The sequence below is a fragment of the Methylocystis parvus genome, assembly GCF_049675845.1.
In the GTDB taxonomy this organism is placed as follows: Bacteria; Pseudomonadota; Alphaproteobacteria; order Rhizobiales; family Beijerinckiaceae; genus Methylocystis; species Methylocystis parvus_A.
In genome coordinates this window covers 2370187-2590683 of the sequence record NZ_CP187161.1, presented here as the reverse complement: position 1 = coordinate 2590683, position 220497 = coordinate 2370187, and the positions used below count along the sequence as shown (strand labels likewise).

General features: G+C 64.7%; 202 protein-coding genes, 1 tRNA gene, 28 pseudogenes and 1 riboswitch (1 of these 232 only partly in view). Of the genes and pseudogenes, 114 read left to right on the top strand and 117 right to left on the bottom strand.

Going from position 1 to position 220497, the window contains the following annotated elements:
• On the bottom strand, positions 1-132 hold the start of the coding sequence (locus tag ACPFMJ_RS13450) for a Rieske 2Fe-2S domain-containing protein (RefSeq protein WP_424360494.1). Its footprint begins 201 nt before the window's first position; the window shows 132 of its 333 coding nt (coding positions 1-132); the start codon lies at positions 130-132; its stop codon lies beyond the left edge, outside the window.
• A 96-nt stretch (positions 133-228) separates the two neighbouring features.
• Here ACPFMJ_RS13450 and queE point away from each other — a divergent pair, with 96 nt between their 5' ends.
• From queE to ACPFMJ_RS13435, 3 genes are all read left to right on the top strand, one after another.
• The gene (gene queE, locus ACPFMJ_RS13445) at positions 229-861 is read left to right on the top strand and encodes a 7-carboxy-7-deazaguanine synthase (RefSeq protein WP_424360493.1); all 633 of its coding nucleotides are present in this window, start codon (positions 229-231) and stop codon (positions 859-861) included.
• 116 nt (positions 862-977) lie between these two features.
• On the top strand, positions 978-1352 hold the full coding sequence (locus ACPFMJ_RS13440; protein ID WP_424360492.1) for a 6-pyruvoyl trahydropterin synthase family protein: 375 nt from the start codon (positions 978-980) through the stop codon (positions 1350-1352).
• Between the two features lie 59 nt (positions 1353-1411).
• Complete coding sequence (locus ACPFMJ_RS13435) at positions 1412-2449, top strand: CoA-transferase (protein WP_424360491.1); 1038 nt, start codon at positions 1412-1414, stop codon at positions 2447-2449.
• Here ACPFMJ_RS13435 and ACPFMJ_RS13430 read toward each other — a convergent pair.
• On the bottom strand, positions 2425-2622 hold the full coding sequence (locus tag ACPFMJ_RS13430; protein ID WP_424360490.1) for a hypothetical protein: 198 nt from the start codon (positions 2620-2622) through the stop codon (positions 2425-2427). The genes ACPFMJ_RS13435 and ACPFMJ_RS13430 overlap by 25 nt on opposite strands.
• A 107-nt stretch (positions 2623-2729) precedes the next feature.
• Between ACPFMJ_RS13430 and ACPFMJ_RS13425 the strand changes: the two genes are divergently transcribed.
• The 3 genes and pseudogenes from ACPFMJ_RS13425 to ACPFMJ_RS13415 all read left to right on the top strand — a co-directional run.
• Positions 2730-3446 (top strand): hypothetical protein, encoded by a 717-nt coding sequence (locus ACPFMJ_RS13425; RefSeq protein ID WP_424360489.1) that lies wholly within the window; start codon positions 2730-2732, stop codon positions 3444-3446.
• A gap of 503 nt (positions 3447-3949) precedes the next feature.
• The gene (locus ACPFMJ_RS13420) at positions 3950-4960 is read left to right on the top strand and encodes an ArsR/SmtB family transcription factor (RefSeq protein ID WP_424360488.1); all 1011 of its coding nucleotides are present in this window, start codon (positions 3950-3952) and stop codon (positions 4958-4960) included.
• A pseudogene (locus ACPFMJ_RS13415) lies at positions 4960-5693 on the top strand (methylenetetrahydrofolate reductase); the annotation flags it as partial. The gene ACPFMJ_RS13420 and the pseudogene ACPFMJ_RS13415, both read left to right, overlap by 1 nt.
• A gap of 82 nt (positions 5694-5775) precedes the next feature.
• On the opposite strand, the gene ACPFMJ_RS13410 reads toward ACPFMJ_RS13415, so the two are convergent.
• Entirely contained in the window at positions 5776-6075 is a 300-nt protein-coding gene (locus ACPFMJ_RS13410; protein ID WP_424363938.1) for a hypothetical protein, read from the bottom strand.
• A gap of 17 nt (positions 6076-6092) precedes the next feature.
• Here ACPFMJ_RS13410 and ACPFMJ_RS13405 point away from each other — a divergent pair, with 17 nt between their 5' ends.
• From ACPFMJ_RS13405 to ACPFMJ_RS13335, 15 genes and pseudogenes are all read left to right on the top strand, one after another.
• Positions 6093-6359, top strand: a complete 267-nt coding sequence (locus ACPFMJ_RS13405) for a homocysteine S-methyltransferase family protein (RefSeq protein ID WP_424363865.1) — start codon at positions 6093-6095, stop codon at positions 6357-6359.
• A gap of 40 nt (positions 6360-6399) precedes the next feature.
• Positions 6400-6726, top strand: a complete 327-nt coding sequence (locus tag ACPFMJ_RS13400) for a homocysteine S-methyltransferase family protein (RefSeq protein WP_424360487.1) — start codon at positions 6400-6402, stop codon at positions 6724-6726.
• A gap of 335 nt (positions 6727-7061) precedes the next feature.
• Complete coding sequence (locus tag ACPFMJ_RS13395) at positions 7062-7235, top strand: dihydropteroate synthase (protein ID WP_424363864.1); 174 nt, start codon at positions 7062-7064, stop codon at positions 7233-7235.
• A pseudogene (locus ACPFMJ_RS13390) lies at positions 7235-7428 on the top strand (dihydropteroate synthase); the annotation flags it as partial. The gene ACPFMJ_RS13395 and the pseudogene ACPFMJ_RS13390, both read left to right, overlap by 1 nt.
• A 67-nt stretch (positions 7429-7495) precedes the next feature.
• Positions 7496-7676: pseudogene (locus ACPFMJ_RS13385) on the top strand (hypothetical protein); the annotation flags it as partial.
• Positions 7677-8117 carry a B12-binding domain-containing protein gene (locus ACPFMJ_RS13380; RefSeq protein WP_424360486.1) on the top strand — a complete coding sequence of 147 codons (441 nt, stop codon included), beginning with the start codon at positions 7677-7679 and terminating at the stop codon, positions 8115-8117.
• Positions 8117-8491 (top strand): cobalamin-dependent protein, encoded by a 375-nt coding sequence (locus ACPFMJ_RS13375; RefSeq protein WP_424360485.1) that lies wholly within the window; start codon positions 8117-8119, stop codon positions 8489-8491. The genes ACPFMJ_RS13380 and ACPFMJ_RS13375 overlap by 1 nt, the downstream gene beginning before the upstream one ends.
• 240 nt (positions 8492-8731) lie before the next feature.
• Positions 8732-9670 (top strand): vitamin B12 dependent-methionine synthase activation domain-containing protein, encoded by a 939-nt coding sequence (locus ACPFMJ_RS13370; protein WP_424360484.1) that lies wholly within the window; start codon positions 8732-8734, stop codon positions 9668-9670.
• 313 nt (positions 9671-9983) lie between these two features.
• Positions 9984-11261 (top strand): TadE/TadG family type IV pilus assembly protein, encoded by a 1278-nt coding sequence (locus tag ACPFMJ_RS13365; protein ID WP_424360483.1) that lies wholly within the window; start codon positions 9984-9986, stop codon positions 11259-11261.
• An 80-nt stretch (positions 11262-11341) separates the two neighbouring features.
• A complete protein-coding gene (locus ACPFMJ_RS13360; protein ID WP_424363937.1) occupies positions 11342-11494 on the top strand; it encodes a hypothetical protein in 153 nt (50 codons plus the stop codon).
• 19 nt (positions 11495-11513) lie between these two features.
• Positions 11514-12033: pseudogene (locus ACPFMJ_RS13355) on the top strand (carbon starvation CstA family protein).
• 113 nt (positions 12034-12146) lie between these two features.
• Positions 12147-12941: pseudogene (locus ACPFMJ_RS13350) on the top strand (carbon starvation CstA family protein); the annotation flags it as partial.
• Positions 12942-13002: 61 nt separating this feature from the next.
• A complete protein-coding gene (locus ACPFMJ_RS13345) occupies positions 13003-13398 on the top strand; it encodes a starvation-induced peptide utilization protein (protein ID WP_424360482.1) in 396 nt (131 codons plus the stop codon).
• Positions 13373-13603, top strand: a complete 231-nt coding sequence (locus ACPFMJ_RS13340; RefSeq protein WP_424360481.1) for a YbdD/YjiX family protein — start codon at positions 13373-13375, stop codon at positions 13601-13603. Before ACPFMJ_RS13345 ends, ACPFMJ_RS13340 begins: the two co-directional genes overlap by 26 nt.
• Positions 13604-13683: 80 nt before the next feature.
• The gene (locus tag ACPFMJ_RS13335) at positions 13684-14511 is read left to right on the top strand and encodes a uracil-DNA glycosylase (RefSeq protein WP_424360480.1); all 828 of its coding nucleotides are present in this window, start codon (positions 13684-13686) and stop codon (positions 14509-14511) included.
• A gap of 124 nt (positions 14512-14635) precedes the next feature.
• Here ACPFMJ_RS13335 and ispG read toward each other — a convergent pair whose 3' ends face one another.
• The 8 genes from ispG to pdxH form a co-directional block, all read right to left on the bottom strand.
• Positions 14636-15931, bottom strand: a complete 1296-nt coding sequence (gene ispG, locus ACPFMJ_RS13330; protein WP_424360479.1) for a flavodoxin-dependent (E)-4-hydroxy-3-methylbut-2-enyl-diphosphate synthase — start codon at positions 15929-15931, stop codon at positions 14636-14638.
• Positions 15932-16222: 291 nt separating this feature from the next.
• Positions 16223-17179, bottom strand: a complete 957-nt coding sequence (locus ACPFMJ_RS13325) for a DnaJ C-terminal domain-containing protein (protein WP_424363863.1) — start codon at positions 17177-17179, stop codon at positions 16223-16225.
• A gap of 114 nt (positions 17180-17293) precedes the next feature.
• Complete coding sequence (locus ACPFMJ_RS13320) at positions 17294-17584, bottom strand: hypothetical protein (protein ID WP_424360478.1); 291 nt, start codon at positions 17582-17584, stop codon at positions 17294-17296.
• 64 nt (positions 17585-17648) lie between these two features.
• Positions 17649-18959 carry an Nramp family divalent metal transporter gene (locus tag ACPFMJ_RS13315; protein WP_424360477.1) on the bottom strand — a complete coding sequence of 437 codons (1311 nt, stop codon included), beginning with the start codon at positions 18957-18959 and terminating at the stop codon, positions 17649-17651.
• A 44-nt stretch (positions 18960-19003) separates the two neighbouring features.
• Complete coding sequence (locus ACPFMJ_RS13310) at positions 19004-20101, bottom strand: histidine phosphatase family protein (protein ID WP_424360476.1); 1098 nt, start codon at positions 20099-20101, stop codon at positions 19004-19006.
• A 147-nt stretch (positions 20102-20248) separates the two neighbouring features.
• Positions 20249-20503 (bottom strand): hypothetical protein, encoded by a 255-nt coding sequence (locus ACPFMJ_RS13305; protein WP_424363862.1) that lies wholly within the window; start codon positions 20501-20503, stop codon positions 20249-20251.
• A 78-nt stretch (positions 20504-20581) separates the two neighbouring features.
• Positions 20582-21136 (bottom strand): TIGR02301 family protein, encoded by a 555-nt coding sequence (locus ACPFMJ_RS13300; protein WP_424360475.1) that lies wholly within the window; start codon positions 21134-21136, stop codon positions 20582-20584.
• Positions 21133-21747 carry a pyridoxamine 5'-phosphate oxidase gene (gene pdxH / locus ACPFMJ_RS13295; protein WP_424360474.1) on the bottom strand — a complete coding sequence of 205 codons (615 nt, stop codon included), beginning with the start codon at positions 21745-21747 and terminating at the stop codon, positions 21133-21135. Before pdxH ends, ACPFMJ_RS13300 begins: the two co-directional genes overlap by 4 nt.
• A 55-nt stretch (positions 21748-21802) precedes the next feature.
• On the opposite strand from pdxH, the gene ACPFMJ_RS13290 reads away from it, so the two are divergent.
• The gene (locus ACPFMJ_RS13290) at positions 21803-22294 is read left to right on the top strand and encodes an RT0821/Lpp0805 family surface protein (protein WP_424360473.1); all 492 of its coding nucleotides are present in this window, start codon (positions 21803-21805) and stop codon (positions 22292-22294) included.
• Positions 22295-22474: 180 nt separating this feature from the next.
• Entirely contained in the window at positions 22475-24049 is a 1575-nt protein-coding gene (locus ACPFMJ_RS13285) for a radical SAM protein (protein ID WP_424360472.1), read from the top strand.
• Positions 24050-24255: 206 nt separating this feature from the next.
• On the opposite strand, the gene ACPFMJ_RS13280 is transcribed toward ACPFMJ_RS13285, so the two are convergent.
• Together ACPFMJ_RS13280 and ACPFMJ_RS13275 are read right to left on the bottom strand one after the other, a co-directional pair.
• Entirely contained in the window at positions 24256-24615 is a 360-nt protein-coding gene (locus ACPFMJ_RS13280) for a DUF983 domain-containing protein (RefSeq protein ID WP_424360471.1), read from the bottom strand.
• 153 nt (positions 24616-24768) lie between these two features.
• Positions 24769-25497 carry a hypothetical protein gene (locus tag ACPFMJ_RS13275; protein WP_424360470.1) on the bottom strand — a complete coding sequence of 243 codons (729 nt, stop codon included), beginning with the start codon at positions 25495-25497 and terminating at the stop codon, positions 24769-24771.
• Between the two features lie 72 nt (positions 25498-25569).
• Here ACPFMJ_RS13275 and ACPFMJ_RS13270 point away from each other — a divergent pair, with 72 nt between their 5' ends.
• Entirely contained in the window at positions 25570-26031 is a 462-nt protein-coding gene (locus ACPFMJ_RS13270) for a hypothetical protein (RefSeq protein WP_424360469.1), read from the top strand.
• Complete coding sequence (locus ACPFMJ_RS13265; RefSeq protein WP_424360468.1) at positions 26028-26636, top strand: hypothetical protein; 609 nt, start codon at positions 26028-26030, stop codon at positions 26634-26636. The genes ACPFMJ_RS13270 and ACPFMJ_RS13265 overlap by 4 nt, the downstream gene beginning before the upstream one ends.
• Here the strand turns inward: ACPFMJ_RS13265 and ACPFMJ_RS13260 are convergent.
• Entirely contained in the window at positions 26633-27871 is a 1239-nt protein-coding gene (locus ACPFMJ_RS13260) for a dicarboxylate/amino acid:cation symporter (RefSeq protein ID WP_424360467.1), read from the bottom strand. The two genes, ACPFMJ_RS13265 and ACPFMJ_RS13260, sit on opposite strands and share 4 nt — an antisense overlap.
• 115 nt (positions 27872-27986) lie before the next feature.
• Between ACPFMJ_RS13260 and ACPFMJ_RS13255 the strand changes: the two genes are divergently transcribed.
• Positions 27987-28265 (top strand): hypothetical protein, encoded by a 279-nt coding sequence (locus ACPFMJ_RS13255; protein ID WP_424360466.1) that lies wholly within the window; start codon positions 27987-27989, stop codon positions 28263-28265.
• A 131-nt stretch (positions 28266-28396) separates the two neighbouring features.
• On the opposite strand, the gene ACPFMJ_RS13250 is transcribed toward ACPFMJ_RS13255, so the two are convergent.
• On the bottom strand, positions 28397-28519 hold the full coding sequence (locus ACPFMJ_RS13250; RefSeq protein ID WP_424360465.1) for a hypothetical protein: 123 nt from the start codon (positions 28517-28519) through the stop codon (positions 28397-28399).
• A 266-nt stretch (positions 28520-28785) separates the two neighbouring features.
• On the opposite strand from ACPFMJ_RS13250, the pseudogene ACPFMJ_RS13245 reads away from it, so the two are divergent.
• From ACPFMJ_RS13245 to trmD, 7 genes and pseudogenes are all read left to right on the top strand, one after another.
• Positions 28786-29825: pseudogene (locus ACPFMJ_RS13245) on the top strand (HpcH/HpaI aldolase/citrate lyase family protein).
• A 198-nt stretch (positions 29826-30023) separates the two neighbouring features.
• Entirely contained in the window at positions 30024-30659 is a 636-nt protein-coding gene (locus ACPFMJ_RS13240) for a DUF1877 family protein (RefSeq protein WP_424360464.1), read from the top strand.
• Between the two features lie 229 nt (positions 30660-30888).
• On the top strand, positions 30889-31773 hold the full coding sequence (locus ACPFMJ_RS13235; RefSeq protein ID WP_424360463.1) for an SDH family Clp fold serine proteinase: 885 nt from the start codon (positions 30889-30891) through the stop codon (positions 31771-31773).
• A 507-nt stretch (positions 31774-32280) separates the two neighbouring features.
• Positions 32281-33814: pseudogene (ffh, locus tag ACPFMJ_RS13230) on the top strand (signal recognition particle protein).
• A gap of 23 nt (positions 33815-33837) precedes the next feature.
• Positions 33838-34185 (top strand): 30S ribosomal protein S16, encoded by a 348-nt coding sequence (gene rpsP, locus ACPFMJ_RS13225; RefSeq protein ID WP_424360462.1) that lies wholly within the window; start codon positions 33838-33840, stop codon positions 34183-34185.
• A 75-nt stretch (positions 34186-34260) separates the two neighbouring features.
• Entirely contained in the window at positions 34261-34866 is a 606-nt protein-coding gene (gene rimM / locus ACPFMJ_RS13220; protein ID WP_424360461.1) for a ribosome maturation factor RimM, read from the top strand.
• Positions 34867-34900: 34 nt separating this feature from the next.
• A complete protein-coding gene (gene trmD / locus ACPFMJ_RS13215) occupies positions 34901-35590 on the top strand; it encodes a tRNA (guanosine(37)-N1)-methyltransferase TrmD (protein WP_424360460.1) in 690 nt (229 codons plus the stop codon).
• Between the two features lie 48 nt (positions 35591-35638).
• On the opposite strand, the gene ACPFMJ_RS13210 is transcribed toward trmD, so the two are convergent.
• From ACPFMJ_RS13210 to ACPFMJ_RS13200, 3 genes are all read right to left on the bottom strand, one after another.
• Complete coding sequence (locus ACPFMJ_RS13210) at positions 35639-36097, bottom strand: host attachment protein (RefSeq protein WP_424360459.1); 459 nt, start codon at positions 36095-36097, stop codon at positions 35639-35641.
• Between the two features lie 104 nt (positions 36098-36201).
• A complete protein-coding gene (locus ACPFMJ_RS13205) occupies positions 36202-36483 on the bottom strand; it encodes a hypothetical protein (protein WP_424360458.1) in 282 nt (93 codons plus the stop codon).
• A gap of 389 nt (positions 36484-36872) precedes the next feature.
• Complete coding sequence (locus tag ACPFMJ_RS13200) at positions 36873-38540, bottom strand: acyl-CoA dehydrogenase family protein (protein ID WP_424360457.1); 1668 nt, start codon at positions 38538-38540, stop codon at positions 36873-36875.
• A 342-nt stretch (positions 38541-38882) separates the two neighbouring features.
• Here ACPFMJ_RS13200 and ACPFMJ_RS13195 point away from each other — a divergent pair, with 342 nt between their 5' ends.
• Both ACPFMJ_RS13195 and ACPFMJ_RS13190 read left to right on the top strand, forming a co-directional pair.
• A complete protein-coding gene (locus ACPFMJ_RS13195) occupies positions 38883-39461 on the top strand; it encodes a SanA/YdcF family protein (RefSeq protein WP_424360456.1) in 579 nt (192 codons plus the stop codon).
• A complete protein-coding gene (locus ACPFMJ_RS13190; RefSeq protein WP_424360455.1) occupies positions 39433-39978 on the top strand; it encodes a hypothetical protein in 546 nt (181 codons plus the stop codon). The genes ACPFMJ_RS13195 and ACPFMJ_RS13190 overlap by 29 nt, the downstream gene beginning before the upstream one ends.
• A 9-nt stretch (positions 39979-39987) precedes the next feature.
• On the opposite strand, the gene ACPFMJ_RS13185 is transcribed toward ACPFMJ_RS13190, so the two are convergent.
• The 6 genes from ACPFMJ_RS13185 to ccrA form a co-directional block, all read right to left on the bottom strand.
• On the bottom strand, positions 39988-41334 hold the full coding sequence (locus ACPFMJ_RS13185) for a cytochrome P450 (protein WP_424360454.1): 1347 nt from the start codon (positions 41332-41334) through the stop codon (positions 39988-39990).
• Between the two features lie 16 nt (positions 41335-41350).
• Positions 41351-42709 carry a cytochrome P450 gene (locus ACPFMJ_RS13180; RefSeq protein ID WP_424360453.1) on the bottom strand — a complete coding sequence of 453 codons (1359 nt, stop codon included), beginning with the start codon at positions 42707-42709 and terminating at the stop codon, positions 41351-41353.
• A 75-nt stretch (positions 42710-42784) separates the two neighbouring features.
• On the bottom strand, positions 42785-44203 hold the full coding sequence (locus ACPFMJ_RS13175) for a DUF3526 domain-containing protein (protein WP_424360452.1): 1419 nt from the start codon (positions 44201-44203) through the stop codon (positions 42785-42787).
• Complete coding sequence (locus tag ACPFMJ_RS13170; RefSeq protein WP_424360451.1) at positions 44200-45675, bottom strand: ABC transporter permease subunit; 1476 nt, start codon at positions 45673-45675, stop codon at positions 44200-44202. The genes ACPFMJ_RS13175 and ACPFMJ_RS13170 overlap by 4 nt, the downstream gene beginning before the upstream one ends.
• Complete coding sequence (locus tag ACPFMJ_RS13165; RefSeq protein WP_424360450.1) at positions 45672-46391, bottom strand: ABC transporter ATP-binding protein; 720 nt, start codon at positions 46389-46391, stop codon at positions 45672-45674. The genes ACPFMJ_RS13170 and ACPFMJ_RS13165 overlap by 4 nt, the downstream gene beginning before the upstream one ends.
• Positions 46392-46760: 369 nt before the next feature.
• Positions 46761-48020, bottom strand: coding sequence for a crotonyl-CoA carboxylase/reductase (ccrA, locus tag ACPFMJ_RS13160; protein WP_424360449.1), 1260 nt, complete (start codon positions 48018-48020; stop codon positions 46761-46763).
• A 228-nt stretch (positions 48021-48248) separates the two neighbouring features.
• Here ccrA and ACPFMJ_RS13155 point away from each other — a divergent pair, with 228 nt between their 5' ends.
• The 6 genes and pseudogenes from ACPFMJ_RS13155 (at position 48249) to ACPFMJ_RS13130 (ending at position 53236) form a co-directional block, all read left to right on the top strand.
• A complete protein-coding gene (locus ACPFMJ_RS13155; RefSeq protein WP_424360448.1) occupies positions 48249-48692 on the top strand; it encodes a DUF2267 domain-containing protein in 444 nt (147 codons plus the stop codon).
• A 7-nt stretch (positions 48693-48699) separates the two neighbouring features.
• A pseudogene (locus ACPFMJ_RS13150) lies at positions 48700-49712 on the top strand (methylmalonyl-CoA mutase family protein).
• A pseudogene (locus tag ACPFMJ_RS13145) lies at positions 49639-50418 on the top strand (methylmalonyl-CoA mutase family protein); the annotation flags it as partial. The pseudogenes ACPFMJ_RS13150 and ACPFMJ_RS13145, both read left to right, overlap by 74 nt.
• Before the next feature lie 52 nt (positions 50419-50470).
• Positions 50471-51764: pseudogene (locus tag ACPFMJ_RS13140) on the top strand (MFS transporter); the annotation flags it as partial.
• Between the two features lie 132 nt (positions 51765-51896).
• Entirely contained in the window at positions 51897-52232 is a 336-nt protein-coding gene (locus ACPFMJ_RS13135; RefSeq protein WP_424363861.1) for an MFS transporter small subunit, read from the top strand.
• A 131-nt stretch (positions 52233-52363) separates the two neighbouring features.
• Complete coding sequence (locus tag ACPFMJ_RS13130; RefSeq protein ID WP_424360447.1) at positions 52364-53236, top strand: undecaprenyl-diphosphate phosphatase; 873 nt, start codon at positions 52364-52366, stop codon at positions 53234-53236.
• A 74-nt stretch (positions 53237-53310) separates the two neighbouring features.
• On the opposite strand, the gene ACPFMJ_RS13125 is transcribed toward ACPFMJ_RS13130, so the two are convergent.
• From ACPFMJ_RS13125 to ACPFMJ_RS13100, 6 genes and pseudogenes are all read right to left on the bottom strand, one after another.
• A complete protein-coding gene (locus ACPFMJ_RS13125; RefSeq protein WP_424360446.1) occupies positions 53311-53907 on the bottom strand; it encodes a DNA methyltransferase in 597 nt (198 codons plus the stop codon).
• Positions 53859-54340 (bottom strand): annotated as a pseudogene (locus tag ACPFMJ_RS13120) (DNA-methyltransferase). The gene ACPFMJ_RS13125 and the pseudogene ACPFMJ_RS13120 overlap by 49 nt, the downstream one beginning before the upstream one ends.
• Before the next feature lie 288 nt (positions 54341-54628).
• A complete protein-coding gene (locus ACPFMJ_RS13115) occupies positions 54629-55231 on the bottom strand; it encodes a ribonuclease HII (protein WP_424360445.1) in 603 nt (200 codons plus the stop codon).
• A 106-nt stretch (positions 55232-55337) separates the two neighbouring features.
• Positions 55338-56462, bottom strand: coding sequence for a PA0069 family radical SAM protein (locus ACPFMJ_RS13110; protein WP_424363860.1), 1125 nt, complete (start codon positions 56460-56462; stop codon positions 55338-55340).
• 190 nt (positions 56463-56652) lie between these two features.
• Positions 56653-57417 (bottom strand): SDR family oxidoreductase, encoded by a 765-nt coding sequence (locus ACPFMJ_RS13105; protein ID WP_424360444.1) that lies wholly within the window; start codon positions 57415-57417, stop codon positions 56653-56655.
• A 60-nt stretch (positions 57418-57477) separates the two neighbouring features.
• Positions 57478-58698, bottom strand: a complete 1221-nt coding sequence (locus tag ACPFMJ_RS13100; protein ID WP_424360443.1) for an NAD-dependent epimerase/dehydratase family protein — start codon at positions 58696-58698, stop codon at positions 57478-57480.
• A gap of 726 nt (positions 58699-59424) precedes the next feature.
• Here ACPFMJ_RS13100 and ACPFMJ_RS13095 point away from each other — a divergent pair.
• Entirely contained in the window at positions 59425-59820 is a 396-nt protein-coding gene (locus ACPFMJ_RS13095) for an SF0329 family protein (RefSeq protein ID WP_424360442.1), read from the top strand.
• Here ACPFMJ_RS13095 and ACPFMJ_RS13090 read toward each other — a convergent pair.
• Positions 59721-61153 (bottom strand): annotated as a pseudogene (locus ACPFMJ_RS13090) (homospermidine synthase). The gene ACPFMJ_RS13095 and the pseudogene ACPFMJ_RS13090 sit on opposite strands and share 100 nt — an antisense overlap.
• A 198-nt stretch (positions 61154-61351) precedes the next feature.
• Between ACPFMJ_RS13090 and ACPFMJ_RS13085 the strand changes: the two are divergent.
• Positions 61352-62335 (top strand): CHAD domain-containing protein, encoded by a 984-nt coding sequence (locus tag ACPFMJ_RS13085; RefSeq protein WP_424360441.1) that lies wholly within the window; start codon positions 61352-61354, stop codon positions 62333-62335.
• Positions 62336-62508: 173 nt separating this feature from the next.
• On the opposite strand, the gene ACPFMJ_RS13080 is transcribed toward ACPFMJ_RS13085, so the two are convergent.
• The 3 genes from ACPFMJ_RS13080 to ACPFMJ_RS13070 all read right to left on the bottom strand — a co-directional run bounded on the left by ACPFMJ_RS13080 (position 62509) and on the right by ACPFMJ_RS13070 (position 67065).
• Positions 62509-65949 carry an acyl-[ACP]--phospholipid O-acyltransferase gene (locus tag ACPFMJ_RS13080; RefSeq protein ID WP_424360440.1) on the bottom strand — a complete coding sequence of 1147 codons (3441 nt, stop codon included), beginning with the start codon at positions 65947-65949 and terminating at the stop codon, positions 62509-62511.
• Between the two features lie 103 nt (positions 65950-66052).
• A complete protein-coding gene (locus tag ACPFMJ_RS13075) occupies positions 66053-66328 on the bottom strand; it encodes a YiaA/YiaB family inner membrane protein (RefSeq protein WP_424360439.1) in 276 nt (91 codons plus the stop codon).
• A 41-nt stretch (positions 66329-66369) separates the two neighbouring features.
• Positions 66370-67065: a PspA/IM30 family protein gene (locus tag ACPFMJ_RS13070; RefSeq protein ID WP_424360438.1), complete on the bottom strand. Its 696-nt coding sequence runs from the start codon at positions 67063-67065 to the stop codon at positions 66370-66372.
• A gap of 239 nt (positions 67066-67304) precedes the next feature.
• Between ACPFMJ_RS13070 and ACPFMJ_RS13065 the strand changes: the two genes are divergently transcribed.
• From ACPFMJ_RS13065 to ACPFMJ_RS13055, 3 genes are all read left to right on the top strand, one after another.
• On the top strand, positions 67305-67928 hold the full coding sequence (locus ACPFMJ_RS13065; protein ID WP_424360437.1) for a TetR/AcrR family transcriptional regulator: 624 nt from the start codon (positions 67305-67307) through the stop codon (positions 67926-67928).
• Between the two features lie 48 nt (positions 67929-67976).
• Entirely contained in the window at positions 67977-68717 is a 741-nt protein-coding gene (locus tag ACPFMJ_RS13060; RefSeq protein WP_424360436.1) for a sulfite exporter TauE/SafE family protein, read from the top strand.
• 94 nt (positions 68718-68811) lie between these two features.
• Positions 68812-69141 carry a PilZ domain-containing protein gene (locus ACPFMJ_RS13055; RefSeq protein ID WP_424360435.1) on the top strand — a complete coding sequence of 110 codons (330 nt, stop codon included), beginning with the start codon at positions 68812-68814 and terminating at the stop codon, positions 69139-69141.
• Between the two features lie 57 nt (positions 69142-69198).
• Here the strand turns inward: ACPFMJ_RS13055 and ACPFMJ_RS13050 are convergent, their stop codons facing one another.
• The 9 genes from ACPFMJ_RS13050 to glgB all read right to left on the bottom strand — a co-directional run bounded on the left by ACPFMJ_RS13050 (position 69199) and on the right by glgB (position 82758).
• Positions 69199-69783 (bottom strand): DsbE family thiol:disulfide interchange protein, encoded by a 585-nt coding sequence (locus tag ACPFMJ_RS13050; protein WP_424360434.1) that lies wholly within the window; start codon positions 69781-69783, stop codon positions 69199-69201.
• The gene (gene ccmD, locus ACPFMJ_RS13045) at positions 69780-69938 is read right to left on the bottom strand and encodes a heme exporter protein CcmD (protein WP_424360433.1); all 159 of its coding nucleotides are present in this window, start codon (positions 69936-69938) and stop codon (positions 69780-69782) included. The genes ACPFMJ_RS13050 and ccmD overlap by 4 nt, the downstream gene beginning before the upstream one ends.
• Positions 69935-70705 (bottom strand): heme ABC transporter permease, encoded by a 771-nt coding sequence (locus ACPFMJ_RS13040; protein ID WP_424360432.1) that lies wholly within the window; start codon positions 70703-70705, stop codon positions 69935-69937. The genes ccmD and ACPFMJ_RS13040 overlap by 4 nt, the downstream gene beginning before the upstream one ends.
• Before the next feature lie 76 nt (positions 70706-70781).
• Entirely contained in the window at positions 70782-72140 is a 1359-nt protein-coding gene (locus ACPFMJ_RS13035) for a S41 family peptidase (protein WP_424360431.1), read from the bottom strand.
• Complete coding sequence (locus ACPFMJ_RS13030) at positions 72137-73495, bottom strand: peptidoglycan DD-metalloendopeptidase family protein (RefSeq protein WP_424360430.1); 1359 nt, start codon at positions 73493-73495, stop codon at positions 72137-72139. Before ACPFMJ_RS13030 ends, ACPFMJ_RS13035 begins: the two co-directional genes overlap by 4 nt.
• A 51-nt stretch (positions 73496-73546) precedes the next feature.
• Positions 73547-77677 carry a glycogen debranching protein GlgX gene (glgX, locus tag ACPFMJ_RS13025; RefSeq protein ID WP_424360429.1) on the bottom strand — a complete coding sequence of 1377 codons (4131 nt, stop codon included), beginning with the start codon at positions 77675-77677 and terminating at the stop codon, positions 73547-73549.
• Between the two features lie 126 nt (positions 77678-77803).
• The gene (gene glgA, locus ACPFMJ_RS13020) at positions 77804-79255 is read right to left on the bottom strand and encodes a glycogen synthase GlgA (protein WP_424360428.1); all 1452 of its coding nucleotides are present in this window, start codon (positions 79253-79255) and stop codon (positions 77804-77806) included.
• Positions 79252-80514 carry a glucose-1-phosphate adenylyltransferase gene (gene glgC / locus ACPFMJ_RS13015; RefSeq protein WP_424360427.1) on the bottom strand — a complete coding sequence of 421 codons (1263 nt, stop codon included), beginning with the start codon at positions 80512-80514 and terminating at the stop codon, positions 79252-79254. The genes glgA and glgC overlap by 4 nt, the downstream gene beginning before the upstream one ends.
• A gap of 36 nt (positions 80515-80550) precedes the next feature.
• The gene (gene glgB, locus ACPFMJ_RS13010; RefSeq protein ID WP_424360426.1) at positions 80551-82758 is read right to left on the bottom strand and encodes a 1,4-alpha-glucan branching protein GlgB; all 2208 of its coding nucleotides are present in this window, start codon (positions 82756-82758) and stop codon (positions 80551-80553) included.
• A gap of 186 nt (positions 82759-82944) precedes the next feature.
• Positions 82945-83007: riboswitch (Fluoride riboswitch) on the top strand.
• A 73-nt stretch (positions 83008-83080) separates the two neighbouring features.
• Between glgB and ACPFMJ_RS13005 the strand changes: the two genes are divergently transcribed.
• On the top strand, positions 83081-84664 hold the full coding sequence (locus ACPFMJ_RS13005; RefSeq protein ID WP_424360425.1) for an MFS transporter: 1584 nt from the start codon (positions 83081-83083) through the stop codon (positions 84662-84664).
• Between the two features lie 74 nt (positions 84665-84738).
• Here the strand turns inward: ACPFMJ_RS13005 and ACPFMJ_RS13000 are convergent, their stop codons facing one another.
• Positions 84739-85173 (bottom strand): GlcG/HbpS family heme-binding protein, encoded by a 435-nt coding sequence (locus tag ACPFMJ_RS13000; RefSeq protein ID WP_424360424.1) that lies wholly within the window; start codon positions 85171-85173, stop codon positions 84739-84741.
• Between the two features lie 233 nt (positions 85174-85406).
• Here ACPFMJ_RS13000 and ACPFMJ_RS12995 point away from each other — a divergent pair, with 233 nt between their 5' ends.
• The gene (locus tag ACPFMJ_RS12995; protein WP_424360423.1) at positions 85407-85853 is read left to right on the top strand and encodes a hypothetical protein; all 447 of its coding nucleotides are present in this window, start codon (positions 85407-85409) and stop codon (positions 85851-85853) included.
• Between the two features lie 46 nt (positions 85854-85899).
• Here ACPFMJ_RS12995 and ACPFMJ_RS12990 read toward each other — a convergent pair whose 3' ends face one another.
• Entirely contained in the window at positions 85900-86394 is a 495-nt protein-coding gene (locus tag ACPFMJ_RS12990) for a hypothetical protein (RefSeq protein ID WP_424360422.1), read from the bottom strand.
• Positions 86395-86504: 110 nt separating this feature from the next.
• Positions 86505-87146: a thiol:disulfide interchange protein TlpA gene (tlpA, locus tag ACPFMJ_RS12985; protein ID WP_424360421.1), complete on the bottom strand. Its 642-nt coding sequence runs from the start codon at positions 87144-87146 to the stop codon at positions 86505-86507.
• A gap of 23 nt (positions 87147-87169) precedes the next feature.
• On the opposite strand from tlpA, the pseudogene argH reads away from it, so the two are divergent.
• From argH to ACPFMJ_RS12965, 4 genes and pseudogenes are all read left to right on the top strand, one after another.
• Positions 87170-88568: pseudogene (gene argH, locus ACPFMJ_RS12980) on the top strand (argininosuccinate lyase); the annotation flags it as partial.
• Positions 88510-89121 (top strand): thiamine phosphate synthase, encoded by a 612-nt coding sequence (locus ACPFMJ_RS12975; protein WP_424363859.1) that lies wholly within the window; start codon positions 88510-88512, stop codon positions 89119-89121. The pseudogene argH and the gene ACPFMJ_RS12975, both read left to right, overlap by 59 nt.
• On the top strand, positions 89118-90035 hold the full coding sequence (locus ACPFMJ_RS12970; protein ID WP_424363858.1) for a tetratricopeptide repeat protein: 918 nt from the start codon (positions 89118-89120) through the stop codon (positions 90033-90035). The genes ACPFMJ_RS12975 and ACPFMJ_RS12970 overlap by 4 nt, the downstream gene beginning before the upstream one ends.
• A 5-nt stretch (positions 90036-90040) precedes the next feature.
• Positions 90041-90922, top strand: coding sequence for an alpha/beta hydrolase (locus tag ACPFMJ_RS12965; protein WP_424360420.1), 882 nt, complete (start codon positions 90041-90043; stop codon positions 90920-90922).
• A gap of 1 nt (position 90923) precedes the next feature.
• Here ACPFMJ_RS12965 and ACPFMJ_RS12960 read toward each other — a convergent pair whose 3' ends face one another.
• The 3 genes from ACPFMJ_RS12960 to ACPFMJ_RS12950 all read right to left on the bottom strand — a co-directional run bounded on the left by ACPFMJ_RS12960 (position 90924) and on the right by ACPFMJ_RS12950 (position 93541).
• On the bottom strand, positions 90924-91631 hold the full coding sequence (locus ACPFMJ_RS12960) for a DsbA family protein (protein ID WP_424360419.1): 708 nt from the start codon (positions 91629-91631) through the stop codon (positions 90924-90926).
• Positions 91632-91669: 38 nt separating this feature from the next.
• Positions 91670-92797 (bottom strand): M48 family metallopeptidase, encoded by a 1128-nt coding sequence (locus ACPFMJ_RS12955; RefSeq protein ID WP_424360418.1) that lies wholly within the window; start codon positions 92795-92797, stop codon positions 91670-91672.
• 183 nt (positions 92798-92980) lie between these two features.
• On the bottom strand, positions 92981-93541 hold the full coding sequence (locus ACPFMJ_RS12950) for a LemA family protein (protein ID WP_424360417.1): 561 nt from the start codon (positions 93539-93541) through the stop codon (positions 92981-92983).
• A 175-nt stretch (positions 93542-93716) separates the two neighbouring features.
• On the opposite strand from ACPFMJ_RS12950, the gene def reads away from it, so the two are divergent.
• From def to truA, 3 genes are all read left to right on the top strand, one after another.
• Positions 93717-94286, top strand: coding sequence for a peptide deformylase (def, locus tag ACPFMJ_RS12945; protein ID WP_424360416.1), 570 nt, complete (start codon positions 93717-93719; stop codon positions 94284-94286).
• A gap of 4 nt (positions 94287-94290) precedes the next feature.
• Positions 94291-95217, top strand: coding sequence for a methionyl-tRNA formyltransferase (gene fmt, locus ACPFMJ_RS12940; protein ID WP_424360415.1), 927 nt, complete (start codon positions 94291-94293; stop codon positions 95215-95217).
• A 231-nt stretch (positions 95218-95448) separates the two neighbouring features.
• Positions 95449-96186, top strand: a complete 738-nt coding sequence (truA, locus tag ACPFMJ_RS12935) for a tRNA pseudouridine(38-40) synthase TruA (RefSeq protein ID WP_424360414.1) — start codon at positions 95449-95451, stop codon at positions 96184-96186.
• Here truA and ACPFMJ_RS12930 read toward each other — a convergent pair.
• From ACPFMJ_RS12930 to ACPFMJ_RS12920, 3 genes are all read right to left on the bottom strand, one after another.
• Positions 96180-96395, bottom strand: a complete 216-nt coding sequence (locus tag ACPFMJ_RS12930; RefSeq protein ID WP_424360413.1) for a hypothetical protein — start codon at positions 96393-96395, stop codon at positions 96180-96182. The genes truA and ACPFMJ_RS12930 overlap by 7 nt on opposite strands.
• A 246-nt stretch (positions 96396-96641) precedes the next feature.
• On the bottom strand, positions 96642-97385 hold the full coding sequence (locus ACPFMJ_RS12925; protein WP_424360412.1) for a molybdopterin-dependent oxidoreductase: 744 nt from the start codon (positions 97383-97385) through the stop codon (positions 96642-96644).
• Positions 97382-97999, bottom strand: coding sequence for a cytochrome b/b6 domain-containing protein (locus tag ACPFMJ_RS12920; protein ID WP_424360411.1), 618 nt, complete (start codon positions 97997-97999; stop codon positions 97382-97384). The genes ACPFMJ_RS12925 and ACPFMJ_RS12920 overlap by 4 nt, the downstream gene beginning before the upstream one ends.
• A 117-nt stretch (positions 98000-98116) precedes the next feature.
• On the opposite strand from ACPFMJ_RS12920, the gene ACPFMJ_RS12915 reads away from it, so the two are divergent.
• Both ACPFMJ_RS12915 and ACPFMJ_RS12910 read left to right on the top strand, forming a co-directional pair.
• On the top strand, positions 98117-99127 hold the full coding sequence (locus ACPFMJ_RS12915; protein ID WP_424360410.1) for an NAD-dependent epimerase/dehydratase family protein: 1011 nt from the start codon (positions 98117-98119) through the stop codon (positions 99125-99127).
• Between the two features lie 131 nt (positions 99128-99258).
• The gene (locus ACPFMJ_RS12910; RefSeq protein ID WP_424360409.1) at positions 99259-99759 is read left to right on the top strand and encodes a hypothetical protein; all 501 of its coding nucleotides are present in this window, start codon (positions 99259-99261) and stop codon (positions 99757-99759) included.
• Between the two features lie 34 nt (positions 99760-99793).
• On the opposite strand, the gene lysA is transcribed toward ACPFMJ_RS12910, so the two are convergent.
• From lysA to ACPFMJ_RS12895, 3 genes are all read right to left on the bottom strand, one after another.
• Positions 99794-101059 (bottom strand): diaminopimelate decarboxylase, encoded by a 1266-nt coding sequence (lysA, locus tag ACPFMJ_RS12905; RefSeq protein ID WP_424360408.1) that lies wholly within the window; start codon positions 101057-101059, stop codon positions 99794-99796.
• A 6-nt stretch (positions 101060-101065) separates the two neighbouring features.
• Positions 101066-101347 (bottom strand): LPS translocon maturation chaperone LptM, encoded by a 282-nt coding sequence (gene lptM / locus ACPFMJ_RS12900; protein ID WP_424360407.1) that lies wholly within the window; start codon positions 101345-101347, stop codon positions 101066-101068.
• Positions 101348-101466: 119 nt separating this feature from the next.
• Positions 101467-102729 carry a GNAT family N-acetyltransferase gene (locus ACPFMJ_RS12895; RefSeq protein ID WP_424363857.1) on the bottom strand — a complete coding sequence of 421 codons (1263 nt, stop codon included), beginning with the start codon at positions 102727-102729 and terminating at the stop codon, positions 101467-101469.
• Positions 102730-102971: 242 nt separating this feature from the next.
• Between ACPFMJ_RS12895 and dxs the strand changes: the two are divergent.
• Together dxs and ACPFMJ_RS12885 are read left to right on the top strand one after the other, a co-directional pair.
• Positions 102972-104582 (top strand): annotated as a pseudogene (dxs, locus tag ACPFMJ_RS12890) (1-deoxy-D-xylulose-5-phosphate synthase); the annotation flags it as partial.
• 41 nt (positions 104583-104623) lie between these two features.
• Positions 104624-106663 carry a hypothetical protein gene (locus tag ACPFMJ_RS12885; protein ID WP_424360406.1) on the top strand — a complete coding sequence of 680 codons (2040 nt, stop codon included), beginning with the start codon at positions 104624-104626 and terminating at the stop codon, positions 106661-106663.
• On the opposite strand, the gene ACPFMJ_RS12880 is transcribed toward ACPFMJ_RS12885, so the two are convergent.
• The 4 genes from ACPFMJ_RS12880 to ACPFMJ_RS12865 are packed head-to-tail and all read right to left on the bottom strand — an operon-like array spanning position 106664 to position 110675.
• The gene (locus ACPFMJ_RS12880) at positions 106664-107968 is read right to left on the bottom strand and encodes a TIGR03808 family TAT-translocated repetitive protein (protein WP_424360405.1); all 1305 of its coding nucleotides are present in this window, start codon (positions 107966-107968) and stop codon (positions 106664-106666) included.
• Positions 107969-108028: 60 nt separating this feature from the next.
• Positions 108029-108805 (bottom strand): 3-hydroxybutyrate dehydrogenase, encoded by a 777-nt coding sequence (locus tag ACPFMJ_RS12875; protein ID WP_424360404.1) that lies wholly within the window; start codon positions 108803-108805, stop codon positions 108029-108031.
• 11 nt (positions 108806-108816) lie between these two features.
• The gene (locus ACPFMJ_RS12870) at positions 108817-109563 is read right to left on the bottom strand and encodes an acetoacetate decarboxylase (RefSeq protein WP_424360403.1); all 747 of its coding nucleotides are present in this window, start codon (positions 109561-109563) and stop codon (positions 108817-108819) included.
• Positions 109560-110675 (bottom strand): patatin-like phospholipase family protein, encoded by a 1116-nt coding sequence (locus ACPFMJ_RS12865; protein ID WP_424360402.1) that lies wholly within the window; start codon positions 110673-110675, stop codon positions 109560-109562. Before ACPFMJ_RS12865 ends, ACPFMJ_RS12870 begins: the two co-directional genes overlap by 4 nt.
• Before the next feature lie 193 nt (positions 110676-110868).
• Here ACPFMJ_RS12865 and ACPFMJ_RS12860 point away from each other — a divergent pair, with 193 nt between their 5' ends.
• The 6 genes and pseudogenes from ACPFMJ_RS12860 to ACPFMJ_RS12835 all read left to right on the top strand — a co-directional run bounded on the left by ACPFMJ_RS12860 (position 110869) and on the right by ACPFMJ_RS12835 (position 115550).
• Positions 110869-112251 (top strand): sensor histidine kinase, encoded by a 1383-nt coding sequence (locus ACPFMJ_RS12860; RefSeq protein WP_424360401.1) that lies wholly within the window; start codon positions 110869-110871, stop codon positions 112249-112251.
• Entirely contained in the window at positions 112235-112606 is a 372-nt protein-coding gene (locus ACPFMJ_RS12855) for a response regulator (protein WP_424360400.1), read from the top strand. Before ACPFMJ_RS12860 ends, ACPFMJ_RS12855 begins: the two co-directional genes overlap by 17 nt.
• Before the next feature lie 43 nt (positions 112607-112649).
• Positions 112650-112967 (top strand): annotated as a pseudogene (locus ACPFMJ_RS12850) (GIY-YIG nuclease family protein); the annotation flags it as partial.
• Between the two features lie 127 nt (positions 112968-113094).
• Positions 113095-113693, top strand: a pseudogene (locus tag ACPFMJ_RS12845) (ATP phosphoribosyltransferase regulatory subunit); the annotation flags it as partial.
• A gap of 86 nt (positions 113694-113779) precedes the next feature.
• Positions 113780-114490, top strand: a pseudogene (locus ACPFMJ_RS12840) (ATP phosphoribosyltransferase regulatory subunit); the annotation flags it as partial.
• A gap of 238 nt (positions 114491-114728) precedes the next feature.
• On the top strand, positions 114729-115550 hold the full coding sequence (locus ACPFMJ_RS12835) for a universal stress protein (protein WP_424360399.1): 822 nt from the start codon (positions 114729-114731) through the stop codon (positions 115548-115550).
• A 117-nt stretch (positions 115551-115667) separates the two neighbouring features.
• Here the strand turns inward: ACPFMJ_RS12835 and ACPFMJ_RS12830 are convergent, their stop codons facing one another.
• Both ACPFMJ_RS12830 and ACPFMJ_RS12825 read right to left on the bottom strand, forming a co-directional pair.
• Positions 115668-116171, bottom strand: coding sequence for an META domain-containing protein (locus ACPFMJ_RS12830; protein ID WP_424360398.1), 504 nt, complete (start codon positions 116169-116171; stop codon positions 115668-115670).
• Positions 116172-116268: 97 nt separating this feature from the next.
• A pseudogene (locus ACPFMJ_RS12825) lies at positions 116269-117263 on the bottom strand (2-hydroxyacid dehydrogenase).
• Between the two features lie 248 nt (positions 117264-117511).
• Between ACPFMJ_RS12825 and ACPFMJ_RS12820 the strand changes: the two are divergent.
• The gene (locus ACPFMJ_RS12820; protein WP_424360397.1) at positions 117512-118039 is read left to right on the top strand and encodes an SH3 domain-containing protein; all 528 of its coding nucleotides are present in this window, start codon (positions 117512-117514) and stop codon (positions 118037-118039) included.
• Positions 118040-118067: 28 nt separating this feature from the next.
• Here the strand turns inward: ACPFMJ_RS12820 and ACPFMJ_RS12815 are convergent, their stop codons facing one another.
• From ACPFMJ_RS12815 to irrA, 3 genes are all read right to left on the bottom strand, one after another.
• Positions 118068-118427 (bottom strand): response regulator, encoded by a 360-nt coding sequence (locus ACPFMJ_RS12815; protein ID WP_424360396.1) that lies wholly within the window; start codon positions 118425-118427, stop codon positions 118068-118070.
• Positions 118424-119407, bottom strand: a complete 984-nt coding sequence (locus ACPFMJ_RS12810) for a sensor histidine kinase (RefSeq protein ID WP_424360395.1) — start codon at positions 119405-119407, stop codon at positions 118424-118426. Before ACPFMJ_RS12810 ends, ACPFMJ_RS12815 begins: the two co-directional genes overlap by 4 nt.
• 130 nt (positions 119408-119537) lie before the next feature.
• The gene (gene irrA, locus ACPFMJ_RS12805; protein WP_424360394.1) at positions 119538-120002 is read right to left on the bottom strand and encodes an iron response transcriptional regulator IrrA; all 465 of its coding nucleotides are present in this window, start codon (positions 120000-120002) and stop codon (positions 119538-119540) included.
• A gap of 285 nt (positions 120003-120287) precedes the next feature.
• Between irrA and fabA the strand changes: the two genes are divergently transcribed.
• The 6 genes and pseudogenes from fabA to ACPFMJ_RS12775 all read left to right on the top strand — a co-directional run bounded on the left by fabA (position 120288) and on the right by ACPFMJ_RS12775 (position 124172).
• Complete coding sequence (gene fabA, locus ACPFMJ_RS12800) at positions 120288-120806, top strand: 3-hydroxyacyl-[acyl-carrier-protein] dehydratase FabA (protein ID WP_424360393.1); 519 nt, start codon at positions 120288-120290, stop codon at positions 120804-120806.
• Positions 120807-120986: 180 nt separating this feature from the next.
• A pseudogene (gene fabB, locus ACPFMJ_RS12795) lies at positions 120987-122208 on the top strand (beta-ketoacyl-ACP synthase I).
• The gene (locus ACPFMJ_RS12790) at positions 122201-122569 is read left to right on the top strand and encodes a hypothetical protein (protein ID WP_424360392.1); all 369 of its coding nucleotides are present in this window, start codon (positions 122201-122203) and stop codon (positions 122567-122569) included. The pseudogene fabB and the gene ACPFMJ_RS12790 overlap by 8 nt, the downstream one beginning before the upstream one ends.
• A gap of 46 nt (positions 122570-122615) precedes the next feature.
• Complete coding sequence (locus ACPFMJ_RS12785; RefSeq protein WP_424360391.1) at positions 122616-122987, top strand: hypothetical protein; 372 nt, start codon at positions 122616-122618, stop codon at positions 122985-122987.
• Between the two features lie 33 nt (positions 122988-123020).
• Positions 123021-123830: an enoyl-ACP reductase FabI gene (gene fabI, locus ACPFMJ_RS12780; protein ID WP_424360390.1), complete on the top strand. Its 810-nt coding sequence runs from the start codon at positions 123021-123023 to the stop codon at positions 123828-123830.
• An 18-nt stretch (positions 123831-123848) separates the two neighbouring features.
• Positions 123849-124172, top strand: a complete 324-nt coding sequence (locus tag ACPFMJ_RS12775) for a c-type cytochrome (protein WP_424360389.1) — start codon at positions 123849-123851, stop codon at positions 124170-124172.
• A 61-nt stretch (positions 124173-124233) separates the two neighbouring features.
• Here ACPFMJ_RS12775 and ACPFMJ_RS12770 read toward each other — a convergent pair whose 3' ends face one another.
• Positions 124234-124581, bottom strand: a complete 348-nt coding sequence (locus ACPFMJ_RS12770) for a four-helix bundle copper-binding protein (protein ID WP_424360388.1) — start codon at positions 124579-124581, stop codon at positions 124234-124236.
• Positions 124582-124894: 313 nt separating this feature from the next.
• Between ACPFMJ_RS12770 and ACPFMJ_RS12765 the strand changes: the two genes are divergently transcribed.
• The 11 genes and pseudogenes from ACPFMJ_RS12765 to phoB all read left to right on the top strand — a co-directional run bounded on the left by ACPFMJ_RS12765 (position 124895) and on the right by phoB (position 135138).
• Positions 124895-125746, top strand: coding sequence for a hypothetical protein (locus ACPFMJ_RS12765; RefSeq protein WP_424360387.1), 852 nt, complete (start codon positions 124895-124897; stop codon positions 125744-125746).
• On the top strand, positions 125670-127199 hold the full coding sequence (locus ACPFMJ_RS12760) for a Y-family DNA polymerase (RefSeq protein WP_424360386.1): 1530 nt from the start codon (positions 125670-125672) through the stop codon (positions 127197-127199). The genes ACPFMJ_RS12765 and ACPFMJ_RS12760 overlap by 77 nt, the downstream gene beginning before the upstream one ends.
• 203 nt (positions 127200-127402) lie before the next feature.
• Entirely contained in the window at positions 127403-128467 is a 1065-nt protein-coding gene (locus ACPFMJ_RS12755; protein ID WP_424360385.1) for a lysylphosphatidylglycerol synthase domain-containing protein, read from the top strand.
• 22 nt (positions 128468-128489) lie between these two features.
• Complete coding sequence (locus tag ACPFMJ_RS12750) at positions 128490-129557, top strand: ATP-binding protein (RefSeq protein ID WP_424360384.1); 1068 nt, start codon at positions 128490-128492, stop codon at positions 129555-129557.
• A gap of 99 nt (positions 129558-129656) precedes the next feature.
• Positions 129657-130004 carry a hypothetical protein gene (locus ACPFMJ_RS12745; protein WP_424360383.1) on the top strand — a complete coding sequence of 116 codons (348 nt, stop codon included), beginning with the start codon at positions 129657-129659 and terminating at the stop codon, positions 130002-130004.
• Positions 129949-130881: pseudogene (pstS, locus tag ACPFMJ_RS12740) on the top strand (phosphate ABC transporter substrate-binding protein PstS); the annotation flags it as partial. The gene ACPFMJ_RS12745 and the pseudogene pstS, both read left to right, overlap by 56 nt.
• 166 nt (positions 130882-131047) lie before the next feature.
• Positions 131048-132031: pseudogene (pstC, locus tag ACPFMJ_RS12735) on the top strand (phosphate ABC transporter permease subunit PstC).
• A 9-nt stretch (positions 132032-132040) separates the two neighbouring features.
• Positions 132041-132861: pseudogene (pstA, locus tag ACPFMJ_RS12730) on the top strand (phosphate ABC transporter permease PstA); the annotation flags it as partial.
• 48 nt (positions 132862-132909) lie between these two features.
• Positions 132910-133659, top strand: a pseudogene (gene pstB / locus ACPFMJ_RS12725) (phosphate ABC transporter ATP-binding protein PstB).
• A gap of 13 nt (positions 133660-133672) precedes the next feature.
• Entirely contained in the window at positions 133673-134392 is a 720-nt protein-coding gene (phoU, locus tag ACPFMJ_RS12720) for a phosphate signaling complex protein PhoU (protein ID WP_424360382.1), read from the top strand.
• Positions 134389-135138 carry a phosphate regulon transcriptional regulator PhoB gene (gene phoB / locus ACPFMJ_RS12715; RefSeq protein WP_424360381.1) on the top strand — a complete coding sequence of 250 codons (750 nt, stop codon included), beginning with the start codon at positions 134389-134391 and terminating at the stop codon, positions 135136-135138. Before phoU ends, phoB begins: the two co-directional genes overlap by 4 nt.
• 41 nt (positions 135139-135179) lie before the next feature.
• On the opposite strand, the gene ACPFMJ_RS12710 is transcribed toward phoB, so the two are convergent.
• Positions 135180-135722: a GcrA family cell cycle regulator gene (locus ACPFMJ_RS12710; protein WP_424360380.1), complete on the bottom strand. Its 543-nt coding sequence runs from the start codon at positions 135720-135722 to the stop codon at positions 135180-135182.
• A 448-nt stretch (positions 135723-136170) separates the two neighbouring features.
• Between ACPFMJ_RS12710 and ACPFMJ_RS12705 the strand changes: the two genes are divergently transcribed.
• The 3 genes from ACPFMJ_RS12705 to ACPFMJ_RS12695 are packed head-to-tail and all read left to right on the top strand — an operon-like array spanning position 136171 to position 139271.
• On the top strand, positions 136171-137367 hold the full coding sequence (locus tag ACPFMJ_RS12705) for an aspartate aminotransferase family protein (protein WP_424363856.1): 1197 nt from the start codon (positions 136171-136173) through the stop codon (positions 137365-137367).
• Positions 137368-138312 carry an ornithine carbamoyltransferase gene (argF, locus tag ACPFMJ_RS12700; protein ID WP_424360379.1) on the top strand — a complete coding sequence of 315 codons (945 nt, stop codon included), beginning with the start codon at positions 137368-137370 and terminating at the stop codon, positions 138310-138312.
• Entirely contained in the window at positions 138312-139271 is a 960-nt protein-coding gene (locus tag ACPFMJ_RS12695; RefSeq protein WP_424360378.1) for an Hsp33 family molecular chaperone, read from the top strand. Before argF ends, ACPFMJ_RS12695 begins: the two co-directional genes overlap by 1 nt.
• A 15-nt stretch (positions 139272-139286) precedes the next feature.
• On the opposite strand, the gene ACPFMJ_RS12690 is transcribed toward ACPFMJ_RS12695, so the two are convergent.
• From ACPFMJ_RS12690 to ACPFMJ_RS12680, 3 genes are all read right to left on the bottom strand, one after another.
• Positions 139287-139640 (bottom strand): hypothetical protein, encoded by a 354-nt coding sequence (locus ACPFMJ_RS12690; protein WP_424360377.1) that lies wholly within the window; start codon positions 139638-139640, stop codon positions 139287-139289.
• Positions 139641-139746: 106 nt separating this feature from the next.
• Complete coding sequence (locus ACPFMJ_RS12685; protein ID WP_424360376.1) at positions 139747-140934, bottom strand: hypothetical protein; 1188 nt, start codon at positions 140932-140934, stop codon at positions 139747-139749.
• Between the two features lie 202 nt (positions 140935-141136).
• Positions 141137-142534: an ATP-binding protein gene (locus tag ACPFMJ_RS12680; RefSeq protein ID WP_424360375.1), complete on the bottom strand. Its 1398-nt coding sequence runs from the start codon at positions 142532-142534 to the stop codon at positions 141137-141139.
• A 66-nt stretch (positions 142535-142600) separates the two neighbouring features.
• Between ACPFMJ_RS12680 and ACPFMJ_RS12675 the strand changes: the two genes are divergently transcribed.
• The 4 genes from ACPFMJ_RS12675 (at position 142601) to bfr (ending at position 146013) form a co-directional block, all read left to right on the top strand.
• On the top strand, positions 142601-143296 hold the full coding sequence (locus tag ACPFMJ_RS12675; RefSeq protein WP_424360374.1) for a fumarylacetoacetate hydrolase family protein: 696 nt from the start codon (positions 142601-142603) through the stop codon (positions 143294-143296).
• 130 nt (positions 143297-143426) lie between these two features.
• Positions 143427-144929, top strand: a complete 1503-nt coding sequence (locus tag ACPFMJ_RS12670) for a pyridoxal phosphate-dependent decarboxylase family protein (RefSeq protein ID WP_424360373.1) — start codon at positions 143427-143429, stop codon at positions 144927-144929.
• A gap of 343 nt (positions 144930-145272) precedes the next feature.
• A complete protein-coding gene (locus tag ACPFMJ_RS12665; RefSeq protein WP_424360372.1) occupies positions 145273-145509 on the top strand; it encodes a (2Fe-2S)-binding protein in 237 nt (78 codons plus the stop codon).
• A 24-nt stretch (positions 145510-145533) separates the two neighbouring features.
• On the top strand, positions 145534-146013 hold the full coding sequence (gene bfr, locus ACPFMJ_RS12660; protein WP_424360371.1) for a bacterioferritin: 480 nt from the start codon (positions 145534-145536) through the stop codon (positions 146011-146013).
• A gap of 134 nt (positions 146014-146147) precedes the next feature.
• On the opposite strand, the gene ACPFMJ_RS12655 is transcribed toward bfr, so the two are convergent.
• Together ACPFMJ_RS12655 and ACPFMJ_RS12650 are read right to left on the bottom strand one after the other, a co-directional pair.
• The gene (locus ACPFMJ_RS12655; RefSeq protein WP_424360370.1) at positions 146148-147437 is read right to left on the bottom strand and encodes an MFS transporter; all 1290 of its coding nucleotides are present in this window, start codon (positions 147435-147437) and stop codon (positions 146148-146150) included.
• Positions 147438-147441: 4 nt separating this feature from the next.
• The gene (locus tag ACPFMJ_RS12650) at positions 147442-148059 is read right to left on the bottom strand and encodes a helix-turn-helix domain-containing protein (RefSeq protein WP_424360369.1); all 618 of its coding nucleotides are present in this window, start codon (positions 148057-148059) and stop codon (positions 147442-147444) included.
• Between the two features lie 156 nt (positions 148060-148215).
• On the opposite strand from ACPFMJ_RS12650, the gene ACPFMJ_RS12645 reads away from it, so the two are divergent.
• The gene (locus tag ACPFMJ_RS12645) at positions 148216-149076 is read left to right on the top strand and encodes a UDP-2,3-diacylglucosamine diphosphatase (RefSeq protein WP_424360368.1); all 861 of its coding nucleotides are present in this window, start codon (positions 148216-148218) and stop codon (positions 149074-149076) included.
• Positions 149076-150164 carry a glycosyltransferase family 4 protein gene (locus tag ACPFMJ_RS12640; protein WP_424360367.1) on the top strand — a complete coding sequence of 363 codons (1089 nt, stop codon included), beginning with the start codon at positions 149076-149078 and terminating at the stop codon, positions 150162-150164. Before ACPFMJ_RS12645 ends, ACPFMJ_RS12640 begins: the two co-directional genes overlap by 1 nt.
• Here the strand turns inward: ACPFMJ_RS12640 and ACPFMJ_RS12635 are convergent.
• Positions 150114-150707 carry a hypothetical protein gene (locus ACPFMJ_RS12635; protein WP_424360366.1) on the bottom strand — a complete coding sequence of 198 codons (594 nt, stop codon included), beginning with the start codon at positions 150705-150707 and terminating at the stop codon, positions 150114-150116. The two genes, ACPFMJ_RS12640 and ACPFMJ_RS12635, sit on opposite strands and share 51 nt — an antisense overlap.
• A gap of 85 nt (positions 150708-150792) precedes the next feature.
• On the opposite strand from ACPFMJ_RS12635, the gene ACPFMJ_RS12630 reads away from it, so the two are divergent.
• Positions 150793-151575, top strand: coding sequence for a HesA/MoeB/ThiF family protein (locus tag ACPFMJ_RS12630; RefSeq protein WP_424360365.1), 783 nt, complete (start codon positions 150793-150795; stop codon positions 151573-151575).
• On the opposite strand, the gene ACPFMJ_RS12625 is transcribed toward ACPFMJ_RS12630, so the two are convergent.
• On the bottom strand, positions 151559-151912 hold the full coding sequence (locus tag ACPFMJ_RS12625; protein WP_424360364.1) for a RidA family protein: 354 nt from the start codon (positions 151910-151912) through the stop codon (positions 151559-151561). The two genes, ACPFMJ_RS12630 and ACPFMJ_RS12625, sit on opposite strands and share 17 nt — an antisense overlap.
• Positions 151913-152043: 131 nt before the next feature.
• Here ACPFMJ_RS12625 and ACPFMJ_RS12620 point away from each other — a divergent pair.
• The 3 genes from ACPFMJ_RS12620 (at position 152044) to ACPFMJ_RS12610 (ending at position 154272) form a co-directional block, all read left to right on the top strand.
• Positions 152044-152119, top strand: a tRNA-Phe gene (locus tag ACPFMJ_RS12620).
• A gap of 1008 nt (positions 152120-153127) precedes the next feature.
• Complete coding sequence (locus tag ACPFMJ_RS12615) at positions 153128-153793, top strand: hypothetical protein (protein ID WP_424360363.1); 666 nt, start codon at positions 153128-153130, stop codon at positions 153791-153793.
• Positions 153794-154065: 272 nt separating this feature from the next.
• Positions 154066-154272, top strand: a complete 207-nt coding sequence (locus tag ACPFMJ_RS12610) for a hypothetical protein (RefSeq protein ID WP_424360362.1) — start codon at positions 154066-154068, stop codon at positions 154270-154272.
• Between the two features lie 758 nt (positions 154273-155030).
• Here ACPFMJ_RS12610 and ACPFMJ_RS12605 read toward each other — a convergent pair.
• On the bottom strand, positions 155031-156383 hold the full coding sequence (locus tag ACPFMJ_RS12605) for a GH1 family beta-glucosidase (RefSeq protein WP_424360361.1): 1353 nt from the start codon (positions 156381-156383) through the stop codon (positions 155031-155033).
• Between the two features lie 314 nt (positions 156384-156697).
• On the opposite strand from ACPFMJ_RS12605, the gene ACPFMJ_RS12600 reads away from it, so the two are divergent.
• On the top strand, positions 156698-158872 hold the full coding sequence (locus tag ACPFMJ_RS12600; protein ID WP_424360360.1) for a hypothetical protein: 2175 nt from the start codon (positions 156698-156700) through the stop codon (positions 158870-158872).
• Positions 158873-158961: 89 nt separating this feature from the next.
• Here ACPFMJ_RS12600 and ACPFMJ_RS12595 read toward each other — a convergent pair whose 3' ends face one another.
• Positions 158962-159315 (bottom strand): HU family DNA-binding protein, encoded by a 354-nt coding sequence (locus tag ACPFMJ_RS12595; protein WP_424360359.1) that lies wholly within the window; start codon positions 159313-159315, stop codon positions 158962-158964.
• A gap of 183 nt (positions 159316-159498) precedes the next feature.
• Positions 159499-160479, bottom strand: coding sequence for a helix-turn-helix transcriptional regulator (locus ACPFMJ_RS12590; RefSeq protein WP_424360358.1), 981 nt, complete (start codon positions 160477-160479; stop codon positions 159499-159501).
• Between the two features lie 185 nt (positions 160480-160664).
• Here ACPFMJ_RS12590 and ACPFMJ_RS12585 point away from each other — a divergent pair, with 185 nt between their 5' ends.
• Positions 160665-160862 carry a hypothetical protein gene (locus ACPFMJ_RS12585; RefSeq protein WP_424360357.1) on the top strand — a complete coding sequence of 66 codons (198 nt, stop codon included), beginning with the start codon at positions 160665-160667 and terminating at the stop codon, positions 160860-160862.
• Between the two features lies 1 nt (position 160863).
• Here the strand turns inward: ACPFMJ_RS12585 and ACPFMJ_RS12580 are convergent, their stop codons facing one another.
• Entirely contained in the window at positions 160864-161325 is a 462-nt protein-coding gene (locus tag ACPFMJ_RS12580) for an NUDIX domain-containing protein (RefSeq protein WP_424360356.1), read from the bottom strand.
• A gap of 103 nt (positions 161326-161428) precedes the next feature.
• Here ACPFMJ_RS12580 and ACPFMJ_RS12575 point away from each other — a divergent pair, with 103 nt between their 5' ends.
• Entirely contained in the window at positions 161429-161989 is a 561-nt protein-coding gene (locus ACPFMJ_RS12575) for a L,D-transpeptidase (protein ID WP_424360355.1), read from the top strand.
• 6 nt (positions 161990-161995) lie between these two features.
• On the opposite strand, the gene ACPFMJ_RS12570 is transcribed toward ACPFMJ_RS12575, so the two are convergent.
• The gene (locus ACPFMJ_RS12570; protein ID WP_424360354.1) at positions 161996-162841 is read right to left on the bottom strand and encodes a class I SAM-dependent methyltransferase; all 846 of its coding nucleotides are present in this window, start codon (positions 162839-162841) and stop codon (positions 161996-161998) included.
• 164 nt (positions 162842-163005) lie between these two features.
• A complete protein-coding gene (locus tag ACPFMJ_RS12565; RefSeq protein ID WP_424360353.1) occupies positions 163006-164064 on the bottom strand; it encodes a trypsin-like peptidase domain-containing protein in 1059 nt (352 codons plus the stop codon).
• 329 nt (positions 164065-164393) lie between these two features.
• On the opposite strand from ACPFMJ_RS12565, the gene ACPFMJ_RS12560 reads away from it, so the two are divergent.
• Complete coding sequence (locus tag ACPFMJ_RS12560) at positions 164394-164663, top strand: usg protein (protein ID WP_424360352.1); 270 nt, start codon at positions 164394-164396, stop codon at positions 164661-164663.
• A gap of 211 nt (positions 164664-164874) precedes the next feature.
• Positions 164875-165135 (top strand): hypothetical protein, encoded by a 261-nt coding sequence (locus ACPFMJ_RS12555; RefSeq protein WP_424360351.1) that lies wholly within the window; start codon positions 164875-164877, stop codon positions 165133-165135.
• Positions 165136-165184: 49 nt separating this feature from the next.
• Here ACPFMJ_RS12555 and ACPFMJ_RS12550 read toward each other — a convergent pair whose 3' ends face one another.
• The 12 genes and pseudogenes from ACPFMJ_RS12550 to ACPFMJ_RS12495 form a co-directional block, all read right to left on the bottom strand.
• A complete protein-coding gene (locus tag ACPFMJ_RS12550; protein WP_424360350.1) occupies positions 165185-166690 on the bottom strand; it encodes an efflux transporter outer membrane subunit in 1506 nt (501 codons plus the stop codon).
• Positions 166687-169860, bottom strand: coding sequence for an efflux RND transporter permease subunit (locus ACPFMJ_RS12545; protein ID WP_424360349.1), 3174 nt, complete (start codon positions 169858-169860; stop codon positions 166687-166689). Before ACPFMJ_RS12545 ends, ACPFMJ_RS12550 begins: the two co-directional genes overlap by 4 nt.
• Positions 169853-170782, bottom strand: coding sequence for an efflux RND transporter periplasmic adaptor subunit (locus ACPFMJ_RS12540; RefSeq protein ID WP_424360348.1), 930 nt, complete (start codon positions 170780-170782; stop codon positions 169853-169855). The genes ACPFMJ_RS12545 and ACPFMJ_RS12540 overlap by 8 nt, the downstream gene beginning before the upstream one ends.
• A pseudogene (locus ACPFMJ_RS12535) lies at positions 170688-171158 on the bottom strand (NADH-quinone oxidoreductase subunit B family protein); the annotation flags it as partial. The gene ACPFMJ_RS12540 and the pseudogene ACPFMJ_RS12535, both read right to left, overlap by 95 nt.
• A gap of 12 nt (positions 171159-171170) precedes the next feature.
• Positions 171171-172681 (bottom strand): annotated as a pseudogene (locus ACPFMJ_RS12530) (hydrogenase expression protein HypE).
• 26 nt (positions 172682-172707) lie between these two features.
• Positions 172708-174157: pseudogene (locus ACPFMJ_RS12525) on the bottom strand (hydrogenase 4 subunit F).
• A pseudogene (locus tag ACPFMJ_RS12520) lies at positions 174154-174797 on the bottom strand (hydrogenase-4 component E). Before ACPFMJ_RS12520 ends, ACPFMJ_RS12525 begins: the two co-directional pseudogenes overlap by 4 nt.
• A 19-nt stretch (positions 174798-174816) precedes the next feature.
• A pseudogene (locus ACPFMJ_RS12515) lies at positions 174817-175770 on the bottom strand (respiratory chain complex I subunit 1 family protein).
• Entirely contained in the window at positions 175767-177194 is a 1428-nt protein-coding gene (locus ACPFMJ_RS12510) for a proton-conducting transporter membrane subunit (RefSeq protein ID WP_424360347.1), read from the bottom strand. Before ACPFMJ_RS12510 ends, ACPFMJ_RS12515 begins: the two are co-directional and overlap by 4 nt.
• A gap of 203 nt (positions 177195-177397) precedes the next feature.
• Complete coding sequence (locus ACPFMJ_RS12505; RefSeq protein WP_424360346.1) at positions 177398-177733, bottom strand: hypothetical protein; 336 nt, start codon at positions 177731-177733, stop codon at positions 177398-177400.
• A complete protein-coding gene (locus ACPFMJ_RS12500; protein WP_424360345.1) occupies positions 177681-179483 on the bottom strand; it encodes a SulP family inorganic anion transporter in 1803 nt (600 codons plus the stop codon). The genes ACPFMJ_RS12505 and ACPFMJ_RS12500 overlap by 53 nt, the downstream gene beginning before the upstream one ends.
• A gap of 106 nt (positions 179484-179589) precedes the next feature.
• Positions 179590-179712: a hypothetical protein gene (locus tag ACPFMJ_RS12495; RefSeq protein ID WP_424360344.1), complete on the bottom strand. Its 123-nt coding sequence runs from the start codon at positions 179710-179712 to the stop codon at positions 179590-179592.
• Between the two features lie 203 nt (positions 179713-179915).
• Here ACPFMJ_RS12495 and ACPFMJ_RS12490 point away from each other — a divergent pair, with 203 nt between their 5' ends.
• Entirely contained in the window at positions 179916-180635 is a 720-nt protein-coding gene (locus ACPFMJ_RS12490) for a response regulator (RefSeq protein ID WP_424360343.1), read from the top strand.
• A gap of 1 nt (position 180636) precedes the next feature.
• Positions 180637-182022, top strand: a complete 1386-nt coding sequence (locus ACPFMJ_RS12485) for an ATP-binding protein (protein WP_424360342.1) — start codon at positions 180637-180639, stop codon at positions 182020-182022.
• Positions 182023-182080: 58 nt separating this feature from the next.
• Here the strand turns inward: ACPFMJ_RS12485 and ACPFMJ_RS12480 are convergent, their stop codons facing one another.
• Positions 182081-182341, bottom strand: coding sequence for a hypothetical protein (locus ACPFMJ_RS12480; protein ID WP_424360341.1), 261 nt, complete (start codon positions 182339-182341; stop codon positions 182081-182083).
• A gap of 89 nt (positions 182342-182430) precedes the next feature.
• On the bottom strand, positions 182431-182817 hold the full coding sequence (locus tag ACPFMJ_RS12475; protein ID WP_424360340.1) for a hypothetical protein: 387 nt from the start codon (positions 182815-182817) through the stop codon (positions 182431-182433).
• Between the two features lie 168 nt (positions 182818-182985).
• On the opposite strand from ACPFMJ_RS12475, the gene ACPFMJ_RS12470 reads away from it, so the two are divergent.
• The 8 genes from ACPFMJ_RS12470 to ACPFMJ_RS12435 are packed head-to-tail and all read left to right on the top strand — an operon-like array spanning position 182986 to position 191623.
• Positions 182986-184854 (top strand): PQQ-dependent dehydrogenase, methanol/ethanol family, encoded by a 1869-nt coding sequence (locus tag ACPFMJ_RS12470; protein ID WP_424360339.1) that lies wholly within the window; start codon positions 182986-182988, stop codon positions 184852-184854.
• 9 nt (positions 184855-184863) lie between these two features.
• Positions 184864-185682, top strand: coding sequence for a substrate-binding domain-containing protein (locus ACPFMJ_RS12465; protein ID WP_424360338.1), 819 nt, complete (start codon positions 184864-184866; stop codon positions 185680-185682).
• 1 nt (position 185683) lies between these two features.
• Positions 185684-186397: a c-type cytochrome gene (locus tag ACPFMJ_RS12460; protein WP_424360337.1), complete on the top strand. Its 714-nt coding sequence runs from the start codon at positions 185684-185686 to the stop codon at positions 186395-186397.
• A complete protein-coding gene (gene coxB, locus ACPFMJ_RS12455) occupies positions 186397-187365 on the top strand; it encodes a cytochrome c oxidase subunit II (RefSeq protein ID WP_424360336.1) in 969 nt (322 codons plus the stop codon). Before ACPFMJ_RS12460 ends, coxB begins: the two co-directional genes overlap by 1 nt.
• 13 nt (positions 187366-187378) lie before the next feature.
• Positions 187379-189328, top strand: coding sequence for a cytochrome c oxidase subunit I (gene ctaD, locus ACPFMJ_RS12450; protein ID WP_424360335.1), 1950 nt, complete (start codon positions 187379-187381; stop codon positions 189326-189328).
• Complete coding sequence (locus tag ACPFMJ_RS12445; RefSeq protein ID WP_424360334.1) at positions 189321-189917, top strand: cytochrome c oxidase subunit 3; 597 nt, start codon at positions 189321-189323, stop codon at positions 189915-189917. The genes ctaD and ACPFMJ_RS12445 overlap by 8 nt, the downstream gene beginning before the upstream one ends.
• A gap of 3 nt (positions 189918-189920) precedes the next feature.
• A complete protein-coding gene (locus ACPFMJ_RS12440; protein WP_424360333.1) occupies positions 189921-190373 on the top strand; it encodes a hypothetical protein in 453 nt (150 codons plus the stop codon).
• A complete protein-coding gene (locus tag ACPFMJ_RS12435) occupies positions 190361-191623 on the top strand; it encodes a cytochrome c oxidase assembly protein (RefSeq protein ID WP_424360332.1) in 1263 nt (420 codons plus the stop codon). Before ACPFMJ_RS12440 ends, ACPFMJ_RS12435 begins: the two co-directional genes overlap by 13 nt.
• A 144-nt stretch (positions 191624-191767) precedes the next feature.
• Here ACPFMJ_RS12435 and ACPFMJ_RS12430 read toward each other — a convergent pair whose 3' ends face one another.
• The 12 genes from ACPFMJ_RS12430 to ACPFMJ_RS12375 form a co-directional block, all read right to left on the bottom strand.
• Positions 191768-194428: a molybdopterin-dependent oxidoreductase gene (locus tag ACPFMJ_RS12430; RefSeq protein ID WP_424363855.1), complete on the bottom strand. Its 2661-nt coding sequence runs from the start codon at positions 194426-194428 to the stop codon at positions 191768-191770.
• A gap of 29 nt (positions 194429-194457) precedes the next feature.
• The gene (locus ACPFMJ_RS12425; RefSeq protein WP_424360331.1) at positions 194458-196047 is read right to left on the bottom strand and encodes a sulfite reductase subunit alpha; all 1590 of its coding nucleotides are present in this window, start codon (positions 196045-196047) and stop codon (positions 194458-194460) included.
• Entirely contained in the window at positions 196044-197795 is a 1752-nt protein-coding gene (locus ACPFMJ_RS12420) for a NirA family protein (protein WP_424360330.1), read from the bottom strand. Before ACPFMJ_RS12420 ends, ACPFMJ_RS12425 begins: the two co-directional genes overlap by 4 nt.
• Before the next feature lies 1 nt (position 197796).
• Positions 197797-199011: an NAD(P)/FAD-dependent oxidoreductase gene (locus ACPFMJ_RS12415; RefSeq protein WP_424363854.1), complete on the bottom strand. Its 1215-nt coding sequence runs from the start codon at positions 199009-199011 to the stop codon at positions 197797-197799.
• Between the two features lie 10 nt (positions 199012-199021).
• Entirely contained in the window at positions 199022-199816 is a 795-nt protein-coding gene (locus ACPFMJ_RS12410) for an ABC transporter ATP-binding protein (protein WP_424360329.1), read from the bottom strand.
• A 12-nt stretch (positions 199817-199828) separates the two neighbouring features.
• Positions 199829-200719, bottom strand: coding sequence for a nitrate ABC transporter permease (gene ntrB / locus ACPFMJ_RS12405; protein ID WP_424360328.1), 891 nt, complete (start codon positions 200717-200719; stop codon positions 199829-199831).
• A gap of 14 nt (positions 200720-200733) precedes the next feature.
• The gene (locus tag ACPFMJ_RS12400) at positions 200734-202035 is read right to left on the bottom strand and encodes a CmpA/NrtA family ABC transporter substrate-binding protein (RefSeq protein WP_424360327.1); all 1302 of its coding nucleotides are present in this window, start codon (positions 202033-202035) and stop codon (positions 200734-200736) included.
• 307 nt (positions 202036-202342) lie between these two features.
• The gene (locus tag ACPFMJ_RS12395) at positions 202343-203491 is read right to left on the bottom strand and encodes a CmpA/NrtA family ABC transporter substrate-binding protein (protein ID WP_424360326.1); all 1149 of its coding nucleotides are present in this window, start codon (positions 203489-203491) and stop codon (positions 202343-202345) included.
• Complete coding sequence (locus ACPFMJ_RS12390; protein ID WP_424360325.1) at positions 203488-204060, bottom strand: ANTAR domain-containing response regulator; 573 nt, start codon at positions 204058-204060, stop codon at positions 203488-203490. The genes ACPFMJ_RS12395 and ACPFMJ_RS12390 overlap by 4 nt, the downstream gene beginning before the upstream one ends.
• Before the next feature lie 332 nt (positions 204061-204392).
• Entirely contained in the window at positions 204393-205526 is a 1134-nt protein-coding gene (locus tag ACPFMJ_RS12385; protein WP_424360324.1) for an alpha-amylase, read from the bottom strand.
• A gap of 329 nt (positions 205527-205855) precedes the next feature.
• Positions 205856-207565, bottom strand: coding sequence for an AAA family ATPase (locus ACPFMJ_RS12380; protein ID WP_424360323.1), 1710 nt, complete (start codon positions 207563-207565; stop codon positions 205856-205858).
• Positions 207562-209244: a SagB/ThcOx family dehydrogenase gene (locus ACPFMJ_RS12375; protein ID WP_424360322.1), complete on the bottom strand. Its 1683-nt coding sequence runs from the start codon at positions 209242-209244 to the stop codon at positions 207562-207564. Before ACPFMJ_RS12375 ends, ACPFMJ_RS12380 begins: the two co-directional genes overlap by 4 nt.
• 71 nt (positions 209245-209315) lie before the next feature.
• Here ACPFMJ_RS12375 and ACPFMJ_RS12370 point away from each other — a divergent pair, with 71 nt between their 5' ends.
• Positions 209316-209636 (top strand): hypothetical protein, encoded by a 321-nt coding sequence (locus ACPFMJ_RS12370; RefSeq protein ID WP_424360321.1) that lies wholly within the window; start codon positions 209316-209318, stop codon positions 209634-209636.
• 31 nt (positions 209637-209667) lie between these two features.
• On the opposite strand, the gene ACPFMJ_RS12365 is transcribed toward ACPFMJ_RS12370, so the two are convergent.
• The 6 genes from ACPFMJ_RS12365 to ACPFMJ_RS12340 form a co-directional block, all read right to left on the bottom strand.
• Positions 209668-209907 (bottom strand): hypothetical protein, encoded by a 240-nt coding sequence (locus ACPFMJ_RS12365; RefSeq protein ID WP_424360320.1) that lies wholly within the window; start codon positions 209905-209907, stop codon positions 209668-209670.
• Between the two features lie 110 nt (positions 209908-210017).
• On the bottom strand, positions 210018-210236 hold the full coding sequence (locus ACPFMJ_RS12360; RefSeq protein WP_424360319.1) for a hypothetical protein: 219 nt from the start codon (positions 210234-210236) through the stop codon (positions 210018-210020).
• Between the two features lie 94 nt (positions 210237-210330).
• On the bottom strand, positions 210331-211302 hold the full coding sequence (locus ACPFMJ_RS12355; RefSeq protein WP_424360318.1) for a DUF4118 domain-containing protein: 972 nt from the start codon (positions 211300-211302) through the stop codon (positions 210331-210333).
• A gap of 141 nt (positions 211303-211443) precedes the next feature.
• A complete protein-coding gene (locus ACPFMJ_RS12350) occupies positions 211444-211701 on the bottom strand; it encodes a hypothetical protein (protein ID WP_424360317.1) in 258 nt (85 codons plus the stop codon).
• Between the two features lie 115 nt (positions 211702-211816).
• Positions 211817-212626, bottom strand: a complete 810-nt coding sequence (locus ACPFMJ_RS12345) for an outer membrane protein (protein WP_424360316.1) — start codon at positions 212624-212626, stop codon at positions 211817-211819.
• Between the two features lie 140 nt (positions 212627-212766).
• On the bottom strand, positions 212767-213078 hold the full coding sequence (locus tag ACPFMJ_RS12340) for a hypothetical protein (protein ID WP_424360315.1): 312 nt from the start codon (positions 213076-213078) through the stop codon (positions 212767-212769).
• Positions 213079-213311: 233 nt separating this feature from the next.
• Between ACPFMJ_RS12340 and ACPFMJ_RS12335 the strand changes: the two genes are divergently transcribed.
• Positions 213312-213449 carry a hypothetical protein gene (locus ACPFMJ_RS12335; RefSeq protein WP_424360314.1) on the top strand — a complete coding sequence of 46 codons (138 nt, stop codon included), beginning with the start codon at positions 213312-213314 and terminating at the stop codon, positions 213447-213449.
• Between the two features lie 76 nt (positions 213450-213525).
• Here ACPFMJ_RS12335 and ACPFMJ_RS12330 read toward each other — a convergent pair whose 3' ends face one another.
• Together ACPFMJ_RS12330 and ACPFMJ_RS12325 are read right to left on the bottom strand one after the other, a co-directional pair.
• Positions 213526-214422, bottom strand: a complete 897-nt coding sequence (locus tag ACPFMJ_RS12330; RefSeq protein ID WP_424360313.1) for a dimethylarginine dimethylaminohydrolase family protein — start codon at positions 214420-214422, stop codon at positions 213526-213528.
• A 16-nt stretch (positions 214423-214438) separates the two neighbouring features.
• Positions 214439-215503 (bottom strand): ornithine cyclodeaminase, encoded by a 1065-nt coding sequence (locus ACPFMJ_RS12325; RefSeq protein WP_424360312.1) that lies wholly within the window; start codon positions 215501-215503, stop codon positions 214439-214441.
• Positions 215504-215639: 136 nt separating this feature from the next.
• On the opposite strand from ACPFMJ_RS12325, the gene ACPFMJ_RS12320 reads away from it, so the two are divergent.
• Positions 215640-216056 (top strand): Lrp/AsnC family transcriptional regulator, encoded by a 417-nt coding sequence (locus ACPFMJ_RS12320; RefSeq protein WP_424360311.1) that lies wholly within the window; start codon positions 215640-215642, stop codon positions 216054-216056.
• Here ACPFMJ_RS12320 and ACPFMJ_RS12315 read toward each other — a convergent pair.
• From ACPFMJ_RS12315 to ACPFMJ_RS12300, 4 genes are all read right to left on the bottom strand, one after another.
• Positions 216053-216598: an ester cyclase gene (locus tag ACPFMJ_RS12315; RefSeq protein ID WP_424360310.1), complete on the bottom strand. Its 546-nt coding sequence runs from the start codon at positions 216596-216598 to the stop codon at positions 216053-216055. The two genes, ACPFMJ_RS12320 and ACPFMJ_RS12315, sit on opposite strands and share 4 nt — an antisense overlap.
• 102 nt (positions 216599-216700) lie before the next feature.
• The gene (locus ACPFMJ_RS12310) at positions 216701-217948 is read right to left on the bottom strand and encodes a glycoside hydrolase (RefSeq protein WP_424360309.1); all 1248 of its coding nucleotides are present in this window, start codon (positions 217946-217948) and stop codon (positions 216701-216703) included.
• 50 nt (positions 217949-217998) lie between these two features.
• Positions 217999-219309, bottom strand: coding sequence for a family 1 glycosylhydrolase (locus ACPFMJ_RS12305; RefSeq protein WP_424360308.1), 1311 nt, complete (start codon positions 219307-219309; stop codon positions 217999-218001).
• A gap of 145 nt (positions 219310-219454) precedes the next feature.
• Complete coding sequence (locus ACPFMJ_RS12300; RefSeq protein WP_424360307.1) at positions 219455-220351, bottom strand: radical SAM protein; 897 nt, start codon at positions 220349-220351, stop codon at positions 219455-219457.
• Between the last annotated feature and the right edge of the window lie 146 nt (positions 220352-220497).

The window sequence follows — 220497 nt, the reverse complement described above, 5'->3', positions numbered from 1 at the left end:
GCAGCGTCCGCGATAGGCCTTGAGCGCGCCGCCCTCCGGCCAGACGAGCAGCACGCTTTTCTTGCCGGCCTGAAAGAGGCCCATGCCCCCTTCGCTCACGGCGTCGGTTCGGCAGATGGAAGTGTAGGCCATCGCGGTCGCCCTCTGGATAAGTCTCGCGGGCCCGCTCGCAAGTTGCAGACCAGCGCCTGCGCGGCGCGCGAACACAACGAACGGACCCCCGGCCTCATGGCCTATTCTGTCAAGGAAGCCTTCAAGACCCTTCAGGGCGAGGGGCGGCATATGGGCCGCGTCGCGGTCTTCTGCCGTTTCGCCGGCTGCAATCTCTGGAGCGGGCGCGAAGCGGACCGCCCCGGCGCGCAATGCCGCTTTTGCGACACGGATTTTGTCGGGACGGACGGCGAGGGGGGCGGGAAATTCGCGACGGCCGAGGCGCTCGCCGCCCATCTCGCGACGCTTTGGGGCGAGGACCGGGAGGGCCGCTTCGCGGTGCTGACCGGCGGCGAGCCGATGCTTCAAATCGACGCGGCGCTGGTCGCTGCGCTCCATGCGCAAGGTTTCGAGATCGCGGTGGAGACCAACGGAACCCTGCCCGCGACGCCGGGGCTCGACTGGATCTGCGTCTCCCCCAAGGCCGGAACGCCGCTCGCCCAGACGCGCGGCGACGAGTTGAAGCTCGTCTATCCGCAGAACGGGGCCGACCCGACCCTATATGAGGCGCTCGACTACGCGCATTTCCTGCTTCAGCCCATGGACGGGCCGGAAATTCTGCGCAATACGAGGGCCGCGATCGATTACTGCCTCGAGCATCCCCGCTGGCGGCTGTCGATCCAGACCCACAAGATCATCGGGGTGAAATAGGACGCTTCCCGATCGGAAGGGAACTGCGGCGTTGGCTTGGGAGCGAAGCGGCGCCGAGCTGATGCGAGGGGTCCGCCGACCGCGATGCGCGCGGGCGGCGGGAAAGGACGAAGGAAGTGGCGACGTTCGAGGTTTACCGCGAGTTCTATTTCGAGGCGGCGCACGCCCTCTACGACCCCGAGGCGAAGGATGGCGGCAAATACCGCAATCTGCACGGGCACTCTTTTCGCGTGCGCGTGACGCTGCGCGGCGAGCGCCATCCGGAGGAGCAGTGGGTGATCGACCTCGGCAAGCTCGGCCGTCGCCTCGCGGAATTGCGCGACAAACTCGACCATTCCTTCCTCAACGATCTGGAAGGGCTCGGAAAGCCGACGCTGGAAAATCTCTGCCTCTATATCTGGCGCGATCTCGCGCCGACGCTCACGGGGCTCGCCGAGGTGGGCATATTCCGTGACAGCTGCTTCGAGGGCTGCGTCTATCGCGGCGACTGACGCCGCGCCCGGAAGGCTGGGTTCACCCTCGGCTTTCCTATCGCCCTATTCGAAATTTCATGCGGCATCGTCGCTATTGCGCAAACAGGCCGCGGTCTCTACGCTCGCTGCACGCCGCGCTGGAGAAGCGCTTCCTCGAGACGCAGCATCCGCGCGACCTCACCCTGATCATGACCGCCGGCGCCGGCGACTCCAAGGGTCTCGGCACGGGCCGCTTTCATCACGAAGGCCTGCTGAAGCGCGTCATCGCCGCCAATTTCGGGCGCATGCCCAAGGTCGCCCAGGCCGCGCAGGAGAACAAGATCCTCGGCTACAACCTGCCGCAGGGCGTCATCTCGCAGCTCTACCGCGCCTGCGCCTCGGGCCAGCCCGGCCTCTTCTCGAAGGTGGGCCTCTATACGTACGTCGATCCGCGCTTTGGCGGCGGCAAGGTCAACGACGACGACCGAGGACATCGTCAAGTACCACAACATCCAGGGCGAGGAGTGGCTCTTCTATATCGCCACCAAGATCGACGTCGCCTTCATCCGCGGCACGAGCGCCGATCCGTCGGCAATATCAGCATGGAGAAGGAGGCGCTGACGCTCGACGTGCTCGCCCAGGCCATGGCCGCGCACAACAATGGCGGTATCGTCATCGCGCAGGTCGAGCGCATCGTCGAGCAGGGCTCGATCAAACCGAAGGACGTCAAGGTTCCGGGCATTCTCGTCGATTGCGTCGTCGTCGCCGACCAGCCCGAAATGCACCGCATGAACTACGGCGTGATGTACGATCCGGGTCTCGCGGGCGAAGTGCGCGTGACGGTCGACAGCCTGCCGACGATGCCGCTCGACGAGCGCAAGATCATCGCCCGTCGCGCCATCTTTCGAACTGCCGCCGAACGGCGTCGTCAATCTCGGCGTCGGCGCGCCGGATGGCATCGCGCCGTCGCCAATGAAGAAAAGGTGACGCCCTACATCGTCCTGACGACGGAAGCCGGCGCGATTGGCGGCGTGCTCGCCTCGGGGATCGAGCTTCGGCTCATCGCGACCAACGCCGACAGCATCATTCAGCAGAACCAGCAGTTCGACTTCTATGACGGCGGCGGCTCGACATGACCTGCCTCGGCATGGCGGAATGCGATCGACAGGGCAACGTCAACACCAGCAAATTCGGCGGCCGCCTCAACGGCTGCGGCGGCTTCATCAATATCAGCCAGAATGCGCGCCTCGTCGTCTTCGCCGGCACCTTCACCAATGGCGGCCTGCAACATCGCGATCGAGGACGGCAAGGTCAACATCCTGCAGGAAGGCCGCGAACAAGAAGTTCCTCAACTCCGTCGAGCAGACGACCTTCTCGGGCAAGTTCGCGCAAAAGCGCAAGCAGCCGGTCATCTACGTGACCGAGCGCTGCGTCTTCCAGCTCAAGGAGAACGGCCTGGAGCTGATCGAGGTCGCGCCCGGCATCGACATCGACAAGCACATCCTGCCCTTCATGGACTTCAAGCCGATCATCAACGAGCCGGTCCTGATGGACAAGCGCATCTTCATCGACGAGCCCATGGGCCTGATGAACGATCTGCTCAATCTCAATCTCGATCAGCGCATCAGCTACGATGCGGGCCGCAACATCCTGTTCCTCAATCTCGAGGGCTGGCATGCGCGCACCAAGAAGGACATCGACGAGATGCGCAAGGCGCTCGTCACGGCCTGCGAAAAGGTCGGCAAGCGCGTGAACTCGGTCGTCAATCACGACGGCGCTCATATTAATGAGGCGCTCTATGATGATTACGCCGAGATGATCGAGTTCCTGAGCCAGCGTTACTATCTGACGACGACGCGCTACGCGACATCGGCCTTCGCCCGCATGAAGATGAAGGAAGCCATGGCCAAACGCGGCCTGCAGCCCCACGTCTTCGAGCGCCGCGAAGCGGCCGAGACCTTCCTGCAGGTCGTCGTTGAGATTTCGACGACCGCCTTTGGGCGGTCGTCTTTTTTTGTCCCGCACTCGCCGCTGCGACAAGTTGGACGTGGCGTCGCGCCCAGTCGCTCCATATTCGGGTGTGCGAAGCGCGCGCGCTCGTCGAACAGGCGGGAGGCTGCGCCACAAAAATGAAAGGCCCCGTCGCCTGATGCGCACGGGGCCCACTATTGCTTCTCTCCAGGAGAAGCGCTCTGGGATGGTCCAGTCTGAGGAAGGTAGCCCGCTGCTTGGCCTTCGCGGCGGGCAGACCTTGGTCTATGAGGCTCTATGGAGGGTTCGGGTTGATCAGGCAGCGCTGAGCCTGACTTCCCGATTTGACCGGAACGAAACGCCGGTCAAACGATCTGACCCGGTGGCGTCATGCTCCTCTCGCAACTTCGTTGCTTCGGCTCCGCCGGCGGCAGGGGTCTCCACCGGCGCATCCTGTATCGCCTTCGCGTCGAGGTCCCGCCCGAGCGACACCGTCTCTTTGTTGCCTGAGACGGTTGCGATGTTTCAAAAGGTTGCGCTCGTTTTTTGATTCCGTCAAGCGGCAAGTTTCAGCATGACGCCGCGGAGCGCGCGCGGGGATTTGGCGCTTGCCTCCTCGCCAATCAACGCATATAGATATCTTTATATCTCGCGTGAGAGGCCGAATGACCGCCCCAAATCCCCTCAGGCTCGAGCCGGCGCTGGCGGCGCTCAACGCCGCCGGCGAGGAGACGCGCCTGCGGCTCCTCGCGCTGCTCGCCCAATCCGAACTGACCGTCAGCGAGGTCGTCACCATCCTCGGCCAGTCCCAGCCGCGCGTCTCCCGCCATCTGAAGCTGCTGGTCGAAGCCGGCCTGGTCGAGCGTCGGCGCGAAGGCGCCTGGGCCTTTTTCCGCCTCGCGCCCGCCGGCCCGGCAAGCGCACTTGCGCGCGACATCGCCAACTGGCTCGACCCCGACGATCCCGTGCTCGCCGAGGATAAGGCGCGATTGGCCGAAGTGCGCCATGCGCGCGCCGAGAACGCTGCGCGCTACTTCGCCGCCCATGCGGCCGAGTGGGACGACATCCGTTCCCTGCATGTGCCCGAGACGCTCGTCGAAGACGCGATGCGCGAGGCCGTCGGCCCGGCGCCCGTGCGCACTTTCCTCGATCTCGGCGCCGGCGCGGGGCGAATGCTGGAGCTCTTCGCGCCGCAGGCCGAGCGCGCCATTGGCGTCGATCTCTCGCCCCCCATGCTCGCGGCCGCGCGCGGCCGTCTCGAAGAAACCGGCCTGCGCAACGTGCAGCTTCGCCAGGGCGACATTTACGCGCTGCCGATCGAACGCAATTCCGTCGATCTCGCGATCATGCATCAGGTGCTGCATTATCTCGACGATCCTGCCCGCGCCATTCGAGACGCCGCCCGCGTCCTCGCGCCGGGCGGACGGCTGCTCGTCGTCGATTTCGCCCCCCATCACGAAGAAGCGCTGCGCGACAAGCACGCCCATCGGCGCCTCGGCTTTTCCGAGCAGGAAATTACGGGCCTCCTCGCGCAGGCGGGATTGGAGACGATCCTTCATCGCGAACTCGCGCCCAACGCCAGAGAGGGCGCCAAGCTCACCGTCTCGCTGTGGCTCGCGCGCGATCCGCGCATCATCGCCGACCCCATTCCCGCTTCCTCATACGAGGCCGCCTGATGTTCAACGCGTTGCATCCCACCGCTTCCGGCAAGCGGTTCAACATCTCTTATGAATTCTTTCCGCCGAAGACGCCGGAGATGGAGACGCAGCTCTGGGCAGCGGTGAAGCGTCTCGAACCGCTGCATCCGCATTTCGTCTCGTGACCTATGGCGCGGGCGGCTCAACGCGCGAGCGCACCCATGCCATCGTCGCGCGCATCGCGCGCGAGACGGAGATGAAGCCCGCCGCGCATCTCACCTGCGTCTCCGCCTCTCAGGACGAGACGAACGAAATCCTGCGCAACTACTGGGCGGCGGGCGTTCGCCACATCGTCGCCTTGCGCGGCGACCCTCCGGGCGGCGTCGGCACGCCCTTCATGCCGAACCCGCTCGGCTATCCATCGTCGACCCATCTCGTGCGCGGCATCAAAGCGCATCGCCGATTTCGAGATTTCGGTCGTCGACCTATCCCGAGGGGCATCCCGAAAGCCGGTCGATCGAGCAGGACCTCGACGCGCTGAAGGCGAAGATCGACGCTGGGCGCGACGCGCGCCATCACGCAGTTCTTCTTCGACAACGACATCTATTTCCGCTTCCTCGACAAGGCGCGCGCGCGGGGAATTTCGATTCCGATCGTGCCGGGGATCATGCCGATCCGCAATTTCAAGCAGGTCGCGGGCTTCGCCAAAAAGGCCGGCGCGAGCGTCCCGCGCTGGCTCGCCGAGCGTTTCGACGGCCTCGATGACGATCCCGAAACGCGCGCCCTGGTCGCCGCGGCGACGGTCGTCGAGCAGGTGATGGACCTCGTCGCGCCGGCGTCAACGAATTCCATTTCTACACCAACAACCGCGCCGACTCGTTTTCGCCATCTGCCATCTCCTCGGCGTTCGTCCCGTTCGCGAGAAACGCCAACGCGGCATGACCTTCGACAAGCAATGGACGAACATTCTCGTTGGGGCGCTCGAAGAAGCGCGCGAGCGAACGCATCCTTATCTCGACGGCGCCATGGGCACGATGATCCAGCGCCACAAGTTCGAGCGAAACCGATTTCGCGGCGAGCGCTTCAGGATCATTCGCCAAGGATCTCAAGGGCAACAACGACCTCCTGATCTTCACGCAGCCGGAGGCGATCAAGGAGATCCACAAGCAATATCTGCGCGCGCGCCGACATCATCGAGACCAACACTTTCAGCGCGACGACGATCGCGCAGGCGGATTACGACCTCGAATCCATCGTCTTCGAACTCAATCGCGAAGGCGCGAAGCTCGCGCGCGAAGCGGCCGACGAAGTCGCCGCGGCGACCGGCCCGCTTCGTCGCCGGCTCCATCGGCCCAACGAATCGCACTGCGTCGATCTCGCCGGACGTCATCAATCCGGCTTCGCGCCGTCACTTCGACGAGCTGCGCGCCGCCTATAAAGAGCAGGCGCTCGGCCTGATCGAGGGCGGCGCCGATATCATGCTGGTCGAGACGATTTTCGACACGCTGAACGCCAAGGCGGCGATCTCGCGCGCTCGAGACGCGTTCGAGGAAGTCGGCACGCGTTTCCCGATCATGATCTCGGGCACGATCACCGATCTTTCCGGGCGCACGCTCTCGGGCCAGACGGCGGTCGCCTTCTGGAATTCGCTTGCCCACGCGAAGCCGTTTCTCGATCGGCTTCAATTGCGCGCTCGGCGCCCGAACGAGATGCGCCAGCACATCGCGGAGATCGGCCGCGTCGCGGATACGCGCGTCTGCGCCTTCCCCAACGCCGGCCTTCCCAACGAGATTCGGGCTCTATGACGAGAGCCCGGAATATATGGCGGAGCTCGTCGGCGAATTCGCGCGGCCGGCCTCGTCAATGTGCTGGGCGGCTGCTGCGGCACGACGCCCGATCACATCGCCCACATCGCGAGCCACGCCAAAGGTTATAAGCCGCGGGCAATGAAGCCGCGCGCGCCTCGAACCGCGTGCGAGATCCCCCGTAATGCCCAGCCCGATGCTTGCGCGGTGAGAGGGCAGGTGATGGACTTTGACCGGCCTCGATGACCCTTCGCCGCTGACGAAGGCCAACGCAGCCCTTCGTCAACGTCGGCGAGCGCACCAACGTCACGGGCTCGGCGAAGTTCCGCAAGCTCATCAACAGATGGCGACTATACGCCGCGGCGCTCGACGTCGCGCGCGATCAGGTGGCGAACGGCGCGCAGGTCATCGACGTCAACATGGACGAGGGCCTGCTCGACTCGCAGCAGGCGATGGAGACTTCCTCAATCTCATCGCCGCCGAGCCCGACATCGCCCGCGTGCCGGTGATGGTCGACAGCTCCAAGTTCGAGGTCATCGAGGCGGGCCTCAAATGCCTGCAGGGCAAGGCGTCGTCAACTCGATCTCGCTGAAGGAAGGCGAGGAGAAGTTCATCGAGCGACGCGCGAAAGTGCTGCGCTATGGTGCGGCCGTCGTCGTCATGGCCTTCGACGAAACCGGTCAGGCCGACACCTTCGAGCGCAAGGTTTCGATCTGCGCGCGCGCTTACAAGATCCTGACGGAGAAGGTGGGCTTTCCCGCCGCAGGACATCATCTTCGATCCCAACATCTTCGCCGTCGCGACCGGCATCGAGGAGCACAACGGCTACGGCGTCGACTTCATCGAGGCAGCGCGGCAAATCAAAGAGACGATGCCGTTGACGCCCATGTTCGGGCGGCGTCTCGAATCTCTCCTTCTCGTTTCGCGGCAACGAGCCGGTGCGCGAGGCGATGCATTCCGTGTTCCTCTACCACGCCATTCAGGCGGGCATGGACATGGGCATCGTCAACGCCGGCCAGCTCGCGGTCTATGAGAAGATCGATCCCGAGCTGCGCGAGCTTTGCGAGGACGTGGTGCTGAACCGCCGCAAGGATGCAACGGATCGCTTGCTCGAAGCTGCGCCGAAATTCAAAGGCGATGGCTCGGGCGCGAAGGCGCAAGAAAAGGACGCCGCCTGGCGCGAGCATAGCGTCGAGAAGCGTCTCGAACATGCGCTCGTCAACGGCATCACCGACTATATCGAGGTCGATGTCGAGGAAGCGCGCCAGCGTTCGACGCGCCCGCTCGACGTGATCGAAGGCCCGCTGATGGACGGGATGAATGTCGTCGGCGACCTTTTCGGCGCAGGGCAAGATGTTCCTGCCGCAGGTCGTCAAATCCGCCGCGCGTGATGAAACAGGCCGTCGCCTATCTGCATGCCCTTCATGGAAGCGGAGAAGAGCAAGCGTCCGGCCTCGCCGCCCGCGCCGGCAAGATCCTGCTGGCGACGGTGAAGGGCGATGTGCACGACATCGGCAAGAACATCGTCGGCGTCGTGCTCGGCTGCAACAACTACGAGGTCATCGATCTCGGCGTGATGACGCCCTGCGCGAAGATCCTCGAGACGGCGAAGAAGGAGAAGGTCGACATGATCGGCCTCTCCGGCCTCATCACGCCTTCGCTCGACGAGATGTGCTTCGTCGCCGCCGAGATGGAACGCGAAGGCTTTTCGACGTGCCGCTGCTCATCGGCGGCGCGACGACGAGCCGCGTCCATACGGCCGTGAAGATCAATCCGAACTATCGCCGCGGCCAGGCGGTCTATGTGACCGACGCCAGCCGCGCGGTGGGCGTCGCGCAGGCGCTCGTCTCCGAAAAGACGCGCGCCGATTATGTCGCCGAAACGCGCGCCGAATATGAGCGCGTCGCCGAGGCGCATGCGCGCGCCCAGGCGGAAAAGCAGCGCGTCTCGATCGTTGGCTGCGCGCGAGCCAAGCCGCAATATCGATTGGGAGGCGTACAAGCCCGTGAAGCCAAGCTTCCTTGGCGCGCGCGCCTTCGCCAGCTACGACGTGGCGGAGCTCGTCCCCTATATCGACTGGACGCCCTTCTTCCAGACCTGGGAGTTCAAGGGCCGTTATCCGGCGCTGCTCGACGATCCCGAGCGCGGCGCTGCGGCGCGTCAGCTCTTCGAGGACGCGCAGGCGATGCTGAAGCGCATTGTCGAGGAGCGCTGGTTCACGCCCAAGGCGGTCATCGGCTTCTGGCCGGCCAATAGCGTCGGCGACGACATTGCGCTCTATACGGGCGACTCGCGCAACGAGACGCTTGCGACCTTCTTCACGCTGCGCCAGCAGCTCGGCAAGCGCGACGGCAAGGCCAATATCGCGCTTGCCGACTTCGTCGCGCCCGAAGGAGAGGGCAAGGCCGATTATGTCGGCGCCTTCGTCGTCACGGCCGGCGCGGAGGAGGCGAAGATCTCCGCCCGTTACGCCCGCGCCAACGACGATTACGGCTCGATCATGGTGAAGGCGCTCGCGGACCGCATCGCGGAAGCTTTCGCCGAGCGCATGCATGAGCGCGTGCGCCGCGAATTCTGGGGCTATGCGAATGACGAGGTTTTCGCGCCGGAAACGCTGGCGAGCGAGCCTTACGCCGGCATCCGCCCGGCGCCGGGCTATCCCGCGCAGCCGGACCACACGGAGAAGGCGACCTTGTTCGATCTCCTTGGCGTCGAGAAGCGCACAGGCGTTTCGCTCACCGAATCCTTCGCCATGACGCCCGCGGCGTCGGTGAGCGGCCTCTATATCGGCCACCCGCAGGCGCATTATTTCGGCGTCGCCAAGGTCGAGCGCGATCAGGTCGAGGATTATGCGCGCCGCAAGGGCATGTCGGTTTCGGAAGTCGAGCGCTGGCTGGCGCCGATCCTCAATTACGAGCCGGCGACGCTCGAGGCCGCTGAATGATCCTTCGGCGCCGGCTGCGCGGCCTAGCCGCAACGCCGGCGCCCGAGCTTCGCTGTAACGAAATCCATGGCGACGCTCGCGGCTCTTTGCGAGAAATGTCAGGATCTTCTTCCGCAAAGCCGTGGCCCGATGGATAAGCTCGACGCGTCAAGGGCCTGGAGAAATCGTTTCAAATTGTTTCAATTCGGCAAACAGTCGCCTTAGCATATCGAAGCGTTACCACTTTCAACGAAATACGCGCCCGCTTTAATTGCAGTCGTTAGCAATTGGCGCGCTGGGCAGAGATGCGCGCCGCTACCACGGGGGCGCAGCAATGACCTTTTTCCGCACGGCTTCGAAAAGCAGAAGCTCCTTCCGTTCCGACGCGTCCGGAACGGTCGGCATCATCTTCGGTCTGTCCTTCATTCCGACCATGCTGGTGATGGGCGTGGCGCTGGATTACCGCAACGCTGTGACACTGCGTTCGCGCCTTCAGGCTGCGGTCGACTCGGCTTCGCTCGCCGTCGCGGCGAGCGATCCGTCGCTCACCCAGACGGCGCGTCAGCAGATCGCCCAGAATATCGTCGCCGCGAAGCTCGGACCCGCCGCGGACCGTTACGCCGTGGCGGTCACGGAGACCGAACCCTCGAATAACCGCTATCAGGTGTCTGCGGTGGGCACGGTTTCGACAACGGTCATGCGCTTCGCGCATTTCGACAATATCAGCGTCTCCGCGTCATCCACGGCCTCGGCCGCGACGACGATGGCCGGCGGCGGCGGCTGCGTCCTGTCGCTCGACGACTCCGCCGTCAATTCGATCTGGTACAACGGCCATGCCGACGTGGTGCTTCACAATTGCAACATTTACGGCAATTCCGCCTCGTCGCAGGCGCTCGACGTGAGCGGCAGCGCCAATCTCTGGGCGAACATGATTTCCGTGCACGGCCATGTGCAGGGAGAAAGCAAAATCGTCGCGACGCAAGGCGTTCTCGAAGGCCAGCCGCGCACGCTTGATCCCTATGCGGATGTGCCGCTCCCCGCCTTCTCCGGATGCGACCACACGAATTACGCGACGTCGACGGACGATCACCTTCAGCCGGGCGTTTACTGCAATGGCTTCGCGGTCAATTCGACGGCCGAGGTCGAACTCGACCCCGGGCTCTACGTCATCGATGGCGGCGCCTTCAAGATCAACGGCCAGGCCGAGCTGAAGGGCGAGAAAGTCACGATCGTTTTCACCTCGAGCTCGGGAGGCAATTGGCCTACCATGACGATCAATGGCGGCGCGCAGGTGAACCTCAAGGCGCCCAACGCCCAGGACGCAGCCGCGACCGGCGGCATTGCGGGCATCGTCTTTTATGGCGACCGCGCCATGCCGGCGGGCCAATCCTTCAAGCTGAATGGCGGCTCCACCCAAACGCTCACGGGCGCCGTCTATCTGCCCGAAGCGGCGGTGACCTTCGCCGGCGGCGCGAGCCCGACCGGCAATTGCACCCACCTCATCGGCAACACCCTGACCTTTATCGGCGACTCGGATATCGGCATCGACGGCTGCGGCAATCTCGGCGTGAGGCCCTTCGGCGCGACGCGGACGGTGCGCGTCTATCAATAAGCGACGCCGACCCGCGAAGCGGGGCGCGCCGCAAAGAGCGCGCCCTTTACGCCAATTTATCGGCCTTTGGCCGCGCCCGCATGTTTCGACAATCGCCGATTTCCCTCGCCCCCTGGGCGCTCGTTTTCTGTCTCGCCTTTTATGCGCTCTACACGCTCGCAACGGCGCGGCGCGAGCCGGTCAACGCGATCTGGCTCGTCACGGCCGCGATCTGCGTCTACGCCATCGGCTGATCGCTTCTACGCGCGCTTCATCGCAAACAAAGTTCTCCAGCTCGATCCAAATCGCCAGACCCCTGCCCAACGCTTCAATGACGGGCTCGATTATGCCCAACGACAAAACGGTGCTGTTCGGCCATCATTTCGCGGCCATCGCCGGCGCGGGTCCCCTCGTCGGCCCTGTGCTCGCGGCGCAGATGGGCTATTTGCCGGGAACGCTCTGGCTGGTCGCAGGCGCAGTCTTCGCGGGTGCCGTGCAGGATTTCATCATTCTTTGGGCATCTGTACGCCGCGACGGCCGTTCACTGGGCGAAATGATCCGAACCGAACTCGGTACGCTCGCCGGCACGACGGCGATGATTGGCGTCCTGATCATCATGGTGATCCTGCTCGCCGTGCTGGCGCTCGTCGTCGTCAAAGCCCTGACGCATAGCCCCTGGGCCACATTCACCGTGGTGATGACCATCCCGATCGCCATTGTCATGGGCGTCTACGGGCGCTTCTGCGGCCAGGACGTATCGGCGAAATGTCGCTCATCGGCTTCGTGTTGCTGATGCAGTCTCGCCTTCGGCCGCAACGTCGCCGAGAGCGCGACTCTGGCGCCGCTTTTCACCTATAAGGGCGAGACGCTCGCCTTCATGCTGATCGCTACGGCTTCGTCGCGTCGGTGCTGCCCGTCTGGCTGCTGCTCGCGCCGCGCGACTATCTCTCGACCTTCCTCAAGATCGGCACGATCGTCGCGCTGGCGCTCGGCATCTTCATCGTCTGGCCCGACCTCAAAATGCCGGCGTGACGAAATTCGTCGACGGCACGGGGCCGGTCTTCGCCGGCAGCCTTTCCCTTCCTTTTCATTACGATTGCCTGCGGCGCAATCTCCGGCTTCCACGCGCTCGTTTCGTCGGGCACGACGCCGAAGATGATCGACAACGAAGTGAATTCCCGCGCCATCGGCTATGGCGCGATGCTGATGGAAAGCTTCGTCGCGATCATGGCGCTCATCGCCGCGACCTGTCTCGAGCCCGGCGTCTATTTCGCATGAACAGCGCGCCGCGCGTGATCGGCTCGACCCGAAACTGCCGCCTCAGCAATTTCAGGATGGGGCTTTGCGATAACCCCTGACGTTTTAAAGCAGGCCGCGGCCGATGTGGGCGAAGCGTCCATTCTTTCGCGCACCGGCGGCGCGCCGACGCTCGCCGTCGGCATGGCGCATATTCTCTCGAATGCCCTCGGCGGCAAAGCCTTGATGGCCTTCTGGTATCACTTCGCGATTCTGTTCGAGGCGCTGTTCATTCTGACGACGATCGACGCTGGAACACGCGTCGCGCGTTTCATGATTCAGGATCTCGTCGGTAGTGCAATTCCCTCGTTCAAGGCCACGAAGTCCTGGAGCGCCAACATCGCCGCGACAGCCATCGCCGTCACGGGCTGGGGCTATTTTCTCTATCAGGGCGTCGTCGATCCGCTGGGCGGCATCAACACGCTCTGGCCGTTGTTTGGCATCGCCAATCAGATGCTCGCCGTGCATGGCGCTGACGCTCTGCTCGGTCGTCCTTTTCCGCATGAAGCGCGAGCGCTACGCCTTCGTCGCGATCATCCCTACGACATGGCTCTACATCTGCACCATGACGGCGGGGCTGGAGAAGATTTTCCACGACGATCCGAAGATCGGCTTCCTCGCCCACGCCAGGAAATTCGCGGCTGCGCTCGACAAGGGACAATTGCTCGCGCCGGCCAAGACCGTCGAGGAAATGCATCGGGTCATCTTCAACGACTATGTCGATGCGAGCCTTTGCGCGATCTACATCGTGCTGGTGCTGTCGATCCTCGGCTTCGCCATCAAATCCATTCGGGCCGCGCGCGCGAGCGACGCCGTCACCACGCGGGAGAGCGAAGATGAATTGCTGCCCGCAGGAGCGTAGCTTCCGGCTCGATCTCTCGAAGCTCGCTACCAAGCTGCGCGACGGCGCGCGGCTGATGGTCGGGCAGGGCGATTACGACGCCTATGTCGCGCATATGCGCGCGAAGCACGAGGATCGAAACATCATGTCGCGCGCGGAATTTTTCCGCGCGCGCGAGAACGCCCGCTTCGGCGCCGGCGGCGAGCGCGCTTTTCGCTGCTGTTGAACCGCCTTGTCCCCACTGCTGTCATAGCCGGGACAGCCCGGCCATGACGCGGTCGAACGGTTGGGCTAAACTCCGTTGAGATGGCCCTCGCTCACCCGCCCGAAACGCGCGCCGCGCTCCTCGCGCTTCTCGACTGGTATGTCGAGAGCGGCGTCGATCTCGCGCTCGACGAGGCGCCGCATGATCGTTACGCCGACAGCCAGCGGCCGGTAGAGGCGCCCGTCGCGGCCCCGCCGCTCGCGCCCCGCGCGCCGCCGCCGGGGCTGGAGCCAGCGGCCCGTCCGCGCCCGGCGCCCGTCATCGCCGCGCCGGACGACGCCGCGCGCGCCGCCGAAGAAGCTGCGGCGGGCGCTGATACGCTCGAACAGCTCGCCGCCGCGCTCGCCAACTTCCCGCACGCGCCCTTCCGCGAGATGGCGCAGCATTTCCTGTTCGCCGCCGGAACTCCCGGCGCCCCGCTCATGGTTCTCGACGGCGCGCCGGGCGTCGCGGAGGAATCGACGGGCGACGCCTTTTGCGGCGATCAGGCGCGGCTGCTGGACAATATGCTCAAGGCGATCGGGCGCTCCCGCGAGAGCGCCTATCTCGCTTACGTTTCGCCCTGGCGCCCGCCGGGCGTGATGTCCATGACGCCGCAGCAACTCGCCATCTTCGCGCCCTTCGCGCGCCGCCATGTCGAGCTGGCGCGGCCACAGGTTCTGCTGCTTTTCGGCGAGGCGCCGGCGCGGGCGCTGCTCGCGACGAACGAGCCGGTCGGGAAGCTCCGGGGGAAGGCGTTCGAGGTCCAATGCGGCGCGCATGCGGCGCGCGCCTTCGTGTTCAACAGTCTCGATTCACTTCTGAAAAGTCCGGGCCTCAAGCCCACGGCGTGGCGTGACTTGCGGGCGGCGGCCGCGCTTATGGGTTAGCCCAAGGGCCCCCTCCCTGACCCTCCCCCGCAAGCGGGAGAGGGGACGCTCATGAGCCACGTTGTCGATGAAGGCGGCGATCCGCTCCCTCTCCCGCGCAGCGGGGGAGGGTTGGGGAGGGGGTTTACTCCGCCGCCTCGCCTTCCTTCACGCCGCCATAGCGGCGCACGACGTACTCGTCGACGATCTTCGTGAATTCCTCGGCGATCCCCTCGCCGCGCAGCGTCATCGCCTTCTTGCCGTCGATGAAGACCGGGGCGCCGGGGTCTCGCCCGTGCCGGGGAGCGAGATGCCGATATCGGCGTGCTTCGATCTCGCCGGGGCCGTTCACGATGCAGCCCATCACCGCGACATTGAGCGTCTCGACGCCCGGATATTGCGCGCGCCAGATCGGCATGCGCTCGCGAATGTGCTCCTGAATGTCGCGCGCGAGTTCCTGGAATACCGTCGAGGTGGTGCGGCCGCAGCCCGGGCAGGCGGCGACGAGCGGCACGAAAGTGCGGAAGCCCATGGTCTGCAGGATTTCCTGCGCGACCTTCACTTCGAGCGTGCGGTCGCCGCCGGGCTCGGGCGTGAGCGAGACGCGGATCGTGTCGCCGATGCCCGTCCTGGAGCAGCACGCCGAGCGCCGAGGCGGAGGCGACGATGCCTTGGAGCCCATGCCGGCTTCGGTGAGGCCGAGATGCAGCGCGTAATCGCTGCGCGCCGCGAGCATGCGATAGACGGCGATGAGATCCTGCACCGCGGAGACCTTGGCGGAGATCACGATGCGGTCCTTCTTCAGCCCGATCTCTTCGGCGCGGGCGGCGGAGATCAGCGCGGAGCGCACCAGCGCCTCGCGCGTCACGGCGCGCGCGTCGATCGGGCGGTCCGAGGCCGCGTTGATGTCCATGAGATGGGTCAGCAGCTCCTGATCGAGCGACCCCCAATTCGCGCCGATGCGCACGGCCTTGTCGTGCTTGGCCGCAAGCTCGACGATCGCCGCGAACTGCCGGTCCTTCTTGTCCTTGAAGCCGACATTGCCGGGATTGATGCGATATTTGGCGAGCGCCTCGGCGCAGGCCGGATGATCGGCGAGGAGCTTGTGGCCGATGTAATGGAAGTCGCCGACGAGCGGGACGTGACACCCCTTCTTCGCGAGCTTTTCGAAAATATGCGGGACGGCCGCAGCGGCCTCGTCGCGGTCGACGGTGATGCGCACCAGCTCCGACCCCTGCTGCGCCAGGGCCAGAACCTGCGTGACCGTCGAATCGACGTCCGCCGTGTCCGTGTTGGTCATGGACTGCACGACGATGGGCGCCCCGCCGCCGACGATGACCGACCCCGGGCCTTTGCCGATGCGGACGGCGCAGGTTTTCTTGCGCGTCGCGGGTTCGGCGGAAACGGGATCGGGCAGGCGGGTTTCGACGGCGTCTGTCATGGCTCTCGTCGCGGCTCCGTTGAACTTTGGCCCTAGGTCGCGCGGAATGGCGCGCGGGTCAAGGTCGGAGGCTTGGGAGGATGTCCTTTGCAGCGCTCATGGAGCCGCATTGCCCCCCACCCTTAATCCCTCCCCGCCACTCCGTGGGGGGAGGGAGGTCGCTATACTCCCAGCTTTTCGAGTGCTGTTCGCGATCCCGGACGCCCCGGCGACTTCCCTCCCCCCACGAAGTGGCGGGGAGGGGCAGGGGTGGGGGGCGATGCGGCTAGGACAGCCTTTCAGAAAGGCGGCTCACACCATCTTCCGGCGCGGGTCATAGCCGTGCCGGTCCCGAAGCTCCCGCATCCTCGCCTCGAAATCGGCGTCGGGCTCCTCGGGCAGCATGATTTTCAGCGACACATAGAGGTCGCCCGCCGGCTTCGCGTCGGTCGCGGGCAGGCCCTTGCCGCGCAGGCGCAGCGTGCGGCCGCCATTGGAGCCGGCCGGCACGGCGAGCTCCACCTTGCCGTCGAGGGTCGGCGTCTGCACCTTGGCGCCGAGAGCGGCTTCGTAAACCGCCACCGGCAGCTCGACGCGCAGATCGCGCCCCTCTACCTTGAAATAAGGATGCGCCGCGACCTTCACGGTCACGAGCGCGTCGCCGGGCTCGCCGCCGCGCAGGCCGGGCTGGCCCTGGCCGCGCAGGCGGATCTGCTGGCCTTCCTCGACGCCTGCCGGGATCTTCACCTCCAAAGTGCGTCCGGAGGGCAGGATCACCCGAGCTGAGCCGCCCCTGGCGACGGTTTCGAGCGGCACCGTCGCGGTCGCGACCACGTCGTCGCCGCGCGTGGGCTGAGCCTGTGCGCGCCGGCGCCCGCCGAAGAGATCAGCGAAAAGGTCGCTCGGGTCGAAGCCGCCGGCGCCGCCGCCCTGTCCGCCGCCGAAATTGAATTCGAAATGCTGGTCGCCGCCCGGCGCGCCGCCGGCGGTGCGCCAGCCGCGCGTGAAGCCGCCCGGCCCCGCCCCGAAACCTTCGAACCCCTTGGGCTTGCCGTCGGGGCCGATCTCGCCGCGGTCGAATTGGGCCTTCTTCTTCTCGTCGCCGACGATTTCATAGGCCGTATTGATCTCCGCGAAGCGCTCCTTGGCCTTCGCGTCGTCCTTGTTGCGGTCGGGATGATATTTTTTCGCGAGCGTACGATAGGCCTTCTTGATGTCGGCCGGGCTCGCTGACTTGGGTACTCCGAGAACGTCGTAAGGGTCGCGCATTTTGGTCCAATAGCCCATGGAAGCGCCCGCCCGAAAGCGGCGCGGGCGCAGATGTCTGGACTAATATGTGGGAGAAGCGCGGGCCTAACGCAAGCGGCGGCGCGGCTTGGAATGTCAGAGCTTTGTCGGCGCTTTCGAGAAATCCGCCAGCGCGTCGCCCGTGGGGTCGAGAATGGCGAGCGCGGCGTTGACCGCGTCGAGGGGCGCCGGCTCCCCGCCGCACATGTTCTCCTCCGTCGCGCGCTGCAGCGCCCGCGCGTCCAGCTCCCAGCGCTTGAGAATTTCGATCTTCATCAATTTGGCGAGCGCCCTTGTCTCGACCACTTCGGAAGGTTCGTCGAAGACGGAAGCGGGAGAGATGAGGGCCTTTTCGATTTCGGCGGCGCCGAGGGAATGAACTTTCATGACGGTCAGCCCGGTTCGAGGTTTTCCGGTCGAACGCGGCAAGCCAGCGCCTTGTTCCTTGAAATCAGGCGAACAACGCGTCGCAGAGCAGCTTTACGTTGAGCGCGACGATCAGCGCGGCGATGACGGCCGCGACGGCGGTCGTGCGGCGCGGGGCGACGAGGGCGCCCATGATGTCGCGCCGCGCGGTGAAGATGACCAGCGGAACCACGGCGAAGGGGAGGGTCAGGCTGAGCGCCACCTGGCTCAGGACCAGAAGTCGGGCCGTCGCGCTTTCGCCCGCGTAAAGCGTCACGGCGATCGCCGGCGCGATGGCGATGACGCGGGTGACGAGGCGCCGGACCGCCGGCGACAGCCGCAGGTGGAGGAAGCCCTCCATCACGATCTGCCCGGCGAGCGTCGCCGTCACGGTGGAGTTGAGGCCGCAGGCGATGAGCGCGACGGCGAAGAGGGTCGCGGCGACGGGCTCGCCGAGCAGCGGCGAAATGAGGCGGTGAGCGTCGCCGAGCTCGGCCACTTCCGTGTGGCCGCTCGCGTGAAAGACCGCCGCCGCCAGCACGAGGATCGCGCCATTGACCAATAGCGCGAAGAACAGCGCGAGCCCGCTGTCGATGACGGCGAAACGCAGGGCCTCGCGCTTTTTTTCGGTGGAGGCGGCCACGGCGCGCGTCTGCACCACGAAGGAGTGCAGGAAGAGATTATGCGGCATCACCGTCGCGCCGAGAATGCCGAGGCCGAGATAGAGCATGTCGGGGTCGGAGACGAAGCGCCGCGTCGGCGCGAGGCCGCGCGCGACCTCGGAGAGATCGGGACGGGCCAAAGCGAGCTGCGCTGCGAAGCAAAAGCCGATCAGGCCCAGCATCCCGACGACGAAAAGCTCGATCTTTCGGAAGCCCAGCCGCTCCATGGCGAGAATGAGAAACGTGTCCAGCGCCGTGGCGACGATGCCGAGCGCGAGCGGCAGGCCGAAGAGCAGTTGCAGCCCGACCGCCGTGCCGATGACCTCGGCGAGGTCCGTCGCGAAAATCCCCGCCTCGGCGAGGAGCCAAAGTCCAATGGCGATCGGGTAGGGCGCATGGGCCCGGCAAGCCTGGGCGAGGTCGAGTCCGGCGCCGACGCCGAGCCGCGCGGAAAGCGATTGCAGCACAATGGCCATCAGGCTCGACAGCACGGCGACAAAGAGCAGCGCCGTCCCGAACTTCGAGCCGCCGGCCAGCGCCGTGGCCCAATTGCCGGGGTCCATATAGCCGGTGGCGACGAGATAGCCGGGGCCTAAGAAAACAAAGAGCCGCTTGAGAAGCCGGCCGCCATCCGGCACCGCCACGGAGCGGCGCAGGTCGGCGCTGGTGCGAATCGAAGGGGCGGTCGACGCCAATCATTGCCTCCAAGCCGGGCGCGCCGGCCGGAGGGGCGCGACCTTTACGAAATCACCTTGCGCAGGAGGGCCTCGAGCCCTTCCGGGAAGATCAGTTCGTCAGAGGCCGCGATCGCGTCCGCCGACCACCAGCGCCAGCCCAGCGTGTGAACCTTCTCCTCGGGGGTGAGGTTTTCGGGCGAGGGCGCGAACTCTTCCGTCTCGACGAGGAAATAGCGTTCGACCGCCTGCTGCCAATCGTCGCCGAGCTCCATGGGGAATTCGCGCGTCGCTACGACGGGGCCGGGATCGCCTTTAAGGATCAACCCCGTCTCCTCGCGCACTTCGCGGCGCAGGGCGTCCTCGAAGCTCTCGTCCTCCTTCAGCGCGCCGCCCGGCGTCGCCCAGAAATGATGATGGCCGAGCGCCAGAAAATGCGGCAAGAGGCCGCCGGCGTACTGCATGAGCAGCGCCTCGCCCTTCGGGTTGACGATCAGCGCGCGGGCGGCTTCGCGGCGGGGGAGGGTCAGCCCGTCCCAAGGCGCGGCGATCTCGGGGCGGCCCTCCGGCTGCGCCCAGTTCACGAGCGACCAGTTCCCGTCCTCAAAGGCGATCCAGTTGGGCGTCGCGTTGAGCACGGGGTGCTCGCGCTTCTCGCCGAGGCCCTTGCCGGTCGCCATGCGCCAGGCGACGTCCAGCACGCCGGCATGGGCGACGACGAGGACGGTGAGGCCGGCGCTTTCTTTGGCGATGTCGGTGAGGACCGAGCGGACGCGGCGGGCGAATTCCTCCAGCGTCTCGCCTTCGGGCGCGGCGAAATCCGCCTTGCGCGCGAGATAATGCGGATAGTCGTCGGCGTATTTGACCTGCACCTCGGCGTGGGTGTGGCCCTGCCAGGCCCCGTCGTCCTTCTCGCGCAGGCGCTGCGTGGCGAGGACGGGCAGGCCCAGCGCCTGCGCGATGGGGGCGGCCGTGTTCATGGCGCGGCGCAGATCGCTCGAATAGACGCGGTCGAAATGCGCGCCGGCGAGTTCGCGCGCGAGAGCCTGCGCCTGGGCGCGGCCGCGCGCGTTGAGCGCGATGTCGAACTGGCCCTGGAAACGCCGTTCAATGTTCCAATTCGTCTCGCCGTGGCGAGCGAGACAGAGGATGGTGCGGGTCATTTCTCGTCCGGGGCGCCGCCGGGCGGGCCGTGCCGATATGCGCGCGGGCCTGCGCAAAATTCGCCCGCCGCGCCGATACGCCGGGCTGTTCTGCCCGATTTAGACGCAAAAGTCAGTCGCCTTTTGGCGGAAGCGCGGCTCTGCCTCTCAATGCCGCAGGGCGAAGGTAAATTCCCCTGCGCGAATGCGGTCTGGCAGGGCCTGCGTGAAGGCCGCGACGCTCTCTTCGCCATAGGTCGCGACCAATTCGCGCAACGCCGCCGACAAAGCCGCGTGGGCGAAGGAATCGCTTTCGATTCCCGCGAGAATCGCTTCGGCGAAGGCTTCGGTCACATAGGCCAGCGCGGCGCGGTGTTGCTCGGCGCCGGTCTCGTCGAAGGAGGCTAAAGTCAGCTGCGTCATGAGAATCACTTTAGCCAAGCCGAGCAGCTCGCGCGACACGCGTCTTTCCAAAAGGTTAATTCACAATTGAAAAGATTCTTAAGGGCTGCCGAAGCGGTAAGTGACGTCGCGCGAGATCTTCGCGGCCTCGTCCAGATAACGGTTTGTGGCGGCTCTGGCGTTGGCGGTGCAGGCCCGGTAAGTCAGCTCATAGCCGCGAAAGCCGCGATTGAAGGCGGCGACATATTTGTCGTGGCGGGGCCCGTTCGGAGCCTCGGCGTCGAGCAGCGCCGACATTTTCTCGCGCCAGTCCTCGGCGTCCTTGTCGCCGCAAATGTCCCGCAGGAAGACCAGCGCGCCCATGATCTCTGAGAGCCGCACGAGCTGCGTCTCATAGGGCGGCGGCGGCGCCTCGGCGCCGGCGGCCCCTTGCTTGGCTTCGGTCTTCGCGCCTTGCGGCGGCTGCCCCTTCCCCGCCTCGCGCTTTTTTTTCGTCTCGGGCTTCTTCTTCTCGGCGCGGGGAATGTCACGCGCGGGGCGCGGCGCGCGGGCGGCGGGCCGGTCGGGACCAAAAAGATCGAAGATCCCCTGCGCCTGCGCCGGGGCGGCGAGCAGGCAGGCCGAAAGAAGCGCCGTCGCGCCGGCGCGCCTCATGGATAAAGCCGTTCCTTGCGCCAGTCCTGACCCGGCGCCTCGCGGAAGAAGCGCACGCGGTCGTGCAGGCGGAAGGGACGGTCCTGCCAGAACTCCATGGCGACCGGTTTGATTCGGAATCCGCGCCAGTAGGGCGGGCGGGGGATCTCGCCAATGGCGTATTTGGCCGCGTAGCTCGCAACGGCCTTTTCGAGCGCGAAGCGGCTTTCGAGCGGCCGCGACTGCTGGCTCGCCCAGGCGCCGATGCGCGAATCGCGCGGGCGGCTGTCGTAATAGGCGTCCGATTCGGCCTCGCTCACCGGCTCCACCGGGCCGCGCAGGCGCACCTGACGGCGCAGCGACTTCCAGTGGAAAAGACCCGCCGCCTTGGGGTTTTCGGCGAGCTGGCGGCCCTTGGCGCTTTCGGCGTTGGTGTAGAAGACGAAGCCCTCGGGACTCCATTCCTTCATCAGCACCATGCGCGCGTCTGGAAGGCCGTCGGCATTGGCCGTCGCGACGACCATGGCTTCCGGGTCGTTCAGCTCTTTGGCCTTCGCGTCCTCGAACCACTGGCTGAAAAGGTCGAAGGGTTCGGCCGCCTCGACGAAGTCACTCGACGTTAACGCGTTCACGCGAAAATCCTCTCCCAAGCGCCCGCCAGGGGCGCACGCGTTTGAAGGTGGCGCTTTGCAGTTCTCGCGTAACAGACATATAGAAGCCGGCCTCTCCGCTCAATTCCCGCCGGTCGCCATCCTCGCCTCATTTGTCGCCGTCTGCGCGCTCTCGAGCTGCTCCATCGCGATTCCCGTCTCTTCCTCCAACAATTCGCCCATGTGGCAAGGCGCGCCGGAAGACGTGACCGGCTCCATCGCCAAGCCGCCGCTCAAGCTGTCGCGCCATCTCGATACGGAGGACGTTCGTCGCGCGATTGCGGCGTTGAGCACGGCCCTCGATCCGCAAGGGAGCGGCGCGAGCGTCAATTGGGACAATCCGCAATCGGGCGCCAAGGGCTCCTTCACGCCGGTCGGGCAGGCTTATCCCCTCGACGGCAAAATTTGCCGCGCTTTCCTCGCCGACGTTTCCGCCAGCGAATCGATCGAGCGGCTGCAGGGCGCCGCCTGCCGCGAGAAGACGGCGGAATGGACGCTGACCGAGGTGAAGCCTTTCAGGAAGGGCTGAAGCCGCGCGCTTTTCCATGCGTTGAATTTGCGGGTCGCGCGAGCGCTTTTCTGCATCATCAGAGTTGAAACGCAGCTGATTGCTGGCGAATACTATGCTGTTTTCGCCACGACGCTTCAGCTTGCGAGACAAGCCGGGCAATGAAATAGTGTAACTGATTTCAATTGCTTGGGCTTGGCTATGACATCGCTCTACATCATCAACCCGGCAGGCGATTTTCCGACCTATTTCGGCGGCGAGGTTCTCGGCGCGTCGGGCTATCCCGGCGGCGTGATGATGGCCGATCTCGCGAGCGCGACCGTCGCCGCTTTTGCCCCCGCCGATTTCAGGATCAGGCTTTGCGACGAGGCCGTCGAGCCGGTCGACTTCGACGACGCTTCAGACTTCATTCTCGTCACCGGCAAGGTTAGCCAGCGGCTGCGAATGGTCGCCATCGCCGATGAATTCCGCCGCCGCGGCAAGACGGTCGTCATCGGCGGCCCCTACGCCAGCCTTTCGCCCGCGCGGCTGCGGGACCATTGTGACGCGCTCGTCTGCGGCGAGATCGAAGAAATCGCGGACGGCTTCTTCGCTGATCTCGCCGGGCGGCGCTTGAAAGACGGCTATTTCGGCGACAAGCCGTCGCTTGGGAATTCGCCGCGGCCGCGCTGGGATCTCTACAACAATGACCGCGCCATGCTCGGCGCCGTGCAGACCTCGCGCGGCTGCCCCTTCGAATGCGAATTCTGCGACGTCATCCAGTATCTCGGCCGCAAGCAGCGTCACAAGCCGATCGGCAACGTCATCGCGGAGATCGACGCGCTGTGGAAGGTCGGCTATCGCACGACATTTCTCGCCGACGACAATTTCACGGCCTATCGCGCCCATTGCAAGGAGCTGCTCGCGGCGATCGCCGAATGGCGCCGCGACAAGCCGATGGAGTTCGTCACGCAAATCTCCATCGACGCGACGCGCGACGACGAACTGCTCGACATGTGCGTCGCGGCCGGCCTGACGCAGGTTTTCGTCGGGATCGAGACGCCGAATCTCGAGAGTCTGCGCGAAACCGGCAAACGGCAAAATCTCAAGATCAGCCTCGTCGACGAAATCCAGAAGCTCGTCGACCGCGGCATGTCCGTCATGGGCGGCATGATCGTCGGCTTCGATCACGACGGCCCCGGCGTCTTCGCGCAGCAGTATGAGTTCGCCATGCAGACGCCGATCCCGATCTTCAGCCTCGGCGCGCTGATGGCCTCCGAGGCGACGCCGCTCTACGACCGCATTCAAAGCGAGGGACGGCTACTCACCGGCGGCGTGGAGACGCAGGCCGTGCCCTGGAGCTCCAACATCCAGTGCATGACGATGAGCATGGAGGAGTTGCATCACGGGATGCAGAATCTCTGCAACGCGCTCTACGCGCCCGCTGCCTTTCAGGAGCGCATGCTGCATCTCATCGACAGCTTCGGACGCCATCGCAACGGCCCGGCGCCGCGGCCCATGGATCAAAATGCGCTGCGCGAGATCGAGAAGCAGGCCGTTCAGGCGGCGATGTCGCGCATCACGAAATATGGGACGGCGGAAGGTCGCATGTGGAACAAGGTCTGGGGCGCCGCGGTGCGCAAGCCCGAGACCATGACCATCGTCGCGCGCATTCTCTTCCAATACGCCCAGGCGCGCTACATGTTCGATCGCGGCAGCTATTGGGAGCCAAAGCTGGCTTTCCCGCCCGTGGCGCCGGAGCCGGTCGCGAAGCCCGAGGCGGCGCTGATCGCGTAAGCGCGCGACAGGCGCCCCTTGCTGCGCTCTCGCAGGCGTGCGGTTGCCGCCAAACCTCTAAGGCGGCCTCGTCCTTCGAGACGCGAGCTTTCGCTCGCTCCTCGGGATGAGGCGTAAGTGTTTGGCGCCAGATGCAAGAGCCCCTCATGCTGAGGAGCCTGCGCAAGCAGGCGTCTCGAAGCGCGAGGGGCGTCAGAACGAACCCTTCAAGCCGGCTTCCTGTTAATCAGCCAGAGAGCTGCGACGAAGAAGCCCTTCGAGATCGGCAGGAAAATCAGCGCCGAGACGATCGTCACGAGCATCAATATCCCCGCTTCCTGCCAATAGGGCATCAGCTCCCCGCGTTCGAGGAAGATCAGCAGCGGCACGACGATGTGGGCGACGAGACCGATGGTGAGCCAGGCTGGCCCGTCATCGGCGTCGAGGCCGTCGAAGCTCTCGCCGCAATGCGGACAGGCGTCGTCGCGCTTCAGATAACTCTTGAAAAGGCGTCCTTCGCCGCAATGCGGGCATTTCATGCGCGCGCCGCGCCACAGGATTTTCGCCGTCGTCGCCGCGTCGCTCATGGGGTCTCCAATTTCGCCGATAACCCTTTTTTCACGTGCGCCCCTGCCGAATCAAGCGGTTCCGATTCGGACCCGGTTTGTGCTCCTCCCGTATCGCCCGTCCCGCTTCGGGACGGGCGCACATGTTCCGCTCGGCGCCAATTGGTAACGCTCCTACCGGCCTTTGCCCCTGCCGGCGCGCAAATAGACGCCGTCAAAGCGCACATTCATGCCGCCGCAGCGCTCATTATCGTGCGCGAGCAGGAAAGGCGGCAGCAGCGTCAGGCTTACATGGCATTCGTCTTCATCGTCGGCGAATGTGACCTGATTGCCTTTGGGGGCCGCGACGCCGGACATCTGGCCGATATTCGGGCCGCCGGGCCTCTCCTTCAGCGAGGGGTTTGCCGAGGGCCAATAGGCGTCGCCGCTCGCGGAAAGCTTGTCGCCCTTGGCGCGCAGCGTGATGGAATCGTCGCCCATCCGCCACGCGCCGAGCCAGTCCTTCTGCTTCACCTCGGCTGCAGGCAGCGCTTCGAGGCGCCCCTCGGGGACATAGCCGGCGGAGCCCGCGAAATTCTTCTCGTTGCGATAGAGGATGCAGCGATAGCCGTTGAAGGACCGCGCCGTGATGACGAGATCGCCGGGAAGGACGTAGCTCTTGGAAAGGCAGGCCGCATTGTCGCTCGGACAAACCGGGCAGGCGCCCTTCTGCTTGTCCTTGTCGCAATAAAACGTGTCTTCGACGAAAAACAGCTTGCCCTCGCCCGTGACCTTGGCGAGTCCGTAGGTCACGCCCTCTTCGACGAAGATGCCGTTGCGGCAATCGGGCGCGTCGGCGGCGGATGCGGCGGTCGAAAGCGTCGCGCCGATGAGCGAAAGGATGAATCCGGTCCGGCCATTCATGGTTCTGCCCCTTACAATATCGGCCGCATATTGGCGCCGGCGCGCCCAGGTTGGAAATGCCCGGGCGCGCACTTGTCGGAGCCGCAGAAGGGGAAGAAACTCCCCGCGGCGGCGGAGAGCCTGTTTCCCTCTCCCCATGACAATGGCGAGAGGGTCGGGATGAGGGGCAAGACGGCGATTGCGCGGATCGGGCTTCGCCGCTCACCCCAGGGGGCGCGCCCTGGGTTTGCGTTCGTTTTCCTTCTGTGCGCGCCCGCTTTCGCCGATCCTGCGTCGACAGCCGAGCGCGCGCTGTTCTGCCGGACGATCGGCAAGGGCCTCGAGGAAGAGGCTGCCGACATGGCGCTCGACGAGAAGGCCTGTCTCGCCAATGGCTCGGTCCAGTCCAACGCACGGCCGGACGGCAAGCGCGAAATCAAGGGCAGGCTCGGATTCCGCGCGCCCGGCCGCCCGGCTTTCGCGTTGAACTGTGCGGCGACCTATGCGCCGCCGCTCACGAAGAAGACCGTCGCGACGCTCGGAGCCTGTGAATGACCCCGCCTTTGAAGCTTCTCGCGGCCGCCGGCCTCTCTCTTTTCGTCACGCAGGCCAAGGCCGCGCCGAAGACTTTGCCGCCCGGCGTTGTCGCCTGCAATCTCGGCGCATGGTCCAACGATGCGGATCCGAAAGGGCTCAATGTCCGCGCGGAGGCGTCCACGGAGGCGGCGATACTCGGCGTCGCGCCCCCGCCGCATAAATTTCCCGACGACACGTATAAATCCGAATTCAGCATCGTCGGTTACCGCGACGGCTGGTTTCTCATCGAGGAAATCCTGCCGCCTGGCAAAGGCTATGTCGATACCCCTTATCCCCGCTCCGCGCCTCAACCCTATCGTGGTCGCGGCTGGGTCAAGGCGACCATGGTCGGCGCGGCTTACGCTACCAGCGGCCTGCCGCCGGGCCGCCTCTACGACGCGCCGCGCGCCGACGCCGCGTCGCATCGCGCGAAAGCCAGGGAGGGCGACGACGGCGTGGCCGTCGGGGACTCGCCGAAGGCGCTCCTCGGCTGTTCGGGAGATTGGGCGCTTGTCGAAACGCAGGCGGGAGAGCGCGGCTGGGTGAAGGCGCTCTGCTCGAACCAGGTCACGAACTGCAATTAATCTCCCGGATCGCCCTTCGTCTTGCCGTCCAGCAGACAGCTCACCGTCACGTCGCCCATTACGTTGATCGCGGTCCGGCAGCGGTCAAGCAGCCAGTCCACGGTGAGCAGCATGGCGATGTAGTCCGTCGGCAAGGCGACCGCCTTGAACACCATCGTCATCGTCACGAGCCCCGCTTCGGGAATGCCGGCGGCGCCGACCGAGGCGATCACGGACGTCAGCGCCACGGTGAATTGCTGCCCGAGCGTGAGATGCATGCCCAGCAATTGCGCGACGAAGAGCGCGGACATCGCCTCGTAAAGGGCTGTGCCGTCATTGTTGAAATTGGAGCCGACAAGCGCGCCCATGCTCGCCGATTGCTCGCGGAGCCCGACATTCACGCGCAGACATTCGTACGTCACCGGCATGGTCGCCGTGGAGCTGCCGGTGGAAAAAGCCATGACCAGCGCGTCACGCACGCCCTTGAGAAGATCGAGCGGACGAACCCAGGTCTGCAAGCGCACGCGCGTCAGATAATAGCAGGCCTGCAGAAAGAGTCCGAGCAGCACGGCGATCACGAAGCCGCCCAGCGCGATGAAGTCGTGAAAGCCCTTCACGCCGATAATGCTCGCGACGATGCCGAAGACGGCGAGCGGCACGAGGTCGACGATCCAGTGCAGAATGGCGATGAGGCTCGTCAGCGCGACATGGACGAGGTCCTCCACCGTGCGCACTTCGTGATGGCGCACCCCGCGCAACGCGACGCCGAAGGCGACGGCGATGAAGATCACGCCCATCACCGTGCCGTCGTCGGTGAAAGGACCGGCGATGCTTTTGGGGATGGCGTCGAAAAGCTGGGAGAGCGGATCGGCGGCGCCATGCGCCTTCTCGGGCGCCGCGGGCGGAACGCCGATCTTCGCCCAGCCGCCGGGCTGAACGACATTGGCGACGAAAAGGCCGATGAAGATCGCGACGAGCGTGTTGGTCAGCAATAGCGTCACGAGCCGCATCGCCTGCCCGCCGCCCAGATGCGCGCGCATCAGCGCCTGCACGATGGCGAGAAGGATCAGCGGCGGCGCCAGCGCGCCGAGGATGCGCAGGACGAGCTTCGCCGGCAAAGCGAGCGAGGCGGCGTTTGGGCCAAGCGCCATGCCCGTGGCGAGGCCGAGCGCGACGCCGACGATAATGCGCAGATAAAGCGGAATGGCGCGCCAGCGGGCGAGAAGGCCCGTGGGCATCGTGTCGTCTTGCTGCAAGGTTGGCCTCGGATGGTTGTGCTTCGGCCCGACTATCGCCCAAGATTGCGCCCGATCGAAGTGCGCGGTCGCACGCAAGCGGCTATCATGCCGCCTCTCTCAAAGGGAGCCTTCCATGTCCTCGCCCTTCGACCGGCGCCGCCTCATCGTCACGAGCGTCCTCGCCGTGCTCGTCATTCCGGCCTTCTTCCTCTCCATGCGGGTCTTCTCGGCCTGGCGGGCGGGCTATGAGTGGAAGGAGATGGACTGGGACGGCAAGGGCCATACGACGGTGGTGGATTTCCTCAAGGCCGCCGAAATCGGCAAGCGGCCGACGCTGGTGGGCGTGCAATCCTGCCTGGAGTATTTCCGCTATCAGGATGGGATCGTGGTGAAGACGGTATGTCCCCAATAGGCGTCGAGCGGCGCATCGAAACGTCGAATGCCGCGACGCCGTTAGCCGCTCGAAATGGCGCGACAGCCTGAAAAAAACGGGAGCGTTATGCGCTCCCGTCCAAAAATCCGCTATGCCGGATCGATCGTCTATCAGGCCGACATGTAGCGAACGAAGGTCGGCGCCTGGGTGATGATCAAAACGATCACGCCGATAACGCCGAGCGCGATGAGGAGCGGCTTGATCTTCTGAGAGGGATCGGTGGGGAGGGCCATCAATTTTTTCCTTGTTTTTGCGCATCTTGAAGCGGCTCACTGAGCCGCGTTCATCTAGTATGATGAAGCTCGCGCCTGCGTAAGTCGAAAACGCCAGAATATCGGGGTCGAGCGCAGTTACATTTTGACGCACCCCGTTTGGGCCAGGGCGCGGCGCCGCGATGCTCGCGAGGAAGCGCTTGCGGTCGTTATTGCCATCTCCCCCCGTCTGCGCTAGCTCGACCTCTCCCGCGCCCACTGATGGCGCGCGATCGGAGCTTTCCCGCATGAAACTGCCCAATCAGTTCTACCGTCCGCTCGCCATCGGCGCGCCGGAGCCTTATCGCGAGCTGCCGGTCAAGGTGGAGCGCATGATCCATTTCGTGCCGCCGCATCTCGAGAAATTCCGCGCCAAGGTGCCGGACATCGCCAGGCAGGTCGACGTCGTCCTCGGCAATCTCGAGGACGCCATTCCGGCCGACGCCAAGGAAGCCGCGCGCAAGGGCTTCATCGAGATGGCGAAGGCCGTCGATTTCGGCTCGACGGGCCTGTGGACGCGCATGAACGCGCTGAACTCCCCCTGGGCGCTCGACGACATGATCGAGATCGTGGGCTCGGTGGGCGACAAGCTCGACGTCGTCATGCTGCCCAAGGTCGAGGGCCCCTGGGACATCGCCTATCTCGACCAGCTTCTCGCCCAGCTCGAAGCCCGCAACGGCGTCAAGAAGCCCATCCTCATCCACGCCATTCTGGAGACGGCCGAGGGCGTCAAGAATGTCGACGCCATCGCGGCGGCCTCGCCCCGCATGCACGGCATCTCGCTCGGCCCGGCGGACCTCGCCGCCTCGCGCGCCATGAAGACGACCCGCGTCGGCGGCGGCCATCCGGAATACAAGGTCATCGCCGACCCGCAGGGCGACGCCCCGCGCGCGACCTTCCAGCAGGATCTCTGGCACTACACCATCGCCAAGATGGTCGACGCCTGCGCCTCCGCCGGCATCAAGGCCTTTTACGGCCCCTTCGGCGACTTCTCGACGGCGCGGCCTGCGAAGCGCAGTTCCGCAACGCCTTCCTGCTCGGCTGCGCCGGCGCCTGGTCTCTGCACCCGACGCAGATCGACATCGCCAAGCGCGTCTTCTCGCCCGATCCGGACGAGGTCGCCTTCGCCAAGAAGGTGCTGGAGGCCATGCCCGACGGCACCGGCGCCGTGATGATCGACGGCAAGATGCAGGACGACGCCACCTGGAAACAGTGCAAGGTCGTCGTCGATCTCGCCAAGCAGGTCGCCGCCAAGGACGCGGATTTCGCGAAGCTCTACGGTTTCTAAAGCCGTAAGCCGGTCAGTTAACGAACGGTCGAAGACAAGCCGCTCCCTCCCGCGTCGCGGGAGGGAGCGGCGTCCAATAAAAAAAGAATTGGGAAACCAATCGGCTAGCCGCCGCGCCTTTGCTTAGGCTTTTAACTTTTCAGACCTCGGCGCGGTTAACCTCGCCCGGCGACTCTCCCGTCAAAGGAGGCGCCGCTTATGGGCATGACGCTTTACCTCAAGCATGCAAGCCAGATTGATCTCGCCCGTTACGCTCGCGAGGGCGTCGAGGGCGAGGATCTCGGCGTGCTGGTGGAGGCGGGTTTCGCCGACAGGCACGCCGCGCGGTTGAAGGAGCTGGAGCTCCTTTACGTGGCCGATGAGGGCCGCGCCGCCTTCAGCACGACCGCGCGCGAAATGCTCTTCGACCATCTCGATTTGCTGCGCCGACGGGGCTCCGGCCGCATGCGCGTCTCCAGCCCCTCCGAGCCGGTGCTCGACCTCCACGGCGCCTGGCGGATGCTGCATTTCCTCTTCACCGGCGACGCCTTCGAGGGCGCGCTGCCGGCGGCGACCCTGCTCGCGGGCGGGCGCGAAGTCGGCGAGGACCTGGGCTATGGCCCGCCGCGCATGCTTTCGATCGACGAGACGGCGGCGTTCTCGCGCTTCCTCGAAGCGCTCGATCTCGACGCCCTCGCAGGGCGGCTCGATGCGCGGGCGATGAAGTCGCTGGGGTATCATTGCGGCGAGGAAGCGGAGCTGCGCGCGGAGCTGGCGCGCTATTTCCCGCGCCTGAAGGCCTTCGTCGCGGCGGCGGCGGCGCGACGGCAGGGCATGCTGATCTGGATGCTGTGACCAAGTAATCAGGCAGTTCGAAGTCCGGCCGGATTATCAGCTTCGTCTTGTCCCCACCTAAGCTGAGCATTGATATTGCTACCGGCGAGGCTCAAGATGCGCTCGATTCGGATAAGGTTCCGATGGCAAGTGGATGGGGCTGGCGGCGACGAGGTGGGCGCGTAAGGGCGGATGCATTGATGCCTAAGCGGAGCGCGAAATTGCTTGGCGCGCAGCCGATGGAAAGATCATGGCAGCGACGATACCGATAAATGACAAAGTTGTTTTTGAGGCCGTTCAGTCAGCTGAAGAGGCAATTGAGAGAATTCTGGAATGCGACTTAGTTAATTTCTATGGTGAATTACGATCCGCCGTTGTCCCACACTTCCGTGACGTGTTAGAAGCACTGGCGGCTCGTCCGGGTAAGCGAAATGCTCTTGGCATATGCTTAACAACCCCTGGTGGGCAGGCCGAGGTTGTTGAAAAGTGTGTTGAAATCGCTCGCCATCATTACGAGTTTCTATATTTCCTAGTGCCAAGGATGGCTATGTCAGCCGGCACTATTTTTTGCATGGCAGGTGACAAAATTTATATGGACTACTCGTCGTCACTCGGCCCGATTGACCCCCAGGTTCCTGAAAAAGACGAGAAATATCTCGTTCCGGCACTGGGATATCTCGATAAAGTTGGTGAACTCATCGAAAAATCACGGGACGGCACAATAACTCCAGCAGAGTTCATGCTTCTAGAGAAGCAAGATCTAGCAATGCTGCGCTTTTATGAACAAGCGAGAGATTTGTCGATTACCTTGCTGAAGGACTGGTTAACAAATTATAAATTTAAGGATTGGATCGAGCATAGAACAACAAGCAAGGGCTCGCCTGTAACAGAGGATGATAAGAGAAGAAGGGCGGAAGAGATTGCGACGTTACTCTCAAACAACAAACACTGGCATTCGCATGGGCGTTTTATCTCCATGAAGACCCTAAAAGAGGTTGTTCGCTTAGAGATAGAGGACTTCGGTGCGGATAAGGAACTTCAAGAGGCGGTGCGGCGTTATTGTGACGTGCTTTCGTCGTTCCTTAACCGTAATGGTATCCCTTATTACGTCTATAACCGGCACACATGCACCTGATCGAGGCGACGATGGAACATGAGATCAAGGACGCGATTGCGTCGTTTGAGCAAATGCCGGAATCTTTCCGGGACCAAGTTCGAAGGCTAAGGGACTTTAGAGACCGGATGCGGAGCGCTGGGGCGGTTGCCGCAGAGGAGCAGTTCGCTTCCCCGTTGATGGAACGGATTGAAACCCCGCGCACGCGAGGATTTCAGGTTTTTCAAACTGACTGACGAGCTTGACGCTGAAGGAGATTGGTTTGAGCTATGAACAAGCTCCCTCCCAAAGCGCGACCCGAAATTCGCTCTCTTGAGCGCCCGAGCCTCACGATGCGTTGACCCGCCGCCATTGACAGGCGCGGGCCGACGCTCCTACAAAGACCCCCAATCTCGAAAGAGAAGACCGATCATCAGCCCAGCCGTCCCGTGAGGCGGCAGGCCAACGCCCGGCAGCGCGATGCGCCCCCGGGCGCGTTTTGCTTTGGAGCGGCGTTTGGCGCAAGCCTCCCGCCGCGGGAGAGAAGACATGTTCGAGAGCCTTTCCGACAAGCTCTCCGCCGTATTCGACCGCATCACGAAGCGCGGCTCGCTGACCGAGAACGACGTGAGCGAGGCGCTGCGCGAAATCCGCAAGGCGCTGCTCGAGGCGGACGTCGCGCTCGACGTGGTCCGCTCCTTCGCGGACAAGGTGCGCGACCGCGCGGTGGGCGCCAATGTCATCAAGTCGGTCTCGCCCGGCCAGATGGTCGTCAAGATCGTCAATGACGTGCTGGTCGAGACGCTCGGCGAGACGGCGGAGCCGGTCAATCTCGCGGCCAAGCCCCCGTCGCCATCATGATGGTCGGCCTGCAGGGCGCCGGTAAGACGACGACGACGGCGAAGATCGCCAAGCGCTTCAAGGAGCGCCACGACAAGCGCGTGCTCATGGCCTCGCTCGACGTGAAGCGCCCCGCCGCGCAGGAGCAGCTCGCCGTGCTCGGCCGTCAGGTCGAGGTCGACACGCTCCCCATCGTGCCGGGCCAGACGCCGATCCAGATCGCGCGCCGGGCGATGGAGGCGGCGCGCCTGCAGGGCTACGATGTCGTGCTGCTCGACACCGCCGGCCGCACCCATATCGACGAGCCGCTCATGCAGGAGATGGTGGACATCAAGTCCTACGCCTCCCGCATGAAATCCTGCTCGTCGCCGACGCGCTGACGGGTCAGGACGCCGTCAACCTCGCCAAGAATTTCGACGAGCGCGTCGGCATCACCGGCATCGTATTGACGCGTATGGACGGCGATGGCCGCGGCGGCGCGGCGCTCTCGATGCGCTACGTCACCGGCAAGCCGATCAAGCTCATCGGCACCGGCGAAAAGATGGACGCCGTCGACGAGTTCTCGCCGCAGCGCATCGCCAACCGCATCCTCGGCATGGGCGACATCGTCGCCCTCGTCGAGAAGGCGGCGGCCGCCATCGACGCGGAGGAGGCCCGCAAGGCCGCCGCGCGCATGGCCAAGGGCAAGTTCGACCTGCAGGATCTTTGCGACCAGCTCGCCCAGGTCGAAAAGATCGGCGGCTTCGGCGGCATTATGGGTCTTCTGCCCGGCGTCGCGAAGATGAAGGACCAGATCGAAAAGGCCGGCATCGACGACAAGCTCATCAAGCGCCAGCGCGCCATCATCCTCTCGATGACGCCGCAGGAGCGCCGCAACCCCGACCTCATGAAGGCTTCGCGCAAGAAGCGCATCGCCGCCGGCTCCGGCATGCGGGTCGAGGACGTCAACAAGCTTCTCAAGCAGCATCGGCAGATGGCCGACCTCATGAAGTCCTTCGGCGGCGGCAAGCGCGGCGGGCTCATGGGCAAGGCCGCGTCGATGATGGGCCTCGGCCCCAAGGGCATGGAGATGCCCTCGCAGGAGGAGCTGCAGAAGTTGCAGGAGAAGCTCGGCGGCGCCGCTCCCGGCGCCCCCGGAATTCCGGCCGCTCCCCCGGCCGACCTTCTCGCGCAAAAGCCGGGCCTTCCGGGCCTCGGCAGTGGACTGCTGGGCGGGCTCAACCCGTTCGGAAAGAAAAAGTAACTCAAGAACTCAAGGAACCTGACATGTCTCTCAAGATCCGTCTCGCCCGCGGCGGCGCCAAGAAGCGCCCCTTCTATCGCGTCGTCGTCGCCGATTCGCGTTCGCCGCGCGACGGCCGCTACATCGAGAAGATCGGCACCTTCGACCCGCTGAAGGCCAAGGACGCCGCCGACCGCGTCGTGCTCGACGCCGAGAAGGCGAAGGACTGGCTCTCCAAGGGCGCCCAGCCGACCGATCGCGTCGCCCGCATCCTCGACGCCGCCGGCCTGATGAAGCGCGAGGCCCGCAACAATCCCGAGAAGGCCCAGCCGAAGAAGAAGGCCCAGGAACGCGCCGCCGCCGCGGCCGAAGCCGCCGCCGCCGCTGAGTAATCGCCGCCATGGCGCATTCCATTCGCCCTCTTGCTGAGGCGCGTCCGAAGGACGCGTCTCGAAGCGCGAGGGCGAATGCCCGCGCCGATTTCCTCCTCCTTCGAGACGCGAGCTGCGCTCGCTCCTTCGGGATGGGGAAACCTTATGGCGGTTGATAAAAACCTCGTCCTGCTCGGCCGTTTCGGGGCGCCGCATGGCGTGCGCGGCGAAATTCGCCTGCAGAGCTTCACCGGCGATCCGATGGCGATCGGCGGCTACGGCCCGCTCACCGACAAGAGCGGCGTAAAGACCTTCAAGCTCGCTGCCGTCCGCCCGCAGGGCAAGGACATGCTCGTCGCCCGCGTCGAGGGCGTCGCGGACCGCGCGGGCGCCGAAAGACTCACCGGGGTCGAACTTTACATATCCCGCGACAAGCTTCCCCCGCCGGAAGACGAAGACGAATTCTACCTCGCCGACCTCGTCGGCCTGCGCGCCGAGACGCGCGAGGGCGCATTGCTCGGGAAGGTCTTGGCCGTGCGCAATTTCGGCGCGGGCGACATTCTGGAGATCGCTCCGCCCGGCGGCGGCGAGACGCTGATGTTCCCCTTCACCAAGGCGGTCGTGCCGGTGGTGAGCGTCGCGGAGGGGCGCGTGATCGTGGAGCCGCCTGCGGAGGTCGAGGCGCCGGAGGAGGAGGACTAGCTCCTCTCATCGCGCGCATGCCATAACCGCCCCCATGTGGCGCGCGACGATCCTCACTCTTTTCCCCGAAATGTTCCCCGGGCCGCTCGGCCTCTCCCTCGCGGGAGACGCGCTCGCGCGCGGCGTTTGGGAATGCGAGACCAGGCAGATTCGCGAGCATGGGATCGGCCGCCATCGCGCGGTGGACGATACGCCGGCGGGCGGCGGGCCCGGCATGGTGATGCGCGCCGACGTTCTCGCGGCGGCGATCGACGCGGCGGGACCGGCCGACGACCCGCGCCCGAGGCTCCTCATGAGCCCGCGCGGACGTCCGCTCACCCAGCAGCGCGTCCGCGATCTGGCGGCGGGGCCCGGCGCGGTCATTCTCTGCGCGCGCTTCGAGGGCGTCGACGAGCGGATCATCGCCGCGCGCCAGTTCGAGGAGATTTCGGTCGGGGATTACATTCTCTCGGGCGGCGAGATCGCCGCGCTCGCCCTTATGGACGCCTGCGTGCGCCTGCTGCCGGGCGTGATGGGCGAGGAGCTTTCCGGGGAAGAGGAAAGCTTTGAAGGCGGACTGCTGGAATATCCGCAATATACGCGTCCGCGCGAATTCGAGGGGCGCGAAATCCCCGAAATCCTGCTCTCCGGCGACCACGGCAAGATCGCCAAATGGCGCCATGCCGAGGCCGTGAAGCTCACGCGGGCGAGACGGCCGGACCTTCTCGCCCGCAAAGAGGATTAGCGCTTTCCGCCGAAGCGGATGCCCGAGAGAAAGCGCGTCAGAACAGGATCAGCTCGCCGGCTTGAGCGCCAGCAACTTCTCGATCTCTGGAACCGGATGCTTGGTGAGGTCCTTGTGAAGCTCGCCCGCGACCTTGCCTTGCGCCTTGACGGAGAGGTCCTTGCGGATTTCCCCGAGCGTCTTGGGCGGCGCGACGATGACGATTTCCTTCAGCTCCCCGCTCTCGGCCGCGGCGTTGATGCGGTCGGCCATGGCGCGGGCGAAGCGCTCTTCCTCGAGCTCGTGCCAGTCGACATTGCCCATGGAGCTGCGGCCGGGAGAAACGGACGAAAATGCGCGGCCCGGAGCGTCCGAGCCCTGCTCGCGGGTGGGGGGATTTTCCTCGACCCGCGTCTCGACAACCCGCAGATCGAGCAGTTCGGCGTCGCCGTGATTGGAGAAGAACAGCGCGCGCCGGCCATCGCCGATCAGAACCCACGCGCCATTATGGACAGCAACTGCGCTCATAGCGTCCTCGTTCGATAAGCTTACGCCATAGAAGTGGCGGTCGAGCGAGGAGAGAGCAAGCGTGGCCGCCGCGCGTCGAAACGACGCGCCGGCTGGCGGCTTATTCAGGCGGCGAGCTTTTCCGGCGCGGCCTGAGCCTGCTGCATCTGGGCGACGACGGCCTTCAGCTCGTTCGCCGGCTGCGTCGATGCGGCCGGGCGCGCCGCGCCGCGGCGCTGGATGCGGGCCTCGTTGACCGCCCATGCGAGATAGCAGGCCGCGGCGATGAAGAGCAGGGCCGTGAAAGGCTCGCCATTGCCCAGAAAGGAGAGGTCGGGCGCGCATTCATTGGCGTATTCGCAGGCGTCCGACCAGTCCTGAAAATACTGTCTGACCGATTCCAACATGGTGACCTCCTTGGCTCGACACGATGGCGCAAAATCCTTGCCGCCGCGTGACGAACCCTAGCTAGCGCAAATCGGCTACGCTGTTTGTGCGTTGCAACATATAATGCGCGCCGAAGCTTTCGCCAGTGTTAAATTGATCCTGCGCTCCGAAACTATCCCAAACAATAACAACGCGCCGCGCTAAATCGCCGCAGCGCAAAAATGTGGGCATATTGCGCAAAAAGCGACCGACACGGGTGTCCGGGAGCTGACAAAAGGCGTGGGTTTCGGCCGCAGCGTTTGATCGCCGGAAGGCTCTCGATTGCGTCGCTGGGCCCGCAATGACGGCAATAAAAAATCCCCCGCCCTTGCGGGCGAGGGACAAATTGCAGAAAGCGCTGAAAGGCTTGTCAGCCTTCCAGCAGGCGCCGCGCGATGACCTGCGCCTGAATCTCCGCCGCGCCCTCGAAGATGTTGAGGATGCGGGCGTCGCAGAGGACGCGGGAGACGGGATATTCCAGCGCGAAGCCGTTGCCGCCGTGGATCTGAAGGGCGTTGTCGGCCGCCGCCCAGGCGACACGGGCGCCGAGCAGCTTGGACATGCCGGCCTCGAGGTCGCAGCGCTTGCCGGCGTCCTTCTCGCGCGCGGCGAAATAGGTGATCTGGCGGGCGATGTGGATCTCCACCGCCATCGACACGATCTTGTTGAAGACGCGCGGGAAGGCGAAGAGCGGCTTGCCGAACTGGATGCGCTCCTTGGCGTATTTCAGGCCGAGGTCGAGGGCGCACTGGGCGACGCCGAGGGCGCGCGCGGCGGTCTGGATGCGGGCCGATTCGAAGGTCTCCATGAGCTGCTTGAAGCCCTTGCCCTCTTCGCCGCCGAGGAGATTCGCGGCCGGCACTTCGAAATTGTCGAAGCCGATTTCGAACTCCTTCATGCCGCGATAGCCGAGCACCTCGATCTCGCCGCCCGTCATGCCCTTGGCCGGGAACGGGTTCTCATCCGTGCCGCGCGGCTTCTCCGCGATGAACATGGAGAGGCCCTTATAGCCCTTCTCGTTCGGATTGGTGCGGGTCAGCAGCGTCATGATGTCGGCGCGGACCGGATGGGTGATCCAGGTCTTGTTGCCCGTGACTTTGTAGACGTCGCCCTCGCGCACGGCGCGGGTGCGCAGGCCCGCGAGGTCCGAGCCGTTATTCGGCTCGGTGAAGACGGCGGTGGGCAGGATTTCGCCGGTCGCGATCCGCGGCAGGTAATTCTGCTTCTGGTCTTCCGTGCCGCCGACGAGGATCAACTCGCCCGCGATCTCGGAGCGCGTGCCGAGCGAGCCGACGCCGATATAGGCGCGCGACAGCTCCTCGGAGACGACGCACATGGCGATCTTGCCCATGCCCGAGCCGCCGTAAGCCTCCGGGATCGTCAGGCCGAAGACGCCGAGCTCCGCGAGGCCCGAAATGACCTCGAGCGGGATATAGGCGTTCTTGGCGTGCCATTCCTGCGCGTAAGGAACGACATGGTCGGCCGCGAATTTGCGCATTTCGCTGCGGATGGCTTCCAGCGTCTCGTCGAGGCCGGAGGCGCCGATCGTCTCGGCCGCCGAATGATGGTCGATCAGCTCGGCGAGGCGGGCGCGGTTCGCGGGCGTGTTGCCAGAGAGGATGAGGCGGTCGACGGCGGCCGGGCGCTTCGCGGCGACCTGCTGGGCGGAGAGGCCGAAATCCGAGAGGCGGACGGTTTCGCCCTGGCTCATCGGAATGCCGCCATAGACCTGGGCGAGCAGCTCGGCGTAGCCGATCTGGTTGAGGAGCTCCTCCGTCTCGCCATAGGCGCCCTCGCCCTGAAGGCGCTCGGCGTAGTCGATCAGCTCCTTGAGGCCCTGAACGTAGGTCGCGAACCAGGAGAGGCCGTGCGCCGCGTGCTGGTCGGCCTCGATCAGCTCGTTCGAGAGCTTGCCGTCCTTGGTGACGCGGGCGCGAACGCTGGCGAGGCCTTCATTATAGAGCGCCTCGACGGCGGCGAGCGCTTCCCTCGCGTCGGAGAGCCAGCTTGCGGGATCGAGTTTCGTCGCGACGGTCATTCTTGCTTTTCCTACCCGGAATGAGGCCCGTTGCAGGGCTGTGGAAATTTGGGGCTCTAAATGCCGTCATTTCGGCTGCGACGCAACAGGACTCCCCTGCGCCGCATCATCGCGGCCGTGCGCCCGCGCAAGACCGACATGCAGCCATCGTCCATAACGTCCGGAAGCGGCGGCCGCCTGCTTCGCTTCGCCAAACGCCGACGCGCCGGACGGTTTTTCACAGATGGCTAATCCTTCGCAAACATCTGTTTCGCTCTCGCGGCCTATGCGCTGCTCGCCGGCGCCGCCTGGATTTGGGTCAGCCGCGACGCGGGCCCGCATGTCGCCGGCTCTGCGGCGGATGTGGCGCCGGTCGAGGCGGGCCTCGTTCTCGGCGCCTCGCCCATCCGCCGCGACGGCGAGGGGCACAATCGCCATTTCCTCTACCGCATCGAGGCGGCGACGGCGCTCTACAAGGCGGGCAAGGTCAAATATCTCATCGTCAGCGGCGACCGTCGCGACGACTTCTATGAGGAGCCGGCGGCCATGCGCGACGCGCTGATCGCCGCGGGCGTCCCCGCGGATCGCATCTATCGCGACGCCGCCGGCTTCCACACGCGGGATTCGCTGGCGCGGGCGCATCTTCTCTTCGGGCAGAGGGACGCCGTCGTCATCTCGCAGCGCTTCCACGCGGAGCGCGCGGTCTTCATCGCGCGGGCGCATGGGCTCGCCTATACCGGCTTCGCCGCGTGGGACATCATACCTGTTCCGGCCTTCGCACCTTTGCGCGCGAAACCTTCTCGCGCATTGTCGCGCGCCTCGACGCATGGACGCCCGAGCAGGCGCCGCAAGGAGAAAAGATTTCGCTCGGCGCCGAAAAGCTGTGAGCGCGCGATGCGCAACGCAAGATATTTTGAAAACAGCGCAGGAATGGACGTATGATCTATTCATGCTCGCACGAATAAAAGACGACATTTCGAATCGCGTCACAAATGAATGGGCGGCGGTCAAAAAGGCCCCGCTCGCTGCGCTGACTTTGACGCTTACCGGAGCGGGGGCCGGTTTCTTTCTCGCCTCCACACGGTATGACCTCGCGCTGCAAAGCCCGAACGCGGCAGTTGCGTCAAAAAGCGAGCAAATCGTGATGGCTCCTCCGCAGCAGTTGGAGCCAATTAAACCGCGGGTTTCGCAGGCGAAGCCAAATTACGAAAATCTGTATCAGTTTCGCAAGAAAGTCGGCGTGGTCGATGCGGCGAAGATCGACGAAGAACATGGCATGATTTACTTTCCGTCCGTGCTCGACGCAACCACGCTTAATCCGGTCGCAGACTTCGAATACAAAGACTATGTCTTGCATTTGAGTTCCGCCAATATTGTTTCTCTCGAAAGCGTTTCTGAAAACAAAGAAAGAATTCTTGGTTCGGTCAAATGCCTGATCGTCGGGCGCATGAAGGATTAGCGCCGGCCTTCAGACCGGCGAGACGATGAGCGGCAGGCCATGTCTCGGCCGCGTCGAAATATTCGGCTGAATATCCGGCCTGAAACCCGCGACCGGTCGGAACGCGAAGGCCCGCGTCAGCGTCGCCAGCACGGTCGTCATCTCCAGCATTGCGAGGCTCATGCCGATACAGATGCGCGGGCCGCCGCCGAAGGGCAGAAAGGCGAAGCGGTGACGCGCTTTTAAGGCTTCGGGCGCGAAGCGGTCCGGGTTGAACCCGAGCGGGTCGGGCCAGAGCTTCTCGTTCCGGTGCAGCGCCCAGATGGCGACGACCACCTGCGCGCCTTTCTCGATCGTATGGCCGCCCAGCGTCGTCGCCTCGCGCGGCTGGCGAGAGATCGCGCCGACGGGCGAGAAGAGCCGCATCGATTCCTGAATGACCTGCTTCGTGAAGGCGAGGCGCTCGACCTCCTCGCGGCCGATGGGCCCGTCGCCCGCCACCTCCCGTACCTCGGCGCGCAGCCGCTCCTGCGTCGCCTGATCCTTGGCGATGAGCCACAGCGTCCAGGCGAGCGCGGTGGCGGCGGTCTCATGGCCGGCGGAAATGAAGGTGAAGAGATTGGCGAGCAGCTCCCGATCATTCATGGCGCGGCCGGTCTCGGGATCCCGCGCCTTGATGAGGAGCGAGAGGATGTCGGCGCCCGTGGCCTCCCCCCGTCGCGCGGCGATGAGCCGCGCGGTCTCGCGGCGCAGATAGCGCGTCGCAAGATGCATCTTGATGAAGCCCGGATGCGGAATGAATTTCGGCAGGCCGAGCGCGGCGAGCAGGAATTGCCAGGAGAAGCCGGAAAAGGCGTCCGTCTCGGCGGCGAGGAATTTGTCTCGATCCACGGCCTCCACGTCGCCCATCACGGCGCGCAGGATCACGTCGAAGGCGACGTCCATCATCGCCCTGGCGACGTCGACCTGACCCGGCCCCGCCTTGCGCCATTTCTCGGCCTGCCGCTCCGCGCAGTCGAAGAAGACTGGCGTTAAAGCGAGAAGGTTCTCGTGTCGGAAGGCGGGGGAGACCGCGCGCCGCTGCCAGCGCCAATGCGTCCCTTCCGCGAGAAAAAGCCCCTGCGGATCGACGACATTGGAGAGCGCTTGAGGAGTAATGCGGTCGCGCGGGAAGAAATCCGCCCGCGTCACCAGCACGTCCTCGATGAGCGCGGGGTCGGTGAGAAAGATCGTCTGCGGCCGGTTGAAACGGCGGATGGCGGTCGTTTCGCCGCGATAGGAATCGGGCGGGAAGTTTTCGAGATAGTTGCGCACATAGGCGCGCAGCGACGGCGTGGGCCGCGGCGCGAAGGGCTGGAAGTCCGGATCGTGAAACATGGCGCGATCCTTTCGCTCAGAGCGCTTCGATCTCGAGAGGCAGGCCGTCCTTCGCGCGCAGCGTGATGTTCGTTGCGAGCGTCAGGCGCGGGCCGGGAACGGTCCTGAACCGGAATTGGCGCAAGAGCGCGGCGAGGATGACCTGCATCTCGATCATCGCGAAGCTCATCCCGATGCAGATGCGCGGGCCCGCGCCGAAGGGAAGATAGGCGCAGCGATGGCGCCCCTTCGACTTCTCCGGCGCGAAACGGTCCGGGTCGAAGGCGTTCGGCTCCTCCCAGAGCTTCTCGTGCCGGTGCAGGCACCAGCTCGCGACGAGAAGGAAATCGCCCTTGCGAATGTCGAGCGGACCGATCGTCACGTCCTCGCGCGCGCCGCGGCCGACGGCGACGCCGGGCGGGAAGAGCCGCATCGATTCCTGAATGACCTGCCGCGTGAAGGCGAGCCGCTCAATGTCTTCCGGCGCGATGTCGCGGGAGCCGAGGACCGTTCCAATCTCGGCGCGCAGCCGCTCCTGCGTCCGTTGATCCTTGGCGAGGAGCCAGAGCGTCCAGGCGAGCGCGGTCGCCGCCGTCTCATGGCCGGCGACCATGAAGATATATAGGTTCGAGACGAGCTCGCTGTCGCTCATCACGCGGCCGGTCTCGGGATCGCGCGCCGAGAGGAGGAGACCGAGAATGTCCTTCGCGTCGCCGCCCGCCGCGCGCCGCTCCGCGACGAGCCGCGACGTTTCGCGATGGAGCCAGCGAACGCCCGCTTCCGCCTTGCGCTTGCCGGGGAAGGGAAACGCTTGCGGCAGCCCCATCTGTGCATAGAGAAAGCGCCAGGCGGTGGTCGAGAGAGCCGGCGTCAGCGCCGCGAGATATTTGTCGCGGTCGAGCGAAGCGGCGCCATCGCCCATCACGGCCTGCAGGATGATCCAGAAGGTCGCCTGCGTCATGGCGGGCGAGACGTCGACAATTCCCTTTCCCCGCGCGCGCCATTCGTCGGCGAGGATGTCCGCGCCCTTCGCGAAGGTCGGGACGAGCGCGAGGAGATTTTCGTGGCGGAAGGCAGGCGTCGCCGAGCGCCTCTGCCAGCGCCAATGCGCGCCTTCCGCAAAGAACAGGCTGTCGCGATTGACCTCGTCCGCCAGCGCCTCGACCTGAAGCCGGTCGCGCCCGAATTTTTCGGCCCTCGCGACGAGCACTTCCTCGGCCAGGACCGGGTCCGTGACGAGACGCATTTCGGGAAGGATCGGCCAGACCGCCCGCACCGTCGCATGGCTGTCGCGATAGGCTTCTGCCGGCCAGTTCTCGATGAAGTTCCGGGCCGCGACGCGCAGCGACGGCCGCCGACGGGGAACGAAAGGCATGAAATCGGGATCGTGAAACATGGCGGCGCAGTCTCTGCGGGAAATAAGCCTTTCAGGCTTTGAAGTTACCCGCTCATCCGAGATGCTGCAAACCGCTCACGGCCTCACGCGCCGCAAGCCGCGCGCGGCGAAGATGGCGAGGAGAAGCGTCGGGATCAGCACGCCGGCAAGCGGCGCGGCCATGCCGGCGCTTGCCTGTTCCCGCAATTCCGGAAAGCGCGGCAGGGCGTCGTAATCCGCCGCGGTCATGGCGGTTCCCGCCTTTGCGCGGGTGAGAAAGAAATCGCGCCATTCGACATGGAAGGCGGCGATGCGGTCGAGAAAGCCGCGATAGCGCGCTTCTCCCGCACCCGCGACGTCGGCGAGCGCGCGATAGGTCAGCAGCGCCGGGGAGACGAAGCTCAAGCGGTCGGCGAGCGCGCGTTGGCGGTCGAGCTGCGCGTCATGCTCGGCGATGACGCCCTCGACGCGCTGGAACGCCGCCTCCTGCGTCGCGAGGCGGCGCAGCGTTCCTTCCCGCGCGCGGTCGCGCTTCTCGTGGGAATGCTCGTCCGTATAACGCGCGAGCGCGGCGTCGCGGGCCTTGTCGGCGTCGGTCGAGGCGGCGCGGGCGGCGAGAACCATGTCGATGCGCGACGGCGCCGGATGGGCGTAGCCGGCAAGGCTGTTGATCCCGGCGGGCGCCAGCATGGTCACGACGACGAAGGCGCAGACCAGCGTCAACGCATTGAAGGACGAGCTTTTGCCGAGCCCGTCGACGGCGCAGGCGAGCGCCGCCCAGAACAGGCCGTAGAGCAAAATGATCGTCGCGAGCGCGGCGAAGGATGCGGAGGCGATCACGCTTGCGCCTGCAAAGGCCGCGATCCCAATGGCGGCGGCGAGCAGCGTCGCGCCGACGGGAGCCAGAACGCGCGCGGCGAGCTTGCCCGCGAGCGTCGCGCGCGGGTTTCGCGCGGAAGCGAGCGTCATGGCGAGCGTGCCATGCTCGCGTTCGCCAGCGAGCAGATTGAAAGCGAGCGCGAGAATAACGAGCGGATAGACGAAGACGATCACGAAAGCGAGATCGGTCGAGCCGCTCATGAGATTGGCCGGATTCTCGATTTCGTCCGCGTAAAGAAAGCTGTCCTTCGAGCCTGTCGTCACCTTCACGACGGGCGGAAAGAGATCGCTTTGCCCGACCGCCGCAAGCGCCAGCGGCGCGGGGAAGAGCGCGGCGACGCGCGCGGCGGGTCCGCCGCCCATGAAGGCGGCGTTGCGCGGATCGCGATAGGGCGGCGGCTCTTCCTTCGCGTCGCCCGCCTCCAACTTTGCGAGCGTCTTCTTTAAGCCCTCGATCCGCTGCGCTTCTTCCGCGCGCGCGGCGGCGACGAGGTTCTTCTGCGTCTCGACGCGGGCCGCGCCTGTGTGAAGCGAAAAGAGGATCGCGGCGACGAGCGCGCCGAGCGCCAGCCAGACGGCGCGTTCGCGCTTCAGGGTCAGCGCCTCGAAGCGCATGCCGGCGAGAAAGGCGCTCATAGCGGCCTCAAGCGACGGATCGCGACGAGCGCGAAAGCGAAAGTGAGCGCGAGCCAGCCGACGAGCCCCGCAATCGCCTCGCTGCTGCCCGCGACCGCGAAGCCCGCCGTCGGCGCGCGATAGGAGAAGGCGGCGATGCGCTTCCAGAGTTCCGTTCCGGCGACGTAGCTCTCGTCGCGCTGGAAGTGGATGATGTTGTCGCTGACGTCGTTCTGTATGTCGCGGCGATGCGCTTCCGCCGCGCTCGCGAAGTCAAATTGCGCGCGGCTGTCGGAGCCCGCAAAAGCCATGGAGAAAGGCCGCAGGGCGAGCAGCGGAAAGAGAAAGCCCGCGCTGGCGCGCAGCGCGTCCTGCCGCTCGTAAGCCGCCTGCAGCGCACCGAAATGCCTGTCGAAAATCGCGTAGCCGTTTTCGTCGTCCTTGCGCAGCGACAGGCCGCGAAAGCTCACCGGCAGGTCTTTAATGTCCGTCACGCCGTATTTTTTCAAAACCTCGTCGCGAAAGGCGATGAAGGCCGGATGCGTCTCGTCATGGCCGAAGCTCGTCGCCTTGTCTTTCGCGATGGCGGCGCGAAACGCCTGCGCCGTGGGCGTCGGCGCGAGGGCGCGGGCGATGTCGGTCGCAAGGCGCGGCGCGAGGAAGGAATTGGCGAGCCAGAAGGCGAGCAGCGCGACGAGCGCCGCGCGGCTGGATTTCGAAAGCGCCGAAACGCCGAGGGCGAGGAAGACGAAACCGGCGAGATAGACCGCGTAGCCCGCCGTCATCGCGGCGAGGCGGAGGAACTGATCCGCGAGCGAAAGACGGTTTGCGTCCGTCATCGTGGCGACGGCGATCGCCGCGCCAATGAGGGCCGGCGCGAGCAGCGCGGCGGAGGCGCCGAGCAGGGCGACCGCCTTGCCGGCGAGAAGATCGCGCGGGCGCGCGCCGAGGCTCAGCAATTGTTTGAGCGTGCCGCTTTCGCGTTCGCCGGAGAAGCTGGCGAAGCCCGCAAGCAGGACGATGAGCGGCGCGACCGTCTGCAGGATGAAGGCGGCGGAAAGCCCGCCCAGCCGCGCCGCGATCCCGCCGTCGCGCGCCGCGCGGAACTGCGCCTCGTTTTGCTTGTGCGCTTCCAGCCACACGGCCGAGCCGACATAGGGATCGACGCCGGGATCGGCGAGCGAGAGCGGGCTTGTCGGCTTGAAGGCGTATTGGCCGAAATGGGCGGCGGCGTGCGGGTTCTTGGCACCCTGGCTCGTCCAGAGCAGCCGGTCGGCCTCTGCGGCGGCGGCGCGTTCGCGCGCAATCCGCGCATTCTCGGCGGCGCCGAAGCCGAGCGCGGCGAGCGTCAGCAGCGCGGCGAAGGCGAAGAGCGCGAGAAGCCGCCGGTCGCGGCGCATCTCGAGAAATTCCTTGGCCGCGATGGCGCGAATAATGTGCGCGCGTCGCGTGGGAATGGCCTGCGCGACGGGGGCGAGCGCCATGTCGCTCATGCCGCCGCTCCCGTCGCGAAGAGGTCGAGATAGGCGCGTTCGAGGCCGAGATGATCCACGTCGCTCGCATCGAAGACGCGGGCGAGCTTCCCGCCCGCCATGATGCCGATGCGCGTGCCGCATTGCTTGGCGAGGAAGAGGTCGTGCGTGACCATCAGGATCGCCATGCCGTCGCGCCGCAGTTTCTCGATCAGCGCGGCGAATTCGTTCGCGGCGAGCGGGTCGAGGCCGGAGGTCGGCTCGTCGAGCAGCAGCGCCTGCGCGCGCCGCGCAAGCGCGATGGCGACGCCGACCTTCTGGCGCATGCCTTTCGAATAGCCGCGCACGGGCCGCGTCGCGGCTTCTTCCGGCAGGCCGGCGGCGAGGAGCAGCGGCAGAAGCTCGGAGGCAGGGGTCGGCGCACCGGAGACTTCCGTGAAATAAGCGAGGTTCTCGAGCCCCGTCAGCGCGCCGTAGAGCATCACCGTCTCGGGGATATAAGCGAGTTTCGCGCGCGCCCCGAGCGGGTCTTTCGCGCTGTCGATCCCACAGACCAGCGCCTGTCCATCGGTCGGGTCGAGAAAGCCGAGGAAGAGATTGACGGTTGTGGTCTTGCCGGCGCCGTTCGGGCCGAGGAGGCAAAAGACCTCGCCGGGATTGACCGTGAGATCGAGACGATCGAGCGCCGGGGCCTGCGCCCCGTCATAGCGCTTCGAGAGATCGCGCGCTTCAAGCATGCCGCATCCTTTCGCGCCCGCGCGTGTGGCCTGCGCGCGGGATGCTTGTGAGGAGGCGGCTAAGCTGCATCGCGCCCGGATTTTGGTCAAGCGCGGCTCGCGTCCAGCCTTGGCGAAAGCGGCGCCGCCCCCCACCCTTCATCCCTCCCCGCCACTCCGTGGGGGGAGGGAGGCGGCTCACGCCCGAGAATGCGTCTGTGTTGGCCTTGTGATCCCGCACGGCGCGGCCTCATCCCTCCCCCCACGAAGTGGCGGGGAGGGGCAGGGGTGGGGGGCCGCGCCGCTCCGCAATGTTGGGATGTCGCCAAAACAAAAACGGCGCGCCGGTTTCCCGACGCGCCGTCAATTCCTCAAAGCAAGCGAAGCCGCTTATTTCTTCTTCTTGCCGTAAGCTTCGACGACGTCCTCGACCGTGTGCAGGCCGGGCTCGATCGAATTGACCAGCACCGCCATGTTGCCGGGCGCGTGCTCGTTCTTCCACATCTTCATATGCGCCTCCGGGATCTTGTCCCAGGCGAAGACCTCCGACATGCAGGGGTCGATGCGGCGGTCGATCACGAACTGGTTCGCGGCGGCGGCCTGCTTCAGATGGGCGAAATGCGAGCCCTGAATGCGCTTCTGGCGCATCCACACATAGCGGGCGTCGAAGGTGATGTTGAAGCCCGACGTGCCGGCGCAGAACACGATCATGCCGCCGCGCTTGGCCACCAGCGTCGAGACCGGGAAGGTCGCTTCGCCCGGATGCTCGAAGACGATGTCGACGTCCTTCTTGCCGGTGATGTCCCAGATTGCCTTGCCGAACTTGCGCGCTTCCTTCAGCCACTCGACATATTCCGGCGAGTTGACCTTGGGGAGCTGGCCCCAGCACTTGAAGTCCTTGCGGTTGATCACGCCCTTGGCGCCGAGCGACATGACGTAATCGCGCTTGGACTCGTCGGAGATCACGCCGATGGCGTTGGCGCCCGAGGCCGCGCAGAGCTGCACGGCGAAGACGCCGAGGCCGCCCGAGGCGCCCCAGACCAGCACGTTGTGGCCGGGCTTCAGCTCATGCGGCTCATGGCCGAAGAGCATGCGATAGGCGGTGGCGAGCGTCAGCGTGTAGCAGGCCGCCTCTTCCCAGGAGAGATGCTTGGGACGCGGCATGAGCTGGCGGTCCTGCGCGCGGCAGAACTGGGCGAAGGAGCCGTCCGGCGTCTCATAGCCCCAGATGCGCTGCGAGGGCGAGAACATCGGGTCGCCGCCATTGCACTCTTCGTCGTCGCCGTCATCCTGGTTGCAGTGGATGATGACTTCGTCGCCGACCTTCCAGCGCTTGACCTTGGAGCCGACCGCCCAGACGATGCCGGAGGCGTCGGAGCCCGCGATGTGGAACGGGTTCTTGTGGCCGTCGAGCGGGGAGATAGGTTCGCCGAGCGAGGCCCAGACGCCGTTATAGTTGACGCCGGCGGCCATTACGAGAACGAGCACGTCATGGCTGTCGAGCTCCCAGGTCGGCAGGACCTCGAGCTGCATCGCCGTGTCCGGCGGGCCATGGCGCTCCTTCCGGATCGCCCAGGCGTACATGTTCTTGGGAACATGCCCGAGCGGCGGGATTTCGCCCAACTCGTAAAGGTCTTTCTTCTCGCTCAAGGTGCGCTCCCTCCATTCGGTCATTGCACCGCAATAATCTGCTTATAATTGCACGGCGTGTGGCCGGAAAGGCGAAAATTCCGATAGGTCAGGCAGGTTTTGCCTATGATGAAGGGAGCGGAACAGCGTTCGACCGCATGGCCCCGACCCCCGAAACGGCCGCCATTGCTCGGGCCGGCCCCGCGCTTATCTGACGGGAGGGGGCGAGGGCTGCAACAGGAGGCGGCCATGAGCGACACACAGGTCGCAGCGCTCGACCATACGGTCCAGTTGACCAATGTCTGGCTCAAAAAGCTCGCCGAGGAGGAGAAACTCGGCGACCGGCCGCACGCCTATGGCGCGCTGCGCGCCGTTCTCCATGCGCTGCGCGACCGGCTGACCCCCGAGCAGGCGGCGCATTTCGGCGCCCAGCTCCCCATGCTGCTGCGCGGCCTCTACTATGAAGGCTGGCATATGGCCGACAAGCCGATGGCGGTCCGCAATGTCGAGGCCTTCGAGAACATGATCGACCGGGGCCTGCCGCCGGGCTTCCCAGTCGACGCCGCGACGGCGGCGCGGGCGGTCTTTTCGGTCATCTGGCGGGAGCTGGATTTCAACGAGAGCGCCAAGGTGGTTTCCGATCTCCCGTTGCCGCTGCGGGAGCTGTGGCCGGAGGCGCCCGCGCCGCGATAAGCCCTGGATGTTCCGCACCTATGCCGGCCACTCGACGGCCGCCGCGTCCAACCGGCTCTATCGCTCCAATCTCGCCAAGGGCCAGACGGGTCTCTCGATCGCCTTCGATCTGCCGACCCAGACGGGCTACGACAGCGACCACATTCTCTCGCGCGGCGAAGTGGGCAAGGTCGGCGTGCCGGTCTCGCATCTCGGGACATGCGCACCCTGTTCGACGGCATTCCGCTCGACGGAGATGAACACGTCGATGACGATCAACGCCACGGCCGTGTGGCTGATGTCGCTCTATATCGCCGCCGCCGAGGAGCAGGGCGCGCCGCGCGCAAGCTGCAGGGCACGACGCAGAACGACATCATCAAGGAATATCTGTCGCGCGGCTCCTATGTCTTCCCGCCGGAACCGTCGCTGCGCCTCACGCAGGACCTCATTCTCTTCACCGACGAAGGAATGCCGAAGTTCAACCCGATGAACGTCTGCTCCTACCATCTGCAGGAAGCGGGGCGACGCCGGCGCAGGAGCTCGCCTATGCGCTCGCCACGGCGGTGGCGATCCTCGACGGCGTGAAGGCCGCGGGCATGTCGGAGGAAGATTTCGCGCAGGTCGTCGGCCGCATCTCTTTCTTCGTCAACGCCGGCATGCGCTTCGTCACCGAGCTCTGCAAGATGCGCGCCTTCGGCGAGCTGTGGGACGAGATCACCCGCGACCGTTACGGCGTGAAGGACGAGAAACCGCATGTTCCGCTATGGCGTGCAGGTCAATTCGCTCGGCCTCACCGAGCAGCAGCCGGAAAACAACGTCTATCGCATCCTGATCGAGATGCTGGCCGTCACGCTCTCGAAGAACGCCCGCGCCCGCGCCGTGCAGCTTCCCGCCTGGAACGAGGCGCTCGGCCTGCCGCGTCCGTGGGACCAGCAATGGTCGCTGCGCATGCAGCAGATCATGGCCTATGAGACCGACCTGCTCGAATATGGCGACATCTTCGACGGCAATCCGGAGATCGCCAAGAAGGTCGCGGCCTGAAAGCCGAGGCCATGGCCGAGCTCAAGAAGATCGACGAACTTGGCGGCGCCGTGGCGTCGAGATCGGCTACATGAAACGCCGCCTCGTCGAGAGCAACACGGGCCGTCTGTCGCAGATCGAAAGCGGCGAGCAGACCGTCGTCGGCGTCAACAAGTTCACCGAGACCGAGCCCTCGCCGCTCGCCGCCGGCCGACGCCATCATGGTCGTGCCGGAAGGCGTCGAAGCCGAACAGATCGCGCGGCTCAAGGCGTGGCGCGAGAGCCGCGACGCCAAGAAGGCCGAAAAAGCCCTGGCAGAAGTCGAGCGCGCCGCCAAAGAAGGCCGCAACATCATCGAGCCTCCATCGCCGCCGCCAAGGCCGGCGTGACGACCGGCGAATGGGGTTCGTCGCTGCGCGGCATCTTCGGCGAATACCGCGCGCCGACGGGCGTCTCCTCGACCGCCCGCCAGGTCGGCGGCCAGCTCGACAAGGTGCGCGGCGAGGTGGAGCGCGTCTCCCACAAGATCGGCGCCCGCGCCAAGTTCCTCGTCGGCAAGCCCGGCCTCGACGGCCACTCGAACGGCGCGGAACAGATCGCGGTGCGCGCGCGCGACGCAGGCTTCGACGTGATCTATGCCGGCATCCGCTCGACGCCGGCCGAGATCGTCCGCGCCGCGGTCGACGAAGGCGTGCATGTCGTCGGCTTGTCGATCCTTTCGGGCTCCCACGTTCCCCTCGTCAAAGACGTGATGGAACGCATGCGCAAAGAAGGCCTGGATGACGTCCGCGCCGCTCGTCGTCGGCGGCATCATCCCGCCGGCGGACGAGAAGCTGCTGCTCGAGAGCGGCGTCGCGGCGGTCTACACGCCGAAGAATTACGACCTCAACGTCATCATGTTCAACCGCTGGCTCGTGCCGCCGGCCGCGCTTGCGATCCATCTTTGCATCGGCATGGCCTATGGCTTCTCGGTCTTCTGGCTGCCACTGTCGCGCATTGTGGGCGGCGCCGCGCCGAAGGACTGCCCGGCCGATATGGGCGTTCTGGCGCAGATCTTCACGACGAGCTGCGACTGGAAGATCAGCATGCTCGGCTGGACCTTCACGCTGTTCTTCGTGTTGCTCGGCTCCTCCGCCGCGGTTTTCGGCCACTGGCTGGAGACGGCGGGACCGCGCAAGGCCGCCCTCGCCGCCGCCTTCTGCTGGTGCGGCGGCCTGCTCATTTCCGCGCTCGGCGTCTCATTGCATCAGATCTGGATGATCTGGATTGGATCGGGCGTCATCGGCGGCGTCGGTCTTGGACTCGGCTATATCTCGCCGGTCTCGACGCTCATCAAATGGTTCCCCGACCGGCGCGGCCTCGCGACGGGACTCGCCATTATGGGCTTTGGCGGCGGCGCCATGATCGGCGCGCCGCTCGCCGACAAGCTGATGGGCTTTTTCGCGACGCCGGACTCGCCCGGCGTCTGGCAGACCTTCATCGCGCTCGCCGCCATCTATTTCGTCTTCATGGTCTGCGGCGCCTCGGCTATCGCGTGCCGCCCGAGGGCTGGACGCCTGCGGGCTGGACGCCGCCCGCCCCGCCGCCAACGCGCTCGTCACGCATCGCCACGTCCATCTCGACGTCGCGTGGAAGACCCCGCAATTCTGGCTGCTCTGGGGCGTGCTCTGCCTCAACGTCTCGGCCGGCATCGGCGTGCTCGGCATGGCCTCGCCCATGCTGCAGGAAGTCTTCGGCGGCAAGCTCATCGGCCTCGACATCGGCTATGACGCGCTCAACCCCGATCAGCGAAAGGCCATTGCCGCGATCGCCGCGGGCTTCACCGGCCTGCTCAGCCTCTGCAACATCGGGGGCCGCATCGGCTGGGCCTCGGCCTCCGACGCTTTCGGCCGCAAGGGCACCTACGCCATCTTCTTTATCGCCGGCTTCATCCTCTACGCCGCGGTTCCCTTCGCGGCGAAGGGCGGCGTCGTCTTTCTCTTCGTGCTGCTCTTCGCGGTGATCATCACCATGTATGGCGGCGGCTTCTCGACCATCCCCGCTTTTCTCGCCGACATTTTCGGCACGCATTATGTCGGCGCGATCCATGGCCGGCTGCTCACCGCCTGGTCGACGGCGGGCGTGCTCGGCCCGGTGCTGGTCAACTACATCCGCGAATATCAGCTTTCCATCGGCGTGCCGCGCGAGGCCGCCTATAACCAGACCATGTATGTGCTGGCGGGCCTGCTGCTCGCGGGCCTCGCCTGCAATCTCCTCGTCGGCCCGGTGGCCGAGAAGTTTTACATGACGGACGAGGAGGTCGCCGCCGCCAAGAAGACCAGCGCCGCCGCCATCCGGCAGGAAGAGAAAGAGGCCCACGCCGATTTCGAGGACTTCGTTGAGGAGGGCCTGGAGCCGGAGGACCATCCCGCGCTGGTCGCCGCCGCGCGCGCGCAGGGGGGCCTGTCGCCGGTGCTGGTTCTTTCCTGGCTCGCGGTCGGAATTCCGCTCGCGTGGGGCGTTTCCATGACGGTGATCAAGGCGCTGGCGCTGTTCAAGTAAGCCGCGACCGCGCAGCCCGATCCGTGACCGGGCGCCTTCCGCGCCCTCGCCACATTTCCTATCCATTAACCAAATGCGCGCCATGGTGAATTTCCATGGCGCCGCGCGCGCATCCTCCGACAGGGAATGACATGGCCTCGGCTTGCACCAACGGTCTCGATACGGGTTTCGTCGATCTCGGCTATATGAAGGTGGCGGCGCTCGGCGTGGTCCAGGGCATTTCCGAGCTTCTGCCGATCTCCTCGACGGCCCATATGCGCATCGTGCCGGCGCTGCTCGGCTGGAAGGATCCGGGCTCGGCCTTCTCCGCCGCCATGCAGCTCGCCGCGCTCGCCGCCGTCATCAGCTATTTCTGGGGCGACATTCGCACGCTCGCGGTCGGCTCGGTCGCCGCCATTCGCCGGCGTGACTTCAACGACTGGACCTTCCGTTTCGTCTTCTGGATCGGCCTCGCGACCATTCCGATCGGGCTTGCGGGCATTCTGCTCTCGCATACGCTCAACACTTGCGGCTCGCCTTTGCGCTCGCTGCCTGTCATCGGCATTTCCTGCATCGTGATGGCGGCGCTGCTCGCCATCGCCGAGCTCTACTGCAATCACAAGCGCACGCTCGACCATGTGAGCCTGAAGGACGCGATGATCGTCGGCTTCGCGCAGGTCGGCGCGCTGATCCCCGGCGTGTCGCGCTCGGGCTCGACGCTCACCGCCGCGCTCTTTCTCGATCTCAAGCGCGAGGAAGCCGCGCGCTTCTCCTTCCTGCTCGGCCTGCCGGCCATCGCCCTCGCGGGCCTCAAGGAGCTGTGGGAGCTGCACAAGGCGCATCTCGATTTCCACGGATGGTCGGTTCTGTCCGTTGGTCTGCTGGTAGCGTCTATTTCCGCCTTTGCTGCGATCTGGGGCCTGCTGCGGATTCTGGAGCGCTTCTCGGCCTGGCCTTTCGTCGCCTACCGCGCCTTCATCGGCGTCGTGCTGCTGGTTGGTTTCTATGCGGGCTTCCTCGTGTAAAAGCGCGCTGTGTTAGAGAGACAAAGAAAAAGGCCCGGAAAAATTCCGGGCCTTTTTCTTTTTCGCGGCTGGGCTTACTCCGCTGCATCTCGCAATCTCTCGCGAATCTGCGTGCGCAAATTATCGATCGGCGCGAGGCGGCCCTTCTCTTCGTAATGCCAGAAGGTCCAGCCATTGCAGGCGGGAAGTCCCTGCGCCAGCGCGCCGGTCTTGTGGATCGAGCCGATAAATCCCGAGAGCGACAGCGTTCCATCCGCGCGAACGGTGGCGGTGTGGCGCTTCTTCGAATCGGTGAGCGCGGCGCCCGGCGCCAGCAGCCCGGCTTCGACGAGGCTGGCGAAAGCGATGCGCGGTTCGGCGCGTTTCGAGGGCGCGATCGCCACGGCTTCTTCCGACAGGGGTTCAATCGCGGCGATGCGCGCTTGCGCCGCTTCCGCGTAAGCGCGTTCGCGCTCGAGGCCGAGATAGTCGCGGCGCAGGCGCTTCGCGACGGCGCCGGTCGTGCCCGAGCCGAAGAAGGGATCGAGCACGAGATCGCCGGCGTTCGATGCGGAGAGAAGCACGCGCGCAAGAAGCGTTTCGGGCTTTTGCGTCGGATGCGCCTTTCGCCCTTGCGAATCCTTCAGCCTTTCGGCGCCGGTGCAGATCGGCAGCAGCCAGTCGGAGCGCATCTGGCAATCTTCATTGCCGCCTTCAGCGCTTCGTAGTTGAAGGTGTAGCTTTTCGCCGACGAATCGCGCGCCGCCCAGATCATGGTCTCATGGGCGTTGGTGAAGCGCCGGCCGCGAAAATTCGGCATCGGATTGTTCTTGCGCCAGACGATGTCGTTGAGGATCCAAAGCCGAGATCCTGCATGATCGCGCCGACGCGAAAGATGTTGTGATAGGAGCCGATGACGAAGATCGTCGCGGTCGGCTTCATCGCGCGACGCGCGGCGGAAAGCCAGTCGCGCGTGAAGGCGTCATAGCTCGCGAAATCGCTGAATTTGTCCCAGTCGTCGTCGACCGCGTCGACGAGGCTCTGATCGGGGCGCGTGAGCTTGTTGGCGAGCTGAAGATTGTATGGCGGATCGGCGAAGACGAGGTCGACGCTTTCCGCCGCCATCTTGTCCATCAGCGCGACGCAGTCGCCGAGAAGGATCTCGTTTCGCGCCGGCAGCGCGCGGAGCGGCCCTGCATTCGAAGACCCGGTACGCGTGACCTTAATCCGGGATTGGGGGCGGGCCGCCCCGACGCGTGCGCTACTCATGAACTCAACACCGCATACGCTACCAACACGTGCGATATTGCCGGAATGAGGTAAAAGCCGCGTATAGGCGCGGAGTTGGCGACCGTCTCTTTTTCGAACGGAAGTCTTAATGAAACAAAAAACTTAGCCGTAGGCCGCGCGTCGTCAATTTTCGCGAAGCGGCGAAAAACTCAAGCGATGTGCGGGAGTTGGCCCGTTGACGCGCAACGCGTCGAGATGACGCTTCGCGGCGTAGCCGACATTGGTCTCGAATCCGTAGTGCGGATAAATTGCGCCAAGTCGTCGCATCATCGCGTCGCGCGCGACTTTTGCGACGATGGAGGCGGCGGAAATCGACAAGGCCAATGCGTCGCCCTTGACGATGGCGCGACACGGACAGGAAAGGCGCGGCGGGTCTGAGCCGTCGACGAGAACAAAAGCCGGCGCGCGCGAAAGAGTCGACACGGCCCGCGCCATGGCGGCGAGCGACGCTTGTCTGATGTTCATCGCGTCGATTTCCGCGGGCGTGACAAAGGCGACGCTCACCGCGAGCGCGCGCGACATGATGTCGTCGAAGGCGGCTTCGCGCTCCTTTTGCGTGAGGGCTTTCGAATCGTTCACTCCGCGCGGCAGGCGCTTTGGATCGAGAATCACGGCTGCGGCGGCGACCGGCCCGGCGAGCGGCCCGCGCCCGACTTCGTCGACCCCGGCGACTGGCCAAACGCCCTGGCGATGCAGGCGGCTTTCGAGACGAAAATCGGGACCCATTTTGAACCTTGATCCATTCAGCGGCCGGGGCCGCGCCAATCCATACGCTGAAACTTAACGAAAGCGCGCCGGCGAGGTCGAGGAAAATCCACGGCCTCGGCCTACGCTAGAATAGACTGAGCTGCTGAGGCCCGCGCCGCGGCGGCTCGAAAAGATCCGTGCGCAGCTTCATCGAGGATTGCGAGAAGCCGAGCTTCTTCGCGGCGATCTCGAAGCGCCGGCCGATCATCCAGGCATAGGGCCCGTCGCCCGTCATGCGCTTGCCGAAAGCGGGATCGTATATCTTGCCGCCGCGCGTCGAACGCACCAGCGACAGAGCGCGCCGCGCCTTGTCCGGGAAATTGGCGACGAGCCACTCGCTGAAAATATCGCGCAGCTCCAGCGGCAACCGCAGCATGATGTAGCCGGCTTCGCGCGCGCCCGCCGAATGAGCGCGCGTCAGGATCGCTTCGATTTCGTCGTCATTGATCGCCGGAATGATCGGCGCGGTCATCACGGCGACGGGAACGCCGGCGGCGGCGAGCTTCTCCATGGCGTCGAGGCGTCGCTGCGGCGTGGCCGCGCGCGGCTCCATGAGTCGCGCAAGGCGCGGATCGAGCGTCGTGATCGAAAAGGCGACCTTGGCGAGTCCGTCGCGCGCCATGGGCGCGAGCAGATCGAGATCGCGCAGCACCAGCGCCGACTTAGTGACGATGGCGACGGGATGTTTCGCCCGCGCCAGCGCTTCGAGCACCGAGCGCATCACACGATGGCGCTTCTCCAAAGGCTGGTAGGGATCCGTGTTCGTCCCGATGGCGATGACCTTCGGCGTATATTTCGGCGCTGACAATTCGCGTTCGAGGAGCTGCGCGGCTCCTTCCTTGACGAAGATCTCCGTCTCGAAATCGAGTCCCGGCGATAGGCCCATATAAGCGTGCGTCGGCCGGGCGAAACAATAGACGCAGCCATGTTCGCAGCCGCGATAGGGGTTGATGGAGCGATCGAAGCCGATATCCGGCGAGTCGTTCCTTGTGACGATCGTGCGCGGTTTCTCGACATGAACATTCGTCTTCAACGCGTCGAGCGCCTCGAGCGAGCCCCAGCCGTCGTCGATCTCCTCGCGGTTTTCCTTTTCGTATCGTCCGCTCCGCTTCGAAAGGGCGCCGCGACCGCGCCGGCGCTCAGAGTCGACGAGCGGCCCCGGCGGAACCGGAGGATGCGCGTCCGTCGAGATTTCCGCGAGGCGACCCATGACGAACTCCAGCCTGTTCTCGATGGGAGGCCGGCGCGGGGCCGGCCTCCCATAGTCGCGCGGATCAAGGGGATTCATGCGCCGCTCCGGCTCGACCTGCCGAAGCGGAACATGGCGCGAACAAGAGAACAGATAAAGAACAATTTAACCCTGCGCAAGGGGCGCCGGCGCGGCTTCGGCGTGCTCTCGATCAGAGCCCCGGCGTGGTCTGCGCGAAAAGGGCTGCGAAATCGGTGGTCGGCCCGGCGGAGCTTTCTTCCGGTTTCGAGATGAGATCGAACGCCTTGTTGCGCGCCTGCGGCGCAAGCAGCGCCTGGACGACGACTTCCGCGACATCCGCGCGCGGAATGACGGGCGGCGCGCCTTCGATCGGGTGCTTGAGAAAATTGTCGTCCTTGCCCGTAAGCAATTCGCGCGCGCCGCCGGGCTGGTCGATCAGTCCGCCGGGCCGCACGATCGTGTAGTCGATCCCCGAATCGATCAGGCAGGCTTCCGCTTTCCGCTTCCAGACGAGAACCTCGCCATCGCCCAGCCGGTTGAGCGGATGGTCGGCGATCATCCCGCCCATGGAGCCGACAAGCACGATATGGCCGATCCCGGCCTCCCGCGCCGCGTCGATCTGCGCCTTCTGGCCGAGATAGTCCACGATCTCTGGCGTTCCGCCGGGCGCATAGTCGAATTGCGGTTTCTCATCCGGACGCGCGGGCGCCTTTCTGCGCAAGGACGAACTCGTCAGGATCACGAGCGCGTCGATCCCGGCGAGAGCGGGGCGCAGGGTGTCGGGCGCCGTCACGTCGCCGAAGAAGAAACCGTCGACGTCGCCGAAGAGCGCCGCCGCCTTGGCCGGGACGCGCGCAAAGCCGAAGGCCTGGAACTCCGCCGGGCGTCGCCGCAGTTTCTCGAGAACCTGGGCACCTGTGCGTCCTGTCGCGCCGGTGACGAGCACGCGTTTCATGGCGGCATCCTTTCGCGTTGCTCCGAAACGCTAGGCGGCTCCGGGGGAGGCGGCAAGGGCCTAGAGAAGGAAGCGCTCTTCCTCTTCGTCGGCGAAGACGGAAGCGCGTTCGCGCGCGCGCGGCTCCTGCGGCGCCTCGGGGAAGAGCGCCTCGAATTTCTCCATATAGAGGCGCGTCGCGGGCGAGGTCGCGACGAAGCGGCTCTGGCATTTGCGCACGGAATCCAGCGTCACCGGCGGGAAGACGAGGCCCTCGGCGATGAGGCGGTCGCGGTTCGTCGTTTCGAAGCGCCATTCCCAGCCCGATATCTCGCTATTGACGGCGGTGGCGCCGAGGAACGCCTTGTGACGCGCATCAAGGCTCTCGACAGGCGCCGCATCGACCGAGTCGTGGCAGACGAGTTCATGCGGGCGCACGACGAGATCGCAATAAAGCCGCCATAGCGATCTTACGTTCGGGAGCCCCTCGTCGGGCGACACGATATTGACGAAAGAGTCGTCCGTCAGCCCTTCGCGCGCGGCGAGCAGCGTCGCGATGAACGCGTCCTGATGCACGAGCGGCAAAGGGCGCTCGCTCGCCACGACATGAATCGTCTCGCGGTAGCGGCTCATCATGAACTTCGCGAAGGACGCCCAATATTGATACAGGCCGTAGGCCGGCCCGAAATAATGCGCGTCCCGGCTGTCGCCGATGACGATGCTGGGCCGCAGGATCAGAAAGGGCAGGCCGCTTTCTGCGACGAGATATTCGGCGCGCCTTTTGAAGCGCGTATATTCGGTTGGGTCGGCCTCCGGTTCGGGCAGCAGCGCTTCATGCGCGATCTCGTTGGAGAAGCCGCAGGCGAAAGCCGTCGAGATATGGATGAAGCGCTCCAGGCCGACTTCCCTCGCCGCCGCGATGAGATCGTTCACGAGATCGACATTCGACTCCTTCAGGGCGTTCACGTCGAAATAATGCACCGCGCCGGCGCAATTGATCAGTTGGTCGATTCTGTTCTCGCGAAAGAGGGCGTGAAATCCTCTTCTATCGCCGGGTGCAGGCAGCGGCGCGATGCGCAGGCGTTCCAGCGCTTTGCCCCCCGCGTCGCCGGCGGCCGACATTTCCATGCGCAGGCGTGCGACGATGCCGTCTCTCTCATGTCCTGGCCGCGCCGCAAGTACGACGATGTCGCGGGTCGTTTCGAGAAGGGTCGCGCAGATCAGGCTTCCCAAATAGCCCGTCCCGCCAATCACCAGCACGCGCGCCACGAGAGCCTCCATATTATTGCGTGAAGAAGACATTGAAATTCGCGTATCACGCGCAAAGCGCCTCGCCGGGAATCACCGACTCAGTGCGGCACAGCCGTCTCAATTCGGAGCGGAGAACGAGGCCGCGATCACGCCGCTGGCGGCGGGCGCGGCCTCCATCGCCCTGCGCCCGCTTGCGCGCCGACATCCGCGCCCACGCTGGTTCGCTTTCGAAATCGCAAGGCATGGCGCGAAGATAGATGAAACGCGCTCATATTCCCGGAGCCTGTCGTCCCCGGCGGCGTCTTTGCGTAGCAAATCGAACCCCATGACGAAAAAATCTTGTCGCCCAAAAGGAGCAAGATCGAAACCATCGGCGTGAAAATTCCAATCAAGGCTGACTTATGAATCCGAAAAACGGCGTGCGAAACAAGAGGAATTCACCGGCATGAACTGATTTGAGCGGCTGCGCATGTCGCGGTGCGCATGCGCGAATAACGCCTTCGCGACGCTATGCGGGTGCGTGAGGCAAATTGTTATGACGCTTTTTGTTTTCCTTTCGTCGCCTTGATGCCTCGGCGCTTCTCCCGTTCGTGATCGCCCTCGCCGTATTTTGCGGCTGGGGCCGCTCGACCGTTATGCGCGGGGCGACTTAGGAGGGTTGAGCGATGCGCTGGAGCCAACTTGAGAAGCCGAGGAGACATTCGCCGAGCGCGTGAAGGGGCGCGTCGAGGTTTTCGCAACGCGCAACCACAAGGCGCATGACGGCGCGGGGGAGGCGTGGGTGACGATCGAAGGGGCGCGGGTCGCCTGCATGGGCGAGATCGCCTGTTGGAAGCATCGCACGATGAAGACGAGGTCTATTCGGACGAGGCCTTCAAGGAGGCGCCGTTCGGTTATTTGAACCTGTCGATCGAGGAAATCCTCGAAAGCGAGAACCCGATCATCCGCGCCTTCCGCATGCTGGACCGGCGCATGGGCAAGAGGCGGCTCGCGGCCTTCGACGCAAAAAAAGAGACGGCGCTGCTGCGCCGCCTCCATGCTTTCCGTTGCGAAGTGGAGGGTCGTCGCGCCCCTTACTTCACCAGGATGTTCTTGAACTGCCAGGGATCGCTCTCGTCGATGTCCTCGGGGAACATGCCCGGGCGGCCATCGAGCGGCGTCCAGTCGGTGTAATAACCTTTCACCGGGCCGAGATAAGGGAGTTGCACCTCGAGGCAGCGCTTGTAGTCCACTTCGTCCGCCTCGACGATGCCCGCTTCCGGATTCTCCAGCGCCCACACCATGCCCGCGAGCGCGGCGGAAGAGACCTGCAGGCCCGTCGCGTTCTGATAGGGCGCGAGGTCGCGCGTCTCTTCGATCGAGAGTTGCGAGCCGTACCAATAGGCGTTCTTGGCGTGGCCGAAGAGCAGCACGCCGAGTTCGTCGATGCCGTCGACGATCTCGTTTTCGTCGAGGATCTTCCATTCCGGCTGCATCTTGCCGGCGGCGCCGAACATTTCGTGCAGCGACAGAACGGCGTCATTGGCCGGGTGATAGGCGTAATGGCAGGTCGGGCGATAGACGGCCTTGCCGCTCGTGTCGCGCACCGTCAGGTAATCCGCGATCGAGATCGCCTCGTTATGCGTGACGAGGAAGCCATATTGCGCGCCGGGCGTCGGGCACCAGCTGCGCACGCGGGTGTTGGCGCCGGGCGAGAGCAGATAGATCGCCGCGCCGCAGCCCGTCGAATGGGTGCGGCCGATATCCGGCAGCGCCTTCTCATGCGTGCCCCAGCCAAGCTCAGCCGGCTGCATGCCTTCGGAAACGAAGCCCTCGACCGACCAGGTGTTCCAGAAGACGTTGAAGGGCTTGGGGTCGCGCGCGCGCTGCGTGTCGCGCTCGGCGATGTGGATGCCCTTCACGCCGAGCTTTTGCGCCAGCGCCCCCATTCGGCGCGGGTCGTCGGCTCCTTGTCGAGGGCGCCCGTGTCCCTGGCGATGTCGATCAGCGCCTGCTTGACGAACCAGGAGACCATGCCCGGATTGGCGCCGACGCAGGAGACGGCGGTCGTTCCGCCCGGATTCTTGCGGCGCTCCTCGAGGATCGTCTCGCGCAGCGCGTAATTGGTGCGGGCCTCGTTGCCCTTCGACTTGTCGAAATAGAAGCCCGGCCAGGGCTCGACGACCGTGTCGACGTAAAGGCACTTCAGCTCGCGGGCGAGCTGCATGACGGCGAGGGACGAGACGTCGACCGAGAGGTTGACGATGAAGCCCTGTCCGCCGCCCTTGGTCAGCAGCGGGGTGAGAAGCTCCCGGTAGTTCTCCGGCGTCAGCTTGTCCTTCACGAAGGCGACGCCGCGCTCGTCCAGCAGGCGGCGATGCGTATCGTCCGGGTCGATGACCGTGAAGCGCGCCTTGTCGAACTCGAAATGGCGTTCGATGAGGGGCAAGATGCCGCGTCCGATGGAGCCGAAGCCGATCAGGACGATCGGGCCGGTGATTTTTCCATAGACGGGCCATACGGACATAGGCGGGAACTCCTGCGGGATTGGGGAATTGCTGCGCCGCGATAAAGCAGGGGCGGGCGTTTTAATCAAGTGCGGGGAAATGGCGCTGCGGCCGGGGAGCCGCGGCGGCCGGCAGGGTCCGCCTTGCCCTGCGCCCGTCCCGCCCTTGATTGTGACAATATGTTGAGGACAGTTGAGCGCCTCAGCGAGAGTGTGGCCATGGCGCGGGAGATTCAGTCGTCACGCCCCGAAGGGGACCCCCGCCCGCCCTTGCGCGTCGTCGAGGTGGGGCCGCCAGCCGCCACGGCGAAAAAAGCCAAACCCGTCAGCCTCTTGTCGACGGACTCGGCGGAGGACGCGGCGGTCTGCGTCTTCTCGACGGCGCTCGATCATTTCGAGGCCAACCTGCCGGTTTTCCGCGCGATCGAGTCGCCCGAGAGCGTCCATCAGATGCGCGTCGGGCTTCGGCGGCTGCGGGCCGCGATCGGGCTGTTCAGGAACGCGCTGTCCGGCCCCGCCCTCGAGGCGGCGCGGGCGCGCGCCAGGGAGATCGCGGGCATACTGGGCCACGCGCGCAACTGGGACGTTTTCCAGGAGATGCTCGAAGCCGGTCCCGCCAGGGCGCTCGGGGACGCGCCGAGCTACTGCTCGCTTCTCGACGCGCTGGAGTTCAAGCGCGCCGGGGCCTATCGCACAGCCCGCGAGACGATCGAGGAGGCCGGGACGGCAGCCTTCCTCGGCGCGTTTCGAAAGGCGATCGCCGAGCGCGACTGGACGGCCGCGCCGGACGCGACGGAGGAGGGCTCGGCGAGCGAATTCGCGGCCGCCGCCCTGACGAAACTGCGCAAGCGCGTGCTCAAGAAGTCGAAGGGCCTTGCGAGGCGCACCCCCGAGGAGCGCCACGAGCTGCGCATCGCGTTGAAAAAGGCGCGCTACGGCGCGGAGTTTTTCGAAAGCCTCTTTCCGCAGGCCGACGCCGAAGCCTTTTCCGCCGCGCTCGCCAAGATGCAGGACGGGCTCGGCGCCTTCAACGACATGGAGACGGCGAACGCCCTGCTCGACGAGATCGACGCCAGGAGCGAGGCGGCGCTGAAGGCGTCGGGCTTCGTGCGCGGCTGGTTCGCCCATGCGGCGCAGGCGGGCGTCGCCCATGCGAAGAAGAGCGAGAAGCGGTTGAGGAAGCTGGAGCCGTTTTGGGAGTGATGGGCTGGCAGGGTTGGCGCCCAATGCCTCCCCTTTACGGGGAGATCGGCGGTCGGAGACCGCTGGGTGGGGTTCTTTCCGCAGCAGCTTGATTGGGGTTTACCCCACCCGACCCCGCCTGTCGGCGGGGCCACCCTCCCCGTAAAGGGGAGGGATTGGCTCACGCCCAGCATTCATACCCTCACGCCGAAACCGCCGAACTCCCGTCTATTCTGCCCAGCACCCCGTTCGGCAGGCGCGGGCCGCCGGCCATGTAGCGGCTTGCCGGAGCCGAGCAGCGGAATGTGTTCGACATAGAGAACCTCGGCCGGGATCGAGAGGTCGGAGGCGCCTTTCGATTTGGCGTAGGCCATGAAGTCGGCGCGGCTCGCGTCCTTCTGCTGCGTGACGAGGACGATGCGCTCGCCCTTGCGCGGATCGATCTCGGTCGCGCAGGCGGAGAGCGCCTTGGGCCACAGCTCCGCGGCGAGCTGCTCCACCGCCGCGAGCGAGACCATCTCGCCGCCGATCTTGGCGAAGCGCTTGGCGCGGCCCTTGATCGTGATGTAGCCCTGCTCGTCTATGGTGACGATGTCGCCCGTGTCGTACCAGCCGTCCTCCGGCTCCTGAAGCACGCCCGGATTGTCGGCCTTCAGATAGCCCATCATGATATTGGGCCCGCGCACCAGCAGGCGGCCGCCTTCCTCGACGCCCGGCACTTTTTCGAGCTTGTAGTCGACGCCCGGCATCATCCGGCCGACCGTGCCGAATTTGTTGAACATGGGCGTGTTGAGCGACAGCACCGGCGCCGTTTCTGTGACGCCGTAGCCCTCCAGAATGCGCATGCCGAATTTCTCGCACCACACGTCGCGCGTCGACTCCTTCACCGGCTCCGCGCCGGCGACGACGTAGCGGATCGAGCGGAAATCGTAGGCGTGGGCGCTGCGCGCATAGCCGGCGAGGAAGGTGTCGGTGCCGAAGAAGATCGTGGCGTTGGTGCCGTAGATCAGCTCCGGCACGATGCGGTAATGCAGCGGCGAGGGGTAGAAATAGACCGGCACGCCGGAGATAAGCGGCAGCATGAAGCCGATCGTGAGCCCGAAGCAATGGAAGACGGGCAGCACGTTGAAGACCTTGTCCTGGCGGCCGAAGTCGATGCGCGCCGCCGCCTGCGCGGCGTTGGAGAGAAGATTGCGGTGCGAGAGCGCGACGCCCTTCGGCACGCCTTCCGAGCCCGAGGTGAAGAGCACCGTCGCCATGTCGTCGGCGCTGCGCGCGACGACCGGCTTCTTGTAGCGCAGCATGGCGCGCAGCTTGTCGAAGAGCGTGACGCCCGCGCGCATGTCTTCGAGATAGACGAGCGACACTTTCTCCTGCAGCGCCTCGGCGAGCTTTTCGAGCTTGGCTTTCTCGATGAAGGCGCGCGAGGTGAGGATCGTCTTCACCGTGGCGCCCTCGCAGCCCGCGAGAATGTTCGTCGCGCCGGCGGTGAAGTTGATCATGGCCGGCACACGCCCCGCCGACGACACGGCGAGGAAGGTCACGCCCGCGGCGTTGGCGTTGGGCAGCATTATGCCGATGCGGTCGCCGGGCTGGCCGATCTTCGCGATCTTCTCGCCGAGCACGCGCGCGCCGATGAGGATCTTGCGATAGGTGAGCTTGCCGGTCAGCGGGTCTTCCAGCGCGACGCGCGAGAAGCCGTGCTTGTCGGCGGCGCGCACGGCGGCTTCGAAGACGGTTTCGTCCGTCCTGGTCGTGCGGAAGATGAGGTCCGACATGATCTGATAGAGCGCGGCGCCGGCCGCCATGCGGCGCGCCTTGCCTTTCAGCGCCTCGTCGACTGTGAGACTTACAGGCTCCTGCACGGTGAGCGTGAATTTGGGGAACCAGCGGCGGCGCGCCTGCTCGCGGGTCAGACGCGAGAACATCGTCATTTCCGGGCCGTCGATCTTCACCGGCACGACGAGCGCGCCGGATTTCTCGGCGATGAGGCCGGCGCCGTCATAGACCTTCATGAGGCTGCCGGTGACGGTGAGGCGCCCTTCGGGGAAGATCACCAGCGGATCGCCCGCCTTCACGGCGTTGACCAGCGTGCGCGTGCCGAGCGGCTTCGACGGATCGAGCGGAATGGCGCGGGTGAAGCGCAGGAAGGGCTTCACCCACCAGCGCTGTGAAATCGTGTGGTCGATGGCGAAGACCGGGTCCTTCGGCAGCACGGAGAGGATCGCCGCCGCGTCGAGGAAGCTCACATGGTTGAGCGCGATGATCGGGTTCGGCCCCGCCTTTTCGAAATTCTCCAGCCCCTTCACGTCGAGTCGGTAGAAGGCCCGAAAAATAATCGACAATAAGTCGAGCATCGGGTTCTTCACCACGGCGTAGCGGATCCAGATCGAGGAGAGGAAGGCGACGACGCCCATGCCGATGAAGAGCTGCGCCAGCGTCACGCCTTTCGCCTGAAGGAAGGCGACGCCCGCCCCGCCCAGCGCCATGAAGGCGGCGTTGTGGACATTGACCGCCGCGACGGTGCGGGCGCGTTCGCTCGCCGGGCTCTGCGCCTGGATGGCGGCGAAGGAAGGGACGATCATCAGGCCGCCGGCGAGCGCGAGCAGCCCGAGGTCGATGGAGGCGCGCAGCGCGCCGGGCTGGTCGAAATAATGCCAGAGATCGAGTTCGCCGGCGTGAGGCGCGCTTGTGCGCAGCAGTTCGGCGACGCCGAGGTCGATCGAGGAGCCCGCGATGATCAGGGCGCCGATGGCGGCGGGCAGCAGCACGATGCGGCCCTTGAGCAGGACGGCGGCGAGTCCCGAGCCGACGCCGATGGCGATGGCGAAGATGGCGAGATGCAGCGTGACGACGCTCTCCGCGCCATGCAGCGAATGGGTGACGAGCGGCGGCATCAGCGACATGGCGATGGAGCCGTAAAGCCAGAAGAGGCTCGTCACCGTCGTGAGCCTGCGCAGCTCGGGCGCCGCGCGCAGGGCCTTCAGCAGCTTGAAGGTCGAGCGGAAGACATTCCAGTCGATCTTCAGATTCGACGCCGCGCTGTTCGTCGAGGGGATGAACCAGGCGGCGGCGTAGCTTGCGAGCGAGACCGCCATGATGGCGGCGGCGAAGGCGTGCATGCCGAAGGACGATCCGCACTCCTGCATCGCGAGGCCGCCCGCGATCGTGCCGGTGAGAATGGCGATGAAGGTCGCGCTCTCGACGAGGGCGTTGCCGGCGGGCAGCTCTTCTTTCGTGAGGTGGTCCGGCAGGATGCCGTATTTCACCGGGCCGAACAGCGCGCCGGTGATCCCGAAGCAAAGCAGCGCGGCGAAGAGGATGTTGACGTCGCCGAGATAGAAGCCCGTCGCGGAAAGGCCGGCGACGCCGATTTCGGCGAGGCTCAGGCGGCGCGCGATCACGGCCTTGTCGAACTTGTCCGCCATCTCGCCGGCGATCCCCGACAGGATGAAGAAGGGCGCGATGAAGATCGCCCCGGCGAGCGTGACGAGAGACGCGCCCTTCTCGCCGCCGATCTGGGCGAGGATCAGAAGAACGAGCGCGTTCTTGAGGAAATTATCGTTGAAGGCCGCGAAGAACTGGCGCCAGAAGAGGGGCGCGAAGCGGCGCGTGGCCAGAAGCGACTGCGACATGGCGGATGATCCGGAAAGGCGAGGCCGACGAGAATTGACCAAAGCTGATTAAGGATCGGTCAAGACCGCCGGCCAGTCGTTTACGAAATAGCGCGAAGAGAATTTACGCAACCTTGGACACGTCCATGAGGAGGCGTTCGGTCTTGGCGTCCTCGATGCGGTTCAGGAGCTTCTCCGCCTCGACATTGTCGCGGATCGTCTTCGTCAGGATGATGCAGGACTGCACGAGCATCACCGTGCCCATGAAGAGGAAGCCCTTCATCCAATGGTCGATGGGCATGACGAAGATCCCGCCGCCGATCATCGCGACCGAGAGGCCGAAGGAAACGTAGGAGAAGGTCACGAAAGCGGCGGAGTGTTTGATGGGTTGAGCGGACATTTGCGTTTTCCTTTTCGATTGAGAGATTTATGCGGGCGGAATCAGAGCGGGCCGCCGGCCTTTTCCTTCAGGCGCGCCAGGACATCGGAGGCGCGGGGCTTCACGGCCGGGCCGAAGCCGGCATTGGCGAGGGTCTCGTTGAGGCTTTCAGCGCGGGGCTCGGCGTCGAGCGCGTCGAGAGCCGTCTCGGCCGCGCAGACCTCGGTCTGCTGCTCGCGCAGGCGGGCGAGGGTCGCCTCGGCTTCCGAGAGCGTCGACTGGCAGCAGGGCGCCTCCTCCAGCCGTCCGCGCCGCGCGACGCGGACCGCCTCGGCGGCCCGGGCGATGCGGCGGCCCCTTTCGAGCTCCGCGAATCGCGCCGCCTGGTTGCGCACATGCCGTTCGAGCTTTGCGATTTCCGCCGAAAAAATGGTGCGCGCCCTCTCCGCCGCCTGGGCGTCGCCCTCGAGCGCGGCGATGTTTTCCGCCGCCTTCTGGGCAAGATCCTCGCGGCCGGCCTGCAGCGCAGCGACCGCCCGCGTTTCGAGCTCCGCGATCTGGGCGCGGGTCGATTCCAGCTTGCGCGCTTCCGTCTGGTCCTGAGCCGTGGCGATGGCGAGGGCCTTCTTGGCGCGATCGACCGAGAGGGCCGCATCGCGCATCTGCTGATCGAGGAGGGACAGCGCGTGACGGTCGGCGAGGCGCTCCTCGGCCTCGAATGCGCGCCCTCGAAGTAGGGTGACGACGGTCTTGAACATGAGCTTCTCCTTGCGTGAACGACGTTCACAAGTCTCCTTTACGCCAGCATTGAACAAAGTTCAAGACAATATTTGAACGCGGTTCGGCTTTATGGTTTACCCCTTCCACGACAGCGGGAACCGCAACGCTGCTCGGCGGTTTGAGCGATGAAAGAAGATTTCCTTGCCCTGGCGGGGGCGAGCGGACGTCAAAGTCTCGCCGCGACGCCGCGTCATGAGGGGGCGGAAAGGGTAATGCGGTGACGGAAACGAGAACCGAGGCCGGCGCGCAGCGGCGGCTGAAATTGCGGGAGCGGCTGCTCGACGTCGCGCGCCAGTCGATCGCCGCGCGCGGACTGGCGGGACTGAAGGCGCGCGACCTCGCTTCGGAGGCGGGCTGTGCGCTCGGGGCCATCTACACGGCCTTCGACGATCTCGACGAGCTGGTCCTTCGGGTCAATCTCTCGACTCTGGAGCGGCTGGGGCAGGCGCTGGACGAGGCGCTACGCGAGGCGGGTCCGGCGGATGCGCTACAGGCGCTCGCCCGCGCCTATCTCGATTTCGCCCGCCGGGAGGAGCCGAGCTGGCGCGCCCTGTTCGAGCATCGACTCTCCGGCGGCGCGCCGGTGCCGGACTGGTTTGCCGACGCGCGCAACCAGCTCTTCGGCCGGCTCGAGGCGCCGCTCGCGGAACTCCTGCCCCATCAGGACGCGGCGGCCCGCGCGCATCTCGCGCGCACGCTGTTCTCCGCCGTACATGGCGTCGTCGTGCTCGGCCTTGAAGAAAAGCTGGAGGCAACGCCGCCCAAGCTGCTCGACGAGCAACTCGAAACGCTGGTGAGGCTCATCGCCGCCGGGCTCGCGCGGGAAACCACGGTTCACTGAAGCGACCGAAGTCCTTGCCATGGGCGCCGCGACCTGAGATAGGCGCGCATGGCTTATCTTCTGTTGTTCGCGGTCGCGATCTGGGCCGGCGCGCAAAACGCGCTCGCCGGCGGCGGCTCCTTCCTCATCCTGCCGACGCTGATGTTCACGGGCATGGACGCCTTCGGCGCCAACATCACCTCCTGCGTCGCCCTGTTTCCGGCGCAGGTGGCGACCGGCTGGACCGGGCGCAGCCATGCGAGGGGCGTCGGCGCGGTCAGCCTGCGCTGGCTTTTCGTCATCAGCATCATTGGCGGGGCGATCGGGGCGGCGATCCTGCTCGGAACCCCGCGCGGCTTCTTTGCGCGCCTCGTGCCCTGGCTGGTCCTCTTCGCCACGGGCCTCTTCGCCTGGGGCAGTTTCCTGCGCAAGCCCGGCGAGGCGCAGGGCCATCTTTCGCCCGCCGGCGCGGGCGTCGTGCAGTTTCTCATCGCCACCTATGGCGGCTATTTCGGCGGCGGGGCGGGCTTCCTCATGGTTGCGGCGCTCACCATGGCGGGGCAGGCGGTGCGCGTCGCGAGCGCCACCAAGAACGTGCTGGCGGGCGTGATGAACGCCTCGGCGGTCGCCATCTTTCTGTTTTCTCCCGACCTTCACTGGCCGCAGGCCCTCGTGACGGCGGCGGGGGCGACCATTGGCGGGGTCGCGGGCGCGCGGCTCATCCACGTCATCGACGAGAAGGTCCTGCGCATCTTCATCATCGTCATCGGCTCGGCGCTGACCGTCGGACTTTTCCTCAAAGCCCCCTGAAAAATCTTCGAAACCTAGCGATCGTCGGTGAGGATTCGTCAATTCTTCTAACGATATAGTCGTCCCGCTTGAAACCAGCCCCCCGCGAGACAGCATGTACGCCCCCTTCACCGAGAGATCCCGGCAAAAAATCGCGGCCGCCGACGACCGGCGCATCGCCACGCGTCACAAGTCGTTTGCGGATGTCTGGGCCGATCCGGGCGGAATGGAGCCGGCGATCCCCTGCCGTGTGATCGATATTTCGACCACCGGGGCCAAGATCGACTGTCCCTACGGGCCGCTGCCCGATCGGTTCATCCTCACCGTCGGCAATGCGCGTCATGTCGCGCAGGTCGTGTGGCGGCGGCAGACGATGATCGGGGTCGAGTTCCAGAAGGGCGTCAAGCCGCCGCGGGACGGCACCAAGCTCGCAGAGAAGCGCTGAGGCGACCCAAGGCGGCCAATTAAAAAACGCGCCCGGCATGACGCTCGGGCGCGTTTTTTATTTCCCCATGGCCTTTTCGATCTCGGGCAGGAGCGTGGTGGCGACCGCCGAAGGTGTCAACGGCCCGATAAACTTATAGGCGATCGTTCCGTCGCCCTTCACGATGAAGGTTTCGGGTACGCCATAGACGCCGAAATCGATGGCCGTGCGGCCCGCCGGGTCGACGCCGACGCGCTGGAAGGGATTGCCTTCCTCCTGCAGGAAGCCGAGCGCATTGGCGGCTTCGTCCTTATAGGAGAGGCCGTAAAGCTCGACGCCGGCGGCCTTGAGCTTTTCATCCCGCGTCAGCTCCATCAGGATCGGGTGCTCCTGCCGGCAGGGCGCGCACCAGCTCGCGAAAATATTGACGACGCTGACATGGCCCTTGTGCAGATCAGCCGTGGCGAGGCCGGGCGTGTCCTTCAGCCCGGCGAGCGCCGGCAGGTCGAATTGCGGCGCCGGCTTGCCAATGAGCGCGGAAGGAATGCGCGACGCGTCTCCCGAGAAAAGACGCGCGAGAAAGAGCGCGGCGAGCAGCCCGAAAAGGACGAGCGGCAGGAAGCGCAGCGGGGAGCGCGGGGTCTCGATTGCGGGCTCGCTCACGCTGCGCCTCCATCTTCCCGCTGGCCCTTGGCTCCGAAGCGGGCGAGCTCCGCCTTCAGGCGCCGATAGTCGAGAATGATGCGCGCGGCCATGCCGCCGATCGTGAGAAAGGCGATCGCATAGGCGAGCGCCACGAAAGTCCCGTGTTCGTTCATTGCGCGGCCTCCAGAGAAGGAGCGTCGCCCTCGTCGCGCGCGGCCTCCTGCAGGGCCTGCATCGACAGGCGCGCGAGGCGGCGGCGCAGGATCTCGTTGCGGATCGCCATGAAATGCAGGGTCAGGAAGAGGAGCGTCGCGGCCAGCGCCATGACCAGCAGCGGCCACAGCATGGAGCCGGAAATCGTCGGCCCGCCGATGCGGAAGACCGAGGCCGGCTGATGCAGCGTGTTCCACCAGTCGACCGAATATTTGATGATCGGAATGTCGATCGCGCCGACGAGCGTCATGATGGAGGCGATGCGCGCGCCGCGCGGCGTGTCGTCCATGGTCTGCCGCACGGCGATGAGGCCGAGATAGAGCAGGAGCAGGACGAGCATGGAGGTGAGCCGCGCGTCCCAGACCCAATAGGTCCCCCACATGGGCTTGCCCCAGAGCGAGCCGGTGACGAGGCAGACAAAGGTGAAGGCGGCGCCGAGCGAGGCGGCGGTTTTCTGCGCGGCGTCGGCGAGGGGATGTTTCCAGACCAGCACGCCGAGCGAGGCCGAGGTCATCACCACATAGGCGAAGATGGCGAGCCAGGCGGACGGCACGTGGATATACATGATCCGCACCGTCTCGCCCTGCTGATAGTCCGCGGGGGCGGTGAAGGCGCCGTAGAGGCCGACCGCGAGAAGGATCAGCGTCAGCCCGGATAGCCAGGGCAGGACGATCCGCGTGAAATTCAGGAAGCGCGTCGGATTGGCGTAGTCGAGGATGTTCGGCATTTGGATCCGCAGCCAGAAATGAGAAAGCGGACGCCGCATTCCCGCGGCGCCCGCTCTTTAGCCCTGTCCGCCCCGCTTAATTGGCCTTGGTCGGGGCCTTTGTCGAGTCCTTGGCGACTTCCTTGGTCTGCTCGGCCATGATCTGCGCCTTGGACTTGCCGTGGAGCAGTTCGACGGCGGCGATCAGCTGCTTGTCCTTCTTCTCGTCCGGCGGGACATAGGCCTGCGAGCCGCTCTTCTCGTCCTCGCCGTTCTTGAGATGGCCCTTGAGCGAGGCTTCGCCCTTGGTGTCGTCCTTGCCCTTCAGCTCGTCCGGCACGTCCTGCAGGATAATCATGTCGGGGTCGATGCCCTTGGCCTGGATCGAGCGGCCCGACGGCGTGTAATAGCGCGCCGTGGTGAGGCGCAGCGCGCCGGCGGAGCCGCCGAGCGGGATGATGGTCTGCACCGAGCCCTTGCCGAAGGAGCGCGTGCCGATCAGCGTCGCGCGCTTGTGGTCCTGCAGCGCGCCGGCGACGATTTCGGACGCCGAGGCCGAGCCGCCATTGATCAGCACCACGACCGGCTTGCCCTTGGAGAGATCGCCCGGACGGGCGTTGTAACGCTGCGTCTCGTCGGCGTTGCGGCCGCGCGTCGAGACGATCTCGCCCTTGTCGATGAAGGCGTTGACCACCTGGATCGACTGGTCGAGCAGGCCGCCCGGATTGTTGCGCAGGTCGATGATGTAGCCCTTGAACTTGTCGGCCGGAATTTCCTGCTGGAACTTCGCCATCGCGTTGCGCAGGCCGTCCGCGGTCTCCTCGTTGAACTGGGAGATGCGAACATAACCGATGTCGTCGTCCTGCTTGCGCGAACGCACCGACTTGATGTGGATCTCGGCGCGGGTCAGCTTGACCTCGACCTTGTCCTTGTCCTTGCCCCGATAGATCGTCAGCTTGACCGGCGTGTTGATCTGGCCGCGCATCTTGTCCACGGCCTGATTGAGCGTCATGCCCTGCACGCTCTCGTCGTCGATGGCGCCGATGAGGTCGCCGGACATGACGCCCGCGCGCGAGGCCGGCGTGTCGTCGATCGGGGTGACGACCTTCACGAGGCCGTCTTCCTGCGTGACTTCGATGCCGAGGCCGCCGAATTTGCCCTCGGTCTGGGTCCGCATGTCCTTGAAGCCCTTGGCGTCGAGGTAGCTCGAATGCGGATCGAGCGAGGTGAGCATGCCGTTGATGGCGTTCTCGACGAGTTTTTGTTCGTCGGGCTTTTCGACGTAGTCGGCGCGGACCTTGTCGAATACGTCGCCGAAGAGGCTGAGGAATTTGTATGTGTCGGCGGTGGCGGCGACCGCCGGCGTGCCGATCAGCGCGCGGGCCTGCTGGCCGAGCGTCGCGCATCCGGCTCCGATGGCGATACCGGTAGCTAGTAGAGCAGTTTTGCGAATCATCCGCCGACCTTCCGACTGTCTGACTTCGCCCACCATGGGCTCGAGTCGATCGAAGTTCCGTCCTTGCGGAACTCGACGTACAAAATGGGTTGTTTCGCGCCGATCGCGATGGTCGCCGCCGTCTGCGCGGCTCCGTCTCCCATGCTGGCCACCGGCTCTCCCGCCAGGACAAATTGCCCGACGTTCACATTCACGCGACTCATGCCGGCCAGGACCACATAATAGCCGCCGCCGGCGTTAATGATCAAGAGTTGACCATAAGTCCGGTAAGGTCCTGAAAAGGCGACCCATCCGTCGCAGGGCGCGATGACGATCCCATTTTCGCGCGCGCCGAGGAAAAAGGCCTTCTCCTTGCCGCCAAAACCGTCCGGCGCGCCGAAACGTTTGAGGACCGGTCCCGAAACCGGAAAGTTCAACTTCCCCTTTAGATCGGCGAAGGAGACCGCCGGCGCAAGACGCGCGGCGTCTTTAAACGGGGCGGCGAGCGCCTTGCGCCGCTGTTCCTCGGAAAGCTTCGCCTGCGCGGCGGCGCGCTCTTCGTCGGCCTTGCGCGCGCTTTCCGCCGCCTTGCGGGCCGCCTCGCTCTCGGCCTCCATGCGGGTGATGAGCTCCTTGAGGCTCGTCGCCTGCCGGGCGAGCTTGGCGGCGCGCTCGCTCTCCGTCTGGAGCGCCGTCTGCGCTGCGGCGAGCGCCTCCTGCCGCATGGCGATGAGGCTTGCGAGCTTTTCGCGTTGCTCGGCCAGGGCGGTCTTTTCCTGGGCGAGGCGGTCGCGCTCATGGCGGGCGCTTTCGCGCAAATGCACGAGTTCCGCGAGATCGGTCTGCAGGGCCTGCGCTTCGGCGCGCATCTGGGGGAGCACGTCGCCCAGCGCAAGCGAGGCGCGCACCGCGTCGAGAATATCCTGCGGGCGCGCGAGAAGGGCGGGCGGCGGGCGGCGGCCCATGCGCTGAAGCACCATCAGCACTTCCGCGATGACGGCGCGGCGGCTTTCGAGCGAGTCGACGATTTTCTTCTCGTCGGCGGCGAGCTTGGCCAGCCGGTCCTCGATCTGCGCGGCGTGGCCTTCGGTCTCCTGCAGCCTGCCCGTCGCATCGAGCAGCGTCTTGTTGAGATTTTCGCGCACGGCGGCGTGGGCCGCGACTTCTTCTTCGAGCTTCTTCGCACGCTCCTTCGCCGCGCCGATCGTATCCTCGACGCCGCGCAGCTCGAGCCGCCTCGTCGTCAGATCGGAAGGCTCCGGCGCGTTGACGGGCTTGTCCTCGGCGCGCGCCGCGAAGGCGGTCGCGACAACGAGCCCGGCGGCGGCGAGCCGGCGCCCGTCGCTTCCCCGTAATCGCTCGCTCGACAACCGCATGCGCCTTTACAGCCTCGCCGTGGATCTGTGCGTTTAGATGCGTGGGCCGGACTATGCCGACCCAATCTCGTTCAGATTGCGGCGAAGGCCCGTTACGACCGCCGCGGCGCGGGGCGACGAAAGGAGCGATTCAACGGATTTGTCCAGCTTTCTCCGCCAGTTGGGTCGCTCGCGGTCTGTGCCGGGAAGGTTAACGGCGACCTGCTCGCCGGCAAGGTCGTCGAGTTGCGCCATGGCGAGGATGGCGGGCGACGCCGCAGCGAAACGGTGCAGGGCCGCAGCGAGCGCGTCGTCGAAGGGGCCGTCTTCGGCGACGTCGCCGATGAGGGCCTCGGCGCGCAGCGCGTCGAGGAGGCTGCGCTTGTCGTGAAGGCGGGCGTCGCGTTCGGCGGCGGCGAGGCCGGGCGTCAGCAGACCGAGGCTTTCCTTTTCGTCTATGTCTGCGCCGAGCCACCAGCCTTCGAGCGTCGGCAGGTCATGCGTCGAGACGCAGGCCATCGCCTTTTTTGGATAGTCGCGCGGGGGGATGAAGCCGGCGCCGGCGCGCTCGAACCAGACGACGCGATAGCTCAGAACATTTGACGCTTCCAATCGCTCGCGAAAACCCCAGGGCAGCGTGCCGAGATCTTCGCCCACGACCAGGCAGTTCGCGCGCGTGCTTTCGAGGGCGAGCTGCGCGAGGAGCGCGTCGAGCGGATAGGAGACATAGGCGCCCGCGCTCGCCTTCTCCCCCTCCGGCACGAGAAAGAGCCGCGCCAGCCCCATGACGTGATCGATGCGCAGCGCGCCGGCGTGCCGCATATTGGCGCCCGCAAGCTCCGCGAAATCGGCGCCGCCGTCTCTTTCGATGGCCAGCGGATTGGGCGCGGGGAGCCCCCAGCTCTGTCCATCTCGGCTGAAAGGATCGGGCGGCGCGCCGATGGCGAAGCCGTCGAGAAGGCGCGCGGCCTTGCTCCAGCTCTCCGCGCCGTCCGGCGCCGCGCCGACGGCGAGGTCGCGGCATATGCCGAGCGAGAGCCCGCTGTCGCGCGCCGCGCGCGCGGCCTGCGCGAACTGACGATCCGCAATCCATTGCAGGAAACGGTGGAAGCGCAGGCGCGTCGCCTTTTCCTTTGCAAAGACCGCGAACCCCTGGGGATCGCCGTCACGCAATGGCTGCGGCCATTCACGCCAGTTTTCGCCGTTGTGCGCTTCGCTGATGGCTTCGAAAAGCGCAAAGCGCGTCAGCGCCTCGCCGCCCTTTGTGACGAACTGGGAGAAATCGGCGACGGGCGCGGCGTCGGGACGTTCGCGCGCTAAAGCGTCGAAACGCGCAAAGGCGCTTTCGAGCGCTTGCCGCTTGAGCGCGTCGACGGCGGGGTAATCGACGGCGTCGAGGGAAGAGAGCGCCCGCGCCGCTTCCTCGTCGAATCCGTCGCCGAGCAAATCTGCGAGATCGATGTAAAGCGGATCGAGAAAGCGCCGGTCGGAAGGGTAATAGGGGCTCGCCCGCGAGCGGTCCTGCGGGAAGAGCGCGTGCAGCGGATTGATGGCGACGAGCGCCGCGCCGGCTTCGGCGCTCTTGCGCGCGAGAAGGGAAAGCGTCGTAAAATCGCCGACGCCCTGATCGCCGTCGCGTCGCAGCGAATAGAGCTGCGCGGAGAAGCCGAAGCGTCTTTGCTCGTCCGGCCGATGGCATTGCGGCGGCGCGACGATAAGGCGGCAGGGCGCATCGTCTTTCTCGACGCTCAAAACATAGCGCCCGGCGGGAAGCGGCGGGAGCTCCGCGCGATATCCGCGGCATTCTCGTCCATCCGCCCCGCGCCACGCGCAAGGCGCGAGCCGGGAAAGGGAGATCGGCTCTTCGCGCCCGTCCTCATGCGTCAGAACAAGTCTCGTGGACGCGCCGGCGTCATGCGCCGGAAAACGCAAGGCCCCGGCTTCATTCTCACGTGCGATGAGATGATGCGGCAAGGCGCGCCGATCGCGCATGTCGGCGAGATGCGCAAGGCTGTCGCGCGCGTCCGCGCGCGTCTGCGCGGGCAGGCCAAGGCTCGTTAGAAGCCGCAACAACGTCCCGCGCGGCACGTCGTGCGTACGGCCCTCGACGTCGCTCCATCGGGTGGCGACGCCGGCGGCTTCGGAGAGTTGCGCGAGGAGCGCGTCGTCTGTCGGCGCGGCGGGGCGGGAGGAGGCTTGTTTCGCCTCGACCATCAGCAGGACGGATCGCGCGGCGACTGTGACGGCCCCAAAGATCGCGTCGTTACGCTGCTGATCGGCGGCGTCGAACGCCACGCGCCATTCCTGCGAGTCGCGCGCGGGCGGCGGCGTCACGTCGATGGGCGACGCGCCGCGATGGAGGATGATCAGCGCGCGATCGCCTTCCGCGTAGAACGCGGCGATCAGCGTCGCAGCGTCGTGACGGCCCCAGTCTTCGTCGCGCATCGGCGCGCCCGACGCCGTGAGCCATTGCACGTCGGGGATCGCCGCTTCGTCATGCGCGGCGCCGTCGAGAAAACGGTCGCCGCGCAAAGCCGGATGCGTCTTGCGCAGCGCGACGAGTTTCGCCGTCGCCTCGATCAGCGCAGGATCGGCGTTGGCCCAGTCGAGCCAGCTCGACGCGTTGTCCTGCGCATAGGCGTTGTTGTTGCCCTTTTGCGTCTGTCCCAGTTCGGCGCCCATGGCGAGCATGGGCGTCCCGTGCGAGAGAAGCAGTGTCGCCAGCAGATTGCGCTGGTCGCGCGCGCGGGCGGCGATGGCCGCCGGGTCGTCGCTTTCACCTTCGGCGCCATTGTTCCAGGAAAGATTCTCGTTCGTCCCGTCGCGATTCTCTTCGCCGTTCGCTTCATTGTGTTTATGCGCGTAGGAGACGAGATCGCGCAGCGTGAAGCCGTCATGCGCGACGATGAAATTCACGCTTCTCGACGGACTGCGGCGCGCGAAGAAATCCTGCGAGCCGGCAATGCGCGTCGCCAGCTCCGAGACGCCTCCCGCGTCGCCGCGCCAGAAGCAGCGGGCGCAATCGCGATAGCGGTCGTTCCATTCGGCGAAGGGCGCGGGGAAGCGTCCGAGCTGATAGCCGCCCGGACCGAGGTCCCAGGGCTCGGCGATGAGCTTCAAATCCCGCAGAACCGGGTCCTGCAACAGCGCCGCAAGGAACGGCGCATTCGCGTCATAGCCAGAGGGGAAGCGCGCGAGCGTCGTCGCGAGATCAAAACGGAAGCCGTCGACGCCGCCATAGATCGCGAAGGCGCGCAGCGCGTCCATGGCGAGACGCACGACCGGCGCGCGATCGAAGGCGAGAATGTTGCCGCAACCCGCGTCGTTCACATAGCGCGCGCGGTCCTCGGCAAGGCGATAATAGCTGGCGTTGTCGAGCCCGCGCAGCGACAGCGTCGGCCCCAGCTCGTCGCTCTCGCCCGTGTGATTCAAGACGACGTCGATGATGACTTCGAGGCCCGCGGCGTGAAGCGTCGCGACCGCCTCGCGCACTTCCGCCCAACCGCCCGGCGCAAGGCGCGGGTCGGGGGCGCGCATGGCGATGGGGTTGTAGCCCCAGTAATTGGAGAGACCCAGCGGCGGCAGATGGCGTTCGTCGATCCAGGCCGCGCAGGGCAGCAGCTCCAGCGTCGTGACGCCGAGTTTTTTGAGATGCGCGATGGCGGCGTCATGCGCGAGGCCGGCGAATGTTCCACGCAGGTCTGGGGGCACGTCTGGATGCGTCGCGGTGAAGCCCTTGACGTGCATCTCGTAGATGACCGTCTCGCCCCATGCGTGGCGCGGACGCGATTGCGCCGCCGGCTGTGGGCGAACCATCACGCATTTGGAAAGATGCGGTCCGCTGTCCTGCGTCGCGGCTTCGCCGAAGGCGGACAGGCTTTCGTGCAATGATAGTGGCCGGTCGAGCGCAAGCGCGTAAGGATCGATGAGAAGCTTCGCCCCGTTGAAGCGCTGGCCGTCATGCGGCGCGTCGGGACCATAGGCGCGAAGGCCGTAAAGCTGGCCTTCCTTCAGACCTTCCATGTGGCCGTGAAAGACGTCGCCGCTTCGCGCGGGCAGGGGAATGCGTTGCGTCTCGAGGCCGCTGCCGTCGAACAGGCAGAGATGAATTTCATCGGCATTCGCGGAGAAAACGGCGACATTGGCGCCCGTATCGTCGAGCGTGACGCCGAGCGGTTCGGGCGCCCCGTCGCTAATGCGCATCAGGCCGTCTTCCTGTCCCTCCCCCGCTTTGCGGGAGAGGGGACGCTCGCGATCGGCCGTCTCGATGAAGGCGAGAACCTGCTCCCTCTCCCGCGTCAGCGGGGGAGGGGTGGGGAGGGGGCAGCCTCATCCCCGCGCGGCGACAGCCTCGCGATACAGCGCCGCATAACGCTGCGCGGGGTGGCGCCAGGAGACGTCCGTGTTCATGCCGTTCAGCTGCAATCTGCGCCACGTGTCCTTGTCCCTGAAATAATGCTCGGCCTGGCGCAGCGCGATGGCGAGCGCTTCCGCCGTCGGCGGCGAAAACTGCACGCCCGTCGCGACGCCGGCCTGAACGGCCATCTCGTTCGCGTCGACAATGGTATCCTTCAAACCGCCGACGCGCGAGACGATCGGCACGGCGCCGTAGCGCAGGGCGTAAAGCTGCGTGAGGCCGCAGGGCTCGAAACGCGACGGCACGAGAAAGGCGTCGGCGCCCGCCTGAATGAGATGGGCCATGTCCTCGCTATAGCCGATCCAGACCGAGACGCGGCCGGGATAGGCGTCCTGCGCGGCGAGGAAGCCCTCTTCGAGATGTTTGTCGCCCGTGCCGATGAGCGCGAGCTGCGCATGGCGGGCCATCAGCGCCGGCAGATTGGCGAGCAGCATGTCGTGGCCCTTTTGCCAGGACATGCGGCTGACGACGCCGAGAAGAAAGGCGTCGGGATCGGGATCGAGATGGAAGCGTTTTTGAAGCGCGGCTCTGTTTTTCACGCGCGCCTTCAGAGTCTTGGCTTCGTAGGTCGCGGCGATGCGCTTGTCCGTCGCGGGGTTCCACACGTCTTCGTCGACGCCGTTGAGAATGCCGCTCACAATGTCGGCGCGCGCGCGCAAAAGGCCGTCGAGGCCCATGCCGAATTCCGGCGTCTCGATCTCCAGCGCATAGCTCGGCGAGACCGTGGTGATGCGGTCGCAAAGCTGCAGGCCGGCTTTCAGAAATCCGATGGCGCCGTAATATTCGACGCCGTGCATGTGAAAGGATTCGGCCGGCAGGCGCAGCGCGCCGAGCAGCTCCTTCGCGAATTGCCCCTGGAATGCGATGTTGTGAATGGTGACGACGGTCGCGGGGCGCGGTTCGCCGCTGTAATGCAGATAAGCGGGCGCGAGCGCCGCTTGCCAGTCATGCGCATGCAGCACGTCCGGCTTGAAGCCGGCGATGGCGCCCTGCGCGATTTCGGCGCCGACCCAGGCCAAAGCGGCGAAACGGAAGGCGTTATCGGGATAGTCGACGCCGTTCTTGTCGGTATAGGGGCCGCCTTCGCGCGCGAAGAGATGCGGCGCGACGAGCGCATAGACGACGGCGCCGTCGAGATTGGCCGCCTGCACCCAGGCGGGGCCGCCGAAAAGATCTTCGACGGAAAGAACCGTCTGGCCGTGGCCGAGCGCGGCGAGGACTTCGGGATAGCCGGGAATGAGCGTGCGCGTCTCGACGCCTTCTCGCGCGAGCGCCGCCGGAAGGGCGCCCGCGACATCCGCGAGTCCGCCGGTCTTCACCAACGGGCTCATTTCGGACGCGACCGCGAGAACGCGCAGGCTCATGCCTCCAACCTGTCGATCATCGGCTTGGTGATAAGGCAGATTCCCTGTTCGCTGCGGCGGAAGCGCTTGGCGTCGAGCTCGGGGTCTTCGCCGACGACGAGACCCTGCGGAATGCGCACGCCGCGATCAACGACGACATTGGCGAGTCGCGCCGAGCGGCCGACATCGACATAAGGAAGGATCACGGCGTTCTCGACCGTCGCGTAGGAATTCACGCGCACGCCGGTGAAGAGCAGCGAGCGGCGCAGCGTGGAGCCGGATACGATGCAGCCGCCCGAAACGAGGGACGACAGCGCCTGCCCGCGACGGCCAACCTGGTCGTGGACGAATTTCGCCGGGGGGGTGATTTCGGCGTAAGTCCAGATCGGCCAGTTGCGGTCATAGAGATCGAGCTGCGGCGTGAAGTCGGTCAGATCGATATTCGCCGCCCAATAGGCGTCGACGGTTCCTACGTCGCGCCAATAGGCGTTCTCCTCGCTCGCCGAGCGCACACACGAACGAGAGAAGTGATGCGCGACCGCTTTGCCGTGGTTGACGATATAGGGGATGATGTCCTTGCCGAAGTCATGCGTCGAATTCGGGTCTTCCGCGTCTCGGCGCAACTGGTCGTAAAGGAACTTCGCCTCGAAGACATAAATGCCCATGCTGACCAATGCGCGGTCGGGATGGCCGGGCATGGCGGGCGGATCGGCGGGCTTCTCGATGAAGGAGATGATGCGGTCATTGTGATCGACGTGCATGACGCCGAAACCCGAGGCTTCCGCCCGCGGCACTTCAAGACAGCCGATGGTGACGTCTGCTCCCTGCTCCACATGCTGTTGCAGCATGTGTTCGTAATCCATCTTGTAGACGTGATCGCCCGCGAGCAGAACGATGTATTTCGGGTCGTAGCTCTCGACGATGTCGAGGTTCTGATACACGGCGTCGGCCGTGCCGAGATACCAGTGGTCTTCCGAGACGCGCTGGCTCGCGGGAAGAATGTCGAAGCTTTCGTTACGCTCGGTGCGAAAGAAGCTCCAGCCGCGCTGCAAATGACGAATGAGGCTGTGCGCCTTGTATTGCGTCGCGACGCAGATGCGGCGAATGCCGGAATTGAGCGCGTTGGATAAAGCGAAGTCGATGATGCGGGATTTTCCGCCGAAATAGACCGCCGGCTTGGCGCGCCGGTCGGTCAGCTCCATCAGTCGCGAGCCGCGCCCGCCGGCGAGAACATAGGCCATGGCGTAGCGCGCGAGCGGCGCGTTGTCATAGGCGGCCATCGGTCACATCCTGTCCGCAAAAGATGCGATTCGCATTCATTGTAGACCATCGCTTTCGAATTCGAAGAACAAAGTGGCGAGCGGGGGGACTTGAATGTCCGCGCTTGCAGGAAAGCCGGCGAAGCCTTCGGCGCGGGCGTAAATTCCGCCCAGATTCCCCTGGCCGGAGCCGCCATAGACCGCGGCGTCCGAATTCAGGATTTCACGCCATTCGCCAGCGCGCGGCAGGCCGAGCCGGTAGCTGACGCGCGGCACGGGCGTGAAGTTCGAGACGACGAGAATAGGCTTGGCGCGGTCCGCGCCATAACGCAGAAAGGCGAAAACGGAACTCTCCGAATCGTCCACGACCACCCATTCGAAGCCGTCGCTTTCGCAGTCGCGGGCGTACAGCGCCTCATGGCCTCGATACAGGCGATTGAGATCGCGAACGAAATCGCGCAGGCCGCGATGCGGCGCATGGTCGAGCAGCCACCATTCGAGCTCGCTTGCGAAATTCCATTCGCTCGTCTGCCCGAACTCCTGCCCCATGAAGAGCAGCTTCTTGCCGGGATGGCCCCACATGAAGCCGTAATAGGCGCGCGCGCCGGCAAAGCGCCGCCAGTCGTCGCCGGGCATCTTCGCCACGATCGAGCCTTTTCCATGCACGACCTCGTCATGGGAGATCGGCAGCACGAAATTCTCCGCGAAGGCGTAGAGAAGGCCGAAGGTCAGCTCGTTGTGGCGCCATTTGCGATAAACCGGATCGGACGACATGTAACGTAGCGTGTCGTTCATCCAGCCCATGTTCCATTTAAAGCCGAAGCCGAGGCCGCCCGTGTCTGTCGGCCGCGTCACGCCGCCCCATGACGTCGATTCCTCGGCGATGGTCACGACGCCGGGATAGAGTCCATAGGCGAGCTCGTTGAACTTTTGGAGGAAGCGCACCGCGTCGCGATTATCGTTAGAGCCGTCAGGGTTCGGCGCCCATTCGCCTTCTTTTCGCGAATAGTCGAGATAGAGCATGGAGGCGACGGCGTCGACGCGCAGCCCGTCTATGTGGAAGCGATCGAGCCAGTAGAGCGCGCTGGCGATGAGGAAGTTCGAGACCTCGCGGCGGCCATAGTCGTAGATCGCGGTGTTCCAGTCGGGATGATAGCCGCGGCGCGGGTCGGGATGCTCATAGAGCGGACCGCCGTCGAAATGCGCGAGGCCGTGTTCGTCCGTCGGGAAATGCGCCGGCACCCAGTCGAGAATGACGCCGAGGCCCGCCTGGTGCGCGCGATCCACGAAGCGCTTGAAGCCATCCGGATCGCCATGCCGTTTCGTCGGCGCGAAGAGGCCGATGGGCTGATAGCCCCATGACGCGTCGAGCGGATGCTCGTTGATCGGCAGAAGCTCGATATGGGTGAAGCCGAGATCGGCGACGTAAGGGACGAGCTGATCGGCAAGCTCGTCATAGGTGAGGAAGCGCCAGCCTTCCGCCTTGCGCCAGGAGGGCAGGTGAACCTCGTAGATCGACATGGGCGCGCGGCGCGGATCGCATTGGGCGCGCGCGCGCATGTGAGCGGCGTCGCCCCATTCGTAAGGCTTGGTCGAGGCGACGATGGATGCGGTGGAGGGGCGAAGCTCCGCTTCAAATCCAAAAGGGTCAGCCTTGAGCGGCAGAAGATGGCCGTCGCGTCCGACGACTTCGAATTTATAGACCGCGCCGGCGCCAAGGCCGGGGATGAAGATTTCCCAAATGCCGCTATCGACGCGCTTGCGCATCTGCGCGCGGCGCCCGTCCCACTCGTTGAAGCTGCCGACGACCGAGACGCGCCGGGCGTTGGGCGCCCAGACGGCGAAGTTCACGCCCTCGGCCCCGTCATGCTTCACGACATGGGCGCCGAGACGTTCATAGAGCTTCTGATGCGCGCCCTCGACGAGAAGATAATCGTCCATCGCGCCGAGAAAGGGGGGGAAGGCGTAAGGATCGGCGAAACGCCACGCCGCCGCTTCGTTCGAGGCCGCGAGAATATAGGGCGCGCGCGCGCGAAGCGGCGTCAGCCCTTCGAAAAATCCCTCGGCGTCGACGCGGTCGAGCGGGGCGATGATCTTCCCGTCCGGCGTCTGCGCGACAACCGCCGCAGCGCCCGGGACGAAGGCGCGGATGACGACGCCTTCCGGCGTTTCATGAGGGCCGAGAAGGGAAAATGGATCGCCATGGCGAGCCGCGACAATCGCCGCGATCTCGTCCGGATGAGCCCGCCAATTTGGTAAGGTCATAAAGAGCCGTGTCTCGAGGCGCAGGGGACGCCGATCGCTGAGAAGCAAAGGCGACGCCAATCGCGGTTCATGGGGGATGATGGCCTGTCTGCATCGTCCCGAAAAGCCCCTTGTCGCGGCCACATCGCCGCAGCTCCCAAAAAGTCGCGCCCTTGGTTGACAAGCCCCCGCGCCGTTCGGCTAAACTCCTGATTAGGCGATGGGGTTCGCCTTGTAACCGCCCTCGGGGCCGATGACTCCTGCTTGCGACCGCGCGCCCGGAGTCCGTCATGTCACAGCTTTTTTCCGCAAAGAAACGCCTCTCGGGCAGGGAGACGCGTCGATGACCGAACGATTGACCGGCTGGCGATTCGGGCTCTTCCAGGGGGCGCTCGCCCTCGCCAACGTCATCGCGCTTTCGAACGTGCCGGGCTACACGGTGCTCGTGCCCTATGCCGCCGGGAGCCTGCAGGGCGTCAATCCGAGCTTCGGCACATGGGGCACGACCGACCATATGATGGGCATCGTGCTCGGTCTGCCTTTCGCGCGCTGGCTCGCCGGGCGCTATGGCGAGCGGCGGGTCTATGTCGCGGCTTTCATCGTCTATGCGTTTTTCTCGCTCGCCTGCGCCTGGAGCCCGACAATCTGGTTCTTCGTGCCCATGCGCTTCCTGCTGGGCCTTGCAGGCGGCGTCATCCTGCCGCTGGGGCAGGCGTTGGCGCTCAGCGAAATCGACGAAAAGCACCGCAGCTTCGGCGTCGCCTGGTGGGCGATTCTCAGCATGGCCCCCTTCACGCTCGGCGTGTTCATGGGCGGCTTCTGGGCCGAATATGTGAACTGGCGGATGCTGTTTTATTCCAACATCATCCTCGGCCTGCCCATCGCGGGCGTCGTCGCCGCGCTGCTTTACGGGCGGCCGTACAAGCGGCGCGTCACACGCTTCGACACGGTTGGCTTTCTGCTGCTGACGGCGGCGCTGGTCGGCGTGCAGACCATTCTCAATCAGGGCAATGATTTCGACTGGTTCAATTCGCCCATTCTCGGCGGCATGCTCGTCATGGTCTTGATCACGCTGCCGGCTTTCGTCATCTGGGAATTGGGCGAGCGCAATCCGGTGCTCGACATCCGCCTTTTCCGCCATCGCAATTACGCGGTCGCGACCATTTGTTCGCTTCTCGGCTTTCTCGTCATTCAGGGAACGCTGTCCGTCTTCATCGGCCAATTGCAGACGCTGCTCGGCTATACCTCCTCGCTTGCGGGCCTCGTCTATCTCACCATGGCGATCCTCGCCGCGCCGCTCGTCTCCATCGTGCATCTTCTCGTAAAGCAGATGGATCTGCGTTATTTCGCGAGTCTGAATTTCGTCGGCTTCGCGGTGACGCTCACCTGGCTCGGCCAATATGACAAGGCCGCGTCCTTCGATGAGGTTTCGACGCCGATGCTCTTCTTCGGCTTCTTTCTCGCGACCTTCTTCGCGCCGCCTGCGGCCATCGCGGTTCAGGGCCTCGCCGGGTCGAAGCTCATCCGCGCGGCGGAGGAACTCGCCATGCTGCGCACCGCCTTCGGCGCCTATGGCATCACCTGGCAGGCGGTCGTGCAATTTCGCAGCACGCCCGCCCATCAGCTCGAGCTGGCGGACCATTTCGGCGGGCGGTCCTATCCCTCGCTCGACGTGATGGGGGCGCTCTCCGAGAAGCTGCAGGGCCTCGGCATGAGCGAAAGCGTGGCCCGCGCCCAGATGGCGCGGCTGATGCGTCAGCAGGCCATGCTGCTCGGCCTCGACGACGCCTTCTATTTCGGGGCGGCGGTGTTCCTGCTGCTCGCCGTGGTCGTCTGGCTCGCGCGCCCGGCGCCGCCGGCGAAGAAGCCCGAGCCTCGGCCGACTCTGACGCAGCTCGAGGCGACGGAGTTGATGGAGCAGCCGTAAAAGCCAAAGCAATCCAGGGCGTCAACGCGGTTCTGGATTGCTTCGCTTCGCTCGCAAGGACGGCTGGCGCTCTGTCAGGTCCGCCAGGGATGCGCGGGCAGTTCGCCGACGCCGAGGGTTGCGACGCCGGCCTGCGCCACGGCGTGGTCATTCTCGACAGACGAGCCGCTGACGCCGAGCGCGCCGATCATCACCCCTTCCTTGTCCACGATGGGCAGACCGCCGGGGAAGGTGATGAGCCCTTCGTTCGAATGCTCGATGCCGTAGAGCGGGCCGCCGGGTTGGGAGAGCTTGCCGATCTCGCCGGTGGGCATGCCGAAGAAGACGGCGGTCTTCGCCTTCTTCATCGAAATGTCGATGCTGCCGACCCAGGCGTCGTCCATGCGGTGAAACGCCTTGAGAACGCCGCCGGAGTCGACGACGGCGATGCACATCTGGGTGTTGAGCTCGAGCGCCTTTTTGCGCGCGGCGGCGATTGCCCGTTCAGCCTGCTCGATCGTGACATGCATGACGCTCTCTCCCTTTCGCCCCGCAAAGGCCAAGGCGATGAGAGAGTATTTAGTGCGCCTGTCGCCGGATTTAAGACTCGTCGCGGCGGCGGAAGCTTTACGTTGCAAGTGAATGACTGCGACGTAATTTCCGGTTGAAACATGCGGTGAGTGTGAAAATAAATAAAGCAACGCCTCATGCAAACGCAAAGCTCGAGGCGATGAGACAGTGTTTTATTTGGATGAGGCCCTCGATGCGTCTGGATTTACTACAAAAATGTGCGATCGCCGCTGTTCTTTGTTCGATGATTGTTGGTGCGCACGGCGCTCGCGCAGAGACATCCACGCTTTTGCACGATGCGGTCGGATGTCCGACGGCGGAGGAGCTTTCGGCGATTGACGGCGACGTTCTGGACGATCCCGATATAGCCCTGCGTGATCCGGCCAAAGCCCTTCATATCCTCGTAAGGCACTATGATTGCGAAGTTCTCGACGGCGGCCAGAGGGTCGTCCTAATTCAAAAAGGTCCGCAATATTCGATCGTCGCCGTGCATCCCGATAAGGATGTCCCCGCCAGGCCGCTTTTTGTGCGCAGCCGGGACATCGTCGGCAGAGGTCCAAAGACCGTCCACCCGACAAAGCCCGCTCGCCCCGCGCCCGCGCCCGCGCCGGCAGGGGGAGCGACCAACCTGATCAATTAGGGCTTGCGAAAAGGCCCGGCGCGAAGCCGGGCCGACATTGTGTGGATCAACGCGCCTTCTCGGCCTTGCTGGCGATTTCCTCCGGCGGCCGCCAGCTGAGCGTCCCGGTTTTCTTCGCCTGGGTCTGGGTCTCCGATTTTCGGGTGGAACGGAACTCGTCGACGGCCTTGCCGGCGATCCGCCATTCCTGATCCGACCAGAATTTCGACTCCGACGCCGGCGACACGGGCGTTATCTGCGCGTCAGCCGCAGAATCGGAGTTGCCGATCACCTTGTCCTTCAGCGCCTGCGCAGAACCGTAAGCGTTGGCGGGCAGGCGCTGCAGACCCGAAAGAAATTTTTCCTGGAACGACTGGTTCTCGTTGAGTTGAGGTTGCTCCGGGTTCAACTGCGCGATCTGACCGCTCGCGAGTTGAGGCAGCTGCGCGACAGGCCGCGTCGGGAAGTCACGCGCCCCGAAATAGCCGAGTCCCGCAAGTGTAAGCGCCAGCGCCGCTATTCCGGCGACATGGCGCCGGTCCAAATAGTCGAGCTTGATCATGAGCTCACTCCCTTTTCAGGTGGTGAGCCTTAACGTGTTGGGATGCGGATGGTTTCGACGAAGGCGCTTTCTTTTCGCGCCGCCTGTCGCGGCGCGTCTGGCGCCGGGCTCTACTTCCCGGCCGCCTCCACCGCCTTCGTCACCAGCGCCTTGGCGTCGGTGGAATGCCAGGCCGCAGGCCCGTTCATGAGCCCCACCTGGCAGCCCTCGGGGTCGATCAGCATGGTCACGGGCAGGCCCAGCGCCTTCCCGGCCTGTTTCAGCTCGTAGAAGATGTTGGCCTTGGGGTCGGCGTAGAGGGTGAGCGCCTTCACGCCCGTATCCTCGAAGAATTTCTTCGGCCGCTCGGGGCGGGAGGTGTCGATGTTCACGGCGACGACCTGGAACCTGTCGGAGCCGAGTTCGCCCTGAAGCTTGTCGAGCTCCGGCATCTCGGCGCGGCAGGGGACGCACCATGTCGCCCAGACATTGAGCAGCACGGTCTTGCCCTTGAAGGCGGAGAGCGAAACGGGCTTTCCTTCCGGGTCGTTGAAGGCGAAGTCCCCGACCTTCTCGGGCTTCTTCGATATGTTCATGGCCGCGACCTCGCCCTTGGCGATGTCCTTCACGGCCTCGGCGACCTTGGCCGCCCCGGCGCAGTCCTCGGCGCGCGCTTCCTTTACGCTCGGCCCGCCCGCGTATAGAAAACCGGCGCCGGCCGCTGCGAAAACGAAGGTCGCGAGGCGACGCGTGAAGGCGGCGGGCTTATTCATCAGGCGCAGGCTCCGGGGTAAAAATGACGAGCAAGATATGGGGCGGTCGCTTCCAGAGCGCAACCGACGCGGTTCTGGAGGCCATTAACGTCTCCATCGATTTTGACAAGCGTCTCGGACCCCAGGACATTCGCGGCTCGCTCGCTCATGTCGCCATGCTCGCGCAGCAGGGGATCGTCGCCAAGGAAGATGCGGCGAAGATCACCGAAGGCTTGACGCAGATCGCCGGCGAGATCGAGCGCGGCGAATTCAAATTCTCCCGCGCGCTCGAAGACATCCACATGAACGCCGAGTCGAGGCTCGCGGAGCTGATCGGCCCGACTGCGGGCCGCCTGCACACGGCGCGCTCGCGCAACGATCAGGTGGCGACGGATTTCCGCCTGTATATACGCGACGAGATCGACGCGCTGGACGCCCAGCTTGCGGATCTCCAACTCGCCATGGTCGAGCGCGCACAGGAAGAGGCCGGCAGCGTCATGCCGGGCTTCACCCATCTGCAGCCAGCGCAGCCCGTCACGTTCGGCCATCACCTTCTCGCCTATGTCGAGATGATCGCGCGACCGCGGCCGTTTGCGCGACGCCCGCGCGCGTCTCAACGAATGCCCGCTCGGCGCCGCCGCGCTCGCCGGCACGAGCTTCCCCGTCGACCGTCACATGACGGCCAAGGCGCTGGGCTTCGACCGGCCGACCGCGAACTCGCTCGACGGCGTGTCCGACCGCGACTTCGTGCGATGGAGACGCTGGCTCGGCCGCGACCATCGCGCGTGCACTCTCTCGCGCTTGCGGAAGAGATCGTGCTCTGGATGACGCCGCAGTTCGGTTTCGTTTCGCTCAGCGACAAGTTCACCACCGGCTCCTCGATCATGCCGCAGAAGCGCAATCCGGATGCGGCCGAGCTGGCGCGCGGCAAGGTCGGCCGCATCGTCGGCGCGTTGCAGGCGCTGCTCATCGTCATGAAGGGCCTGCCGCTCGCCTATTCGAAGGATATGCAGGAGGACAAGGAGACGACGTTCGACGCGTTGTCGAGCCTGCGCCTCCCTCTGCATCGCGGCCATGGCGGGCATGGTGCGCGACATGAAGGTGAACCGCGAACGCATGAAGGCCGCCGCGGGCGCGGGCTTCGCGACGGCGACCGACCTCGCCGACTGGCTGGTGCGCAGGCTGGGGATGCCCTTCCGCGAGGCCCATCACGTCACCGGGCGCGTCGTGGCGCTGGCCGAGGGCAAGGGGGTGGGGCTCGAAGACCTCACGCTCGCCGATCTGCAGGGCGTAGAGCCGCGTATATCCGACGAGGTCTTCGCGGTGCTCGGCGTCGAGAACTCGGTCGCGAGCCGCGTCAGCTATGGCGGCACGGCGCCGGAGAATGTCCGAAGACGCCGCCCAGCTCTATCTCGCCACGCCGCCGCTCGCCGACGGCCGCGATTTCCTGCCCGCTCTGACGAGCGCGCTCTCTGCCGGCGACATCGCCTCGCTTCTCATCCGTTTGGCTGGCGACGATCCGCGCAAGAACGAGGAGATCGTCCGCGCGCTCGCGCCCGCAGCGCAGGAGAAGGGCGTCGCGGTTCTGGTCGAGGGCTCGCCCACGGTGGCGCTGCGCGCCAAGGCGGACGGCGCGCATATCGAGGGCGTGGGGCCCGAACTCGTCGACGCGGTGGCCAAGCTGTCGCCGAAATATATCGTTGGCGCAGGTGGCCTCGATTCTCGCGACGACGCCATGCGCGCGGGCGAAGTCGGCGTCGATTACGTGCTCTTTACGGGCGACGATCTGGAGGCGCTCGCGGAGCGCGTCGGCTGGTGGGCCGAGCTCTTCAATACGCCCTGTGTCGCCCGCGCGGCGCGGCTTGCCGATGTCCAGCCCCTCGCCGAAGCCGGCGCGGATTTCGTCATGCTCGACGACGCCGTATGGGCGGACGCCCGGGGACCCGCCGTCGCTGTCGCGGAGGCGCTGAAACTTCTTCAAGGATCGCAGGCATGATGCGCCGCCTCTTTGCGCCTTTGCTTCTTCTCGTCCTCGCCGCGCCGGCCTTCGCGACGCCGACGGACGTCGCCAACTCCGCGCGCGATCTCGCTTATGGCGCCTATCAGCGCGGCGATTACCGCGCCGCCATGACTGAAGCGAAGAAGCGCGTCGAGGCGAATCCCAAGGACGCGGCCGCGCTGACCCTGATCGGGCGCCTTTATCTCGAAGGCGACGGCGTCAAGCGCGACATGAAGACGGCGATGGACTGGTTTCGCAAGGGCGCCGACGCCGGCGGGGCGGAGGCGGCCTACCTTTATGGCGTCGCCTCGCTCGAAGGCATCGACGTCGCGAAGGACCGCGCGAAAGCCCGCGCTTATCTCGAAAAGGCCGGCGCGCAGGAACATGCGGCGGCATTGGAGCTCCTCGGCGAAATGGCGCTGGAGAATGACGGGAAGGAGCCGGATTTCGCGAAAGCGATGAGCTTCTTCAAGCGCGCTTCAGCCGCCGGCAATCCCGACGCGGATTACGCCATCGCCGTGCTCTACAAGACCGGCAAGGGCGTCGAGAAGGACCCCAAGCAGGCGGCGGAATGGTTCAAGCGCGCCTCCGACGCCGGGCTCGCCCCCGCCATGGTCGAATACGCGATTCTGCAATTCAACGGGCAGGGCGTCGAGCGCGACAAGGCCGCCGCCGCCGAGCTCCTGCGCAAGGCCGCGCTGAAGGGCAACGCCGTGGCTCAAAACCGGCTGGCGCATCTCTACGCGGAAGGGCTCGGCGTCGAGGTCGATCTCAAGGCCGCGAAGGATTGGCGCGACAAGGCGAAGGCGCAGGGGCTGAGCGATTCCTCGCTCGACTTCCTCTCCAACGCGCCGGAGCCTCAAAAGCCCGCCGCCCCCAGCGAAGCCGCGCCGCAGCCGGCCAAGAAATAGCGCCCGTGTCGCTCGAGGCGCGCGCGATTGCGCAATATCTGAAGGCCAATGTGAAGCCGCTGCTCGCGGCGGCGAGAAGCCCGGCGGAGGCGGCGGTCCTGCTGGACCAGCGCCCGCCCGGTTTTCCCGATGCGGGCGGCCATGCGGCGACTTTCGGCGGCGTCGAAGGCCTGTGGGTCGGGGCCTCGGGGACGCCCAAGGCGACGCTGCTTTATCTCCATGGCGGCGCCTACTTTGCCGGGGCCCCGCATCTTTACGGGCCCGTGCTGCGCGCTTTCGCCGACGCCGGCTTCGATGTCTTCGCGCCGGCCTATCGGCTCGCGCCCGCGCACCCCTTTCCGGCGGCCCTCGACGACGCCCGCGCCGCTTATGCCGGCTTGCGCGAGACGGTGGAGACGCCCATCGTCTTTGCGGGGGACTCCGCTGGCGGCGGTCTGGCGCTCGCGGTCATGATCGCCGAGCGCGCCGCGGGCGGCGACCCGCCGCGCGCGGCGGCGCTCTTCTCGCCCTGGACCGATCTCGCCGCGACGGGCGCCTCGGCGCGCGAGAACGAAGAGAAGGACGCGCTCTTCACGCGGCTGATGCTGCGCGTCGGCGCGCGCGCTTATCTGAACGGCGCCAGCGCCAAAACGCCGCTCGCCTCGCCGCTCTACGCCGACCTTTCCGGCCTGCCGCCGCTGCTCGTGCATGTCGGCGAGGATGAAATGCTGCGAGACGACTCGACGCGGTTCGTCGCGCGTGCGCGTGAAGCGGGCGTCGAGGCCGAACTGGCGCTTTGGCCCGACGTCCCACATGGCTGGCAGATGATGGATCCGATCCCCGAAGCGAAAGCGTCGCGCGAAAAGGCCATCGCCTTCCTCTCCGGCAAGCTGGCCGCGCGGGCTTAGCTCACTTCTTTCCCTCGCATATGGGCTGATCGCATTTGCGCGCATTGGCGATGATCTCGCGCAGCGCCTTCGCCCCCGGCCAGCCGAGGATCGCCACGCCCGCGATGACGAAGGACGGCGTCATGGCGAGGCCCAGCGATTCCGCAAGACGCGTCTGACGGACGACGACGTCGCCGACGGTTTCGCTGTCGGCGGATTCCTCCACCTTGTCCGCGTCGAGGCCCATGGCGCGCACGACGCCGAGCGCGGTCTGACCGTTCGCGCCGCCGCGCGCGGCGTACATTTTCAGATGGAAGTCATAAGCCTTCGCGGGGCCGTAAAGCCGCAGCACGGATTGCTGAACCTTCGCCGCCTGCACCGAGCCGATGGAAAGGATGGCGTCGTTGACGAGGCCGAGCCGCAGATTGGGATCGCTCGCCGCAATGGCGGCGATCTCGCGGGCCGCCTTGCGGCAGAAGCCGCAATTATAGTCGAAGAACTCGTAGAGGATGACGTCGCCGTCGCGTTTTCCCTCCCAGATCACGCCGGGGAGGGAGGCCGGGTCGAGTTCGGAGGGGATGCGGAAATTGCGCAGAGCGTCGCCCGCTTCGCCGCGCAGCGGAAAGGCGGAGTCGTCCTCCGCGCGCAGCGGCGAGGCGCCAAGGACAGGCAAAGCTGCGAGGCCGCCGAGCGTCGCGCGGCGGGTCAGGAGACCGGTTTTTGTTTTCAAACGTTCGTTCCGATGCTGGAAGGGCGCGTGGGGCGTTTTCACCCCCACGGCCCCGGCTTGCGCGGGTCGAGGGGGTGGCGGCCGTCCTGCGGCAGGAAGGAGGCGTCGGCCTCCCCCGGCGGCTCGAGTGAATCGGGCGCGGCTTCCTCCTCGAAGGACGGCGCGGGCTCGATCGGACCGATGTCTCGCCCGCCCGCAAAGTCGACCAGCGCCCGCACGCGCTCGTCGACGGTCGGGTGCGTCGCGAACCAGCCGGATTCCTGCACGCGCGCCGGGCTCTCGATGAAGAAGGCGTGCATGCGCGAGGGCATGGTCGGGATGACCGAATGCGCCTCTATCTTGCGCAGCGCCGAGATCATCGCGTCGGGGTTCTTGGTCAACTCCACCGAGCCGGCGTCCGCCAGATATTCGCGCGAACGGGAGAGCGCGAAGCGGATCAGCACCGAGGCGCCCCAGCTCAGCGCGATGATGAGCAGCGCGACGAGGATCGCCAGCCCAGCGCCGTTTTCGCGTCGGTTGTCCTCACGGCTCGGGGGGCGATAGGGCGAGAAGCCAAAGGGGAAATCCCAGCGGCGGATGGTCAGGTCGGCGACGAAGGCGAAGATGCCGGCGAAGATCACCGCGATCACCATCATCTGGACGTCGCGATTGCGGATATGGGTCAACTCATGGGCGAGCACCGCCTCGATCTCGGGGTCGGTCAGTTCGACCAGCAGGCCGCTCGTGACGGCGATCCTGTATTCGCCCTCTTTCAGCCCCGAGGCGTAGGCGTTGAGCGCGTCGCTGTCGATCACCTGCAGGGCCGGGATCGGGACGCCGCGCGAGATGCAGAGATTTTCCAGCAGATTGTAAAGGCGGGGCGACTCGGCGCGGGAGACGGCGCGGGCGCCAGTCGCGAAGTCGATCATTCGCTGGTGGAAGGCGTAGGCGATGGCGAACCAGACGCCCGAAGCCGCGACCCCGATGGGCCAGCCGCGTTCGAGATCGACAAAGGCCCGCGCCGCGATCCAGTCGAAGGGCGCTCCCGGCGGCGCGCCGAAAGCCTCGATCAAGAGCGCGAAGGAGAACATCAGCGCCAGCAGCAGGACGACGAAGCCCGCGAGCAGGAAGACCGAGCGCAGCCGGTTGGCGCGGATATGGGTGTAGAGGCCGTAGGCTTTGAACATGAAGGCGCTATCCTCGAAGACGCCCGCTGAAACCCTCCCCTTTGCGGGGAGGGTCGGACTGCGAAGCGGTCCGGGGTGGGGTCAAACCTAAAAGCATCGTCGCCGCGGCGCGAACCGACCTCCCAGTAAAGGGGGAGGTATGTTGGCGCCGCTCAACGCGCCACTCACGGGCCGCGCCTTTTCCTAAAACTGCACCTTCGGCGGCGCCTCGACGGCCTTCTGCTCGGCCTCCCCGAGCTCGAAATAGTCGATCGGCTGGAAGTCGAAACGATTGGCGATCAGGAAGCCGGGGAAGCCCTCGCGCATGGCGTTGTATTCGGCCACCGTATTGTTGAGGAAGCGCCGGGCGGCCGAGATCTTGTTCTCGATGTCGGAGAGTTCGCTCTGCAATTGCTGGAAATTCTGGTTCGCCTTGAGGTCCGGATAGGCCTCGGAGAGGGCGATGAGGCGGGAGAGGGCGCCCGTGAGGGCGTTTTCGGCCGCCCCTTGGGCGTTCGGACCCGAGGCGGCGACGGCGGCGTTGCGGGCCTTGATCACGTCTTCGAGCGTCGTGCGCTCATGGGTCGCGTAGCCCTTAACCGTCTCGACGAGATTGGGGATGAGGTCGTGGCGCTGCTTGAGCTGGACGTTGATGTCCGAATAAGCCTGCCTGGAACGCTGCCGCAGACTGACGAGCCCGTTATAGATCCCGACGAGCCAGAAGCCGATGACGGCCGCGAGGCCCAATAAGACGAGAAGCGCCATGCCCGATCCCTCCCTTGGCCCGTCGCGGCGCCGCGCCGCCCGGGCTTGGCCATGTTAGCCGCCCGCCCGCATTCGGCAAAGGCGGCTCCATTTGACGTTCAAGCCACTCGCGCCTATCTCTTGAGGCAATGCTCGACGGTCGCGGAACCCGCGACGAAACCGACAAGAAACAGCAATGGCTCTTCGCGAGATCATCACCCTTCCCGACCCCCGGCTTCGCAAGGTCTCCGAGCTGGTGGAGCGCATCGACGACGAAATCCACCAGCTTCTCGACGACATGCTGGAGACCATGTACGAGGCCCCCGGCATCGGGCTCGCCGCCATTCAGGTGGCGGTGCCGAAGCGGATCGTCGTCGTCGACATCGGCAAGTCGGAGGAGGAGCGCAATCCGCTTTTCCTCATCAATCCCGAGATCGTGTGGGCCTCGGAGGAGTTCTCCTCCTACAATGAGGGCTGCCTCTCGGTGCCGGACTATTTCGACGACGTGAAGCGGCCCGCCAAGGTGCGCGTGCGCCATCTCAATCGCGCGGGCGAGACGGTGGAGTTCGACGCCGACGGCCTCCTGGCCACGGTCGTGCAGCACGAGATGGAGCATCTCGAAGGCGGCCTTTTCATCGACAATCTCTCACGCCTGAAGCGCGAGCGCGTCGTGAAGAAATTCGCCAAGGCCGCGCGCTTCGACGAGATCGTGGCCCAGCGCCGCGCCGAGGCCGCAGCCCGCGAATCGGAAAACGCCGAGGCCTGACAATTTGCGCCTGATTTTCATGGGCACGCCGGACTTCGCGACGGCGTTGCTGAAAGAGCTTTGCGCGCGCGGCCATGAGGTCGTCGCCGTCTATTCCCAGCCGCCGCGTCCCGCCGGGCGCGGCATGTCCGAAAAGAAATCCAGCGTTCACCAGTTCGCCGAGAGCAGGGGGCTTCTCATGCGCACGCCGAAAAGCCTGCGCGGCGCCGAGGAGCAGGAGTCTTTTCGGGCGCTGAATGCAGATGTCGCCGTGGTTGCGGCCTATGGGCTCTTGCTGCCGCAGCCCATTCTCGACGCGCCGAAACATGGCTGCCTCAATCTCCACGGCTCGCTCCTGCCGCGCTGGCGCGGCGCGGCGCCGATCCAGCGCGCCATCATGGCCGGCGACAAGGAGAGCGGCGTCGAGGTGATGAAGATGGACGCCGGGCTCGACACAGGCCCCGTGGCGCTCTCCGCCCGGACGCCCATCGGCCCCGACATGACGGCCGGCGAACTGCATGACAGGCTCGCCGAACTTGGCGCGCCCCTGATGGCCGACGCGCTGGATTTGCTGGCGAAAGGCGAACTGCGCTTCACGCCCCAGAGCGAGGAGGGCGCCTGCTACGCCGCGAAGATCGACAAGGCCGAGGCGCGCATCGACTGGCGCCGGCCCGCGCAGGCGCTTCACGACCATGTGCGGGGCCTGACCCCTTTTCCCGGCGCTTTTTTCGAGGGCGATCTCGGCCATGGCGTCGAGCGCGTGAAGGCGCTGCGCACAAAAGTGGAAGAGGGCCGGGGCGCGCCGGGGACGGTTCTCGACGATTTAGGCCTCATCGCCTGCGGCGAGGGCGCGCTGCGGCTGCTGCGCGTCCAGCGCGCCGGCAAGGGCGAGATGGGCATCGAGGAGTTTTTGCGCGGGCGCAAGCTCGCGAAGGGCGCCGTGCTCGGATGAGGGCGGAGGCTCAGAGCCGAGCGCAGCTAATATCGAGGCGCCCCCCACCCTTAATCCCTCCCCGCCACTCCGTGGGGGGAGGGAGGCGGCTCACGCCCGAGGCCGCTTCTTGTGTTTCAGCATTATCACGGACGGCGCCGCCTCTTCCCTCCCCCCACGGAGTGGCGGGGAGGGGCAGGGGTGTGGGGCGGCGCCTGTTCCCGGACCTCGCGGAGCGGACCGCGCGCTGACATGCCCCGCTACGCCCTCACCATCGAATATGACGGCGGCCCGTTCGTCGGCTGGCAGCGGCAGGCCAATGGCATGTCGGTACAGCAGCGGCTGGAGGAGGCGGTGCTCGCCATCAATGGCGAACGCGGCGTCATTCACGGCGCCGGGCGCACCGACGCCGGCGTGCATGCGCTGGGGCAGGTCGCCCATGTCGATCTCGTCCGTGAATGGCGCGTGGATCGGTTGCGCGACGCGCTCAATGCGCATCTCAAGCCCGACCCGATCGCAGTGGTCGACGCCCGCGCCGTCGGGGGCGATTTCGAGGCGCGCTTCTCCGCCATTCGCCGCCACTATCGCTATGTCATCGACAATCGCCGCGCGCCGCTCACCGTGACGCTCGGGCGCGCCTGGCACGTCAAGCGCCCGCTCGACGCCGACGCCATGCACGAAGCCGCGCAGCGCCTCGTCGGCCGTTACGACTTCACAACTTTTCGCGCCTCCGAATGCCAGGCCAATTCGCCGATCCGCACGCTGGAAAAGCTGGATGTGCGCCGCGAGGGCGATCGCATCGAGATCGTGACTTGCGCCCGCTCTTTTCTGCACAATCAGGTGCGGTCCATGGCCGGCTCTCTGGAGCATGTCGGAACCGGCAAATGGACCGCCGACGATCTCGCGGAAGCCCTCGCGGCGAAAGACCGTGCGCGGTGCGGGCAGGTCGCGCCGCCGCACGGTCTCTATCTCGTCGCCGTCGACTATTGAGTCATCGTTGCGGGCGCATTCGCACCGCTGGTCTCGGGCTTTGCAGCCTCGTCCTTGGGCGTTTCCTGCTGGTCCATTTTATGCGCCGCCTGTTTGTCGGTTTTTTTCGCAGCGGTCTTGTGGGCCGTGGGCGACTTCTCTTCTTTCGCGAGCGCGCCGTGGATGGGAAGAATGCTGGCGGAGAGCACAGCGGCGAGGATGCCGTTCACGCAGCTTCGATTCTGAATCATGAAATCCCCTCTTCATGCCAGAGCGTTCGGCGAAAAACCGGTCTCCCCGCCGCGCTCCGATCGAAGCCCCCCGCGCCGATTCGTCATCGGCGGCCCGACCTCATGAGGCCGCAGGACAAAGGAGATGATGAGCCCCGCGCTGGGCGAGGCTGCGATGATTTCAAGGCGTCACGGCCATGATCAAGGCGGTTTCGCCGCAAAGATGAACAAGATTTCTAGCGATCTCTACGAGCCGCTGAACCAATTGTAGCCCTTGTCCTCCCAATAGCCGCCCGGATTGTCGTTGGTGACGAAGATTTCCACGACATGCTTCGGGTTCTTGAAACCAAGCTTCGTCGGAATCCGAATTTTCACAGGGAAGCCATATTTCGTCTCCTGCGTCGGAAAATCGAGGGCGAGCAGCGTTTGCGGATGCAGCGCCGTCGGCATGTCGATGCTGGTCGAATAATTGTCGGCGCAGCGAAAGCCGACATAGCGCGCGCTCATATCCGCCCCGACGCGTTCGAGATAGGCTTTGAAGGGAACGCCGCTCCATTTGCCGACGGCGCTCCAGCCTTCGACGCAAACCTGGCGCGTGATCTGCGAGATCTGCGGCAGGGCGCGCAAATCGCTCAAGGCCCAAGGCGCCTTGTTTTGGACGAGGCCCGAGACCGCGAGGCGATAACTGTCGCCATCGATCACGGGCGCGAGCTTCTCTTCGTAAAAGGCGTTGAAGGGGAACGGCGTCGTCACCTCCGCTTCCGTATAGGTCGGCGCGAGCTTCTTCGGGTCGAACAACGCCGCCTGCACGCGGTCGTTGAAGCGGGACATGGCGAAGAGCAGGCGGTCGACCGCATCGTCGTCCTTCAGCGTGCAGCCCGAGAGCATTGTCAGCGCGCCGAGCGACAGGCTTTGCCGCAGAAAGAGCCGCCGCTCGATCTTTCGAAGCTGCGGGCGAAAATCGGCGAGAGAGATTTTGCTTTCACTCATTTTGAGGCCTTCTCCCGTCCGCCCGTCACCATGGCTTCGAGCGTTTCCTTCGCGGAGAGCGCCATGGCGACATGCGCGACGATGAACAAGACAAGCGCCGCCATCGCGAAGAAATGGACGCGGCGCGCGGCTTCGAACCCGCCCATCAGCGCGGTGAGTTCCTGCATCTGCACGGGCTTCCAGATCGCGACGCCCGACAGGATCGCGAGAGCGAGGGCGAGCAGCGCGAAAACGTACATCGCCCGCTGCGCGGCGTTGTAGCGGCCGGGAACATGCGCCGCGCGGCCCGACATGACGAGACGCAAATCGCGCCAGACGAGGCCCGGCCAGAGCGGCAACAGCCGGCGCCGGAAATGACCGGTCAGGAAGCCGTAGAGCAGATAGACGACGAGGTTGATCCCCAAAAGCCACATCGCCGCGAAGTGCCAGGCGAGCGCGCCGGCGAGCCAGCCGCCGAGCGTGAAGCCGGCGGGAAATTCAAACCCGAAAAGCGGCGACGCGTTGTAGATGCGCCAGCCTGACAGGATCATCAGGATCACGGCGAGCGCGTTGATCCAGTGCACGATCCGCAGGAAAAGCGGTTGGATGGCGGTCCTTGCCGCTTCGGCGTTCATCTCCTCGCTCCGCATCGACTTCAATTCTACCCCAGGGGCGGCCGCGTTGACAGCCCCGCGCCGATTGCCCAAGACGGCGCGAGCAACCCGGCCCATTCGCTTAAGCTAAGGCTTCCGATGCGCGTTTTCATCACCGGCACGGCCGGATTCATTGGCTTTCATCTCGCCCGCCGCCTCCTTTCGGAGGGGCATATCGTCGATGGCTACGACGGCATGACATCCTATTACGACCCGCGGCTCAAGGAGGCGCGGCGGGAGTTTTTGCTGGGGCATAACGGCTATCGAGACACGATCGCCATGCTGGAGGACATGCCGGCGCTCACCGAAGCCGCCGGGCAATGCGCGCCGGACGTCATCGTCCATCTCGCCGCGCAGGCGGGCGTGCGCTACAGCCTCGAAAATCCGCGCGCCTATGTCGACGCCAATCTCGTCGGGACCTTCAACGTGATGGAGATCGCGCGCACGCTCAAGCCGCGCCACCTCCTCATCGCCTCGACCAGCTCCGTTTACGGCGCGAACCCCACCGTTCCCTTCTACGAGAGCGACCGCACCGACCATCCGCTGACGCTCTACGCCGCGACGAAGAAGGCGGGCGAGGCGATGGCGCACAGTTACGCGCATCTCTGGTCGATTCCGACGACCATGTTTCGCTTCTTCACGGTCTATGGGCCGTGGGGACGCCCGGACATGGCGCCGCTCAAATTCCTCGACGCGATCGAGGCCGGGCGCGCGATCGACATCTACAATCACGGAAACATGCTGCGCGACTTCACCTATATCGACGATCTCGTCGAAGGGATCGCGCGGCTGATGGATTGCGTCCCGGAGCGCGACTCGGGCGACGCGTCGGTGTCCCCGCAGGCGCCATACCGCATCGTGAATATCGGCCGCGGCGCGCCCGTGCCGCTGCTCGACTTCATCGACGCGCTCGAGGCGGCGGTCGGCAAGAAGGCCAAGCGCAATTATCTCGACATGCAGAAGGGCGACGTGCCCCGCACCTTCGCCTCGGCCGATTTGTTGGAAAAGCTGACGGGCTACCGGCCGCAGACGTCGGTTGATGAGGGCGTGAAGGCGCTTGTGGAATGGTATCGGGCGTATCGCGCGAAGAACGGGCCGTTGCAGCTTTGATGATTTCGAAGACGCTGAGGCGGTCTATGGAAGCCGACTTCTTTTCCGAGAAGAATTTTCTCTAGCATAAGTCAAGAAAACAGTGTTTCCTGTCTAACGTAAGTGTTGAGCTATAGCAGGGAACATTACCCATGAAGACGATTGCTCTCGCACTCCTTGCCGCGGCCTCCGCGCCCGCAGTCGCAGCGGCCCAGACGACTGGGGACAGATACCCGGTGCAGGTCGCGCCTCAGGCCGTCACCGATACCGAAGTCGTTGTTTACCGTCTTCCCGGCGCGATGTCCTCCGGCGTCAGCAATACGGGCGTTGCGACGTCGATGAGATGCACGAACTACTCGCAGGCTCCCGAGACGCTGCATTTCTTCGTCGATGACGCCTTTGGCAATATCGTCATTGATACAAAATATGTTTTGGGCGGACGGGACACTTATGCGTTCTCGACCAATGCAACCGCATCAATGGCGGAACTTATCCTGGGCGCCCCGGCGTTCATGAACGGCACGATGCGATTACTTTCCACGACGACAAACATGCACTGCACGGCAATGATTCACGATGCGTCGACGGCGGTGCCCACCGGCATTGCGGCGCATCTCATCCGGGTCAATCCGCGAGAGGGCACGCAGGAGTAGCGCTGGTTCGTTGCGGACGCCCGGCGCTTGCGGGTCAGATCCAGTCCGGCACGCGGTCCATCGCGATAAGCTCCGCGACGCTCGGTCGCGGGCGGATCACGGCGTAGCGGGCGCCGTCGACCAGCACTTCCGGAACGAGCGGACGCGTGTTGTAAGTGCCCGCCTGCACCGCGCCATAGGCGCCAGAGGTCAGCACGGCGATCAATTCGCCGGGCTGCGCCTCCGGCATCTTGCGGTCGAGCGCGAGATAATCCCCCGTCTCGCAGACAGGGCCGACGACGTCGGCGACGATCTCGGCGCGGTCCGTCGACTCGCGGACCGGCAGAAGGTCGTGATGCGCGTCGTAAAGCGTCGGCCGGACGAGATCGTTCATGCCGGCGTCCACGATCACGAAGGTCTTGGCTTCGCCCTTCTTCACATAAATCACGCGCGTCGCCAGAACGCCGGCGTTACCCACGATGAGGCGCCCCGGCTCGAAGACGAGCTTGCAGCCGAGGCTCCCGAAATGCCTGCGCACGATCTCGGCATAGCGCTCGGGATGGTAGGACTGCGGATCGTCCCCTTCGTGATAGGGGATGCCGAGGCCGCCGCCGAGATCGACATGCGAGATGCGATGGCCGTCCGCGCGCAGATCACGCACCAGCTCGGCGAGCAGCGAGAAGGCTTCGTCGAAAGGCTCGAGATCGGTGAGCTGCGAGCCGATATGCATGTCGGCGCCCGATATCTCGACGCCCGGCAGCTTCGCGGCGCGGGCGTAGACCTCGCGGGCGTGCGACAGCGGCACGCCGAATTTGTTCTCGGCCTTGCCTGTCGAAATCTTCTTGTGGGTGCGGGCGTCGACGTCCGGATTGACGCGTAGGGACACGGGCGCCTTCACGCCCTTGCCCGAGGCGACGCGCGAAATGGCGTCGAGCTCCGGTTCCGACTCGACGTTGAAGCAGAAGATGCCGGCGTCGAGGGCCGCCGCGATCTCCTCATCCGTCTTGGCGACGCCGGAAAAGGTGATCTTCGAACCGGGAACGCCGGCGGCCAGCGCGCGGGCGAGTTCGCCGCCGGAGACCACGTCCATGCCGGCGCCCTCTTTCGCGAGGAGGCGCAGCACGGCCTGGTTGGAATTGGCCTTCATGGCGTAGCAGACGAGGGCGTCGAGGCCCGTGAAAGCCTGCGAGAAGACGCGGAAGTGCCGGCGGATGGTCGCCGCCGAATAGCAGTAGAAAGGCGTCCCGACCGCGCGCGCGATGTCGGACAGGGCGACGTCTTCGGCGAAGAGCGCGCCGTTGCGATAATCGAAGTGGTGCATCGCGTCTTACAGCAGCGGGTCGAGAGGGAAGGGATATTGCGCGGGCGGCCGGTTGCCGATCGTGCCAGGGATCGGCGGCTCGGGCGCCTCCGGGGCCGCCTGTCCCGGCGCCAGCTTCGGCGCATTGCGCGCCGCCTTCGCCTGCGCGGCCGCCTGTTCGGCCTTCAGAGCCTCGCCGCGGGCCTGAATCTCCGGCGGCAGCTCCAGCGGGCCGCGGCGGCCGCAGGCGGAAAGGCTCGCGGCGGCGAGCGCGAGGAGGATCAGCAGGCGGGATCGGCGAAGCGTCACGGGCGGGGTCCGGCGTTTGGCGCGCGCGTGTCGCCGCGCGAAAACGCATTGCGGCAAATCGCGCGAGGCGAGAACGCCGGCACTATACCCATTGCGCCCGAAAAGGCGAGAGCGCCGCCTCAGCTCACCTTGCGCCTCAGCACCCGGTTCGCGGCGCGCTTGGCGATCTCGCGCACCTGACGGCGCGCATGGTCGCGGCGGCAGCTCGCGACGAAATCGCGCTCCCGGCGGCTGCGCAGCGAGACGGCGAGATCGCAGACGCCGATGCGGTCCGGCCAGAGCTTGTCGATCAAGGGATGGTTCGCGATCGCGCAGCTGTCGGCGAATTCGAGATCGCCCCGCGCGAGATGCGCCTTGGTTTGCTCATAGATGAGCTGGACGCCCGGCGCCTGCGCGCGCAGGCGCTCGTCGAAGGCGATCTTCCAGCAATAGCTGCGGCCCTGGCTCTCCAGCACGATGGCCATGGCGATGGGCTGGCCGTTTAGGCGCAGCGACTGGATCTTGCAGCGGCTCTCGCGCGCCAGCATGCGGGTCGCGCTGCGTAGGAAGGTCGCGAGCGCGGGCTCGGAGAGGAAGGCGCCGCGGCCGGCCTTCCAGCCCGAGGCCTCCAGCACCATAAACTCTTCCGCCGCGACCCGGATCTCTTCCGGCGTCTCGTGGCACTCGAAGGTGAGGCGGCCCATTTCGCGCAGGCGGCGCGTCTGGCGGCGCATCTCGGCGAGCTTCTTCTTGGAGCCGGCCCGCGCGCAAAGCTCGTCGGCGTCGCCGCCCGGCAGCAGCGCCGCGCGCTGATAGGACTCCAGGATTTTCACGTTGCGGGCGGCGGAAGCGATGGCGCGCTCCAGCGCGAGACGGAAGCGTCCATCCGCCGGCATGCGGGAAAAGACGACGCCCGTCGAGCGGCTGTGGGTCTCCATCCATTCAAGGAAGGCTTCGATGGCTTCGGGCGCCATGTCGCGGTCGACAAGCGGGGTCGCGAGCGCCGCCTGCCTGTGGAGCCACAGGCGGGTCAGACCGTCGCCGGTGAGCGCATTGGCGGCCACGATCGGAAAGAGGCCCATCATCCGGCCCGCGCGGGCGCGCACGACAATGAAGCGCGGCCGTTCGCTGACGGGGAAATGACGCGCCGCGGCGAGGGCGAAGCCAGGCTCGTAAAAGGCGTTGGGCTCCAGCGCGCGGGCGGCGAGATCGGCCCAGTCGGCCTGCGCCGCGTCCATCTGCTCGAGCGAGAACTCCTTCGCCTCGAAGGCCGCGTTGGCCTCCTCGACATCGACGCCGGCGACGAGGCGCGGCGTGCGGCGGCCGGCGGCGCGCCCGTCGGCCAGTCCGAATTCGGCCATGGCCAGAGCGACGCCTTTCATGTTCAGGAACTGCGCGACCATCTTCGACAATCCCTTCTCCCGTCCCAATTTGAAACATTAGGGAAGAAACTGGGACGCTTGCGGGCGTTCCTCCCCCTGATCGGGCGGTCGCTTCAAGGCGGGCGCCAGTCCGTCAACCCTGCCGCCGCCTGCGGCTTTACGTGGGCGGCGCGCCGTGATTAGGTCCGGGCATGAAGACGTTTCGGCTCCTCCTTGTCGCAGCGGGCCTCCTCGCTTCGGCCTCCGCCCAGGCGACCGTCCGCATTTCGATCGATCTTTCCAGCCAGCGCCTCACCGCGACGCGCGGCGGAGAGACGATCGACGCAGTATCGCAGACCGGCGGTCATCTTGGTGCTGGACTTGGCGTTGTCGAGTTGACGGTCGCCTTGCACTATCTTTTCGATACGCCTCGCGATCGTTTGATCTGGGACGTCAGCCACCAATCTTATCCACACAAAATCCTGACCGGCCGTCGTGATCGCATCCGGACGCTGCGCCAGCCGGGTGGGCTTTCCGGTTTCACCAAGCGCGCCGAGAGCGAATACGATCCATTCGGCGCCGCGCATTCCTCGACCTCGATCTCCGCCGGCCTCGGCATGGCGGTCGCGCGCGAAATGTCAGGCGGCTCGAACAACGTTGATTGCGTCATCGGTGATGGCGCCATGAGCGCGGGCATGGCCTATGAGGCGATGAACAACGCCGGCGCACGCAGTGAGCGCCTGATCGTCATCCTCAACGACAACGATATGTCGATCGCGCCGCCGACCGGCGCGCTGTCGGCCTATCTCGCCCGCACGACTTCGAGCAATTCTTATCTCTACGTGCGCGATCTCGCGAAGCAGCTTGCAAAACGGCTGCCGAAAAATTGGGAACAGCGCGCTGCGCGTGTCGAAGAATACACTCGTCATCTCTGGCAAGGCGGTGCTTGGTTCGAAGAGCTTGGCTTCTATTACGTCGGTCCGATCGACGGGCACGATTCGACCAGCTTCTGCCGGTTCTGAAGAACGTCCGCGATCTCGATCAAGGTCCGATCCTCGTCCATGTCGTGACGAAGAAGGGCAAGGGCTACGCGCCCGCCGAGGCGTCGCCGACAAGTATCATGGCGTCAACGAAGTTCAACGTCGTCACCGGCGCGCAGACCAAAGCCGAAGGCCAACGCGCCGTTATACACGCGCGTATTCGCCGACAGTCTGGTCGACGAAGCCGAGAAAGACGACAAGATCGTCGCGATCACGGCGGCCATGCCGACGGCACGGGACTCGACGTTTTCGGTCGCGCATTTCCCGACCGGACCTTCGATGTCGGCATCGCCGAGCAGCACGCCGTGACCTTCGCGGCCGGCCTCGCGACGCGAAGGCTACAAGCCGTTCTGCGCGCTCTATTCGACCTTCCTGCAGCGCGGCTACGACCAGGTCGTGCATGATGTCGCGATGCAAAGCATCTGCCGGTGCGCTTCGCCATCGACCGCGCTGGTCTCGTTGGCGCCGACGGCGCGACGCATGCCGGATCGTTCGACATCGCCTATCTCGGCTGTCTGCCGGCATGGTCATGATGGCCGCCGCCGACGAGGCCGAGCTGATGCACATGGTGGCAACCGCCGTCGCCATCGACGATCGCCCGAGCGCTTCCGCTATCCGCGCGGCGAGGGCGTGGGCGTGGAGCTTCCCGAGCGCGGCGAGGTTCTCGACATCGGCAAGGGCCGCATCCTGCGCGAAGGTTCCAAGGTGGCGCTGCTGACGCTCGGAACCCGTCTCTCTGACGCGCTGAAAGCCGCCGAGGAGCTGGAGAATTACGGCGTCTCGACGACCGTCGCCGACGCCCGCTTCGCCAAGCCCATCGACCGCGACCTCGTGCGCCGCCTCGCGGCCAATCACTCGTCGTCGTTCTGCACGGCCTGAAGAAAACGGCCAAGGACATGGCGGACGTGATCTCCGTCATCCGCGAAGCCGAGGGCGACGCCGACATTTTCGCGCCGACGCTGCCCTATTCGAAATTTCTGGACTCCACCGGCGCCGACGCCGTGGTTCGGAGACTCGTCGCCGACCTCGACGAGATCTGGGCGACCCGCCAATATGATCGCGTGATCCTTGTCGGCCACAGCATTGGCGGCGTCCTCACGCGGCGCGTATTCCTCGCCGGCGCGCCCCGTCCGCCGGACTATTCCGGTCCTCGTTACGCCTCCCGCGACGATCTTTGCGATCTCGCCGACCGGCCGCATCCCTGGGCGTCCAGGGTCGAGCGGATCGTCATGATCGCGAGTTGGGACAAGGGGTGGTCGGTCAGCGAGCGCGGCTCCTGGTATTTCAATATCGGTCTCGATTTTCTCGGCTTCGTCGGCCGCGCCGCCGAGCTTCTCGGCTGGGAAGACAGAACGCAGCGAATCGGCCGGACGATGCTGGACGCGCGCCGCGGCGCGCCGTTCATTGTGCAGACCCGCCTCTTGTGGATGGCCTATCGGCGCTGGCACATCCGCGCGTTCCGGGAGCATTACAGGAGCCTCGAGGACATCGATTCGGCGCTGGTCGACGCCGACCCTCCCGCCGACGCGGTCAATCCGCTGGTCGTCCAGATCGTCTCCACGCTCGACGATTTCGTCTCCCCTCAGGATCAGGTCGACGCGGACGCGGACGGCGCGTCCTGGGCGGCGGATCAGAACGTCTATGGCATGATGGAGACGCCCGACTCGGACCATGTGTCGCTCATCGAATTCGGGCGCGGGAAAGCGGAGAGAAGCGCGACCGAACAGACGCGCGAAGCCGTTTTCAGAACAGCTCTGACATGGCGTCCCGGCCAGAGCCCCGCGCCGGACTGCTTGCGCGATCCCACCTATTTCGCGGACATACCGGAACCGCTCGACGATACGGTGGAGAACGTCGTCTTCGTCATGCATGGCATACGCGACGACGGCTATTGGACGCATCGCATCGCCAAAGCGATCAAGGAGGAGGCCGCGCGGCCGGGCGACGGCGCGCCTGCGCGCCTGAAGCTCGAGACGCTTCGCTCCCTGACGCCGACCTATGGCTACTTCCCGATGGGCGCCTTCATCATGCCCTGGGTGAGGCGCCAGAAGGTCGAGTGGTTCATGGACCTCTACGTCAATGTGAAAGCGCGCTTCCCCAAAGCGACGATGCATTATGTCGGCCATTCCAACGGCACCTATCTCGCCGCCAAGGCATTGACGGATTACGCCGCCGCACGTTTCGGGCGCATCTATTACGCCGGCAGCGTCGTGCATCCGACCTATGACTGGAGCGGGATGCTCGCGCAAAAGCGTATCTGGGGCTTCCACAATGCGCGCGGCGGGGAAGATTGGGTCGTCGCCTTTCTCCCCAAGAGCCTCGAATATTTTTCGGATCTCGGCGGCGGCGGCTTCGACGGCTTCGATCAACTCGAGAACGGCGATGTCGGAACGCTGATGCAGTCGAAGAGATTTGCGAAAGGCGGTCATAGCGGCGCCATTATGGAACCGCACTGGCCCGAAATCGCGAAGTTCATCGTCGGCGGCGCGAAGCCTTTCAAGGAGACGGAAGAGAGCTCCCCGCTTTTCACGGATGAGCCAAACGAGACGTATAATTTCTGGAGCCGCTTCCGGATCGCCATTCCGCTCCTCTTCGCCTTCGCCGCGCTTGTCGTGTCTGCGCTCGTCTGCCTTTTCGGCTGGGTCTGGCGCTGGGATCCGTGGGGCGTTTACGCCGGGTGGCGCGGCGCGTTCTGGCTCGCCGCCCTGGGTCTCTTTCTGGGCGGCCAATATCATTTCAGGAAGACGCCGCCGACATATCCAGGCTGGGCGCTGACCGCTCTGCTCGGCATGATGGCGCTCAATTTCGCCGTGTTCATCCTCACCTCGCTCGGCGCGCAATTCGCCGATCTTGCAAGCCCGGCGGCGGCGGTCCGAGCCACGACGACATTCGCCCTCATGCTCGGACTCGTCGCCTTCATCCTGCGGCGCTTTTGATCAGAGCAGAACGTTATCCCTGACGACCAGGCGCGGATAGTTCTTCGCGCCAGGTTTCGTCAGATCGCCGGGCAGGAAGTTCATCCCCGCGGTGGCGATCACGGCGCCCTTTCGCGCGCTGATCCTGTTGCGGGCGACGAGGGCGTCGCCGGCTCCGTCGCCCGTCGCGAGAACGACGCCGTAATCGACGCCCGAAATGTCGTTGGCTTCGGCGCGAAGGTTCTCGCGCCAGCCGCCGAGCGCGATCCCGATCCAGCCCGGCCCGACGATCTTGTTGCCGGTCACGTCGACGTTCTTTTCGGCGAGGATGCCCGTGAGCCAGAGCATTTCCGGGCCGAACTCGGGATCGTTCACGCCCTTGCGCATATTGACGATCGTGTTGCCCGAAACGATCGCGCCGTCCGTGCCCTTGTCGGCGTTGGCGACGGCGATCCCGGCGCCGGCGTCTTCGATATGATTGTCCTTGAAGGTCGAGTTCTTCGCGCCGAATTCGGCGTACATCGCCTTCTCGCCGAAAGTCCTGCAGTCGTTTCCGATCACTTCGACATTATGCGCGCCATTATTGCGCACGGCGGTGTAGACGCAGCGATAGATGCGGTTCTTCTCGACGCGCACGACGCCCGCGCCCCAGATGAAGACGCCGTTGCCGTAGGGGCCGTTGCCGCCCGAGCGGTTGTCGATGTCTTCGATGAGGTTGTTGCGGATGCGCGAGCCGTCATAGCGGCCGGCGGAGGTGGCGTAGATGAGCACGCCATTGTCGCCGCAGCGATGGACATGATTGTTGTCGATGTCGAGCCCGAGTCCGTCGAGCGAATGGAGGCCGACATCGACGACGTCGGAAATCTCGTTCTGCGCAAAGACGCCGCCGCAGCGCGCAAGGTTCGCGCCGCGCGCTGTGGAATGGCGGATGGCGCAGCCGCTGATCGAAAGATTGATCACGTCCGAGAAATCGAGAAGCCCCTTCTCCTTCGGCGTGAAGCCGCCGCCGCCGTCGAAGACGATGTTTTCGATCGTGATCCGCCGCGCCATGCTGGTCGAGAGCAGCGGTCCGACGCCCGAGAGCTTCAGCACGGTTTTGCCGGGAACGCCTTTGAGAACCGCGCCGTCGGGAAGGTCGAGCCCCATCAGCGTGATCTCGCCCGCCGGCAGCGTCACCGCGGCGCCCTTGCGTGCGGCCTCGCTCAGGCGGGCCGAGAGGTCCTGGCTGCGCGCCTGCGCGAGGGGCGAGGGCAGGCAAAACGATGCGCCTGCGGCGCCGGAAAGGCGCAGCATTTTGCGGCGCGAGAGAAGAGGGCCGTGCGACATTTGCTAATTGTCGCGTCTTCGCGCTCCCCGGTCGAGCCCGCAATGCCGGGAGGGTGAATCTCAGTTCATATGCCAGCCATGGCTGACGATGATCGACTCGCCGGTGAGGGCGTTGGTCTTGAAGGCCGCGAGCATCAGCGCGACTTCCGCCACGTCCTCGACCTTGGTGAACTGGCTGTCGACGGTCTCCTTCAGCAGCACGTCCGAAATGACCTGGCTTTCGCTGATGTGGAGCTCCTGCGCCTGTTCGGGGATCTGCTTTTCGACGAGCGGCGTCATGACGAAGCCGGGGCAGATGGCGTTGGCGCGGACGCCATGCTTCGCGCCCTCCTTCGCCATGACGCGGGTGAGCCCGAGAATGCCGTGCTTCGCGGCGACGTAAGCGGATTTCAGCGGCGACGCCTCGTGGCTGTGGACCGAGCCCATATAGATCAGCGCGCCGGACTTCTGCGGATACATATATTTCACGCAGGCCTTGGTCGTGAGAAAGGCGCCGTCGAGATGGATGGCGAGCACCTTCTTCCAATCCGAAATGGGAAACTCCTCGATCGGATGCACGATCTGGATGCCGGCGTTGGAGACGAGCGCGTCGATCGTGCCGAACCATTTCGCGGCGGCGTCGACGCCGGCGTTCACCTGTTCCTCGTTCGAAACGTCCATGCCGACGCCGATCGCCACCTTCTCGCCGCCGAGCTCTGCGGCCGCCGCCTTGGCGGCGTCGAGATTGAGGTCGGCGATGACGACGCGGCCCTGCGCTTCGACGAAGCGCTTGGCGATGGCGTGGCCGATGCCGCTGGCGGCGCCGGTGATGAGGCTGACTTTACCGTCGAGAGTCATGAGCGCGCCTTTCAGCGTGGAGAAGAGAGATAATCGAAGACGACCGTTCCGAGCCCGAGCGTGAGGTCGGCGAGAATATGCGTCGCCGAGAGGATTTCCCGCACCGGAAGATCGGCGACGGGCGCGAGCGCATGCGGCGCGAGTTCGAGCGCCGCGGGGCCGGTCCAGGCGCCTTTCACCGTGACGTCCTCGAGCCGGTAATCGACGAGCTCCAATATGCGCGGCGACCCGTCGACATGCGGGATGATCTTGAGAAGATAATTCGGAACCGACATGTTTTTTTGCACCGCCGCCGGATCGAGCGCGACATGCTTGTAGCCCATGGTGCCGGTCGCGATGCGCAGCGAACCGTAATCGAGCGTTCCGACAAGCGCATCGCGCTCGACGCCGAGCGAAGGCTGCGCGAATTTCTTCGGAAAGCCCCACAATTCCCGCCCGCCGTAAATCGGCGGTCCGTCATTCAGATACATGGCGTGGGTGTAGTTTCCGCGACGCCCCTCGAAAGTCACGGGAATGACCTGGCCCGACTCCGTATAGTCGCCGAAGCCCGTCGAGTCCGGCATGCGGATGAATTCGAAATTCACGATCGGATCGGAAAAGGAGAGCGGCTCGGGAACGACCTTGGCGAGCGCTTCCGGGTCGGTGCGATAGGAGATGATAAGATATTCGCGATTGACGAATCTGTAGGGTCCCTTCGGAAAGGCCGGGCTCGTCAGCGGCATGGCGAAGGCGGTGCGGCGGATGTCGTCCAGATTCATGGCGCTTGTTCCTTCGTCAGATCGAGCACGGCGACGCCGAACTCAGGGGGCGTGCGATCGCGCCATCCGGGATGGGCGAGCGTGGTTTCGACGTCCCGCGCGCCCGCGGACCAGTTTTCCATCATCGTGTAACGGGAGAATTCATAGTCCTTCGACGTCGTCTCATAGGCGGCGGCGCGGTGGATCAATTGAACGATGGTGATCGCCGCGCCGCAGCCGAAGTCGTTGAGCGCGAGCCAGTCAGGATCGTCGCGCAGCGCCTCGGGAATCTTCTCGCTCAGTTTTCGAATATGGCGGCGGACGGTCTGCAAGGCGCGGAACACATCGGTATTGAGGCGCGTGCGGCTCGAATAGCGGATGTCCTTCTCACGCTGCGCGACGTCGAGCAGGGTCGTCGGCGCCGGGCCGCGCGCGCTGAAGAGATCGATCTGAAAGACGCACATATGCTCGCGCGCGCCGCACATTTCGAGCACATATTGAAGCGGCGTGTTGGAGACGAGGCCGCCGTCCCAATAGAGATCGCCATCGATCTCCACCGGCGGAAAGCCCGGCGGCAGCGCGCCGCTCGCCATGATGTGGTCGGGCGTGATGCGCTCGTTCTGCGAGTCGAAATAACGGAAATTTCCGGTCCGCACGTTCACGGCGCCGACGCTGATCCGCGTCTCGCCGGAGTTGAGCCGGTCGAAATCGACGAGCTCCAGCAGCGTCTCGCGCAGCGGCTTGGTGCCGTAGATGCTGACGGCCGTCTCGCTTGCGGGCCAGAGCAGCGGCGGCGTCGGGCGCGGGGAGAAGAAGCCGGGCACGCCGAAGGTCGCCGTCGTCGCCGCGCTGAACTCGTTGAAAGCCCGCCGCGTGACGATGTCGCCGGAAAGCGGCGGAACCTGCAGGCGGCTCGTCATGCGGCTCCAGAGCTCCGTGAGCCGCTCGACGCGTTTCTCGGGAGGATTGCCGCAAATGATCGCGGCGTTGATCGCGCCGATGGAGATGCCCGCGACCCAGTCGGGCGCGTGGCCGGCGCTCATGAGCGCCGCCGCAGCCCCTGCCTGATAGGAGCCGAGCGCGCCGCCGCCCTGCAGCACAAGGACATTTTTTTCGCCGAGCGTCGTGGTCATTCAACCCGCCGAGCATAAGGACTTAAGGAACCAGCCGGCCCAGCTTAGCGGTTAACAGCCGCGCCGCAGCATAAATTTTGCGGCGCGGCAAATTTTTCGTTTGCGGCCGATTGAGACTAGGCCGGCGCTTACGGAACAAGCAAGGCGGGAAAGCTGTTAAACCAATTGCTTCGCTGCGGGCCAGGCGGCTGTCATGCCAGACGTGTTGCTCGAACACTCACTCACCCATGCGATTGTTGAAACCATCGCTGAGCCGCTGCTGGTCCTCGATTCCGCTTTCAACGTGATCGGGGCCAACCCCGCCTTTTATCGTCACTTCGAGGTGGAGCCGGCCGAAACTCTGGATCGAAGCGTCTATTCGCTCGGCAACGGCCAGTGGAACATGCCTGCGTTACGCCACCTGCTGGGCGACGTGTTGAACAAGGATCACAGGATCAGCGAGTTCCGGGTCGAACACATGTTTCAGTCGATCGGCAAGCGGATCATGCTCCTGAACGCCAGCCTCATGTGCCGTGGGGGAGAGGGCGACACGATACTTCTCGCCATCGACGACATAACGGAAGCCGAGAGTCTGCGCTTTGCCCTCGAAGGACAGGTCGATTTCGACGACAAATTGATCGACAGCATTCGAGAAGGAATCCTGATCCTGGGCTGGGACTTGCGCATTCACCGCGCAAATTTGAGTTTCTACGAGCAGTTTCGCGTCGAAAAAAGTGAAACCGAGGGCCGGTTCATCTGGGAGCTTGGCAACGGCCAGTGGGACATTCCCGAACTGCGCAGGCTCCTGGAAACCATTCTGCCCGACGAGAACGTCTTCGACGACTTCATGATCGAACATAATTTCGAGACGATCGGGCTGCGCACCATGCTCCTCAATGGTCGCCGGCTGGACCACACCAATCTCATCCTTCTCGCCATTCGCGACATTACGCAGCAGCGCCAGCAGGAGTTCCGGCAGAAAGCGCTGATGGGCGAGCTGCAGCATCGCGTGAAGAACATTCTCGGCAAAGTGCGTTCGATGGCCGTCCAGACAAGAAAGCGTCATCGCAACCTGGATGCGTTCTTCGAGGCTTTCGACGGGCGCCTGGCGGCGCTGGCCAGAACGCAGGAATGGCTGGTGACGACGCCCTCGGGCGCCGTCGAGCTTCGGGAAATCGTGATCGGGGAGCTGGAGGCCGGCGGCGCGGAGCTTGGCGTGAACTTCACGGCCGATGGCCCCGTTGTTTGTCTGTCGCCGCGCGACGCGCAGACAATGGGCATGACGATCCATGAATTGACGACCAACGCCGCCAAATACGGCGCCCTGAAAGTCGAAAAGGGGCGAATAGAGATTGGCTGGAGCGTAAAGCGGAAGGAAGGCGGGGACCACCTGATATTCTGCTGGCGGGAATATGGTGTGAAGATCGAAAACTTCGCTCCCGTTAGAGGGTTCGGGACCGAAGTGATCGAGCGGAGCCTCGCTTACATGCTGGGCGGGAGCGCGCGGCTTACCTTCACGCCCGACGGCGCGGACTATCGACTTGAGTTTCCCTTGCCTCAATCCAACTCGGGGAAGCAATATGGGCCAGTTGCTTAAGGGCCACCGCATCCTGGTCGTCGAGGACAATTTCATCATGGCGCTCGATCTCAGCCAGATGGTCGAAGAGCTCGGCGGGGCGGTGGTCGGTCCGGCCGGGCGCCTCGAGGAAGGCATGGCGCTGGCGGAGTCGAATGAAATCGATGGCGCCATCCTGGACGTAAACCTGGACGGCGCGAATACATTTCCACTGGCGGATGGGCTGTTGGCGAGCGACGTCCCCGTGATTTTCGCCACCGGCTACGACATGTCGATGATACCGGATCGCTTTACGCAAACGCCGAAGCTTTCAAAGCCGTTCGACCTCCGTTCAGTTGAAAGAGCCATGCAAAAAGCATTTTTGGGGCGCTCGTGAGATCCGCTCTGTTAGAGCCAGTGAGGCGTTCCAGCCGTTCAAAATGAAGACATTGCGTTTCCACGCCGCCGCCGACGGGGTTCCGGCGGGCCCCGGCGCCTACGCCTTGTGGCTGCGGCTCGCGGCGCCGCTCGCCGTGAGGGTCGGCCGGGGCCGAGGGACGCTGGAAGCCGGAGACTACCTTTATTGCGGCTCCGCCAACGGTCCCGGCGGCCTGCGCGCGCGTCTCGCCCGACATATGCGCAAGGAAAAGCGCGCGCAATGGCATGTGGACCAGCTCACCGCGGCAGGAGAAGTCCTGGGGGCCTTCATCGTCGAGGGCGGGAGCGAATGCGCCCTCAACGCGGCCCTTTCCGACCTTCCGGCCCCGCTGCCGGGGTTCGGCAGCTCGGACTGCCCGCGCTGCGTTTCGCATCTGCGATATTTTCCGCCCCGCGCGCGGCTTCCTTCGCCTTGGGAAAATGCTAGGAAGGCGGCGGCTCGACGTCATCCGCTCGGTCTACGAGCGCTCTACGGCTTCGAGGCGCTCGAGACCCCGGCATCGAATATACCGACGCGCTCGGCAAGTTCCTGCCCGATCAGGACCGCCCGAACGCGGGCGTCTTCTCGTTCCAGGACGACGACGAGCAATGGATCTCCTGCGCTACGATCTCACCGCGCCGCTTGCGCGCTATGTCGCGCAGAACTTCCGCATCCCCAAGCCCTATCGCTCCTATCGCTGCGGTCCGGTGTTCCGCAACGAGAAGCCGGGGCCGGGGCGCTTCCGCCAGTTCATGCAGTTCGACGCCGATACCGTCGGCGCGGCCTCGCCCGCCGCCGACGCGGAAATCTGCATGATGGCCGCCGGACGCGCTGGAAGCACTCGGCGTCGCGCGCGGCGACTACAAGATCAAGATCAACAGCCGCAAGGTGCTGGACGGCGTGATGGAGGCGATCGGCGTCGGCGGCGAGGAGAACGCCGCGCGCCGCCTCGTCGTGCTGCGCGCCATCGACAAGCTCGACCGTCTCGGTATCGACGGCGTGCGTCAGTTGCTCGGCAAGGGCCGCAAGGATGAGAGCGGCGATTTCACCAAAGGCGCCGGGCTGGCGCTCCCCGCCATCGACACCATCCTCTCCTTCAGCCTCGGCGGCCAGTACAAGGACGGCAAGCCGCAATTCGATTTGTTTGGCCTTCTGGGCAAGAGCGATATCGGCGCGCAGGGCGCCGAGGAACTGCTGCAGATCGAGGACCTCGCGCGCGACGCCGGCTATGGCCCCGACCGCATCCGCATCGACCCTTCCGTGGTGCGCGGGCTCGAATATTACACCGGCCCCGTCTTCGAGGCCGACCTCACCTTTGAGACGCGCGACGAAAAGGGCCATCCAGTGCGGTTCGGCTCGGTCGGCGGCGGCGGGCGCTATGACGGGCTCGTGGGCCGTTTCCGCCCGGAGAACACGCCGGCGACCGGCTTCTCCATCGGCGTCTCGCGCCTCTTCGCCGCGCTGAAGCTCGTCAGCAGCCCCATCGTCACGGCGCGGCCGCATGTCGGCCCCGTGGTCGTGCTGGTGCTCGACAAGGACCGGCTCGCCGATTATCAGCGCATGGTCGCGCAGCTCCGCGCCGCCGGCGTCGCAGCCGAACTCTATCTCGGCGCGGCGGGCATGAAGGCGCAGATGAAATATGCGGACCGGCGCCGCGCCCCGCTCGCGATCATCCAGGGCTCGGACGAAAAGGCGAGGGGCGAAATTCAGATCAAGGACCTCGTCGCCGGCGCAAGGGCCGCGGCCGAGATCGCGACGAACGAGGAATGGAAGGCGGCGCGTCCGGCGCAGTTTTCCGCGCCCGAGGCCGATCTCGTCGCCGAGGTGCAAAAGGCGCTGGCGGCGCAGCGGCAGCAAGCCTGAGATTATCGACAATGAAGGGCCCCCAATCCTGAGGAGCGGGCAAAGCTCGCGTCTCGAAGGACGAGGGAGCCCGTCTCGTTAGCCGGCGGCCTTTCCCTCGTGCGTCGAGACGCTCCTCGGCATGGGGGAAGGAGATCCTGCCGTCTTCTCTTAAACCTTCATCTGCGACATCCGCCGGCCTAGGCGCGCCTCCCTCGGCGATATAGGTTCAGGTCATAGAGAACGAGGGAGATGCGCAATGATCGGCGAGCCGCCCAAATCCATCGTCCATCCGACGGACCTCTCATTCGCGAGCCAGGACGCCTTCGCCCATGCCTTGCGCATCGCGATCGCGACCAAGGGCCTGCTGCATCTCCTGCATATCGAGGATGCGGAGGAGCAGGACGCGGACGACTGGGAGCGTTTCCCGCATGTGCGCGAAATGCTCGCGCGCTGGCGCATGATCCCGCCCGCCGCCTCGCGCGCCGAGGTCGCCGAATCGCTCGGCGTCAAATTCGTGAAGGCTTCGGTCGAATCGGCTTCGCCGGTTCATGGCGTCGCCTCCTATGTCACCAAGCACCTTTGCGACCTCATGGTGCTGATGACGCATAACCGTACCGGTCTCGAGCGCTGGCTGGAGGATTCGATTGCGGAGGAAGCGGCGCGCGAGACGCGCACGCCCGCGCTTTTCCTGCGCGAGGACCAGACCGGTTTCGTCGACCGCGAGACGGGCAAGGTGTCGCTCAACACCGTGCTGATGCCGGTAGAGGCGAGCGTGCCGCCGCTCGACGCCTTCCGCCACATCGCCGATTTCGCCCATGCGATGAACCCGGCCGCCGACGTCATGCTGCTGCATATTGGCGACGATCTGCCGATCTTCGACGGGCTGCTGCCGCATATCGAATTGCGCAAGGGGCCGGTGATCGAGACGATTCTGTCTTACGCGAGGGAGATCGGCGCCGATCTCATCGCAATGCCGACGCAGGGCCGCCGCGGCCTGCTCGACGCGCTGCGCGGCTCGACGACCGAGCGCGTGCTGCATGAGAGCCCGTGCCCGGTTTACGCGGTGCCGGCGAAGTAAAGGCCCCCTCCCCAGCCCTCCCCCGCTTGCGGGAGAGGGAGTAGAGCGTGGCCTTCATTAAGGATGCAGATCGTGAATGTCCCTCTCCCGCAAGCGGGGGAGGGACAGGGAGGGGCCTTAAAGCGACCGCTGGAACTTCAGCACGCCGCCCTTGAAGCCGCGGAAGATCAAATCGTCGCCCTTCACGTCCCAATAGGGGCCGGAGAGCAGGACGGCCCAATAGTCGCGCTCGATGCCCGCCAGCGCGCCGTCGCAGCCGCGTTCGCTGACCGCCGGCATGGCCTTGGGGCCGAGGCGGTCGGGGCCGATCACGAAGACGCCCGACCAGTTCTTGCAGCCCGAAAAGCCGTTGGCGCGGCCCGTCGAATCAATGTTGATCCACATCTCGACCGGCGGCGCCTTGCCGTTGATCTCGACGAGATTGAAGTTGCGGTTGTGCGGGAAGGGGACGTAGCGCGGAATGCCCGTGCCCGAGTCCTTGTTGGGTCCGGCTTCGCCGCCCTGCTGCTGCTCCTGGGCCTGGCCTTCTTCGGCGGGCTTGGCGCGCTTCTTGGCGTCGGCCGGACCGGCGATCGTCGCGGCGCAAAGGGCGACGACGAGGAGCGAGAAAAGTCGGTTCATTTGGCGTTCTCCCTCGAGCGCGTTTCGCTCGGCGAAAAACGCGCCGGTTCCCCGGCGCGCCCGTGGCGGCGGGGAAGCTACGGCGCGTCGAGGATGATTACAACATGCTCGGCAGCACGCGGTCCGGCGGGCGGTGCCCGTCCATGAAGGTCTTGATGTTGATGATGACCTTCTCGCCCATATCGACGCGGCCCTCGATCGTGGCCGAGCCCATATGCGGCAGAAGCGTGACCTTGCCCGCCTGGGCGAGCTTCAGGAGTTTCGGCGACACCGCCGGCTCGTGCTCGAAGACGTCGAGGCCGGCGCCAGAGATTTCATTCGCCTCCAGCATGCGGACGAGCGCGTTCTCGTCGACGATCTCGCCGCGGCGGTGTTCACGAGAATGGCGTGCGGGCGCAGATGCTTCAGGCGGCGCGCCGACAGCAGATGATAGGTCGCGGGGGTGTGCGGGCAGTGGATCGACACGATGTCGACGCGCGCCAGCATCTGGTCGAGCGACTCCCAATAGGTCGCCTCCAGGCTCTCCTCGATCTCGACCGGCACGCGGCGGCGGTTGTGATAATGGATCGAGAGGCCGAAGGCGTTGGCGCGGCGGGCGAGCGCCTGGCCGATGCGGCCCATGCCGACAATGCCGAGCCGCTTGCCGGTGATGCGGTGGCCTAGCATCCAGGTCGGCGACCAGCCAGACCAGTTGCCCTCGGGAATCGCGCGGGCGCCCTCGACGAGGCGGCGCGCCACCGAGAGAATCAGCGCCATGGTCATGTCCGCCGTGTCCTCGGTCAGAACGCCCGGCGTGTTGGTGACGGTGATGGAGCGGCCGAGCGCCGAGGCGACGTCGATATTGTCGACGCCGTTGCCGAAATTGGCGATGAGCCTCATCTGTTCGCCGGCCTGCGCGATGAGGCTCGAATCGATCCGGTCGGTGATGGTCGGCACGAGCACCTCGGCCGTGCGCATCGCCTCCGCCAGCTCGTCATGGCTCATCGGCTTGTCGCTCTCGTTCAGCCGCGTGTCGAAGAGCTCGCACATGCGGGTCTCGATCACTTCCGGCAGACGGCGCGTCACGACAACGAGCGGCTTCTTTTTCGGCATCTTGCGCTTCGTCCTCTCGGCTCGCTCGCCGGGTTGCTGCGTGGCGAAAACTCAAAAACTTCGTTACAAGCGTTTTAGACCGCGACGTTCGAGCCGGCCAGAGGGCCGACGCCTCGCAAACGACGCGGCGCTGCGCCTGCTTCAACCCGGTCTTAACGACGGCAGGCGACAAAACAACGATGCCGCCCGGCGCTGTTTCGTTCCTAGCAGATGACGGGCCAAAGACAAGACGAGCGATCATTCCCATCATGCGGCGACAGGATAGCGAAACTTTGACAGGCTTTTGCGCGGCGCTCGGCCTTTTTGCCTTGTTGTTCGCCACGGCGGCGCAGGCGCAGGAGCCGCAGAAGGGGCCGGTGAGCAATCTGCCCATTCCGCGATATGTCAGCCTCAAATCCGACCGCGTGAACGTGCGCGAGGGACCGAGCAAGGAGCATCCGACCGTCTGGATCTACCAGCGCGCCGGTCTGCCCGTGGAGATCACCGCCGAGTTCGAGACCTGGCGCAAGATCCGCGATTCGGAGGGCTCGGAGGGTTGGGTGCTGCATTCGCTGCTCTCGGGCCGGCGCACGGCGCTCGTCGCGCCCTGGAAAAAAGAGCCGCAGATCCTCACGGCGGGCGACCATGCGACGGCGGTCGCGAAACTGGGGCCGGGCGTCGTCGGCAATCTGCGCGGTTGCGACGGCAAATGGTGCCGCCTCGTGGGGCCGGGCTTCGACGGCTACATGGCGCAGGAGAATCTCTGGGGCGTCTATCCAGGCGAGAAGGTGGAGTAGCCTGGCGCGAGGTTGATCGAGGCGCGGCCTAGGCGAGGCGCGCTTTCAGCGTGTCGAGACAGGTCGCGAGCGTCGCCTTGCTGAAGGGCTTCGTCACGACCGGGGCGGCGGCGTGCGCGGCGAGCACGCCCTGCGCGCCATAGCCCGTCACGAAGGCGAAGGGCTTGTTGCGCCGCTCAAGCACCCCCGGCAGGACATGGGCCTTCTGCCCGTTCAGATTCACGTCGAGAAAGGCGAGGTCGAAATCGCCATTCGTCGCCATTTCGAGCGCCTGCTGCACATTCCCGGCGACGCCGAAGACGCAGCATTCCAGTTCTTCGAGAAACATTTCGAGCGCCATGGCGATGACGGCCTCGTCTTCCACGATGAGCACGCGCGGGCCGCTCATCTCAGCACCTCCGCGCAGAGCGGCGCGGCGATGTCGCAGCGCAATCCGCTCGGCGGATAGGTCAGGCTGACCTCGCCGCCGGCGTCGGCGGCGAGCGTGCGTTCGATCAGCCGCGTCCCGAAGCCTTTCCGCGTCGGCGGTTCGATGGCGGGACCGCCATATTCGCGCCATGAGAAGCGAAGCTGCGGGGCGGTGCGGGCGCTGTCGACGCGCCAGGAGATCGCAACCCGGCCGTCCTGCGAAAGGGCGCCGTATTTGACGGCGTTGGTGCAGAGTTCGTGCAGCGTCATGGCGAGCGCAGCGGCGATTCGCGGCGAGAGATCCACCTCGGGCCCCTCGACGTCGAAATTGGCCTCGCCGGCCGGCGCGACGGCGGTTCGCACCAGCTCCCGGATCTGGGCGCGCGTCCAGCTCTCCTGCGTGAGAATGTCGTGGACCGCGGAGAGGGCGAGCAGCCGGTTCTCGAACAGCTCCGCCGCATCGGGCTTCATTTCGCGCAAGGAGTGCACCGCGATGGAATGAATGGTCGCCAGCGTGTTTTTGACCCGGTGGTTGAGCTCGTTGACGAGAAGCTGCAGACGTTCGCGCTGGCGCTCCTGCTCGGTGACGTCGGTGTTGGTGCCGTACCAGCCGACGATGGCGCCGCTCTCCCGCAGCGGCTCGATTCGCGTCAGAAAGGGCCGGAAGGCGCCGTCTTTTCCCTTGAGGGGAAAGATCATCTCGAAGGGTTCGCCATGCGCGATGGCGTGCATCCAGCGTTCGAGCATATTGGGAAGGATATCGGGATGGTGCACGGACTGCCATCCCCAGCCCGCCATCTCCTCCGGCGTTGTGCCGGTATATTCGTACCAGCGGCGATTGTACCAGAGAATCCACCCGTCGGGGCGGGCCATCCAGGCCATGTTGGGAATCGAATTGGCGAGCGCTTTGAACTGCGCATAGGTGATTTCGGGATCGTTTCGCCCCGGCCGCTCAGCCATCGACTTCCCCCGCGCGTCCCCGCCTTTTGGCGGCGTCAGCCCGCGCGCCCGACCGCTTTCGAGGGCGAGCTTCGCGTCTTCAATGGGGAACTGGCGTCGGGGCGAAAGCCGTCAAGCCTGATCGGCGCCTTCAGTCGTCCCGGCGCAGCCGCACCACCACGTCGATGCGATCGATCCGCATTCCCTTGGGCGGGGTGGGCAGGTCGGCGACGGTCACGCGCGCGCCGGGAATGTCGTGCAGCTCGCCGTCTTCCTCGACGAGGAAGTGATGGTGATCGCTGACATTGGTGTCGAAATAGACCCGAGCGCCGTCTACCGCGATCTCGCGCAGCAGGCCGGCGTCCGTGAACTGATGGAGCGTGTTGTAAACGGTCGCGAGGGAGACGGAGAGATTCGCGGCCACCGCCTCGTCGAAGAGGCGCTCCGCCGTCACATGGCGGTCGCAGCCCTGAAAGAGCAGTTCGCCGAGCGCGAGGCGCTGGCGAGTGGGGCGCAGTCCGGCCGCGACCAGCACGTCATGCACGGGTTTGCGGCGCGCTGGAAGGTCGGGAGAGAGCGGGCGGTTGGCGAAAGCGTCCATTGGCGGGCGGCTCATGAGACTCTCGGATTTCTTTGACCTATACCAAAAAAACCCGGAAACCTCAACTTCCGGGCGCTTTCGCGCGCCGTTCAAGTCGGAGAGCGGGAACGGGCCCGGCGGAAAGCAGGCGCTTCCGGCGCGCCCCGGCCTATGTTACGGATCGTGAGCCCCATAAAATGCGGCCGTGGCCCAACTGGTTCGCGGACGGCCGAAAACAAGCGGGCCGCGCCCTTCTTCGACAATGAGAGCGGCGCGACGGGAGAACAGGGCTGTTCAAGCTCAAGCGGAGGCGTAAATCACATGAGCGAGAGGCGCTCGTCATACGGCTATGAGGATTTGTTGGCCTGCGGCCGCGAAGAGCTGTTCGGCCCCGGCAATGCGCAGCTGCCGCTCCCGCCGATGCTGATGTTCGACCGCATCACGGAAATTTTCGAGGACGGCGGCGAGCACGGCAAGGGCTATATGCGCGCCGAGCTCGACGTGAAGCCGAGCCTCTGGTTCTTCGACTGCCACTTCAAGGGCAACCCTGTCATGCCCGGCTGTCTCGGCCTAGACGCGCTCTGGCAGATGGTCGGCTTCTACATCGCCTGGCTCGGCAATCCCGGCCGCGGCATGGCGCTCGGCGTCGGCGAGGTGAAGTTCTCCGGCCAGGTGCGCCCGCACACCAAGCTCGTCACCTATGGCATCGACTTCACGCGCGTGCGCACCGGCAAGCTGGTGATCGGCCTCGCCGACGGCTGGGTCGCGGCGGACGGCCAGCGCATCTACGAGGCGAAGGACCTCAAGGTCTGCCTCGCGCCGGCGACTCCCGCTGAGTAAGCCGGTCCCTCGAGGCGCGAGCCTTGCTCGCCCATCGAGGATGCGGTTGGGATCAAGTTGAAGGGGCGCCCGCCGTTTTTCTCACCCTGAGGAGGCGGCGCAGCCGCCGTCTCGAAGGGCGCGGAAAACAAGCCCACACCGATGAGAAGCGGCTGGAAGGCCGCCGCAGGGGAGAGAAAGATGAGACGAGTCGTCGTCACCGGCATGGGCATCGTGTCGTCTATCGGCAATACGACGCAGGAAGTGGTCGCGTCGCTGCGCGAGGCGAAGCCCGGCATCGTTCGCTCGGAGAAATACGCCGAACTCGGCTTCCGATCGCAGGTCTACGGCCTGCCGACGCTCGATCCCTCGACCGTCGTCGACCGCCGCGCCATGCGCTTCCACGCGACCGGCACGGCCTGGAACCATGTCGCCATGGATCAGGCGATCCGCGACGCCGGTCTCACCGAGGCTGAAATCTCCAACGAGCGCACCGGCATCATCATGGGCTCGGGCGGCCCGTCGACGAAGACCATCGTCGAGGCGGCGGACATCACCCGCACCAAGGGCCCCAAGCGCGTCGGCCCCTTCGCCGTTCCGAAATGCATGTCCTCGACGGCCTCAGCGACCCTCGCGGTCTGGTTCAAGATCAAGGGCGTGAACTATTCGATCTCCTCGGCCTGCGCGACGTCAAACCACTGCATCGGCAACGCCTATGAGATGATCCAGCACGGCAAGCAGGACATGATGTTCGCCGGCGGCTGCGAAGAACTGGAGTGGGAGCTCTCCGTCCTCTTCGACGCCATGGGCGCGATGTCCTCCGCCTATAACGATCGCCCGGCGACGGCCTCGCGCGCCTATGACAAGAACCGCGACGGCTTCGTGATCGCCGGCGGTGCGGGCGTGCTCGTGCTCGAAGAATATGAGCACGCACGCGCGTGGCGCGAAGATTTATGCAGAGGTCGCGGGCTATGGCGCGACCTCGGACGGCTACGACATGGTCGCGCCCTCGGGCGAAGGCGCTGTGCGCTGCATGCAGCAGGCGCTCTCCACCGTGAAATGCCCGATCGACTACATTAACCCGCACGCCACCGCGACGCCGGTCGGCGACGCCAAGGAGATCGAGGCGCTGCGGGTCGTTTTCGGAACGGGCTACAAATGCCCGCCGATCGCCGCGACGAAGTCGCTCACCGGCCATTCGCTCGGCGCGACCGGCGTGCAGGAGGCGATTTATTCCCTGCTGATGATGCAGAACGGCTTCATCTGCGAGAGCGCCAATATCGAGGAGCTCGATCCGGATTTCGCCGACATGCCGATCGTCCGCCAGCGCCGGGACAATGTGAAGCTCGGCGCCGTGCTCTCGAACTCCTTCGGCTTCGGCGGCACCAATGCGACGCTGATCTTCAAGCATCCGGATGCGTGAGGGCCTTCTGGCCGGCGCCGCGGTTTTCGCCGCGGCGCCCGCCCTCGCCGCGCCCGACTTCGCCGGCCGCTATGCGCAGCCGGCGAAATTCTATTCCGAGACGGCCGTCATCTCGCGCCTTCCCGATGGCGATTACAGCGTAACCATCGATCTCGACTTCAGGGGCTGCCGGGGCAGGGTCGAGGCGAGGGGGCGCGTGGAGGGGAACAGCCTCATCGCCACGGCGCAAAAGGACGGCAAGGAAAGTTGCCGGCTGGAGATCAAGCAAGAGCCGCCCGGCATTCATGTTTTCGAGGAAAACTGCGCGCGGAATCGCGACGCGGGCTGCGAGTTTTCCTCATTTTTGAGGAAGCGGCCTTGATCCGGGCGGTGGCGCTCGTCCCGGCATGGCGTTAAGGAAACGCTCCATGACGGGGACGACCACATTGGCGCGCGGATTTATCGTGGCGTTGGCGCTCGTCGCCGCCTCGGGAGCGGCGGCTTTCGAGGGGCGCTATGTCGCGGGCTCGAAGCGCTATGCGCAGGACCTCGTGGTCGCGAAACGCGCCGACGGCCGTTTCGGCGTCAAGGCGGAAGTCGCGACCAGCGGCTGCATGGGAGAATTCGAGGGCGTCGGCGCCCTTGCGGGCGACGCCCTCGTGGCGGAAGCCAAATTTGAGAATGAGACATGCGCGCTCACCCTTCGCCGCACGAAGAAGGGCGTGAGCGTTGAGGAAGACCACTGCCTGCCTTTTCATGGGGCGGCCTGCGAATTCAGCGGCGCTTACCGCAAGCGCTGAGCGGGCCGACGGGCTTTCGAGAGAAAGAATGCGATGACGGTTGCGACTGGTTTGATGCAGGGTAAGCGCGGGCTCGTGATGGGCGTCGCCAACGACCATTCGATCGCCTATGGCATTGCCCGCGTGCTCGCGCGCCATGGGGCGCAGCTCGCCTTCACCTATCAGGGCGAGTCGCTCGGCAAGCGCGTGAAGCCGCTGGCCGAGGAAATGGGCTCGAACCTCGTGCTGCCCTGCGACGTCGAGGACCTTTCGACCGTCGACGCCGTCTTCGCGCGCCTCAAGGAAGAATGGGGCGAGATGGACTTCCTCGTCCACTCCATCGCCTATTCCGACAAGAGCGAGTTGAAGGGTCTCTACGCCGACACCTCGCGCGAGAACTTCATCCGCACTATGGTCATTTCCTGCTTCTCCTTCACGGAGGCCGCGAGGCGCGCCGCCGCGATGATGACGAATGGCGGGTCGATGCTGACGGTGAGCTTCGGCGGCGGAACCCATGTCATGCCGAACTACAATGTCATGGGCGTCGCCAAGGCCGCGCTGGATTCGTCCGTGCGCTATCTCGCCGCCGATTACGGCGATCGCGGCATTCGCGTGAACGCCCTCTCGCCCGGACCGGTCCGCACCATGGCGGGCGCCGGCATCACCGGCGCGCGCGCAATGGGCGCCTTCCAGAAGCAGCACTGCCCGCTGCGGCGAATGATCACGCTCGATGAAATCGGCGGCTCGGCTCTCTATTTCCTGTCTGAGCTTTCCGGCGGCGTCACGGGCGACGTCCATATCGTCGACGCCGGCTACAACATCATGCTTCAGCCGCGCCCGGAGGATTTGAACGGGGGCGAGTAGTTTTAGAAGGAGAGGAAGATGAGACTGGCGTTTCTGTCGACCGTTGCTGTTTTCCTCTCCGCCGCCGCGCCGGCTGTCGCCGCCGGCGCCGATCCGACCGCGGGCGCGCGCCTCGCCAAAGAGACATGCTCGAGCTGCCACGCGGTTGGAGCCGACACGGCGGCGCAGAGTCCCGACTCCAAGGCCCCGCGCTTCATCGACGTGGCGAAGATGCCGTCGACGACCGAACTGTCGCTCAAGGTCTTTCTGCGCTCCTCGCACCGGAACATGCCGAATTTCATCCTCACGCCCGAGGAGATCGACGGGGTGGCGGCTTATATTTTGGGGCTCAATAAGAAGTAGCCGTCCTGACGGCTAGCGGCTGCGTTTAGTCAGCCGCCAGCTTTGCAATCAAAGCCGCGTCTTACGCCGCCATCTTCTGCGCGCTCATCTTGCGGCATTCCTCGGCGCAGCGGCGGCATTCCTCGGCGCATTCCTTCATGTCGGGGAGCGGGTCGCATTCTTTCGCGCAATCTTCGCAGACCTGTGCGCAGAGCAGGCAGGTTTCGCGGGCCTGCGGGGCCTTCATCAGCATCATGTCGGCGGCTTCGCGGCACATATTCGCGCAGGCGATCATGGCGCGGAAGTGCGACGGTTTCACATGGTCGCCGCCCTGTTCGAGGCAGTGCGTCATCGCCATGCCGAAGCACATTTGATAGCAGCGCAGACATTCGTCGATGCAGCTTTGCATCTCCTTCGACATCATATGCATGGCTTTTCCCGCATCTCGACGCCCCGCGCCCCTCGGGGAGCTAGAGCGCGCGTCGAAAAAGTGGACCCGGTTTTTCGGGAAAAGCGCGCTCCAGCTCAAAGCGCGCGTCGAAAAAGTGGACCCGGTTTTTCGGGAAAAGCGCGCTCCAGCTCAAAGCGCGCGTCGAAAAAGTGGACCCTGTTTTCTGCCGAAACGCGCTTCCGGATCAGTCCCGCTCGGGCGCCCGACTCTTTCGCTTGACTCTTTTCCGCGTGAGAACAAATATCGAACGCGCGCTCAGGCGCCTCTCGCCAAAACCAGGATCTTTCAACCGATGTCGCAGGGCGGCTTGTCGGAACGCGTCGGCTTTCTGCGGGCCCGCATCGCCGCCATCGAGGCGCGGGGCGGGGCGTCGCTTCCGGCTGCGCGAGCGCCGGCCACGGGCGATTTTCTCGACACTCTATTTGACGCCGGGGCGTTGGGCGAAGTCTTTCCCGCCCGCCCGCCGGACGCCCCGGCGGCGGCGGCCTTTGCGCTGGCCATGGCGCTGCGCGCCCGTGTGGCGCGGGGCGGCGGGGCGGTCGTCTTCATCGTCGAGGATTTGAGCGCGCGGGAATTCGGCCTGCCCTATGGCCGCGGCCTCGCCGGCGCCGGGCTCGATCTGTCGCGCTTCGCCCTCATGCGCGCGCGCCGTCCGCAGGAGACGCTCTGGGCCATGGAGGAGGCGCTGAAAAGCCCCGCCTGCGCGGCGGTCGTCGCGGAGACCTTCGTCGCCCCCCGCCTTTACGATCTTTCCGCTTCGCGCCGCCTGTTGCTTGCGGCCCGTCGGGGCGGGGGCCTCGGCCTTCTTGCGCCGCAGGGGACGGAGGCCGCGCGCTTTTCCAGCGCCGCCGAATTGCGGGTGGAGGTCGCCGCCGCGCCGCCTGCTCGCCCTCATGCCGAGGAGCCTGCGAAGCAGGCGTCTCGAAGCGCGCGCCCCCCGCTCGCGCCCTCGGCGCCCTTCCGCTGGCGGCTGCGGGTTTTAAAGGCCCGCGCCGGCCTCTTTGGCGAAATCGATCCGTCGCAATGGCGCGACATCGTCTTCGATCCTGACAAAGCAGCGTTCCGTCATGCGTTTCCTGAGCGTTTTCCTGCCGAGGCTGCCGACCGACCGGCTGTTGCGCCGCTGGTCCGGCGCCGCGCCTGAAGTTTTCGCCCTCTACGCCCGCGTGAAGGGAGCGGAGCGGCTGACGGCGGTCGACGCGCGGGCGCAAAAGCTCGGGCTCGTCCCCGGCCTTGCGGTCGCCGACGCCCGCGCCCGCTGTCCGGCTTTGGCGCTGGCCGAGGCCGATCCGCAGGCCGACGCCGCGCTGATCGAGGCGCTCGCCGATTGGAGCCGCCGCTTCACCCCGCTCGCCGCCGCCGATCCGCCGGACGGCGTGCTGCTCGACGTGACCGGCGCCGTGCATCTCTTCGGCGGCGAGGCGGCGCTTCTCGAAGAGGTCGAGTCCCGCCTCCGCCGACTGGGCTTTGCGGCGCGCGCCGCGCTGGCCCCGGGGCCGGCGCTCGCCCGCGCGCTGGCGCGTTTCTCCAATGTGCGGCTCGTTCTGGAGGGGGTGGCGCAGGACCAGCTCGATCAACTCGCCGCGGGACTCCCGATCGACGCGCTGGGGCTCGATCCCGAAACGCTCGCCGCCATGCGCCGCGCCGGCCTGCGCCTTGTGGGCGACCTCCTCTCGCGCCCGCGCGCGCCGCTCGCCGCGCGCTTCGGCCGCGAGGCGCTGACGCGGCTCGACGCGCTGACCTGCCGCATCCGCGATCCCATCTCCCCGCGCTTCGAGGCGCCCGCCTTCATCGCCGAGCGGCGCTTTCCCGACGGGCTGACGCGGCGCGAGGACATCGAGGCGACGCTCGCGCGCCTCGCCGCCGATCTCTGCCCGATGCTGGAGCGCGCGGGCGTCGGCGCGCGGCGGCTGGAGGCCGTCTTCTACCGGGTCGACGGCGCGGTGAAGCGCATCGTCGCCGGGACGAGCCGGCCGCTGCGCGACCCCGCCCGCCTCGCCGCCTTGCTGAGCGAACGGCTTGCGGCGATCGCGGAAGAAGGGCTCGATACGGGCTATGGCTTCGACGTGCTGCGTCTTTGCGCTGCGCAAGTGGAAAGCGCGGCGCCGCCGCAGACTTCTTTCGCTCCACCCCCGCGCGGGGGCGCAGACGATGGGGATCTCGCCGATCTCCTCGACCGTCTGGGCGCCCGGATCGGCCTGCGCCGCGTGCAGCGGCTTCATGCGCAGGCGGCGCATCTGCCGGAATTTGCCGTCGCCGCGGTTCCGGCCGCCTTCGGCGCGGCGCAGGCTTTTCCGCCGCAGGAGGCGGTTCGCCCGTTGCGGCTCTTCGAGCGGCCGGAGCCCATCGAGGCCATCGCGCTCTTTCCCGACGGCCCGCCCTTGCGCTTCCGCTGGCGGCGCGTGCTGCGCGAGGTCGTCGCCTTTGAGGGGCCGGAGCGCATCGCGCCGCCCTGGTGGGGGGGCGAAGAGAGCGGCCTCACCCGCGACTATTTCCATGCGCAGGACAGGGAGGGTCGGATTTTCTGGCTCTTTCGCGAGGGGCTTTACGCCCGCGAGACGGAGACGCCGCGCTGGTTCGTTCACGGCCTCTCCTGAAGACGCGACGTTGGAGGCGCTGCGCCGCGCAGACAAGCGACTCCTCTTTTCGCTGTGCGTTCCGCCGGCGCGCGCTTGACTCACAGCCGCCTTCTCCCAAGCTAGGGAATATTGCGCGTCATGCTAACGTCATGTTTTCGAGACGAAGTCTTATGGCCGCGCCGGCTGTGGAAAGCCGGCTCCGCCACTCATGCGAGCGGTAGATGCAAGAAGACGAGGATCTCGCCATTTCTTCCCAACCCGGACTCCCCGCCGTCGCGCCGCGCAAGAGCTTCTTCGAAACTCTGCAAAGCCGTCTGCCCCATGGCGCAACCCATATTCTGGGCGCATTGGCGAGCCTCGCTCTCTTCGCCGTCGCGGCCTATATCCTCGCGGGCGTCCTCTCCAACATCCGCTACGCCGATCTCGTCGAGGCGCTGAAGGCGACGAGCGGCGCGCAGATTCTCGCCGCGCTGTTCTTCACCGCGCTCTCCTATGTCGCCCTGACGGGCTACGACGTCGCGGCCCTGCGCCAGATCCGTCATTACGCGCCCTATCGCGTCACGGCGCTCGCCTCTTTCGCGAGCTACGCCATCGCCTTCAATCTAGGCTTCCCCGTCGTGACGGGAGCCGCTGTCCGCTACTGGATTTATTCGCGCGTGCAGATGACGGCGTTGCAGGTTGCGAATGTCACCGTCATCACCGGCGTCACCTTCTGGCTCGGCATGACCACGGTCATCGGCTTCACGCTGGTGAAGGCCGCAGAGTCGCTCGCCGCGGTCGATTATCTGCCGGTGGCGATGCATATGGCGCTGGGCGTGCTGACGCTCGCCGGCGTCGCGGGCTACGGCGCCTGGGTTGCGCTGGAGCCGCGCCATATCCGCCTGCGCGGCCATGTGCTGGAGATGCCCGGCGTCGGGTCGACGGCGGCGCAGCTCATCGTCGGCGCCGCCGACCTCTGCGCCGCCGCCGCTGCGCTCTACATGCTCATGCCTTCGGGCGTGCATCTCGATTTCACGGCCTTTCTCGCGGTCTATGTCTTCGCCTGCATTCTCGGCGTCGTAAGCCATGCCCCGGGCGGCATCGGCGTCTTCGAGGCGACAATGCTGCACGCGCTTCCGGGCCCCTCGCAGGAAAGCGTTCTCGCCTCGCTGCTCCTCTTCCGCGTCGTCTATTATTTCCTGCCGTTCATCGTCGCGCTCGCGGTGCTCGGCGCCGACGAGGGCGCGCGTCGCTGGGGCGCGCTGCGGGAAGCCGTCGCGCGTATCGTCGACGAGCGCGCCAACTGATTCATTGATTGAAAGAAAAATCATGCCGCCGCTGAAATGGCCGGCCGAGGACATGCTCGGCCCGGTGATAGACGCCCTGCCGGAACCCGTCTTCGTCATCGACGCGGAGACCCACGCGCTCGCGTTCAACGGACCGGCGCGCGCGCTGGCGCCGGCGCTCGGCGTGGGCGAGCCCATCTTGCGCAGCCTGCGTTCGCCCGACATGCTCGACGCCGCCATGCGCGTTCTCGCCGGCGGCGCGGCGGAGAAGGCGTCCTGGGTCGAGCGCCTGCCGGTCGAGCGCTGGTTCGAGGCGCATATCGCGCCGATCCGCTTCCCCGGCTACGAAACGGCGGCGATGATCAGCCTGCGCGATCTCACCGAGGCGCATCGCGTCGAACGCATGCGCGTCGATTTCGTCGCCAACGCCAGTCATGAATTGCGCACCCCGCTCGCCTCGCTTCTCGGTTTCGTGGAGACGCTGCAGGGACCGGCGAAGAACGATCCCGCCGCGCGCGACAAATTCCTGAGCATCATGCGTGAACAGGCGCAGCGCATGGCGCGGCTCATCGACGATCTGCTCTCCCTGTCGCGCATCGAGCAGCACATGCATGTGCGTCCCGCGGAAAGCGTCGATTTCACCACGCTCGTCATGCATATCGTCGACACGCTCACCCCGATGGCGGAGGAAGACGGCGTTTCGCTCGCCCTCGATCTCGAGCCGAGCGTCATCGTGCCGGGCGATCGCGACGAGCTCGCGCGCATCGTGGAAAATCTGATCGAGAACGCGCTGAAATACGGCCGCAGCGAAGGCGCGGCGAAGCCCGTCGAAATCACGCTCGCAAGGAAGGGAGCCATGGCGGTCTTCTCCGTGCGCGACCACGGGCCCGGCGTCGCGCAGGAGCATATTCCGCGCCTCACCGAGCGCTTCTATCGCGTCGACGCCGGCAAGAGCCGCGCGAAGGGCGGCACCGGACTCGGCCTCGCCATCGTCAAGCATATCGTCCTGCGCCATCGCGGCCGGCTCGCGATCGAGTCCGCTCTGGGCGAGGGATCGCTGTTCCGCGTCAAACTGCCCGCCGCGACGCCCGGCGCGAGCGGCCCGCGCTGAAACGTTAACCTCACATCTGCGCGCGCATGTCCGTTTTCTGGACAGCTTTGCAAGCGCGCCGTAAAAACAGGAAAAACATGCCCTTATAGAGGCGTTTCGATGGTGCGCGTCTTTCTCTTTGTCCTTGCTTTTCTATTCATTTCATCACGCGCTTTCGCCGTCGAGCTCAACGTCATCGAGACCAAGGGCGCCGTGTTCGTCGCCTTGTCGGGAGCCATCGGGCCTCAGGATGCGGACAAGGTGATCGCAGGCCTTGCCGTCGCCGCGGAGAAGCACAAGGGCGACAATAAAGTCGTGGGCCTTTCGCTGAACTCGCCGGGCGGCCTGATCGTCGAGGCGGTCAAGATCGGCGAGTTCGTGAGATCGGCGAAAGCGCCCGTTCTAAGATCTCGACATTTCCGGCGCAGGTGCCACGTTCCCGTATCCGATCTACGCAAAGTGGGCTGACGCCTACAAGAAAGAGACCGGCGTGGGCCTGAACTACCAGTCGATCGGCTCCGGCGGCGGCATCAAGCAGATCAAGGCCGCACCGTCACTTTCGGCGCTTCCGACAAGCCGCTGAAGGGTGAAGAACTCGAGAAGAACGGCCTCGTCCAGTTCCCGACCGTCATGGGCGGCATCGTTCCGGTCGTCAACCTCGACGGCATCAAAGCCAACGAACTCGTTTTCGACGGCCCCTCGATCGCGAAGATCTACCTCGGCGAAATCACCGAGCTGGGACGACGCGGCGATCAAGAAGCTGAACCCGAAGGCGAAGCTCGCCGCGACGCCGATCGTCGTCGTTCACCGTTCGGACGGCTCGGGCACGACGTTCAACTTCACCAACTATCTCTCCAAGGTCTCCGAGGACTGGAAGACGAAGGTGGGCGAAGAATCGGCCGTCGAATGGCCGGTCGGCATCGGCGCCAAGGGCAACGAAGGCGTTGCCAACAACGTCGCCAGACGAAGGGCGCGATCGGCTACGTCGAATACGCCTACGCCAAGCAGAACAAGCTGACCGAACGCCAAGATGATCAACAAAGACGGCAAGGCTGTCGAGCCGGTCATGTCGGCCTTCCAGGCCGCCGCCGCCAGCGCCGATTGGGCGAAGGCGCCGGGTATGGGCGTTACCAGATTCTGACCGGATGAGCCGGGCGCGAAGTCCTGGCCGATCACGGCCGCGACCTTCATCCTGATGCACAAGAAGTCGAAAGACGCCGCCGCTGCGAAGGAAGCCCTCAAGTTCTTCGAGTGGGCCTACGCCAACGGCGACAAGGCTGCTGAAGAACTCGACTACGTTCCGCTTCCCGACAGCGTCGTCGAGCTCATCAAGAAGAGCTGGACGGGCATCGTCGGCGACGACGCGCAAGGCGCGCGGTTCTTTCGAGAACCGCTAAGCTGTCAGCGTGAGCCGAGCGCCGCGTCTGCTGGGGCGGCGGAAGACGCGTTCGGCTCGGCTTAGTGTATAGATTGATGCCCTATTCCTGGTGCGGAGCGAAAACTTGACCTTCATGACAGACGCGAACACGCAGGCGGCGGCAGCCGCGGAGGCCAGACGCAAAGTACTCGAAGGTCTTAAAACGACAGACGCGTTCTTCCGCCTTCTCACCCGTTCCTCCGCCTATCTCGTGCTCATCATTCTGGGCGCCATTTTTGTTTCTTTGGTCCTCGGCGGATATCTCGCGTTCAAAACCTTCGGCGTAAACTTCCTGACGACCGAAGTCTGGAACCCTGTCACTGAGCAGTTTGGCGCTCTCGCTCCGATCTACGGTACGATCGTCACGTCGGCGATCGCCATGCTGGTCGCTGTTCCGATCTCAATCGGCATCGCCATCTTCTTGACCGAACTCTGCCCTTTGGCGCTGCGCCGCCCCATCGGCATCGCCATCGAACTGCTCGCCGGCATCCCGTCGATCATCTACGGCATCTGGGGTTATTCTTCTTCGCGCCCGTGCTGCAGACCTACGTGCAGCCCGGCCTCATCTCGCTCTTTGGCGACGTGCCGGTTCTCTCGTCGCTCTTCGCCGGCCCGCCTTACGGCATCGGCATGCTGACGGCAGGCCTCATCCTCGCGATCATGGTGCTGCCCTTCATCGCCTCCGTCTCGCGCGACGTCTTCGAGACCGTGCCGACCGTGTTGAAGGAGGCCGCCTACGGCATCGGCTGCACGACCTGCGAGGTCGTGCGCCACGTCGTCATTCCCTATACGCGCGTCGGCGTCATCGGCGGCGTCATGCTGGGCCTCGGCCGCGCGCTCGGCGAAACCATGGCCGTGACCTTCGTCATCGGCAACGCTCACAAGATCTTCGCCCTCGATCCTCGCGCCGGGCACGACGATCTCGGCGACGATCGCCAATGAATTCACTGAAGCGGTCGGCGATGTTCTACACCTCATCGCTCATCGCGCTCGGCCTCATCCTCTTCGTCATCACCTTTATCGTCCTCGCGATCGCGCGTTCATGCTGATGCGCATCGAGAAAAAGGCGGGAGCATAATTAGCGTCCATGTGGACATCTACGCCGCGCGCCGAAAGCGCGATCATCGCGCGAGCCTGTGCCTGGGCGGCCGCCGCTTTCGGCCTGACGATCTGGCTCTTTCGTCATCCTCGCTTCGCTGCTGTATCAGGGCCTGAAGGGCCTTTCGCCGGGCGTCTTCACGCAGATGACGCCGCCGCCCGGCAACGACGGCGGTCTCTCAACGCCATCGCCGGCTCGCTGATCATGACGGTCTTCGGCGTCCTGGTCGGAACGCCGATCGGCATCCTCGCCGGCACGTACCTCGCGGAATATGGCCGCTACAGCAAAGTCTCGTCGGTGATCCGCTTCATCAACGACATTCTGCTCAGCGCGCCGTCAATCGTCATCGGCCTGTTCGTCTACGAGGTTTTCGTCCGACCGATGGGGCATTTCTCCGCCATCGCGGGCTCGGTCGCGCTCGCGATCCTCGTCATCCCGACGGTCGCTGCGCACGACGGAGGACATGCTGCTGCTCGTGCCGAACCGCTGCGCGAGGCGGCGGCCGCGCTCGGCGCGCGCGCGCAATCGCTGGTCATTCGCAAAGTCGCCTATCGCGCGGCCAAGGCGGGCATGTCACCGGCGTGCTGCTCGCCGTGGCGCGCGTTTCCGGCGAGACTGCGCCACTGCTCTTCACCGCGCTCAACAATCAGTTCTGGAGCGCCGATCTCAATGCGCCGATGGCGAGCCTGCCGGTCGTCATCTTCCAATTCGCGCTGTCGCCTTACAAGGACTGGCAGCAGCTCGCCTGGACGGGCGCTTTGCTCATCACAGCGCCGTGCTCACGTTCAGTCATCGCGGCACGCGCGCTCTTCGAGGACGCCCAAATGAACGTAATGTCAAAAGACGTCGACGCCGGCTTGACTGAGAAAATATCGGTCCAGGACCTGGAGTTCTACTACGGGCGACGCGCGCCCTGAAGTCGATCTCGTTGCCGCTCTACGCCAACAAGGTCACCGCCTTCATCGGACCCTCGGGTTGCGGCAAGTCCACGCTGCTGCGCGTGCTGAACCGGATGTATGATCTTTATCCCGGCCAGCGCGCCGAGGGTAAGATCTGCTCGACGGCGAGAACATTCTCGATCCGGCGATCGACCTCAACGCGCTGCGCGCGCGCGTCGGCATGGTGTTCCAGAAGCCGACGCCGTTCCCGATGACGATCTACGAGAACATCGCCTTCGGCATTCGCCTCTACGAAAAGCTGTCGCGCGTCGACATGGACGTGCGCGTCGAGCAGGCGCTGCGCGGCGCGCTCTGGGGAAGTGAAAGACAAGCTGCACGCGAGCGGCCTTGCTCTCTCCGGGCGGCCAGCAACAGCGACTGTGCATCGCGCGCAGCGTCGCCGTCAGCCCGAGGTGATTCTCTTCGACGAGCCCTGCTCGGCGCTCGATCCGATCTCGACGGCGAAGGTCGAAGAGCTGATCGACGAACTCGAAGAACGAGTTCACGATCGCCATCGTCACGCACAACATGCAGCAGGCGGTGCGCGTCTCCGACTACACGGCTTTCATGTATCTCGGCGAGCTCGTCGAGTTCGGCGACACGGAAAAGGTTTTCACAAACCCAACGGAAAGTCGGACGCAGGATTACATCACCGGCCGCTTCGGTTGAGGAAGGACGTCTTATGAGCGAACATATCGTCAAATCCTACGACCGCGATCTCGAGGCGCTCGGACGACGCATCTCGGAGATGGGCGGCGTCGCGGAGAAAATGCTCTCCGAGGCCATGGACGCCCTGTCCGGCCTCGACGTGGAGCTCGCCAAGCGCGTCGTCGCGAGTGACGTGCGTCTCGACACGCTTCAGCGCGAGATCGAGGAGGCCGCGGTGCTCACCATTGCGCGTCGCCAGCCGCTCGCTATCGACTTGCGAGAATGCATCGCCGCAATCCGCATCTCCGGAGACATCGAGCGCATCGGCGACCTCGCCAAGAACATCGCCAAGCGCACCCTGAAGATCGCGACGGAAGCGCGCCTGCCGCGCGCCATCGTCGGCCTCAAGTCGATGCACGAAATCGCCGCGACGCAGCTCAAAGACGCGCTCGACGCCTACGCCCTGCGCGACGTCGAGCGGGCGCGCGCCGTCTGGGAGAACGACGCCGATCTCGACGCGCTGGAAGACTCGGTGTTCCGCGACCTTCTCACCTTCATGATGGAAGACCCGCGCAACATCTCCTTTTGCACGCATCTGCTGTTCTGCTCGAAAAATCTCGAGCGCATCGGCGATCATACGACGAACATATCGGAGACCGTCGTCTATCTCGTCACCGGCGAAGCCATGCCGATGGAGCGGCCGAAGGCCAGAACCAACGGCTTCGCGAGCGGCGAGAGCGAGCCCACGACATGAACGAGACCCTGCCCAACCAATCTACCATGCGCGAGGCCAAGAGCGACCGCGCGCCGCGCATCCTCGTCGTCGAGGACGAGATTCCGCTGGCGACGCTGCTCGTCTACAATCTCGAAGCCGAGGGCTATCAGGTCGAGCATGTCGACAATGGCGACGAGGCCGAGCTGCGCATCGCGGAATCGCCGCCGGACCTCGTGCTGCTCGACTGGATGCTGCCCGGCGTCTCCGGCCTCGAAATCTGCCGCCGCCTGCGCGCCCGCGACATTGCGCGAGACATGCCGATCATCATGCTGACGGCGCGCGGCGAAGAGGGAGAGCGCGTGCGCGGCCTCTCGGTCGGCGCGGATGATTATGTCGTGAAGCCCTTCTCGACGCCGGAGCTGATGGCGCGCGTGCGCGCGCTGCTGCGCCGCGCCCGGCCGGAGCGCGTCGCCGCGAAGCTGATCCTCGGGGACATCGATCTCGATCGCGAGACGCGCCGCGTGCGCCGTTCGGGCCGCGAGATCCATCTCGGGCCGACCGAGTTTCGCCTGCTCGAATATTTCATGGAGAAGCCCGGCCGCGTCTTCACCCGCGCGCAGCTTCTCGACAGCGTCTGGGGAATGTCGGCGGAGATCGACGAGCGCACGGTCGACGTTCATGTCGGGCGCCTGCGCAAGGCGCTGATCCGTGGGCGGGAGAAGGACCCGATCCGCACCGTGCGCGGCTCGGGATATTCGTTCGACGAAACATTCGGCCGCGAATAAAGAGCGCTGCGGATTCGCCTCGAACCCGCAGCAGCTTCGCATCACGCGTAACGGGGCGCCTTGAGCTGGTCTCGGGCGCGGCGGCGATCCTGCGCCGGCTGATAGGCGACGCGCGCGTGATGGGCGCAGTAAGGTCCGCCGCCGATCGGCGACTTGCCGCCGCAGAAGCGAAACTCCGGCGTCGTGGGATCGCCCATGGGCCAGCGGCACATGGACTCGCGCAGCTCCATCAGCGTCACGCGCTCGGACATGGGGATCACGACTTCTTCTTCCGGGTTGGCGCGGGCGACGACGACGGTCTGCGGCGCAAAAGCCAGCGCCACATTGCCATGCACGACGTGGCCGCCATTGGCGCGCGGCGCCGGCGCGGAGACGGCGGTCGTCGCCTGGCGCGGGGCCTTGGCGGCGCGCTGACGCGGCGCGCTCGCCGTTTTCGCACGCTCGGCGAGGCCGAGCCGGTGAATCTTGCCGATGACGGCGTTGCGTGTGATGCCGGGACCAAGTTCGGCGGCCACCTGACTTGCGCTGAGGCCGTCGCTCCAGAGTTTGCGCAACAGCTCGACGCGTTCATCGGTCCAAGACATAATTTGACCTCCAGCGGCCGGTTCGAGCGCGGATCTCGAGAGAATCCTCAGCCGTTCGCTGCGCCGGACAGACCAGCGGCGATACGACGCGCACCGAAACACGAGAAGCGCCATACGGGAGAAACGCGCCCGCTCTGGCGAGAAAACTAACGTATTCTTTGAATCACGGGCGAGACTCGCTGGCAAGCAAGACAGGGCGTTCTCAACAGGGTTTGTGCGCGCTTTCCTTGCGACTGTTGCCTTCGCGACTCACTGCGCGGCGATTTTCGAGCAAAACTGCGGCATTCGGCGCGCCGGCGGGGGCGCGCGCGCCTGTTAGGATTTGACCCGATGGGCGCAGGCGCATAAAATCAAAGACGCAAATTGCCGCCCCGACAAAGGGCGGCGCTTTGTTTTTTGGGCTCCGGCGGCAGCGCGGCGGCGCCCTCCTGGGCCTTGGAGCATGATTTTGACTTCTGCGCTCTATCCGACCTATGCGCGGGCCGACGTCGTTTTCACGCGCGGCGAAGGCGCGTGGCTTTTCGCCGAGAATGGCGACCGCTATCTGGATTTCGCCTCGGGCGTCGCCGTCCTGTCTCTGGGACACGACCATCCGCATCTCGTCGCCACGCTCAAGGCCGCGGCGGAAAAGCCCTGGCATCTCTCCAATCTCTTTCAGATCCCGCAGGCCGAGGCCCTGGCCCGGCGTCTCGTCGACGCGACTTTCGCGGACGTCGTCTTCTTTTGTAATTCCGGCGCCGAAGCGGTCGAATGCGCCATCAAGACCGTGCGCAAATATCACGCCGCCAACGGCCAGCCCGAGCGCTATCGCCTCATCACCTTCGAGGGCGCCTTTCACGGGCGCACGCTCGCGACCATCGCGGCAGGCGGAAACCCGAAATATCTCGACGGCTTCGGCGCGCCCATGCCGGGCTTCGACCAGGTTCCCTTCGCCGATCTCGACGCCGTCGAGGCCGCGATCACGGAAGAGACCGCCGGCGTCCTGCTCGAGCCCGTGCAGGGCGAGGGCGGGCTGCGCGTCTTCCCCAAGGAATCTCTTCTCAAGCTTCGCGCGCTCTGCGACGCGCACGGCCTGCTGCTGGCGCTGGACGAGGTTCAATGCGGCGTCGGCCGCACCGGCAAGTTCCTCGCCTGCGAACATGCGGGCGTTCAGCCCGACGTGGTCGCGCTCGCCAAGGGGCTCGGCGGCGGCTTCCCGATCGGCGCCTGTCTCGCCACGCGCGAGGCGGCCAAGGGCATGACGCTCGGCGCGCATGGTTCGACCTTCGGCGGCAATCCGCTCGCGACCGCCGTGGGCGGCGCCGTGCTCGACATCGTGCTCTCCGACGGCTTCATGGCGCGCGTCTCCGCGCTCGGCGGCCTGTTGCGCCAGCGTCTCGCGGAGCTCGAGGACCGCTACCCGAACGTCATCGAGACCGTGCGCGGCGAGGGCCTGATGTTCGGCCTCAAGACGCGCGTTCCCAACGGCGATTTCGCCAATGCGGCGCGCGCGGAAGGGCTTTTGACCGTTCTCGCGGGCGACAATGTCGTGCGCCTCCTGCCGCCGCTCATCATCGACGAGAGTCATATTTCGGAGGCCTTTTCGCGCCTCGACCGGGCATGCGCGCGCATCGCGGCGCCCGCCAAGCAGTTGGGAGCGGCGTAAATGTCCGCGCATTCCATGACGCGGCCGCGTCACTTTCTCGATCTTTGCGACTTCTCCCGCGAGGAGCTTCGCCAGATTCTCGATCTCGCCAAGTCGCTGAAGGCGAAGCGGGTAAAGGGCGCGCCGCCTGCCGAGCGCCCGCTCGCGGGCAAATATCTGGCGATGGTCTTCGACAAGCCCTCGACCCGCACGCGCGTCTCCTTCGACATCGCCATGCGCGATCTCGGCGGCGAGACGATCATGCTCACGGGCGGCGAGATGCAGCTCGGCCGCGGCGAAACCATCGCCGATACGGCCCGCGTGCTGTCGCGCTTCGTCGACGCGGTGATGATCCGCATCCTGTCGCATGACGATTTGACCGCGCTTGCGCGCTACGCGACCGTGCCGGTCATCAACGGCCTCACCAAGCTCTCGCATCCCTGCCAGATCATGGCCGATCTCCTCACCTTCGAGGAGCGCCTCGGCGAGATCGACGGCCGCAGCGTGGCCTGGGTCGGCGACAGCAACAATGTGCTGGCGAGCTGGGTGCACGCCGCCGCGCGCTTCAAGTTCACCATCAATGTCGCGACGCCGGCGGAGCTCGCCCCGCCGCAGAGCCTTATCGACTGGGCCAGGGCCAATGGCGCGGCGATGAACGTCATGCGCGATCCTTGCGCCGCTGTGGCTGGCGTCGACGCCGTGATCACCGATTGCTGGGTCTCGATGGGGGACGCCGACGAGGACTTCCGCCGCCGCGTTCTCGCGCCATATCAGGTCGACGCGAAACTCATGCGCGCCGCCGCCAAGGACGCCATCTTCATGCACTGCCTGCCTGCCCATCGCGGCGAGGAAGTCACCGACGAGGTGATGGACGGGCCGCAATCGGTGGTCTTCGACGAGGCCGAGAACCGGCTCCACGCCCAGAAAGGCGTGCTCGCCTGGTGCCTCGCGCCGGGGATGGCCTGATGCTCGAGGCGCCGAGCCGGCCCGTCTCGCGCGAGGCGAAGGACGATCGCGTCACCCCCTTCGCCGTGGAGGCGCTCGACCTGCGCGGCCGCCTCGTGCGGCTGGGGCCGACCGTGGACGCGGTGCTGAACCATTACGATTATCCGTCGCAGGTCGCGCGGCTCCTTGGCGAAGCCATGGCGCTCGCCGCGCTGCTCGGCTCGATCCTCGAGTCGCATGGCCGATTTCAGCTGCAGACGCGCAGCGACGGCCCCGTGGACATGCTGGTCGTCGATTATGACGCGCCGGGCAAGCTGCGCGGCTTCGCCCGCTTCGACGCCGCACGGCTCGGCGAGATCTTTGATCCAGCGCCGGCGGCGCTGCTCGGGCGCGGCCATCTCGCGCTGACGATCGAGCGCGAGGAGGACGCCGCGCGCTATCAGGGCGTCGTGCCGCTCGAAGGCGAGAGCCTCGCGGAAGCCGCCCATATGTATTTCCGCCAGTCCGAGCAGATCCCCTCCTTCGTGCGCCTCGCCGTCGCGGAGGTCGTCACGCCGCAGGGCCGCAGCTGGCGCGCCGGCGGCCTGCTCCTGCAATATCTGCCGATCGCAGGCTCGCGGGTGCGCGACCTTCATCCGGGCGACGCGCCGGAGGACGGCGAAGGCGTTCCGGAGGCGGAGGACGACGCCTGGACGGAAGGCCAGGCCCTCGCGTCGACGCTCGAAGACCACGAACTCGTCGATCCGTCGCTCTCGGGCGAACGGCTGCTGTTCCGTCTTTTCCACGAGCGCGGGGTGAAGGTTTTCAACGAGCGGCCGCTCGAGGAGTTCTGCCGCTGCTCGACCGAGCGCATCGAGCGCCTGCTGAAAAGCTTCACGCCGCAGGAGCGCGCCGACATGGTCGGAGACGACGGCCGCATCGGCGTCACCTGCGAATTCTGCGCGACGCCCCGAAGTTTCGACCCGTCGGACTTCGACTGAAGCTTTGCGGGCGTTCTATGCCGCGCTGGCCGGCTGAGCGAAGCTCTTGCAGTTGCAGGATCCAAGGCTCCGGCAGGGTGAGAGCTGAAAGTCGCCGTTGAAGATCCGGCCGCCGCGCGCCGCCTCCTTCACCGCGCAGCTCCCGCAGGGGCATTGCTCGATCGAGGCGAGGGCGGTGCTCACCCCGGTGCGGACGACCGCCTGCCCGCGTTCATTGCAAACCCGGATGAAGGCGCCGGGGCTTTCGCCGAGCCTCAGGGCCAGCGCCTCCACGAAGCACCAGATCGCCGCTTCGTTCGGCACATCAATGGTTTCAACCAGCAGGGGCGCTTCGCCGCGACGACAATATTCGAATGTGAAATCGGTCATCCGCCTGTTTCCTGACGTGCAAATTCGTGATCTCCACAACCTAGAAGCACATATCGACGAAAATGTAATGCCGCGGCGCCGCATAGCTTGGCTTTGATGGAATGGACTAAGACCAGCTCATTTCAGAATACAGGATATCCCCGTAATTAAGTGATGTTCTTCGCTCGTCTGACTGCACCTCAATGGTCGTAGACCCGGTGAGAGGAGACACCCGTGCATCAAGTGTATCATGCATTAACTTATCATCTTGAGAGACAGCTTCAATGAGGTCTCGCGTGACGCCCTGGCGTATGCGTAATTTCCGGAATCGAAAGGATGGAGGCAGTTCAAGCTCTAGGACCTTCCCCTCGTAAAGCCGGCGGTTGTGTTGGAAACGTTGGAGCGTTCGCTTCCGCACTTGCTCGGTCGCGCGTGTAGCACGATCTTCCCACGGCGCGTGGAGTCTCTTGAATTCGCTTGGGCGTAATAATTCGCTCTGTCGGTCTACGTCCGGGGGCAGACTGATTTCCATTGCCATTTCATTCAGCCCGATTGATCCGAGCGCTTGGGCAACAGTAAGGCGATTTGCGCTTCTTACCATCTCATCTGCCTGTTGATCTGTTAGCCGCAGTAGCGGATCATCATCGTCAGGGTCGACTATTTTTAGGTGCGAGGATGAGTGCCCGTCTTCGTTTGCAATGAAGAGCGAAGAAGCAAGTTGCTCCCCTTTTATCGACCCAATTAATTGGAGAGCACGTTTTTGTACAACGGCCGTCTTCAAGACGCTGCGCTGGTATTCCCGACCAGATTGCGTACCTTTGCATTCTAGCACATGCCATTTCCCGTAAATATCGTGCATTACGAAGTCCGGCGCTTTGCTCATGCCTACCTTAGCCGTCGATTTATGCTGCCGTCGCAGAAGCCGAGAAAATTGGTTGGCGAAACGACGACCGTCCACAATATGGGTGAATGGTCCCAATTTGTTGGAAAGCCAATGGGTGGCTATCGCCACACCAAAATCGTCACTGAGGATTCCCTTCTGATGTGGATCAAGATCAGAGAAATCCATTGTGACGCGCAGGTCATTAGACGATGCAACTGCAAGATAATACCTGAGCCAACCCCAAAAGAGTGCCGGCGAAGCAGGAGAAAGAATATTCGGCATGGTGAGAGTGCCGAGCATGTGCAAGGCTTGCCCCACGTCAATAGAATTCCATCCTGACGCACCGGTGAGTTGGGGCGGCAAGCGCTTTCCAGGCCAAGTTTTCTCATCAACCTGAATCAGCAGGTTTCGAACTAGGAATGAGGAATGCAAAGGGTTCCCGCCAGCCTAAAAATGCGCTGATATTGCAAATCTAGGATCTACTCAAATTGTCTCAGACCGGCAACCACTAGCTTGCTAAAGTGTGTAGCTCATTTACAGCCGGCTCAGGATCATGAGTCTTATGGCCCAAATGGAATAGAAACGCTGGGGCTTTGTGGCATTCTAAGCCGCTCAAGTTTCAACTGCAAAAGTATCAGCTCAATTGCCAGCCTATGGCAGCCGCGAAAAGCGTAATTCGCGTTCCCTTGCCCGGCGCGCTCTCGACGTCGAGCGTCGCCCCGGCCAACGCGGCGCGCTCGCGCATGCCGGCGACCCCGAAATGACCCGGCGTCGGCGCCTGCGGATCGAAGCCCGCGCCGTCGTCCTCGACGACGAGACGCGGGCCCGTTTCGTCGAAGGCGAGCGTGACGCGCACGCGCCTTGCGCCGGCGTGCAGCTCGATATTGCGCAGCGCCTCGCGTAGCACGGCGGCGAAGAGCGTCGCCGTCTCTGACGCGAGAGGCGCGCCATCGGCAATGTCGAGCGTCGTCTCGACGTCGCTCCAGCGCGCGCTGAATTCCGCCGCGATGGCGCGAAGGTCCGCATCCTCGCGCCGCGCCGCGCGCGTCTGGGCGATGGCCTCGCGGGCCTCCCACAATCCCTGCCGCGCCTGGGCGTCCAGCTCGGCGAGGGCGGCTTTCGCCTCCGGGTCGTTCGTCTTCTTGGCGATGAGGCGCGCCTCGGCGATCATCGTCACGATGGAGCGCACCAGCGTGTCGTGGAGGTCGTGGGCGATGCGCAGCCGCTCCCGAGCGACGGCGGCCGCGCGGGCCTCCTCCTGCGCTTTCTCGCGCGCGATGCGCAGTTGCCGCTCGGCCGTGACGTCGCGGCCGACAGCCTGAAACTCCCCGCCGCCTTCGGGCCCGAGAAAATTCACGTCCCAGGCGAGCCAGGCGGCGCGGCCCTTCGCGTCGCGCGCGGATTGCTCGAAGGAGGCGCGCTCCTCGGCGGCCCGCTCCAGCGGCCAGGGGGCGCCGTCGGCGGGAAAGAGGGCGTCGAGGGTGAGCCCCGCGAGCCCGTCCTGCGGACGCCCCAGGAAAAGCGCCGCCGCGCGATTGGCGAAGACGATCCGCCGGTCCGGTCCGAAACGCAGGACGAGATTGTCGGCCGTTTCGACGATGTCGCGATAGAGCGCGTCGGCGACCCGAAGCCGCGCGGCGGCGGCGTCCGCCTGCTGACGCAATATCTGCTTCTCGCGCCGGTCGGAGGCCATCAGACGTTCGATCTGTTCGCCGGCGTGATCCGGCGCGGTGACGACGACATAGGTGCGCGATTGCGGATTCCAGGAAATTGAAATGGTGACGCGCGGCCCGTCGACGCTCGCGCGCACCGAGGGGAGGACCATCTCGCCGCCGCGTTCGCGCAGCTCGGCGAAATTCGCCTCCATATGCGTCAGGAAGGGCGCGTCGCAGGCGGGTGCGCCCGCTGGCGGCGCCCATTCCGAGAGCGCGCCGAGGCGGGTCGTGACGATGAGGCGTTCGTCGAAGATCGCCAGCCCAAGCTGGCCGCGATCCAGCGCCTCTTCAAAAATTCCCTGATCGGGCAACGGCATGTGAAAACAATAGCGAAAACGACCAGCAACAATCTATATGCGTTTTCGCCATCTAGAGAGTTTCCAATGTCACAGGACTTCGTTTTCCCGCCGTCCCCCATCCCCTCGGTCGCCGTCGCCGGGGACACGCGCCGCTTTCCCGTGAGGCGGATTTTCTGCGTCGCCCTGAACTACGCGGAGCATGCGCGCGAGATGGGAAAGGAGCCGGGCGCCGAGCCGCCTTTCTTCTTCACCAAGCCTGCCGACGCCGTTGTCGCGGACGGCGCGACGATCCCGTTTCCGAGCCTGACCAAGAATCTCCACCATGAGATCGAGCTGGTCGCGGCCTTGCGGTCGGGCGGCCAAAACATCCCGCCCGAGTGCGCGCTCGATTGCGTCTATGGCTACGCCGCCGGGATCGACCTCACCCGCCGCGACATGCAGACCGCCGCGCGCAATTCGGGGAAGCCCTGGGATTTCTCGAAAGGCTTCGACAATTCCGCGCCCATCGGCGCGATCCGCCGGGCCGCAGAAATCGGCCATCCGGCGAAAGGGCGCATCGCGCTCTCGGTCAACGGGGCGCTGCGCCAGCAGGGCGACCTCTCCGACATGATCTCGAGCCTGCCGCAGATCATCGCGGCGATTTCGACCTATGTGGCGCTGGCGCCGGGCGATCTCATCTTCACCGGCACGCCCTCGGGCGTCGGCGCGATGCAGCCGGGAGACCGGGCGACGGGCGAGATCGAGGGCGTGGGGTCGGTCGGCTTCGCCTTCGCCGGGTGAACCGAGGCCCCGGCGAGGTTGCGCAAAGCGGCCAAAGGCGGCTATTTGGCTTCGCCGTTGAAACGCCGGGAGACGCGCGGCGCATGCCCCATCTGACCGCCTTCGCGCCCGCCCCTGCGAGCGTCGCTTCATGACCAAGCCGGTCGATCTCGACCCCGAGGACTGGGACGCTTTCCGCGCCGAGAGCCACCGCGCGCTCGATCTGATGATCGACTATCTGCGGGGCCTGCGCGAGCGTCCGGTCTGGATTCCGCCGAGCGAGGAGGCGAAGGCTCGCTTCGAGCGCGACCTGCCGCAGGAGGGGCGCGAACTCTCCGACGTGCTCGCGGATTTCGACCGCTACATCAAGCCCTTCGCCACCGGCAACATCCATCCCATGTTCATGGGCTGGGTGCAGGGGGCGGGCACGCCGGTCGGCATGGTCGCGGAGATCCTCGCCGCCGGCATGAACTCCAATTGCGGCGGCCGCAATCACATCGCCATCGACGTCGAGCGTCAGATCGCGAAGTGGATGGCGCAGGCCTTCGGCTTCCCGGCGGACGCGTCCGGCATTTTCGTCACCGGCACGTCCATGGCGAATTTCCTGTCGCTCCTCGTCGCGCGCGACCAGGCTTATGGCGACAAGGACGTTCGCCTGAATGGCCTTTGCGCCAAAGAGGGCCAGCTCATCGCCTATACGTCGCGCGAGGCGCATAACTGCGTGCGGCAGGCCATGGAGCTCGCGGGCCTCGGCGCCCGGCATTTGCGGCTCATCCCGTCGGACGAAAACCGCCGCATCAAGATCAGCGCCCTGCGCCACGCCATCTCGGCGGACCGCGCCGCGGGCTTCCGGCCCTTCCTCGTCGTCGGCACGGCCGGGACGGTGGACACCGGCGCGGTCGATCCGCTCGACCGCCTCGCCGACGTCGCCCATAGCGAAGACATGTGGTTCCATGTCGACGGCGCCTTCGGCGCGCTGGCGGCGCTCTCGCCGCAGCTCAAGCCCTTGGTGAAGGGGCTGGAGCGGGCGGATTCCATCGCCTTCGACTTCCATAAATGGCTGCATGTGCCTTACGACGCGGGCTTCTTTCTGGTCCGGGACCCGCAGGCGCATCGGCGCGCCTTCGCCGCCAACGCCGCCTATCTCTCCCGCGCCCCGCGCGGCCTCGCGGCGGGCGACACCTGGCCCTGCGATCTCGGCCCCGATCTCTCGCGCGGCTTTCGCGCGCTCAAGGCGTGGATGACCATCGAGACCTTCGGCGCAAAGAAGCTCGCCCAATGCATCGAGCAATGCTGCCGCATGGCCAAGCGCCTCGAATCCTGGATCGAAGCGTCCGACAGTTTCGCCATGCGCGCCCCGGTCGCGCTCAACATCGTCTGCTTCGGCGTGAAGGGCGACGCCGACGGCTCGCTCGCCCGCGAGATCGTGATGGAGCTGCACGAGCGCGGCGAGGCGGCGCCGTCGCTGACCATCCTCGACGGCGTCCCGGCCATTCGCGCGGCGATCATCAATCACCGCACCCACGAGGAAGACATCGACGCCTTCACCGTCTTCCTCGACGCCGCGCTGCGCCGCGCCCGCAAGGAGCCGCACGAATTCGGCGCGCTGGTGGAGCCGCACGGGCCTGGGAAGACGCGGTTGTCCGAAGACTGACGCCGAAGGCCGGGCTCATCCCCGCGCATTTTCGAAGCCGCGACGTTCTGACGCTTTAAGGCCGCGTTTGGGCGCGCCGTCGCCTGCGCAGCATCAAACCGGTTCGACTCGCCGCCACGGCGGGAATTGGCAGCGCCTTGGCCGCACTGCCTTTTCTTCGCCGACCCATTGCCCTGCGTGGAAGAGTTCCAAAATCAAGATTGGCGGCATGCCGCTTGCGACGTTCCACGTGACAGCCGGCGCGATGTCGGAAATCCGACAAAGGCCGGTTGCAAAATGGGGGGAAGGATGTAACCTACTGATGTCAAAGGTAGTTTGCAATCTTTCCAAACTAGGCGAAGCAATGATCGTCTGTTCCTGCAACGTCATCTCCGACCGCGATGTGCGCGAGACCGTCACCACGAGACCGGACCGTCCGTCCGTCGCCTCGGTCTTCCGCAACATGGGATGCGAGGCGAAATGCGGCCGCTGCGTTCGCAGCATTGTCGCGATCGTCGACCAGCATTCCGCGGCAAGGCTGGACGAAAGCGGCGGAAACGGCGATTGTGATAGCTGCCGCGCCGACGGCTTGGCGGCGTGATCATCATGATGGAAAGGATTGCACATGCGCGGCGACGCGAAGGTTATCGAATATCTTAATCGCGGACTGCGTGCAGAGCTGACGGCGGTCAACCAGTATTGGCTTCACTATCGCATCTTTGACAATTGGGGCTTCAAGGAGCTCGCCGAGAAGTGGCGCAAGGAGTCCATCGAGGAGATGCGCCACGCGGATGATTTCACCGCGCGCATCCTGTTCCTCGAAGGCTTCCCCAACATGCAGGTGCTCGATCCGCTGCGCATCGGCCAGACGGTCGAGGAAATCATCGCCGCCGATCTCGCGACCGAAATCGACGCCCGCGCCTTGTATATCGAGGCGGCTGTTTACTGCGACTCGATCAATGATCGCGTGTCGATGCAGCTCTTCGAGCGCATCGTGAAGAGCGAGGAGGAGCATATCGACTTCCTCGAGACGCAGCAGGAACTGATCAAGCAGCTGGGCGTCCAGCTCTACAGCCAGAAGCACATGGGCGAATTGTCCTCCTGATCCAATTCGGGCAGGGGGCGTGAGCTTTCTCGCCTCAGGGCGCAGATAAAGCCGGGCTGACGCCCCTCGCGCTTCGAGACGCCTGCTGCGCAGGCTCCTCAGCGTGAGGGGCTTTTTGTTTCTGGGTCAAACACCTAGGCCTCGTCCTGAGGAGCGAGCGAAGCTCGCGTCTCGAAGGGCGAGGCCGCATCGGCCGGTTGGTCAACAGACTGGAAAGCCGACGCTTCCTGCCCTTTTTCATTCAGGACGCCGTTGCGCGTCGCCGCGGCGACGGCGAAGGAGAAGCCGAGGCCGATCGCCGCCATGATCGACATGGCGAGATAGCCGCGCTGGCCGAAGGCGGCCTCCAGCGGCCCCGACACGTAAAGGCCGAAGCTGAGCGCAACGCCATAGGCGGCGCCGAGCCAGCCATGCACCCGCGCCGTATATTCCGTGCCGCCCAGCTCCGCGATGAGATAGGCCGCGCCGAGCGCCATGGCCGAGCCGGAGAGGGGATTCAGGGCCTGCGCGAAAAGCACGCCCGCGGCCGAAGGGTCGTTGGCGAAAATCGCCCAGCGCAGCACGGCGCCGGCCGAGCCGATCATCAGGAACGACACGGACTTCTTCTCGCCCCCGAACCAGCGCCCCGCCGAGAGGAAGAACAGCACTTCAGAAAAGGTGGACGTCGCCCAGGCGATGGAGATGAAGGCCGGGTCGAAGCCGCGCTCGGCCCAGTGGAGCGAGGCGAAGACGGTCAGGAAGCCGTGGCTGCCATGGACGATCGCCGCGCAGGCGATGATGGCGGCGATGAGCAGCGGGCGGCGCAGCGGCGCCGAGGGGGCTTTGAGCGCTTCCGGCTGCCGCGCCCGCGCCGCCGCGAAGCCGCGCACGAGGAAGAATCCCGTGACGGTCGTAAAGCAGGAGATCGCCGTCATGATCCAGATGAGACGATCCGCGGGAAGCGCGTCGGCGATCTGGCCGCTCGCGAGCATGAAGAGCAGCACAGAGGCCGAGCCCCAGCCGCGCACGCTGGAAAAGTTCAGCGGCGGCAGGCCCAAAGCGCGGCGGCGGTGAACCTCCCCGAGCACGAGCCCGTCATTCAGCGGCCCGATCGGCGCCTGGGCGAAGGCGAGCGCCGTCACCCAGAAGAGCAGCGCGTAAAAGCCCTGCACGAAGCCGAGCACGACGAAGATCATCGTGGCGGCGGCCGCATAGACGATGATGAGGCGGCCGTAATCGCCATATTTGTCGCCGATCCGCGCGCCGAGGAGATTGGAGACGATGCGGATGGCGGGGCAGGCGGCGAGGATGAGCGCGATCTCGGCGCCGCCCATGCCGCGCGCGCCGAGCCAGAGCGGAAAGAAGGCCACCTGCACGCCGCCGATCGCATAGAGCGCCGCCGCGAGCAGAGAGAGCCGCCGCTGGGCGTCGTCCTTCGCCTCCAAGGACTTATTCCATCACGGCGGCTTTGAGGATGCAGACCATGGTCGCCTGCGCCTGCGCCTTGCCGAGATTGCGGATCACATGCGGCCGGTCGCAGCGATAGCGTAGCGTCTCGCCGGCTTTCACCGTCTCCTTGACGCCCGCGACCTCGACCTCGAGTTCGCCCTCCCGCACGGAGAGGCTTTCGACCGAGCCGCGCTGATGCGGGTCGGACTCGAGCACGCCGCCGGGATCGGCCGCGAGCTCATAGACCTGCAGCCATTCCACCGTCTTGATCCAGCCGATTATGGCGAGCCGGCATTTGCCGTCGTCCGAGAGCAGGATCGGCGTATCGGCCTTGCTGGTCTTTTCGAGGAAAGGCTCGTCTTCGGTCGTCTGCAGCACGCGCTCGATCGAAACGTCCAGCGCCTGAGCGAGGCGCCAGATGGTGGCGAGCGTCGGATTGGTCTCGTTGCGCTCGATCTGGCTGATGATCGACTTGGCGACGCCCGATTGCAGCGAAAGCTCCGAAAGCGAGAGATTATAGGCCTTTCGCAGCCGCTGGATGGTCGCGCCGAGCTGCCCCGACAGCGCCAGCGCCCCGGCCTCCAGAATCTTGTGCTTTTCCTTGCCCTCGACGCCCATCGCCCCCGCGCCCTTTCAAACGGACGGCAATCTAACCGATTCCGTTCGAAATATCGAACGGCGGTCGCGCACGTCAATCTGGCGCCGCCAATGTCATCGGACTGTGACCTGAATCTGGTCAAAGCCTCTCATCGATCGACCGGGAGGAACGCGCCGATGGGCGAACAGAACCTTGCCAATTTCCGTGCGCATGGCGCGGTCGAGCCCGAGCCGAGGCGCTACCGCACGCTCTTTCTGTCCGACCTGCATCTCGGCGCGAAGGCCGCGCAGGCGCATCTGCTGCTCGATTTCCTTCGGCACAACGACGCCGAGACGATCTATCTCGTCGGCGACATTGTGGACGGCTGGAAGCTGCGCAAGGGCTGGCACTGGCCGCAGGCGCATAACGACGTCGTGCAGAAGATGCTGCGCAAGGCCCGCAAGGGAACGCGCGTCATCTACGTGCCGGGCAATCACGATGAATTCGCCCGCGATTATACCGGCCTCACCTTCGGCGGCGTCGAGGTGATGGACCATGCGATCCACGAAACCGCCGACGGCGGGAAGATGCTCGTCATCCATGGCGACCAGTTCGACATCGTCGTGCGCAACGCGCGCTGGCTCGCTTTGCTGGGCGACTGGGCCTATGACGCGGCCATCGCGACGAATACGGTCCTCAACCGCTTCCGCCGACTGTTCGGCGTCGGCTACTGGTCCTTCTCCGCCTGGGCGAAATTGAAGGTGAAGGAAGCGGTCAATTTCATCGGCGACTTCGAGGAGACGCTGGCCGCCGAGGCGCGGCGCCGCGGGGTCGACGGCGTGGTCTGCGGACACATTCATCACGCGACGATCAAGACGATCGAGGGCGTGCGCTATGTGAACACGGGCGACTTCGTCGAAAGCTGTACGGCCGTCGCCGAGCATGAAGACGGAACCTTCGAAATTCTCCACTGGCTGACGACCGCCGCCGAGCGCGACGCCGGCGCCGACGCGTCGCGGATCAAGGCGCTGCCCGCGCCGAGAGCGGCGGCTGCGTAATGCGAATTCTCATCGCGACGGACGCCTGGCGGCCGCAGGTCAATGGCGTCGTGCGTTCGCTGGAATCCGTCGCCCGCGCGGCCGCGCCGCTCGGGGCCGAGATCGACTTTCTGACGCCGCGCGACTTCCATTCCTTTCCGATGCCGACCTATCGGGAGATTTCGCTGGCGATCGCGACGCCTCGCGCCGTGCGGCGGCGGCTCGAACAGGGCTACGACCATATCCATATCGCTACGGAAGGGCCGATCGGCCTTGCGACGCGCGCCGTGTGTCTGCGCGATAGCCTCGTCTTCACGACGAGCTTTCACACGCGATTTCCTGAATATATCCACGCGAGAAGCGGCCTTCCCGTCGGCGTGAGTTACGCCGCGCTGTGCCGCTTCCACAATGCCGGCGCGGGGGTGATGGTCTCGACGCCGAGCCTCGCGCGCGAACTCGATGCGCGCGGCTTCCGCCGCCTGCTGCGCTGGTCGCGCGGCGTCGATCATACGATCTTCAATCCGGCTGCAAGAATCTCCCTCGACCTGCCGCGACCGATCTTCCTTTACGCCGGCCGTCTCGCCGTCGAGAAAAACCTCGAAGCCTTTCTCGCGCTCGATCTGCCGGGCTCGAAACTCGTCGCCGGCGATGGCCCCGCCCGCCCGTCGCTGGAGGCGCGTTACCGCCAAGCGACCTTCGTCGGCGTGAAGACGCCTGTAGAGCTCGCCGCGCTTTACGCCTCTTCCGACGTGTTCGTCTTCCCGAGCCGCACCGACACATTCGGCGTCGTCCTGCTCGAAGCCATGGCCTGCGGCCTGCCTGTCGCCGCCTTTCCAGTCATGGGGCCGCTCGATGTCGTCGGAGCCAGCGGCGCCGGCGCGCTGGACGAGGATTTGCGTGCGGCGGCGCTCGCGGCGCTCGACATTCCGGGCGAAGCGGCGCTTGCCCATGCCGCGACCTTCACCTGGGAGAACTGCGCCCGGCAGTTTCTCGACAATATCGCCTATGCGCGGGGCGCGGCCTCGCTCGGCGCCGTCGGGCTCGGCGCGCTCAAGCGGTCAGGCGAAAAGGGCGAAGCGGTCGACAAGGGGCAGACGGTCCAGCCATGACAGCGCCGCGAGGCGCTCGTCCGGCCGGGGATCGGCCGGTGCGCGCTCAGGAGCATGCGTGACCGGCTCGATGGGGGGCGCTTCTTCCGGTCCGGCCTTTTCAACGACCGGCGCAACGGGCTCGACAGGCGCCGGCGCTGGCGCCGACGCTTCCACAACCCGGCCTGGCGCTTCGATGACGGGCGTCGGTTCGGCCGGCTGCTGAGCGGCGCGCGCGACGCCCCCCGCGCCCGAAAGCTCGCGCGCCAGCGCGTCGATCTTCCCGCAGACGAAATCCTCGACGCCGCGTTCGCGCAGCGACCAGGAGAGCTCCGTCAGCCGATCCGCCAGCGTGAAGGCCTCGACCGGCGCCAGCGCCTGCTGCGCTTCCAGCCGCGCCTCCAGCCGCTCGATGGCGGCGAGCATGCGCGCGCTCTCGGCGCTGCGGACGCGGCGGGCGTGCTCGGCCATGAAGAGACGCCCGCGGCTGGTCGACATGACGGCCGCTTCGATCTCGTCATATTCCTCCGGCTGGAGACCGGGCGGCGAAGCCGCTATGGTCATGAAAAATCGCCCGATGCCCCGCGCCCGAATCGGCGCAATTCGCAGCATCGCCAGCCAAGCTGTTAATGCAAGCGCCGGAGACCGGATGAGCCTCAGCCCAGAGGAGATCGAACGCTACGCCCGCCATCTCGTCTTGCGCGAAATCGGCGGGCCCGGACAGCAAAAACTCAAATCCGCGCGCGTACTTGTCGTCGGGGCCGGCGGCCTCGGCGCGCCGCTGCTGCAATATCTTGCGGCCGCCGGCGTGGGCGCGATCGGCATTGTGGACAACGACGTGGTGTCGCTCTCCAATCTGCAGCGGCAGGTGATTCACGACACGCCCGGCGTCGGGCGACCCAAGGTCGAGAGCGCCAGGGACGCGATCGCAAGGCTCAATCCGCACGTGCGCGTGGAGCTTCATCCGCTGCGGCTGACCGGGGACAATGTCAGCGCGCTGATCGCGGGCTATGATCTCGTCGCCGACGGGTCGGACAATTTCGCGACCCGCTATCTCGTCTCGGACGCGTGTTTCTACATGAAGAAACCGCTCGTCACGGCGGCGGTGGGCGGCTTCGACGCGTCGCTCACGACGTTGCGCCCTTTCGAGACCGGGCCGGACGGCAAGCCCAACCCGACCTATCGCTGCCTCTTCCCCGAGCCCCCGCCGCCCGGGACCGTGCCGAGCTGCGAGGAGGCGGGGATATTGGGCGCGCTGCCCGGGGTCGTCGGCGCGATGATGGCGCTCGAAGTCGTGCGCGAAATCGTCGGCTTTGGAGAAAGTCTCGTCGGCCGCCTCCTGCTGATCGACACGCTCGCGATGCGCTTCGAGACGCTGCGCTACGCCTGGGACCCTGACAATCCCCTGAGCGGAACTACTTCGCCGCGATGACGGCGATTTCCACCTTGTAGTCCGGCGTGACGAGCTTGGCTTCCACCGTCGCGCGCGCGGGCGGGTTTTCCTTGTCGACCCACACGTCCCAGACGCTGTTCATCTCGGCGAAGGTCGAAATGTCGGAAAGATAGATGGTGGCCGAGAGGATCTTGGCCTTCTCGCTGCCGGCCTCGGCCAGAAGCTCATCGATGAGGCCGAGAATCTCGCGGGTCTGCTCCGCGACGGAGCCGCCCTTGGTCTTCTCCGCCACCTGGCCGGCCGTATAGACGGCGTTGCCCCGCACAACCGCCTTGCTCATGCGCGGACCCGCGCCAATTCGCCTGATATCGCTCATATTCCCTCCATGGATCGCGCCGGGTTTAGGGGATGCGGCGCCAGCGGGCAAGGCGGCGCGAGAAAAGTTGCAAAGGGCGCTGGACAAGTGCCGACGCCCTTTCTATAAGCCCCTCCACGCGCCGCGCGCGGGCCCAGGTAGCTCAGTTGGTAGAGCATGCGACTGAAAATCGCAGTGTCGGTGGTTCGATTCCGCCCCTGGGCACCATATCTCCCGGACTTCTGCCTTCCAAAGCAATGAGATAAGCAAACTTTGGTCGCTCTTTCGGTGATACGAAAGGCGATACAAAGTGCCGCGTCATGTCCTCTCCGATGGCTGCTTTTCAGTCAACATACGTTACCTCACCACAAGCCCCGATGGCGTCTACTGGTTCTACCGGCGCATCCCAAGGACAGACTCGGCCTAAACAGCACCTTCGTCCGGCTAAGTCTCTGCACTCGGGATAGGATGGAGGCGATATGGAGGCTCACGGAGACCAACGCTAAGCTTGAGGCCGAATGGTCCTCTCAGGTTTCGCCCATCCCCACAGGCAGCCTCGCCAACACTGACAACACACAAAGCCCATGGCGTCGCGCTCTCCACTGCGAAAGTGCCTTCGTAAGCGGAGGCTCATCCCCGAACTCGTCTAAACCGAGCTTGGTGCGGCACACCTCATGGAGTTTCTCGAAATCCGCCAGGTGAAATTCGCCACGTCGATATCATCGGGCCGCTCATCTGGCTCAGCACCCACCAACGCCCAGCTCGTTGGCCACTGCCTGCTTCGTGACACCGCCAGCAGCCAGCCTCTCGATGTCGTCTGCCTGCGCTCGTGCGGTAGAGCGCGGCCCTTGTAGCGACCCTCGGCTTTGGCCATGCCGGCCCTGCCGCTCAAGCATCACGCAGCGCTCGAACTCAGCCACATGATCGGCAATCTGCAACATCAGCTTCCAAGTGGCCTTGTGGTGTCGATCCCCCTAGCGAGAATGCGCAACCCAACCTTCTTCGCGTTCAGGCGCTTCATAAGCTCTTCAAGTTGAGCCACAGACACGGGCAAGCCGATCGAGCTTAGCGACGGTGTCGCCCTCGCGCATATACTCCAAGGCCGCCTCAAGCTGCTTCCGGTGCAGCAACAGCAAGCTGCCTCTCAGGGCCGTGTGTGATTTTTTACGTACGGAGTCTTGTTCTGACCTAATAAGTCATATTTGAAACAGCGACAGGAAGTCGGGAGGGATTTCAATGAAATCGCTAAGTCTCATTTTCGTTCTTGCGCTTATTGCTCTTCCGGCAAGGGTGCAGGCCGCTAGCAGTGTACTAACTATGTCGGGTATCGAATTATATGGCTTTTTTTCAGCGAGTAACAGCTGCGCACTATCCGGGAACTTTTCTTTTTCGACTTCCGTCCAGAAAGAGCCTGGCACCGGCGGAACTACGACTCCTGGCGGGTTTGTCTTTGCTAACGTGTCGTGCCCTGGCACCAATGCACTTTGCGCCGGTGGATTCACTCAAGTTAACATCTCCAGCAATCCACCAACACCAACCCAGCTTCCAAAAACCGTTGTTGCCTCTGGTACGGCACCGCTTACTTTGTTGATTGGCAGCGGCGATTGTGGTGGGCCGTTAGAGATGCGCCTTTCTGCTACCGCGGTGGGTATCCCGTTTACAACCTCGTTTACCGCTCATCAAACATACCCCAGCACCACAAATCCCCAAGTCGTGGTCATGTATGACGAGCACACAACTGGGAACGCCACTGACGCCATAGGTACGCTGACAGTTAATTATGGTGGCCAACCTCTCACCGCTTCCGTTGCGGGTCTCACCTTCTCCAACAGCAAATCCCATCGAGTCGAAATCGTCGGTGCGCCAGCGGGCGTGGGTCTACTGGGAGCGCCTTTGCGCTAACTGGACAAGGCGGGATAATGCTCTTGCGACGCCCCGGTCGGCTTTGGGCGGCCAACTGGGGGGCCAGCCGATCTGCAGGCTGTTGATGCACAGACTAAACGCCTTTCACCGTCCTCATGACGGGCGCCAAGCGCCTTCAGAACGGCGGAAAAGGCCGGCTATATTTCGCGAACGGCGCTGTTCGCCGCCTGCCGGCGCCCTAATTAATGTCGCTCCCAGCATCGGACGGCCCAGCTCTATCGTGCGGGCGTCCGTAAAAACAGGGGAAAGCCATGACCCAGGATTTCCTCATCTCCGACCAGACAGGCGTATGGCTGTTCGAGCCCTTGACGGAGGCGGCCAAAAACTTCGTGCGCAACTATCTGAGCTTCGACGAGCTGCTCTGGCAGGAGCAGTCTCTCGTGGTCGATTACCGCGACGCGGGCGCACTCGCGGAGGATCTCGCCGAAGAAGGCTTCAAGATCGCAACGCGACATTAGCGTCGCCTTTTCCGGACGTCCCGCGCAAGGGCGGGACGTTTCGGACCAAGGCCGGCCCGAAGCAGTCAGTCGCGGCGTGCGCCAGCGCTAGTGGCTTTCGGTTCTGCCCTGCCGTCGTCAGCGTCAGCGTCAGCGCGCGTGCGGGCGCCGGCGCTGCTCTGCCCGGCCCCCGCCGAAGGCGGTAAGGTGAGGCGTCTGCGCTCTCCAGGGCCGCAGTACAGAAAAGCGTGGGAATTTTTTCGAGATTGATCGGCGGATTTGTAGTCGCCCAAAAATTCAGTGCCGGACATGGTCAGCTCGCAAATATTGTTGAAACTTGGAGACGAAACCTGATGCGCGGCTTTTTCGGCCGCGTTTTCCGCCTCGAGATTTCCGGGAAACGGGCTCGCCAAGAAGCGCGCGAACCACTTCTTTTCACCGCAGGCGCGGCGTTCTGGCTCCACGGGTCAGGCGGCTGGACCCCGCCACGGGACCCGGGAGAAGAACGACTCGCCGGGGAAACCGGCAACATGATCTTGCCGTCCCGGGCGAACCCCGGAACCAGCCAATAAGTCGCGCTCAACGCGTAGGTTGCTCTTACGCATAACGGCACCCCCGAGCCTTTAAATCAATTCTTAGCTTAAATGCTTCATTAACGCTAGGCGTTCCAAGATGTTTTGAAAATAGTTATTGTTCTGCTCAAGTTATTCTTGTCATCTCGTTGAATTATCTTAGAGTATTCATTAATACAGCGAAAGCCTTGCGATGATCGAGCGCTTTCACGCGCGCTGGAACAGGTTGCGTCCCCGCGCGCCGATCGTTTGCCTGTAGAATTCGGCGCTGAGCTTTGGCGTGCGGCGCTGACTTGCGAAGTCGACTCCGACAATGCCGAAGCGTTTCGTGTAGCCGAACGCCCATTCAAAATTGTCGAAGAGCGACCAGACGAAATAGCCCTGGAGATTGACGCCCTGTCGCATGGCCTCGTGGGCGGCGACGAGATGGCCGCGCAGATAATCGACGCGCGCGTGATCCTCGATCGTTCCGCGCTCTTCCGGCGGATCGGCGAAAGCGGCGCCGTTCTCGGTCACATAAAGTGGAATGTCGCCATAGCGCTCCTTGAGCCAGAGGAGCGTGCGCGCGAGACTTTGCGGATGAACCTCCCATCCCATCTCCGTGTAGGTCGATCCCTTCTGACGAACCGGCGCGGCGCCGTCGGGCGACGCGGTCGGGTCGGCGCGGTTGACGGAGCGCGTGTAGTAATTGAGGCCGAGAAAATCGAATGGCTCTCTGATGAGCCGCATGTCTTCTTCCGGGAACGAAGGCCAATCCTTGCCGAAGATGCGCGCCGCCTCCTCGGGGTATGAACCAAGAAACAGCGGGTCGAGGAAAAGGCGGTTCATATAGGCTTCCGCGTCCGTCGCCGCGGCGATGTCGCGCGGATCGTCCGAAGCAGGCTCCTTCGGCTCGAGATTGACGACGACGCCGATCTTGCCCGTGGGGTCGGCGCGGAACGCCTGCACGGCGCGCGCATGGGCGCGCAGCAGATTTTGCGCGGCTTGCGCGGCTTGCGAGAGATCGGCGCGTCCCGGCGGATGCGCGCCCTTGACGTAGCCATTGTGCATGACGACCCAGGGCTCGTTATGGGTCGTCCAGAATCGCACGCGGTCCTTGAGCGCCCGAAAGAGCGTATGCGCGTAATCGCCGAACCATTCGGCGCTGTCGCGATTGACCCAGCCGCCGCGCGCCGCAAGTTCGGCGGGAAGATCCCAGTGGTAGAGCGTCAGAAAAGGTTCGATCCCGCGCGCAAGAAGGCCGTCGACGAGTCTGTCGTAGAAATCCAGTCCTTGCGGATTCTTCGCGCCGACGCCTTGCGGAAAAATCCGGCTCCACGAAACGCTGAAGCGATAGGCGTTGACCCCAAGTTCGGCGATGAGGCGAATGTCGTCGGCGCAGCGATTGTAATGGTCGCATGCAGTGTCGCCATGGCCGCCGTCGAGAATGCGGCCCGCTTCATGCGCGAAGAGATGCCAGTCGCTCGGCCCCGCGCCGTCGGCGAGCGGCGCGCCCTCGATCTGATAGGCGGAGGTCGCGACGCCCCAGAGAAAATCGTCGGGGAAGCTTTTGGTTTCCATGGTCGGGTCCGGTGGCTGGAGCGGCGTTTGCGACAGATAGAAACAAATTGCGCGATCGTCTCAATGCGAATTTCAGCCGCCTTGTGCGAAACGCGTCAATTGAACGCGGATGGATAAGGATATGGCAGGGAGTCGCGGATGGTAAACGTGTTGCGAATTGCAGGACGCCCCGCGCTGTTGGCGCGGGCGCCGCGTCGTTAACCATGACGCGATGTAACGTCGCGCTTTTCTGAACTGCCGATTGGCGGCTCGAAAGTAAACTGGTTAACTCGAGTTAACCAAATAGAAGTCAGGTTTTTACAGGAGCGTTGCGAATGTTTTGTTTGGCTCGCGCGATCAGCGCCGCCGCGGCCTTGAGTTTGGGCGTCGGTTTCATCTCTCCCTCCATGGCTCAGACAGCCGTCTCCGTCGGCGTGAACGCCGGAACCAATCTCGCGACGATCCCGGCGCACGGCTTTGGCCTGAACACGGCGGTGTGGGACGGCAATCTTCTCGACGGCGTCGTGCCGACTCTCTTGAAGCAGGCCGGCGTCGCCGCCTTGCGCTATCCCGGCGGCTCGACGTCGGACGTCTATAACTGGCAGACGAACTCCATCGTTCCGGGCCAGGGAAGCTACGCAAATCCCAGCAACACTTTCGACGCCTTCATGGGGGTCGCAAAGAGCGTCGGCGCAACGCCGATCATCACCGTCAATTACGGTTCGAACCAGAGCGGCAATGGCGGCGGCGATCCCGCCTACGCGGCGGCCTGGGTGAACTACGCCAACAAGACCAAGAACTATGGCGTGAAATATTGGGAGATTGGCAACGAGGTTTACGGCAACGGCCAATATGGCGGGAATTGGGAGACGGATCTCCACGCGCAGAAGGATCCGGCGACCTATGGCCGCAACGTCGTGCAATTTGCGAACGCCATGAAGGCGGTCGACTCGACGATCAAGATCGGCGTCGTGCTGACGGCCCCCGGCAGATGGCCCGACGGCCAGTCGCCCGACTGGAACACGAACGTTCTGGCGCAGTGCGGCTCCGTGATCGATTTCGTTATCGTCCATTGGTATCCGCAGGAGCCCTACCAGGAATCGGATGCGGGTCTTCTCGCTTCCCCGCAGGACCCTTCTGCCGGCATCGCGTCGATGATGTCGCGGCTGAAGACGCTGATCAACCAATATGCCGGCGTGCGCGCGCCCGGCGTCCAGATCCTCGTCACCGAAACGAATTCGGTCACCTACAATCCCGGCAAGCAGACGCTCAGCGTCGTCAATGCGATGTTCATCGCCGACAATATGCTGACCTGGCTCGAGAAGGGCGCCGCCAGCGTCGATGTCTGGGCGCTGCATAACGGCGCTGTCTGGGGCAACGCTTCGTCGAGCCTTTTCGGCGCGACGAATTACGGCGACTACGGCATCCTGTCGAACGGACAGTCCGGGGAGCCCGCCGCCAATACGCCCTTCCCGGCCTATTACGGCATGCAGATGGCGTCCTATCTCGGCAAGGCCGGGGACGCGCTGGTCGCCTCTACGTCGAACAACAGCCTGTTGACGACGCATGCGGCGCGGCAGGCGAATGGAAGCCTTGCGGTCCTACTCATCAACAAGGATCGCAACAACACGGCCAACGCCAATGTGTCGCTGACGGGCTTTACGCCCGGCGGGACGGCGACGGTCTATTCCTATACGCCGTCGAGCAGCGCAGTCACGTCGAGCGCCGTCACGGGACAGGGGACGAATTTCTCGATTTCCGTGCCGCCCTATTCGATGAAGACGGTGGTGCTCGCCGGAACCTCGACGCCGCCGACCCAGAGCTTCAGCCTTTCCGCCAGTCCGACGAGTCTGACGGTGACGCAGGGCGCGTCCGGAACGGCGACCGTGTCCGTGACGCCGGCGGGCGGATTCGCCGGCAATGTCGCCTTTTCGGCGACCGGCCTGCCGGCGGGCGTGACGGCGACCTTCAGCCCGCAATCTTCGCCGACCTCGACGACGGTGACGCTCGCCGCCGGCGCGTCGGCGCCGACGGGGACGAGCGCCTTCACCATTACCGGGACCAGCGGCGCGCTCGGCGCGTCGACCGCGCTCGCCCTGACGATCAACGCGCCGGCCGGCGGCGGCGGAGGTGGCGGTGGCGGCGCGGGCCCTGCGACCTTCTCCGCCAAGCGCAACGCCAGCGGGCCCTGGTATTACGAGGACGATCTGGTTCTTTCGACCACCACGCAGATCACCGATCTGACGGCGACGATCACCGTCCCTTCGGCGAATGCTTCCTATAACGGCGCCTACAACACGTTCGGCGGGCAGATCGTCCAGAGTTTCGCGTCGGGCGCGAATTTCGTCTACACGTTCAAGCTCAATCCCGGCCAGATCATCTATCCGGGCTCCGGGACGTTCGCAGCGCAGATGAACGGAAACGGCGTGATGCGCGACCTGACCGGCGACGCCTGGGCGGTGACCTACGCCGCCGGCGGCGCGACCTATACGCAGTCGGGCAAGTTCTAGGGGCCGGTTCTACCGACGCGACGAAAGGAAGCCGCGCGATCTCTCGCGCGGCTTTTCTCTTTCAGCGCCCGCGCCTCGGCGAGAGGGCCTCAATCATCCAGGCCGCCGCACGGGCCGGCTTTCGCGATCATCGCCTTGAGATGGCGCGAGGGGCGGAAGCTCGCGACCCTGCGCGGTTCAACGAGGGCCACTTCCCCCGTGCGCGGATTGCGGCCCCTGCGCTCTTTCTTTTCGACCAGTACGAACTTGCCGAAATTGCACAGGGTGACGTTCTGCCCCGCGACGAGCGCGTCGGCTATTTCTTCGAGAACCGCGTCGACCAGAAGCCCGGCCCGGTTTTGGGGGATGGCTGAACAGGCGGCTGAAACGGCCCGCGCCAGTTCACGTCTCGTTATCGTTCGGCGCTCGGAAGATATGTCGGTCGTATCCATCGAATCGTTCAAGAGTTCATCAGTCTGGTCTTCGTGGTCGAGAATCGCTCTCAACCTGTTCCGCCGACGCGCTAATTTGGCGAATATCTTCGCGCCGCGGTGATCAGGGGCGTCCGCGGAGGATAAAGCGAGCAAATCCAGCTTGTCCTTAGCCATTTTGCGCAAAAACGCGCTGAGGCGAAGGAGTAACCGCGCTCAGCCGCCCGCTTGCGTCTCGTGCGGACCCATGGAGGGCAGGACGCCGAACATTTCGCGGTATTGCTTCGAGAAGCGGCTTTGATGAAAAAACTCGTGGGCGCGGGCGATTTCGCCGATCCCGATGCGCGGCGCGTTCTTCAGGACAGCGTGAGCCTGCTGCAAGCGAATGGCGCGCTTGAGCGCGACGAAGCCCATGCCGAATTCTTCCTGAAGGGCGAGCTGGATGCTGCGGCGCGAACTGCCCAGCCGCCGCGCGGCGTCGTCGAGCGCGAATTTGCCGAAGCGGCCGGCGGCAGGCCCCTCCCACAGCAATAGCTCCACCGAAAGCGCCAGATCGCGCCGACGGCCCGGGGCCATCTGCGGGATTTCGAGGGTGGACCGCAATATCTGGTCGATCAGGTCCGCGCAGGCCGCGACGATGCCGCCTGGCGCGTCATGCGGCCAGGCGGCGCCGGGCGCGCCGCTCTCGGCCAGCGTCAGCAGCCGGCGCATTTCCCCCTGCAGGGCGAAGGCTTTGGGCGTGATCGGGTAAAGCAGCGTTGCGAGCCCGCTCGGTCCTGACAGGCGAGACAGAAAACGCGGCAGGGCGGCGTCCGGCACCACCCGGCGCGCGAGGGTCGGGGAGAAATTGAGCGTCAACACAACGCCCGGCGCCGCTCCAACGCTATCGAAACGCGCGCCGCCATAGCCGACGCCCAGGACGACATTGCTGACGCGGCAGCCGAGAAGGCGCATCTCTTCGGCTTCGATAAAGCCGATCTTGAGCACGCCGGGGTCGAAGACGCCGTCGACGCGGACGCCGCCCGCCGAAAGCCGAAGCTCCTCGATCGACAGGCCGGGGGCCAATTCGAGATATTTTCGCGTCAGATGCAGTCGCTCGGCGTGGAGCCGGTAGACGCGCGGCCGCCAACCTCCCGGCATGATCGCCGCGGCTCCGTCTGGATCCGTCGCGTGGGTGAGCTCGAACCGCATCGTCATCGCAAAAATTTTCTCTTTAAACCCTTCGTAAAACTGATCGGTCAGCAATTGCAAAGTTTTCGGTCGCGCGCCACAAATCGCGGCGCGCGACTGCACGGATAGGTAGCGCCGTCTCCGGCGACGCTGTGCGCTGCGCGCCGGCGCCCCAATTGGGCGGGATCGGTCCCTGCAGTGCGGAGGCGTCCATGCCCCGGCTTCGCGTCTGGCGAAACGCCATTCTCACGCTTGTCGTCCTGGCTCTGGCGTCCGCCGCCTGGAGCAATCGTTTCGGCCCCGCCGCCTCGCCCTACCTCCATCGCAACCGCCTGACCGGGGCGGAATGTCACAGAGGCGTCGAATGCTGGGTGCCGCGATGGCCCGCCTGGACCCCGCCGCCGCAATAGATCAGGCCAAGAGTTTCTCCGCGAGAGCCGCCAGGATGGGGCGCTGGCCGGCGACGACCCTGGCCCGGGCTTCGGCCAGCGAAAACCAGCCGGCGCGGTCGATTTCGGGTATGTCGATCTCTCTTCCCGACTTTGGCGGCCATTCGATGCGACAAAGATTGCTCTTGATCAGGGACGGGTCGAGATCGCCTTCAAGCGCGAAAGCGAGGACTGTCTTGCCGCTGGGTTGCCGGAAGGCCCCGAGCGGCGACATCTCGCCGTCGAGCGCGACCCCGGTCTCCTCGAGGAATTCGCGCCGCGCGGCCGCCTGCGGGTCTTCCTGCGGGCCGATCTCCCCCTTTGGAATGGACCAGGCGCCTTCGTCTTTCTTCGCCCAGAACGGGCCGCCCGGATGGGCGAGCAGCACCTCGACGCCGGCGGCGCCGCGGCGATAAAGCAGGATGCCGGCGCTGCGCTTCGCCATGCTCGCCCTCGGTTAAGCTCGCGTCACAGGTCAGATTTCAGCCTCAATCCTCGTCGAACAAGGGCCAAAGGCAAGGCCTCCGGCGAGAATGAGGAACGTGAATATGCGCAGGCTGAGTATTGGAGCTGTTTTCATTCTTGTCGCCAGCGCGCTGCCCGCCGTCGCCGGCCCCCTCGACCGCGGGCCGATCGCCGACTTCCTGACCCTCTTCCGCCAGCAGGCGATCCCCAAGCAGCTCGTCGTCTGGAGCCACCCGGAATATAAGGCGGGAACGGTCGTCGTCTCCACCAAGGAGCGGCGGCTCTATTATGTGCTGGGCGGCGGCCGGGCGATCGAATATGGGGCCGGCGTCGGCCGCGAGGGCTTCACCTGGTCCGGCGTCAAGACCGTCTCGCGCAAGCGCGAATGGCCGGATTGGCGCCCGCCGGCGCCCATGCTGAAGCGCCGGCCGGACCTGCCGCGCTACATGGCGGGCGGCATGGAGAATCCGCTCGGCGCCCGCGCGCTTTACCTCGGCTCGAGCGACTACCGCATCCATGGGTCGAACGAGCCCGACACGATCGGCGCGGCGGTGTCGTCGGGCTGCATCCGCATGACCAATAACGACGTGATCGACCTCTATTCGCGGGTCAAGGTCGGCACGAAGGTCGTCGTCCTGAAGTAGGCCCGCTCAGGGCTTTTGCCCGATGACGACCGCCTGCGGGAAGCGGGCGGGCTCGTCGATATAGGCATGGCATCTGAAATACTTGCCCCATGCCTCCCTGATGTAGCTCTCCGGCACGATCGAGTCGCCGTAAATGTCGGCGGTGAGACGCATGCCGCCCGAAGTCGGCAGGTAGCAAAACCTGCCGTCGTCATAGTCCTCGAAAAGATCAAAGACGCGGGTTTTGAACTGGGCGAGTCCCCGCTCCCAATCGTTGCGGGGCGGCGAAGGGATTTCCAGGATGAAATCCAGAAATCCTCTCGGCTCCACCGTATAGGCGATGACGCAGCCCGGCTTCGCGACCCGGGCCAATTCTCCCATCCAGTAATCCGCAAGGCGTTGCGGCAGATGGCTGAACACCGAATAGGCGACGATGAGGCTGAAGGATTGGTCCGCATAGGGCAGCGGACCGTTCGGCTCGATATGCGAAAAGGAGCCCGGCGTGCCGACGCCCTTGCAGACCGCGAGGGTCTCGGGCTCGACGTCGACGCCGAAGAGAGCGTCCGAATCCACATCCCCCCAGAACATCCGCGTAAAGCGTCCCCACCCGCAGCCGAAGTCGAGAACGGGCGTCTTGGCGTGGACCGGCATGGCCAACGCCTCGGCATAGCCCTTCACCAGCGTGAAAAACGCGAAGGCTTCGTTGAGCGCCTGCGCGTCGGCGGAGCCCACCACCCTCCGCTGCAGTTCCGGATGCGGGAACCGGGGCAATTCGATCCCGTCGATCCGTGGTTCGTGAAGGCTGCGGCTTAGCAGATGCAGCCATTGCTCGTCGTTCTGGAGCTTGAAAAGCGCCCTGCCATTGGGGATCATGGGAAGCAACTCTACTAATTGAGATTTTTGCATTAGCTTAGCAAAAAGCGCTTCCTGTCAAGTTAAAGCTAAAAAGGCGGGCAAACAGGGTCGTCCGACGGCGCGGTCCAGGCGCGATCGGTTTTTCTCGTCCGGCTCGGTGATTCGACTTCGCCCTTGGCGGGCTATCGGGGGCGCAACGCGCTCGCGTCGGCGGCTTTCCGGCTTCCCTCGATCCGCAGCCGCGCCTGCATCGGCGCGCCGCCCCGGCGGAACTTCATCTCGATCTCGCTTCCCGCCGGCATGACGCCGAGGAGCGTGCGCAATTGCGGCGGGGTCGCAATCGCCCTGCCATCGACGGCGTCGATCACGTCGCCTTTCATCAGGCCCGCGAGCGCGGCGGGCGAGGCGGGCTCGACCGAGACGATTTCGGCCCCGGCGCGGCCGCTCGACGGCGATCGGATCGAGATGCCGATATGGCCGCGGCGCACCTCGCCGGACTCGACGAGTTGCGACATGATCCGCCGCGCCATGTCGATGGGTATGGCGAAGCCGATGCCGTGGCTGGCCCCGGTTTTCGACAGGATCGCCGTGTTGAGCCCCACGAGACGACCATCGAGCGTCACCAGCGCGCCGCCGGAATTGCCGGGATTGATCGAGGCGTCCGTCTGGATGAAATCCTCATAGCCTTCGATGCCGAGCCCCGTGCGTCCCATCGCGGAGACGATGCCGGAGGTGACGGTCTGCCCGAGGCCGAAGGGATTGCCGACCGCGAGGACGAAATCGCCGACTTCGAGCGAACGGCTGTCGCCGATCGGCACGGCGGCCAGATTGTCGGCCCTGATTTTCAGCACGGCGACGTCCGTCGCCTTGTCCTTTCCCACGAGCTGCGCGCGAAAACGCCGGTCGTCCTTGGTCGTGACCTCGATCACCGAGGCGTCGCGCACGACATGCTCGTTGGTGAGAATGAGCCCCCGTTCCGCGTCGACGATGACGCCGGAGCCGGCCGACGTCGTCTCGCGCTTCAGGCGCTTGTTGGGGATCTCGAAAAATTCCTGAAGCACCGGATCGACGATGGTCGGCACCTCGACGGATTCGATCCGCTTCGTCGCGATGTTGACGACGCCGGGCGTCACCGCGCGAACGACGGAAGCGACGGAAGGCTTCTGTCCCGGCGGGATCGCGCCGGCGAGAAGCGGGGTCGGGAGCAGCAGAAGAGCGAGAAGAGCAAGGCGCAGAATCATCGGCGTTCAGGCTCGTGAAGGCGCCCGGCGAAATCATGGCGTCCGCGCCAGGACAGGCGGGCTTCTCGGTTATGGTTTACAAATGCTTAGGAGACAAGAATTCGGGCTGATCCATCGCTGTCTCCATGCAAGCGCGGGCGCTGATGGCCACGCGCGGCGAGATGGTGTGGAGGCAGGCGCTCTTCAAGAGCATTCCTCCAAAAAGCAGCACTCTTGGCGCTATGCTGCTAGTACATTGTTTTGAAAGTATTTTCCTGGCGCGGCTGTTGCTTTCATTCCCCGATCGCCTCTAATTTTGAAGGCGACGTTTGCATGGAAAGGAGAAGAACATGGCGTCGAGCGACTTTCGGTTGCAGATGCAGGGCTACGGCCTCACGACGGCGAATATTCTCTACCGGCTGCCAGATCATCCGAGAATTCTCCAGTCCTATGTCTGGCAGGAATACGATCTGCATCCTCATTTCCCCGAGCTGCGCAAATTTCTCGATTTCTGGACGCGCAGCCTCGACGGGCCGCTGCATGGCGTCACGGTCGCCCATGCGCAGCTGATCCGGCCGGCCGAGATGCGGCTCGTGAACGGCGAATTCACCGTGCATTGAGGCGAGGTTAATCGCAGACCCGCGACGCCTGTCCCGGAACGGGATTTTCGGGACGGGCCGTGGACGAATGCAGTCCGAATCGTGAGCGGCGAAAAAGCGCGGTCGATTCCCTAACAAAGTATTGGCGCGGCGTCGGATCGGCGCAGCTGGCGCAGAACGGGGCCAGCCGCTTACAATGGCGCGCCATTCATTGGCGCAGGGAAGAAACGACATGAAAAAACAAACGATCAACGGGACGACGCTCGCCATCGCGGCCGTTTCCATCGCGCTCGCGGGGACCGCGCCCGCTGCGAAGGCGGAAACGGCGACGGCGCGCGTGCATTGCCTCGGCGCCAATAGCTGCAAGGGCAAGAGCGATTGCCATTCGCCCAAAAACGCCTGCAAGGGCCGGAACGCCTGCAAGGGCCAGGGCTGGGTCTACAAGGAGTCCGCCCAGGCCTGCACGGACGCCGGCGGCAAGGTTCTCGACTGAGCGACATTAAGGAAGGCCGGGGCGCATCGCGTTTCGCCCCGGTCGCCGGTCAGCGATTCCACCAGCCGCCGCCCAGCGCCATGAAGAGCGCGGCCGTGTCGGAAAGGCGCGTGGCCTCGGCCTGCACGCGAGAGAGCGACGCGGTCAGATAGGTGCGCTGCGCGTTGAGTACGGCGAGCTGCGACACCTGCCCATACTTCACCTGCATGCGGACGATATCGAGGCTGCGCTTGGCGGCGTCTTCGAATTTGCGCGCCGTCATCACGGCCTTGGCGTCCGATTGCAGCGAGCGCAGCGCGTCGGCGACGTTCTGGAAGGCGTGGATGACCGTGTCGCGATATTGCGCGTCGGCCTGTTCGAGCGCCGCTTCCGCCGCTTTCTGCTTGTTGAGCAGCGTCATGCCGTCGAAGATCGGCTGCGAGATATTCGCCGCCGCCGTGTAGAGGCCCGTGCCCGGCGCGAAGAGCTGCGCCATGTGGAAGGCGCTGGCGCCGACATTGGCGGAGAGCGTGATGTTCGGCAGGCGGTTGGCGATGGCGACGCCCACCGCCGCCGAGGCCTGATGCAGATTGGCTTCCGCCGCCTTGATGTCGGGACGTTGCGCGACGAGCTTCGAGGGGATGCTGACCGGAACCGTCGAGGGCAGCTTGAAGCTCTTGAGATCGAACTGTTCGCCGGCGCCCTCGAAGGAGAGGCGCCCCGCCAGCGCGGTGATGAGATTGCGCTGGATTTCGAGCTGCTTTTCGAGCGGCGGCAGGGTTTGTTCGAACTGCGCGAGCTCCGCCTCCTGCGCGACCACGTCCGCCTTGGCGATGGAGCCGAAGGAATATTGTCGGTTCAGGATTTCCAGCGTCTCGTGCAGGATCGTGATGATCGTCTTCGTCGCTTCGATCTGGCCGCGGATCGAGGCTTCCTGGATCGCGGCGACGATCACATTGGTCGTCAGCGCGAGATGAGCGGCTTCGAGCTGCCAGCTCTGCTGCTCCGTCTGCGCGGTCGCCGACTCCACGGCGCGGGCCGTGCCGCCCCAGACGTCGGGCGTGAAGCTGATGGAGAGCTGCTTGAGGAACAGGCCGTAGGGCGCGACCGGATTCGTCGTTACCGGGCTGGCCGTGGGAATCCCGCTCAGCACATTGGCGGGCGTCGGATAGGCCTGGTTGAAGATCGAGGGATTGATGTTGCCCAGCGAACGATTGTTCGACTGAAGGTTCTGGCTGTCGTTGGAGGTGAACAGCACCTGCGGAAAGAAGCCGCCCTTCTGCGCCTCGGCGTTGTAATAGGCGACGCGGACGGCGGCCTCGGACGCCTGCAGGGAGGCGTTGTTCTGCAGCGATTCCTTCACCAGTTCGTCGAGCGGCCTGGACTTGTAGAGCGTCCACCATTCGGCGGGGATGTCCTTGCCCTCGACGAAACGCTGTCCTTCCCCTGGCGACGCCGTGCGTTCGGGCGTGACATGCGCGGCTTCGGGCGCCGGCGGCGGCGCGAAGTCGGGCCCGACGGCGCAGGCCGCCAGCAGCGCCGAGGCGGCGACAGGGAGGGCGAGGCGTCGGCTCATCGCGTCGGGACGCCTTCCCTTGTGATGACCGTCTCGCCGCGCGCGCGCACGAAGCACTCCACCACGAAATAGAATGTCGGCAGGATGAACAGCGTCAGCAGCGTCGCGACGATCAGGCCGCCGACGATGACGGTTGCGAGGCTGCGCTGCACGTCGCTGCCGACGCCGGTGGCCAGCGCAGCGGGGAGCATGCCCACGGTCGCGACAGTGGAGGTCATCAGCACGGGACGGAAGCGCTCGCCGGCGCCTTCGAGCACGCCGGTTCTCACCGCGGCGATGAAGTCGCGTTTCATGATCGGCGGCTCCACCTCGTTCGCGACCCAGCGGGCGCGCGCGGCGGCGATGCGGACGGCGGACGTCCTGTTGAGATTGGCGACCATGATGATGCCGTTTTGCACGGCGACGCCGAACAGCGCAAGAAAGCCGACGCCGGTCGCGACATTGAGGCTGTCGCCGCGAATATGCAGCGACACGAGGCCGCCCAGCGTCGCGAGCGGCACGACGCCGAGAATGAGCGCGGCGTAGCGAAACCGGCCGAAGCCGATGAAAAGGAAGACGAACATCAGCACCAGCACCGCGCCGACGATGACCGTCAGGCGGGCCTGCGCACGCTGCTGGTTCTCGAACTTGCCGCCCCAGATCACCTTGTAGAGCGAGGGGTCGTATTTGACGTTCTTCGCGATCCGGGCCTGCGCGTCGGCGAGATAGGAGGAGAGGTCGCGATTGTCGTAATCGACGCGCACGGTGAGGGAGCGCTTGGTCTTGTCGTGCGAGATCGCGCTCTCGCCGTTCTGCAGCGTGATGTTCGCGATCTGCGACAGGGCGACCTGCGCGCCGGCCGTCGTATTGACGAGCAGGTTGCCGAGCGCCTCGGGGCTGTTGCGCGCCTCGGGCGGGAAACGGACGGTGATGTCGTAACTGCGATCGTTGACGTAGAGCTGGCCGATGGGGCTGCCGCCGACGCCGGTCTGGATCAGATTCGCCACATCCGCGACATTGATGCCGTAGCGCGCCGCCGTGCTGCGGTCGATGTGGAAGGCGATCTGCGGGATGGGCGGCTCCTGCACGATCGATGTCTGCGTGGTGCCCGGCGTCTCTCTCAGCGTCGCGACGATGTCGGAGGCGATGCGGCGGGTCTCCTTGAGATCCTGCCCAAAGACCTTGACGACCAGGGCGCTGTGCGCGCCGCTCATGAGGTCGTTGACATTGTCGATGATCGGCTGGCTGACGCCGACATCCATGCCGGGCAGTTGCTTGAGCCTTTCGCTGAGACGGCGGATGAATTCGGCCTTGGTCTCGCCGGCCGGCCATTCGTCATAGGGCTTGAGGCCCACCGGCGCTTCGATATGGCTCAAAGTCCACGGATCGGTGCGGTCGTCATTGCGGCCGATCTGCGAGACGATGAAGGAGACCTCCGGAAACTCCAGCACGGCGTTGCGCAGGTCGCGCGCCATCTCTTCCGCCTTGCCGATCGAGATGCCGCTCGGCAACTGAACCTGCAGCCACAGAGAGCCCTCGTCGAGATTGGGCAGGAATTCGCGCCCGATGGTCGCGCCGAAAAGGACGACGCCGACAAAGGCGGCGCCGGCGGCGCTGTAAACGAGGCGGGGCTTATCGACGCAGGTCGCGAGCCATCGACCGTAACCGTCCTGGAGCCGCTCGAGGACGACATTGTGGAAGATCTCGGCCGGCTTGTGGAAGGCGATATAGGCGAGGCCGGGAACGACGAGGAGCGAGCAGAGAAGGGCGCCGAACAGCGCGTAGGAAATCGTATAGGCGACCGGTGAGAAGAGCTTCGCCTCGACGCGTTCGAGCCCGAGCAGCGGCAGATAGGCCGTGATGATGATGATCGTCGCGAAGAAGATCGGATTGACGACCTGCCGCACGACGAATTGGACCGTGTCGGTTTCGAGCGGGCGCGTGGGATTGTGCTCGCGCACCCTCAGAATGGCTTCCGTCACCACGATCGCGCCGTCGACGATCACGCCGAAGTCGATCGAGCCGAGCGACAGAAGATTGGCGGGCAGCCTGGTTAAATTCATCAGGATGAAGGTGACGCTGAGCGCGATCGGGATCGTCACCGCGACGACGACGGCGCTGCGCCAGCTGCCGAGAAAGAGCATCAGGACGATGAAAACCAGCGCGACGCCTTCGCCGACCGTGTGCCCGACTTTCGAGACGGTGGCTTCGACAAGTTCGTTGCGGTCGAGATAGGGGACGATGCGAACGCCCTGCGGCGCGAGCTCGGCCTGAAGCTGCCCAAGGCGCTCATGCACGGCTTTCAAGACGAGCCCCGCATTCTCGCCCTTGAGCATCTGGACGGTGCCCTGGATCGTATCGGAATTGTGATCCTTGCCGAGGACGCCCTCGCGCTCCTGGCTGCTCAGCCGCGGCGTGCCGAGGTCGCGCGTGAGAATGGGCGTTCCCTTGTTCTCGGTGACGACGATATTGCCGAGATCCTCGAGATTGCGGACGAGGCCGATGCTGCGGATGACGTAGGACTGCTCGCCGCGCGTGATGCGGCTGCCGCCCGAACTCGCGCTGTTGCTGGTGATGGCCTGCGACACGTCGGAAAGCCCGAGGCCATAACGCTGCAGGGAGAGCGGGTCGACTTCGAGTTCGAACTGCCGCGTCAGGCCGCCGAAATTGGCGACGCTCGCCACGCCCGGCACCTGATTGAGGGCGGGCAGAACCACCCAGCGCTGAATTTCGGAGAGCTCGGAAAGGTTCTTGACGTCCGATTCCAGCGAGTAGCGCAGAATTTCGCCCACGGGGCCGGTCAACGGCCCGAGCGTCGGCTGGTAGTTCGACGGCAGCGGCACCTGGCTGACGCGCTCCAGAACGCGCTGGCGCGCCCAGTAATCCTCGACGCCGTCCTTGAAGACGAGGGTGATGAGCGAAAGGGCGAAGGTGCTGCTGGAGCGGATCGTGACGAGGCCGGGCGTGCTGGCGAGCGCGCGTTCAAGCGGCACGGTGATCTGCTGCTCGACCTCCTCGGCGGCGAGTCCGCGCGCCTGCGTCGTGACGATCACCGTGACGTCGCCGACGTCGGGATAGGCCTCGAGCTTGAGCTGCGTCCAGGAATACATGCCGTAGCAAAAGACCAGGATCGTCACGAGAATGACGAGCAACCGGTTGCGCAGGCAGAGTTCGACGGCGCGCTCAATCATTGAGAAGGACTCCGCCGCGCACCACGATGCGCTGCCCGGGCTCCAGGCCGCGCACGATGGTCGAACCCTCGTAGTCCGCCTCGATCACGACGGGCTTTCTTTGAAAGGTCCAGGGGGCGGTCTCGACGAAGACGCTCGTCGTGTCGTTGACGATGAAGAGCGCCGAGGAGGGCGCCAGAATGCTCTGCGCGGCCGGCGCGAAGAAGCGCACCGTGGCGAACATGTTCAGCTTGAAGATGCCGTAGGGGTTGTCGAAGGAAATGCGCACCTTGTTGCGGCGCGTGTCGGCCTCGAGCAACTGGCTGATGACCTGAACCTTGCCCGAAAACACTTCGCCCGGATAAGCGAGAAGGGTCACTTCGACGCGCTCGTCCTTCTGGACGAAGGAGAGGTCTTTCTCCTGCACGCTCGCCGTCACCCAGACCTTTTCGAGGTTGGAGATCGTCATCATCGACTCGGTGGAGCTGTCGATGAAGTCGCCCGGCGCGGTTTCCAGCGCCGTGATGGTGCCGTCGATCGGGGCCGTGAGAACGATCTGGCGCTGGCCGGAGACGGTCCCGCTGTCGCCGATCACTTCGAGCCGCGCCTCTGCGCGCTTGAGCTCGGTCGTCGCCTGCCGATAGTCGTTCTGGGCCTGCTCCAATTCGCGCAGCGCGAGGGCGTCGCGACGCGCCCCGCGACGAGGGCGATCACCAGTGCGGCTGATGCTCTTCTGCTGAACCGGCGCGACAGCGATCGCGGCGGGCAGCCCGGGAACGAATCGCGCGTGCGAGCTGCGCGTCGCCCCCCGCCGGGAATGGGCGTCGCCGCCAACTTCCTTGGAGACGCCCTCCGACGCAGGCGTAGCTTCCCGAAAATACGCCGCCGTTGAAGGCGCAGTCCCCGACGCCGACCACCCATTTGGGGTCCGGCGTCGCGTCATAGCTCTTTTTTCTCTGTGGCGCAACCTTGGCAACCTTCCGCAGAGCTTCACAAATATTGAGGCGCTAATTTATGCCGCGCATGTTCTTGGTGACGGGTCCCGTCACCATCAGCACGTCGGCGTGGCGCGGCGACGCGACAAAGCGCAGACCAAATCGCTCCAGATCGTAGAAGGCGTTGCTGAGCGCGTGGATCTCCAGCTCGCAGCCATTGCAGGAGCCGGCGTCGACCTCGCGGATCGAGAGACTGCGGCCCAGCTTTTCTCGCGCGGTCTTCTCCAGCGTCGCGCCGAGTTCGGCGAGCATGGCGTCGTCCGGGGCGGGCGCAGGTTCGGTCAGCGCGCCGCGAAACAGGCCTTGAAAGAGAAATTTCCGCATCGTTTCGCCAGCTTACAGGTCATGCCCCGAGTAGGAGCAGTTGAAGGATTTGTTGCAGAGAGGGAAGTCGGCGACGATGTTGCCCTTGATCGCGGCCTCGAGCAGGGGCCACTGGAACCAGGACGGGTCCCGAAATGGGCGCGCAGCGAATGACGCCCTTTTCGATGCGCAGCCAGACGAAGACGTCGCCGCGGAAACCTTCGACGAGCGCCGCGCCTTCGCCCTTCCGCGCGGCTCGCGTCGACTTTCGTCGCGAGCTCGCCGTGCGGCAGGCGGTCGAGGATCTGCTCGATGATCTGGAGAGAAGCCTTCACCTCGTCGAAGCGCACCCAGACGCGCGCGTCGACGTCGCCGTCCTCGGATCCGCCCATTTCGAAGGAGAGCTGGTCATAGGGCGCGTAGCCGACGGTCAGCCGGGCGTCGAAGCGCCGGCCGGAAGCGCGTCCCACATAGCCGCCGCACGCATATTGGCGGGCGAGTTCGCCGCTCAGCACGCCCGCGCCGACGGTGCGGTCCTGCAGGGAGGTCGTGTCGCCGAAGAGGCTGACGAGGCGCGGGACCATCGCCGTGATCCATTCCAGCAATTCCCGCAGCGCCTGCGCGCCTTCCGGCGTCAGGTCGGCCACGACGCCGCCGGGAATGACGCGATCCATCATCAGCCGATGGCCGAAACATGCGGCCGCGCCCTCAGGATTTCCTCGCGACATGACGCCGCAATGCGCCAGCATCAGCGAGAAGGAGGCGTCGTTGCAGATCCCTCCGATGTCGCCGAAGTGGTTGGCCAGCCGCTCGATCTCCGCCATCAGCGCCCGCAGCCATGCGTCGCGCGCGCGGGAACCTCGATCTCGAGCGCGGCCTCGACCGCCTGCGCGAAGGCGAGGCATAGGCGACGGTGCTGTCGCCGGAGACGCGCGCCGCGATTTTTGCGGCGTGCGCGATGGGCGCGTCCCGGCCATGAGCTGATTGACGCCCTTGTGGACGAAGCCCAGCCGCTCCTCGAGCCTCGGACACCACTTCGCCGTTGGCCGAAAACGGAAATGGCCCGGCTCGATGATGCCGGCGTGGACCGGGTCCCACCGGTATCTGATGGAGGGGCGCGCCCTCGACCGGGCAGAATTCGTAACGGTCGCTCGTCGTGGCGAGCGGCTGCGGCCCGGCTCCGGGATGACGGAGGCCCCAGCGGCCATGGTCGAGCCAGCGGCGCGGTCCGTTGCGCCTTCCGCCTCCAAGCCGAAAAGATCCCGGATCGCCTTTTCCAGCCTGATCGCGGGCGGATGGAGATATCCCACCGCGGGATAGGATTTTTCTGCGCCGCAGTCGAAGGAAACGATGCGGACAGTGTCCTTCTCGAAGACGCCCAGATAGACGTTGCTCCCGTCGCTCCAGAGGCCGAGCATGTCGCTCGCGCCGCTTGCAATCTCCTCGATCGTGCGCTTCCACCCCGGCGTCGTCGACCTCCTCGCGCGCCACGGGCGAGAAGGAATGGGGAAAGCCGACGAAGCCAGTTTTTCTTTTTGGAGCATGCCAACCATCTGCGACCCCTTCATGCCTATCCCAGAAGCCGCGCGACGGTCTTGAACCACGCGACGAGATAGGCCGGCAGATACAGACCCGCAATCAGAACGAGAGCGAGATGGGCGACGAGCGGCGCGAAGGAAGCCTGAACTTCGCCGCGGCTCTCGCTCGGCTCACCGAAAGCCATGCTCGTCAGTCGCATGAGGAGAGCGCCGAAAGCGACGAGCAGGCCCGATGACCAGAGGAACGGCGAGCCACGGCTGCCGTGCGAAGGTGGAGCTGACGACGAGAAACTCGCTCATGAAAACGCCGAGCGGCGGCATGCCGCAGATCGCGAGACGCCGACGACAAGCCCCCAACCCAACAACGGATGGCTGACCGTCAGGCCGCGAATGTCGGCGATCTTCTGGGTGCCCTTGCCTGCGCGATGTGACCAACGGCGAAGAAGATCGCCGATTTGGTCAGGCTGTGCATCGCCATGTGCAGAAGGCCGGCGAAATTGGCCAGCGGGCCGCCCATGCCGAAGGCGAAGGCGATGACGCCCATGTGCTCGATGGAGGAATAGGCGAAGAGCCGTTTGATGTCGTCGCGCCTATAGAGCATGAAGGCTGCGAAAAGGACCGACCCGAGACCGAGAACCATCAGCATGGGGCCGGGCGTGATGGCCGCGGCGTTCGCCGTCAGCAGCATCTTGAAGCGGAGAACCGCGTAGAGCGCGACGTTCAGCAGCAGTCCCGACAACACCGCCGGAAATCGGCGTCGGACCCTTCGGCATGCGCGTCGGGAAGCCAGGCGTGCATGGGGGCGAGCCCCACCTTGGTGCCGTAGCCGAGCATGAGGAAGACGAAGGCGACGTTGAGGAGGCGCGGGCTGAAATGCGACGCTTCCTTCATGAGCGACGACCAGACCATGGCGTTATAGCCTTCGCCCAGCACGGGCTCGGCGCCATGTAGACGAGGATGGTGCCGAAGAGCGCGAGCGCGATGCCGATGCTGCCCAGAATGAAATATTTCCAGGCCGCTCCAGAGCCTCATGCGTGCGATAGATGCCAACCATCAGGACGGTCGTCAGCGTCGCCACCTCGACGGCCACCCACATCAACCCGATGTTGCTCGCAAGCAGAGCGAGATTCATCGCACACATCAGAGCCTGATACATCGCGTGGTAGAATCGCAGATTGGAGGGCGTGAGCCGGCCGGTCTCGATCTCATGCGCGATGTAGCTGGCGCTGAACACGCTTGTCGTGAAACCCACGAAGTGGAGAGCGACGACGAAGACGATGTTGAGATCGTCGACGAAGAGGAAGCTTCCGTCCGCCTTCCCTTTGAGAAGGAGAACGATCGCCAGGAAAAACGTCACTGCGCAAGCGACGACGTTGTTCCGCGCCGACCGGCGATAATCTCCCTCTCCCATCGCGAGCACGCCGCGGCGACCGCCGGAATGGCGATGAGCGCGTTCGACGCCATGAAAATCTCGGATGTCATTTTCTGCGTTCTCCGCGCACGCGGTCAAGTTCCAACAGGTCGACTGTGTCGAAGCGTTCGCGAATGCGAACAGGAAGATGCCGATCACGATGAAGGCGACGAGAACGGAGAGGGCGACGCTGATCTCGACCACGAGCGGCATCCCGTTCGCCGCGGCGGCGGCGAGGATGAGCCCGTTTTCGAGCGACATGAAGCCGATGATCTGGCTGACCGCGTTTGCGGCGGGTCACCATCATCAGAAGACCGAGCAGGACGATGGCGAGAGCGAAGGCGAGATCTTCCCGCGCATAGGGGTCGGCGGCGGTGGTCACCCGAGCACAGTGACGAAGGACAGCGCGACGAGGGAAACATGCCGATCAGCATGGTGAGACCGATCCCGCCTACGACTTCGACCGTCTCGATGAATGCGTAGCCGCTTGACGATTGTTTGCAGGCTCAGCGGAATGATGGTCGCCTTGAAGATGAGCGTGATGGCGGCCGTGACATAGAGATGGGCGCATCCTGCACGTAGGCCTGCCACGCGACCGACAGCGTCAGCGAAAGCATGAAGCGCATAAACGTTGATCAGGCCGGAGAGACGGTCCTGGTAGAGCAGCATGAAGCTGACGAGCACCAGCCCGCCCGCGAGAAACTGCGCGATGTCGAGAGAAAGTCGTGCATCAAAGGCTCCGAGTGACGAAGAGGAGGAGAGTTCCCAACAACCCCAGCATCAGCGCGATCCCGAGAAATTCCGGAACGCTGAACACGCGCATCTTCGCCGTGGATACTTCGAAGAAGCGCGAGCAGGAAGCCCGCGGTGGCGAGCTTGAGGACATAGAAGACCGCGCTGATCGCCATCGCTTCGAGCCCCGCGTCGTGGCTCGCGATGCCGAAGGGGAAGAACACGCAGCCGATCAGCGAGACATAAAGCAGCAGCTTGAGAGCGGAGGCGAGTTCGATGATGGCGAGATGGCGGCCCGAATATTCGAGGATCATCGCTTCGTGCACCATGGTCAGTTCAAGATGGGTCGCCGGATTGTCGACGGGTATGCGGCCGTTCTCGGCGATCGCGACGATGAGAGGCTGATCAGGGCGAAACCGACCGAGACGCGCAGCGCGGGGTTCGAGGCCATATAGGCCGCCACGACCGACAGCTGGGTCGAGCCGGCGACCAAGCGAGACGATGAACACGATCATGATCGTCGCCGGCTCGGCGAAAGAGCCGAACATCGCCTCTCGGCTGGAGCCAATGCCGCCGAAGCTCGTGCCGATGTCCATGCCGGCGAGCGCCAGGAAGAACCGCGCCGCGCCGAGTAGAGAGGCGATCGCCAGCAAATCCGCCGTCCAGCTGAACGTCAATCCGGTCGCGAAGGTCGGCACGAGAGCCGCGGCGACCCAGGTCGTCGCGAAATGACGTAGGGCGCGGCGCGGTAGAGCCAGGAGGCGTTGTCCGCGATCACGGCCTCCTTTCTCAAAAGCCGAAGCAGGTCGTAATAGGGCTGCAGGACGGGAGCTCCGCGCCGGCGCAGGAGACGCGCCTTCACCTTGCGCGTGAAACCGATCAGGAACGGCGACAGCGCAAGCACCAGCAGCATCTGCGCCCCCTGCGCGAGGAGGTCTAGAATGAGCGTCATAGCGCGATGATGATCAGGAAGACGAGAGCGCGCGAAGACGAGCGCGAGATATCCTGGATGGCGAGGAAGTTCACCACGTTCAGTTTCTCGGCGCCGAACCAGACCGCCGTGGATATCGGCGTGTAGAAGTATCTCATGAAGCGATCCCCGATTCTCCGTGAAAAATGCGCAGGCCGCGTCTCGCCGGGAAGCGGCATGTCGAGCCGCTCCCGTATGGGGAAGGCGATGGCGCCAAGCGCGCTTCGAACCGGCTGCGCGAAGCTGCTCGCCGTATATTGCGTCAGGCCGGGGTGGGATCGACGTAACCGCAATCCCACGGCGGCGCGCGGCGCGTGTCGCGCGAGCCATATCTGTGAATGAGCTTGCGCCGCGAGCGACGAAAAGGCGATGAAGGCGAGCACGAGCAGGCCGTTGTAGAGACTGCGGCTCTCGGCGATCGGCGCGATCGAAAGCCAGGGAATGGCGTCCTGCGCCGGCATCCTGCCGCCGACATAGACGGCTGCGGCTGGCGAGATGGTGTCGATCATATAACCGGGCAGAACGCCCGCCAGCAGGCAGAGGGCGAAGAGGGCCGACATCGCGCCAAGCGACCATTCATCGGTCTCTCTCGCCTCTTGCGCCGCAGGCGATCGCGGCCGGCCGAGAAAGGCGACGCCGAAGGCGCGGACATAGGCCCCGGCGCCCAGCGCCGCGCTCAGGGCCAGCGTCACGCCGACGGCGGGCGTTGTCAGCTTCAGGATCCATTGCGGCAATGATGGGCTGAGCAGGATCGCCTGGAACGCCAGCCATTCGGAGACGAAGCCGTTCAACGGCGGAAGCGCAATGGCCGCGACGCAGCCGCCGAGAAAAGAAAGGCGGTTTCGCGGCATGGCGCGGATCAGTCCGCCGAGCTTCTCGATGTTCCTCTCGCCGGTCGCGGAGAGCACCGCGCCCGCGCCGAAGAACAGCACGCTCTTGAAGAGCGAATGGTTGAAGACGTGAAACAGCGCCGCGGTGAAGGCCAAGGCGGCCGGAAGCGCCTGGCCGTTGGCCTTGAAGGCGAGCGCGAGGCCGAGCGCGATGAAGATGATGCCGACGTTTTCGATCGTGCTGTAGGCGAACAGCGCTTCAGGTCGCTCGACCGTCGCAAAGAGCACACCGATCATCGCGCTCGCGGCGCCGAAGAAGAGCGGGTGGAGGCTCCACCAGAAAGCGGGCGGTCCCAGCAGGTCGAAGGCGAAGCGAATAAAGCCGTAGATGGCGACCTTGGTCATAACGCCGCTCATCAGCGCCGAGACGTGGCTCGGCGCGGCGGGATGCGCGAGCGGAAGCCAGATATGCAGCGGAACGAGGCCGGCTTCGAGCCCGCGCCGAGGATGACGAGAACAGCACCACGCCCGCTTTCCAGGCGTCTCTCGGAACAGCGCGGATCGTGGCGAAATCATAGGCGCCGCTCGCGCCGCCAAGCACGCCGAAGGCCATCAGCAGGCACAGCGTGCCGAAGCTCGCCATGGCGAGATAGATATAGGCGCCGGCGCTGTTCTCGACGTCGTCATGGTGCGTTAGCACGAGCGCCCAGGAAGACGAGCGACATGAATTCCCAGGCGACGAGAAACGCGAAGGCGTCGTCCGCCAGCACCACCGAAGTTCATCCCCGCGATGAAGGCGGGAAAGAAGGCAGCACGCGCGACGGGTTCTTCTCATGCGCGCCATAGCCGATGGCCGTAGAAGCTGGCCGCCGCGCCGCAAGATTGATCACCGCAAGGAAGAAGGCTGCGAGCGGGTCGAGCCGGAAATGCATGCCGAGCCACGGAATGCCGAGCGGCAGTGTCGTCGAGAATGCATGCGCGCCTCTTGGAACGACCGCCGCGAGGAAAATCGCCGCGCAAAGGCCGCCGGTCAGCCCATAGACGCGGCGGTGGACGTCTTCCTTATCGCGCCAAAAAATCGAGGCCGAGCAGCGCGCCGACGCATGCCAATGCAAAGTAGAGCGCAAAGAAGAGCGAAATCAATGGCGCGACTGAAGGCTCCATTGGCTCGGCTCGCGAGCGATCCTCCCGCGCAAAGGAGCGCGCTTGAGTGAAGGCAGGACGCTTGCGCGGCGCGAGCGGATGGTTCGAGGTCGGCTTCAGAAGGTCGAGTCCCTGGATCTCCGCGCGCCCGCCCTTGTTCAGGTAGTCCTCGCAAAAATGATGCAAGTTCTCCATCACCGTGTGGTCGACCGTCGACGTTCCGGAAAGATCGAAGACCACGGTCTTGCCATCGGGGATCGCGGCGAGATCGCTCTTGAGGCCGAGATAATTGCCGAAGAAGGCGGCGCCGGCGACCTGCACATGATAGACGCCCGGCTCGCGCTCCTCGATCGAGCGGTCGAGCCTCACGACGTTGCGCCAGTCAATGCTGCGCCAGAAGTGGAACAGAAGCTCAGCCATGACGCCGATCGCGACGCCGATGAGAAGATCGGTCGCCAGCACGCCGATAATGGTGATGACGAAGACGCCGAGCTGGTCCCAGCCGATTTCGAGCGTCTTCTTGAATTCGCGCGGCGACGCCAGGCGGTAACCGGTGAAAACCAGAAGGGCGGCGAGCGAGGCCAGCGGGATCTCGTGGATAAGCTTCGGAAAGAGCGCGACGAAGACGAGGAGGAAGAGACCGTGGAAAAAGTTCGCCCAGCCCGTCTTCGCGCCGTTGTTGACGTTGGCGGAACTGCGGACGATCTCCGCGATCATCGGCAGTCCGCCGATCATTCCGGAGATGGCGTTGCCGATCCCGACCGCCGCCACGTCGCGATTGAGGTCGGACGTGCGCCGATGCGGGTCGAGCTTGTCGACCGCCGCGGCGCTCAGAAGGCTCTCCAGGCTGCCGACCAGCGCGATGGCGAAGACCTGCTGCCAGAAGACGAGATGCAAGGAGCGCGAAAAGTCGGGGAAGGCGAAGCCCGCGAAGAAATTCTGCGGCAGCGTGACGAGTAATTTCGGGCCGATGGTGAATTCGTGATGCGGGAGGAAGACCGCGTTGGGGAGGAAGAGGTATTTGTGCTCGTCCTCGAGGTCGAAATATTTGCCGAGCGCCATGCCGACCAGAACCACGACCAGAGGCGCGGGGATCATCTTGAGCGTAGGGCTTTTGACGAGCGTCCAGAGCGCAAGAAGGCCGAGGCCCAGGAATCCGATGATCGCCACCTCCGGATTGAGGTCGCGCAGGCTCGCGGGGATCGCGCCGATTGTCTGGAACAGCGACTGCGCGTCCGGTTTCACGCCGAGCATCACATGGATCTGCTTCGACATGATGATGATGCCGATGGCGGCGAGCATGCCGTGCACGGCTGAGGACGGAAAGAAGGCGCTCATCTTGCCCGCCTTCATCGCCCCCATCAGGATCTGGATGAGGCCGGCGAAGAAGATGGCGGCGAGGGTGTAGCGGTAGCCGGCGAGGGCGTCGCCCTGGCCGAGCTCCTGAACCGAGTCGAGAATGACGACGATCAGGCCCGCCGCGGGGCCCATGACGGTGACGAAGGAGCCGTTGATCCGCGAGACGAGGAGGCCGCCGACGATGGCTGTGATGATGCCCGCCTGAGGCGGGAAGCCGGAGGCCATGGCGATGCCGAGGCAGAGCGGCAGCGCGATGAGGAAGACGAGGAAGCCGGACACGATATCCGCGCGCCAGCTTTCCAGAAGACCAGCGATCCCGGTTTTCGGCGGCGAAGCTTCATAAGCGGGCGTGGAGATGGTCATGGTCTGCGACCCTTTGTTGAAGAGAGGACGCCTTCAAAAGGAGGCCTCTGAAGAAAAAGGCGACACGCGGCTGCGCCGCTGTTGCGCTGCGGTGGGCGCTGGAGGTTCAGGCGGCGCGGGTGCCGCCGTTTCGGGCGGCGAGGCTGGCGCGGGCGGGCGGGTCGATCGGGCGACGAAGTGCGGCCCGCGCATGACGGAGGCCGGCCGCAAAGCCGAAGTCTGGCTGCATTCGCAATCCTTGAGATTGGCGATGTGAGGCTCAGCCAGACTTGCAAGTGGCTGTTTCCCTAGTTTTTCGCAGTGCGGAAAAATATTTCTATAATATGTCTGACCGGAGTCGGGAGCGGACAACGCACAGACATGCCCGATTTGGCGCGCTATAGGCCAACTGCTTATCGGATTAGCTGCGCCCTTTGAAAGGCTGTTTTCGGCATGAGCAATCGCAGTGCGGTTCTACTGGTGGAAGACGACGCGGAAATCGGCGAACTGATTTCCCGATATCTCGAAAACAACGGCATGGAAGTCACGCGTCTCCCCGACGGCGGGGGGCTCGACGCGAAACTGGCGGCGGGGTCGTTCGACATATTGATCCTCGACCTCAACCTGCCGGGCGAAGACGGCTTCTCCATCTGCCGCCGCGTGAGAGCTTCCCACGACATCCCCATCATCATCGTCACCGCCCAGGGGGAGGATGTCGACAAGATTCTCGGCCTCGAAATGGGCGCCGACGATTACGTCGTCAAACCTTTCAATTCGCGCGAGCTTCTCGCGCGCATCCGCGCCGTCCTCCGCCGCGCGGAGCCGCAAATCCGTGGCGGCGGCGCGCCGTCGAGCCAGGCTTTTCAGTTTCTGGGGTGGCGGGTCAACCTCCTGTCGCGCGAAGTCGTCTCCCCCAGCGGGATGAAAGTCGCGATGACCGGCGCCGAATTCGATCTCCTTCACGCGTTTTGCGAAAATCCAAATCGCGTTCTCACCCGCGATCAACTGATCAACATGACGCATGGTCCCACCGCCGGCCCCTATGAGCGCAGCATCGACGTGCTGATCAGCCGCCTGCGGCAGAAACTCGAGAAGGATCCGAAGAATCCCGCCATCATTCAGACGGTCAGGTCCGAGGGCTACATGCTTTCGGCTCCGGTTTCGCGGACATGACATGATCGGGTTCATGCGGCGGCTGCAGGCCGATCGTCTTGCAGGTCAGATCACTTTTCTGATCCTGGCCTCGATCGTGTCTTTTCAGACGGTCGTGCTGGTCACTTTCCATGTGCTCGACGTCGAAGGCCGGCGCCATATCGTCGACCAGACCGACTTCATCGCGAGCGTCATACTGGCGCTCGACGCGGCGCCCTACGACGCGCGGTCGGATCTGACGGCCGAGTTCGCGCGGGCCGTCCCTTTCGCGAATATCCATATCCAGAACGCGCGCCCGACCCCGGTCGAGGTCGACGACCGCGAATTCGCCGCGGAGATACACAACATCCACTCCGATCTCTGGCCGTCCGCCGACGTTTTCGCGGTCGCGGGGCCGGGCGACGGCGGGCCCGGCGTCATGGCCGTCTCTCTGCGAAAGGGCGGTTACGCGCTCATCTCCATCACACAGCATCGCAAGCCGCCGCGTTCCGTGTGGCGATGGCTCTGGCAACCGGAACCCGGCACCCCTTTCCTGCTGACGCCATGGGCGTTGTCGGCGTTGCTCTTTTTCGTCAGCACATCGGTTCTCGTGCTCTGGGCGTCGAACGGAATCGTCGAGCCCCTGATCACCCTCGCCCGCCATGCCGAACGTTTTCCGGGCGATGGGGACGGCGATGAACCGCTGCAGGAGCGCGGCCCCAACGAAGTTCGCGAACTGACGCGCGCGATCAACCGGATGCAGCAGCGAATACGCGAGATGATCGCCGCGCGCACGCGCGTCCTCGCGGCGGTCAGCCACGACCTGAAGACGATCATCACGCGGCTGAATCTCAGGTCTGAATTCATCTCCGACGAGCCGCTGCGGGAGAAGATGCTGCGCGACATCAATCTGATGGATTCGATGCTGCGCAAGAATCTGCAGCATTTGCGCGCTGGCGGGGACCGCTCGGATTACAGCCTCATCGATCTCGACAGCGTGCTTCAGACGGTGACCGACCATTTCGCAGAGATGGGCCGGAACGTGACGTACTACGGGGGCGGGCGACAGATGGTCCTCGGCTCGCTGACCGACATGCAGCGCGTTTTCACAAATCTTGTCGAAAACGCCGTGCATCACGCCGAGTCAGTCGAAATCCGTATCCAGGAAACGCCGGACGGAAAGATTCAGGTCGACGTCGCGGATAATGGCCCGGGCATTCCCCATGATCAGAAGGCCGCTGTCTTCGAGCCTTTCGTTCGCGGCGAACCCGGGCGCACCATGGCGAACCACAGCGGCTTCGGCCTCGGGCTTTCAATCGTCCGTTCGCTTATCGAGCATCATGGGGGAGCAGTCTCCCTGCTCGACGCCAAGCCACACGGTCTCATCGTCCGCGTCGTACTGCCGCGCCCGCCGCAAGCCGAGTCGTGACACAGCAGGGGAAGCACATCCCGAGTCCTTCCCCTGACAAAATCTCTCCGGCAAGGCGTCAGATGCCTTGCTGCTTGCTCGAGCCGCTCGTGCCCTGGTCGGTCGCGCCCCCCTGCGTCCCCTGATTCATGTCCCGAGAAGTCGCGCCCTGATCCGTCCCAGTGCTCTTGTTGCGCATCGACTTGCTGCTGCCATATGTCTTGTCGGCGCTGCGAGCATGGTGATGTTTGTATTTCGAGCATTGATGCGCGAACGCCGTGGTCGGCCCCATGGCGATCAAGGGCGCCACCAGCGCCGCCGCGAAGAACTTCCTGTTCATTCTACTCTCCCTTGTAATTCTCCGGCGCCGCCGGATCAGTGGGAACTAAGCGGACGCACACGGGGGCAAGCGTCGCGCGCGTTTCCGGTTCATTGCTGCGCAAGCTTGATCGCGCAATAGACGTCGAGCGCTGCGATCGCGCCGATTGCGAGCGCGGCGAAGCCGTTCGCCCTCCGCACGGATTCATCCTCGCTGCCGAGTTGCGGCGCGACGGTCGCCATGTCGATAACGTCGCCCGCGGCGCGCGCCCAGAGCCAGGGAGTGGGGCGGCCCGAGGCGAGAATGCCGAGCCCTGCTATGACCTCGCGCAGGCCATAGGTCTGCAGCAAGGTCTGGCTGCGTCTCATTCCAAGATATTGCGAGAGCCGCCCCGGAGCCATGATCTCCAGAAGGCCGAGGCCGATGGAGAACCAGCCGAGGCCGTTGGCGAGCGTATGCGTCGAAGGCGCGGTCACCGCATTTCCAACCTGCGACATCGTCTTTCCTTTCGCTTCGCTGCGAGACGGGTGCGCAATATCTGGCGACCGCAACTTCTTCCGACAGTCCGGCGCCGACAAATTCGCCGTGCAATTGCTCCGCTGGTTGCCTGTCCAACAGCGCTCTAACTGCCATGGGCCGCTTGGCGTCATGAGCGAGGTCGCAGCATGCAAGAGACGTCGCGTTCAAGTTCGATCGTGCGATATTCGCTCAAAGTCGCCTTTGGCCTTGCGGCAAGCGTCGTCGCCATCAGCGCCGCGAACGCGCAGCAGTCTTCATCTCGGCAGTCTCTCGAATCGCTTGCTTCCGACGCTCGGAACTGGCCGATCGCCTCACGCGATTACGCCAATACGCGCTTCAGCGCGCTCGACCAGATCAACGCCGGAAACGTGTCTCGACTGAAGCTCGCCTGGTCATTCTCGATCGGCGCGAATCGCGGACAGGAAGCCGCGCCGCTCGTCATCAATGACACGATGTATGTCGTGGGTCCGTATGATGGCCCGCATCCCAATCAGGTCTTCGCGCTCGACGCCGCCACCGGCGAATTGAAATGGTCCTACGCCCCGAAGCCCGATCCGGCGGCGAAGGGCGTCGCCTGCTGCGACGTCGTCAGCCGCGGATTGGCTTACGACAATGGCAAGATCTTCCTCAACACGCTCGACGACCACATGGTCGCGCTCGACGCGCAGAGCGGTAAGGAATTGTGGGTCGCCAAGCTCGGCGACATCAATCTAGGCGAGACCATGACCATGGCTCCGCTTGCGGCGCATGGAAAAGTGTTCGCCGGCAATAGCGGCGGCGAAATGGGCGTGCGCGGCTGGCTCACCGCCGTGGATCAGCATAGCGGCCAGATCGTGTGGCGCGCCTATTCGACAGGCCCCGACTCCGAGGTTCTCATAGGCTCGGATTTCAAACCGCATTACGACTGGTTGAAAGGCAAGGATCTCGGCGCCCGGTCATGGCCAGCGGATCATTGGCGCATTGGCGGCGGGACGGTTTGGGGATGGCTCTCATATGACCCCGAGACGAATCTCGTGTTTTACGGGACGGGAAATCCGGGGCCATGGAATTCGAACCAGAGGCCCGGCGACAATCTGTGGACCAGCACGGTCTTTGCGCGCGACGCCGACAGCGGCGCCGCCAAATGGGCCTATCAGATGAGCCCACACGATCTTTGGGATCACGACGAGATCAACGAAAACGTGCTCCTCGACCTGGAGATCGGCGGACAGCAGCGCAAGACGCTCGTTCATCCGGGCCGTAACGGCTACATGTACGTGATCGACCGCGCGACCGGCGAAGTCATCTCCGCCGATCCCTACGACACCGTCACCGTCTACAAAGGCGTCGATCTCAACTCCGGGCGCATCATCCCGAACGACGCGCTGAAGCCCGTTCTCAACAAGACGGTCGAGAACATCTGTCCCGCGCCTCCCGGCGCAAAGGACTGGCAGCCGATGGCGTGGTCGCCGCGCACCAAATTGCTTTATGTGCCGCATCAGCATCTTTGCGCCAATTTCAACGCGAACGAAGTGAGCTATATCGCCGGCACGCCTTTCGTCGGCGCAACGGTCGACATGTATGCGGGTCCGGGCGGACATCGCGGCGAGTTTCTAGCCTGGGATCCCGTCAAGCGCGCCAAGGCGTGGTCGATCACCGAAAAGCTTCCCGTCTGGAGCGGCGCGCTCGCGACGGCGGGGGATGTCGTGTTCTACGGAACCATGGATCGCCTGTTCAAGGCGCTGGACGCGAAGACGGGCCAGACGCTGTGGCAGATGCGCGGTCCCTCGGGATTTATCGGGCAGCCTGTCACCTATATGGGCCGCGACGGCGTGCAATATGTCGCGATCCTCTCCGGCGTCGGCGGTTGGCCGGGGGTCGTCGCCAACGCCGAGATCGACCCACGCGTGCGAAACTCCGCTCTCGGCTTTGTCGGCGCAGTGCAGGACCTGCCGCTCTACACGGTTGGTGGAAGTTCGCTGCTCGTCTTCTCTCTCGGCCATCCGGAGGGCGCGCAGACGCCCTCCGGGCCCTAGGAGGCAGGGATGCGCCTCCCGATCTACGCTTTCGCCGCCGCTCTCGTCGCCTCGTCGACGCCTTCGTCCGCGCAATCCAATTTGCTGCGTGTCTGTGCGGATCCCAATAATCTTCCTTTCTCGGACGCGGCAGGAAACGGCTTCGAGAATCGACTTGCCCAACTCGTCGCAACGGAGATGGGAAAGACCGTTTCCTATACCTGGTGGGCGCAAAGGCGCGGCTTTGTTCGACATACGTTGAAGGCAGGGCAATGCGACGTTTTGATGGGCGTTCCCGCGCATTATGAACTTGTGGAAGCCACGCGGCCTTATTACCGCTCCAGCTATGTCTTCGTCTCCCGCGCCGATCGCAATATCGACGTCTCGTCGCTGAAAGACCCGCGGCTGCGCAAGCTGAAGATCGGCGTCCATCTCCTGGGTGACGATGGAATGAACTCGCCACCGGCGCATGCGCTTGGCGATCAGGGGATCGTCGGCAACGTCATTGGTTACACGATCTACGGAAACTATCGCGACTCGACGCCGCCCGCGCGCCTGATCGAGGCCGTCGAGAATGGCGATATCGAACTCGCCGCCGCATGGGGCCCGCTCGCCGGATACGCCGCGCTGCAGTCCCCCGTACCGCTGCGCATCGCAATCATGAAGGACACGGAAAATTTCGCGCCCCTGCAATTCGCATTCGATATCTCGATGGGCGTGCGCAAGGGCGATCACGAATTGAGGGCGCGCCTCGACGACATCATCAGCCGTAAGCGCACGGAGATCGACGCGCTGCTAAGCAGCTACGGCGTCATCCCCGCGCCGACCCAGGTCGGCGGGGGAGGATGAGATGAAGAAGCATTATCTTGCAACCTTGCCGCTTCTCGCAGCAGCAGCGGGAATCGCTTTGGTCACCCAGAGCGTCGGGCGTTCCGTACGCCACGCGCCGCAGCCCCGCCAGCCGCGCGCGGAGACTCCCGCTCCAGCTCAGCCGACGCAGCAGCAACAGACGCCGCAACCCGCGCCGGCGCAGGAGACCAGCGCGACGCCGCCACAGCCGCCGGGCCCGTCACCCTATGCCGGTCCCGTAAAGGTGATGGGTGCGCCTGTCTCGACCCTTTTCCCGGGCAATACGGGGCCCGAGCAGCCCATGCGAAACCCGGTCGCGAACGATCCGGAAGCCGTGCAACGCGGCATGGCCTATTTCAACATGTTCAACTGCGTCGGTTGTCACGCGCCAAACGCCGGCGGCGGCATGGGGCCGGCGCTGAGCAACAAGTTCTTCATCTACGGCGGCGAGCCGCAGAACATTTATCTCAGCATCTATCAGGGTCGGCCTAACGGCATGCCGTCCTGGGGGGCGATGCTGCCGGAAAATATCATCTGGGATCTCGTCGCCTACGTGGAATCGATCAGCCGCGACCCGTCGACGACATGGGGCCAAACCATGTCGCACGACGCCTTCAAGATCGAGCAGACGCCCGCTGAATTTTCAAAGAGCGCGACGCCCTGGAATCAAACGGAGCGCTTCGGCTTCGGCCAGAAGCCGAACGAGAAGCGCTGATGCAGACGCCTGCGTCGCCACCGATGAACTATTTGCAGGCTTTCGGCGACAAGGCCGAGACGATTTCCGTCCTCACATGGGCGTTGCTCTGGCTGTCGATCGCCGTCGTCGCGATCATCGCATTCCTGACGGTCGTCGGAGTCTGGATGCGGCGGACATCGCTGGAGGCGAGCGAAGCGGGGCGCGAGCCCATTGTGCGTCGCGGCGGCGGCCTGTCCTGGATTACGATCGGCGTCAGCGTGTCGACCATCGCTCTGTTTGGCGCGATGATCTGGAACGCCTACACGATGGCGGCGGTCAGCAAGCCCCCGCGCGACCCGGCCATCGCCATCGAGGTCATCGGCCATCAATGGTGGTGGCAATTCCGCTACAAGAGCGATGACCCCACGAAAATTTTCGACACGGCCAATGAGGCGCATATTCCGACCGGCGAACCCATCCGCCTCGAAGTGCGCACCGAGGACGTCATCCATTCCTTCTGGATTCCCGCGCTCGGCGACAAGCTCGACCTCATTCCCGGCCAGACGAATGTCAGTTGGTTCGAGGCGGACAAGGCTGGCGTCTATAGAGGCCAGTGCGCGGAATATTGCGGCCGGCAGCATGCGCATATGGCGCTGATGGTCGTCGCTGAAGCGCCTGACGCCTTTCGCGCGTGGCGCGAGGCGCAGCTGCGACCGGCTGAAAAACCGCAGGGCGCGCTCGCGGCGGGCGCCACGCTTTTCACGGGTCGTTGCGGCGCCTGCCATACGGTGCGCGGCACCCTCGCTGGCGGCAAGCTTGGGCCCGATCTCACTCACATCATGAGCCGTAGCGGCCTCGCCGCCGGCGCCTTGTCGAACAATACAGCGAGCCTGACCGGCTGGATCGCCGATCCGCAGTCGATGAAGCCGGGAAACAAGATGCCTCGGCTCGAACTCGAAGCGCCGGAGCTCAGTCGCATTCGCAATTTCGTTCAAAGCCTGAAGTGAGAGGGAAGCGTCGATGGCTGATGCGGCTGACTACGACCGACCTCTCCAACTGGAGCGCGGGACGCCGGAGGCGGACGAGAGGCTTTCGCGCTTATGGGAAGGAGAGCCGGGCCTTCGTGGATGGCTTTCGACGGTCGATCACAAGGAATATGGCAAGCGCTACATCGCAACCGCTTTTCTCTTTCTGCTGCTCGGCGGAATCGAAGCGCTCGTCATGCGACTTCAGCTCGCCGGACCCAACCGAAACCTGTTGACCCCGGAACAATATGACCAGCTTTTCTCGATGCATGGTCTGACGATGATCTTCCTTTATGCGCAGCCTGTCCTGTCCGGCTTCAGCGTCTTTCTCTTTCCCTTGCTGCTCGGCACGCGCGACATGGCGTTCCCGCGTCTCAACGCCTTCTCCTATTGGATCTACCTCTTTTCCGGCATCTTCATTTATGCTGGATTCGTCGTCGGCTATGGTCCCAATGACGGCTGGTTCAACTACGTTCCTTATGCGCTGAAGCATTACAATCCCGGCCCGAATATGGACATCTACGCGCTGGGCATGATCCTCTTCGGCGTTTCGTCCACGGCGGGCGCCGCCAATTTCGTGGTCACGTTTCTGCGAACGCGCGCGCCCGGCATGTCGATCAATCGCGTGCCGATTCTCGCCTGGGGCACGGTGACGACGTCCTTCGGCATTCTGTTTTCCATTCCCGCCGTCAGCCTCGCCTTCTTCCTTTTGTGGATGGATCGGCAGTTCGACACGCATTTCTTCGATCAGGCTGGTGGCGGGCAGCCGCTTCTGTGGCAGCATCTCTTCTGGCTCTTCGCGCATCCCTGGGTCTATGTCGTCGTGCTGCCGGCGATGGGCATCGTCTCCGACGCCCTGCCGATCTTCTGCCGCAGGCCGCTCGTCGGCTACACGGTCGTGGTGCTCGCGACTGTCGCGACGATGGTGATGGGCTTCGGCGTCTGGCTCCATCATATGTTCGCGACGGGGATCCCGTTTCTCGCGCTTTCCTTTTTCAGCGCGGCCTCCTTCGTCATCACCGTGCCGAGCGCGGTCGCCGTCTTCGCCTGGATCGCGACGATCTGGACGGGCCGGCCGGTGATTTCAACCGCTTTTCTCTTCTTCACGGGCTTCATCGTGACCTTCGTCATCGGCGGCGTTTCCGGCGTGATGACGGCGGCCGCGCCGAGCGACCAGCAGCTCACCGACACTTATTTCGTCGTCGCGCATATCCACTATGTGCTGATCGGCATCAACGTCCTCGCCGTCATGGGCGGGCTTTACGTCTGGTTCCCGAAGATGACCGGACGGCTCCTCGACGAGCGGCTTGGCCGGTGGAATTTCTGGCTCGTCTTCCTCGGCTTCAACATCGCCTTCCTGCCGATGCATTGGACTGGACTCGCCGGCATGCCAAGACGAATCTACACCTATCCCGAGGGGCTCGGCTGGAGCCGCGTCAATCTCGTAACGACTACCGGCGCTTTCATTCTCGCGCTGGGCGTGCTGCTGCTGCTCATTAACATCTATGTGAGCCGGCGTCGCGGCGTGATCGCGGGTCCTGACCCCTGGGGCGGGCCGACGCTCGAATGGTCGATCCCGTCGCCGCCGCCAATCTACGATTTCGACGTCATCCCCGCCGTCGCCAGCCGTCATCCGCTTTGGGAGGCGGCCCTTCGGGAAGGCGCCGGCGAATCCGTGATTGATCGCGGCTTGAGGCTCGACGACGGAAAGGAAATGCTGTCGACCACGGCGCTCGATGCGGAGCCCGACGCCATCCAGAAAATGCCAGAAGATACGCTTGCGCCGCTTCTGACCGCGCTCGCGGCGACCCTGCTTGCGGCGAGCGCGCTCTTCCACGCGTGGATAATCGCGGTCATTTTCTTTGCGGCGCTTCTTGTTGCGATCCTCATATGGCTTTGGCCGCGTGGCGAACTCGGTCAGACAGCGGAGACCCGCAATGTCTGACGCCGCCTTTCGGGAGAGAAGCCTGCCGGTCGGCAGCGTCGGTCACAAGAGCTTCGGCTGGTGGGGCATGATCACCCTGATCATGACGGAGGCGTCGCTCTTCGCCTACCTGCTTTTCGCCTATTACTACTTTGTCGTTCATTATGGACGCGGGTGGATCCCGGAGACGCCGAACGTCACGCTCTCCCTTCCGAACACGGCGATCCTGCTTTTCAGCAGCGTTTTCGTCTGGTGGGGAGAGAAAGGCGCAGAGCAAGGCAGGCGCAGCCAGCAATCGCTTGGTCTCGCGATCGGCGTCGTTCTCGGCGTAATCTTCATGATCATCCAGGCGTTCGAGTGGCGCGAAAAGGCCTTCACGCTCGCCTCGTCTTCCTATGGGTCAAGTTTCTTCGTCACCACGGGATTTCATATGGCTCATGTGGCGGCCGGCGTGCTGATGCTCGCGGCGGTTCTTGCGTGGTCGTTGCTCGGCTACTTCGACGCCCGCCGCCACGCGGCTTTGTCGATCGCCGCGATCTACTGGCATTTCGTCGATCTCGTCTGGTTGGCGATCTTCTTCACCTTCTACATCACGCCGCGCATAGGATAAAAAATGGCGAAAGAGCTCATGAACGCATATGGGGTCGAGCCGCCGTCTCCTCACAAGCATCTCGTCTCGGACGCCGCTGTTTTCGGCGCGCTTCTTGCCGGCCCGCTCGCATGGTTGGCTCAGCTGCTGCTGAATTACGGCCTCGCAAGCCATGCTTGCTTCCCCAGAGAGACGCCGAGGGAAACGCTCGCGCAAGGCTGGATCTGGCTGCATTCCGGCCTGCTCGCCATCAATCTCGCCGCCCTCGCCGTCGCGATAGCGGGAACCGTCGCGGCTTTCTTCCTGTGGCGACGAACGCGCGAGGAGGCGGAGGGAGATCACGCACGCCTTCTCGAAGCCGGCCAGGGCCGAACGCGTTTTTTTGCAATATGGGGCGTGTGGTCCGGCGTCTGGTTTATCCTGCAAATCCTCTTCGGTTTGATCGCCGTGATTGGGGCTCCGGGATGCGGAAGCTGACGCTCCTTTCCGTCGCATTCTGCGCGGTCCCGCGACTCGTATTTGCGGATGCGCCAGGTCAGGCGCATGGCGGCGTTCATGGTTATGCGATCGGCGCGTTGCTTCTCGTAGCCATGCTCTATGCCGTAGGCCTGCGCAGGATCTGCGTCCGCGGCGCCTTCGGCCGCATCGTGGGACGGCGCGAGGCGGGCGCTTTCGTCGCCGGCTTGCTGACGACGTTCATCGTCACAGCTTCGCCCGTGAGCCTTCTCGGCGAGGCGCTGTTTTCCGCTCATATGGCCCAGCACCTCGCATTAATGCTGATCTGCGCGCCTCTATTCGTTGCGGGGAGAGCGTCGGTCGCTGCGACATGGGCGCTCTTGCCCGTCGCCCGGCTTCTGCATGTGCGCCTCGGCCCGCTACGCGCCCTTTGGCGGGCGCTCACGACGCCGCTCGCGGTGTGGATCTGGTTTATCGGCTTCTTCAGCATCTGGCATTTGCCCGGTCTTTATATGTGGGCGCTGCGATCCGAGGCCGCGCATGCGCTTGAGCACATGTCCTTCTTCGTAAGCGCCTACGGCTTCTGGTCGGTCGCCTTCGCGCCGTCGCGGCGAGGGACGCTTGGATATGGGGGCCGCGCGCTCTTCGTCGCTTCGGCTGCGCTGGTCAGCGGATTGCCCGGCGCATTGATTGCGATCGCCCCAAGGCCGCTTTACGCCCAACACGCCGCAACGACGCTGCGTTATGGCCTGACGCCGCTCGAAGACCAGCAGCTCGCCGGTCTCGTCATGTGGATTCCCGGCGGTCTCGCCTATATTGTCGCTGTGCTGGTTCTGCTGGCGCTCTGGATGCGGGAGGCGGAGCGAAACGCGCGCAAGCGCTCCGCCGCTACGGCGCTCGTCGCCTGCATAGCGGCGTCCGTTACGCTCGCCGGCTGTGATGACGCCGCGCCATGGCGCGGGCGACAAGCGACCGCCGCGCAAGTCCCGGGCGGCGACCCGCAAAAAGGCGCGCAATATATCGCCGCGATTGGCTGCGGCGCCTGTCATTCCATTCCCGGCGTCAACGGCGCGGCGGGGCTCGTCGGTCCGCCGCTCGACAATATCGGGCGGCGCGCCTACATCGCCGGCCTCTTGAGAAACACGCCGGCGAATCTCGAGGCATGGCTGCGCGATCCCCAGAAGATCGCGCCCGGCAATGTGATGCCGAATATGGGGATAAGCGAAGAGCAAAGCCGCCACATCGCCGCTTATCTCTACACGCTGAGGTGACAGGCTCAGCTCTTTTTCAGGATCGAGACCTTGCCGTTCGGCTCCAGCATCAGTCCTTTGTCCCGAAAATGTCGTCGAGCGTCATGGTCGCCCGTTTGCATGAGCGCTTTCGCGCTTACGGGCGTCATATAGTGTGGAGAGCGGTCAGCGACCCGCCGATAACATGCGCGCGATTTCGGGCAGACAGGATCCGCAATTCGTCCCCGCCCTGAGCTTGGCGCCGATCTCCTTCGCCGACCGGCATCCCTCCTTGATCGCGGTTTCGATGCGCGCGGCTCCGACGCCGAAGCAGGCGCAGACCGTCGGTCCTTCCGATTTGCCCGCGGCGCGCGGGGAAAGGAGCGCGAGTCTCTGGCGCCCTTCGACACGGTCGAGCGCGAATAATTCAATGGCCGCGTCCCAGGAGGGCGTCCCACCGCCCGCGTGAAGAACAAAATCAGCCCTGTCCTCGACAAAGACGGCGGCGCGGAACAGGCGTCGGGCTGGATCCGAGAACTCGACGAGGTCGGGCGCCGTCCGGGGGATAAGCAAGGAAGGCCAGTCCTGCGCAGGAACGTCGCTCGCCAGGCGATAGGCGAAGCCGCCATTGACAGGGATGCGCGTCCACCAAAAATCTTTCGGCAAGGAAATAGCTCGCCTGACCAGAAGGAATCCCTCGCTGGCGAAGTCGTGAGGCTCAACGGCGGCGGGCGTCGCCTTCATTTCGGGCTGGCCAGAGAGCGGATCGGCGAAGGGCGCGGTGAGGGAGCCGATGCGCGCCTGCGTCGCCGTTTCATCCGTCCAGTGAATGGGCGCGAAGATATGGCCCTCGGGCTGACGGTCGGTTGTAATGACCCGAAGGACGCAAGCGCCATACGCGGTGGAGACGCGCGCGAAGCCATTGTCCGCGAGGCCGCAGGCCGCCGCGTCTCGCGGATTGATCTCTATGAAAGGTTCGGACAAATGACGCGCGAGACGCGGGCTTGCGCCGGTGCGGGTCATTGTGTGCCATTGATCGCGAATGCGCCCCGTATTGAGCCGCAGCGGATAGGCTTGTGAAAGCTGCGTTGCGAGGGCAGGCGTTGCGGGCGTGACGAAGGCGGCGCGCCCATTCTTGCGAAAGAAGCGGCCGTCGCCAAAAAGGCGCGAGGCTCCCTTTGCCGCCCCGGCGGGGAAAGGCCATTGCGTGGGCTCCATTGCATCATAGGCTTCGTCGCTCAGCCCCGCCAATCCGCCGATATCGAAATCGCGCGCGCCGTCGTTCTCGAAGGCGGAAAGCGCCGCATGTTCACGGAAGACTTCGGAGACGGATCGGAAATGGAATCCGCGAAAGCCCATGTTTCTTGCGAAATCAGCGAAGATCCGCCAGTCAGCCCGCGCTTCGCCTGGGGGAGGTAGAAAGGCGCGCTGGCGTGACATGCGGCGCTCGGAATTCGTGACCGTGCCGTTCTTCTCCCCCCAGGCCCGCGCGGGCAAGAGGATATGCGCGCCGCTATTGATCGTGTCGTTCGAAAGCACATTGTCCGAAACGATGAGGAGCTCCAGCTTCTCCATCGCCGCGCGCGCCGCGTTCGCGTCGGGCAAGGAGGCCGCCGGATTTGTGCCGACAATCCAGAGCGCCTTTATTTTCCCCTTTGCGATCGCGTCGAACATATCGACCGCCTTCAGGCCTTCGCGCGTCGCCATGCGCGGCGCGTTCCAGAAGCGGCGCAGCCGATCGACGTTTTCGGGCTCGAAACCCATATGAGCCGCGAGGCTGTTTGCGAGGCCGCCGACTTCGCGCCCGCCCATGGCGTTTGGCTGGCCGGTCAGGGAAAAAGGCCCTGCGCCGGCTTTTCCGATGCGTCCTGTCGCCAGATGACAATTGAGGATGGCGTTGACCTTGTCCGACCCCTGCGCGGACTGGTTCACGCCCTGCGAAAAAAGCGTGACCGTCCGCTCCGTGCGCGCGAACATGTCGAAGAAGCGTGCGATGGCGCTCTCGTCGATCCCGGTCAGCGCAGCGGTCTCGGTCGCCGCCGGCGTGAGGCGGATAGCGCTTGCGAGCGCGGTCTCGAAGCCTTCGGTGTGTTCGTCGATGAAATCACGCCGAAGCGCGCCGGTCCGCGCGAGATGAGCGAGCAGACCGGAGAACAGAGCTTGATCGCAGCCCGGCGAAAGCTGAAGAAAGAGATCGGCGCTCTCCGCCGTCGCCGTACGACGCGTGTCCACGACGATGATGCGAGCGCCGCGCTCCTCCTTGTTGCGCAGGATGCGCTGGAAGAGAATTGGATGACACCAGGCGGCGTTCGAACCGACGAGAACGATGAGATCGGCTTCGTCAAGATCTTCATAGCAGCCGGGAACCGTATCGGCGCCAAAGGCGCGCTTGTGTCCCGCAACCGACGAGGCCATGCAGAGTCGCGAATTGGTATCGACATTGGCCGAGCCGATGAAGCCCTTCATCAGCTTGTTGGCGACGTAATAATCTTCGGTAAGCAATTGCCCCGAAAGATAAAGCGCGACTGCGTCGGGGCCGTGGCGTTCGATGATGTTCGAGAAGCCCCGCGCCGCTTCCTCGAGCGCGGCGTCCCACGAAACGCGCGAGAAGCCATGGTTGGCGCGCCGCATCGGGTAAAGCAGCCTGCCGTCGAGGCCAACCGTCTCGCCCAGCGCCGAGCCCTTTGAGCACAGTCGGCCGAAATTGGACGGATGCGCGGGGTCGCCCGAAACATGCGCACCGTCGCCATCTCGCGCGGCGAGCACGCCGCAGCCGACGCCGCAATAGGGACAGGTCGTTCGCGTCGCTAATGGCGCCGCCCGGATCGTCTCTGGCGCGCCACTCATTGTCGGCGTCAGTGTTGCTTCGTCGAGCATCAATAAACGTCCTGCTGATACCGTCCGGATTTCTTCAACGCGGCGACGAAGGCGATCGCTTCCTCGACGCTGCGCGCGCCGCATTCTGCGACGATATCAACAAGCGCGCGCTCGACATCTCTGGCCATCCGCTGCGCGTCGCCGCAGACATAGAAATGCGCGCCTTCGGCAAGCCAGGCCCATAATTCGCGGCCTGCCTGCCGCATGCGGTCCTGCACGTAGAATTTCTCTTCGCCGTCGCGCGACCAGGCGAGCGACAGCCGCGTGAGGAGTCCGGCCGCCTTCATCGCTTCGAATTCGTCGGCATAGAAGAAGTCGCAGGCCGCGCGCTGGTGGCCGAAGAAAAGCCAGTTCTTCCCCGTGGCGGCCGTCGCGGCGCGCTCCTGGAGAAAAGCGCGGAACGGCGCGACGCCCGTGCCCGGCCCCACCATGATGATTGGCGTCGTCGGATCGTCGGGCAGGCTGAAGCCGTGCGCTGGCTGCACGTAACTCTTCAATTTCTCGCCGGGCGCGATGCGCTCGGCAAGGAAGGTCGAGGCGACGCCGAGACGTTTGCGCTTGCCGACGACATATCGAACGGCGTCGACGGTGAGCGAAAGTCGCCCCTGCGCCGTCTTGGGGGACGACGAAATGGAGTAGAGGCGCGGCTGCAACGGTTCGAGCGCTTCGACGAAAGCCTCCGGGTGGGGGCGCGCATTGGGAAACTTCTGGAGCACGGCAAGCGCGTCCAGCGTTGCCCCGTCGCCATCGGGATCTTGCCCCTGCGCAAGGAGGCGCGCCTTTTCCCGCTGCGCGCCGCCGGTCATAAAGGAGACGAGTTCGAAAAGGGCGTCGGGCGCAGGCGAGAGCGAGACGTCGCATCGCAAGACCTCGCGTAGGGTCTTGCCGCGCACGGGCGTGAGATGGGAGGCGCCGAGCATGGCGATGATCTGGTCGACGAGACCGAGATCATTCTTCGCAAAGACGCCGAAGCTGTCGCCCGCCTTGTAATCGAGCCCGCTTTCGGAGAGATCAAACTCGACGTGCCAGGTCTCCTTCGCCGAGCCTTCTTTGTTTAGGCGACGGCGTGAGAGAAACAAGACGGGCGCGGGATTGTCGCGCGAACGCCCCGGAGACGATGGCGTTGCAGCCGGTTCCTTCACGCGCGGTTTGGACGTAGCGGGCGGCTCGTCAAGCTCGGCGGCGAGCGCTTTCAACATTCGCGCCGTGTCCTTGCCGCCGGGCGCACAGAGATTGAGCCTTGATTCCTTCCGGGCGGCGAGCGCGTCGGCGTAGCTCTCGCAATCATAGCCGCATTGTCCGCAATCCTGCTGCGCCATGGCGGCCATCATGCGCCGGCGCAGGGGGCGGCTCTCCGCAAGTTTCATGCGGTCGTCGATGGCGAGCGTCTGATCATGCCAGGGCGCTTCGCCATCATCGTTCGTGGCGCTTTCCAGAACGGCGGCGTTGGCCTGCGGCGAGAGCGGCGTGACGAGCGCATCGTCGGGCGCAGCGAAGCCGGCGAAGAAGCCATTCAGCCAGGCCCTTTGTTCGGGAGAGAAGGGCGCGTTTTCGGGAATGAGGCTTTCGGGCGGGGTTATGTGATTCATTCTGCAAACTCCGCTTCCGCAAGCCCACGAAGCGTTTCTAGGTCAAGCCGCCGCGCAAAGGATACAAAAGTTTCAAGCTCGTTCAGACGGGCGTCGCGATAGGCGCGCAGAAGGCTCGCAACGACTCTCGGCGTGTACTCGGCTTTCACATTTTGAAAAATCACACGCGCGATTCCGGCTTCTTCCGCGAAACCGCCCCCGACGAGAATGTGATATCCAGCGACGGCGTCGCCTTCGTCATTGATCGGGACGCGCGCGCCGATAAGGCCCACATCGCCGATGTAATGCTGCGCGCAGGAATGATGGCAGCCGGTCAAGTGGATATTGATCGGCGTATCCATCGGCGCGTGCGTCTCGCAGTGATCGGCGATCTTCGCGGCGTCGCTCTTCGTGTCGGCGGCGGCGAAGCGGCAGCCGAAGCTTCCCGTGCAGGCAACCAGGCCGGCGCGGACCGGCGAAACCTGCGTCGCCAATCCCAGAGCCTCGATCGCCTCGATCGCGCGGGCGATGTCACTGTCCTTCACGCCGGTAATGAGCAGGTTCTGCCATACGGTGAGACGCAGGCCGCCATCGCCCAGAGCGCGCGCAATTTCGGCGAGGCCGCGCGTCTGCGTGGGCGTCAAGCGGCCGAGCGGTAGAGAGACGCCGATCCAGTTGAGTCCGGCCTGCTTCTGCCTGTGCGCGCCGATATGCGCCTGTCGATCCTGGCGCGGCCGGGGCGCCACGGCGCCCTTGGGCGCGCGAAGGAGGGCGCGGCCCAGCTTTTCCTCCACCGCCGCCATAAATTTCTCGAAGCCCCAGGCGTCGAGCACATATTTCAGCCGCGCTCTGGCGCGGTTGGCGCGATCGCCATTCTCGATGAAGACGCGCAGGATTTTGTCGGCGACCTCGACAGCCTCGTCGGGATGCACGAGCACGCCGGCGTCGCGCGCGAAATCCTTGTGGCCGGTAATGCCGCCAAGCGCGAGGCGGAAATACACGCCGGGCTCGATCCCATGGCCGTCGGGAATGTCGACAGCCTGAAATCCGACGTCGTTGGTATCCTCCAACGCGCCGATGAGTCCCGCTCCATCGAAGGCGATATTGAACTTGCGCGGCAGGCCGTAGAGGGAGCGATCATTGAGGATGTGGTGGTGCATCGCGCGGGCGTACGGGCGCGTGTCGATCAGCTCCTGCGGATCGACGCCCGCCGTGGGCGTGCCAGTGATGTTGCGGACATTGTCGGCGCCGGATCCCCTGCTCCAAAGACCGAGATCCTGAACCGCTTCAACGACGTCGACGGCGTTCCGGGGCTCGATTTCTCGGATCTGGATGTTGGCGCGGGTCGTTACATGCAGATACCCGCCGCCCAGATGTTCAGCGAGATCGGCGAGGCCGACGAATTGCCAGTGAGTCACTATGCCATTCGGAATGCGCAGGCGCAGCATGTAGGACGACTGCGTGGGCGCGACATAGAAGAGCCCGTAATAGCGCCAGCGAAAATTGTCCGCGGGTTTTGGCGGAGCGTTCTCCTTCGCCTGTCTGACAAGACGCCCATAGGCGTCGAAGGGATGCTCCTCACGCTTCCATTTTTCCTGATCGGTCAGCTTTCCTCCCCGGGCCACGAGGCGGTCTTGCGCTTCGAAATGCGCGGCGTCGGGTCCCATCGGCTTTTGCGATGGAGCGGCCGGCGCTCGGCTGCGAACGGAAAATCCGGCGGTGAAGCCTTCGAGGTAGCGCTTCTGATCGAGCGTGAAATCTACCGACATGTCAGGCCGCCCTTCTCGATTGCGGCGCCTCGAACAAAAGTTCGTCGCGGATTTCCGCGATGCTGCCGCCGGTGCGGATAAGGTCGAGATATGCGCTCGCGCCGCTGGCGTCGCCGACGAGAATGGCGCCTTTGAGCCGGTCCCCGTCGATCATGAGCTTACGATAGACGCCGAGGCGCGCATCCTTGCAGACGATCTCTGAATCCGCCCCTTGCGCCATGAAATCTCCGGCGGAGAAAACACGCACGCCGGAGACCTTCAGATTGGTCGCGACGATGCTGCCGCGATACGTCTCTTCCTTGCCTGCGAACCGCGCTGCGAGGACGCGCGCCTGTTCATAGGCTGGCTCGACGAGCCCGTAGCATTGGCCGCGATGTTCGGCGCATTCGCCGATCGCGAAAATATCCGGGTCGCTGGTCGCGAGGCCGTTATCCACCGTGACGCCGCGATTGACCGAAAGGCCCGCCGCTCTCGCCAGTTCGATATTGGGCCGCACGCCGACCGCAAAGACGACGGCGTCGGCCTCGATCGATCGACCATCCTCGAACACGACGCCTTCGACGCATTCGTCGCCGCGGATGCTTATGGCGTTGGCCTGCAGCATTACGCGCTGTCCCTTTTCCTCGACGAGGCGACGCAGGATCGCCGCCCCCGCCTGATCGAGTTGGCGCTCCATCAACCTGTCCATGACATGGGCGAGCGTCACCCGCGCGCCGCGCTTTACGAGGCCATAGGCCGCCTCGAGGCCGAGCAGACCGCCGCCGATGACGAGAACCTTTGCGCCGCTGGCGCCGAGGCGCGACAACGCCGCGACATCCTGCATGTCGCGAAAGGTGTGAACCCCCGGAAGATCCGCGCCGTCGATCGGGAGGCGGATAGCGTGCGACCCAGTCGCAAGGACGAGCTTGGAATAGGCGACGCGCGAGCCGTCATCCAGCAGGACGATGTGCGCAGCCGTGTCGAGTTGCGTCACTTTCCTTCCGGTCGTCGCTTCGACACTATTCTTGCGCCACCATTCACGCGGCTTGAGGACGATGTCGTCGACCCCGATATCGCCCGTCAGCACGGAGGAAAGGAGCACGCGATTGTAGGCGAGATGCGGCTCTGCGCCGATAACATGGATTGCATATCGACCCGGCGCCAGCGCAAGGACCTCCTCCACGAAGCGAGTCGCCGCCATGCCGGCGCCGACAATGACGATGGTTTCCTTTTCCATCGACGTCATCTCAGGCCGCCTCGACATAGCGATGACGCTCGTAGAGGAATTGAAGCACACGCTGGCGGCATTCGAGGTAAGTCGGATCGGTCGCCAGCCCGATACGGTCGCGTGGGCGCTTCAGCGGCACGTCGAGAACCTCGCCGATCGTCGCCTGCGGCCCGTTCGTCATCATGACGATGCGGTCGGAGAGCAGCACGGCCTCGTCGACGTCATGGGTGATCATCATCACCGTATTGCCGAGGCGCTCCTGCAGCTTCATGACCTGATCCTGAAGATGCGCGCGCGTCAGCGCGTCGAGCGCGCCGAAGGGCTCGTCGAGCAGAAGGACCTTGGGCTGCATGGCCAGGGCGCGCGCGATGCCGATGCGTTGCTTCATGCCGCCGGAAATTTCCCCGGGGCGCCTGTCCTTTGCATGCGTCATCTGAACGAGCTCAAGATTGTGCATCGTCCATTCGTGCCGCTTGGCGCGCGTCGCCGTTTTGCCGAAAACCTTGTCCACAGCAAGACGGACATTGTCGTAAGCCGAAAGCCACGGCAGCAGGGAATGGTTCTGGAAGACGACGGCGCGGTCGGGGCCAGGCGCGTTCACCTCTTTGTCTTCAAGCAGCACACCGCCGCTGGTGGCGTTGGTGAGGCCCGCGACGATGTTGAGGAGCGTGGACTTCCCGCAGCCCGAATGGCCGATAATGGAGACGAACTGTCCCTTCTCGACCTTCAGGGAGACATTGTCGAGCACCTTGGTCGTATTGGCGCCGCGCGCGAAGACCTTGTCGACGTTTTCGATGCTGAGATAGCTGCTCATTCTTCTCCTCCCTCAGTTCGCCTGTGCGCCGCGCGTCGCCAGATTTCCGATGAAGGCGACAATGCGGTCGAGGATGAAGCCCGTAAGGCCGATGTAAATCAGCGCCACGAAGATGTCGGGAAGGCGCGAGGAGTTCCAGGCGTCCCAAATGAAGAAACCGATGCCGACGCCGCCGGTGAGCATCTCCGCCGCAACGATGGCGAGCCATGAAAGACCGACGCCGATGCGAAGACCGGTGAAGATGTAAGGCGCGGCGGAGGGGATCATTATTTTCCAGAAGAACTCTATGGAGTTGAGCTGCAGAACGGCCGCGACGTTGCGATAGTCCTGCGGGATGTTGCGGATGCCGACAGCCGTGTTGATGATGATCGGCCAGATCGAGGTGATGAAGATCACAAAGATTGCTGAGGGCTGGCTGTCGCGGAAAGCCGCGAGCGAAATTGGCAGCCAGGCCAGCGGCGGAACGGTGCGCAGCACCTGGAAAATCGGATCGAGTCCGCGCGTCGCCCATTGCGACTGACCGACAAAGGCGCCAAGCAGGACGCCAGCGACGCTCGCAAGGCCGAAGCCGACGCCGACGCGCTTCAGAGAAGTGAGGACGCGCCAGCCTAGACCCATATCTTGCGAGCCCGCTTCGTAGAACGGATGCATGAGCAACTCGTTCGCCTCGCTCCATATGCGCAGCGGCGAGGGCAGCGCCGATGTCGGGCCGATGCAGAGGAGCTGCCAGATAAGCAGCATCAGCGCCAGGGTGACGAGCGGGGGGATCACGGCCGCGAAGAATGCCTGTATATGCGCCTTGTATTTGATGAGCATCGGGGTGCGACGGCGACGATAGGCCTCCTCGATTTCCTCGTCATAGAAGGCGGCCGAGCGTTCATTGTTGGCGAGCGGCATGGTCATGTCTTGTCGTTCCCTTAGACTTCGGCGCGCTTGATGGACTGGCTCTTGAGATAGTCGAGCGGCTTCTCCGGATCGAAGACTTTGCCGTCGAAAAACGTCTCCTTGCCGCGCGAGGTCGAGGCAGGAATTTCCTTGGCCGATACGCCCGCGATTTTCGCCGCCTCGCGCCAGAGATCCTCGCGATTCACCTTGTCGACGAGGCCCTTGATGTCTGTCTTGGCGTCGAGCTTGTTCCAGCGCATGTCTTCGGTGACGAACCAGGCGTCATGGCTCTTGAAAGGATAGGCCGCGTTGTCGCGCCAGAATTTCATGCCGAATTTCGTGCCCTTGGCGGCGCGGCCATTGCCGTAATTGATGTCTCCCTTGAGGCGGCCGATAATGTCTGTGGCTGGCGTGTTGAACCATTGCCGACGCCCGACGATCTCGGCGAGCTCTGTCTTGTTTTCCGCCTTGTCGCACCATTGCTGGGCTTCGATTACGGCGGCGACGAGCGCCTTCGCGGCATTAGGATTCTTGTCCACCCATTCGGCGCGCATGCCGAGAGACTTTTCCGGATGCTTGAACCAGAGCTCGCCTGTCGTACAGGCCGTATAGCCAATACCCTGATTGGCGAGCTGCTCATTCCACGGCTCGCCGACGCAGAAGGCGTCCATGTTGCCCACCTTCATATTCGCGACCATTTGCGGCGGGGGAACAACGATCGTCGAGACATCCTTGTCCGGATCGATGCCGGCGGCTGCGAGCCAGTAGCGCATCCAGAGATCATGCGTGCCGCCAGGGAAGGTGACGGCGACCTTCACATCCTTGCCGTCCGCCTTTTTCTTTGCAAAGGCAGCCTTCAATGCGTCGGCTTTCACGCCAGCCTTCAGATCCTTGTATTCGTTGGAGACGGAAATGCCCTGGCAATCGAGATTGAGGCGGGCGAGGATATACATCGGCGTCGATGCATTGTTCTGAGTCACCTTGCCGGTCGAGATGAGATAGGGCATCGGCGTGAGAATATGCGCGCCGTCAATGCCGTTATTCGCGCCGCCGAGCACGGCGTTGTCGCGCAATGCGCCCCAGGAGGCCTGTTTCACAACCTCGACGTCGGGCATGCCGTATTTGGCGAAGAGGCCTTTCTCCTTTGCGATGATCAACGGCGCGGAGTCGGTGAGCGCGATATAGCCGAGGATCGCCTTTGTCGTTTCAGGTCCCGCGCCTTCCGCGAAGACGCCGCGCGGCAGGGTGGCGGCGAAGGCGGCCGCGCCCTTCAACAGACTTCGCCGATCGAGACACATGGGTGCGGGGTTGGATGTGCCGGACCTGTTCGACATTGCGTTCCTCTTTGTCGATCTCGCGGGCTGGGCCGGAGACAAAAAAAAGCCGCTGTCCGAAACAATCCGCGAGCGGATGTTCGGAACAGCGGCGTTGCTGCATGGTCCTGCGTCGGACCTGAGCGCCGGGAGAAGGCGCGTTCGGTTTACATCCCTGCAAGCCGGGCGCCAGAGCGCCGTAATGCGGCGAAAGCCATGGAAAACCGGGATTTGCAGGCGCCCGGCGCGTTCGCGTGGCGCCCGCGGGGCGCCGCGCGATTAGGCGGCAAGGCGCCAACTCTTTGAGCCGCGCGCTTGAAAAATGGCGTCACGGAGCAGCTCGGATTGCAAAAGAGCTCAGATGGGCGTCGATGTCACGCGCATCGAATGAGGCTCCCGAAAACGCGATGATGGACGGCGCTTCGTGGGCGTTGGCGATTGCGGCGGCGTCAAAGTAGTCGGGAGTGAAAACGCTCTGCGCGACGCGAAGCCCTTCCGCGGATCGATTGGCTTGCCCCCAGCGTCGCATCTGCGCATAGAGCCAGGCGGCCTGATAGGCGTCGGGACGTCCGGATACGCTGTCGCCGAAGATGAGACAATCAGGGTTTTCCTCGGCTTGGCCGAGCCGTCGTCCCGCCAGCGTGCGTCGCAAGGACTCGATATCTGCGCCGACGCGATCGGGCCGCGCGAGAAGCGCGGCGATTTCGTCGCGATTGTCAGGCGCGCGAATATAGTCGGCCCCTTTCAGGCAGGCGCGGATCAGGGCCTCGACGCGCGCAGGTTCGCTCTCTGCAAATTGTCGGCGGACAGCCAATGCCTTTTCGGGAGCCGGATGAAAAATCGCCGGACCCGGATGCAAGATGACGCCGACGCCCATGCCTTCCGCCACCGCGTTCCAGGGCGCGCCGACGCAAAATCCGTCGACATGGCCCTTGGCGAGATTCTCGACCATGTAAGGCGGCGGCAAAACGACAAGGCGAAGATCCCGGTCGGGATCGACGCCGCCTTCCGCCATCCAGTAACGCAGCTGATAATTGTGCGTGGAGAACGGGAAGGTCATGCCGAATGTTAGGGGGTCGGCGTTGCGCTTTTCCCGCGAGGAAACCACGGCCTTCAGCGCGCGCGCGCTGACCAAGGGGTCGTTGAGGTCTCCTTCGGCCGCAGCGAGGAGGCTTGAGTGGAGGCCCGGCGAAACGGTGATGGCGTTGCCGTTCATGGCGAGGTTCATCGCGGCGACCAAGGGCGCCCGCACATGGCTGAGGCCCAGGGTCGAGGCGATGGCCATGGGCGCCAGGAGATGCGCGGCGTCGTAATGTCCGATAGCAAGCCGGTCGCGAATATTGGACCAGGAAACCTCGCGCACGAGTTCGATCTCGAGCTCCTCGGCCGCGGCGAAGCCCTTGTCGACCGCGACGAAGAGGCTGGCGGCGTCGGCGAGCGGAATGAAGCCGATCTTGATCTGGCGGCTTGCGCTCATTTCAAAAGCTCCGAGGCCGTGATGATGGACTGCGCAATTTCAGCGATCTTCTTGCTTTCGCGCATCGCGACCCCGCGCATCAGCCGATAGGCTTCGTCCTCGGAGAGCTTCTTGGCCTTCATCAGGATGCCTTTCGCCCGGTCGATCGTCTTGCGTTCTTCGAGATCCGAGCGCGCGCGTTCCAATTCGCTTTGCAGCTTGGCGAAGGCATTGAAGCGTGAGATGCAGAGGTCGAGAATGGATTTGATCCGCTCCCTCTTCAGTCCGTCGACGATATAGGCGGAGACGCCGGCGTCCACCGAGGCCTGGATGGAGGCGGCGTCGGCCTGATCGACAAACATCGCAACGGGCCTGCGCACGGCGCGGCTCACCTGGAACATCTGCTCCAGTTCGTCGCGCGAGGGATTTTCGAGATCGATGAGAATGACGTCGGGGTCGATCGCGTAAACGCGTTTCAGCAAATTGTGCCGTTCGGCGATGCGTTCGACTTCCGTAAAGCCGGCGTCGCGCAACCCTTCTTCGAGAATCGCGGCGCGGATGGGGCTTTCGTCGACGATGATAATTTTCACGGGGTAGGGAAAGGGAGCGAAAGCGGCTCTGTGATCGTGCGCCTCGGCGAAACCGCTTTCTCCGCCAAGCGCTTAATTGTGAAGGGCATCCAGCAGTGCGTCAACGATTTTGACGACGGCGATGGCGCCGACCGTAATTGAAATGAGAACGCACGGCGTCTCCAGACAGCGCCAAGCGGCGCCGATGCTTGCGATAAGCCATGGGCGCTCCGGATTTGTCGACCGGTCGCGACAAAGCGTTGCGTCATAGCGGCGCCGTGCGCTCCCGATCGACATCGGCGAACGTCCCTGGTTTCGATTGGCGGAATGGCTTGGCCCAAGAAGCGGACAGCCTAGATCTTCACTTTGAGCGACATGCTCGCCTGCCAGTTCTTCATAATCTGCGGACCGTTCAGATTCTGGTAGACTGGCAGGCCGGCTTCGACAAGGAGCGTCCAATTGTCATAGCCGATGAACTTGCCGCTGATCGAGCCGCCGCCGAAGAGCTCGATTCTCTGGCCGCCATAAAAGAGCGGATTGGCCGGCATGGCGGCGCCGTTGATCGCCGGATCCCGCCCGCGAATCGGTCCTTGAAGCGAGGCGCTCGCACGGAAGGTCGTGGTGAGACCCGGTATCCACGTATAGCCGCCCCATCCATTGAATTCGTGCAGGTCGCCCCAGAGATAGCCTTGGCGGTTGGGCCCGAGCGGGAAGCGGCCGCGATAGGAGGCGCCCCACGACCATTGTCCCAGGTAACCTGCGTAAACAATGCCGGGCATGATGTCGAACGTGCCGGTTCCAAGTTGCATGCCGTAGAAGCCGCGAATGTTCTGCGCGGTTCCATTTGGCAGGATGAAGTCGTTGAAGGTCGCGGTGTTGCTGCCCGTCGGGAACGACACGCCGAGCGACATTTGAAAACGGTTGATCCCGTCCTGATAAATCCGATAGACGCCCGACAAGGCGAAATCGGAAATGCTCGCGGTTGCCGGGTAGTTTCTGGCGAGCGGCGCGATGCCTCTCGTCCCTTTGAAGACGAGCGCTTCCAGACTTTTCTCGACCATGCCGGCATTCAGCACGATGTTGAAATCCTTCGTCACGCCGTAACAGAGTCCGAGTATCTGCGTTCGATAGGCAATGTTCTGCGGAACGATACGGACGGGTTGCGTTGGGTTGAGAAAGAAGGGAACGGTCGAGACGACATATTCGTTCGAAACGGTTCGCGTTCCCATCTTGACGCCGGAGAGATTGCCAAGGGTCGGCGTGAGGGAGACGACGAGTTTGCCGGCGGGCGGCATGTCGACGCCGAAGACGCCAAGCGGCCCTGGGGGCGGCGCTGGAGGGGCGGCCGGGGCCGCAGGCTCGGGAGAGGCGGGTTTTCTGGCGATTTCCGCCGCTTGCGCGCCGAGCGCCACAAGGGAAAGCGCTGCGCCTGCAATATGGATTTGCGCGCGATTGCGCACATGGAAAAATTGGCGTCCCTTCTTCATCGTCAGCCTGCCGGTTCGTCGGGCGCCTTTCGCGTTCCGCAAAGGCGTCCAGCACAAAAAAAGCCGCTGCCCGAGAAGCGAGCGCCTGATGGCGTCTGCGCTTTCGGAACAGCGGCGTTGCTGATTGTGACCCGCCTTTGGGTCGATCCACGCGTGGTGGCTGCGAAGAAGTTTGCAAATATCAAGCCATGTGTTGGCTTGTGCCGCTTTTCCCCCTTTTCAAGGTTTCGCGAGCCCGGGGCGGGGCGCATGCAAAATGGTTTGCCGAATTTTCAGCCGGCGGTCTGGCGAAGAAGCGTACAGATCGCCGCCCTTTTGCGCGAGATGCGCTACGCCGCCTTCGCGTCGAGCGGCGCCATGTCGAGCCCGCGAAAGATCGCGCAGCGTTGGAAGGCGGCGAGGTCCGGCGGAGCGTTTTTCTGGTGGCAGAATTTCGCGACGAGCTTTGCGAGGCCCTTTATGTCGCGTCCGGTCGCCTGCGGGAACACCTTCACAAGCGCGTCTATGAGCGCGTCATCAAGGGCAAGGTCGAACTGCTCCGCCATCACGCGCCAGATGCGGGCCCGCGCGGCCTCATCCGGTGGATGATAGCGAATAAGAGCGATGCAGCGGGAGACGATGGCTTCGTCTATGTCGTCGACGCGGTTGGTCGTGAGGAAGAGAAGCCCGTTGAAATATTCCAGCACGCGCAGAAACACGCCGACGACGGCGTTCATCGCGATATTGTCGTCTCGCCGCTTGATATAGACGTCGGCCTCGTCGATCAGCATCACTGCGCCCCAGCGCTGGGCGCGCGTCAATATTTCCTTGAGGGCGGTCTCCATGGCGGCGACGTTGAGGCCGAGCTGCCCCGAATGCACGCGATAAAGCGGGCGCTGGATGATCTCCGAGTAAACCTCCGCCGTCAGCGTCTTGCCGACCCCGGGCGGGCCGGCGCAGAGAACCGTCGTGCCGCCGGATTTGCCCTGCACGATGTCCTCCATCAGCACATCCATCTCGGCGGTGAGAATGTCGATGAGGTCCGTCTGCTCTGGCGGCAAGATGAGTTTCTGCTTGAGCGCGGGCTTGTATTCGTATGGCCGCATCTGATCGACATGCACCCAGACATATTGGTGCAGGTCGAGATGAAACATGAAGAGATAGGGGTGGACGGGGACGCGGGTGAAAAGCCTTTCCGGGATCCGCGCCTGCATCGCGGCCAGCTCGTCTTCCGCCGCGAAGCGGTTGCTCTTGCCGGCCTTGCGCAGGAAGTGGCCGAGAATGTCGCCGGGGGCTTCCAGCGTGAGGCTGCGCGCGGAAAGAACCCCCTCGTCATTGACGAGCCGCGCTTCGGCGCCGCTCGTCGAGAGCACGACAATGTCCTTGCGCGCCCAGTCCGTGTCACGATGGGTGGCGTTGGGGTCCTCGGCGTGGAAGCCGACGCCATTGGCGCTGAACTGCTGGCCGTAGCGGCCGCGCCATTTGAAATAGGTTTCGCTCGACGCCTCGAAGGCCGCCACGAGTTCAGGCGTTTCGCGCAGAAAGCCCTTGGCCGCGAGGATCTCGCTCACCGTGCGGCCGGCGAGATCGGCCGCCATGATGCGGATCATGCTCGACTGGAGCGTCCCCTTGGCGTTGGCTTTCATCTCGATAAGGATCTTGCCGGCTTCGTCATTCGACGCCGGAACATAATCGAGGCGCGTCACGAGATAGGGCAGGGGCCGCGCGGCGACGCTCGCCGTGAAGAGCCACCCATGGATCGGGCGCGCCGTCAGATAGCGCACAAGGGCCGGAAGCACGTCCTCGAGATCGCCGCTTTCAAAACGCTGGCCTTCGGCGGCGAGCGCGACGCGCAGCGTTGCGAGCTGCGCGGCGCGGGCGCGCAATTCAGGACCGGAGCTGCGGTAACGGTCTTCGAGGAAGTCCAGCTCGTCGCCGGAGAGATGGCCAAGATCGACTTCCACGCGGTCGCTGAAACGCAGTTGCGACGCAAGCGCGCCATGGACCGGGAAACGCGCGATCAGGGCCTCAATGTCATTTTTCTCGATTTCGATATTCATGGCTTCAGCCGCCGCTCGTCTGGATAGGGAGGAAGCGTGAGGATGCGCGGATCTTCGACGGCGCCGCCGACAGTGAAGTGGTAGACATCCTGAAACTGCATGTCGCCCGGCGCGAGGCCGATGAAAGCGTGAACCTCATCGTCGAAAAAGCAGCCGATGCCGGCGCCGGCCATTCCCACCGCGGTCGCCCAGAGGTAAAGCGCCTGGCCGATGAGCCCCGCTTCCCAATGCAGGCGCCGGTATGCATGGGGGCCGTCCTCTGTGAGCGTGCGCTCGAAATCCGCGATCATCGCAACGGCAAAACATCCTTTTCCCGCGATCGGCTGAAGGCAAGAGGCGCGCGTGGCTTCGCGCTCGACCGCGCCGGCGCGCAGGCGGAAGAGAGGGAGCGACGTGAGACCGGTGGCCGCCCATGCGAAATCCGGGGAGAACGCCTGGCGCAGCCGCGCGACCGCGTCGTCTTGTCGCGCAAGGAGGTAGAGCCCGGGCTCGAGGCCCTGGACGCGATGGACATAGAAGAGAAGGGTCAGCCTTGGCGGCCAGGGGAAAGCGGAGAGCAGGGGCGCGGCGCCTGGCAGCGTCGCGGCGCAGATGCGGCGGAAGGCGTCGAGTGAGAGCGTGGCCTCCCCGTCCATGCGCTGCACGCTGCGGCGCGCGCGGACAACGTCGCCGATAGAAGGGCCGGCGAAGGGTTGCGCTGGATGCGCAGCCGACGGCGCTAGCCCCGCGGTCATCGGCTTGAAACAAAGCCGCAGGGCTCGATCGACGACGGGCCAACCGTCATGATCCTCGCTGAGTCGATTGGCGACCCCAAGGAAGCAGCGAGGCGCCTCGAGCAGCGATTTCGTGTCGAGGGCCGGCGATGCAGCGCCGTCGGTGGCGATCCAGAGCAGAAGATCCGCGTGTTCTTCTTCCCGCCGGTGGAAGGCGTCGGCGCGGTCGAGCCCTATGAGCGCGCCGATGTCATCGTCTGAAGGCGGCGTCAGCGCCTCTGCGCGCCAGCCGAGCGCCGCAGCCGCTTGCGCTACGGCGCCAATGGCGTGCCCGGCGTCGAGCTGACAATAGCGATAGGCGCGCTCGCCATATTTCCAGGATTCGCGCCACGGAATCGCGCTGAGCGCGACGAGGAAGCCGCCATCGGGAAAAACCTGCGCCGCTTCATAACGCGCGCGCTCTTCGAGGCCATGCGCCATTGGCGCGTAATGAAAAAGGCCTGCCGCAGCGTCGCCCGGAAGCGCGTTCAGCAGCAGATAGGCTTCCGTCGGGTGGAGGTTGCCGGAGGACGGATTGTTGCGCACCGCCCACGTCGCGCCTTCGACGCTCTTCCAGGCGCTGAGGCCGAAGGCGAGCTCAAGAAAGAGTCCAAGCGACGAAAGATCAAGCGTCGCGGCGGCGGGCGCAGGGCCGGGAAAGCTCGGGGTCGGGCCGTCGCTCAATGGCAGCTCGATCAACTGCGCGCCCTCGAAACGCCGATAGGGCGAGGGTTGCGACGTCCAGTCGAGAAAGGCGGGCCCGAGCGCATAGCGCGTCGACGCGTGCTTTGTGCGCGCGTGATAGCCGCGAATGTCGGTGGGCAAAGCGTCGGGATTGGCGTTCATCGAGACGATCGTCTCGCAATGGCGCGGAATTTGATCGGCATGCCGGGCGTCTCTCCGATGACGGACGACGCCGACATTCAAGAAGGGCGCCCATCGTTGAGATTCGGCGACTCAGTCTAAAATCAGTCGCTTACTGGAGCGCGAAACGGCCCATGTCCAAAAAGTTCACCCTGTCGCTCGACGCGCACGGCGTTTTTGGCGTATTGGCGACATTAACTCTGGCAGGGCAGCCGGCGCGGCGCTTCACCCTGCAGGAGGCCTCGATCGTCGCCAAAGCCATCGAGGCGGTCGCTCTTGGAGCGAGCGTCGAACGGCTGATCTATATGAGTCCGATCGCCAGCGACGAGGATTTCGACGCTCATGCGTCGGCGGAAGGCCTCACCATCTCCTGCGCGGGCTTTCCAGCGCTTTTGCTTGTCTGGCGAGAGGCCGCGGCGCTGGCTGACAGGCTCAGAGCGGCGGCCGGAAAATAAGCGCGCGGGCAGTCCGCCCGCGCGCGGCTTCCTATCGGCACATCTCGCGGTAGCGCCGGCAATTGCCGCGCCCCACTTCGCCGAGCTCTTCCTTGTTGAGGCAGGCGCGCCGCAGCTCGCGACAGTCCGCTCCAGAACCCCAGCGGCCCCGGTAATAGTCGCGGTGGTTCACTTGATAAATCTGCGCGTCGGGGGAAGGCTGGCTGGGGATCGCCGCCGCCGGGAGCGCAAACAAAGCCGCCATGCCGAACGCAAGAATGTAGCCGCGCATCGTGTCCTCCTGTTCAGCCCCCGCCTCGCTCGCTACGGGTTTGGGCGTTTGCGGGCGAGTTAGCCGTAACGGCCTGAAAGACTGCTTGTTCCGGAGGAGGGCGGATGACGCTAGCGACGCTTGCCGCTGAATTGGCGACGACACGCGGGCGAGAGCGCCTTCATGTTGGCCTTGAGGCACTTCTCGACCGCGATGGCGTCCGGCTCTTCCGACGCGCAAAGCCGGTGCGAATCTTTCTCGCACGCCGCTTTTTGCTTCGCCGTGCCTTGCGCGACGGCCGGTTGAAGGAGCAGGGCGGAGAAAAGAGAGATCAGGAAAAGATTGCGCATGATGGCCTCTCTCTGTTCATTCCCGACGCGTCGAGACAGGCGTGAACTGGGTCCGAAAGGGAAGATATCAAGCGCGGGCGTGCGCGCCTCCCCATCAGGCAGTCGCGAATTCGACTTTCAACGTGGCTCCGGGCGCATCGCCCATTTGCAGGGCGCCGCCAAGCTGTGTTGCGAGTCCGCGCATGATGTTCATGCCAAGGGTCGCGACGCGCTTTTCTGTGGCGCTGACATCAATGCCGGGCCCGTCGTCGCGTATGGTGAGCAGCAGGCGACCGGTCTCCTCCTTTGCGAGTCTGACCTCGAAGCGCGTGCCGAGCCCTTTGCCGAACACATGCTTGGCCGCGTTGGTCGCGGCCTCGTTCACGAGCAGGACGAGCGCGGTGATTTGATCGAGGGAGAGAGCGGCGCCCGCCTCGACATCAATCCTGACGTCGACCGGCATCTCTCTGAAGGTCTCTTTGAGAACATCTTCGATCACGTCCTGCAAGCCATCGGCGAGAGCCGTTCCGTCATGAAGGCGCCGGTGCAGGCGGGAGATGGCGCTGATTCTATCTTCCGCCTGCGAGATCGCGTTGATGGCGGCCGCATCGGAAACGCCCCTTCGCGCATTCCGCAGCATGACGACGGCGAGCTGCAGATTATTGGCGACGCGGTGTTGAAGCTCCCTGAAGAGCTCCTCTTGGATGCGCTTGGCTTTTTCCAGACGCTCCACCAGCGCGCGCAGCGCCGCCACAAGCACGAGAATAAAGCCTGCGACGAGACTGAAGCCAATGAGACTCGTGAAAGTATGGGGATCCTTGACCTCGAAGGAGTTGATGGGCTCGAAGAAAAAGAACCATCCGGCGACCGTCGAGAGCAAAAGGACGAGCAGGCCCGGACCCCAGCCGCAAATCAAGGTCGCCGCAGCGATGCCTGGGTAAAAGGTCAGGAATTTCATCTGCACGAGCCAGGGCGCGAGCAGAATGCGCACGCCGAGACAGACGGAGAAGATCGCCACCGCGAGTAGCCATGTCCAGGCCCCTCGCTTCTGCGCGGAGATTCGAGCAAGCTGCGTAGTCCAAGCCATCCGGTCCTAACCTTTCAGGCGGCTAACGGAAGATAATTGTCGCCGGCCCTGGACCAAGCGCGCCCTTTGCTTCATTTTGAGGCTCGGTCGTGAGGATCGCCTGCAACGAGGCGGGAATCGCCGCTGCTTGGACGGCGCCTTTCAATGCAGGTTGCGAAGGCGGCAGAACTTGGTGCGTCCGCCGTCCTTGTTCGTCCGCCAGCGGCATCCGGCGTTCGCTGGTTGATGGTCGTAGAGATGCGCTTCGGCGCGATGTTTGCGATCGAAGGTCTGGTTCGAGAAATCGTTTCCGCCCACAAAAACGTTGTCGCCGAACCGCACCTCGCAGAGGGCCGGCGATATGGCGGCGAGGAGGAGCGTGACGGCCGCGATGGCCTGCAAGGCGGATTTCGCAATCATGTTCGTCTCCCAAGGAGACGCATCATAGCAAAAAGCCCGGTCTTGAGGGACCGGGCTTTCTTTCGCCGTCGAAAAGCGCGCAGGGGTTACGACCGCCCGCTCTCCGCGTCGATCCTCAATATGCCCTCAGCGCAGGGGCCGACGCGCCCCAATTGAAGTGATAGTTCACGCCCGCGCGGACAACGTGATATTCCGGATGGCGGCGATAACCCCAGTTGCCTCCGAACCAGCCCTGCGTGCCGCCGCTGGAGAGATCGGTGAAGAGATATTCGCCCTTGGCCGACCAGTTGGGCATGAACATCCATTCCACGCCGCCGCCGACGGTCCAGCCCGTGCGGGTGTTGCTGTAGCCCGTGAACTGGCCCTGCACGCCGCCATAGGCGAAGCCGCCCGTCGCATAGACGAGGAAGGTCGGGGTGAAGAGATAGCCGGCGCGGCCGCGAACGGTGCCGAACCAGTTGAGCGCGACGCCGACATTGCCGGAGGGGGCGAGCGGCGCGAGGATGCCGCCGGGCGTGACCGGGCTCGGATAAACGGCCCAGGCGGCGTTGCCGCCCGACTGCATGCTGGTGCCCTGGAAATCCGTCTCGGCGCCGAAGACGAGCGACGCCATCTGGTAGTTGTAGCCGATCTGGCCGCCGCCCACGACGCCGCCGGCGCTGCTGCCGCCATTGGCCGAACCGGGCAGGAACCACAGGCCCCCGGCGACGGGATCGGTATAGGGCGTGAGATTGGCGTTGTTGAGGCTGTTGGCGCTCCAGCCGCCGCCAATATTGGCGCCGACATAGAAACCGGTCCAGGTCATGACCGGGGGCGGCGGGGGCATGTAGACGGGGGGAGCCTTGCGATAGGGCAGATCGGCGGCGCTCGCCGAACCCGCCGCAGCCGCCAAAATAGCCATGGCGGCGAAAGTGGATTGACGCATTACTTCAACTCTCCGTTACGCTTGCGCGGACTGGCTGCGATCGACGTAATCGACCTGCTAAATATTAAGCCTAAGAAGAGTTAATTTTTTGCGTGACCTTGGCCGGGGAGGCGCAACTTTTCCCGCCCTTTGGGCAAGCGTCATTCGCACGCGCGCAGCTTTTCCGCGATGACGAATTTGCGATAGACGAGCCCGCAATCCGAAATCGCCTTGTCGAGAAACACGGGCCGGCGAGAATCGCACGTCACGCCGACGAAATCGGGGTTCGACGCGAGTCTGTCGAGCGGCGCTTCCTGTTTGGGCGTGGTCAGCGTGTTGTCGACAAGCGCATGCACCACAGGAGCCCATATCGCCTGGAGCCGTTCACGCCGATCGTGATGCGTCGCTGTTATGTCGTTGGCGATGGCCGCCATCGCCTCGTTCGCTTCTTCGACCCAAGACTCTGTCGTCAAACGAGCCTCCCCATTCAGTCGCCACTCCAGATAACCCGGATCATATTGACGCTGTCTCGGGGGAATTCTTTTGGCCGATCTTTTCCTGCGAATGTCTCGAATATTTTCAGCCGCAAAAAGCCAGAAACAAATGCTTTATCCGTTGTTTGGAAAGTTCGGCCAAGGTGCGGAGCGGCGCGTCGCTTGCTGAGTTGGACGCGTGCAGTCATTCAAATCGGTTGAAGGAGCCTCGAATGCTCAGTGGGAATTACACGAAAAGCGTTGGCGTTCTGGCCGCCGCGATGTCGTTTCCTCTCTCCGTCCTTCGAAGCGTCATGCATTTCCCGACGGCGCTGGTCGACATGATGGAAAAGCACGGGACTGAAAAATAGGCGGCGACCGCCGTTTCGGCGATCAATTTGCCTTTGTCGGCGCAGGGCGAACGGGAGTCGCCCTACGCTCTCTACTTCACCGCGCCTGTGGCCGCCTCACCTCCAGCGTCAGGCACTTCGCCGCGCCGCCGGCCTTGAGAAATTCGGAAAGCGGCGTGAGAACGGGAACCAAGCCGGCGCAGCGCAACCGCGCCCGCAAGCTCTCCGACGCGTCGTTCATGAAGACGCGACGCCCGATGGCGACGGCGTTGCAGGCGAAAGACGCCGCGTCTTCCTCGCTCACTTCAATACGTTTTTCCTTCGGCGTCAGCGACGCGATGAGCGCTCGGGACTGTTCGTCGAAAGCGTTCGGATAATACATCAGCCATCCGCCCGGCAGCGGGCAGAGGCATGTGTCGAGATGATAGAAGCGGGGGTCGACGAGCCTCAGGCCAACGGCGCGCGTCTCGAAGATGCGCTCGAGGAGTTTGGGCGCCTTCTCGCTCGACCGCCATCCATGGCCGCACCAGATCAGGTCCCTGGCGCGGTCGAGCAGCGCGTCGCCCGCGCCTTCGAAGGGGACGTCCTGCGGCCAGGATGCGACGGCGAAGCCCGCCCGTTCGAACCAGTCGCGAAAGAACGCCTCTTCGGGTCGTCTCTCCTTGGCGTGGAAGCGCGTGACGACAGCTTTTTCGCCAATCGCGAGTCCCGCATTGGCGGTGAAGACCATATCGGGCAAACCCGCGACCGGCGCGATGAGATCGAGCGGGCTCACCAGGGCGATTTGCTGGCGCAAATTTTCCCACTGTTCCTTCGCCAGCGTCACATGCGTTCGGCCGATCTGGTTCTCCATCCAGGGATTGATGACGTAATCCACCCCGAAATGATCGGGCGCGCACATCAGGAGCCGCGCGTCGCCACGGGCTGCGTTCGTCACCTCGGTCCCCGAACGGTCGGCGACATCCATGAGCGCGGGGTTGAAGTTGCGGGTCATGCGGGTTTGCCTTCGATCAGTCTGCGAGATTGACGGCGTCGCGCGAGGGCGTGCGGCGCCTTTCCGATTGCGGCTGCAACAAAGCGAAGAGATCCTTCGGATTGGCGGGCGCCGCGGTCAGCTCGATCTCTGTTCCGACGCCTGTCTCGCGCGCGAGATCGCGTAGAAGACGCAGGACGGCGAAGTCCTCAAGGGCGAAGCCAACGCTATCGAAGATCGTGACGGCCCCAGGCGAGGTGCGACCCGCATGCGCGCCGGTGAGCAACTCGTGCAGCTCCGTGACGGGATGTTCCGGCGCGAGCTGCTGGATTTCGCCCTCGATGCGCGTTTGCGGGGCATATTCGACGAAAATGTCCGAACGCAGGAGAAGTGCGCGGGCGAGCTCGGTCTTTCCCGGGCAATCGCCGCCGACCGCGTTGATATGGGTTCCGGCCGCGATCATGTCGTCGCCGAGAATGGTCGCGCGCTTCTTGTCCGCCGTGATCGTCGTGACGATGTCGGCGCCCTCCGCCGCCGACCGGGCGTCGACGCAGCGCGTGATCTCCAGTTCGACAGGCGCCATGTTGCGCACGAATTTTTCTGTCGCCTCGGCGTCCACGTCAAAGACCCGCAGGCGGTCGACGCCGAGAACTTCTCGAAAGGCGCTCGCCTGGAATTCCGATTGTGCGCCGAGCCCGATCAGCGCCATTGTGCGGCTTTCCGGGCGCGCGAGACGAGACGCCGCGAGGACCGAGGTTGCGGCGGTGCGCAAGGCTGTCGCGAGCGTCATGTCCGAAAGGAAGATCGGATAACCCGTCTCGACGTCGGCCAGCGCGCCGAAAGCCACGACGGTCTGCAGGCACAGGGCCGTGTTGCCGGGATGGCCGTTCACATATTTGAAGGCGAAGGTTTCGCCGTCGCTCGTCGGCATGAGTTCGATGACGCCACCCGGCGAGTGGCTCGCGAATCGCGGCGACTTGTCGAAATCGCGCCAGCGCGAGAAATCCTGTCGCAGATAGTCGACGAGACGAAACCAGAATTGACGGGCGCCGACCCGCTGGACGAGCCGAGCGACATCCCGTGCGCTCAAAAAAGTGACCATTTCCCGCATCCCTGCCATGGTGTGTGGGGAGAATGGTAGGGCGCAGTCGCGTTGATAGAAATCGCAGGAATGTGCAAATCAGCATAGGAAATTGCGCAAATCGCCATACATACTGCTCAAACAGGCAGAGGCGGGCATGGACGATCTCGATCACCGGCTCATCGCGGCGCTACGGGTCGACGGACGGGCCTCGCTTTCCGAACTCGCCAAGAAGCTTGGCGTCTCGCGCGGCACTGTCCAGAACAGGCTCGACCGGCTGGTCGCGGCCGACGTGATACTGGGCTTCACCGTGCGCCTGAAGGATGGCGCGCAGAGCGACCGCATTCGCGCAATCATGATGATCGAAGTCGCAGGAAAAAGCACGCGCAAGGTCGTGCACGCGCTACGCGGTCTGCCGCAGATCCACGCGCTGCACAGCACGAATGGCGCCTTCGATCTTATTGCGGAGATCGAGGTTGAAAATCTTGTTGAGTTCGATCGCGTCCTGTCGAGCGTGCGGTCGATCGAAGGCGTCGCGCGCAGCGAAACGAACCTGCTTCTTGCGCCAGCCTAGAGAGGCTTGTCCGCGCTCGTCGCCCAATTCGCCATGAGCGCGTTGCTGGGCAGGCTTTTGTCGGTCACCTTCCGCGCCTGAGCGACGCCCGTCACCGGCAGCCCGCGTGGATCGATGAGGCCGAGCTGCACGAGCACGGACGCCTGATCCCAATAGATATGCTCATGGACCACCTTGCCGTCCTGAAACTTCACAATGGCCACAAGGGGGACCTCGACCTTCCGTCCGGTGGGCGGCACGTCCGGGACCATCCAGTCGATCTCGGATGTGTGCGTGAAGCAAAACAGCATCTCGTCCACGAGGCTCTGCGTTCCTACGGTGCGGCTGATGGGGATGAGCTGCGTATCCGGCGGATTGGCCCCGATGAAGTGGTGTTTGTAGAAGCGCCTCAGCTCGTCATGACCTACGCCGCCGGTCATGGTGGGAATGTGGTTCACATAGGGCGCATCGACCATCGTCGCCATTGTCGCATCGACGTCCCGGGTTTCGAATTCGCAGCGGCAGTGCTCTTCCCACAAGGCTTCGAGATCATAACCCGACATGAGCGTTCTCGGCTGTCGTTTGAGGGGCAGCCAAGTCTTTCCTTGTCCCCGGCGGCGGTCAAGGCGATCGGGGCCTGAGTTCTGTCATGGCGGGGGCTTTTCTCAGCGCGCCCTGCGGCGTTGCCGGCCTTCCTCCGCGCCACGCGGCGCCTCCAGGCGCGTTAGCGTCTTTGCGGGACGTGGAGAAAAAGGACGCGCCGAGCAGGCCTGTCGATGCAGGGCTTGCAGGGTCTCGGCCGATTGAAGCGCATCGAGCATCGGCGCGCAGACGAGCCGTCCAGCCGATGGGTCGAGATGACAGACCGGATCCCACAGCCCCATATGCGTCCAGATATCGCGATCGTGCCATTCAGGCATGCCGAGAATAGGGTAAAGACATACGCCGCGCAGCGGCGCGCCTTCGATCAGTAAATTCTCTGCGGCGCGCACGACTTCGCGCAGCCATGGCCCGCGATTGTCGCCGACATGGCTTGTCTCCGTGATGATCACCTCTCGCCCGTAGCGGCGGCAAACCTTGCGCACCAGCGCATCCAGCGGGGCCCGGCGCGGATCGTCGTCGTCGAGGGGGCGGAATATTCCGTCACCGTCCGCAGGGCCTTTCAGCTCCCACTGATTGGTCCAGTAATAATTGATTCCCACGATATCGAGATGAGCGGGGCTTCCGCCGAGTTCCGGCAGCAGCGTCCCGCAAAGCATGTCCCATGACTGGAATACAAGCTGCTCGTTGAAGTGATCCGCCTCTTCAGCGAGATTCGGCCTGTCCGACGGCGGCACGACCCGGCACAGGGGATCGACACTGACGATGCGCGCCTGCGGGATAGCTGCGCGTATGGCGTTGACGCCGGCGATCGCCGCCTGAGCGAGAGCTACCTTCAGCTCCCAGCCCCGTCCAGTCGCGTGCGGCGCGAACAGTCCCTTTTCGCCGGCGGCGTAGGCCATGAATGAGGGCTCGTTGATCGGCGTGAAGTAATACGGTCCCTCCATGCGCGAAGCGATGAAGCGGGCGATCGCGTGGCAGTAATCGGCGAAACGCCGCGGAAAGGCTTTCGACCAGAGATCGACGTCCCGGGGAAAGCCATAATGAAAGAGATCCCAAATCACCTCGATCCGTCGTCGCTTGGCGGCCTCGATGAATGGCTTCACGGTAGAAAAGTCATGGCGCCCGGCCGCGTCGACGAGCGGCCATCTCACGGTCTCGCGAACCGCGTGAAGGCCAACAGCGGCGATGTCGCGATAATTCTGGTCGACCATTCTGTCATGGCCCGTCGCGACGACCTGGTCGAACCATTCTCCGTGCCGGTTGTAACCCGTCGAGCCCTCGAAGCCGGCGAGAAAGAAACTGCGAAACATGCCTGTCCCTCCGTATTGGTTCGCTCTCAAATTGGAGGAGAAAAAGGGCGTTATCTTGCGCCCCGGCGATGGAATAGCGCCTGCCTGTCTTGCAGGCGTCCGACAGTTTCGCTTCCGCTGGATGCGAGCCGTTCGTAGGCATTGACCAGCGGCGTTTCGATCCGCGCCAGATCGCCGCGCGGGTCGGGGTCGAGATTCCAAAGTCCCATCTGCAGCAGATGGTCGTGCAGAGGCCGATTGCCCTGCCGATAGGCCCAGGTCACCAGGGCGAACATGGGCCACCATGTGTAGCCGACAAGAGGAATTCCCTCTGAACGTAGTTTTCCAACGGCTTCGACAGAGCTGTTCAGCCAGCCGAGGCGCCTTGCAACCGAGCCCTTGTCGGCTGTCTCGGAAATCATCAACGGGACGCCGTAACGCCCGAAATAAAGATAGCCCAGCTTCTCGATCAGCGCGCCGGACGCATGGGGCATCCGCACCCGCAGCCGTCCCTCTTTGTCGCGCAGAAGACGCTTGCTGGTGAAGATCGGGTAGAGATTCATGCCGATGATTGGCAATTGCAGCGGGTTGTCCAGAAAGCTCTCGAGCTCCTTGTTGGCGGCCCCGTGCGCGCGCAGCCAATTCCAGAGCGGATGACGCGTATCCACGCGCCCGCTGATGAGATCGAGCGCGAGAAAGACGATTTCCTGCCGAAGCCGGGCCTCGTCGGCCAAGGATGGATCGTCGGTCGAGAATACGTCCGTCGCGTCGACATGAAACGGAACGATCTGCGGATCGACTCTCTGCAGCGCCTTCACGGTTTCAACAATGCCATGGCAAATCGCGAGCATGAGCGCGACGAAGCCGTTCCAGCTTCGCTCATATGGCGGCCACCAGCCGAGCCTGCCACAATACCAGGCCGTGATGCGCGGTTCGTTGAGCGGCGTGTACCATTTGACCCTGCCACGAAAGCGCGAAGCGAGGCGCTCCGCATATTCGGCGACGTAACGCGGGTAATCAGGATTGAGAAAGGCGCGTTCGACCCAGGCGGGGAGGCCGTAATGGACGAGATCGACGATCGGATCGACGCCGAGCGCCAGCATCCGATCCAGCGCCGCGTCGACGAAATCCCACCGCCATTCATCAGGCGATGGTTGGATGCGATGCCAGGGAACCCCATAGCGCGCGCAGGAAACCCCGAGCGTCGCCATCAAGCCGATATCGTCTCGCCAGCGTTCGTAATGCCCTGTCAGCTCGTATTCGTCGAGCTGTCGTCCGGTTCGCGGATGCGGTGCGGTGATGAAAGTGTCCTCGATCCCTACCGCCCAAAGAAAGGAATCGGGCGCCCTCAGCCTATGAATGTCAGCAAGGCCGGGCAGCATGTTCAGCGGCGCCCGAGCTGCATTTCGACATTTGGTTCAAGCGCCATGCGGGCCTCGGGATCCCTGGACCTCGAGGCTCAACCCGCTTGCCGGGCCAGTGTTCCTTTCCGCGCCCTCATCGAAAGGTTATCGTGGCGCTCTTGAGCTACAGCCCGCGCGCCCATGCCGGCCGAAGGGGCGCCGCTTCCGGCGCGGCGATGGCGGCGCGCAGTTGATCGAGCAGCCGGGGCTTGTCGGCGCCGAGCGTTCCCTTCAGGATGAGCCAGTTCGACGCGTGATCGCTGCGAAAGACCGTGCGCTTGAGCTCCAGCGCTGCGATCATGAGCTCCATTTCCTGCATCAGCCCCACAATGTCGAGCGCTTCCCAATCTTGAAAGTTCGAGCGGAAGCGCGCCTCGCCCATCGGAAAGCTGACGACGAGCGTCGCGAGGAACTCGGGTTGCGCAGCGTTCATCAGCGCCGCGGAATTCAGCGCATGCCGCCTTGACAGCGCCTTTCCGCCAAGGCCGTTGAGGATCATCGCCGAGCGCTTGATTCCGGCGTCCCCGAGTTTCACCAACGCTTCGCGCGAGGTCTCGAAAGTCTCGCCCTTGCTGACGCGCGCAAGCACCTCGTCGTCGCCGGATTCGGCGCCGACATAGACGAGCGACAGGCCGAGTTCCTTCAGTTCGCGTAGTTCGTCAACGGATTTCCTGCGCACATTGCGCGGCAGGCAATAGCTGGAAACGCGCCGCACGCCCGGCAGGTCCCTGCGGATCGCCTCGAGTATCGTCGCGAGGCGTCGCGTGGAGAGGGTCATGGCGTCGCCGTCGGCGAGGAAGATGCGCTTCACGCCCTCGCCGAACCGCTCGCCGCATTGACGTATGCTGTCGAGCACCTCCTTTTCGTCGCGCGGCCGGAACCGCTTCTGGGGCGCGGTATACATCTCGCAGAATGTGCATCGGTTCCAGGAGCATCCGTCGGTGACGGGAAGAATGAGCGACTCGGCTTCGCTCGGCGGGCGGAACACGGGTTCGACATAGCGGATCGGGACGATGGACATGCGGGACTGCGTATACGTTGTTGAGGAAGGCCAGTTTAGCGCAATCGGGGTTAAATCGATACGCACGCCATTTCTCGGACGAGGAGCGGAAATCGGTGGAGGGCGATTGACAGCTTCCCGCTCGCCGCCGTAGCCTTGAGAGATGG

What these genes read in the sequence shown, in the direction of transcription:
- queE (WP_424360493.1), top strand. Translation starts at nt 229, where the DNA reads ATGGCCTATTCTGTCAAGGAAGCCTTCAAGACCCTTCAGGGCGAGGGG.
- ACPFMJ_RS13435 (WP_424360491.1), top strand. Translation starts at nt 1,412, where the DNA reads ATGCGGCATCGTCGCTATTGCGCAAACAGGCCGCGGTCTCTACGCTCG.
- ACPFMJ_RS13420 (WP_424360488.1), top strand. Translation starts at nt 3,950, where the DNA reads ATGACCGCCCCAAATCCCCTCAGGCTCGAGCCGGCGCTGGCGGCGCTC.
- ACPFMJ_RS13400 (WP_424360487.1), top strand. Translation starts at nt 6,400, where the DNA reads ATGCTGGTCGAGACGATTTTCGACACGCTGAACGCCAAGGCGGCGATC.
- ACPFMJ_RS13380 (WP_424360486.1), top strand. Translation starts at nt 7,677, where the DNA reads ATGCATTCCGTGTTCCTCTACCACGCCATTCAGGCGGGCATGGACATG.
- ACPFMJ_RS13375 (WP_424360485.1), top strand. Translation starts at nt 8,117, where the DNA reads ATGAAACAGGCCGTCGCCTATCTGCATGCCCTTCATGGAAGCGGAGAA.
- ACPFMJ_RS13365 (WP_424360483.1), top strand. Translation starts at nt 9,984, where the DNA reads ATGACCTTTTTCCGCACGGCTTCGAAAAGCAGAAGCTCCTTCCGTTCC.
- ACPFMJ_RS13360 (WP_424363937.1), top strand. Translation starts at nt 11,342, where the DNA reads ATGTTTCGACAATCGCCGATTTCCCTCGCCCCCTGGGCGCTCGTTTTC.
- ACPFMJ_RS13345 (WP_424360482.1), top strand. Translation starts at nt 13,003, where the DNA reads ATGGCGCTGACGCTCTGCTCGGTCGTCCTTTTCCGCATGAAGCGCGAG.
- ACPFMJ_RS13340 (WP_424360481.1), top strand. Translation starts at nt 13,373, where the DNA reads ATGAATTGCTGCCCGCAGGAGCGTAGCTTCCGGCTCGATCTCTCGAAG.
- ACPFMJ_RS13335 (WP_424360480.1), top strand. Translation starts at nt 13,684, where the DNA reads ATGGCCCTCGCTCACCCGCCCGAAACGCGCGCCGCGCTCCTCGCGCTT.
- ispG (WP_424360479.1), bottom strand. Translation starts at nt 15,931, where the DNA reads ATGACAGACGCCGTCGAAACCCGCCTGCCCGATCCCGTTTCCGCCGAA.
- ACPFMJ_RS13325 (WP_424363863.1), bottom strand. Translation starts at nt 17,179, where the DNA reads ATGCGCGACCCTTACGACGTTCTCGGAGTACCCAAGTCAGCGAGCCCG.
- ACPFMJ_RS13320 (WP_424360478.1), bottom strand. Translation starts at nt 17,584, where the DNA reads ATGAAAGTTCATTCCCTCGGCGCCGCCGAAATCGAAAAGGCCCTCATC.
- ACPFMJ_RS13310 (WP_424360476.1), bottom strand. Translation starts at nt 20,101, where the DNA reads ATGACCCGCACCATCCTCTGTCTCGCTCGCCACGGCGAGACGAATTGG.
- ACPFMJ_RS13305 (WP_424363862.1), bottom strand. Translation starts at nt 20,503, where the DNA reads ATGACGCAGCTGACTTTAGCCTCCTTCGACGAGACCGGCGCCGAGCAA.
- ACPFMJ_RS13300 (WP_424360475.1), bottom strand. Translation starts at nt 21,136, where the DNA reads ATGAGGCGCGCCGGCGCGACGGCGCTTCTTTCGGCCTGCCTGCTCGCC.
- ACPFMJ_RS13285 (WP_424360472.1), top strand. Translation starts at nt 22,475, where the DNA reads ATGACATCGCTCTACATCATCAACCCGGCAGGCGATTTTCCGACCTAT.
- ACPFMJ_RS13280 (WP_424360471.1), bottom strand. Translation starts at nt 24,615, where the DNA reads ATGAGCGACGCGGCGACGACGGCGAAAATCCTGTGGCGCGGCGCGCGC.
- ACPFMJ_RS13275 (WP_424360470.1), bottom strand. Translation starts at nt 25,497, where the DNA reads ATGAATGGCCGGACCGGATTCATCCTTTCGCTCATCGGCGCGACGCTT.
- ACPFMJ_RS13265 (WP_424360468.1), top strand. Translation starts at nt 26,028, where the DNA reads ATGACCCCGCCTTTGAAGCTTCTCGCGGCCGCCGGCCTCTCTCTTTTC.
- ACPFMJ_RS13255 (WP_424360466.1), top strand. Translation starts at nt 27,987, where the DNA reads ATGTCCTCGCCCTTCGACCGGCGCCGCCTCATCGTCACGAGCGTCCTC.
- ACPFMJ_RS13250 (WP_424360465.1), bottom strand. Translation starts at nt 28,519, where the DNA reads ATGGCCCTCCCCACCGATCCCTCTCAGAAGATCAAGCCGCTCCTCATC.
- ACPFMJ_RS13240 (WP_424360464.1), top strand. Translation starts at nt 30,024, where the DNA reads ATGGGCATGACGCTTTACCTCAAGCATGCAAGCCAGATTGATCTCGCC.
- ACPFMJ_RS13235 (WP_424360463.1), top strand. Translation starts at nt 30,889, where the DNA reads ATGGCAGCGACGATACCGATAAATGACAAAGTTGTTTTTGAGGCCGTT.
- rpsP (WP_424360462.1), top strand. Translation starts at nt 33,838, where the DNA reads ATGTCTCTCAAGATCCGTCTCGCCCGCGGCGGCGCCAAGAAGCGCCCC.
- rimM (WP_424360461.1), top strand. Translation starts at nt 34,261, where the DNA reads ATGCCCGCGCCGATTTCCTCCTCCTTCGAGACGCGAGCTGCGCTCGCT.
- trmD (WP_424360460.1), top strand. Translation starts at nt 34,901, where the DNA reads ATGTGGCGCGCGACGATCCTCACTCTTTTCCCCGAAATGTTCCCCGGG.
- ACPFMJ_RS13210 (WP_424360459.1), bottom strand. Translation starts at nt 36,097, where the DNA reads ATGAGCGCAGTTGCTGTCCATAATGGCGCGTGGGTTCTGATCGGCGAT.
- ACPFMJ_RS13205 (WP_424360458.1), bottom strand. Translation starts at nt 36,483, where the DNA reads ATGTTGGAATCGGTCAGACAGTATTTTCAGGACTGGTCGGACGCCTGC.
- ACPFMJ_RS13200 (WP_424360457.1), bottom strand. Translation starts at nt 38,540, where the DNA reads ATGACCGTCGCGACGAAACTCGATCCCGCAAGCTGGCTCTCCGACGCG.
- ACPFMJ_RS13185 (WP_424360454.1), bottom strand. Translation starts at nt 41,334, where the DNA reads ATGTTTCACGATCCGGACTTCCAGCCCTTCGCGCCGCGGCCCACGCCG.
- ACPFMJ_RS13180 (WP_424360453.1), bottom strand. Translation starts at nt 42,709, where the DNA reads ATGTTTCACGATCCCGATTTCATGCCTTTCGTTCCCCGTCGGCGGCCG.
- ACPFMJ_RS13175 (WP_424360452.1), bottom strand. Translation starts at nt 44,203, where the DNA reads ATGAGCGCCTTTCTCGCCGGCATGCGCTTCGAGGCGCTGACCCTGAAG.
- ACPFMJ_RS13170 (WP_424360451.1), bottom strand. Translation starts at nt 45,675, where the DNA reads ATGAGCGACATGGCGCTCGCCCCCGTCGCGCAGGCCATTCCCACGCGA.
- ACPFMJ_RS13165 (WP_424360450.1), bottom strand. Translation starts at nt 46,391, where the DNA reads ATGCTTGAAGCGCGCGATCTCTCGAAGCGCTATGACGGGGCGCAGGCC.
- ACPFMJ_RS13155 (WP_424360448.1), top strand. Translation starts at nt 48,249, where the DNA reads ATGAGCGACACACAGGTCGCAGCGCTCGACCATACGGTCCAGTTGACC.
- ACPFMJ_RS13135 (WP_424363861.1), top strand. Translation starts at nt 51,897, where the DNA reads ATGTATGTGCTGGCGGGCCTGCTGCTCGCGGGCCTCGCCTGCAATCTC.
- ACPFMJ_RS13130 (WP_424360447.1), top strand. Translation starts at nt 52,364, where the DNA reads ATGGCCTCGGCTTGCACCAACGGTCTCGATACGGGTTTCGTCGATCTC.
- ACPFMJ_RS13125 (WP_424360446.1), bottom strand. Translation starts at nt 53,907, where the DNA reads ATGCGCTCCGACTGGCTGCTGCCGATCTGCACCGGCGCCGAAAGGCTG.
- ACPFMJ_RS13115 (WP_424360445.1), bottom strand. Translation starts at nt 55,231, where the DNA reads ATGGGTCCCGATTTTCGTCTCGAAAGCCGCCTGCATCGCCAGGGCGTT.
- ACPFMJ_RS13110 (WP_424363860.1), bottom strand. Translation starts at nt 56,462, where the DNA reads ATGGGTCGCCTCGCGGAAATCTCGACGGACGCGCATCCTCCGGTTCCG.
- ACPFMJ_RS13105 (WP_424360444.1), bottom strand. Translation starts at nt 57,417, where the DNA reads ATGAAACGCGTGCTCGTCACCGGCGCGACAGGACGCACAGGTGCCCAG.
- ACPFMJ_RS13100 (WP_424360443.1), bottom strand. Translation starts at nt 58,698, where the DNA reads ATGTCTTCTTCACGCAATAATATGGAGGCTCTCGTGGCGCGCGTGCTG.
- ACPFMJ_RS13085 (WP_424360441.1), top strand. Translation starts at nt 61,352, where the DNA reads ATGGCGCGGGAGATTCAGTCGTCACGCCCCGAAGGGGACCCCCGCCCG.
- ACPFMJ_RS13080 (WP_424360440.1), bottom strand. Translation starts at nt 65,949, where the DNA reads ATGTCGCAGTCGCTTCTGGCCACGCGCCGCTTCGCGCCCCTCTTCTGG.
- ACPFMJ_RS13075 (WP_424360439.1), bottom strand. Translation starts at nt 66,328, where the DNA reads ATGTCCGCTCAACCCATCAAACACTCCGCCGCTTTCGTGACCTTCTCC.
- ACPFMJ_RS13070 (WP_424360438.1), bottom strand. Translation starts at nt 67,065, where the DNA reads ATGTTCAAGACCGTCGTCACCCTACTTCGAGGGCGCGCATTCGAGGCC.
- ACPFMJ_RS13060 (WP_424360436.1), top strand. Translation starts at nt 67,977, where the DNA reads ATGGCTTATCTTCTGTTGTTCGCGGTCGCGATCTGGGCCGGCGCGCAA.
- ACPFMJ_RS13055 (WP_424360435.1), top strand. Translation starts at nt 68,812, where the DNA reads ATGTACGCCCCCTTCACCGAGAGATCCCGGCAAAAAATCGCGGCCGCC.
- ccmD (WP_424360433.1), bottom strand. Translation starts at nt 69,938, where the DNA reads ATGAACGAACACGGGACTTTCGTGGCGCTCGCCTATGCGATCGCCTTT.
- ACPFMJ_RS13040 (WP_424360432.1), bottom strand. Translation starts at nt 70,705, where the DNA reads ATGCCGAACATCCTCGACTACGCCAATCCGACGCGCTTCCTGAATTTC.
- ACPFMJ_RS13035 (WP_424360431.1), bottom strand. Translation starts at nt 72,140, where the DNA reads ATGATTCGCAAAACTGCTCTACTAGCTACCGGTATCGCCATCGGAGCC.
- ACPFMJ_RS13030 (WP_424360430.1), bottom strand. Translation starts at nt 73,495, where the DNA reads ATGCGGTTGTCGAGCGAGCGATTACGGGGAAGCGACGGGCGCCGGCTC.
- glgX (WP_424360429.1), bottom strand. Translation starts at nt 77,677, where the DNA reads ATGCGCATTAGCGACGGGGCGCCCGAACCGCTCGGCGTCACGCTCGAC.
- glgA (WP_424360428.1), bottom strand. Translation starts at nt 79,255, where the DNA reads ATGAGCCTGCGCGTTCTCGCGGTCGCGTCCGAAATGAGCCCGTTGGTG.
- glgC (WP_424360427.1), bottom strand. Translation starts at nt 80,514, where the DNA reads ATGGCCGCCTATGACAACGCGCCGCTCGCGCGCTACGCCATGGCCTAT.
- glgB (WP_424360426.1), bottom strand. Translation starts at nt 82,758, where the DNA reads ATGACCTTACCAAATTGGCGGGCTCATCCGGACGAGATCGCGGCGATT.
- ACPFMJ_RS13005 (WP_424360425.1), top strand. Translation starts at nt 83,081, where the DNA reads ATGACCGAACGATTGACCGGCTGGCGATTCGGGCTCTTCCAGGGGGCG.
- ACPFMJ_RS13000 (WP_424360424.1), bottom strand. Translation starts at nt 85,173, where the DNA reads ATGCATGTCACGATCGAGCAGGCTGAACGGGCAATCGCCGCCGCGCGC.
- ACPFMJ_RS12995 (WP_424360423.1), top strand. Translation starts at nt 85,407, where the DNA reads ATGCGTCTGGATTTACTACAAAAATGTGCGATCGCCGCTGTTCTTTGT.
- ACPFMJ_RS12990 (WP_424360422.1), bottom strand. Translation starts at nt 86,394, where the DNA reads ATGATCAAGCTCGACTATTTGGACCGGCGCCATGTCGCCGGAATAGCG.
- tlpA (WP_424360421.1), bottom strand. Translation starts at nt 87,146, where the DNA reads ATGAATAAGCCCGCCGCCTTCACGCGTCGCCTCGCGACCTTCGTTTTC.
- ACPFMJ_RS12975 (WP_424363859.1), top strand. Translation starts at nt 88,510, where the DNA reads ATGTCCGAAGACGCCGCCCAGCTCTATCTCGCCACGCCGCCGCTCGCC.
- ACPFMJ_RS12970 (WP_424363858.1), top strand. Translation starts at nt 89,118, where the DNA reads ATGATGCGCCGCCTCTTTGCGCCTTTGCTTCTTCTCGTCCTCGCCGCG.
- ACPFMJ_RS12955 (WP_424360418.1), bottom strand. Translation starts at nt 92,797, where the DNA reads ATGTTCAAAGCCTACGGCCTCTACACCCATATCCGCGCCAACCGGCTG.
- ACPFMJ_RS12950 (WP_424360417.1), bottom strand. Translation starts at nt 93,541, where the DNA reads ATGGCGCTTCTCGTCTTATTGGGCCTCGCGGCCGTCATCGGCTTCTGG.
- def (WP_424360416.1), top strand. Translation starts at nt 93,717, where the DNA reads ATGGCTCTTCGCGAGATCATCACCCTTCCCGACCCCCGGCTTCGCAAG.
- truA (WP_424360414.1), top strand. Translation starts at nt 95,449, where the DNA reads ATGCCCCGCTACGCCCTCACCATCGAATATGACGGCGGCCCGTTCGTC.
- ACPFMJ_RS12925 (WP_424360412.1), bottom strand. Translation starts at nt 97,385, where the DNA reads ATGAGTGAAAGCAAAATCTCTCTCGCCGATTTTCGCCCGCAGCTTCGA.
- ACPFMJ_RS12920 (WP_424360411.1), bottom strand. Translation starts at nt 97,999, where the DNA reads ATGAACGCCGAAGCGGCAAGGACCGCCATCCAACCGCTTTTCCTGCGG.
- ACPFMJ_RS12915 (WP_424360410.1), top strand. Translation starts at nt 98,117, where the DNA reads ATGCGCGTTTTCATCACCGGCACGGCCGGATTCATTGGCTTTCATCTC.
- ACPFMJ_RS12910 (WP_424360409.1), top strand. Translation starts at nt 99,259, where the DNA reads ATGAAGACGATTGCTCTCGCACTCCTTGCCGCGGCCTCCGCGCCCGCA.
- lysA (WP_424360408.1), bottom strand. Translation starts at nt 101,059, where the DNA reads ATGCACCACTTCGATTATCGCAACGGCGCGCTCTTCGCCGAAGACGTC.
- ACPFMJ_RS12895 (WP_424363857.1), bottom strand. Translation starts at nt 102,729, where the DNA reads ATGGTCGCGCAGTTCCTGAACATGAAAGGCGTCGCTCTGGCCATGGCC.
- ACPFMJ_RS12885 (WP_424360406.1), top strand. Translation starts at nt 104,624, where the DNA reads ATGGCGGACGTGATCTCCGTCATCCGCGAAGCCGAGGGCGACGCCGAC.
- ACPFMJ_RS12880 (WP_424360405.1), bottom strand. Translation starts at nt 107,968, where the DNA reads ATGTCGCACGGCCCTCTTCTCTCGCGCCGCAAAATGCTGCGCCTTTCC.
- ACPFMJ_RS12875 (WP_424360404.1), bottom strand. Translation starts at nt 108,805, where the DNA reads ATGACTCTCGACGGTAAAGTCAGCCTCATCACCGGCGCCGCCAGCGGC.
- ACPFMJ_RS12870 (WP_424360403.1), bottom strand. Translation starts at nt 109,563, where the DNA reads ATGAATCTGGACGACATCCGCCGCACCGCCTTCGCCATGCCGCTGACG.
- ACPFMJ_RS12865 (WP_424360402.1), bottom strand. Translation starts at nt 110,675, where the DNA reads ATGACCACGACGCTCGGCGAAAAAAATGTCCTTGTGCTGCAGGGCGGC.
- ACPFMJ_RS12860 (WP_424360401.1), top strand. Translation starts at nt 110,869, where the DNA reads ATGCCAGACGTGTTGCTCGAACACTCACTCACCCATGCGATTGTTGAA.
- ACPFMJ_RS12855 (WP_424360400.1), top strand. Translation starts at nt 112,235, where the DNA reads ATGGGCCAGTTGCTTAAGGGCCACCGCATCCTGGTCGTCGAGGACAAT.
- ACPFMJ_RS12835 (WP_424360399.1), top strand. Translation starts at nt 114,729, where the DNA reads ATGATCGGCGAGCCGCCCAAATCCATCGTCCATCCGACGGACCTCTCA.
- ACPFMJ_RS12830 (WP_424360398.1), bottom strand. Translation starts at nt 116,171, where the DNA reads ATGAACCGACTTTTCTCGCTCCTCGTCGTCGCCCTTTGCGCCGCGACG.
- ACPFMJ_RS12820 (WP_424360397.1), top strand. Translation starts at nt 117,512, where the DNA reads ATGCGGCGACAGGATAGCGAAACTTTGACAGGCTTTTGCGCGGCGCTC.
- ACPFMJ_RS12815 (WP_424360396.1), bottom strand. Translation starts at nt 118,427, where the DNA reads ATGAGCGGCCCGCGCGTGCTCATCGTGGAAGACGAGGCCGTCATCGCC.
- ACPFMJ_RS12810 (WP_424360395.1), bottom strand. Translation starts at nt 119,407, where the DNA reads ATGGCTGAGCGGCCGGGGCGAAACGATCCCGAAATCACCTATGCGCAG.
- irrA (WP_424360394.1), bottom strand. Translation starts at nt 120,002, where the DNA reads ATGAGCCGCCCGCCAATGGACGCTTTCGCCAACCGCCCGCTCTCTCCC.
- fabA (WP_424360393.1), top strand. Translation starts at nt 120,288, where the DNA reads ATGAGCGAGAGGCGCTCGTCATACGGCTATGAGGATTTGTTGGCCTGC.
- ACPFMJ_RS12790 (WP_424360392.1), top strand. Translation starts at nt 122,201, where the DNA reads ATGCGTGAGGGCCTTCTGGCCGGCGCCGCGGTTTTCGCCGCGGCGCCC.
- ACPFMJ_RS12785 (WP_424360391.1), top strand. Translation starts at nt 122,616, where the DNA reads ATGACGGGGACGACCACATTGGCGCGCGGATTTATCGTGGCGTTGGCG.
- fabI (WP_424360390.1), top strand. Translation starts at nt 123,021, where the DNA reads ATGACGGTTGCGACTGGTTTGATGCAGGGTAAGCGCGGGCTCGTGATG.
- ACPFMJ_RS12775 (WP_424360389.1), top strand. Translation starts at nt 123,849, where the DNA reads ATGAGACTGGCGTTTCTGTCGACCGTTGCTGTTTTCCTCTCCGCCGCC.
- ACPFMJ_RS12770 (WP_424360388.1), bottom strand. Translation starts at nt 124,581, where the DNA reads ATGCATATGATGTCGAAGGAGATGCAAAGCTGCATCGACGAATGTCTG.
- ACPFMJ_RS12765 (WP_424360387.1), top strand. Translation starts at nt 124,895, where the DNA reads ATGTCGCAGGGCGGCTTGTCGGAACGCGTCGGCTTTCTGCGGGCCCGC.
- ACPFMJ_RS12760 (WP_424360386.1), top strand. Translation starts at nt 125,670, where the DNA reads ATGCGTTTCCTGAGCGTTTTCCTGCCGAGGCTGCCGACCGACCGGCTG.
- ACPFMJ_RS12755 (WP_424360385.1), top strand. Translation starts at nt 127,403, where the DNA reads ATGCAAGAAGACGAGGATCTCGCCATTTCTTCCCAACCCGGACTCCCC.
- ACPFMJ_RS12750 (WP_424360384.1), top strand. Translation starts at nt 128,490, where the DNA reads ATGCCGCCGCTGAAATGGCCGGCCGAGGACATGCTCGGCCCGGTGATA.
- ACPFMJ_RS12745 (WP_424360383.1), top strand. Translation starts at nt 129,657, where the DNA reads ATGGTGCGCGTCTTTCTCTTTGTCCTTGCTTTTCTATTCATTTCATCA.
- phoU (WP_424360382.1), top strand. Translation starts at nt 133,673, where the DNA reads ATGAGCGAACATATCGTCAAATCCTACGACCGCGATCTCGAGGCGCTC.
- phoB (WP_424360381.1), top strand. Translation starts at nt 134,389, where the DNA reads ATGAACGAGACCCTGCCCAACCAATCTACCATGCGCGAGGCCAAGAGC.
- ACPFMJ_RS12710 (WP_424360380.1), bottom strand. Translation starts at nt 135,722, where the DNA reads ATGTCTTGGACCGATGAACGCGTCGAGCTGTTGCGCAAACTCTGGAGC.
- argF (WP_424360379.1), top strand. Translation starts at nt 137,368, where the DNA reads ATGTCCGCGCATTCCATGACGCGGCCGCGTCACTTTCTCGATCTTTGC.
- ACPFMJ_RS12695 (WP_424360378.1), top strand. Translation starts at nt 138,312, where the DNA reads ATGCTCGAGGCGCCGAGCCGGCCCGTCTCGCGCGAGGCGAAGGACGAT.
- ACPFMJ_RS12690 (WP_424360377.1), bottom strand. Translation starts at nt 139,640, where the DNA reads ATGACCGATTTCACATTCGAATATTGTCGTCGCGGCGAAGCGCCCCTG.
- ACPFMJ_RS12680 (WP_424360375.1), bottom strand. Translation starts at nt 142,534, where the DNA reads ATGCCGTTGCCCGATCAGGGAATTTTTGAAGAGGCGCTGGATCGCGGC.
- ACPFMJ_RS12675 (WP_424360374.1), top strand. Translation starts at nt 142,601, where the DNA reads ATGTCACAGGACTTCGTTTTCCCGCCGTCCCCCATCCCCTCGGTCGCC.
- ACPFMJ_RS12670 (WP_424360373.1), top strand. Translation starts at nt 143,427, where the DNA reads ATGACCAAGCCGGTCGATCTCGACCCCGAGGACTGGGACGCTTTCCGC.
- ACPFMJ_RS12665 (WP_424360372.1), top strand. Translation starts at nt 145,273, where the DNA reads ATGATCGTCTGTTCCTGCAACGTCATCTCCGACCGCGATGTGCGCGAG.
- bfr (WP_424360371.1), top strand. Translation starts at nt 145,534, where the DNA reads ATGCGCGGCGACGCGAAGGTTATCGAATATCTTAATCGCGGACTGCGT.
- ACPFMJ_RS12650 (WP_424360369.1), bottom strand. Translation starts at nt 148,059, where the DNA reads ATGGGCGTCGAGGGCAAGGAAAAGCACAAGATTCTGGAGGCCGGGGCG.
- ACPFMJ_RS12645 (WP_424360368.1), top strand. Translation starts at nt 148,216, where the DNA reads ATGGGCGAACAGAACCTTGCCAATTTCCGTGCGCATGGCGCGGTCGAG.
- ACPFMJ_RS12640 (WP_424360367.1), top strand. Translation starts at nt 149,076, where the DNA reads ATGCGAATTCTCATCGCGACGGACGCCTGGCGGCCGCAGGTCAATGGC.
- ACPFMJ_RS12635 (WP_424360366.1), bottom strand. Translation starts at nt 150,707, where the DNA reads ATGACCATAGCGGCTTCGCCGCCCGGTCTCCAGCCGGAGGAATATGAC.
- ACPFMJ_RS12630 (WP_424360365.1), top strand. Translation starts at nt 150,793, where the DNA reads ATGAGCCTCAGCCCAGAGGAGATCGAACGCTACGCCCGCCATCTCGTC.
- ACPFMJ_RS12625 (WP_424360364.1), bottom strand. Translation starts at nt 151,912, where the DNA reads ATGAGCGATATCAGGCGAATTGGCGCGGGTCCGCGCATGAGCAAGGCG.
- ACPFMJ_RS12615 (WP_424360363.1), top strand. Translation starts at nt 153,128, where the DNA reads ATGAAATCGCTAAGTCTCATTTTCGTTCTTGCGCTTATTGCTCTTCCG.
- ACPFMJ_RS12610 (WP_424360362.1), top strand. Translation starts at nt 154,066, where the DNA reads ATGACCCAGGATTTCCTCATCTCCGACCAGACAGGCGTATGGCTGTTC.
- ACPFMJ_RS12605 (WP_424360361.1), bottom strand. Translation starts at nt 156,383, where the DNA reads ATGGAAACCAAAAGCTTCCCCGACGATTTTCTCTGGGGCGTCGCGACC.
- ACPFMJ_RS12600 (WP_424360360.1), top strand. Translation starts at nt 156,698, where the DNA reads ATGTTTTGTTTGGCTCGCGCGATCAGCGCCGCCGCGGCCTTGAGTTTG.
- ACPFMJ_RS12590 (WP_424360358.1), bottom strand. Translation starts at nt 160,479, where the DNA reads ATGACGATGCGGTTCGAGCTCACCCACGCGACGGATCCAGACGGAGCC.
- ACPFMJ_RS12585 (WP_424360357.1), top strand. Translation starts at nt 160,665, where the DNA reads ATGCCCCGGCTTCGCGTCTGGCGAAACGCCATTCTCACGCTTGTCGTC.
- ACPFMJ_RS12580 (WP_424360356.1), bottom strand. Translation starts at nt 161,325, where the DNA reads ATGGCGAAGCGCAGCGCCGGCATCCTGCTTTATCGCCGCGGCGCCGCC.
- ACPFMJ_RS12575 (WP_424360355.1), top strand. Translation starts at nt 161,429, where the DNA reads ATGCGCAGGCTGAGTATTGGAGCTGTTTTCATTCTTGTCGCCAGCGCG.
- ACPFMJ_RS12570 (WP_424360354.1), bottom strand. Translation starts at nt 162,841, where the DNA reads ATGATCCCCAATGGCAGGGCGCTTTTCAAGCTCCAGAACGACGAGCAA.
- ACPFMJ_RS12565 (WP_424360353.1), bottom strand. Translation starts at nt 164,064, where the DNA reads ATGATTCTGCGCCTTGCTCTTCTCGCTCTTCTGCTGCTCCCGACCCCG.
- ACPFMJ_RS12560 (WP_424360352.1), top strand. Translation starts at nt 164,394, where the DNA reads ATGGCGTCGAGCGACTTTCGGTTGCAGATGCAGGGCTACGGCCTCACG.
- ACPFMJ_RS12555 (WP_424360351.1), top strand. Translation starts at nt 164,875, where the DNA reads ATGAAAAAACAAACGATCAACGGGACGACGCTCGCCATCGCGGCCGTT.
- ACPFMJ_RS12550 (WP_424360350.1), bottom strand. Translation starts at nt 166,690, where the DNA reads ATGAGCCGACGCCTCGCCCTCCCTGTCGCCGCCTCGGCGCTGCTGGCG.
- ACPFMJ_RS12545 (WP_424360349.1), bottom strand. Translation starts at nt 169,860, where the DNA reads ATGATTGAGCGCGCCGTCGAACTCTGCCTGCGCAACCGGTTGCTCGTC.
- ACPFMJ_RS12540 (WP_424360348.1), bottom strand. Translation starts at nt 170,782, where the DNA reads ATGACGCGACGCCGGACCCCAAATGGGTGGTCGGCGTCGGGGACTGCG.
- ACPFMJ_RS12510 (WP_424360347.1), bottom strand. Translation starts at nt 177,194, where the DNA reads ATGATTTCGCCACGATCCGCGCTGTTCCGAGAGACGCCTGGAAAGCGG.
- ACPFMJ_RS12500 (WP_424360345.1), bottom strand. Translation starts at nt 179,483, where the DNA reads ATGACCATCTCCACGCCCGCTTATGAAGCTTCGCCGCCGAAAACCGGG.
- ACPFMJ_RS12495 (WP_424360344.1), bottom strand. Translation starts at nt 179,712, where the DNA reads ATGCAGCCAGACTTCGGCTTTGCGGCCGGCCTCCGTCATGCGCGGGCC.
- ACPFMJ_RS12490 (WP_424360343.1), top strand. Translation starts at nt 179,916, where the DNA reads ATGAGCAATCGCAGTGCGGTTCTACTGGTGGAAGACGACGCGGAAATC.
- ACPFMJ_RS12485 (WP_424360342.1), top strand. Translation starts at nt 180,637, where the DNA reads ATGATCGGGTTCATGCGGCGGCTGCAGGCCGATCGTCTTGCAGGTCAG.
- ACPFMJ_RS12480 (WP_424360341.1), bottom strand. Translation starts at nt 182,341, where the DNA reads ATGAACAGGAAGTTCTTCGCGGCGGCGCTGGTGGCGCCCTTGATCGCC.
- ACPFMJ_RS12475 (WP_424360340.1), bottom strand. Translation starts at nt 182,817, where the DNA reads ATGTCGCAGGTTGGAAATGCGGTGACCGCGCCTTCGACGCATACGCTC.
- ACPFMJ_RS12470 (WP_424360339.1), top strand. Translation starts at nt 182,986, where the DNA reads ATGCAAGAGACGTCGCGTTCAAGTTCGATCGTGCGATATTCGCTCAAA.
- ACPFMJ_RS12465 (WP_424360338.1), top strand. Translation starts at nt 184,864, where the DNA reads ATGCGCCTCCCGATCTACGCTTTCGCCGCCGCTCTCGTCGCCTCGTCG.
- ACPFMJ_RS12460 (WP_424360337.1), top strand. Translation starts at nt 185,684, where the DNA reads ATGAAGAAGCATTATCTTGCAACCTTGCCGCTTCTCGCAGCAGCAGCG.
- coxB (WP_424360336.1), top strand. Translation starts at nt 186,397, where the DNA reads ATGCAGACGCCTGCGTCGCCACCGATGAACTATTTGCAGGCTTTCGGC.
- ctaD (WP_424360335.1), top strand. Translation starts at nt 187,379, where the DNA reads ATGGCTGATGCGGCTGACTACGACCGACCTCTCCAACTGGAGCGCGGG.
- ACPFMJ_RS12445 (WP_424360334.1), top strand. Translation starts at nt 189,321, where the DNA reads ATGTCTGACGCCGCCTTTCGGGAGAGAAGCCTGCCGGTCGGCAGCGTC.
- ACPFMJ_RS12440 (WP_424360333.1), top strand. Translation starts at nt 189,921, where the DNA reads ATGGCGAAAGAGCTCATGAACGCATATGGGGTCGAGCCGCCGTCTCCT.
- ACPFMJ_RS12435 (WP_424360332.1), top strand. Translation starts at nt 190,361, where the DNA reads ATGCGGAAGCTGACGCTCCTTTCCGTCGCATTCTGCGCGGTCCCGCGA.
- ACPFMJ_RS12430 (WP_424363855.1), bottom strand. Translation starts at nt 194,428, where the DNA reads ATGAGTGGCGCGCCAGAGACGATCCGGGCGGCGCCATTAGCGACGCGA.
- ACPFMJ_RS12425 (WP_424360331.1), bottom strand. Translation starts at nt 196,047, where the DNA reads ATGAATCACATAACCCCGCCCGAAAGCCTCATTCCCGAAAACGCGCCC.
- ACPFMJ_RS12420 (WP_424360330.1), bottom strand. Translation starts at nt 197,795, where the DNA reads ATGTCGGTAGATTTCACGCTCGATCAGAAGCGCTACCTCGAAGGCTTC.
- ACPFMJ_RS12415 (WP_424363854.1), bottom strand. Translation starts at nt 199,011, where the DNA reads ATGGAAAAGGAAACCATCGTCATTGTCGGCGCCGGCATGGCGGCGACT.
- ACPFMJ_RS12410 (WP_424360329.1), bottom strand. Translation starts at nt 199,816, where the DNA reads ATGAGCAGCTATCTCAGCATCGAAAACGTCGACAAGGTCTTCGCGCGC.
- ntrB (WP_424360328.1), bottom strand. Translation starts at nt 200,719, where the DNA reads ATGACCATGCCGCTCGCCAACAATGAACGCTCGGCCGCCTTCTATGAC.
- ACPFMJ_RS12400 (WP_424360327.1), bottom strand. Translation starts at nt 202,035, where the DNA reads ATGTCGAACAGGTCCGGCACATCCAACCCCGCACCCATGTGTCTCGAT.
- ACPFMJ_RS12395 (WP_424360326.1), bottom strand. Translation starts at nt 203,491, where the DNA reads ATGAGCGCAAGCCGCCAGATCAAGATCGGCTTCATTCCGCTCGCCGAC.
- ACPFMJ_RS12385 (WP_424360324.1), bottom strand. Translation starts at nt 205,526, where the DNA reads ATGAAGAAGGGACGCCAATTTTTCCATGTGCGCAATCGCGCGCAAATC.
- ACPFMJ_RS12380 (WP_424360323.1), bottom strand. Translation starts at nt 207,565, where the DNA reads ATGAATATCGAAATCGAGAAAAATGACATTGAGGCCCTGATCGCGCGT.
- ACPFMJ_RS12370 (WP_424360321.1), top strand. Translation starts at nt 209,316, where the DNA reads ATGTCCAAAAAGTTCACCCTGTCGCTCGACGCGCACGGCGTTTTTGGC.
- ACPFMJ_RS12365 (WP_424360320.1), bottom strand. Translation starts at nt 209,907, where the DNA reads ATGCGCGGCTACATTCTTGCGTTCGGCATGGCGGCTTTGTTTGCGCTC.
- ACPFMJ_RS12360 (WP_424360319.1), bottom strand. Translation starts at nt 210,236, where the DNA reads ATGCGCAATCTTTTCCTGATCTCTCTTTTCTCCGCCCTGCTCCTTCAA.
- ACPFMJ_RS12355 (WP_424360318.1), bottom strand. Translation starts at nt 211,302, where the DNA reads ATGGCTTGGACTACGCAGCTTGCTCGAATCTCCGCGCAGAAGCGAGGG.
- ACPFMJ_RS12350 (WP_424360317.1), bottom strand. Translation starts at nt 211,701, where the DNA reads ATGATTGCGAAATCCGCCTTGCAGGCCATCGCGGCCGTCACGCTCCTC.
- ACPFMJ_RS12345 (WP_424360316.1), bottom strand. Translation starts at nt 212,626, where the DNA reads ATGCGTCAATCCACTTTCGCCGCCATGGCTATTTTGGCGGCTGCGGCG.
- ACPFMJ_RS12335 (WP_424360314.1), top strand. Translation starts at nt 213,312, where the DNA reads ATGCTCAGTGGGAATTACACGAAAAGCGTTGGCGTTCTGGCCGCCGCG.
- ACPFMJ_RS12330 (WP_424360313.1), bottom strand. Translation starts at nt 214,422, where the DNA reads ATGACCCGCAACTTCAACCCCGCGCTCATGGATGTCGCCGACCGTTCG.
- ACPFMJ_RS12325 (WP_424360312.1), bottom strand. Translation starts at nt 215,503, where the DNA reads ATGGTCACTTTTTTGAGCGCACGGGATGTCGCTCGGCTCGTCCAGCGG.
- ACPFMJ_RS12320 (WP_424360311.1), top strand. Translation starts at nt 215,640, where the DNA reads ATGGACGATCTCGATCACCGGCTCATCGCGGCGCTACGGGTCGACGGA.
- ACPFMJ_RS12315 (WP_424360310.1), bottom strand. Translation starts at nt 216,598, where the DNA reads ATGTCGGGTTATGATCTCGAAGCCTTGTGGGAAGAGCACTGCCGCTGC.
- ACPFMJ_RS12310 (WP_424360309.1), bottom strand. Translation starts at nt 217,948, where the DNA reads ATGTTTCGCAGTTTCTTTCTCGCCGGCTTCGAGGGCTCGACGGGTTAC.
- ACPFMJ_RS12305 (WP_424360308.1), bottom strand. Translation starts at nt 219,309, where the DNA reads ATGCTGCCCGGCCTTGCTGACATTCATAGGCTGAGGGCGCCCGATTCC.
- ACPFMJ_RS12300 (WP_424360307.1), bottom strand. Translation starts at nt 220,351, where the DNA reads ATGTCCATCGTCCCGATCCGCTATGTCGAACCCGTGTTCCGCCCGCCG.